209 protein-coding genes, 2 tRNA genes and 1 riboswitch (2 of these 212 only partly in view) are annotated in these 229,927 nt (G+C 60.1%); of the genes, 118 read left to right on the top strand and 93 right to left on the bottom strand.

Annotation, left to right across the window (positions count from 1 at the left end; genetic code table 11):
• The 9 genes from NH234_RS07915 to NH234_RS07955 all read left to right on the top strand — a co-directional run.
• A protein-coding gene (locus tag NH234_RS07915) for a phage tail assembly protein (protein WP_367256233.1) crosses the window boundary here: on the top strand, nt 1-98 show its 3' end. The gene continues 217 nt to the left of window position 1, outside the view; the window shows 98 of its 315 coding nt (coding positions 218-315); its start codon lies off the left edge, out of view; the stop codon is at nt 96-98.
• Nucleotides 99-253: 155 nt separating this feature from the next.
• A complete protein-coding gene (locus tag NH234_RS07920) occupies nt 254-2,698 on the top strand; it encodes a phage tail tape measure protein (RefSeq protein WP_367256235.1) in 2,445 nt (814 codons plus the stop codon).
• 9 nt (nt 2,699-2,707) lie between these two features.
• Nucleotides 2,708-3,553: a phage tail protein gene (locus NH234_RS07925; RefSeq protein ID WP_367256236.1), complete on the top strand. Its 846-nt coding sequence runs from the start codon at nt 2,708-2,710 to the stop codon at nt 3,551-3,553.
• Nucleotides 3,528-3,734, top strand: coding sequence for a tail protein X (locus NH234_RS07930; RefSeq protein WP_139055585.1), 207 nt, complete (start codon nt 3,528-3,530; stop codon nt 3,732-3,734). Before NH234_RS07925 ends, NH234_RS07930 begins: the two co-directional genes overlap by 26 nt.
• A 90-nt stretch (nt 3,735-3,824) precedes the next feature.
• A complete protein-coding gene (locus NH234_RS07935; RefSeq protein WP_367256237.1) occupies nt 3,825-4,148 on the top strand; it encodes a hypothetical protein in 324 nt (107 codons plus the stop codon).
• A 59-nt stretch (nt 4,149-4,207) separates the two neighbouring features.
• On the top strand, nt 4,208-5,257 hold the full coding sequence (locus NH234_RS07940) for a phage late control D family protein (RefSeq protein WP_367256238.1): 1,050 nt from the start codon (nt 4,208-4,210) through the stop codon (nt 5,255-5,257).
• A 30-nt stretch (nt 5,258-5,287) separates the two neighbouring features.
• Nucleotides 5,288-5,851, top strand: coding sequence for a glycoside hydrolase family 19 protein (locus NH234_RS07945; protein ID WP_367256239.1), 564 nt, complete (start codon nt 5,288-5,290; stop codon nt 5,849-5,851).
• A complete protein-coding gene (locus tag NH234_RS07950) occupies nt 5,833-6,375 on the top strand; it encodes a lysis protein (RefSeq protein ID WP_367256240.1) in 543 nt (180 codons plus the stop codon). The genes NH234_RS07945 and NH234_RS07950 overlap by 19 nt, the downstream gene beginning before the upstream one ends.
• A gap of 150 nt (nt 6,376-6,525) precedes the next feature.
• Nucleotides 6,526-7,320 carry a DNA adenine methylase gene (locus NH234_RS07955; RefSeq protein ID WP_367256241.1) on the top strand — a complete coding sequence of 265 codons (795 nt, stop codon included), beginning with the start codon at nt 6,526-6,528 and terminating at the stop codon, nt 7,318-7,320.
• 304 nt (nt 7,321-7,624) lie between these two features.
• Here NH234_RS07955 and NH234_RS07960 read toward each other — a convergent pair whose 3' ends face one another.
• Complete coding sequence (locus NH234_RS07960) at nt 7,625-7,960, bottom strand: hypothetical protein (protein WP_367256242.1); 336 nt, start codon at nt 7,958-7,960, stop codon at nt 7,625-7,627.
• A gap of 439 nt (nt 7,961-8,399) precedes the next feature.
• Here NH234_RS07960 and NH234_RS07965 point away from each other — a divergent pair, with 439 nt between their 5' ends.
• Together NH234_RS07965 and umuC are read left to right on the top strand one after the other, a co-directional pair.
• Nucleotides 8,400-8,825, top strand: a complete 426-nt coding sequence (locus NH234_RS07965) for a LexA family protein (protein ID WP_367256243.1) — start codon at nt 8,400-8,402, stop codon at nt 8,823-8,825.
• Nucleotides 8,818-10,095, top strand: coding sequence for a translesion error-prone DNA polymerase V subunit UmuC (umuC, locus tag NH234_RS07970; RefSeq protein WP_367256244.1), 1,278 nt, complete (start codon nt 8,818-8,820; stop codon nt 10,093-10,095). Before NH234_RS07965 ends, umuC begins: the two co-directional genes overlap by 8 nt.
• 103 nt (nt 10,096-10,198) lie before the next feature.
• On the opposite strand, the gene NH234_RS07975 is transcribed toward umuC, so the two are convergent.
• The 12 genes from NH234_RS07975 to NH234_RS08030 form a co-directional block, all read right to left on the bottom strand.
• Nucleotides 10,199-10,272: transfer RNA gene (locus NH234_RS07975), tRNA-Gly, on the bottom strand.
• Between the two features lie 169 nt (nt 10,273-10,441).
• Nucleotides 10,442-11,329 (bottom strand): alpha/beta hydrolase, encoded by an 888-nt coding sequence (locus NH234_RS07980; RefSeq protein ID WP_085729982.1) that lies wholly within the window; start codon nt 11,327-11,329, stop codon nt 10,442-10,444.
• Between the two features lie 312 nt (nt 11,330-11,641).
• Nucleotides 11,642-12,334, bottom strand: coding sequence for a pseudouridine synthase (locus NH234_RS07985; protein WP_367256246.1), 693 nt, complete (start codon nt 12,332-12,334; stop codon nt 11,642-11,644).
• A 33-nt stretch (nt 12,335-12,367) separates the two neighbouring features.
• Nucleotides 12,368-12,586, bottom strand: a complete 219-nt coding sequence (locus NH234_RS07990) for a cysteine-rich CWC family protein (RefSeq protein ID WP_085729984.1) — start codon at nt 12,584-12,586, stop codon at nt 12,368-12,370.
• Between the two features lie 5 nt (nt 12,587-12,591).
• Entirely contained in the window at nt 12,592-14,079 is a 1,488-nt protein-coding gene (locus NH234_RS07995) for a sensor domain-containing diguanylate cyclase (protein WP_085729985.1), read from the bottom strand.
• A 157-nt stretch (nt 14,080-14,236) separates the two neighbouring features.
• Nucleotides 14,237-16,009 carry an allophanate hydrolase gene (atzF, locus tag NH234_RS08000; protein ID WP_367256248.1) on the bottom strand — a complete coding sequence of 591 codons (1,773 nt, stop codon included), beginning with the start codon at nt 16,007-16,009 and terminating at the stop codon, nt 14,237-14,239.
• A 25-nt stretch (nt 16,010-16,034) separates the two neighbouring features.
• Nucleotides 16,035-19,667, bottom strand: coding sequence for an urea carboxylase (uca, locus tag NH234_RS08005; protein ID WP_367256250.1), 3,633 nt, complete (start codon nt 19,665-19,667; stop codon nt 16,035-16,037).
• 175 nt (nt 19,668-19,842) lie between these two features.
• Nucleotides 19,843-20,484, bottom strand: a complete 642-nt coding sequence (locus tag NH234_RS08010) for an urea amidolyase associated protein UAAP2 (protein WP_085729988.1) — start codon at nt 20,482-20,484, stop codon at nt 19,843-19,845.
• Nucleotides 20,485-20,495: 11 nt separating this feature from the next.
• Nucleotides 20,496-21,221 (bottom strand): urea amidolyase associated protein UAAP1, encoded by a 726-nt coding sequence (locus tag NH234_RS08015; RefSeq protein ID WP_085700578.1) that lies wholly within the window; start codon nt 21,219-21,221, stop codon nt 20,496-20,498.
• Between the two features lie 12 nt (nt 21,222-21,233).
• Nucleotides 21,234-22,022 carry an ABC transporter ATP-binding protein gene (locus NH234_RS08020; RefSeq protein ID WP_085729989.1) on the bottom strand — a complete coding sequence of 263 codons (789 nt, stop codon included), beginning with the start codon at nt 22,020-22,022 and terminating at the stop codon, nt 21,234-21,236.
• A complete protein-coding gene (locus tag NH234_RS08025) occupies nt 22,019-22,834 on the bottom strand; it encodes an ABC transporter permease (RefSeq protein WP_085703829.1) in 816 nt (271 codons plus the stop codon). Before NH234_RS08025 ends, NH234_RS08020 begins: the two co-directional genes overlap by 4 nt.
• 18 nt (nt 22,835-22,852) lie before the next feature.
• Nucleotides 22,853-23,920, bottom strand: coding sequence for a putative urea ABC transporter substrate-binding protein (locus NH234_RS08030; RefSeq protein ID WP_085729991.1), 1,068 nt, complete (start codon nt 23,918-23,920; stop codon nt 22,853-22,855).
• A 63-nt stretch (nt 23,921-23,983) separates the two neighbouring features.
• A riboswitch (guanidine-I (ykkC/yxkD leader) is annotated at nt 23,984-24,084 on the bottom strand.
• A gap of 284 nt (nt 24,085-24,368) precedes the next feature.
• On the opposite strand from NH234_RS08030, the gene NH234_RS08035 reads away from it, so the two are divergent.
• Entirely contained in the window at nt 24,369-24,635 is a 267-nt protein-coding gene (locus NH234_RS08035) for a hypothetical protein (protein WP_085729992.1), read from the top strand.
• A 178-nt stretch (nt 24,636-24,813) separates the two neighbouring features.
• Complete coding sequence (locus NH234_RS08040) at nt 24,814-25,203, top strand: hypothetical protein (RefSeq protein ID WP_085729993.1); 390 nt, start codon at nt 24,814-24,816, stop codon at nt 25,201-25,203.
• A gap of 52 nt (nt 25,204-25,255) precedes the next feature.
• Here NH234_RS08040 and NH234_RS08045 read toward each other — a convergent pair whose 3' ends face one another.
• The gene (locus NH234_RS08045; RefSeq protein WP_085729994.1) at nt 25,256-26,368 is read right to left on the bottom strand and encodes an enoyl-CoA hydratase/isomerase family protein; all 1,113 of its coding nucleotides are present in this window, start codon (nt 26,366-26,368) and stop codon (nt 25,256-25,258) included.
• A gap of 132 nt (nt 26,369-26,500) precedes the next feature.
• Between NH234_RS08045 and ung the strand changes: the two genes are divergently transcribed.
• Nucleotides 26,501-27,196 carry a uracil-DNA glycosylase gene (gene ung / locus NH234_RS08050; protein WP_085710669.1) on the top strand — a complete coding sequence of 232 codons (696 nt, stop codon included), beginning with the start codon at nt 26,501-26,503 and terminating at the stop codon, nt 27,194-27,196.
• Nucleotides 27,197-27,199: 3 nt separating this feature from the next.
• On the opposite strand, the gene NH234_RS08055 is transcribed toward ung, so the two are convergent.
• From NH234_RS08055 to NH234_RS08075, 5 genes are read right to left on the bottom strand one after another with little or no spacing between them, the layout of a single operon-like run.
• Nucleotides 27,200-28,231 (bottom strand): AbrB family transcriptional regulator, encoded by a 1,032-nt coding sequence (locus tag NH234_RS08055; protein ID WP_085729995.1) that lies wholly within the window; start codon nt 28,229-28,231, stop codon nt 27,200-27,202.
• The gene (locus NH234_RS08060; RefSeq protein ID WP_085729996.1) at nt 28,224-29,738 is read right to left on the bottom strand and encodes a tripartite tricarboxylate transporter permease; all 1,515 of its coding nucleotides are present in this window, start codon (nt 29,736-29,738) and stop codon (nt 28,224-28,226) included. Before NH234_RS08060 ends, NH234_RS08055 begins: the two co-directional genes overlap by 8 nt.
• Before the next feature lies 1 nt (nt 29,739).
• Nucleotides 29,740-30,198: a tripartite tricarboxylate transporter TctB family protein gene (locus NH234_RS08065; RefSeq protein ID WP_085730118.1), complete on the bottom strand. Its 459-nt coding sequence runs from the start codon at nt 30,196-30,198 to the stop codon at nt 29,740-29,742.
• A 58-nt stretch (nt 30,199-30,256) separates the two neighbouring features.
• On the bottom strand, nt 30,257-31,234 hold the full coding sequence (locus NH234_RS08070; RefSeq protein ID WP_367256255.1) for a Bug family tripartite tricarboxylate transporter substrate binding protein: 978 nt from the start codon (nt 31,232-31,234) through the stop codon (nt 30,257-30,259).
• A 39-nt stretch (nt 31,235-31,273) separates the two neighbouring features.
• Nucleotides 31,274-32,566, bottom strand: coding sequence for an OprD family porin (locus tag NH234_RS08075; RefSeq protein WP_085729997.1), 1,293 nt, complete (start codon nt 32,564-32,566; stop codon nt 31,274-31,276).
• Between the two features lie 237 nt (nt 32,567-32,803).
• On the opposite strand from NH234_RS08075, the gene NH234_RS08080 reads away from it, so the two are divergent.
• Together NH234_RS08080 and NH234_RS08085 are read left to right on the top strand one after the other, a co-directional pair.
• Nucleotides 32,804-33,475: a response regulator gene (locus NH234_RS08080; protein WP_085729998.1), complete on the top strand. Its 672-nt coding sequence runs from the start codon at nt 32,804-32,806 to the stop codon at nt 33,473-33,475.
• Entirely contained in the window at nt 33,468-34,853 is a 1,386-nt protein-coding gene (locus tag NH234_RS08085) for a sensor histidine kinase (protein WP_085729999.1), read from the top strand. Before NH234_RS08080 ends, NH234_RS08085 begins: the two co-directional genes overlap by 8 nt.
• A gap of 2 nt (nt 34,854-34,855) precedes the next feature.
• Here NH234_RS08085 and NH234_RS08090 read toward each other — a convergent pair whose 3' ends face one another.
• Both NH234_RS08090 and NH234_RS08095 read right to left on the bottom strand, forming a co-directional pair.
• A complete protein-coding gene (locus NH234_RS08090) occupies nt 34,856-35,677 on the bottom strand; it encodes an HDOD domain-containing protein (RefSeq protein WP_085730000.1) in 822 nt (273 codons plus the stop codon).
• 35 nt (nt 35,678-35,712) lie between these two features.
• Complete coding sequence (locus NH234_RS08095) at nt 35,713-36,654, bottom strand: folate-binding protein YgfZ (RefSeq protein ID WP_367256258.1); 942 nt, start codon at nt 36,652-36,654, stop codon at nt 35,713-35,715.
• 149 nt (nt 36,655-36,803) lie between these two features.
• Here NH234_RS08095 and NH234_RS08100 point away from each other — a divergent pair, with 149 nt between their 5' ends.
• Both NH234_RS08100 and NH234_RS08105 read left to right on the top strand, forming a co-directional pair.
• Nucleotides 36,804-37,058, top strand: a complete 255-nt coding sequence (locus NH234_RS08100; protein WP_065257636.1) for a succinate dehydrogenase assembly factor 2 — start codon at nt 36,804-36,806, stop codon at nt 37,056-37,058.
• On the top strand, nt 37,042-37,494 hold the full coding sequence (locus NH234_RS08105) for a protein YgfX (protein ID WP_367256260.1): 453 nt from the start codon (nt 37,042-37,044) through the stop codon (nt 37,492-37,494). Before NH234_RS08100 ends, NH234_RS08105 begins: the two co-directional genes overlap by 17 nt.
• Here the strand turns inward: NH234_RS08105 and nadB are convergent.
• Nucleotides 37,463-39,079, bottom strand: a complete 1,617-nt coding sequence (nadB, locus tag NH234_RS08110; protein WP_085730003.1) for an L-aspartate oxidase — start codon at nt 39,077-39,079, stop codon at nt 37,463-37,465. The genes NH234_RS08105 and nadB overlap by 32 nt on opposite strands.
• 558 nt (nt 39,080-39,637) lie before the next feature.
• On the opposite strand from nadB, the gene rpoE reads away from it, so the two are divergent.
• The 4 genes from rpoE to NH234_RS08130 all read left to right on the top strand — a co-directional run bounded on the left by rpoE (nt 39,638) and on the right by NH234_RS08130 (nt 43,465).
• Nucleotides 39,638-40,219, top strand: coding sequence for an RNA polymerase sigma factor RpoE (rpoE, locus tag NH234_RS08115; protein WP_003172477.1), 582 nt, complete (start codon nt 39,638-39,640; stop codon nt 40,217-40,219).
• Nucleotides 40,220-40,250: 31 nt separating this feature from the next.
• Entirely contained in the window at nt 40,251-40,838 is a 588-nt protein-coding gene (locus NH234_RS08120) for an anti sigma-E factor RseA C-terminal domain-containing protein (protein WP_085730004.1), read from the top strand.
• An 8-nt stretch (nt 40,839-40,846) separates the two neighbouring features.
• Nucleotides 40,847-41,809 (top strand): MucB/RseB C-terminal domain-containing protein, encoded by a 963-nt coding sequence (locus NH234_RS08125; protein WP_085710237.1) that lies wholly within the window; start codon nt 40,847-40,849, stop codon nt 41,807-41,809.
• A 207-nt stretch (nt 41,810-42,016) separates the two neighbouring features.
• Entirely contained in the window at nt 42,017-43,465 is a 1,449-nt protein-coding gene (locus NH234_RS08130; protein WP_085730005.1) for a DegQ family serine endoprotease, read from the top strand.
• 77 nt (nt 43,466-43,542) lie between these two features.
• On the opposite strand, the gene NH234_RS08135 is transcribed toward NH234_RS08130, so the two are convergent.
• A complete protein-coding gene (locus tag NH234_RS08135) occupies nt 43,543-44,976 on the bottom strand; it encodes a M48 family metalloprotease (RefSeq protein WP_085730006.1) in 1,434 nt (477 codons plus the stop codon).
• Nucleotides 44,977-45,073: 97 nt separating this feature from the next.
• Between NH234_RS08135 and NH234_RS08140 the strand changes: the two genes are divergently transcribed.
• Nucleotides 45,074-45,313 carry a sulfurtransferase TusA family protein gene (locus NH234_RS08140; protein WP_007963279.1) on the top strand — a complete coding sequence of 80 codons (240 nt, stop codon included), beginning with the start codon at nt 45,074-45,076 and terminating at the stop codon, nt 45,311-45,313.
• Between the two features lie 32 nt (nt 45,314-45,345).
• Nucleotides 45,346-46,416, top strand: a complete 1,071-nt coding sequence (locus NH234_RS08145; RefSeq protein WP_085730007.1) for an AI-2E family transporter — start codon at nt 45,346-45,348, stop codon at nt 46,414-46,416.
• 34 nt (nt 46,417-46,450) lie between these two features.
• On the opposite strand, the gene NH234_RS08150 is transcribed toward NH234_RS08145, so the two are convergent.
• Both NH234_RS08150 and NH234_RS08155 read right to left on the bottom strand, forming a co-directional pair.
• Nucleotides 46,451-46,924 carry a peroxiredoxin gene (locus tag NH234_RS08150; RefSeq protein ID WP_085730008.1) on the bottom strand — a complete coding sequence of 158 codons (474 nt, stop codon included), beginning with the start codon at nt 46,922-46,924 and terminating at the stop codon, nt 46,451-46,453.
• A 10-nt stretch (nt 46,925-46,934) separates the two neighbouring features.
• Nucleotides 46,935-47,495, bottom strand: a complete 561-nt coding sequence (locus NH234_RS08155; protein WP_085710242.1) for a glycine cleavage system protein R — start codon at nt 47,493-47,495, stop codon at nt 46,935-46,937.
• A gap of 312 nt (nt 47,496-47,807) precedes the next feature.
• Between NH234_RS08155 and dapA the strand changes: the two genes are divergently transcribed.
• The 6 genes from dapA to NH234_RS08185 all read left to right on the top strand — a co-directional run bounded on the left by dapA (nt 47,808) and on the right by NH234_RS08185 (nt 52,341).
• Complete coding sequence (dapA, locus tag NH234_RS08160) at nt 47,808-48,686, top strand: 4-hydroxy-tetrahydrodipicolinate synthase (RefSeq protein WP_085710243.1); 879 nt, start codon at nt 47,808-47,810, stop codon at nt 48,684-48,686.
• A gap of 17 nt (nt 48,687-48,703) precedes the next feature.
• Complete coding sequence (gene bamC / locus NH234_RS08165) at nt 48,704-49,819, top strand: outer membrane protein assembly factor BamC (protein WP_085730009.1); 1,116 nt, start codon at nt 48,704-48,706, stop codon at nt 49,817-49,819.
• Nucleotides 49,820-49,823: 4 nt separating this feature from the next.
• The gene (locus NH234_RS08170) at nt 49,824-50,582 is read left to right on the top strand and encodes an MBL fold metallo-hydrolase (protein WP_085730010.1); all 759 of its coding nucleotides are present in this window, start codon (nt 49,824-49,826) and stop codon (nt 50,580-50,582) included.
• A gap of 28 nt (nt 50,583-50,610) precedes the next feature.
• Nucleotides 50,611-51,324 (top strand): phosphoribosylaminoimidazolesuccinocarboxamide synthase, encoded by a 714-nt coding sequence (gene purC / locus NH234_RS08175; RefSeq protein ID WP_085730011.1) that lies wholly within the window; start codon nt 50,611-50,613, stop codon nt 51,322-51,324.
• A gap of 83 nt (nt 51,325-51,407) precedes the next feature.
• Nucleotides 51,408-51,497, top strand: a tRNA-Ser gene (locus NH234_RS08180).
• A 559-nt stretch (nt 51,498-52,056) separates the two neighbouring features.
• Complete coding sequence (locus NH234_RS08185) at nt 52,057-52,341, top strand: hypothetical protein (protein ID WP_367256265.1); 285 nt, start codon at nt 52,057-52,059, stop codon at nt 52,339-52,341.
• Nucleotides 52,342-52,429: 88 nt separating this feature from the next.
• Here the strand turns inward: NH234_RS08185 and NH234_RS08190 are convergent, their stop codons facing one another.
• Nucleotides 52,430-52,723, bottom strand: a complete 294-nt coding sequence (locus NH234_RS08190; RefSeq protein WP_367256267.1) for a DUF3077 domain-containing protein — start codon at nt 52,721-52,723, stop codon at nt 52,430-52,432.
• Nucleotides 52,724-53,238: 515 nt separating this feature from the next.
• On the opposite strand from NH234_RS08190, the gene NH234_RS08195 reads away from it, so the two are divergent.
• The 3 genes from NH234_RS08195 (at nt 53,239) to ppk2 (ending at nt 54,749) form a co-directional block, all read left to right on the top strand.
• Complete coding sequence (locus NH234_RS08195; protein WP_367256268.1) at nt 53,239-53,493, top strand: type II toxin-antitoxin system HicA family toxin; 255 nt, start codon at nt 53,239-53,241, stop codon at nt 53,491-53,493.
• Entirely contained in the window at nt 53,490-53,822 is a 333-nt protein-coding gene (locus tag NH234_RS08200; RefSeq protein WP_323150934.1) for a type II toxin-antitoxin system HicB family antitoxin, read from the top strand. The genes NH234_RS08195 and NH234_RS08200 overlap by 4 nt, the downstream gene beginning before the upstream one ends.
• Nucleotides 53,823-53,924: 102 nt before the next feature.
• Nucleotides 53,925-54,749, top strand: a complete 825-nt coding sequence (ppk2, locus tag NH234_RS08205; RefSeq protein ID WP_085730014.1) for a polyphosphate kinase 2 — start codon at nt 53,925-53,927, stop codon at nt 54,747-54,749.
• Nucleotides 54,750-54,833: 84 nt separating this feature from the next.
• On the opposite strand, the gene NH234_RS08210 is transcribed toward ppk2, so the two are convergent.
• Nucleotides 54,834-55,025, bottom strand: coding sequence for a DUF1508 domain-containing protein (locus NH234_RS08210; RefSeq protein WP_085730015.1), 192 nt, complete (start codon nt 55,023-55,025; stop codon nt 54,834-54,836).
• Between the two features lie 240 nt (nt 55,026-55,265).
• Between NH234_RS08210 and NH234_RS08215 the strand changes: the two genes are divergently transcribed.
• From NH234_RS08215 to NH234_RS08225, 3 genes are all read left to right on the top strand, one after another.
• A complete protein-coding gene (locus tag NH234_RS08215) occupies nt 55,266-56,186 on the top strand; it encodes a LysR family transcriptional regulator (protein ID WP_085730016.1) in 921 nt (306 codons plus the stop codon).
• A gap of 63 nt (nt 56,187-56,249) precedes the next feature.
• On the top strand, nt 56,250-57,458 hold the full coding sequence (locus tag NH234_RS08220) for a low temperature requirement protein A (protein WP_367256270.1): 1,209 nt from the start codon (nt 56,250-56,252) through the stop codon (nt 57,456-57,458).
• Nucleotides 57,459-57,511: 53 nt separating this feature from the next.
• A complete protein-coding gene (locus NH234_RS08225; protein WP_282317737.1) occupies nt 57,512-57,877 on the top strand; it encodes a 5-carboxymethyl-2-hydroxymuconate Delta-isomerase in 366 nt (121 codons plus the stop codon).
• 3 nt (nt 57,878-57,880) lie between these two features.
• Here NH234_RS08225 and NH234_RS08230 read toward each other — a convergent pair whose 3' ends face one another.
• Nucleotides 57,881-58,816, bottom strand: coding sequence for a LysR family transcriptional regulator (locus NH234_RS08230; RefSeq protein ID WP_085730018.1), 936 nt, complete (start codon nt 58,814-58,816; stop codon nt 57,881-57,883).
• A gap of 213 nt (nt 58,817-59,029) precedes the next feature.
• Nucleotides 59,030-60,211 (bottom strand): cyanate transporter, encoded by a 1,182-nt coding sequence (locus tag NH234_RS08235; RefSeq protein ID WP_367256272.1) that lies wholly within the window; start codon nt 60,209-60,211, stop codon nt 59,030-59,032.
• Nucleotides 60,212-60,518: 307 nt separating this feature from the next.
• Between NH234_RS08235 and NH234_RS08240 the strand changes: the two genes are divergently transcribed.
• The 4 genes from NH234_RS08240 to NH234_RS08255 all read left to right on the top strand — a co-directional run bounded on the left by NH234_RS08240 (nt 60,519) and on the right by NH234_RS08255 (nt 64,756).
• A complete protein-coding gene (locus NH234_RS08240; protein WP_085730020.1) occupies nt 60,519-62,162 on the top strand; it encodes a phosphoethanolamine transferase in 1,644 nt (547 codons plus the stop codon).
• Nucleotides 62,163-62,293: 131 nt separating this feature from the next.
• The gene (gene rnd, locus NH234_RS08245; RefSeq protein WP_085730021.1) at nt 62,294-63,427 is read left to right on the top strand and encodes a ribonuclease D; all 1,134 of its coding nucleotides are present in this window, start codon (nt 62,294-62,296) and stop codon (nt 63,425-63,427) included.
• On the top strand, nt 63,424-63,717 hold the full coding sequence (locus tag NH234_RS08250) for a YcgL domain-containing protein (protein ID WP_085703814.1): 294 nt from the start codon (nt 63,424-63,426) through the stop codon (nt 63,715-63,717). The genes rnd and NH234_RS08250 overlap by 4 nt, the downstream gene beginning before the upstream one ends.
• A gap of 106 nt (nt 63,718-63,823) precedes the next feature.
• On the top strand, nt 63,824-64,756 hold the full coding sequence (locus NH234_RS08255) for a D-2-hydroxyacid dehydrogenase (protein WP_085710268.1): 933 nt from the start codon (nt 63,824-63,826) through the stop codon (nt 64,754-64,756).
• Between the two features lie 59 nt (nt 64,757-64,815).
• On the opposite strand, the gene NH234_RS08260 is transcribed toward NH234_RS08255, so the two are convergent.
• Nucleotides 64,816-65,409: a nitroreductase family protein gene (locus NH234_RS08260; RefSeq protein WP_007958056.1), complete on the bottom strand. Its 594-nt coding sequence runs from the start codon at nt 65,407-65,409 to the stop codon at nt 64,816-64,818.
• 282 nt (nt 65,410-65,691) lie between these two features.
• Here NH234_RS08260 and NH234_RS08265 point away from each other — a divergent pair, with 282 nt between their 5' ends.
• Together NH234_RS08265 and NH234_RS08270 are read left to right on the top strand one after the other, a co-directional pair.
• Nucleotides 65,692-66,141 (top strand): YcgN family cysteine cluster protein, encoded by a 450-nt coding sequence (locus NH234_RS08265; protein ID WP_003222605.1) that lies wholly within the window; start codon nt 65,692-65,694, stop codon nt 66,139-66,141.
• Nucleotides 66,142-66,169: 28 nt separating this feature from the next.
• Entirely contained in the window at nt 66,170-67,399 is a 1,230-nt protein-coding gene (locus NH234_RS08270; protein WP_367256273.1) for a hypothetical protein, read from the top strand.
• 3 nt (nt 67,400-67,402) lie between these two features.
• Here the strand turns inward: NH234_RS08270 and NH234_RS08275 are convergent, their stop codons facing one another.
• From NH234_RS08275 to NH234_RS08290, 4 genes are all read right to left on the bottom strand, one after another.
• Nucleotides 67,403-67,780, bottom strand: coding sequence for a DUF2892 domain-containing protein (locus NH234_RS08275; protein ID WP_085730024.1), 378 nt, complete (start codon nt 67,778-67,780; stop codon nt 67,403-67,405).
• 81 nt (nt 67,781-67,861) lie between these two features.
• Nucleotides 67,862-68,332, bottom strand: a complete 471-nt coding sequence (locus NH234_RS08280) for an RNA methyltransferase (RefSeq protein WP_007958066.1) — start codon at nt 68,330-68,332, stop codon at nt 67,862-67,864.
• Between the two features lie 140 nt (nt 68,333-68,472).
• The gene (locus NH234_RS08285) at nt 68,473-68,844 is read right to left on the bottom strand and encodes a YajD family HNH nuclease (protein WP_007944009.1); all 372 of its coding nucleotides are present in this window, start codon (nt 68,842-68,844) and stop codon (nt 68,473-68,475) included.
• 49 nt (nt 68,845-68,893) lie between these two features.
• On the bottom strand, nt 68,894-69,580 hold the full coding sequence (locus NH234_RS08290; RefSeq protein ID WP_367256275.1) for a hypothetical protein: 687 nt from the start codon (nt 69,578-69,580) through the stop codon (nt 68,894-68,896).
• Between the two features lie 79 nt (nt 69,581-69,659).
• Here NH234_RS08290 and NH234_RS08295 point away from each other — a divergent pair, with 79 nt between their 5' ends.
• A complete protein-coding gene (locus NH234_RS08295) occupies nt 69,660-69,944 on the top strand; it encodes a hypothetical protein (protein WP_085730027.1) in 285 nt (94 codons plus the stop codon).
• Here the strand turns inward: NH234_RS08295 and NH234_RS08300 are convergent.
• Together NH234_RS08300 and NH234_RS08305 are read right to left on the bottom strand one after the other, a co-directional pair.
• Nucleotides 69,941-70,414, bottom strand: coding sequence for a cyclic nucleotide-binding domain-containing protein (locus NH234_RS08300; protein WP_085710279.1), 474 nt, complete (start codon nt 70,412-70,414; stop codon nt 69,941-69,943). The genes NH234_RS08295 and NH234_RS08300 overlap by 4 nt on opposite strands.
• 111 nt (nt 70,415-70,525) lie before the next feature.
• The gene (locus NH234_RS08305) at nt 70,526-72,580 is read right to left on the bottom strand and encodes a S9 family peptidase (protein ID WP_367256276.1); all 2,055 of its coding nucleotides are present in this window, start codon (nt 72,578-72,580) and stop codon (nt 70,526-70,528) included.
• Nucleotides 72,581-72,679: 99 nt separating this feature from the next.
• Here NH234_RS08305 and NH234_RS08310 point away from each other — a divergent pair, with 99 nt between their 5' ends.
• From NH234_RS08310 to NH234_RS08320, 3 genes are read left to right on the top strand one after another with little or no spacing between them, the layout of a single operon-like run.
• Nucleotides 72,680-73,180 (top strand): MFS transporter, encoded by a 501-nt coding sequence (locus NH234_RS08310; protein ID WP_085730029.1) that lies wholly within the window; start codon nt 72,680-72,682, stop codon nt 73,178-73,180.
• Between the two features lie 16 nt (nt 73,181-73,196).
• Nucleotides 73,197-73,973 carry a class II glutamine amidotransferase gene (locus NH234_RS08315; protein WP_003222625.1) on the top strand — a complete coding sequence of 259 codons (777 nt, stop codon included), beginning with the start codon at nt 73,197-73,199 and terminating at the stop codon, nt 73,971-73,973.
• A gap of 14 nt (nt 73,974-73,987) precedes the next feature.
• Nucleotides 73,988-74,530: a DUF2937 family protein gene (locus NH234_RS08320; RefSeq protein WP_085710286.1), complete on the top strand. Its 543-nt coding sequence runs from the start codon at nt 73,988-73,990 to the stop codon at nt 74,528-74,530.
• A 34-nt stretch (nt 74,531-74,564) separates the two neighbouring features.
• Here the strand turns inward: NH234_RS08320 and NH234_RS08325 are convergent, their stop codons facing one another.
• Complete coding sequence (locus tag NH234_RS08325; RefSeq protein ID WP_192553062.1) at nt 74,565-75,476, bottom strand: LysR family transcriptional regulator; 912 nt, start codon at nt 75,474-75,476, stop codon at nt 74,565-74,567.
• 146 nt (nt 75,477-75,622) lie between these two features.
• Between NH234_RS08325 and NH234_RS08330 the strand changes: the two genes are divergently transcribed.
• From NH234_RS08330 to NH234_RS08345, 4 genes are all read left to right on the top strand, one after another.
• Nucleotides 75,623-76,909, top strand: coding sequence for an MFS transporter (locus NH234_RS08330; RefSeq protein ID WP_085730031.1), 1,287 nt, complete (start codon nt 75,623-75,625; stop codon nt 76,907-76,909).
• 61 nt (nt 76,910-76,970) lie between these two features.
• Nucleotides 76,971-77,723, top strand: a complete 753-nt coding sequence (locus tag NH234_RS08335; RefSeq protein ID WP_096819376.1) for a 5-oxoprolinase subunit PxpA — start codon at nt 76,971-76,973, stop codon at nt 77,721-77,723.
• Nucleotides 77,720-78,424 (top strand): 5-oxoprolinase subunit PxpB, encoded by a 705-nt coding sequence (gene pxpB / locus NH234_RS08340; RefSeq protein WP_367256278.1) that lies wholly within the window; start codon nt 77,720-77,722, stop codon nt 78,422-78,424. Before NH234_RS08335 ends, pxpB begins: the two co-directional genes overlap by 4 nt.
• The gene (locus NH234_RS08345; protein ID WP_085730034.1) at nt 78,421-79,335 is read left to right on the top strand and encodes a biotin-dependent carboxyltransferase family protein; all 915 of its coding nucleotides are present in this window, start codon (nt 78,421-78,423) and stop codon (nt 79,333-79,335) included. The genes pxpB and NH234_RS08345 overlap by 4 nt, the downstream gene beginning before the upstream one ends.
• 36 nt (nt 79,336-79,371) lie before the next feature.
• Here NH234_RS08345 and NH234_RS08350 read toward each other — a convergent pair whose 3' ends face one another.
• Both NH234_RS08350 and NH234_RS08355 read right to left on the bottom strand, forming a co-directional pair.
• Nucleotides 79,372-80,550, bottom strand: coding sequence for a VWA domain-containing protein (locus NH234_RS08350; RefSeq protein ID WP_007956512.1), 1,179 nt, complete (start codon nt 80,548-80,550; stop codon nt 79,372-79,374).
• Nucleotides 80,551-80,562: 12 nt separating this feature from the next.
• Complete coding sequence (locus tag NH234_RS08355) at nt 80,563-81,408, bottom strand: MoxR family ATPase (protein WP_007911294.1); 846 nt, start codon at nt 81,406-81,408, stop codon at nt 80,563-80,565.
• Nucleotides 81,409-81,644: 236 nt separating this feature from the next.
• Here NH234_RS08355 and NH234_RS08360 point away from each other — a divergent pair, with 236 nt between their 5' ends.
• Nucleotides 81,645-81,839: a DUF4160 domain-containing protein gene (locus NH234_RS08360; protein ID WP_256575913.1), complete on the top strand. Its 195-nt coding sequence runs from the start codon at nt 81,645-81,647 to the stop codon at nt 81,837-81,839.
• A complete protein-coding gene (locus NH234_RS08365) occupies nt 81,827-82,327 on the top strand; it encodes a helix-turn-helix domain-containing protein (protein ID WP_085730035.1) in 501 nt (166 codons plus the stop codon). Before NH234_RS08360 ends, NH234_RS08365 begins: the two co-directional genes overlap by 13 nt.
• Here NH234_RS08365 and NH234_RS08370 read toward each other — a convergent pair.
• Nucleotides 82,324-83,400, bottom strand: a complete 1,077-nt coding sequence (locus NH234_RS08370; RefSeq protein WP_367256279.1) for a DUF748 domain-containing protein — start codon at nt 83,398-83,400, stop codon at nt 82,324-82,326. The genes NH234_RS08365 and NH234_RS08370 overlap by 4 nt on opposite strands.
• Nucleotides 83,401-83,528: 128 nt before the next feature.
• Here NH234_RS08370 and cysK point away from each other — a divergent pair, with 128 nt between their 5' ends.
• The 3 genes from cysK to NH234_RS08385 all read left to right on the top strand — a co-directional run bounded on the left by cysK (nt 83,529) and on the right by NH234_RS08385 (nt 87,143).
• The gene (gene cysK, locus NH234_RS08375) at nt 83,529-84,503 is read left to right on the top strand and encodes a cysteine synthase A (protein ID WP_085730037.1); all 975 of its coding nucleotides are present in this window, start codon (nt 83,529-83,531) and stop codon (nt 84,501-84,503) included.
• A gap of 187 nt (nt 84,504-84,690) precedes the next feature.
• The gene (locus tag NH234_RS08380) at nt 84,691-85,629 is read left to right on the top strand and encodes an aspartyl/asparaginyl beta-hydroxylase domain-containing protein (protein ID WP_085730038.1); all 939 of its coding nucleotides are present in this window, start codon (nt 84,691-84,693) and stop codon (nt 85,627-85,629) included.
• A gap of 650 nt (nt 85,630-86,279) precedes the next feature.
• Complete coding sequence (locus NH234_RS08385) at nt 86,280-87,143, top strand: DMT family transporter (protein WP_085730039.1); 864 nt, start codon at nt 86,280-86,282, stop codon at nt 87,141-87,143.
• Between the two features lie 57 nt (nt 87,144-87,200).
• Here the strand turns inward: NH234_RS08385 and NH234_RS08390 are convergent, their stop codons facing one another.
• Together NH234_RS08390 and NH234_RS08395 are read right to left on the bottom strand one after the other, a co-directional pair.
• A complete protein-coding gene (locus tag NH234_RS08390) occupies nt 87,201-88,109 on the bottom strand; it encodes a DMT family transporter (RefSeq protein WP_085730040.1) in 909 nt (302 codons plus the stop codon).
• Between the two features lie 84 nt (nt 88,110-88,193).
• The gene (locus NH234_RS08395; RefSeq protein WP_085730041.1) at nt 88,194-89,819 is read right to left on the bottom strand and encodes a methyl-accepting chemotaxis protein; all 1,626 of its coding nucleotides are present in this window, start codon (nt 89,817-89,819) and stop codon (nt 88,194-88,196) included.
• Nucleotides 89,820-90,235: 416 nt separating this feature from the next.
• Here NH234_RS08395 and aceK point away from each other — a divergent pair, with 416 nt between their 5' ends.
• The 5 genes from aceK to NH234_RS08420 all read left to right on the top strand — a co-directional run bounded on the left by aceK (nt 90,236) and on the right by NH234_RS08420 (nt 98,317).
• Complete coding sequence (aceK, locus tag NH234_RS08400; protein WP_085730042.1) at nt 90,236-91,957, top strand: bifunctional isocitrate dehydrogenase kinase/phosphatase; 1,722 nt, start codon at nt 90,236-90,238, stop codon at nt 91,955-91,957.
• A 123-nt stretch (nt 91,958-92,080) separates the two neighbouring features.
• Nucleotides 92,081-95,992, top strand: coding sequence for an ATP-dependent RNA helicase HrpA (gene hrpA / locus NH234_RS08405; RefSeq protein ID WP_367256281.1), 3,912 nt, complete (start codon nt 92,081-92,083; stop codon nt 95,990-95,992).
• A gap of 212 nt (nt 95,993-96,204) precedes the next feature.
• A complete protein-coding gene (locus NH234_RS08410) occupies nt 96,205-97,326 on the top strand; it encodes a beta-ketoacyl-ACP synthase III (protein WP_085730044.1) in 1,122 nt (373 codons plus the stop codon).
• 149 nt (nt 97,327-97,475) lie between these two features.
• The gene (locus NH234_RS08415) at nt 97,476-98,087 is read left to right on the top strand and encodes a sigma-70 family RNA polymerase sigma factor (RefSeq protein ID WP_085730045.1); all 612 of its coding nucleotides are present in this window, start codon (nt 97,476-97,478) and stop codon (nt 98,085-98,087) included.
• Nucleotides 98,081-98,317: an anti-sigma factor gene (locus NH234_RS08420; RefSeq protein ID WP_085730046.1), complete on the top strand. Its 237-nt coding sequence runs from the start codon at nt 98,081-98,083 to the stop codon at nt 98,315-98,317. Before NH234_RS08415 ends, NH234_RS08420 begins: the two co-directional genes overlap by 7 nt.
• A 135-nt stretch (nt 98,318-98,452) precedes the next feature.
• On the opposite strand, the gene NH234_RS08425 is transcribed toward NH234_RS08420, so the two are convergent.
• Nucleotides 98,453-99,784 carry a putative porin gene (locus NH234_RS08425; protein WP_085730047.1) on the bottom strand — a complete coding sequence of 444 codons (1,332 nt, stop codon included), beginning with the start codon at nt 99,782-99,784 and terminating at the stop codon, nt 98,453-98,455.
• A gap of 280 nt (nt 99,785-100,064) precedes the next feature.
• On the opposite strand from NH234_RS08425, the gene NH234_RS08430 reads away from it, so the two are divergent.
• Nucleotides 100,065-101,189, top strand: a complete 1,125-nt coding sequence (locus NH234_RS08430) for a GNAT family N-acetyltransferase (protein WP_367256283.1) — start codon at nt 100,065-100,067, stop codon at nt 101,187-101,189.
• 16 nt (nt 101,190-101,205) lie between these two features.
• On the opposite strand, the gene aqpZ is transcribed toward NH234_RS08430, so the two are convergent.
• The 5 genes from aqpZ to NH234_RS08455 all read right to left on the bottom strand — a co-directional run bounded on the left by aqpZ (nt 101,206) and on the right by NH234_RS08455 (nt 106,316).
• Nucleotides 101,206-101,901 carry an aquaporin Z gene (gene aqpZ / locus NH234_RS08435; protein ID WP_085730049.1) on the bottom strand — a complete coding sequence of 232 codons (696 nt, stop codon included), beginning with the start codon at nt 101,899-101,901 and terminating at the stop codon, nt 101,206-101,208.
• 185 nt (nt 101,902-102,086) lie between these two features.
• Nucleotides 102,087-103,919 carry an ABC transporter ATP-binding protein gene (locus tag NH234_RS08440; protein ID WP_367256285.1) on the bottom strand — a complete coding sequence of 611 codons (1,833 nt, stop codon included), beginning with the start codon at nt 103,917-103,919 and terminating at the stop codon, nt 102,087-102,089.
• An 88-nt stretch (nt 103,920-104,007) separates the two neighbouring features.
• Nucleotides 104,008-104,571, bottom strand: a complete 564-nt coding sequence (locus tag NH234_RS08445; RefSeq protein WP_367256286.1) for a peptidylprolyl isomerase — start codon at nt 104,569-104,571, stop codon at nt 104,008-104,010.
• 3 nt (nt 104,572-104,574) lie between these two features.
• Entirely contained in the window at nt 104,575-105,378 is an 804-nt protein-coding gene (locus NH234_RS08450) for an alpha/beta fold hydrolase (protein WP_367256287.1), read from the bottom strand.
• Nucleotides 105,379-105,392: 14 nt separating this feature from the next.
• Nucleotides 105,393-106,316 carry a LysR family transcriptional regulator gene (locus tag NH234_RS08455; protein ID WP_065258273.1) on the bottom strand — a complete coding sequence of 308 codons (924 nt, stop codon included), beginning with the start codon at nt 106,314-106,316 and terminating at the stop codon, nt 105,393-105,395.
• A 49-nt stretch (nt 106,317-106,365) separates the two neighbouring features.
• Between NH234_RS08455 and NH234_RS08460 the strand changes: the two genes are divergently transcribed.
• From NH234_RS08460 to NH234_RS08470, 3 genes are all read left to right on the top strand, one after another.
• The gene (locus NH234_RS08460) at nt 106,366-106,680 is read left to right on the top strand and encodes a 3-phosphoglycerate kinase (protein WP_085710332.1); all 315 of its coding nucleotides are present in this window, start codon (nt 106,366-106,368) and stop codon (nt 106,678-106,680) included.
• A 165-nt stretch (nt 106,681-106,845) separates the two neighbouring features.
• Nucleotides 106,846-107,445 (top strand): FMN-dependent NADH-azoreductase, encoded by a 600-nt coding sequence (locus NH234_RS08465; protein WP_085730052.1) that lies wholly within the window; start codon nt 106,846-106,848, stop codon nt 107,443-107,445.
• A gap of 212 nt (nt 107,446-107,657) precedes the next feature.
• Nucleotides 107,658-108,539, top strand: coding sequence for a carboxylate/amino acid/amine transporter (locus NH234_RS08470; RefSeq protein WP_367256289.1), 882 nt, complete (start codon nt 107,658-107,660; stop codon nt 108,537-108,539).
• Here the strand turns inward: NH234_RS08470 and NH234_RS08475 are convergent.
• Complete coding sequence (locus NH234_RS08475; RefSeq protein WP_085605645.1) at nt 108,484-109,389, bottom strand: LysR family transcriptional regulator; 906 nt, start codon at nt 109,387-109,389, stop codon at nt 108,484-108,486. The two genes, NH234_RS08470 and NH234_RS08475, sit on opposite strands and share 56 nt — an antisense overlap.
• 170 nt (nt 109,390-109,559) lie before the next feature.
• Here NH234_RS08475 and NH234_RS08480 point away from each other — a divergent pair, with 170 nt between their 5' ends.
• Complete coding sequence (locus NH234_RS08480) at nt 109,560-110,201, top strand: hydrolase (protein ID WP_367256291.1); 642 nt, start codon at nt 109,560-109,562, stop codon at nt 110,199-110,201.
• Nucleotides 110,202-110,265: 64 nt separating this feature from the next.
• On the opposite strand, the gene NH234_RS08485 is transcribed toward NH234_RS08480, so the two are convergent.
• Nucleotides 110,266-111,564 (bottom strand): mechanosensitive ion channel family protein, encoded by a 1,299-nt coding sequence (locus NH234_RS08485; RefSeq protein WP_367256293.1) that lies wholly within the window; start codon nt 111,562-111,564, stop codon nt 110,266-110,268.
• 191 nt (nt 111,565-111,755) lie between these two features.
• Here NH234_RS08485 and NH234_RS08490 point away from each other — a divergent pair, with 191 nt between their 5' ends.
• On the top strand, nt 111,756-113,096 hold the full coding sequence (locus NH234_RS08490; RefSeq protein ID WP_085710336.1) for a DEAD/DEAH box helicase: 1,341 nt from the start codon (nt 111,756-111,758) through the stop codon (nt 113,094-113,096).
• Between the two features lie 62 nt (nt 113,097-113,158).
• On the opposite strand, the gene NH234_RS08495 is transcribed toward NH234_RS08490, so the two are convergent.
• The 4 genes from NH234_RS08495 to NH234_RS08510 all read right to left on the bottom strand — a co-directional run bounded on the left by NH234_RS08495 (nt 113,159) and on the right by NH234_RS08510 (nt 115,667).
• The gene (locus NH234_RS08495; RefSeq protein ID WP_085730086.1) at nt 113,159-113,758 is read right to left on the bottom strand and encodes a hypothetical protein; all 600 of its coding nucleotides are present in this window, start codon (nt 113,756-113,758) and stop codon (nt 113,159-113,161) included.
• A gap of 12 nt (nt 113,759-113,770) precedes the next feature.
• Nucleotides 113,771-114,355, bottom strand: coding sequence for a papain-like cysteine protease family protein (locus NH234_RS08500; RefSeq protein ID WP_367256295.1), 585 nt, complete (start codon nt 114,353-114,355; stop codon nt 113,771-113,773).
• A 220-nt stretch (nt 114,356-114,575) separates the two neighbouring features.
• Entirely contained in the window at nt 114,576-114,851 is a 276-nt protein-coding gene (locus NH234_RS08505) for a hypothetical protein (protein WP_085730088.1), read from the bottom strand.
• Nucleotides 114,852-114,932: 81 nt separating this feature from the next.
• The gene (locus tag NH234_RS08510) at nt 114,933-115,667 is read right to left on the bottom strand and encodes a DUF899 domain-containing protein (RefSeq protein WP_367256296.1); all 735 of its coding nucleotides are present in this window, start codon (nt 115,665-115,667) and stop codon (nt 114,933-114,935) included.
• Nucleotides 115,668-115,843: 176 nt separating this feature from the next.
• Here NH234_RS08510 and NH234_RS08515 point away from each other — a divergent pair, with 176 nt between their 5' ends.
• On the top strand, nt 115,844-116,236 hold the full coding sequence (locus tag NH234_RS08515) for a transcriptional regulator (protein ID WP_367256297.1): 393 nt from the start codon (nt 115,844-115,846) through the stop codon (nt 116,234-116,236).
• 58 nt (nt 116,237-116,294) lie between these two features.
• On the opposite strand, the gene NH234_RS08520 is transcribed toward NH234_RS08515, so the two are convergent.
• From NH234_RS08520 to NH234_RS08530, 3 genes are all read right to left on the bottom strand, one after another.
• Nucleotides 116,295-117,164 carry a DUF6279 family lipoprotein gene (locus NH234_RS08520; protein ID WP_085730091.1) on the bottom strand — a complete coding sequence of 290 codons (870 nt, stop codon included), beginning with the start codon at nt 117,162-117,164 and terminating at the stop codon, nt 116,295-116,297.
• A 71-nt stretch (nt 117,165-117,235) separates the two neighbouring features.
• Entirely contained in the window at nt 117,236-117,952 is a 717-nt protein-coding gene (locus tag NH234_RS08525) for a TorF family putative porin (RefSeq protein ID WP_367256298.1), read from the bottom strand.
• 216 nt (nt 117,953-118,168) lie between these two features.
• On the bottom strand, nt 118,169-118,357 hold the full coding sequence (locus NH234_RS08530) for a hypothetical protein (protein WP_016985943.1): 189 nt from the start codon (nt 118,355-118,357) through the stop codon (nt 118,169-118,171).
• A 350-nt stretch (nt 118,358-118,707) separates the two neighbouring features.
• On the opposite strand from NH234_RS08530, the gene NH234_RS08535 reads away from it, so the two are divergent.
• From NH234_RS08535 to NH234_RS08545, 3 genes are all read left to right on the top strand, one after another.
• Nucleotides 118,708-119,544, top strand: a complete 837-nt coding sequence (locus NH234_RS08535) for a S1-like domain-containing RNA-binding protein (protein WP_085710349.1) — start codon at nt 118,708-118,710, stop codon at nt 119,542-119,544.
• A 45-nt stretch (nt 119,545-119,589) separates the two neighbouring features.
• Nucleotides 119,590-120,000, top strand: a complete 411-nt coding sequence (locus tag NH234_RS08540; RefSeq protein ID WP_085730093.1) for a DUF2177 family protein — start codon at nt 119,590-119,592, stop codon at nt 119,998-120,000.
• A gap of 152 nt (nt 120,001-120,152) precedes the next feature.
• Entirely contained in the window at nt 120,153-121,085 is a 933-nt protein-coding gene (locus NH234_RS08545; protein WP_367256300.1) for a DMT family transporter, read from the top strand.
• On the opposite strand, the gene NH234_RS08550 is transcribed toward NH234_RS08545, so the two are convergent.
• Nucleotides 121,030-122,211, bottom strand: a complete 1,182-nt coding sequence (locus tag NH234_RS08550) for an MFS transporter (RefSeq protein ID WP_367256301.1) — start codon at nt 122,209-122,211, stop codon at nt 121,030-121,032. The two genes, NH234_RS08545 and NH234_RS08550, sit on opposite strands and share 56 nt — an antisense overlap.
• Before the next feature lie 104 nt (nt 122,212-122,315).
• On the opposite strand from NH234_RS08550, the gene NH234_RS08555 reads away from it, so the two are divergent.
• Nucleotides 122,316-123,209, top strand: a complete 894-nt coding sequence (locus NH234_RS08555; protein WP_085730096.1) for a LysR family transcriptional regulator — start codon at nt 122,316-122,318, stop codon at nt 123,207-123,209.
• Nucleotides 123,210-123,351: 142 nt separating this feature from the next.
• Nucleotides 123,352-123,480: a PA1414 family protein gene (locus tag NH234_RS08560; protein WP_007914492.1), complete on the top strand. Its 129-nt coding sequence runs from the start codon at nt 123,352-123,354 to the stop codon at nt 123,478-123,480.
• A 106-nt stretch (nt 123,481-123,586) separates the two neighbouring features.
• On the opposite strand, the gene NH234_RS08565 is transcribed toward NH234_RS08560, so the two are convergent.
• From NH234_RS08565 to speB, 6 genes are all read right to left on the bottom strand, one after another.
• Nucleotides 123,587-123,835, bottom strand: coding sequence for a phosphopantetheine-containing protein (locus NH234_RS08565; protein WP_085730097.1), 249 nt, complete (start codon nt 123,833-123,835; stop codon nt 123,587-123,589).
• 43 nt (nt 123,836-123,878) lie between these two features.
• On the bottom strand, nt 123,879-124,604 hold the full coding sequence (locus NH234_RS08570; protein ID WP_085730098.1) for an MBL fold metallo-hydrolase: 726 nt from the start codon (nt 124,602-124,604) through the stop codon (nt 123,879-123,881).
• A gap of 82 nt (nt 124,605-124,686) precedes the next feature.
• Complete coding sequence (locus tag NH234_RS08575) at nt 124,687-126,066, bottom strand: sodium:solute symporter (RefSeq protein ID WP_367256302.1); 1,380 nt, start codon at nt 126,064-126,066, stop codon at nt 124,687-124,689.
• A 79-nt stretch (nt 126,067-126,145) separates the two neighbouring features.
• Complete coding sequence (locus NH234_RS08580; RefSeq protein WP_085730100.1) at nt 126,146-127,657, bottom strand: cytosine permease; 1,512 nt, start codon at nt 127,655-127,657, stop codon at nt 126,146-126,148.
• Nucleotides 127,658-127,713: 56 nt separating this feature from the next.
• Nucleotides 127,714-128,136, bottom strand: a complete 423-nt coding sequence (locus NH234_RS08585) for a nuclear transport factor 2 family protein (protein WP_367256303.1) — start codon at nt 128,134-128,136, stop codon at nt 127,714-127,716.
• Nucleotides 128,137-128,146: 10 nt separating this feature from the next.
• Complete coding sequence (gene speB / locus NH234_RS08590) at nt 128,147-129,097, bottom strand: agmatinase (protein WP_007956591.1); 951 nt, start codon at nt 129,095-129,097, stop codon at nt 128,147-128,149.
• 205 nt (nt 129,098-129,302) lie between these two features.
• Here speB and NH234_RS08595 point away from each other — a divergent pair, with 205 nt between their 5' ends.
• Complete coding sequence (locus NH234_RS08595) at nt 129,303-130,196, top strand: LysR family transcriptional regulator (RefSeq protein WP_007956593.1); 894 nt, start codon at nt 129,303-129,305, stop codon at nt 130,194-130,196.
• Between the two features lie 4 nt (nt 130,197-130,200).
• Nucleotides 130,201-130,797: a tRNA-uridine aminocarboxypropyltransferase gene (locus tag NH234_RS08600; protein ID WP_367256304.1), complete on the top strand. Its 597-nt coding sequence runs from the start codon at nt 130,201-130,203 to the stop codon at nt 130,795-130,797.
• Nucleotides 130,798-130,838: 41 nt separating this feature from the next.
• Here the strand turns inward: NH234_RS08600 and NH234_RS08605 are convergent, their stop codons facing one another.
• From NH234_RS08605 to NH234_RS08615, 3 genes are read right to left on the bottom strand one after another with little or no spacing between them, the layout of a single operon-like run.
• A complete protein-coding gene (locus tag NH234_RS08605; protein ID WP_367256305.1) occupies nt 130,839-132,200 on the bottom strand; it encodes an HlyD family type I secretion periplasmic adaptor subunit in 1,362 nt (453 codons plus the stop codon).
• Between the two features lie 9 nt (nt 132,201-132,209).
• Nucleotides 132,210-134,369: a type I secretion system permease/ATPase gene (locus tag NH234_RS08610; RefSeq protein WP_367256306.1), complete on the bottom strand. Its 2,160-nt coding sequence runs from the start codon at nt 134,367-134,369 to the stop codon at nt 132,210-132,212.
• A 30-nt stretch (nt 134,370-134,399) separates the two neighbouring features.
• Nucleotides 134,400-135,758 (bottom strand): TolC family outer membrane protein, encoded by a 1,359-nt coding sequence (locus tag NH234_RS08615; protein WP_085730105.1) that lies wholly within the window; start codon nt 135,756-135,758, stop codon nt 134,400-134,402.
• 533 nt (nt 135,759-136,291) lie between these two features.
• On the opposite strand from NH234_RS08615, the gene NH234_RS08620 reads away from it, so the two are divergent.
• Nucleotides 136,292-144,202 carry a retention module-containing protein gene (locus NH234_RS08620; protein ID WP_367256307.1) on the top strand — a complete coding sequence of 2,637 codons (7,911 nt, stop codon included), beginning with the start codon at nt 136,292-136,294 and terminating at the stop codon, nt 144,200-144,202.
• A 181-nt stretch (nt 144,203-144,383) separates the two neighbouring features.
• Here the strand turns inward: NH234_RS08620 and NH234_RS08625 are convergent, their stop codons facing one another.
• From NH234_RS08625 to NH234_RS08635, 3 genes are all read right to left on the bottom strand, one after another.
• On the bottom strand, nt 144,384-144,755 hold the full coding sequence (locus tag NH234_RS08625; RefSeq protein ID WP_367256308.1) for a hypothetical protein: 372 nt from the start codon (nt 144,753-144,755) through the stop codon (nt 144,384-144,386).
• Nucleotides 144,756-145,288: 533 nt separating this feature from the next.
• Nucleotides 145,289-149,359 carry a hypothetical protein gene (locus NH234_RS08630; protein ID WP_367256309.1) on the bottom strand — a complete coding sequence of 1,357 codons (4,071 nt, stop codon included), beginning with the start codon at nt 149,357-149,359 and terminating at the stop codon, nt 145,289-145,291.
• 173 nt (nt 149,360-149,532) lie between these two features.
• A complete protein-coding gene (locus NH234_RS08635; protein ID WP_256576062.1) occupies nt 149,533-149,802 on the bottom strand; it encodes a DUF6124 family protein in 270 nt (89 codons plus the stop codon).
• A gap of 150 nt (nt 149,803-149,952) precedes the next feature.
• Here NH234_RS08635 and NH234_RS08640 point away from each other — a divergent pair, with 150 nt between their 5' ends.
• From NH234_RS08640 to NH234_RS08650, 3 genes are all read left to right on the top strand, one after another.
• Nucleotides 149,953-151,881 (top strand): hypothetical protein, encoded by a 1,929-nt coding sequence (locus NH234_RS08640; RefSeq protein ID WP_367256310.1) that lies wholly within the window; start codon nt 149,953-149,955, stop codon nt 151,879-151,881.
• Between the two features lie 168 nt (nt 151,882-152,049).
• The gene (locus NH234_RS08645) at nt 152,050-153,978 is read left to right on the top strand and encodes a hypothetical protein (RefSeq protein WP_367256311.1); all 1,929 of its coding nucleotides are present in this window, start codon (nt 152,050-152,052) and stop codon (nt 153,976-153,978) included.
• A gap of 271 nt (nt 153,979-154,249) precedes the next feature.
• The gene (locus NH234_RS08650; protein WP_367256312.1) at nt 154,250-156,448 is read left to right on the top strand and encodes an autotransporter outer membrane beta-barrel domain-containing protein; all 2,199 of its coding nucleotides are present in this window, start codon (nt 154,250-154,252) and stop codon (nt 156,446-156,448) included.
• Nucleotides 156,449-156,516: 68 nt separating this feature from the next.
• Here NH234_RS08650 and NH234_RS08655 read toward each other — a convergent pair whose 3' ends face one another.
• The 3 genes from NH234_RS08655 to NH234_RS08665 all read right to left on the bottom strand — a co-directional run bounded on the left by NH234_RS08655 (nt 156,517) and on the right by NH234_RS08665 (nt 161,871).
• On the bottom strand, nt 156,517-160,749 hold the full coding sequence (locus NH234_RS08655) for an Ig-like domain-containing protein (RefSeq protein ID WP_367256313.1): 4,233 nt from the start codon (nt 160,747-160,749) through the stop codon (nt 156,517-156,519).
• Between the two features lie 128 nt (nt 160,750-160,877).
• Nucleotides 160,878-161,273 carry a YbaN family protein gene (locus NH234_RS08660; protein ID WP_085710384.1) on the bottom strand — a complete coding sequence of 132 codons (396 nt, stop codon included), beginning with the start codon at nt 161,271-161,273 and terminating at the stop codon, nt 160,878-160,880.
• Between the two features lie 10 nt (nt 161,274-161,283).
• Nucleotides 161,284-161,871: a YecA family protein gene (locus NH234_RS08665; protein ID WP_007958400.1), complete on the bottom strand. Its 588-nt coding sequence runs from the start codon at nt 161,869-161,871 to the stop codon at nt 161,284-161,286.
• Nucleotides 161,872-162,148: 277 nt separating this feature from the next.
• On the opposite strand from NH234_RS08665, the gene recQ reads away from it, so the two are divergent.
• From recQ to NH234_RS08680, 3 genes are all read left to right on the top strand, one after another.
• Nucleotides 162,149-164,278, top strand: coding sequence for a DNA helicase RecQ (gene recQ, locus NH234_RS08670; RefSeq protein ID WP_007958398.1), 2,130 nt, complete (start codon nt 162,149-162,151; stop codon nt 164,276-164,278).
• Nucleotides 164,279-164,412: 134 nt separating this feature from the next.
• On the top strand, nt 164,413-164,847 hold the full coding sequence (locus tag NH234_RS08675; protein ID WP_065260957.1) for a MarR family transcriptional regulator: 435 nt from the start codon (nt 164,413-164,415) through the stop codon (nt 164,845-164,847).
• A 127-nt stretch (nt 164,848-164,974) separates the two neighbouring features.
• Nucleotides 164,975-166,777: a FimV/HubP family polar landmark protein gene (locus tag NH234_RS08680; RefSeq protein ID WP_085733805.1), complete on the top strand. Its 1,803-nt coding sequence runs from the start codon at nt 164,975-164,977 to the stop codon at nt 166,775-166,777.
• 6 nt (nt 166,778-166,783) lie between these two features.
• Here the strand turns inward: NH234_RS08680 and NH234_RS08685 are convergent, their stop codons facing one another.
• Nucleotides 166,784-168,973, bottom strand: a complete 2,190-nt coding sequence (locus tag NH234_RS08685) for a patatin-like phospholipase family protein (RefSeq protein ID WP_367256315.1) — start codon at nt 168,971-168,973, stop codon at nt 166,784-166,786.
• Nucleotides 168,974-169,044: 71 nt separating this feature from the next.
• Here NH234_RS08685 and NH234_RS08690 point away from each other — a divergent pair, with 71 nt between their 5' ends.
• On the top strand, nt 169,045-169,332 hold the full coding sequence (locus NH234_RS08690) for a SelT/SelW/SelH family protein (protein WP_085733803.1): 288 nt from the start codon (nt 169,045-169,047) through the stop codon (nt 169,330-169,332).
• Here the strand turns inward: NH234_RS08690 and NH234_RS08695 are convergent.
• Both NH234_RS08695 and NH234_RS08700 read right to left on the bottom strand, forming a co-directional pair.
• Nucleotides 169,326-170,219: a DMT family transporter gene (locus NH234_RS08695; RefSeq protein ID WP_085733802.1), complete on the bottom strand. Its 894-nt coding sequence runs from the start codon at nt 170,217-170,219 to the stop codon at nt 169,326-169,328. The genes NH234_RS08690 and NH234_RS08695 overlap by 7 nt on opposite strands.
• Before the next feature lie 72 nt (nt 170,220-170,291).
• Nucleotides 170,292-171,056 carry an AraC family transcriptional regulator gene (locus tag NH234_RS08700; protein WP_085733801.1) on the bottom strand — a complete coding sequence of 255 codons (765 nt, stop codon included), beginning with the start codon at nt 171,054-171,056 and terminating at the stop codon, nt 170,292-170,294.
• Between the two features lie 132 nt (nt 171,057-171,188).
• Between NH234_RS08700 and NH234_RS08705 the strand changes: the two genes are divergently transcribed.
• The gene (locus NH234_RS08705; RefSeq protein ID WP_367256316.1) at nt 171,189-172,004 is read left to right on the top strand and encodes a UDP-2,3-diacylglucosamine diphosphatase; all 816 of its coding nucleotides are present in this window, start codon (nt 171,189-171,191) and stop codon (nt 172,002-172,004) included.
• Between the two features lie 117 nt (nt 172,005-172,121).
• On the opposite strand, the gene NH234_RS08710 is transcribed toward NH234_RS08705, so the two are convergent.
• Nucleotides 172,122-172,712 carry an HD domain-containing protein gene (locus NH234_RS08710; RefSeq protein WP_367256317.1) on the bottom strand — a complete coding sequence of 197 codons (591 nt, stop codon included), beginning with the start codon at nt 172,710-172,712 and terminating at the stop codon, nt 172,122-172,124.
• Nucleotides 172,713-172,736: 24 nt separating this feature from the next.
• Complete coding sequence (locus NH234_RS08715) at nt 172,737-173,048, bottom strand: Mpo1-like protein (RefSeq protein ID WP_367256318.1); 312 nt, start codon at nt 173,046-173,048, stop codon at nt 172,737-172,739.
• A gap of 168 nt (nt 173,049-173,216) precedes the next feature.
• On the opposite strand from NH234_RS08715, the gene NH234_RS08720 reads away from it, so the two are divergent.
• Nucleotides 173,217-174,278 carry an AraC family transcriptional regulator gene (locus NH234_RS08720; protein ID WP_218189730.1) on the top strand — a complete coding sequence of 354 codons (1,062 nt, stop codon included), beginning with the start codon at nt 173,217-173,219 and terminating at the stop codon, nt 174,276-174,278.
• Here the strand turns inward: NH234_RS08720 and NH234_RS08725 are convergent.
• The gene (locus tag NH234_RS08725) at nt 174,235-175,689 is read right to left on the bottom strand and encodes a TrkH family potassium uptake protein (RefSeq protein ID WP_085733797.1); all 1,455 of its coding nucleotides are present in this window, start codon (nt 175,687-175,689) and stop codon (nt 174,235-174,237) included. The genes NH234_RS08720 and NH234_RS08725 overlap by 44 nt on opposite strands.
• 121 nt (nt 175,690-175,810) lie before the next feature.
• Between NH234_RS08725 and NH234_RS08730 the strand changes: the two genes are divergently transcribed.
• Complete coding sequence (locus NH234_RS08730; protein WP_085733796.1) at nt 175,811-176,377, top strand: nitroreductase family protein; 567 nt, start codon at nt 175,811-175,813, stop codon at nt 176,375-176,377.
• Between the two features lie 14 nt (nt 176,378-176,391).
• Here NH234_RS08730 and NH234_RS08735 read toward each other — a convergent pair whose 3' ends face one another.
• The 6 genes from NH234_RS08735 to NH234_RS08760 all read right to left on the bottom strand — a co-directional run bounded on the left by NH234_RS08735 (nt 176,392) and on the right by NH234_RS08760 (nt 180,493).
• A complete protein-coding gene (locus NH234_RS08735) occupies nt 176,392-177,732 on the bottom strand; it encodes a HAMP domain-containing sensor histidine kinase (protein ID WP_085733795.1) in 1,341 nt (446 codons plus the stop codon).
• A 67-nt stretch (nt 177,733-177,799) separates the two neighbouring features.
• Nucleotides 177,800-178,249: a Spy/CpxP family protein refolding chaperone gene (locus NH234_RS08740; RefSeq protein ID WP_085733794.1), complete on the bottom strand. Its 450-nt coding sequence runs from the start codon at nt 178,247-178,249 to the stop codon at nt 177,800-177,802.
• 141 nt (nt 178,250-178,390) lie between these two features.
• Nucleotides 178,391-179,068, bottom strand: coding sequence for a response regulator transcription factor (locus NH234_RS08745; protein ID WP_085710405.1), 678 nt, complete (start codon nt 179,066-179,068; stop codon nt 178,391-178,393).
• Nucleotides 179,069-179,075: 7 nt separating this feature from the next.
• Nucleotides 179,076-179,486, bottom strand: a complete 411-nt coding sequence (locus NH234_RS08750) for a translation initiation factor 2 (protein WP_085733793.1) — start codon at nt 179,484-179,486, stop codon at nt 179,076-179,078.
• 109 nt (nt 179,487-179,595) lie between these two features.
• On the bottom strand, nt 179,596-179,895 hold the full coding sequence (locus NH234_RS08755) for a YciI family protein (RefSeq protein ID WP_085733792.1): 300 nt from the start codon (nt 179,893-179,895) through the stop codon (nt 179,596-179,598).
• A gap of 1 nt (nt 179,896) precedes the next feature.
• Nucleotides 179,897-180,493 carry a septation protein A gene (locus tag NH234_RS08760; RefSeq protein ID WP_085710410.1) on the bottom strand — a complete coding sequence of 199 codons (597 nt, stop codon included), beginning with the start codon at nt 180,491-180,493 and terminating at the stop codon, nt 179,897-179,899.
• Nucleotides 180,494-180,580: 87 nt separating this feature from the next.
• On the opposite strand from NH234_RS08760, the gene NH234_RS08765 reads away from it, so the two are divergent.
• The 7 genes from NH234_RS08765 (at nt 180,581) to NH234_RS08795 (ending at nt 187,769) form a co-directional block, all read left to right on the top strand.
• Entirely contained in the window at nt 180,581-181,444 is an 864-nt protein-coding gene (locus NH234_RS08765; protein ID WP_367256319.1) for a PHP domain-containing protein, read from the top strand.
• A gap of 13 nt (nt 181,445-181,457) precedes the next feature.
• Nucleotides 181,458-182,087, top strand: a complete 630-nt coding sequence (locus NH234_RS08770; RefSeq protein WP_139831754.1) for an L-threonylcarbamoyladenylate synthase — start codon at nt 181,458-181,460, stop codon at nt 182,085-182,087.
• 60 nt (nt 182,088-182,147) lie between these two features.
• Nucleotides 182,148-182,906, top strand: a complete 759-nt coding sequence (locus NH234_RS08775; RefSeq protein WP_170929667.1) for a ScpA family protein — start codon at nt 182,148-182,150, stop codon at nt 182,904-182,906.
• Nucleotides 182,907-182,917: 11 nt separating this feature from the next.
• Nucleotides 182,918-183,943 carry an SMC-Scp complex subunit ScpB gene (gene scpB, locus NH234_RS08780; RefSeq protein WP_367256320.1) on the top strand — a complete coding sequence of 342 codons (1,026 nt, stop codon included), beginning with the start codon at nt 182,918-182,920 and terminating at the stop codon, nt 183,941-183,943.
• Nucleotides 183,944-183,945: 2 nt separating this feature from the next.
• Nucleotides 183,946-184,137: a DUF1289 domain-containing protein gene (locus tag NH234_RS08785; protein WP_085733788.1), complete on the top strand. Its 192-nt coding sequence runs from the start codon at nt 183,946-183,948 to the stop codon at nt 184,135-184,137.
• A gap of 155 nt (nt 184,138-184,292) precedes the next feature.
• Nucleotides 184,293-185,504 (top strand): 23S rRNA pseudouridine(2605) synthase RluB, encoded by a 1,212-nt coding sequence (gene rluB, locus NH234_RS08790; RefSeq protein ID WP_367256321.1) that lies wholly within the window; start codon nt 184,293-184,295, stop codon nt 185,502-185,504.
• 846 nt (nt 185,505-186,350) lie between these two features.
• Entirely contained in the window at nt 186,351-187,769 is a 1,419-nt protein-coding gene (locus tag NH234_RS08795) for an amino acid permease (protein WP_085733786.1), read from the top strand.
• Nucleotides 187,770-187,863: 94 nt separating this feature from the next.
• Here the strand turns inward: NH234_RS08795 and glyA are convergent, their stop codons facing one another.
• Nucleotides 187,864-189,213 carry a serine hydroxymethyltransferase gene (glyA, locus tag NH234_RS08800; RefSeq protein ID WP_367256322.1) on the bottom strand — a complete coding sequence of 450 codons (1,350 nt, stop codon included), beginning with the start codon at nt 189,211-189,213 and terminating at the stop codon, nt 187,864-187,866.
• A gap of 552 nt (nt 189,214-189,765) precedes the next feature.
• On the opposite strand from glyA, the gene NH234_RS08805 reads away from it, so the two are divergent.
• Together NH234_RS08805 and NH234_RS08810 are read left to right on the top strand one after the other, a co-directional pair.
• Entirely contained in the window at nt 189,766-190,365 is a 600-nt protein-coding gene (locus tag NH234_RS08805) for a helix-turn-helix transcriptional regulator (protein ID WP_367257139.1), read from the top strand.
• Nucleotides 190,355-191,233 carry a queuosine precursor transporter gene (locus tag NH234_RS08810; protein ID WP_367256323.1) on the top strand — a complete coding sequence of 293 codons (879 nt, stop codon included), beginning with the start codon at nt 190,355-190,357 and terminating at the stop codon, nt 191,231-191,233. The genes NH234_RS08805 and NH234_RS08810 overlap by 11 nt, the downstream gene beginning before the upstream one ends.
• A gap of 73 nt (nt 191,234-191,306) precedes the next feature.
• On the opposite strand, the gene queC is transcribed toward NH234_RS08810, so the two are convergent.
• Nucleotides 191,307-192,005 (bottom strand): 7-cyano-7-deazaguanine synthase QueC, encoded by a 699-nt coding sequence (gene queC / locus NH234_RS08815; RefSeq protein WP_085733782.1) that lies wholly within the window; start codon nt 192,003-192,005, stop codon nt 191,307-191,309.
• 271 nt (nt 192,006-192,276) lie between these two features.
• Between queC and arfB the strand changes: the two genes are divergently transcribed.
• Complete coding sequence (gene arfB, locus NH234_RS08820; RefSeq protein WP_085733781.1) at nt 192,277-192,690, top strand: alternative ribosome rescue aminoacyl-tRNA hydrolase ArfB; 414 nt, start codon at nt 192,277-192,279, stop codon at nt 192,688-192,690.
• Here the strand turns inward: arfB and NH234_RS08825 are convergent.
• The 6 genes from NH234_RS08825 to phhA all read right to left on the bottom strand — a co-directional run bounded on the left by NH234_RS08825 (nt 192,687) and on the right by phhA (nt 197,056).
• On the bottom strand, nt 192,687-193,874 hold the full coding sequence (locus NH234_RS08825; protein WP_367257141.1) for an MFS transporter: 1,188 nt from the start codon (nt 193,872-193,874) through the stop codon (nt 192,687-192,689). The two genes, arfB and NH234_RS08825, sit on opposite strands and share 4 nt — an antisense overlap.
• Before the next feature lie 95 nt (nt 193,875-193,969).
• Nucleotides 193,970-194,152 (bottom strand): hypothetical protein, encoded by a 183-nt coding sequence (locus NH234_RS08830; RefSeq protein WP_085699525.1) that lies wholly within the window; start codon nt 194,150-194,152, stop codon nt 193,970-193,972.
• Nucleotides 194,153-194,226: 74 nt separating this feature from the next.
• Nucleotides 194,227-194,358: a hypothetical protein gene (locus tag NH234_RS08835; RefSeq protein ID WP_256574703.1), complete on the bottom strand. Its 132-nt coding sequence runs from the start codon at nt 194,356-194,358 to the stop codon at nt 194,227-194,229.
• 201 nt (nt 194,359-194,559) lie between these two features.
• The gene (locus tag NH234_RS08840; protein WP_367256324.1) at nt 194,560-195,753 is read right to left on the bottom strand and encodes an amino acid aminotransferase; all 1,194 of its coding nucleotides are present in this window, start codon (nt 195,751-195,753) and stop codon (nt 194,560-194,562) included.
• Nucleotides 195,753-196,109, bottom strand: coding sequence for a 4a-hydroxytetrahydrobiopterin dehydratase (locus NH234_RS08845; RefSeq protein WP_003222798.1), 357 nt, complete (start codon nt 196,107-196,109; stop codon nt 195,753-195,755). Before NH234_RS08845 ends, NH234_RS08840 begins: the two co-directional genes overlap by 1 nt.
• Before the next feature lie 110 nt (nt 196,110-196,219).
• A complete protein-coding gene (phhA, locus tag NH234_RS08850; RefSeq protein WP_225739972.1) occupies nt 196,220-197,056 on the bottom strand; it encodes a phenylalanine 4-monooxygenase in 837 nt (278 codons plus the stop codon).
• Nucleotides 197,057-197,279: 223 nt separating this feature from the next.
• Between phhA and NH234_RS08855 the strand changes: the two genes are divergently transcribed.
• From NH234_RS08855 to pseF, 23 genes are all read left to right on the top strand, one after another.
• Nucleotides 197,280-198,839, top strand: a complete 1,560-nt coding sequence (locus tag NH234_RS08855; protein ID WP_085733778.1) for a sigma-54-dependent transcriptional regulator — start codon at nt 197,280-197,282, stop codon at nt 198,837-198,839.
• 235 nt (nt 198,840-199,074) lie between these two features.
• Nucleotides 199,075-199,815 carry a flagellar basal body rod protein FlgF gene (locus NH234_RS08860; RefSeq protein ID WP_085710427.1) on the top strand — a complete coding sequence of 247 codons (741 nt, stop codon included), beginning with the start codon at nt 199,075-199,077 and terminating at the stop codon, nt 199,813-199,815.
• Between the two features lie 45 nt (nt 199,816-199,860).
• On the top strand, nt 199,861-200,646 hold the full coding sequence (gene flgG, locus NH234_RS08865; RefSeq protein ID WP_007958342.1) for a flagellar basal-body rod protein FlgG: 786 nt from the start codon (nt 199,861-199,863) through the stop codon (nt 200,644-200,646).
• 53 nt (nt 200,647-200,699) lie between these two features.
• Nucleotides 200,700-201,395: a flagellar basal body L-ring protein FlgH gene (gene flgH / locus NH234_RS08870; RefSeq protein ID WP_007965503.1), complete on the top strand. Its 696-nt coding sequence runs from the start codon at nt 200,700-200,702 to the stop codon at nt 201,393-201,395.
• Nucleotides 201,396-201,422: 27 nt separating this feature from the next.
• Nucleotides 201,423-202,511, top strand: a complete 1,089-nt coding sequence (locus tag NH234_RS08875) for a flagellar basal body P-ring protein FlgI (RefSeq protein WP_080593281.1) — start codon at nt 201,423-201,425, stop codon at nt 202,509-202,511.
• 11 nt (nt 202,512-202,522) lie between these two features.
• The gene (flgJ, locus tag NH234_RS08880; protein WP_085733776.1) at nt 202,523-203,815 is read left to right on the top strand and encodes a flagellar assembly peptidoglycan hydrolase FlgJ; all 1,293 of its coding nucleotides are present in this window, start codon (nt 202,523-202,525) and stop codon (nt 203,813-203,815) included.
• 21 nt (nt 203,816-203,836) lie between these two features.
• Nucleotides 203,837-205,882: a flagellar hook-associated protein FlgK gene (gene flgK, locus NH234_RS08885; protein WP_085733775.1), complete on the top strand. Its 2,046-nt coding sequence runs from the start codon at nt 203,837-203,839 to the stop codon at nt 205,880-205,882.
• A 13-nt stretch (nt 205,883-205,895) separates the two neighbouring features.
• Entirely contained in the window at nt 205,896-207,467 is a 1,572-nt protein-coding gene (locus NH234_RS08890) for a flagellar hook-associated protein 3 (protein WP_085733774.1), read from the top strand.
• 117 nt (nt 207,468-207,584) lie between these two features.
• Complete coding sequence (locus NH234_RS08895; RefSeq protein WP_085733773.1) at nt 207,585-211,181, top strand: glycosyltransferase; 3,597 nt, start codon at nt 207,585-207,587, stop codon at nt 211,179-211,181.
• Nucleotides 211,182-211,409: 228 nt separating this feature from the next.
• Nucleotides 211,410-215,063, top strand: a complete 3,654-nt coding sequence (locus tag NH234_RS08900; RefSeq protein WP_367256325.1) for a beta strand repeat-containing protein — start codon at nt 211,410-211,412, stop codon at nt 215,061-215,063.
• 220 nt (nt 215,064-215,283) lie between these two features.
• Complete coding sequence (locus NH234_RS08905; RefSeq protein ID WP_367256326.1) at nt 215,284-217,692, top strand: calcium-binding protein; 2,409 nt, start codon at nt 215,284-215,286, stop codon at nt 217,690-217,692.
• Between the two features lie 253 nt (nt 217,693-217,945).
• A complete protein-coding gene (gene rfbF, locus NH234_RS08910; protein WP_085733770.1) occupies nt 217,946-218,719 on the top strand; it encodes a glucose-1-phosphate cytidylyltransferase in 774 nt (257 codons plus the stop codon).
• Nucleotides 218,701-219,783, top strand: coding sequence for a CDP-glucose 4,6-dehydratase (rfbG, locus tag NH234_RS08915; protein ID WP_085710435.1), 1,083 nt, complete (start codon nt 218,701-218,703; stop codon nt 219,781-219,783). The genes rfbF and rfbG overlap by 19 nt, the downstream gene beginning before the upstream one ends.
• On the top strand, nt 219,780-220,340 hold the full coding sequence (gene rfbC / locus NH234_RS08920) for a dTDP-4-dehydrorhamnose 3,5-epimerase (protein WP_085710436.1): 561 nt from the start codon (nt 219,780-219,782) through the stop codon (nt 220,338-220,340). The genes rfbG and rfbC overlap by 4 nt, the downstream gene beginning before the upstream one ends.
• On the top strand, nt 220,337-221,563 hold the full coding sequence (locus NH234_RS08925) for a class I SAM-dependent methyltransferase (RefSeq protein WP_085733768.1): 1,227 nt from the start codon (nt 220,337-220,339) through the stop codon (nt 221,561-221,563). The genes rfbC and NH234_RS08925 overlap by 4 nt, the downstream gene beginning before the upstream one ends.
• Entirely contained in the window at nt 221,560-222,681 is a 1,122-nt protein-coding gene (locus NH234_RS08930; protein ID WP_085733767.1) for a DegT/DnrJ/EryC1/StrS aminotransferase family protein, read from the top strand. Before NH234_RS08925 ends, NH234_RS08930 begins: the two co-directional genes overlap by 4 nt.
• Nucleotides 222,678-223,343: an acetyltransferase gene (locus tag NH234_RS08935; protein ID WP_085733766.1), complete on the top strand. Its 666-nt coding sequence runs from the start codon at nt 222,678-222,680 to the stop codon at nt 223,341-223,343. The genes NH234_RS08930 and NH234_RS08935 overlap by 4 nt, the downstream gene beginning before the upstream one ends.
• A gap of 30 nt (nt 223,344-223,373) precedes the next feature.
• Nucleotides 223,374-224,102: a cephalosporin hydroxylase family protein gene (locus NH234_RS08940; protein WP_367256327.1), complete on the top strand. Its 729-nt coding sequence runs from the start codon at nt 223,374-223,376 to the stop codon at nt 224,100-224,102.
• 49 nt (nt 224,103-224,151) lie between these two features.
• Nucleotides 224,152-227,076, top strand: coding sequence for a TIGR00180 family glycosyltransferase (locus NH234_RS08945; RefSeq protein WP_367256328.1), 2,925 nt, complete (start codon nt 224,152-224,154; stop codon nt 227,074-227,076).
• A 25-nt stretch (nt 227,077-227,101) separates the two neighbouring features.
• The gene (gene pseB, locus NH234_RS08950) at nt 227,102-228,103 is read left to right on the top strand and encodes a UDP-N-acetylglucosamine 4,6-dehydratase (inverting) (RefSeq protein ID WP_367256329.1); all 1,002 of its coding nucleotides are present in this window, start codon (nt 227,102-227,104) and stop codon (nt 228,101-228,103) included.
• Entirely contained in the window at nt 228,100-229,257 is a 1,158-nt protein-coding gene (gene pseC / locus NH234_RS08955; protein WP_367256330.1) for a UDP-4-amino-4,6-dideoxy-N-acetyl-beta-L-altrosamine transaminase, read from the top strand. Before pseB ends, pseC begins: the two co-directional genes overlap by 4 nt.
• Nucleotides 229,258-229,288: 31 nt before the next feature.
• Entirely contained in the window at nt 229,289-229,909 is a 621-nt protein-coding gene (locus NH234_RS08960) for a pseudaminic acid biosynthesis-associated methylase (protein WP_367256331.1), read from the top strand.
• A protein-coding gene (pseF, locus tag NH234_RS08965; protein WP_367256332.1) for a pseudaminic acid cytidylyltransferase crosses the window boundary here: on the top strand, nt 229,906-229,927 show its 5' portion. Its footprint extends 674 nt past the window's final position; 22 of the gene's 696 nt are visible here — the first part of the coding sequence; its start codon is at nt 229,906-229,908; its stop codon lies beyond the right edge, outside the window. Before NH234_RS08960 ends, pseF begins: the two co-directional genes overlap by 4 nt.

A 229,927-nucleotide genomic window follows, 5' to 3' on the forward strand; every position in this document is an offset into this window, starting at 1 on the left:
CGCTGACCCAGACCCCCGAGGCGGATCTGGTAGCGCTCAAAGTGGTTGATTACATGCGCCTGCAGGCCGGCTATTTTCGTCTGGTCACGGACGACTAAGTGCGACGGTTCTACGTTGAAGATCCTGGCCAAACGCATGGCCAAGGAAACCGGGTTCTCGGCTGCCGAGATCGTGGCTATGCCCTTCAACGAACTGGTGTGGTGGCTCTCCGATTGAGCCACCACTCAACCCTTCCGACGCATAAGGCACGTACATGGCGAAGAACCTCGCGCTCGGCTTTGTCATTGGCGGCGCCGTTGATCCGACGGTAGGCAAAGCGTTCAAGGACGTCGAAAGCAAGATCAAACATCTGGATTCGGTAGGCAGCAAGGCCCGAGTCCTGCAGAACACCATCGGCGACACCATGCGTCTGCGCGATGAGTGGCGCAAGGCCCACATGACTGGTGCCGCCGGTGCGGACAAGCTGCTGAGCAAATACGAAAAGAACCTCGAACTGCTCAAGAAGCAGGGCGTCGAGGTCGGTCGACTGAGCAGGGCTTACGCCACGATGGGACGCGTCGCTGCCGGTGCCGAACTCAAGGCACTCGGACATCGGCAGATCGAGGAGGGCCGGTCGGGTCTGAAAAGTACCCTCGGTCAGGCGGGTGCACTGACTGCGGCAGCGGCTATCCCGACCAAGGTCAGTGCCGACTACGGCGCGATCATTCGCGACATCGCGATTAAGGCCAACATTGCCAACTCGCCGGAAGAGGCGCAGCTATCCAGAACCGTGATCGACACCTCACGCGATACCGGTATGGCCCGCAATCAGGTGGCTGAAGTGATCAACGCCCTGGTCGGCGCCGGCATGGAGCTGGACAAGGCTCTGGCCTATGCACCGACGGCGGCCAAATTTGCCGTGGGGCAGGGATCGGATGGCAGCGAAACGGCCAAGATGATCAACGCCCTGGGGCAGAACGCCAGGATCACTGACCCCAAGGTCATGCAGCAGGCATTGGAGGCCATCGCCTATCAGGGCCAGGCGGGCAGCTTTGAGGCCGTCGACATGGCCAAGTGGTTTCCTGAACTGCTGGCCGGAATGGGCAAGCTCGGTATCACCGGCATGGACTCCGTGACGCAACTGGGTGCCATGCTGCAGGTGCAGATGAAGACGGCCGGTGGCTCGGACGAAGCGGCCAACAACCTGAAAAACTGGATGGAGAAGATCGGCTCCGGTGAGACGGTCAAGGCCTACGAGAAGGCGGGTATCGACTACAAAAAGTCGCTGCAGACCGGCCTGCAAAACGGCAAGTCCACATTGGAATCCAGCTTTGCCTTGGCCCAAAAATACATCGAGGCGACCGATCCGAAACGGGCTGCCGAAATGGCCAAGGCCACGGCTGCGATCAGTAAAGAGGCCGATCCCGAGAAAGCCAAGGCCATGTTGAAGTCGCTGGAGGAGGCCTTGCGTACCGGTGACCTGTTCGCCGACATGCAGGTCAAGGCTGCTTTGACCGCGTACATGCAGAACAAGGATCTGTATGAACAACTGAAAAAGGATTCGGCCAACGCCACCGGGATTCTCGACAAGAACCTCGCCGAACGCCGGCAAACCTCGGCGCAGAAATGGGCGGAAATGGCCCAGGCCATGGACGATGCCATGCGCAGTATCGGCGATGCGATCCGACCTGTAACGGACGGCGTGGCCGATGGCATCAACAACGTCAGCCGCAAGCTCTCGGGTTTTGCCGATGAGTTTCCACGGGTCACGCTGGGCATTGGTACGGCCGTGGCTGGGCTGGTTGCGCTGAAGGGCGCCGTCAGCGCATTCAAGGTTGGCAAGGGCCTGATGAACCTAGGGCGCGGCACGCTGATGGGTAACCCGAATATCCCGCAGAAGGTGATCGTCACCAACCTACCGGGCTCGGGTGGCGGGCTGGATGCCGGCGACCTCGGTGGCGGCGAAGGCAAGAAGGGCAAAGGCGGTAAGGGCGGTGGCAACAGAGGCGGTGGACGTGGTGGCAAGATCGTTGGTGGCATGAAAGGTCCAGCATTTCTGGCGGTGGTCGATGCTGGCTTCAAGGCCTACGACACCTACGAGAATGCCGAGACTCAGGATGAAAAAGCCGAAGGATACGGGCAAGCTGCCGGCGGATTAGCCGGCACCTTGGCCGGTGCTGCTGCCGGCGCCGCCATCGGTTCGGCGGTGCCGATCATTGGCAACATTGTCGGCGGCCTGATCGGCGGTTACCTCGGTTATATGGGCGGCGATGCGGCGGGCGGGTTTCTGGGCAAGAAAATGTTCGGTACCGATGAGTCGCTGAAGCGGGTGCCGGACGCCGGGCCGCTGATGATGGCCAACGCCGGACAAAACCTGCCGCCGGTGATGGGTGACATCGCTCGGTCATTTGCCCCTAAGCCGGCCACTGGTCCATTGGCACCTGCAGCAATGGGCGATGTAGCCCGGTCACTTGCTGTGCCTACCGGCGCACCGGCTCCTCCGGCATTGCTGGCCGCACCGGTATCTGCCGCCAAAAGCGAATCACCCAAGTTCGAGCAGCGGGTCGAGATCTCGGCGCCGCTGCACATCACCGTGCAAGGCGACGCCAAGGATCCAGCTCAGATGGCGCGGGAGCTGCAGCCCTTCATCGCACAGCAGATGCAGCAGGCCACCCAGCAACTGCAGAACCGCAAACTCTACGACGAGCCGCATGTGTAAGGAGGGCTCATGGCCTACATGGAACAACTGCAGTCAGGGCTCAAGCAACTGGCTGCGGCGGGGGAGACCGGACGGCGCAGCCTGGACGGCATGATGGGGCCGGTCAACGGCGCGATCAGCGAGATCAGCGGCGCGGCCTCGGAGCTTGAGGGGCTTCCGATTGTCGGTCCGGCGGTGGGTGAAAAGCTGCAACGCGTGATGCGCGGGGTCAATGCTGCCCAGTCCAAGGTGGGGCAGGTGGTGGCCACCTACAACAAAGCCACCCGCGCCATGTCGCAGATTGACGAGCGCATGGGCCAGTTGAAGGAACAGACCGCCCGGGCATCCACCGCGATCAACAAAATCGCCGGCAAGGTCAGTCCGTCGCTGGGAAACATACTGCCGACCGGTGCATTGGCTGGCGACGCAACGCCGGTTCCGGAGGCGGTGAAACCATTTCCACACCTGCTGATCGTGCAACCGCAGGATCCCAAGGCGGTGCCCTATTATTTCAACCTGGATACCGCCGCCTTCGACGAACTGCGGCGCTCCACGGAGTACCGCTGGGCATCACAGGAGCGCCTCACCCGCCGGCCAGCACAGCAGGCGGTGGGGATCGGTGAGGAAAAGATCACCCTCAAGGGTGCGATTTTTCCGGGCTTCAAGGGCGGCATCAAGCAACTGGACACCCTGCGCAGCCTCGGCGCCCAGCTCCAGCCACTGACACTGACCACCGGCTATGGCGACGTACTGGGCACCTGGTGCCTGAAGAACGTCGAAGAAGAACAGAGCGCGCTGCTGCAGGGCGGCATCCCGCGCAAGCAGGCGTTCACCTTGGAGTTTTTACGTTATGGCGATGACCTGCAGAACGTCTGACGGGGATCTGCTCGATACCCTTTGCTATCACGCGTACGGACATCTCAGCGGCACCGTTGAGGCTGTGCTGGATGCCAATCAGGGCTTGGCCGATGAGCCGCAACCGTACCGTGCCGGCATCGTGATTGAGCTGCCGGATCTACCGGCGCCCGACGACAGTGAGGTGATGCTGTGGGGTTGAGTGCAATGTCGAGCTCGATTCAGCAGGGTTTGCCCCGCCCGTCGGGCGCCGATAAGCTTGTCATTTTTGCGAATGACAAAGGCACTCCTCATGGAAAGATCGACAGAGTTAAGGAAAGTAAAACGCAGTATTTGGGGAGAGCTCAACTACAGGCTGAACTGGATCATCTTCGGCACCATCGGTGCAATCCTCCTAGCCTTTATTCCTGTACTCGGATGGCTCCTCGCTATTGGGGTGATGGGAGCAGTGCTATTCAAAACCTTCGGTTTTCGAGAAACCCAGCTCGTCGGCAGCTGCCCAGCATGCACCAAATCGCTACCGGTTGATCCGAAGAACGACGTATTTGCCTGTCCCGTCTGCAGCAGCGTTATTGCTGTGGGAGAGGACAGCCTGACCATCGTCAAGATCGACTGACCATTAGAAAAGTGAAACCACTGAGCCCGCCTTGTGCGGGCTTTTTTATGGACGGAACAATGACTCCAATCTTTCGCGTCGTGGCTGACGGCGCCGACATCACCCAGCGGATCAACGACCGGCTGCTGCAGCTCAAAACCACCGACAAGCCGGGCATGGAGTCAGATGAGTTCGAGCTGCGCATTGATGACCGCGACAGTGCAGTGGTGCTGCCCTCGCGTGGAGCCAACATCGAGATCTACCTGGGTTACGCGGAAACCAGACTGACCCGTATCGGCCGTTACGTGGTTGATGAGATCGAGCTGTCCGGCCCACCTGACACGTTGGTGATCACCGGCAAGGCCAGCGACATGCGTGGCAGTGGCAAGACCACCCGCAGCGGCAGCTGGGAAAACGTACCGTTGTCACGGATCGTGGCCGACGTCGCCGCCCGCAACGGATGGCAGGCGGTCTGTCCGGTGCAGACCAAGGTGCCACGTGCCGACCAGCTCAACGAGTCTGACTTCAACTTCATCACGCGCCTGGCCAAGCAGCACGACTGCACCGCCAAGGTGGCCGACGGCAATCTGCTGGTGATGCCGCGTCAGGGCGGGGAGAGCGCAACCGGTAAGGCGCTGGGCACGGTGATGATTCAGCGTCGAGATGTCAGCCGCTTCCAATTCAGACTCGGTGACCGCAACACCCACAAGGCCGTGTCGACCAAGCACCAGGACAAGAAGACCGGCAAGCTCGCCGTCGTCACCCTCGACAACGACGAATCGCCGGACGGCCTGCCGCCGGTACACACTGACCGTCATATCTACCCGAACAAATCCGCCGCTGAAGCGGCAGCCCAGGCCCGCCTAACGGCATTCAACCGCTCCACGGCCGGCGTCCGGCTGGAAATGCCGGGGCGTACCGACCTTTTTGCCGAACGATCGATTAACGCCCAAGGCTTCAAGGTGGGCCTTGATGGCGAGTACCTGGTCGACTCTGTGGAGCAGGTATTCACCCAAAGCGGCTGGAGCACAACCGTCGAGTGCAACGGCGGCAAGAAGGGCAAGGCGAAAGCCAAAGGTAAGAAGAAAAAAACGGCGAAGGATCTGAAGGTCGTTCAGATCAAACAGTAGCGTCGCATTTCCACATCCCAGGAGAAATCCATGTCACTGACAGAACAGCAACTGCAACGCATCATGCCCAACGCCCGCCGCCAAGCGGGCGTTTTTGTTTCCGCCCTCAATGTGGCAATGGATCACCGACAGATCAACACGCCCAAGCGTCAGGCCGCGTTTATCGCCCAGGTCGGGCATGAGTCGGGACAGCTCAACTACGTACGTGAGTTGGGCGGCGATCAGTACCTGAGCAAGTACGACACCGGCACCTTAGCCGTGCGGTTGGGCAACACGCCCGAGGCCGACGGTGATGGCCAGCGCTACCGTGGTCGCGGGCTGATCCAGGTCACCGGCCACAACAACTACCTGCGGTGCAGCTTGGCACTGTTCGGCGACGAGCGTTTGTTGCGCACGCCGGAGCTGCTTGAGCTGCCGCAGTGGGCCGCCGAGTCGGCCGCGTGGTTCTGGTGGGTTCGCGGGCTGAATGCCTTGGCGGATCAGGGCGAGTTCGAGGAAATCACCCGCAAGATCAACGGCGGCCTGAACGGTCTGCAGGATCGCCTGCAGTTGTGGGAGCGGGCGAGGGCGGTGCTATGCGCATCAGCGAACTGATCCCGACGCCGTATCGGCTGTTTGGCAACGCGGCGCTGCTGGCCACTCTTGTCGGCGGATCTGCTGCCATAGCCTGGCAAGTGCAGGATTGGCGTTACGGCAAACAATTCGCCGAACAGGCCCGCCTCCACACTGAAGCCCTCAATCAACTGGCTCTGGCCTCGGCCGCGCAGCAACGTGCCGAACAAGATAAACGCCTCGCGCTCGAGCAGCGCCTGGCATCCAGTGAACAAACCCATTACCGAGCCTTGAGTGATGCCCAACGTGATCAAGGTCGCCTGCGCGACCGCCTTGCCACTGCTGATCTGCGCCTGTCAGTCCTACTCGACGCCACCACCGGCGCCGGCAACGGATCGGTGTCAGCCACCACCGCCACCGGCGGTGTGGTTCATGGCCCCACAAGAGCCGAACTTGACCCAGCGCATGCTCAACGAATTATCGGCGTCACCGATGACGGCGACCGGGGGCTGATTGCCCTCGCGGCCTGTCAGGCATACGCCAAAGAAGTCTCAACGCCGAAGTGAAAAAGAGCGGCTGGCCCGGATGCGTCAACATCCGGGCCAGCCGCCGTCCCTGCAGATAGTCCCTGCAAGTCCAGCCAAGGCTCTCGCTCCGTGCACAAAGCGCGGCGAGCCTAGCACCTGTTTATCTATACAGTAAAGGTCTTGCTTTTTATGTCTACACCCATCATCCCTTGGATGGGCGGCAAACGCCGCCTGGCCGACCGTCTCCTTCCGCTTTTTCCGCCACACGAATGCTACGTCGAAGTCTTTGCCGGCGGTGCCGCGCTCTACTTCATGAAGCCCCAACCATCGCCGGTCGAAGTCCTCAACGACATCAACGGCGATCTGGTCACGCTTTACCGTGTCGTGCAGAACCACCTCGAAGAATTCGTGCGCCAGTTCAAATGGGCACTCAGCTCGCGGCAAGTGTTCGAATGGCAGAAAATGACCCGCCCCGAAACCCTCACCGACATCCAGCGCGCCGCCCGATTTTTCTACCTGCAGCACCATGCCTTCGCCGGTAAGGTCTCCGGTCAGACGTTCGGCACAGCGACCACTGCACCGGCCATCAACCTATTGCGCATCGAGGAAAACCTCTCGGCCGCGTGGCAGCGCCTGTCCGGCACCTACGTCGAAAATCTTCCCTGGCTCGAATGCGCGGAACGCTACGACCGTGCCCACACCTTCCACTACATGGATCCGCCTTACTGGCAGACCGCCGGGTATGGCGTGGACTTTCCGTTCGAGAATTACGAGCGGATGGCCGACTTCATGCGCCGCTGCAAAGGCAAGGTGATGGTCAGCATCAACGATCATCCCGACATCCGCCGCGTGTTCGAGGGTTTCTACTTCGAGACCTTGGATATTCGCTACACCACTACCAATCAACGGCAAGGGAAGGCCGATGTTAGTGGCGAGCTGGTGATCATGAACTGGGAGCCTGCCGTATTCGGTGGGCTTTTCTGAACGCGGATTTCGATGAAACCCATGCATCAGCTAGTCGTGGCGGTCGTTAGCTTTTTGTTACGAGTATTCATTGGGACTGGGGTGAACCACAAAAAGTGGTGAACACCTGGAAAAGCCTCCATCGAAACGAAAAGACCCCGCAATGCGGGGTCCAAAATTCGTTACGGCGAAAATTATGCCGCTTGCTTGGCGCCTACGTGGGATGCCAATGCTTTTTCGGTAGCGTCCAGCTTACCCTCGATCGAGTCAAGAATAGCGGCAGCGCGCTTGGCCAGCGCAGCAAATTCGAAATCGCTTAGCTTTTTCACAGGAATGACCTCATATCTAGTTGTTTAACAAAGCTGTCGAGTGCTTCGGAATCGTCATTGTCGATTGCCTTAGCAATACCTTCCATGCATCCCACGTACTCCTGAGCTTTTTGCGCAGTGTGGGCATCATCAATCTGGTTGGCGAGTAGATCAATGATCGAGCACACCTCCCTAAACTGTGCCGCAATTTCCGCGTATGTTGGGTTTTCAAGCTTCAACACGCTGATCGAGTAATTCTTTGCTTGGTGTAAAACCCGATTCGCGGCGTGCAGTAGAGCGTTGTAAAGGAGTTCAACGGTCTGCTGCTTGCTTCTTAGCTCTTCCTGAACCATCCCCGAAACCCGACATTTTGCTAAAGGTCGCGGGATTCTATAGCTATTGGCGAGACTGTCAACGGCTTCATTCAGTCTCGAACCAAATATGGGCTACGTTTTTCATCTCGTCAATAAATGATATTTATCCCCTCGTTTCGTTATCTCAATGTGTCTAAATCACTACGTTATGGTTAACGGCGTGAGCTCAGACTTCTTTAGCGGCCCTACTCGCGTAGGCATTTCTGCCCAAGAAACGTTCTATTAATCTTTGTGCCGTTCGTCGAAAAATCAAGCCATGCAAACGAATGCTCGAGATTTTCAATCTTCACGGGCGCTGTTTCGGTAGCGCCCAGCTACTGCCATAGCTGGGCCGTTCGTCAGGCGCATCGAATAAAAATTGACTGTAGCCGTCTCTCTAAATTAACTGTACGTCCATACAGTATATTTGTCGAGTGTCATGAGCTATCAAATAATTGGGCGTGTCACGGAGGCTGGGGTGAGGCTGCCTTATTGCCTATTCAAAGTCCCTGCAGGATTCCCTTCTCCTGCTGCGGATCACATCGAAGCGCAGATCTCCTTGGATGAGGTGTTGAACATTCGAGCGCCCCATGTCTATTTGGTGTCGCTCACTGGTGAAAGCATGCAGGGCGCCGGGATCTATGAGGGAGACTTGGCCATTGTTGATCGATCAATCGAGCCAACCCACGGCCACATTGTCATTGCTCTGCTGAACAATGAGCCCATCTGCAAGCGCCTGTGCCTTCGTGGCAGGGAAGTCATCCTGATGTCAGAAAACCCCAAGTATCCGCCGCGATACGTCCTTGAAGGTGACGAGTTGGCGATCTGGGGTGTGATCACCAGCAGCGTGCGCAGCCATGTCTAAACCGCTGCCGGTATTCGGCCTGATCGATTGCAACAGCTTCTACGCCAGCTGTGAGCGCGTGTTCCGACCAGACCTGGCCAGGGTGCCCATCGTGGTGCTGTCGAACAATGACGGTTGCGTCATCGCCCGCAGCTACGACGCCAAGCCCTACGTGAAAATGGGCGAGCCGTACTTCCAGATCAAACAAAAGCTCAAGCAGCACGGCATCGTCCCGTTCTCCTCGAACTACGCGCTTTACGGCGACATGAGCGAGCGTGTCATGACCTTGATCGAGTCAATGGTGCCGGCCGTCGAGGTTTACAGCATCGACGAAGCTTTCGTCGACCTCACTGGCATTAACGACGTCGACGGCCTCGGCCGCAAGATCCGTAGCCAGGTGCTGCGCTGCACGGGCATCCCGGTCGGCGTCGGCATCGCGCACACCAAGACCCTGGCCAAGCTGGCCAACCACACCGCTAAACGCCTGCAGGCGCAAACCGGTGGCGTCGTGAACATCTGCGACCCGATCAAGCGCGACTGGGTGCTACGCAACACCGACGTGGCCGAGGTCTGGGGAGTGGGGCGACGCATGAAGCTGCACCTGGATGGTATGGGCATCAAGACTGCGATGGACCTGGCCAAGGCAGACGCCTGGACGCTACGAAAAAACTTCAGTGTGGTGATTGAGAAGACTGCCCGTGAGTTGGCTGGCACTGCATGCCTTGAGTTGGACGAGCCGGATCCCCCCAAGCAGGAGATCTGCTGCAGCCGCATGTTCGGCAAGCGCCTTACGGAGTTGGCACCGATCAAGGAGGCCGTCGCTACTTACGTGATGCGCGCCTCGGAAAAACTGCGCGCTCAGAACTCGCTGTGTAAGAAGATCCGCGTCAGCATTCGCACCGGCATGTTTAATCCGGACGAGGCCAAGTACGCAAACGGCGTCCTGATCGAACTGCCTTATCCTACCGATGATGTGCGCCTGCTGACCAACGCCGCCGTCAACGCTGTTGAGCGCGTATTCCGGCCGGGATTCAAATACAGCAAGGCAGAGGTGATGCTCGTCAATCTTTGCCAGCCTGGTCAATTCACCGAGGATCTATTTGCCACCACGCAATCGGCCGAGGCGACGAACCTGATGACGGTGCTGGATAAGATCAACGAGAGGTGGGGCAGGGGAACACTGCGGTCTGCGGGTGTGCCGATCAATCCCGATTGGGCAATGCGGCGCGAGATGATGAGTCAGAGCTACACGACAAAGCTTGATCAGTTGTGGAGGGTCGCTTGCAGGTAGCGGAGGTGGCAGGTTCTGTTCGTTACCGGACACTAAAAACCGGAAACAGACACCTTAACGGACACCTTGGAGTAGCGGGGTAGGCTGTAGGCCTTGAAAATAGTGGAGCGGGTGAAGGGAATCGAACCCTCGTTATCAGCTTGGGAAGCTGGAGTAATGCCATTATACGACACCCGCTCAGAGCGGCTGACTTTGTACCAGACTCGGCCACGGATTTGAAGTTTTCTTTGTGTGTGGCGAGCGGAAAAGCCTGAATCAGAGCCGGATCGGTCAATCGCGGGCAAGCGCTGCGGGCTGGAGGACGGCTTTATCTCAGTCCCGCAGGCTTGCTCGCGACGACACTGTTTCAAACGGCCAATGCATGGTGATCCTGAGTAAACGGGTGACGCGTTCGGCTGATAGGCTGCTGTGCAGGTTTCAGGAAGCCGAGCAGCGCGTTCTGGCTGTCCCGGCAAGCGGACTTGTGTTCCATGTCGAGGAAGTGTCCGGTGGCCTGCAGGGTGGTAAAGGTGCTCTGTGCGACATGGCTGCCGAACAGGCGCGCATCTTCGGCGGCGGTGTATTCGTCCCATTCGCCATTCATGAACAGCACCGGCACGTTGATCTTTTTCGCCGCGTTCAGATAGCACTGGCGATCACTGTTCAGCACGTTGCTGATGTGAAAGTGCATTTGTCCGTATTCGTGCTCGGCCAGGCTGCTGACGTGGCGATAGTTGAAGCGCTTGAACAGCGACGGCAGGTGCTTGCCGATGGTGTTGTTGACCAGATGGCCGACCCGGTCGCCGTCGCGTTGGCCGAGGCATTCGACGCCGCGTTCCAGGTAATCAAGCATGTGCGCGTTGATCACCGGGGAGAACGAGCTGATCACGGCTTTTTCGATTCGCCGAGGCTGATGGGCGAGGGCGACCATGGTCGCGGCGCCACCCCAGGAGAACGACAAAACGTGTTCAGCGGCGAAGTGATCGATCAGCTCCAGCAGGATCAGACCTTCGACTTCTTTCGTCAGATGTTTCTCGTGGCGATTGTGGATTTTCGACCTGCCCGCGTAGGGCTGGTCGTAGCAAACCACGTTGAATTGAGGGTGCAGATTTTTCACGGTCTGTGCAAACGACGCAGTCGTGGCCATCGAGCCGTTGACCAGAATAATGGTCTTTTCCGCGGCGTCTGCGCGATAGAACTCCGTGTAAACCCGATACTGACCCTGTATATCCAGCACAGCGATTTCTGGCCTCATGTCATAAGACTCCTGGCAAGCGGGTATGCGCGCAAATAGAGATTGCACGAGCTTTGTGACAGGTAGGCATACGCCTGGAATTTTGGAGCCCATGTCGATCCGGAACGGCAGGTCGACGGGTATTGTTATTGGCGGGCAATCTGCCGGCTGAGGCGGAGCCTTGAAGGCTCTCTACCGACAAAAAGTTTCTTAGAAGTTATGTGTGACTCATCGGTCACAATTTGGCCGACGTCCTGATTCAAGCAGGGGGATCCGGATCGCGCAAGTGCCGTTGGTAAATTGTTCGACAACTTCTGCTGAGCGGTCGGCGGCTTAGAACAAATGGATCTCTTCGGTGCGCAGGGCGCGGTATTCGCCCGGTTTTAGCGCGTTATCCAGGTTCAGCAGGCCCATGGATTCGCGGTGCAGGCGCAGCACTTTGTTGTTGAAGTGGCCGAACATGCGCTTCACCTGATGGTAGCGACCCTCGACGATGCTCAACCGCGCTGTTCGCGGGCCGAGCACTTCCAGCTTCGCCGGTTGGGTGGTCAGGTCTTCGAAGGCGAAATAGATCCCCTCGGTGAACTTGATCGCATATTCCGGGCCGATCTCCTGCTCGGTCTCGACGTAATAGACCTTCGGCAGCTTGGTCTGCGGTTGGGTGAGGCGCCGCGACCAGGTGCCATCGTTGGTGATCAGCATCAGCCCGGTGGTGTTGAAGTCCAGACGCCCGGCGATGTGCAGGTCGTCCTTGTCCGGCTCGTGGATCAGGTCGAGCACGGTCGGGTGCTCGGGATCGCGGGTGGCGCTGACGCAGCCCTGCGGTTTGTGCAGCATGAAATAGCGTGCCGGTTTGCCGCTTTGCAGTACTTCGTCGTCGACTTCGACACGGCTGAATTCCAGGACTTCGCTATGGGGATCGCTGACGACTTTTCCGTCAATGCGCACGCGCTTTTCCACCAGCAACAGGCGAACCTGTTTGCGGTTGTAGCAGGGCAGGTTACTGAGGAAACGGTCGACACGCATGATCAGGAATCGGCAGGCAGCGGGGGGCGCATCTTACGGGATCGACGGCTTGGCCGCTTGCAGTTGCGCCTCGACCTGGGCGCAACGCGGGCACAGACAGGACTTGTCGCGCAGTTCCGGCGGCAGGGCTTCGAGCACTGCCGGGTCAATGGAGACGCCGTAGCACCAGCAGGCGCGGTCGGCGGTGCGCGGGTCGGCCAGGGTGCAGTCGTTGCGGGCGCCGCAGGCCGGGCAGAGGTCAGGTTTGTTCATGGGCTTCAGGCATAGGTCGAGTGAGGCATTTCCACGCAGGTGCGATTGCGGCCAGTCTGTTTGGCCCGATACATCGCATGATCGGCCCGGGACAGCAGGCTGTGCAAGGTGTCATCCCGTTGCAGGGTGGTGGCGCCGATGCTGACCGTCAGATTCAGCGTGTGACCGTTGTAGGCATATTCATGCTGTTCGACGTGCTGGCGGATCTTCTCGGCAATCTTCTGACCGGTCTCGCCGTCGGTGTCCTTCAGCAGAACGATGAATTCCTCACCGCCCCAACGGCAGACGATGTCGGAATGGCGCAGGCAGCTTTGCAGGTCCCGGGCAAAGCCGATCAAAACCTGATCGCCGGCCATGTGTCCGTAGGTGTCGTTCAACTCCTTGAAATGGTCCAGATCCAGAAGCAACGCTGTCAGTGGTTTTGGCTCGCGGTGGGCTTCCTGCAGGGCTTGCGCGGCGAGCAGATCGAAGCCGCGGCGGTTGGGCAGTTCGGTGAGGCTATCGAGGGTGGCCTGGGCGTGGATCTTGTCCTGGTAGCGTTTGATCAAGCGGTTCACCAGCCACAGCACGATCAACGTCACCAGCAGGCAGATCAGCAGATTGATGTACAGCGACTGGCGGATTTCGCTCAGCGCGCCGTCTTCACGTTTGTCGACGAACAGGTACCAGTTCAACTCGGGAATGAACCGCACGTTGAGGAAATGTCCCTGGCCGTGGGCTGAATATTCGTAGCTGCCGCTGTGGGGTTTGGGCAACTGGCTGACCAGGCTTTTCATGCTGTCGAGATCGTTGAGGCTTTTCCCGACCCGCGCACCTTCCGGGCCGCCCTCGGCACCGGTCAAGACCAGTCGGCCGAAGGTGTCGACGAAGTAAACGCTGCGTTGATAGCGCTGCTGGTACTTGTCGATCAGCTTGATCACCGCATCCACCGTCAGCCCTACGCCGGCGGCGCCGATGAAGCGATCGTTGTAGTCGTAGACCTTGTAGTTGATGAAGAAGGTCATGTTGTCTTTGTTGGCCAGGTCCGGGTCGACGTTGATCTCGTACGGATCCTTCATGTCGCGCACGCGGAAGTACCAGGTGTCGCGCGGCTCGTCGATTTTCACCTGCTTGAGCACGCCCTTGGCGTGGTAGTAGGTGTGGGTGCTGTTGGAGACGAAGAACGCGGTGTAGGCGCCGTAGTGGGTCATGACCTCGTCGAGGTAACGGGTCATCTGGTCGCTGTCTTTTTCGCCGTTCACCACCCAGTCGCGCATGAAGGTGTCGCGGGACATCATCGAGGAAATCAGGATCGGTCTGACGAGGTCTTTCTGGATTTCCGAGTACACCGTGTCGGAGGTCAGCGGCAGTTCGGTGTTGACGATGTTGTCGCGGATCGAGGCCCGCGAGGCGTAGTAGCTGAGCAGCGAGGTGGCGAGGAAGCCTGCGCCGAGGAGGGCGACCAGAGTCAATACCAGCGAACGTTGGGAGTAAAACGCAGATCTGAGCGGCATTGGCAGTTCCGTCGACGGTGGCCCGATGGCAGCATTCTAGTGAGATGGCCGGGAAAAAACTGCGGGATTTGTGCCTGAAATGACGGGTAATCAGACGCCGCGCTTTCTCACCGACCCTCTCCAGCAGAGAGGGTCGGCGATTTGCAGGGTTTTCGGGTCAGTTGCGGCTGGCCAGGTAGGCGCGCCAGCCGCCCAGATGGCTGATGTCGATCGCACCTTCCAGGCCGTAGGGTTCACAGATGAATCCGTTTTCCCATCGGCCATCCGCCAGTTGCACCTTGCCCAGCCCGAGCGGCGCCGGAATGCCGGTCAGGAACGAACCAAGCTCGCCGCTCGGCAACTCCCAGACTTCCACCTCGATTGCCACGCCGCCTTCCGTCACGCGCAACATGCCCGGACGCAGAGGTTGACCACCGGCCAGCGCGTAGAGCTTGTAGTCCTTCGAGCTGCAGGTGGCTTCGATCAGGCGTGCGCCGCGTTGCTGCAGCTGCCAGTTCAGGGCCAGTCCATCGAGGTGTGCACCGCAGACCACCAGCCGCGCCCGGTCGTTGCGCGCCGGACTCGTCGGTGTCGGCAGCGAGGGATTTTGTTGGCGCTGCAAGGCGTCCGCCAGGCCCAGCAGATACTGGTCGGTGAACGCTCGGCTAAACAGCGTCACGCCCCACGGCAAACCGTTGCCCATGAGCGCACTGGGCACGGCGACGGCCGCGTAATCCAGCAGGTTCATGAAATTGGTGTAGTAACCCAGTTCGGCGTTGCGCAGCACCGGCTCGGCGTCCAGTTCGGCCAAGGTCACTGGTCGGCCGATGGTCGGCGTGAGCACGCAGTCGAGTCCGTCGAGGGCCTGATCGCAAACGGCTTTGAGCGCTTGCAGTCGATATTGTGCACGGAACGCTTGCACGCCCGTCACCGAGGGCGCTTTGGCCAGCACCGCGCGGATCACCGGCAGCACCGTTTCGGGACGCTGTTCCATCAATTCGCCGGCGACGCTGTAACGCTCGGCGACCCATGGCCCTTCGTACAGCAACCGCGCGGCCTCGAGGAACGGCGACAGATCCAGTTCGACCGCTTCGCCGCCCAGAGCCTTCAGACGGTCGATGGCATCGCCGAACAGCAGCGGCCCTTCGGGGCAACCGAAAAACTCAAGATCCTGCGCCCGCGGTACGCCAAACCGGAAGGGTTTGGGAGCACCGAATGCCGAGCCGTCATTCCACGCCGGATTGCGGCGGCTGTATTCATCCCGTAGGTCGAAGCGGGCGGTCAGTGCCAGCAACTGGCTGGCCTCGCGTGCGGTTGCGGTGAAGGTCGTGACGCAGTCCAGCGTGCGGCAGGCCGGTACGACCCCGGCGGTGGAGATCAGCCCTTTGCTGGCCTTCAGACCCACCAGATTGTTCAACGCCGCCGGCACCCGACCGGAGCCCGCGGTGTCGGTGCCCAACGCAAAACTGGCGACGCCGAGCGCCACCGCCAGCGACGAGCCGGCGCTGGAACCACCGGAGGGATATTCCGGCAGCACGCTGTTCGGGCAAGCGCCGTACGGTGATCGGCTGCCATTGAGGCCGGTGGCGAACTGGTCGAGGTTGGTCTTGCCGAGCGGAATTGCGCCCAGCGCCAGCAACTGTTCGACGATGGTGGCCGAACGTTCGGGAACGTAGGCGAATGCCGGGCACGCGGCCGTGGTCGGGACACCGGCCAGGTCAATGTTGTCCTTGATCGCGAACGGCACGCCATACAGCGGCAAGCTCTCTGGATCGCGGCCGTCGAGGCTGGCGAGGTACGGCTCCAGTTCCTCGACGCTGAGCAGATGAATAAACAAGTGATAGTCGGGATTGAGCGCAGCGGCTTTTTCCCGCAGGGCCAACAGCAATTTGCGGGGTGTGGTCTGGCCGTCGCGGTAGGCCTGGCGCAGGGCATCGAGTTGCAGATTCATGGGGTCATCCTTTGCAAAAATGGGTTCAGTCGAGTTCCAGCACCACCACCCGTTGACCGGCGCGTACCGCCGAACCGGGTTGCACGCGAATCTCCCGGACCACGCCGGGCAGCGGTGCGAGCACGGGGATTTCCATCTTCATCGACTCCAGGATCACCAGCGCATCGCCGGCCGCGACGCGACTCCCGACCTCGACCTGGACCTGCCACAGGTTGCCGGCGATATGGCTGTCGACACTCTGCTGACCGCAGGCCAGTGGCATTTCTTCGCAGCTTTGCGACACGGCCTCTTCGCTGTCGAAATGCGCCTGGCCGCTGGCGATCCAGCGATCGCGCTCGGCGTTGAACGCGGCTTGTTGCTGAAGGCGAAAGGCGTGGATGCTCTCGGCCTCGCGGTTGAGAAACGCTTGATATTCGCCGAGATTGAGCTGGCTTTGTTCAATGTTCAGGTCGAAACGTCCGAGGGGAAAATCCCGGCGGATGCGCAGCAGTTCGTCAGCGCTGACCGGGTAGAAGCGAATCTGGTCAAAGAAACGCAGCAGCCACGGTTTGCCTTCAAACGCGGCGACTTCGCGATAGCGGTTCCACATCTGCAAGGTACGCCCGACGAACTGATATCCGCCCGGACCTTCCATGCCGTAGACGCACAGGTAGGCGCCGCCGATGCCCACCGAGTTCTCGGCGGTCCAGGTGCGCGCCGGGTTGTACTTGGTAGTCACCAGCCGATGGCGCGGGTCGAGCGGTGTGGCGACCGGCGCACCGAGGTAGACGTCACCGAGGCCCATTACCAGATAGCTCGCATCGAACACTGTGCGTTGCACCTCGTCGAGGTTAGGCAGGTCATTGATGCGGCGGATGAACTCCAGATTGCTTGGGCACCACGGCGCGTCCTTGCGCACGGTGGTCATGTATTTCTCGATCGCCAACTGGCAGGCCGGATCGTCCCACGACAGCGGCAGGTGGACGATGCGCGACGGTACTTGCAGATCCCCGGCAGCGCACACGGCATCCCACTCGCCCGCGACGATCCCGAGCAGATCAACCAGCGGCAGTTGCTCGGGCTGATAGTGGATCTGCAGTGAACGAATGCCGGGTGTCAGGTCGATCACGCCGTGCAGGTTTTTGCTTTCCAGCGCCTGCATCAGTGCGTGGGCCCGGAAGCGCAGGACCAGATCCAGCTCCGGGGCGCCGATTTCCAGCAGCAGATGGGTATCGCCGGACAGTCGGGCGACCAGTCGCGTGTCCCCCTGACCCAAATCCAGCACCACAGGCGAAACCAACTCCTGTGGGAGCTGGCTTGCCGGCGATGAGGTGGGTGCGGTGTCTGGTCGGGTCCCATCGCTGGCAAGACAGCTCGCACAGGTATCCCAATTCAGGGTGAGATCGCGTGCGGTCTTGAGGTCGACGGGCACGAACTGCACTTTGTCCCCGGCCTTGAGCTGACCCAGTTGCCAGAGATCCGCCTCGATCACCGTCACCGGGCACACGAAACCGCCTAGGCTCGGGCCGTCCGGGCCGAGGATCACCGGCATGTCGCCGGTGAAGTCCACCGCACCGATGGCGTAGGGGTTGTCGTGAATGTTCGACGGATGCAGACCGGCCTCGCCGCCGTCGGCGCGCACCCACTCCGGTTTCGGCCCGATCAGGCGCACGCCGGTGCGGCTGGAGTTGAAATGCACTTCCCATTGCGTGGCGAAAAAGGTGTCGATGTAGTTTTCAGTGAAATATTCAGGCGCGCCATGGGGGCCGTAGATGACGCGGATCCGGCGCACGGCAGGTAATTCGCTGACGTGATGGGGGGCCAATGTCTGCCCGGCGCTGCGCTCACTCAGGGCAGCCAGATGCAGCACGTCACCGGCGCGCAAGGCACGTCCGCCATGGCCACCGAACTGGCCGAGGGTGAAGGTGCTTTTGCTGCCCAGATAATCCGGCACTTGCACGCCGCCGCGCAGGCACAGGTAGCTGCGGGCCCCGGCGCCCGACAGATTGCCCAGATGCAGCTGGCTGCCCGCGGGGATCAGCTGGGCGGTATTCATCGCCTGCGGCTGGCCATCGAGTGTCAGGGCAATCGGTGCGCCGGTTACGGCCACCACCGCATCGCAATTGAAGCGCAGCAACGGCCCGCTCATGGTGATTTCCAGCGCCGCCAGGCCTTCATCGTTGCCCAGTAAACGATTGCCCAGACGCAACGCGCGGCTGTCCATCGGCCCCGAGGGTGGCACGCCGACCGCCCAGTAGCCGAGGCGACCGGGGTAGTCCTGGACGCTGGTCTGGGTGCCGGCGTTCAGCACTTCAAACGTGTTGGCCCGGTACACCAGGCCTTCCAGGCAACGGGTCCAGGGCTGGCCGCTGGCGAATGGCGTATCGAGCAGAATCTGCCGCAGGTAGTCGCGGTTGGTTTCCACGCCGTACAGCTGGCTGTCGCCGAGGGCCTGATGCAGATCGGTGCGGGCCTGTTCGCGGGTCGGCGCCCAGCTGATGACTTTGGCGATCATCGGATCGAAGTAGGGCGGGATCTCACAACCGGCCTCGACCCAGGTGTCGATGCGCAGGTGCCGGCCATCGGCGACCGGGAAATCGACCGCCGTCAGCAAGCCGGGGCTGGGCTGGAAATCGCGGCCCGGATCCTCGGCATACAGCCGCGCCTGAATCGCATGCCCCTGCGGTTGCAGGCCTGCGAACAACTCGGCCAGCGGCGGCAAGTCACCGGCCGCCAACTCGATCATCCAGCGCACCAGATCGACGCCCCACACCTGTTCCGTAACACCGTGTTCGACCTGTAATCGGGTGTTCACTTCCAGAAAATAGAAGCGCTGCGCATCGCTGTCGAAGACGAATTCGACGGTGCCGGCGCTGCGGTAATTCACTGCTTTGGCCAGTTTGATCGCCGCTGCGCACAGCTCATCCGCCATGCCTTCGGGCAGGTTCGGTGCCGGGGTTTCTTCAAGGACTTTCTGATTGCGCCGCTGCACCGAGCAGTCGCGCACGCCGAGAGCGATCACCGCGCCGTGGCCGTCGCCGAACACCTGCACTTCCAGATGCCGCGCACGCTGGATGTACTTCTCGATGAACACGCCAGCGTCGCTGAAGTTGTTCTGCCCGAGGCGCTTCACCGCGTCGAACGACTCGCTCAGTTCGCTGGCGTTGCGGCACACGCGCATGCCGATGCCACCGCCACCTGCAGTACTTTTGAGCATCACCGGATAACCGACCTGCTCGCCGGCAATCAGCGCGGCGTCGAGGCTGTCGAGCAGTTCGGTGCCTTCGAGCATCGGCACGCCGTGCTGTTTGGCCAGGGCGCGTGCGGTGTGCTTGAGGCCGAACACCCGCAGTTGCTCCGGTGTCGGGCCGATGAAGGCGATGCCATGGTTTGCGCAGGCTTCGGCGAACGCGGCGTTTTCCGAGAGGAAGCCGTAACCGGGGTGGATCGCAGTGGCGCCACTGGCTTTGGCGATGGCGAGAATCTTGTCCACGGCCAGATAGGTGCCGGCCGCTGCGCCATCGCCGAGGCTGTGGGCTTGCTCGGCTTGCAGGATGTGCAGGCTGGCGGCATCGGCTTCGGAATACACCGCGACGCCTTCGACGTGCAGTTCACGCAAGGTGCGCAGAATGCGGCAGGCAATCGCGCCACGGTTGGCAATCAGGACTTTTTCGAACATGGAAAATCCCCCGGAGCCCGCGCAGGTGGCGGGCTCGACTGGGAGGCGGGCCGTCCCGCCGTTTTTGTTCAGGCGCCAGGGTCGTCCCCGACGGCGAAATCACTTCACTTTTTCAGGCACTGGCTCGAGCGCGCCTGGCACAGGGCAAACAACCAGCGGCGCAGACGGACGAACTTCAGTTCCATACCAGTAGCTCCGCAGGTGTCGGGTTGTAGGCGTTGCACGGGTTGTTCAGTTGCGGGCAGTTGGAAATCAGCACGATCACGTCCATTTCCGCGCGCAGGTCGACGTATTTGCCAGGGGCGGAAATACCGTCTTCGAAGGTCAGGCCGCCCTCGGCAGTCACCGGCACGTTCATGAAGAAATTGATGTTCGGCCCGATGTCACCTTTGCCCAGGCGCCCGTCGTGAGCGCAGGCGCGCAGGTAGTTGTCGCGGCAGCTGTGCATGTAGCGTTTTTCCAGGGCGTAGCGCACGGTGTTGCTCTCTTGCGCGCAGGCGCCGCCGAGGGTGTCGTGGCGGCCGCAGGTGTCGGCGATGATGGTCAGCATCGGTTTGCCGAGGTTGGAATACAAAACGCTGCCGGTGCTCAGGTAGACGTTGTTTTGTCGACGCAATGTGCGCTGCACGTCGTAGCGCTCACGGGGATTGGCGGCGCTGTAAAACAAGGTGTCGACCGCCTGATTGCCTTCCAGATCGAGGATGCGCAGGGTCTGGCCGGCCTTGACTTCCATCAGCCAGGGTTCGCCGGCGGGAATGGTGGCGCGGTATACCGCCGCGTCCGGTTGTTTTTGCGAAGTGGCGATAGCAACTGACATGGCGACGATCCTCAGGCGAACAAACGGTCGGTGTTGATAAAGCCGCGCTCGTTCTCCGGGCGCGAGGTACGGCAGTGCTCGGCGACGCTCGGGTCGGCGTTCATCCAGCTCAGCTTCAGCGGTTTGGGCGCGTATTGCGGCGACGGATCCAGCGGATGTTGCAGGGCTGTGAGCACAACCAGGGTGTCCATCGGTGCATAGAGTTCGATGTAGTCACCGGCCTGCGAATGGCCTTCGACAAAGTGCAAACGCCCGCTGTCGTCGACGTTGACCCGGCTGAACAGGTTGAGGGTCATCAGCAGGTCGGACAGGCCCAGCCCCCACTTGCCGAGCTCCACCAGCAGGTTGTCGGTGCCATTGCGAAAGAAGCCGTTGCGCAGTTCCTGATAGCGACCCTGGCCGTATTTCTCCGCGACTTCCTCGGCGCACAGCACACCGCCGAGACTGTCACTCCAACCGCAGGTATCCGCCGTGATCGCCGCCAGCACGCGACCCATGTCCGAGTAGAGGCAATGGCCCGCGGTCAGCTTGGCGGTGTGTTGACATTTGAGGCTGTCGGGCAGGTTCAGGCGCTCGGTTTTTTCGTTGGCGTTGAGTAAGGTCAGGCTGACGTTGGCACCACCGCGCAGATCCGTCAGGCGCAGCAGCTGCCCGCGTTTCAAGACGAAGGAGCGATGGCCGCCGCCGGGCAGGGTTTCTTCGGCGAAGGGTGGGAAAATTCGGGTTGAATCAGTCATGGAAGGTTCCTCTCAAGCGGTTCGAAGGGCGCTTGCCAGTTGCACCGGCAGGGCGTCGACGGCGGCGCGTTGGGCACGGCGGTCGCTGTTCAAAGGGATGTCGTAAGTGATCCGGGCGCCATAGGCACCGGGGGCGTGCGGGTCGAGGCGGACCTTGTCGAACACCAGCAGACGGGTGCCGAGGCTGAAACCTTCGGACAGGTCGTGGGTGACCATGAACACGGTCAGTTGCGTCTCGCGCCACAGCTCCAGCAGCAGCGCGTGCATGTCCTTGCGAATGCCCGGATCGAGCGCGCCGAACGGTTCGTCGAGCAGCAACACGCGCGGCCTCATGATCAACGCTTGGGCGATCGCCAGCCGCTGTTGCATGCCGCCGGACAGTTGCGCCGGGTACTTGTCCAGCGCATGGCCGAGGCCGACTTTTTGCAGCAGCGCCGTGGCCTGTTCGCGGGCGTCGCGTTTGGCGCGGCCGAACAGACGCCCGAGCAGTGGCGCCCGGGGCAGTTCGAGGCCGAGGGCGACGTTGTCCAGCACGCTCAAGTGCGGGAACACCGAGTAGCGCTGGAAAACCACGCCACGGCTGGCATCCGGTTCGCGGGCCAGTGGCTGGCCGTCGAGCAGAATCTCGCCGCGACTGGCGGTTTCCTGACCGAGCAGCAGGCGCAGGAAGGTCGATTTACCGCAGCCCGAAGCTCCGACCAGCGTGCAGAACTCACCCTCATTGACGTTGAGGTTCAGCCCTTCAAGCACCACTTGGTCGGCGTATTGCTGCCAGACGTTTTTCACTGTGATGAAGCTCATTTGGCTGCCCCCTCATACCAGGGGAATGCACGCCGGGTCAGGCACTTGAGGCCCCAGTCCATCAGCCAGGCGAGCAGGGTGATCCACACCACGTACGGCAGAATCACATCCATCGCCAGGTAACGACGCACGAGGAAAATCCGGTAGCCCAGACCGTCGGTGGAGGCGATGGCTTCGGCGGCGATCAGGAACAGCCACGCCGAACCGAGCATCAGCCGCAATGAAATCAGCAGGCGCGGCAACAGCTGCGGCAGAACCACGCGCAGCATCAGGGTCCAGGTCGAGGCGCCGAGGGTCTGCGCCTTGATCAGCAGTTCGACCGGAATGTCCCGCGCGCGCTGTTCCAGATCACGGGCGAGAGCCGGGGTGATACCAATCACGATCAGCATCACCTTCGACAGCTCGCCGAGGCCGAAGACGATGAACAGAATCGGCAGGATCGCCAGGGGTGGCACCATCGATAACACCGTCAGCATCGGCGACAACGGTGCGCCGAACAGCGGCAGGGTTCCAGCCGCGATGCCCAGACACAGCCCGGCCAGCGCGGCGATACCGAGGCCGATGGCCAGGCGTTGCAGGCTCGCGGCGGTGTCCTGCCAGAGCAGATATTCACCGGTGCGGCTGTCGGCATTGAATGCCAGGCGCTTCACCGCATCGGTCATCTGCACGGCACTGGGCAGCAGTTTGTCGTTGGGGTTCTCCGCCAGACGCTCGGCCGAGCCCATGAAATAGGCGAACAGCACCAGGGCGAACGGCAGGATCACCAGCAGCAGGCGACTCGGGCGATCCGGGTGGCGATTGATCAGGCGCATGGCCAAATCCTCCGTGGCTTACAGCTTGGCGTCGGCGGCCATCTGCACGTAGGTCGGATCGAAGCGCAGCTTGAGATTGCCGGTGTCGCCGCTGGTCACGCCGTTGGCGAAGGTCATGCCGACGGCACTGGTGTCCCTGGCGCCTTCGCCGAGCAAACCGTGCTGGAACGAGAACTCGGCGACCCTGCGCATGGTTTCCGGCAGTTGCTTGCTGGTCGCGAACGCCAAGGCTTCTTTGGGTGTGGCGAACAGTCTGGTGGTGTCCAGTTGCGCCTGGAATCCGGCCAGATCAGTGCCCGACGCTTTGGCCATATGTTCCAGCGCCGCTTTACTCGCAGCGTTTTTCGCGTTCATCAGCTCGACCACTTCGAACCACGCGCCGGTCAGCGCCTTGCCCAGCGCCGGGTTGTCTTTGAGGGTGGCGCTGTTGACCACCATCATGTCCATGATTTCGCCGGGGATCTGGCTGGAATTGAAGACTTCGGTCACGCCGGGTTTGGCCTTGATGTCCGAGAGCATCGGGTTCCAGGTGGTGACGGCGTTGACCTGCTCGGTGTTGAAGGCGGCGGAAATGTCGGCGTCGGAGGTGTTGACCACTTTCAAGTCTTTCTCGGTCAGGTCGACCGAGTCCAGCGCGCGGGCCAGCAGGTAATGCGAGACCGACAGTTCGACCAGGTTGACGTCCATACCCTTGAGGTCGGCAACTTTCTTGCCCTCGCCTTTGAGAACGATGCCGTCGTTGCCGTTGGAGAAATCGCTGACGATCAGCGCGGTGCTGTCGACGCCGCCGGCGGCCGGGATGGTCAGCGCGTCCATGTTGGTCATGGTGCAGCCGTCGAACTGACCGGCGGTGTACTGATTTATCGATTCGACATAGTCGTTGAGCTGGACCACATCGATTTTGATCCCGTATTTCTTCGCCCATTTATCGACGATCCCTTGGCTGCCGACATATTCCCATGGCATCCAGCCGGCGTAGATCGTCCAGCAGACACTGAAGTGGTCTTTCTGCGCGGCGGGGGATTGGGTGCTGACGAGCGCGGCGAACGCGGCGGCGAGCAGGGCGGGCAAACGTAGTCGGGACATGGTGGCTTCTCCAGTTGATCGAGGGCGGACAGGAAGGCAACGCGGCACCGCGAACGGTGGCTTGTCTCCCGGGCTTTTGTCCCGCCGTGTAACCTCAACTGGAGGTCGCCAACTCTCGGACCAGCCACTCGCAGATGCGAGCCGGAACCCTAGTCAGCCATTGCAAATTGTGGTGCCGCGAACCTGTGATGACTCCTGCACGGGCTTGCTGAAGCGAGAGGCGTGCCAAGTCGCGGCGAGCCTTCTGCTACGCGGCTTGCGGGTGGAGGGATTCGGTTGGCAGGTGGCGGCGACGCTTTGTGTTGGTGCGCGCCTGCACCGTGATGCAGCGTAATGGCCGCTGATCCGATGCTCGGTGGGGCATGGGCACTCGGTAGCGGTTAGCCAGTCAAAACTGATGTCAGCCGGTCTGTGCCGACTGCTGTCACAGGTCTTCCAGGAGGCCGTCATGAGTACTGCAAAATTGCTGCGTCGGGCGCTGCTGGGAGCAGTGCTCGGTCTGGGGCTGTCCGGCTGTTATTACTACGGTGGCGGCTACGATGCCTACCCCGCAACCTATTACTATCCCGGCTATTACTCTCCCTATTACTACGGTGGCTATTACGGCCCGCGCTACTACGGTGGCGGTCGCTATTACTACTACGGTGGCCATGGTTATCGCGGAGGGTACGGGCGGGGTTATCACGGCGGTGGATACCATGGAGGCCACCACTAATCAGCGGCTGAATGGCGGCGTTTGCGGATGAACAAGATTTCATGAATCACTTGTATCAAGTTGTTACTGAAACGCACCAGATTCCGAAAACGCTGTCAGATATTTCGTCAGTCGCCGAATGAAAGACTGACGCCTGCCAGCGTCGCTGGTGTGGCTACCCGCGGTCCAGGAGGCCGCCATGTATCGCCGAATTCTTCTGCTTGCCGTGATGCTTTTTTCGATTGGCGGTTGCGTCCCTTACTCCTACGGAGATGGCTACTACACCTCAGAGGTCTACACCTCCCAATCTCCTTCGTACTACAACAGCGGTGGCACTTATTACAGCGGCGGCAGCACCTATTATTCGGCCCCGCGCTACTACCAGCCAGCGCCACGTTATTACCAACCGGCGCCACGTTATTACTCGGCGCCCCGGTACTACCAACCGGCCCCGCGCTACTACGAGAGCCGCCGCTGGCATGGCGATGATCGTGGACGCTGGGATGGCCACCGTCGTGGTGGCTGGGACGATCACCGCGGTCGTGGTAACTATGACCGCGGTGATCACTGGCGCGGTAACCGCTGGTAACCAACCGCAAAAAAAGCGGCGCATTGAGCGCCGCTTTTTTTATGCCCGGATTTCAGTAACTGGACAGATCCGCCAACGGATGCCTTCCCTCCCACACCTTGTGAAAGTGCGCCTCGACCACCGCTTCCGGCACCCGGGCGATGTCCGGCCAGTGCCAGTGCGGTTTGTGGTCCTTGTCGATCAGTCGTGCCCGGACCCCTTCGCTGAACTCCGGATGTCGGCAGCAATTGAGGCTCAGGGTGTATTCCATCTGAAAGACTTCGGCCAGCGACAAGTGGCGGGCGCGAACGATCTGTTCCCAGACCAGATGCGCGGTCAGTGGCGAGCCTTCGCTCATGGTTTTCGCGGCACGGGCAATCAACAGGTCGCTGCTGTCGCGATGCAGGCTGAGGGCTTTCCAGGCGCAGGTCACGTCGCTGACATCCAGCCATTCATCGATCTGCTGCCGCCGCGGCAGCCATTGCGCCTCAGGCATTTGCGCCACGGCTTCCTGCTGCAGCGCCTTGAGCAGGCTGTTGAGCTGCATGGCGGTCTGTTCCTGCCAGTTCAACTGCAACAAACCGTCGATCAGTTCCTGTTGCTGTTCGTCGAGCAGGAAGCGATCGGCCAGATCCAGATCAATCGCATCGCGACCGTTCAAGTGTGCGCCGGTCAAACCCAGGAACAAACCGAGCTTGCCCGGCAGGCGCGACAGGAACCAACTGGCACCGACATCCGGGTACAGGCCGATACTGATTTCCGGCATCGCCAGACGACTGCTCGGCGTGACGATCCGGATGCTCGCGCCTTGCAAGAGACCCATGCCGCCGCCCAGCACATAACCGTGGCCCCAACAGATCAACGGCTTCGGGTAGGTGTGGAGGCTGTAGTCCAGCCGATATTCAGCATTGAAAAACTGTGCGGCCAGCGGCGGCACTTCGCCGGGATGGGCGCGACAGGCTTCCACCAGACTGCGCACTTCGCCGCCGGCACAGAAGGCCTTGGCGCCATTGCCGCGCAGCAGCACGCAGACGATTTGCGGATCCTTGGCCCAGGTGTTCAGTTTGTCGCTCAGGGCGTGGATCATCGGCAGGGACAGCGCGTTGAGCGTCTTTTCGGCATCCAGCGTGGCCACGCCGATGCGCGCGCCGTCGGTGCCGGTGAGTTCTTCGAAGTGCAGATTCATCGTGACCTCGATCGGGAATTTGAACGATCAGTATGATCGCTGTGTGGGAAAGTGCCGGATCTGCGTCAGATCAATTGACAAGCGTGGTCGGCTTTCCTAGGGTTCGCCCCATTGTTTTTGCCGGGTATGACCATGACTGCTGACGACCGTATCAAACTCGAACCGAGCTGGAAGGAGGCACTGCGTGCCGAATTCGACCAGCCCTACATGGCAGAGTTGCGCAATTTTCTGCAGCAGGAGCGGGCGGCCGGCAAGGAAATCTATCCGCCGGGACCGCTGATTTTCAATGCGTTGAATTCCACCCCGCTGGACAAGGTGAAAGTGGTCATCCTCGGCCAGGACCCGTACCACGGCCCGGGCCAGGCCCACGGCTTGTGCTTCTCGGTGCAGCCGGGGGTACCGGCGCCGCCTTCGCTGGTCAACATCTATAAAGAGTTGAAGCGCGACCTCAACATCGACATCCCCAACCATGGCTATCTGCAGAGCTGGGCCGATCAGGGCGTGTTGATGCTCAACACCACCATGACCGTCGAGCGCGCTAACGCCAATGCGCACAAGGACAAGGGCTGGCAGTTTTTCACCGACCGGATCATCGAAGTGGTCAGCCAGCGGCAACCGCATCTGGTGTTCATGCTCTGGGGCTCCCATGCCCAGAGCAAACAGAAGCTGATCGACGCCACCAAGCATCTGGTACTGACTTCGGTGCACCCGTCGCCGCTGTCGGCCTATCGCGGCTTCCTCGGCTGTGGGCATTTCAGCCGCACCAACAAGTTCCTGGAGCAGAACGGCGAAGCGCCGATCGAGTGGCGTCTGCCGTCAGTGGTCTGATTCTCAAGGATGGCGGTTCCAGTATTTGAACAACGGTTCCGCCAGAAACAACACGAACAACAGCCGCATCACCTGCATCGCCGTTACCAGCGGTACCGACAGTTGCAAGGTTTCCGCCGTCAGGCTCATCTCCGCAATGCCGCCGGGCATCATGCCAAGGGTCAGTGATCGCAGATCCAGATGCGTCATTGCACTCAGTCCCAACGCCGCCAGTGTCGCTATCAACATGGTCAGCGCCGTACCGATCAACGTGCGCCCCATGAACGACGGCGCTCGGCGGAAGAACTGCCGGTTGAAGTGACAGCCCAATCCGCTGCCGATCAGCCACTGACCAATCTGACTGCCACCATTGGGCAGGCCGATGTGCAGATCCCAGCCGATGCTCACCGCCGCGCTGACCAGCAACGGCCCGAACAGCCACGGATTGGGCTGGCGCAGACGTTGCCAGAGCCACGCGAGCAAACCGCCCGCCGGAAAAAGAATCGCCAGCCAGCGCCAATCGACGCTGCCGGCGTGAGAAATCGGGGCACCATCGCCCAGCAAATATTTGAAGGCCGCCGGCACACACAGCACCACCACCAGCACCCGCAGACTTTGCCCGGCCGCGACATGGCTGAGCATCGCGCCGTTGCGTGCGCCGAGGTTGACCATCTCGCCGGAGCCACCGGGCATGCTGGAGAAGAATGCCGTGGCGCGATCCTCACCGGTGCGGCGCATCAGCCACACGCCGACCACCGCTGACAGGCTGGTGACCAGCGCGCCGAAGAAGATCAGGCCGAAGTGGCTCAGTACCTGCTCCATCACCAGCGGGGTGAAGTGCAGGCCGATGCCGATCCCGACGATCCACTGGCCGCACTTGCGGCCGCCAGGGATTTCGGTGAGTTGCCACGGAGTCAGGCAGCGCACCAGGATGATCGCCAGTAACGAGCCGACCATCCACGGCAGCGGCCAGCCGATCTGGCTGGCGATGAAACCGCCAAGCAGACCGACCAGCGGGGTTCCCCACCACGCTTTAAGGGAGAGCCGATCAGACATCGGCGATAGCGCGTTGCGCGGCCGAGCGTTTGCGCCAGATGCGCAGCAGTGGCATCAGCAACATGATCGCGGTCAGCACCCAGACGCCGAAGGTGATCGGGCTCGACCAGAGAATCTCCAGCGCACCGTTGGAGATCGACAGCGCCCGGCGCAGGTTCTGCTCCATCAGACCACCGAGGATGAACCCCAGCAGGACCGGCGACAGCGGGAAGTCCAGTTTGCGCAGGATGTAGCCGAAGATGCCGATGCCGACCATCAGGAACAGGTCGAACGTGGTTGCATGCACGGCGTACACACCGATCCCGGTAATGATCGCGATCACCGGCACCAGCGCCCAGTTCGGCACGGCGAGGATGCGGGTGAAGATGCGGATCATCGGGATGTTCAGGATCACCAGCATGATGTTGGCGATGAACAGCGAGGCGATCAGGCCCCAGACGATGTCCGGTTGTTGCTGGAACAGCAGTGGGCCCGGGGTGATGTTGTACAGCGACAGCGCGCCGATCATTACCGCCGTGGTACCCGAACCCGGAACACCGAGGGTCAGCATCGGCACCAGCGCGCCGCAGGCGGAGGCACCGATAGCCGTTTCTGGCGCAGCGAGGCCGCGCGCGTCGCCCTGACCGAACTTGCCGCTGGCTCCGGCGATGCGTTTCTCGGTCATGTAGGCCACGGCACTGGCCAGGGTCGCGCCGGCGCCAGGCAATACGCCCATGATGAAACCGAGCAGGCCGCAACGGATGTTCACCACGAACACCGACGCCGCTTCCTTGAAGTTGAACATCATCCGCCCGGTGGCTTTCACCGCTTCCTGGCCGCGATGGGTTTTCTCCAGCAGCAGAAGGATTTCGCTGATCGAGAACAGGCCCAGCACCAGCACCACGAACTGAATGCCGTCGGTCAGGTGAATGTTGTCGCCGGTAAAACGGTACACGCCGCTGTTGGCGTCGATGCCGACACTGGACAGGAACAGACCGATCAACGCCGCAATGAACGTCTTCAGCGGTCGGTCACCGGCCATGCCGCCGAGGCAGACAATCGCGAACACCATCAGTACGAAATATTCCGCCGGCCCGAAGGCAATCGCCCATTTCGCCAGCAGCGGCGCGAACAACACCATGCCGCAGGTGGCGATGAACGCACCGATGAACGAGCTCCACGCCGACAGCGACAGCGCGACCCCGGCCAGACCCTGGCGGGCCATAGGGTAGCCGTCGAGGGTGGTCATCACGGTGGAGGCTTCGCCGGGAATGTTCAGCAGGATCGAGCTGATCCGGCCGCCGTATTCGCAACCCAGGTACACCGCTGCCAGCAGGATCAGCGCCGACTCCGGCGGCAAGCCGAGGGCGAAGGCGATGGGAATCAGCAACGCCACACCATTGATCGGGCCCAGGCCCGGCAACAGGCCGACCACGGTGCCGATCAGCGTACCGGTCAGCGCCGTGACCAGGTTGTAAGGGCTCAGCGCGACGCCGAAGCCCTGTCCCAAATATCCGAGCGTATCCATATCAGTTCTCCAGAACGTCGAGCAGGCCGAGGGGCAGCGGTACGTCCATCAGACGGTCGAACAGCAGGTACAGACCGATGGCCATCAGCGTGGTCACCACGATGCTGGGCAACCAGCGGCCGCCGTACAGGCGCGCCATCGGGATGCCGATCAGGCAACTGCTGAGGATGAAGCCCAGCGGTTCGAACAGACCGGCGAACACCAGCAGCAACAGCACGCAGATGCCGATCTTGGTCAGGGTTTCGCGGTCCAGCGGCGGCTCGTCTTCACTGTGTTTTATCGGTGCCGGGCGAAACACCATGTACAGCAGCGCCAGGCTCATCAGGCCAAGCATCAGCAGGGGAAACGCCCGCGGGCCGACCGGCTCGTAGGAAAACGCAGCCTGATAAGGCCACGCCATCAGTGCCAGGCCGGCACAGGCCAGCAGCAACACCGAGGCAAAAATGCGTTGAATCAGCATGAGGAACTCCTGGGCCATGACCTCGATGCGCGAGGCCATGGCCGCTAGACAGAGACGATCACTGGATCAGGCCGAACTCTTTGGCCAGCACTTTGTAATCCGCGACTTGCTTCTTCACGTAGGTGTCCAGCTCCGGGCCGGTCATGGCGAACGGGAACAGTTCACGCTGATCACGCAGCTTGGCGAACTCTTCGGAAGCCAGCAGTTTGTCGAAGGCACCTTTCCACCAGGCGTAGTCTTCATCGCTGACTTTCGGCCCGAGGTAGAAGCCGCGAACCACCGGCCAGACAATGTCGTAGCCTTGCTCGCGAGCGGTCGGGATGCCTTTCATTTCCGGCTCGTCGAGGCGGTTTTCAGCGAACACGGCCAGCAGGCGCATGTCGCCGCTCTGGATGTGCGGCATGGAGTCGGAGATGTCGGTGCTGCCGACCTGGATGTGGCCGCCGAGCAGGGCGGTGGCGATCTCGCCGCCACCTTCGAGGGCGACGTAACGCAGGTCGCGCGGGTTGATCCCGGCGGCTTTGGCGATCAGTGCGGTCTGCATCCAGTCCTGGCTGCCGACGGTGCCGCCGGAACCGATGACCACGGCACTCGGATCTTTCTTCAGTGCCTGAACGAGATCATCAAGGGTTTTGTAGGGCGAGTCGCTTTTCACTGCGATGGCACCGTAGCTGGTGCCGACCGCCGCCAGCCAGCGCACGTTGGTTTCATCGAAACGACCGAACTTGCCTTGCGCCAGGTTCAGCAGCGAACCGCTGGACCAGGCCACCAGCGTACCGGCGTCCGCCGGGCGCTGCGCCACGACGGCGTTGTACGCCACCGCGCCGACGCCGCCGGGCATGTAGGTCACGCGCATCGGTTTGGTCAGCAGCTTTTCGTTGACCAGCGCGCTTTGCGCCAGTTTGCACGTCAGGTCGAAACCGCCGCCGGGGGAGGCCGGGGCGATGCATTCCGGGCGTTTCGGTTCAGCCATCAGTTGACTGGCGAACAGCATGACGCCAGCGGCCAGAGCGACTTTACGCAGTGATAAGTTCATTTATGTCTCCTTGGGAGTTGTTGTTATGGACGTACTGAATTACCAAAGGGCAACGCTGTAGCTCACCAGCAGACGCACTTCATCGGCATCGCGAGCGGAGTAGTTGGAACGGTAAGTGGCATTACGCAAACGCACGGCAACGTCCTTCAGGGCGCCGCTTTGTACTACATATTTGATCTCGGTGTTGCGCTCCCACTCTTTGCCTTCGTCACCGTTCTTGAGCTTGATGTTGTCACCGCTCAAGTAGCGACTCATGAAGCTCAGACCGGGGATGCCGAGTCTGGCGAAGTCGAAGTCGTAACGGGCCTGCCACGAGCGTTCTTCTGCGCCGGCGAAGTCGTTGATCTGCACGAAGTTGACCAGGAACGGGTCGCTGCCATCGACATACGGGAACGCGCTGTCGCCGGACATGTGCTGATAACCGGCGGTGAACTTGTGGCCGCTCAGGGCATAACTGACCAGACCGTTGAGCGAGCGGTTGTCGATCTTGCCGCCACGGGCTGCACCTTGATCGTCACTGACGGCGAAACGCAGGTCGGTGGCGAAGGTGCCCGGACCCATCGGCCGCGAGGCGACCAGTCCGAAGAAGTGCTGGTTGTAGACGTCGTCGAGTTGGGCGAAGTGGTAACTGCCGGTGATCTTGTCGGTGAACTTGTAGTCCACGCCTGCAAAATCGAAGTGCTTGCCGGCGACGGTGCCGGCGAAACGGCCGTTCTTGTTGTTGAGGGCAATGTCCTCGAAATCGGTGCTGTCGCGGTCCTTGGCTTTTTCCAGGCGCCCGCCGGTGAAGGTCAGGTTCTTGATCTCTTTGGAGGTCAGCAAACCACCTTCGAACGTCTGCGGCAGGATGCGCCCGTCGTTCGGCTTGAGGATCGGCAGTTCCGGAATCAGGCTGCCGATTTTCAGTTCGGTGGCGGAAATCTTCATTTTGCCGGTCAGGCCGACCTTGGAATATTCGTCCGCTGCGCGCCCGTCATCATGGGTCGGCAGCAGGCCGGTGCCGGTACGGTCCGGGCTCGAATCGAGCTTGACCCCCAGCATGCCCAACGCGTCGACACCAAACCCCACGGTGCCGTCGGTATAACCCGATTGCAGATTGAGCATGAACCCCTGGGCCCACTCGTCGCGCTTGGACTGTTGGGCACTGGTGCCGTCGCGGAAGTCGCGGTTGAAATACATGTTGCGGGTTTCGAAGGTGGCAGAACTGTCTTCGATGAAATCGGCGTAGCTCATCGGTGCGAAACCGGCGAGGGCGGCGGCACTGGCAAGGGCGGTGTGGCTGAAACGGGAAGGACGAACAGGCGTATGAGCCTTGGTCTGCAAGGACGGCATGCGGGGTGTACTCCGTTTATTGTTCTTATTGGTCGAAAACGCTTCGAGGCGTTTTTCTTATCGCTGTGTGGCATCAGCGACGGCAGTCGGAACTGTCCGTGGGCCGACTCTAACGGCCCAACCTTTCGCTAACCTTTCAGCGGACTTTCCCGGATTTCGGGCTTCACAGCGGCGGTTGCGGCTGTAAACTCCGCGGCAAAGAGTGGCGTCGGCCATCCCTGAATGAGGTAGAGATCCATGCGTGTTCTGCTCGTCGAAGACCATTTGCCACTGGCCGAAAGTGTCGCCCAGGCGCTTAAGAGCACCGGTCTGACCGTGGACGTGTTGCACGACGGCGTGGCCGCTGACCTGGCCTTGGGCAGCGAGGAGTACGCGATGGCGATTCTCGATGTCGGCCTGCCGCGCATGGACGGATTTGAAGTGCTGGCACGCCTGCGGGCCCGGGGCAAGAACCTGCCGGTGTTGATGCTGACAGCTCGCAGCGACGTCAGGGATCGAGTTCATGGGCTCAATCTCGGGGCCGACGATTATCTGGCCAAACCGTTCGAACTGACCGAGCTTGAGGCTCGGGTCAAAGCCCTGTTACGTCGCAGTGTACTCGGCGGCGAACGTCAGCAGCGTTGTGGTGTACTGGCCTACGATCTGGATACTCGACGCTTCACCCTCGGCGAAGAACTGCTGACGTTGACGTCCCGCGAGCAAGCGGTGCTTGAGGCTTTGATTGCGCGTCCGGGCCGGGTGATGAGCAAGGAGCAACTGGCGTCGCAAGTGTTCGGCCTCGACGAGGAGGCCAGTCCCGACGCCATCGAAATTTACGTGCATCGTCTGCGCAAGAAGCTCGACGGCCAACCGGTGGCCATTGTGACCTTCCGTGGCCTTGGCTACCTGCTGGAAAGCCGTGATGCATAAGCCCAGCAGCCTGCGCTGGCGGTTACTGTGGAACCTCGCGCTGTTGCTGGTGGTGTTGATGCTGGCCAGCGGCCTGAGCGCTTACTGGAACGGTCGCGAAGCTGCCGACACCGCTTATGACCGCACCTTGCTGGCGTCGGCGAGGACCATCGCCGCCGGCCTTTCGCAACGAGATGGCAGTCTCAGTGCCGACGTGCCTTATGTGGCCCTCGACACCTTCGCCTATGACAGCGCAGGGCGCATCTATTATCAGGTCAACGACATCCATCAGAAGCTGATTTCCGGCTATGAAAACCTGCCGGGCCCACCGCCTGGGACACCAAGAACCGACAGCTACCCGGCGCTCGCGCGTTTCTATAACGCCACGTATCAGGGCCAGAACGTGCGCGTCGTCAGTCTGTTGAAAGCCGTGACCGAACCGAACATGAACGGCATGGCGGAAATTCGCGTTGCCGAGACTGACGAGGCGCGCGTCAGCATGGCCCGCAGTCTGGCGGCCGACACTTTGTTGCGACTGGGCATGCTGGCAATCGGCGCATTGCTGCTGGTGTGGTTTGCCGTCAGCGCGGCGCTGCGCCCGATCGAGCGTTTGCGCACGGCAGTGGAGGAGCGTCAGCCCGACGATCTGCGGCCCTTGCCGCTGGTGGAAGTGCAGCACGAATTGTGGCCGCTGGTGCGGGCGCTCAATCACTTCACCGAGCGCCTGCGCGGGCAGTTCGAGCGGCAGGCGCAATTCATCGCCGATGCGGCCCACGAACTGCGCACACCGCTGGCGGCGCTCAAGGCGCGACTTGAGTTAGGGCTGCGCTCAAGCGAGCCGCAGACCTGGCGCGACACATTGGAATCATCGGCCCAAAGCACGGATCGGCTGACCCATCTGGCCAACCAGTTGCTGTCGCTGGCCCGGGTGGAAAACGGCGCCCGGGCGATTGCCGAGGGCGGCGCGCAGTTGCTTGATCTGAGCCAATTGGCCCGTGAGCTGGGCATGGCCATGGCGCCGCTGGCTCATGCGCGCGGCGTGGCGTTGGCACTGGAAGCGGACGAACCGGTCTGGCTGCGCGGCGAGCCGACATTGCTCAACGAACTGCTGAGCAATCTGGTGGACAACGCGCTGGCGCACACGCCGTCGGGGGGCAACGTGATATTGCGAGTGAAGTCGCCGGCGGTGCTGGAGGTTGAAGACGACGGCCCGGGCATTCCGCAGGATGAGCGTGACCGGGTGTTCGAGCGTTTCTACCGGCGCAATCAGCAAGTCGCCGGTTCCGGGCTGGGGCTGGCGATTGTCGGGGAAATCTGTCGCGCGCATCTGGCGCAGATCACGCTGCATGATGGCGAGCAGGCGGGGTTGAAGGTGCGGGTCAGCTTTATTGCCGGCTGAGATCAGTAAAACATCGACCGCGACTCTTCCAGGTCGGCACACAGCACTTTGTTGTCCGGATCGATCCCCAGTTTGCGGAAGGCTGGCACGCTGAAAGGGTCGATGCGGGCTAGGGGATGGTCGGTGTCCTTATGGCAATACAGGCTGGCCACTTGTACCAGATCCACGTAATCGATCTGCAACGAATCGCGCTTCAAGTCCTCATACAGCCCCGGCAACTCCACCAGCCGCTCGGGGAACTCCCAGACCCGCAGCAACTTGTCGCCCAGCAGCGGATGAATGTGGTCGATCACGTGGTTGAGGCTGACCGGGTCGGACAGCAATTCGTAGTGGTCTTCGGCGTAGGTCAGGATCGGCAGCACACCGATCTGGTGCACCAACCCGCCCAGCGCGGCCTGGTCGGGCTTGAGCTGGGTATAACGGCGGCACAGTGCGTAGCTGACACCGGCGATTTCCAGGCTCTTGCGCCAGACTTCGCGCATTTTCTGTTCGACCACTTCAGAGCGGGCGTGGAAGATTTGCTCCATTACCAGACCGATCGCCAGGTTGCTGCTGTAGTTGACGCCCAGACGGGTGATCGCCGTGTGCAGGTCGGTGACTTCCTGGGTCGCACGCAGCAGCGGGCTGTTGACCACTTTGATCAGGCGCGCCGAGAGCGCCGTGTCGCGGCCGATCACTTTGCTCAGGTCGCTGACGCTTATGTCCGGGTCTTCGGCGGCCTTGCGAATCTGCAGGGCCACTTCCGGTAACGTTGGCAGAACCAGGTCATCGTTATCGATGGCCTCAACCAAATCCTGTTGGACCTTATCCGCCAGATCACTCATGTCATTTCTCTAGGGTGTTGCAACAAATGCTGCGATCAACGCTGGATTTCGCGGTCGCGATCCAGTTCGTAAGGCAGGTCGAGCAAGTGCAGCGCCGGGCCTTCGGTCGTGCCCAGATGCAAATCGCCTGCCTCGGCAGCTTCGGCCTGCAACACCGCCAGCAGTTCAATATTTTTCTCGGCGCGGGCGGCCAGCACCACTTCGCCGATGGAGCTGCCGTGGCTCGGGGCGAACAGCGGGGTGCCCGGCTCCGGCAGTTCGCTTGCGTCCAGTTGTACGCGGTACAGGCGACGTTTGAGTTTGCCCAGGTACTGCATGCGCGCGACGATTTCCTGGCCGGTGTAGCAGCCTTTCTTGAAACTAACGCCGCCGACGGCTTGCAGATTGAGCATCTGCGGAATGAACAGTTCGCGGGTGCTCGGCATGACCTGGCCGATACCGGCACGGATCTGGCCCAGCAGCCATTGATTGAGTTTGGCTTCGGTCAATTGCGCAGACAGCTTGCCTTTGATGGCATCGGCTTGATCGGCTGGCGCCCAGAGTTCGGCGCGGTCGGGGGAGACGCGAATCGCGATCAGCCCTTCGTGGCGAACCACGCTGTCAGTGTCCGCCGGCAGTTCCAGACCCAGGCTACTCAGGGCTGCATCCCCATGCTCCAGACCGAAACGCACCCATGAGGCACTTTCGTCGGTCAGTTTCGATTTGGAAAACACCGCGTACTTTTTCAGATCCGCCAGTTGCGGCTCCAGCAACTCGCCGGCCATCGCCAGCAGCACGCCGTCGCCCTCGAGCACAATGCGGAAACTCGACTGCATGCGGCCCTTCTGCGTGCAGCGGGCGCCGAGGCTGGCCCGGTCGTCACTCAGGTAATTGATATTGCAGGTCAACTGGCCTTGCAGGAATTTGCCGGCATCCGCGCCGCGAACCGCGAGAACGCCTTCATGAGTCAGGGTGCAGAAAAAAGCAGAATCGGCCATGGGTCATCGCAGGGTAAATAGACTGGGGCACATCATAAGGGGGTGGTGTTGAAATGGGTAGTTGATAAAGGATCGGTGGTGCCCGACCAAAGCCGACTGTTCCGCCCGTCTCGGGCCTGTATACTTGCGGCCTATTTGAGGAGCGCTCCATGGTCGAACAAGTTGAACTGAATCGCCTCTTTTGGCACAGCCGCCGCGGCATGCTCGAGCTTGACGTGTTGCTGGTGCCGTTCGTGAAAGAGGTCTACTCGAATCTGAACGAGGTGGACCGCGCGCTGTATGTCCGCCTGCTGGAATGCGAGGATCAGGACATGTTCGGCTGGTTCATGGAACGCAGCGAGTCCGAAGATCCGGAGCTGCAACGCATGGTTCGCATGATTCTGGATCGTGTCCAGCCCAAGTAACACGTTCGAATGCCGCTGGCAGGCCTCACGGCAATTGCTGGCGGCGTATCTCCTGGCCCAGGCGCTCGCCCTGTGCGCTTTGTTTCTGTTTGTCATCCCTTTCTGGGTCAGCCTGCTCGGTGGCGTTGCCTGCCTGATCCATGCGGCGTGGGTGTTGCCCCGCGAGATTCTGCTGAGTCATCCCAAGGCATTCTGCGGATTGCGCCGCGACGGCGATGGCTGGCAATTGTGGAATCAGTCCGATGGCTGGCAGCCGGTGCAGTTGCGCCCGGACAGTCTGGCGCTGCCAGTGATTGTGGTTTTGCGCTTTCGATTGCGTGGGGAGTGGCGGGTCAGGTCGATCTGCGTGCCCCGGGATGCGCAGGCGGCGGATCTGCACCGACGCCTGCGGGTACGCCTCAAGTTCAGCCGGCGTAGGTGGGCGGCACCAAAATAGTGTCGAGCGCCTCGGGCAGCAGGTCCGGGTAATCGAGGGTGTAATGCAGGCCTCGGCTCTCCTTGCGCTCCATGGCTGAGCGGATCATCAGTTCCGCTACTTGTGCCAGGTTGCGCAACTCGATCAGATCGCGGCTGACTTTATAGTTGCTGTAGAACTCGTCGATTTCGTCCAACAACAGACGCACGCGGTGTTGTGCGCGTTGCAGGCGTTTGTTGGTGCGCACGATGCCGACGTAGTCCCACATGAAACGCCGCAGCTCATCCCAGTTGTGCGCGATGATCACGTCTTCGTCGGAGTCGGTCACCTGGCTCGCATCCCAGGCGGGCAGGGCGCGGGGAATGGCAATGTCGGACAGTTGTTCGAGAATATCCGCGGCTGCCGAACGGGCATAAACGAAGCACTCCAGCAGCGAGTTGCTGGCCATGCGGTTGGCGCCGTGCAGGCCGGTGAAGCTGGTTTCACCGATGGCGTACAGTCCGGGCACGTCGGTGCGGCCCTGTTGGTCAACCATGACGCCGCCGCAGGTGTAGTGCGCCGCCGGTACGACCGGAATCGGCTGTTTAGTGATGTCGATGCCGAATCCGAGGCAGCGCTCGTAAACCGTCGGGAAGTGCGTCTTGATGAACGCTTCGGGTTTGTGGCTGATGTCGAGATAGACGCAATCGACACCCAGACGCTTCATCTCATGGTCGATGGCCCGGGCGACGATGTCCCGGGGCGCCAGTTCGGCGCGCGGGTCGAAACGCTGCATGAAACGCTCGCCGTTCGGCAGCTTCAAATGCGCGCCTTCGCCGCGCAGGGCTTCGGTGATCAGGAAACTCTTGGCCTGCGGGTGATAGAGGCAGGTGGGATGAAATTGATTGAATTCCAGGTTCGCCACCCGGCAGCCCGAACGCCAGGCCATGGCGATGCCATCACCACAGGCGCCGTCGGGGTTGCTGGTATAGAGGTAGACCTTGGCGGCGCCGCCGGAAGCCAAGATCACAAAGCGTGCGCCGTAGGTGTCGACTTCGCCGGTCTTGCGGTTGAGCACGTAGGCGCCGAGGCAACGGTCGCCGTTCAGTCCCAGGCGTCGTTCGGTGATCAGATCGACCGCTACGCGCTGTTCCAGCAGTTCAATGTTCGGGCGCTGTTTTGCCTGGGCCAGCAAGGTTGTGAAGATGGCCGCGCCGGTGGCATCGGCGGCGTGGATGATGCGGCGGTGGCTGTGGCCGCCTTCGCGGGTGAGATGGAACTCGAATCCGCCGTCTTCAGTCCCGGACTGTTCATCACGGGTGAACGGTACGCCCTGGTCAATCAGCCACTGGATCGCCTCTTTGCTGTGCTCGACAGTGAAACGTACCGCATCTTCATGGCACAAACCGCCACCGGCATTGAGTGTGTCATCGACGTGGGATTCGACAGTGTCGGTGTCGTCCAGCACGGCCGCGACGCCACCCTGGGCCCAATAGGTCGAACCGTTGGCGAGATCGCCCTTGCTCAATACGGCGATGCGCAAGTGACCGGGCAGGGTCAGCGCGAGACTCAAACCGGCAGCGCCGCTGCCAATCACCAAAACATCGTGTTGAAACTGTTGGCTCATTTCAGGATTCCGCTCAAAGCGACCCGGGTCGGGGTTGGCGCAAGACAGGCGGATGGGCGAGTCGAGACAGCCACACAGCCCACTAGTATATAGAGGGGTGGGGCGGCACAATAGCCGAGCCGATATGGCATTGTGAAACTACCGTGACGGAAAAATCCGGACGTTTTGTCGGATGTTTTTTTCACAGGTTTTGGGAAAAAGCGACTGTATCGCAGATGAAACACGCTTTTTCCACTCACGGTTGCCCAATGTCGGCATGGCCGGTCTATAAATATTTGGAACTTTTGCCAGAGGCCCAAGATCAATAGACGGTTGCCCGAAACAAGGGACAGTGTCGGCTTCAATGCGGAACCTGCGGTTGGGTTCTAGCCGGCGAGCCGATTAAAAGATTATTCGCGCAGCCGGTTTATCCCGCGCTGCGTTTTTCGTGCGTGCCAAATCAGAGCCCGCAGGAAACTTGCTTGGAGGGGGAGAACTTTTGCGAAAAGCCCGAGTCTATGTTTGCAAGTCCGGTCGTTTAGTCATGCAAGCTTCCTCCGAGTTTATCGAGGAGTGTTCATGCTAACCCAGGAAGAGGATCAGCAGCTGGTCGAGCGCGTTCAGCGCGGTGACAAGCGAGCTTTCGATCTGCTCGTGTTGAAGTATCAACACAAAATTCTCGGGTTGATCGTGCGTTTCGTGCACGACACCCATGAAGCCCAGGATGTTGCTCAAGAAGCCTTTATCAAGGCTTACCGGGCACTAGGAAATTTCCGCGGAGACAGTGCGTTTTATACGTGGCTTTACCGCATCGCCATCAACACGGCGAAAAACTATCTGGTTTCACGCGGCCGCCGGCCGCCGGATAGCGATGTCAGTTCCGAGGATGCAGAGTTCTATGACGGCGATCACGGCCTGAAGGACCTCGAATCTCCTGAACGTGCATTGCTGCGGGATGAGATCGAAGGCACCGTCCATCGAACCATTCAGCAACTGCCAGAGGATTTGCGCACGGCTTTAACTTTGCGCGAATTCGATGGTCTGAGTTACGAGGACATCGCGAGTGTCATGCAATGTCCGGTTGGTACCGTGCGCTCCCGGATTTTCCGCGCCCGGGAGGCCATCGATAAAGCCCTGCAGCCATTGTTGCAGGAAAACTAAAGACAGCGGCGACAGCCAAGAGAGGAACGCCATGAGTCGGGAAGCCCTGCAGGAATCGCTGTCCGCAGTGATGGATAACGAAGCGGACGAACTGGAATTGCGTCGAGTGCTCAACGCACTGGATGATGTTGAAACTCGCGAAACCTGGGCTCGTTACCAGATCGCTCGGGCAGCCATGCACAAGGATCTACTGCTCCCGCGCCTGGATCTCGCTGCGGCAGTCTCTGCTGCGCTGGAAGATGAAGCCACTCCAGCCAAAGTGTCCCGCGGTCCATGGCGCAGCCTGGGTCGTCTGGCTGTTGCAGCCTCGGTGACCGTTGCTGTTCTGGCAGGCGTTCGTCTGTATAACCATGACGAAATTGCCGGTGTCGAACTGGCGCAGCAGTCCAATCAGCCAGCGCTGGCGACTCCTCAGGTCAAGGGGCCTGCGGTGCTGGCAGGCTACAATGAGAGTTCTGAAGCCACTGGTCCTATGGTCAATGGTGTGCTGCAAGGCCAGCCAGGCTGGCACGATCAGCGTTTGCCGGGTTATCTGCGTCAACATGCTCAGCAAGCTGCGCTGAAAGGTACTGAAAGCGCACTGCCTTATGCACGAGCAGCCAGTCTGGAAAACCGTTAAGGAGGATCATGCGCGCCATACCTCTACTTTCGCTTCTGCTCAGTGGCTGGTTCATCGTTCCAGCCCACGCCGATGAGGCCCAGGATTGGCTGACCCGCCTGGGCCAGGCCGAGCAGCAGCAAAGCTTTCACGGCACATTCGTTTACGAGCGTAACGGTAGTTTTTCTACCCACAGCATCTGGCATCGCGTCCAGAACGGGCAGGTTCGCGAGCGTTTGCTCCAGCTCGACGGTTCGGCACAGGAAGTCGTACGCATTGATGGGCATACTCAATGCGTCAGCGGCACCCTGATTGCGGGGCTGGGAGATTCACCAAACTCTGCCGCTCGTCCTCTCGATCCACAGAAGCTGAAGAATTGGTATGAGCTTGCCGTGATCGGTAAGTCGCGCGTGGCCGGGCGTGACGCGGTAATTGTATCGCTGACGCCACGGGATCAGTATCGCTACGGATTTGAATTGCATCTGGACAAGGAAACGGGCTTGCCACTCAAGTCGTTGCTGCTCAACGACAAGGGCCAGTTGCTTGAGCGGTTCCAGTTCACTCGACTGGATACTGCCGAGGTTCCATCCGACAAGGATCTCCAGGCAGCCTCCGACTGCAAGCCTGTCAACCTCGACAGTGACAAGGCTTCAGCCGTCAAGACCGCGCAGGTCTGGCGATCCGACTGGCTGCCGCCGGGTTTTGAACTCACCAGCAGTTCCTCGCACAAGGACCCTGACACCAAGACCCAGGTCAACAGTCTGCTGTATGACGATGGTCTGGCGCGTTTCTCGGTGTTCCTGGAACCACTGAACGGGGCCGTCGTCACGGATACCCGGACTCAGCTGGGGCCAACGGTTGCCGTATCCCGCCGTTTGACTACGCCTCAGGGCGAAATGATGGTGACGGTGGTCGGCGAAATTCCAATCGGTACTGCCGAACGGATTGCCTTGTCGATACGCAACGATGGCGCTGCAACCAGCAAGCAGTGAGCTGATTTCAGCAGTTTTCACTTCGTGTTCGAGACATGAAATGTTTGCTGAGTATTTTCATTTGCAAATAATCCGAAAATTTTTTATAGGTCAGATCCTCACGGCTCTGGCCTTGTTTTGTTGTTCCCGGAACAAAAATGCCGGCCTGTAGTTTCCGGTGTTCCTTGCTCCATATCGCTTAACCCTGCTCGTCGTAACGGGAGCTGTATGTCGATACCAAGCTTGAAGTCTTATCTCTCCATTGTCGCCACCGTGCTTGTGCTCGGTCAGGCTGTTCCTGCAGTCCAGGCGGCTGATGCGGCCAGTCCGGTCAACCTGCCGGATTTCACCCAGCTGGTCGAACAGGCCTCGCCTGCGGTGGTGAACATCAGTACCACGCAAAAGCTGCCGGATCGCAAAGTGAACCAGCAGATGCCGGACCTGGAAGGCTTGCCGCCGATGCTGCGTGAGTTTTTCGAACGAGGCATGCCGCCGCAACAGCGTTCTCCGCGTGGTGATCGCCAGCGTGAAGCGCAATCGTTGGGTTCGGGCTTCATCATTTCTCCGGACGGCTACATCCTGACCAACAACCACGTGATCGCCGATGCCGACGAAATTCTCGTTCGCCTGGCAGATCGCAGTGAAATGAAAGCCAAGCTGATCGGCACCGACCCGCGCTCCGACGTGGCCCTGCTGAAAATCGAAGGCAAGGATCTGCCAGTACTCAAACTCGGCAAATCCCAGGACCTGAAGGCAGGGCAGTGGGTGGTCGCGATCGGTTCGCCGTTCGGCTTCGATCACACGGTGACCCAAGGCATCGTCAGCGCCGTTGGCCGCAGCCTTCCAAACGAAAACTACGTGCCGTTCATTCAGACCGACGTGCCGATCAATCCGGGGAACTCCGGTGGTCCGCTGTTCAACCTGAACGGTGAAGTGGTGGGGATCAACTCGCAGATCTACACCCGTTCCGGTGGTTTCATGGGTGTTTCGTTCGCTATTCCGATCGACGTTGCCATGGACGTATCCAACCAGCTGAAAAGCGGTGGCAAGGTCAGCCGTGGCTGGTTGGGCGTGGTCATTCAGGAAGTGAACAAGGATCTGGCCGAATCGTTCGGTCTGGAAAAACCGGCCGGTGCGCTGGTGGCGCAGATCCAGGATGACGGTCCGGCTGCCAAGGGTGGCCTGCAAGTGGGCGACGTGATCCTGAGCATGAATGGTCAGCCGATCGTCATGTCCGCAGACCTTCCTCATCTGGTCGGTGCACTGAAGGCTGGCGCAAAGGCCAATCTGGAGGTGATTCGTGAGGGCAAGCGCAAGAATATCGAGCTGACAGTCGGCGCGATTCCTGATGAAGACAAGGAACTGGATGCCCTGCCGAAATCCGGTGTCGAGACCAACAGCAATCGCCTCGGTGTTTCGGTCGCTGAGCTGTCTGCAGAACAGAAAAAAACCTACGACCTGAAAGGTGGTGTGGTCATCAAGGAGGTGCAGGACGGTCCAGCCGCCCTGATCGGCCTGCAGCCAGGCGACATCATCACTCACCTGAACAATCAGGCCATTGGTTCGGCCAAGGAGTTCGGGGAGATCGCCAAGGCACTGCCGAAGAATCGCTCGGTATCGATGCGGGTTCTGCGTCAGGGTCGCGCCAGCTTCATCACGTTCAAGCTGGCTGAATGATCCAGTAGCGGTTGAGTAAAAAAAACCGCCTCGAAAGAGGCGGTTTTTTTGTGTCCGGAGTTTTTCCTGGAGCGGGCTTATCCCATCATGTCCTTGATCATGCGTTCCTGCTCCATCAGTTCGCGCTGACGCGCATCGATACGCGACGACAGCGGGAAGTTGCTGCCGGCCTTGCGTTTGGCGAAGTCCAGTTGCTGGATGGCCTGGCGATAATCGCCAACCAGCGCGAAGTACTCGGCGCGAGCTTGATGCAGGCCGATGATATTGCCCGACAGGCCGCGGGTCTCAGCCACCTGATACCAGACATCCGGATCGTTCGGACGTGATTTCAACAAGCCTTCCAGGGCTTTCTCCGCATCGGCGGTGCGATTCTGTTTTAGTAACAGATCGACTCGCACCTGATTCAGCGGATAGTTGCCCGGATACTGAGTCAGCATGCGGTCGACCCGAGACTGCGCCTCCGCAAGACGATTGTTGGTGATATCCAGATCGACCTGGGCGAGGTTGTAGATGAGCTCGTTCGGCGATTTTTCCAACAGTTGCTTAAGATTCTCCCGCGCTTCATTCAACTGGCCACCCTTGATCTGGGCGATCGCCAGACCATAACGGGCCACGTCGTTTTTCGGGTTCTCATCCAGCTGTGCGCGGAAACGCTTCGCGCCAAGGCCCGGGGTTTCCTCGTAGATCAGTTGCACCCGCGCGCGGATCAGTTGATAGCGCATGCTGTCCTCGATACCACCGGGCTTGGCCTGTTCCGCACGGTTGCGGGTGTCGGCGATACGCGATTCGGTTACCGGGTGAGTCAGCAGGAATTCGGGAGGCTTGGCGTCGTAGCGGTACTGGCGCATCAGGCGTTCGAACATGGTCGGCATGGCGCGCGGGTCGTAACCGGCCTTCTCCAGGTTGAGAATGCCGATGCGGTCGGCTTCCTGTTCGTTCTGGCGCGAGAAGGTTCTTTGCGATTGGATCGCCGCTGCCTGAGTACCTGCAATGGTCGCGATTCCGGCCTCACCGCCACCCGCGGCCGCAATGACGATCCCGGCCAGCAACGCGGCCATCATTGGCACCTGCATCCGCTGCGACGCCTCGACGCCACGAGCGAAGTGGCGTTGGGACAAGTGAGCCAGTTCGTGAGCCAGTACCGAGGCATATTCGCCCTCGGTCTGGGCATTGAGGAACAGGCCGCCATTGACCCCGACAATCCCGCCCGGTGCCGCGAAGGCGTTGAGCTGCGGGCTGTTGATCAGGATGAATTCCAGGCGTCGGTCGTTGACCTGGCTGGTTTCCACCAGTTTATAGACGCTGGACTCGACGTAGTCCTTGAGCTGTGGATCGTTGAGCTGTGAAACCTGGCTGCGCAGCAGCGCCAACCACGCGCGGCCCAGTTGGTATTCCTGTTGTGGCGAGACAATGGCAGAGCTGGCGTCACCGAGTGATGGCAGGTCGTCGGCGAAGCCCGGTGAGGCGAGCAGGCAAGCGAGCGTCAGCAGGGTAGGGCGCAGAAATGTCATGCACAAAGCCTTAGTCGACAAAGACCTTACTGTAGCCGGACACCGGGCTTGCGACCAGATATTCTAGGCAGCCTGACCCTCTGAACCGGAGTAACGCATGACCGATGCTGTAGCCCATGACTGTGAACTGGACGCCAGCGGCCTGAATTGCCCGTTGCCGTTGCTCAAGGCCAAGATGGAACTGAACAAGCTTCCCAGCGGTGCGGTACTCAAGGTGATTGCCACTGACGCCGGCTCGCAACGCGACTTTCGCACCTTTGCCCGGTTGGCCGGTCATACGCTGCTGCGTGAAGAAGACGAGGCGGGCGTCTACCGTTACTGGTTGAAAAAAGCCTGAAACCGACAGCGTAAAAGACCTAAGGATTATTGATGTTCAAAGTGTTACGCGACTGGATTCAGCGCTACTTTTCCGATGAGGAAGCCGTGGTGCTGGCGGTGTTGTTGTTTCTCGCCTTCACCGCCGTGCTTACCCTCGGCGGAATGCTCGCGCCCGTGCTCGCGGGGATGGTGCTGGCGTATCTGATGCAGGGGCTGGTGGTCACCCTGGAGCGTCTGCGAATGCCCGGTGGTGCAGCGGTGGGTCTGGTGTTTGCGCTGTTCATGGGCGTGCTGTTGTTGTTCATCGTCGTGGTACTGCCGTTGCTCTGGCATCAATTGATCACGCTGTTCAACGAGTTGCCGGGCATGCTCGCCAAGTGGCAATCGCTGCTGTTGCTGCTGCCGGAGCGCTATCCGCATCTGGTGTCCGACGAGCAGGTGCTGCAAGCCATTGAAGCGGCGCGCGGCGAGATCGGTAAATTCGGTCAGTGGGCACTGACATTCTCGTTATCGAGCCTGCCGTTGTTGGTGAACATCATGATCTACCTGGTCCTTGTGCCGATTCTGGTGTTCTTCTTCCTCAAGGATCGGATGATGATCGGCGAGTGGGTGCGCGGCTATTTGCCACGTGAACGGGCACTGATCACCCGGGTTGCCGAGGAAATGAACCGGCAGATCGCCAACTACATTCGTGGCAAAGTCATCGAAATCGTGATCTGTGGCGGGGTGACCTATATCGCCTTCGTCGCCCTCGGGCTGAACTACGCGGCGCTGCTGGCGTTGTTGGTGGGCGTGTCGGTGGTGGTGCCGTATGTCGGGGCGGTGGTGGTGACGGTGCCGGTGATGTTGATTGCACTGTTCCAGTGGGGCTGGAGCGATCAGTTCATCTATCTGATGGCGGTCTACGGAATCATTCAGACCCTGGACGGCAACGTGCTGGTGCCGTTGCTGTTTTCCGAAGCGGTCAACCTGCACCCGGTGGCAATCATCTGCGCGGTGCTGTTGTTCGGCGGGTTGTGGGGCTTCTGGGGTGTGTTCTTCGCGATTCCGCTGGCGACGCTGTTCAAGGCTGTGCTTGATGCGTGGCCGCGCAAGGAACCGGTGGTGGCGCCATTACTCTGAAAGCGATTCGGCGCCCGCAAGGGCGCCGAAAGGATCAGGCCTTGTTCAGCGCCTGAGCAGCGGCCAGCACTGCATCCACGTGACCCGGTACTTTCACGCCGCGCCATTCCTGACGCAGAACGCCATTCCTGTCGATCAGGAACGTGCTGCGATCCACGCCCATGTATTCCTTGCCGTAAAGTTTTTTCAGCTTGATCACGTCGAACAGCTGGCAGACGGCTTCGTCCTTGTCGCTGATCAGTTCGAACGGAAACTCCTGCTTGCACTTGAAGTTCTCGTGGGACTTCAGGCTGTCGCGGGAGATACCGAAGATTTCCGTGTTGGCAGCCTTGAACGCTGCGTATTGATCGCGAAAGCCCTGACCTTCGGTGGTACAGCCCGGGGTGCTGTCCTTCGGATAGAAGTAGATCACCACTTGCTTGCCCTTGAGGGCCGAGAGGCTGACGGTCTGCCCGCTGGTGGCGGGGGCTTCGAAGTCGGCAACCGGTTGATCGATAGCTACGGCCATGAAAGCTTCCTTACATTGGGTTCTGTGGGCGCCACGGTTCGATCAGTGCGTCGAGGTTCATGGCATCGGCGAAGTCCAGGAACTGGTCGCGCAGCCAGCTGATCTGGGTGCCGGCCGGCAGGGTCACGGTGAACGTGGCGTTGAGCATGGTGCCGCCGGTCTGCGGTGCCTGATAGGTATCGCAAGTCAGGTTTTCCAGCTCGACGTTGTGATCCATGAAGAACTGGCACAGCTCGTTGATGATGTCCGGGCGATAGGCCGAGGACACATAAGCCACGTACGGCAGGGCTTGTGGACGGTTTTCCAGGGCGGCGCTGCGCACCACGTTAACCGTGAACGAATGACGTTTGGCCAGGGTTGGCAGGCTGCCTTCCAGGCGGGCCAGGGCGTCCCAGCTGCCGGAGACTTCGAGCACCAGTGCGCTGCACTCGCCGTGACGAGTCAGACGGGAGGTGACGACCGCGCAGCGGTTTTCATGGCTGGCGCGGCACAGGACGTTGGTCAGCTCCATGGGATTGGCGCCGAGGGCACTGATGACAAGGAATTGTTCGCGAACTGTGGGGGTGGACATGCAGCATTCCTAAAGCGATGAGCGGTCGGTAGGGTGAGGGCGTTGAGTGCCGGGACATACCTGTCCGGAAGACCCGATTCGCCCGTCGCTACGGCTCCAATAATAAGGAAGCCTAAGGCGGCGACGCTGGAACGGGGCCTGGGAGGCCGAAACGGGGGGCTGGAACCCGGCGTACAAGCTGATCAGTACCGATCAAAGTCTGAAGGGTAGCGAAAAGCGGCGCCAAGGGGAATGGCGGCGCTGTACTTCGCTTGTGCAAGCATCTTGGCGCCAGTACCATTACCGCTCTCTTTTTCCGGCAGGAGCGGTTTCATGATTGCGGGCAGTATGGTGGCACTGGTCACACCCATGGATGCACAAGGGCGTCTTGACTGGGACAGCCTCAGCAAACTCGTGGACTTCCATCTCAAGAACGGCACCCATGCCATTGTCGCGGTCGGTACTACCGGCGAGTCGGCAACCCTTGATGTAGAAGAACACATTGCCGTCATCAAAGCCGTGGTCAAACAGGTGGCAGGCCGCATTCCGGTCATCGCCGGTACCGGCGCCAACTCGACCCGCGAAGCCGTCGAGCTGACCCGCAACGCCAAGGAAGCCGGCGCCGATGCCTGCCTGCTGGTCGTCCCGTACTACAACAAGCCGACCCAGGAAGGCCTGTATCAGCACTTCAAGCATATCGCCGAAGCGGTCGATATCCCGCAGATCCTCTACAACGTTCCCGGCCGCACCTCCTGCGACATGCAGGCCGAGACCGTGATCCGTCTGTCCACCGTGCCGAACATCATCGGTATCAAGGAAGCCACTGGCGACCTGAAACGCGCCAAGGCGATCCTCGACGGCGTGAGCAAGGATTTCATCGTGCTGTCCGGCGATGATCCGACCGCAGTCGAGCTGATCCTGCTGGGTGGCAAAGGCAACATTTCCGTCACTGCCAACGTCGCCCCGCGCGAAATGGCCGACCTGTGCGAGGCCGCGCTCAAGGGCGACGCCGAGACCGCACGGGCCATCAACGAAAAACTGATGCCGCTGCACAAGGACCTGTTCATCGAAGCCAACCCGATTCCGGTGAAGTGGGCTTTGGTCGAAATGGGCCTGATGCACGAAGGCATTCGCCTGCCGCTGACCTGGCTGAGCGCTCCTTGTCATGAAACGTTGCGCTCGGCCCTGCGCCAGTGCAGCGTCCTGGTTTAATTGAGGAAGTACAACGCATGAAGCGAATGGCCGGACTTTCCGCACTTGCCTTGATTATCTCCAGCACCAGTGGCTGCGGATGGATCTGGGGCCCGGAAGGTTATTTCCGTGACCGTGGTAGCGACTACCTGGAAGCGAAACAGACTGCACCGATGCAACTGCCAGAAGGTGTCAGCACCTCCAAGCGTCTGGATCCACTGCTGCCGATCCCGCGCAACGTCGCCGACGATACCGCTACCGGCGAATACGTGGTTCCGCGTCCTCAACCACTGTCGGCGATCGCTGACGCCAGCGACTACTCGCTGCAGAAGAGCGGTGATTCGCGATGGGTCATGGGTCAGCATCCACCGGCCGAAGTCTGGCCAGTGGCTGTGCAGTTCTTCCAGGACAACGGTTTCCGTCTGGATGAACAGCGTCCGCAAACCGGTGAATTCACTACCACCTGGCAACATTCCGACGAGCTGTCCGCCGCCATGGCCAAGCGCCTGAGTGCTGCCGGCGTCGCCGCCGACAGCGAAACCCGCGTACGGGTTCGCATCGAGCCTGGCGTACAGCGCAATACCAGTGAAATCTACGTAGTCAGCGCCGAGCGTCCTGCCGGCAGCACCGCCAACGTCGACTTCACCAATCGTTCGGTCAATACCGGTCTGGACGCTGCACTGGTCGACGACATGCTCGCGAGCATGAGCCGTACCTCCGAGAAGGGTGGTTCGGTGTCGATGCTGGCATCGCGTGATTTCGATACCCCGAGCCGCGTCAGCCTCAGCGAGGACGGCAGCGGCAACCCGGTATTGAACGTCGGTTCCGACCTGGACCGTGCCTGGTCGAGCGTCGGTCGTGCGCTGGAGCAAGGTCAATGGCGCGTTGAAGACATCAACCGCAGCCTGGGCTTGTACTACATCAACCTGGCCGAAAAAGCCGAGAAGAAAGACGAGAAGCCTGGTTTCTTCAGCAGCCTGTTCGGCAGTGCGCCGACCAAGGAAGAAGTTGAAGCCCGTGCCGAGCGTTATCAGGTTCGCCTGAGCAAGGTTGGCGATAACGTTCAGGTCACCGTCGAGAAAAACATCAACACCGTTGCGCCGGCTGATGTGGCTCGCAAAGTGTTGAGCGTGATTCAGGACAATCTGGGCTGATCCAATGCGTTTTGCCGTTCTCGGCAGCGGTAGCCAAGGGAACGGCACGCTGATCGCCAGTGCTGATACGTATGTGCTGGTGGATTGTGGTTTTTCCCTGCGAGAAACCGAAAAACGTCTGTTGCGCCTGGGTGTGAGCCCGGCGCAACTGAGCGCGATACTCGTGACCCACGAACATGCCGACCACGTGCATGGCGTGGGTTTGCTGTCTCGGCGCTACAATCTGCCGGTCTACCTCAGTCGCGGCACACTGCGCGGGATGCGCAAACCGATTGAACCCGCAGGCTTCGTGGCCGGCGGCGAGCAACTGCAGATCGGAGCTCTGGACATCCGGGTTATTGCCGTGGCCCACGATGCACAGGAACCGACCCAATATGTATTCAGCGATGGTGAGCGGCGTTTCGGCCTGCTGACCGATCTGGGTTCATACTGTGAGCGGGTGCTGGATGGCTATCGGGACCTCGATGCGTTGATGATCGAGTCCAATCATTGCCGAGACATGCTGGCCCGTGGTCATTACCCGTACTTTCTCAAGCAGCGGGTGGGCGGCGAGCTGGGACATTTGAACAACCATCAGGCGGCATTCCTGGTGGCCGAGTTGGGCTGGCAAGGCCTGCAACACCTGGTCCTGGCCCATCTGAGCAGCAAGAACAACCTGCCGCAGCTGGCCCGGCAATGTTTTGTCGACACCCTCGGGTGCGACCCGGACTGGCTGCAACTGGCCGATCAAGATTCAGGGCTCGACTGGCGTCACATCGCCTAGCCCATCTACTTAGCAAGCGGAGCCCATCATGGAAAAACGTGAAGAACTCTACCGCGGCAAAGCCAAATCGGTTTACAAGACCGACGACGCTGACCGCTTGATCCTGCTGTTTCGCAACGACACTTCGGCGTTCGACGGCAAGCGCATCGAGCAGCTCGACCGCAAAGGCATGGTGAACAACAAGTTCAACGCCTTCATCATGCAGAAACTCGAAGCGGCCGGCATTCCGACCCAATTCGACAGACTGCTGGCTGACAACGAAGTCCTGGTGAAAAAACTCGACATGATTCCGGTCGAGTGCGTCGTGCGTAACTACGCCGCCGGCAGCCTGGTCAAGCGTCTGGGCGTCGAGGAGGGCATGAAGCTCAACCCTTACACCTTCGAACTGTTCCTGAAGGACGACGCCAAGGGCGACCCGTTCATCAACGAATCCCACGTCGTGGCGTTCGGCTGGGGCACCGCCGAGCAACTGGCGCGCATGAAAGAACTGTCGCTCAAGGTCAACGAAGTCCTGAGCAAACTGTTCGACGACGCAGGCCTGCTGCTGGTGGACTTCAAGCTTGAATTCGGCGTGTTCAGCGATGGCTCCATCGTCCTGGGCGACGAGTTCAGCCCGGACGGCTGCCGTCTGTGGGACAAGGACACCAAGAAGAAGATGGACAAGGACCGCTTCCGTCAGGGCCTCGGTGACGTCATCGAAGCCTATGAAGAAGTTGCCCACCGTCTGGGCGTACCGCTTTAATCGACGCAAGCATCTGATAGCACGGAGAAAATTTCGAAAGAGGGTTTGCTTTCGATAAAAGTGTTGTTATGATGCGCGCCGTTGGAGAGATGCCAGAGTGGCCGAATGGGACGGATTCGAAATCCGTTGTACCTTCACCGGTACCTAGGGTTCGAATCCCTATCTCTCCGCCATACACAGAAAAAGCCCCGCAGATGAAAATCTACGGGGCTTTTTCGTTTCTGAGAGTTTTTACTCGGATCGTTTATTGACGCATTAGAGTTGGATCTCTAGATCAATACAGACGAGCAACATTCATCGCTTTTCCTGGAAAGCCAACTCTGCCTGCGTGGGATCCTTTCCAACAGGTTTGCGTTAACGCCGTTACTCCCATGACCCTTTATCGCCTGAGCTTTCCAAGTGATTCCATTGAGCTACCATCGTTGGAAAAATGGAGGTTTGTATGAAAAAGGTTTTTTCTGTAGCCGTTATAGCAATCTCGGTAGCGCTTTCAGCGAGCGTTTACGCACGTGGAAGCAGCTTCGGTAGTCATTCCTCGTTCAAGTCCGGCTACTCCAGCGGAAGTCGTTCTGACCATTCGGTTAGTGGGTATACGCGAAGCAATGGAACGTATGTTCGCCCCTCTCATGCTACAAACCCAGACTCCACCAGGAACAATAACTACAGCACCAAGGGCAATGTGAATCCGTACACAGGAAAACCCGGCACTAAACCGCGTGATGGCTTGTAGTTATGAATCTGCCAGAGAAGGCACTTTATTCAATTGTGCTGCTTGTCTTGAGTCTGGGGAGCACGACAATTTTCGCAGATACGTTTGATGGCTACGAATGCACGGATGATTGCTCAGGACATCAGGCTGGGTATGACTGGGCCGAGCAAAAAGGAATTGACGATGAAAATTCCTGTAGCACCCCATCAGAGTCCTTTAACGAAGGTTGTCAGTCGTTTGTCGAAGGAGGCGCCGGCGTTATTTCAACGGACGATGATGGCGATGAAGAAAACGATGATGACGAATGAACGCTCGTGAGAGAGGCCCCGTAGATGCAGGATTACGGGGCTTCCTTATTGCAGAGAAGAGCCAGCTAGTTTCCGGGTGAGGTAACCGTCATTTCGCAGTTTTCGGCGACATCTTCATGGCCTTCGACGAAACCGCCTTCACCACATCATCAACAACCGCCTTACCCATCTCCGTCAAAAAATGTGCAGCCCAGGCATATCGGTCCGTTTCTCTAATGAATGCCGCATCTTCCGCAAGTGCCTTGGCGAGAGCCAGTAGGTCGGAAGCTTGAGCCAGCGCCTGGCTGACAGGCACTCCGGCGCAGACATGAAATAGCGGATTGTCAGAACAATAGAGAAAGGGAGTGGTTCCGGCGGTTTTTTCTTCAGGTGCATCATGCATGTGTAACTCCTTGACTGTGAGGAGCTGCCACTTTCGTTTCCAAGCGAATGGGTGGCAGCTGTACGCAGGTTGGAAACCGGGAGTCAAGGAGACCGGCACGCCCGAGGGCGTCCCACGCACAGCCGCCATAAAGCAAATATACGGGCGTAAGAAAACGCCAGCATTTGTAGGGGCGCTGTTGCGTGACTCGTCGGGTTTCCAAGCCCGGCCGCTGATATGCAGCGACGTCTTGAGAGTATCCCGACGAAATGAGGCCGAACAAGGCGGCAATCAGCCACTTTGCACAGCAATCGTCTGTTCGCACGCAACTCGCAGATTTTGCCTACAACCTCGTTGAGAGTCATCCGATTATTCTGGTGACCGTGCCAAACAGACTCTGAATAACTGCTATAGAAACGCCGCTTTCCTGACTCTGGACAAGCGGCGTTTGCGCACGTTTTTGAGAGTTTTACTTCACGCATCAGCGGTGTGAATCAGAGTCGCTGTGCCCTTGCGCGGTATCATGATGTAATACTATGAATAATAAACAGCTGAGCACCCTCAAAGCCGTATTTTCAAGACCCACTCCAGCTACGTTGGAGTGGGCCCGCATCGAATCTCTGTTCGGAGGGGTGGGCGCGAGAACGATCGAGGGCAATGGATCTCGTGTACGTTTTGAATTGAATGGTGTGGTCGCCACTTTTCACCGACCCCATCCAGATAAAGAAGCAAAGCCCTATCAGGTTCGTGATGCCCGGGCTTTCCTCGAACAAGCAGGAGTCACACCATGAACGTGATGAACTACAACGGCTATGCCGCCCGTATTGAGTACAGTGACGAGGACGGTCTGTTTGTTGGCCACATCGCGGGAATCAAGGATGTTGTGGGTTTTCATGGCGAGTCGGTCAAAGAGCTCCGACAGGCATTTGAAGAGGCAGTCACCGACTATCTGGAAACCTGCGCCAAGCTCGGAAGAGCGCCACAGAAACCTTATTCGGGCAACCTCAGTCTGCGTCTGGCGCCCGCGCTTCACGCGACTGTTGCCGTGAAGGCCCAGCTGGCTCGAAAGAGTATCAATCAGTGGGTCGCTGAAGTGCTTGATCGAGAAGCACACGCCTGAGCCGCGGCTCGTATTCCCAATTAACTGACTAAACTCCTGCATTCCAGCTCATGGGCCGCCATAACTCCGGCGGTCAGCCCCTTCAATGCATGAGGTTCGGTCATGGCAAAGGGAAAGAAGAAAGACTCGCCCAAAGACACCCCCGCAGATCGCCCGAAACTGTCGAGCAAAGACTATCTGGCGGAGTTGCGTCGACTGCACGTTGAGCTCGTCAAACTGCAGGAATGGGTGAGGGCTGAGGGCATCAAGGTCTGTGTAATTTTCGAAGGGCGTGATGGTGCGGGTAAAGGCGGGACGATCAAGGCGCTTACTGATCGGGTCAGCCCGCGGGTTTTCCGGGTGGTAGCGTTGCCGGCCCCGAGCGAGCGTGAGAAGAGCCAGATGTATCTGCAGCGCTACCTGCCTTATCTGCCGGCGGCCGGTGAGGTGGTGATCTTCGATCGCAGTTGGTACAACCGCGCCGGTGTCGAGCGGGTGATGGGGTTCTGTACCGAGAATCAGGCTGAAAAATTTCTCAAGACGGTGCCCCTGGTGGAGCGTGCCATCGTCGATTCCGGGGTGATTCTGCTCAAGTACTGGTTGAACGTCAGTCAGGAAGAGCAGACCCGTCGGCTGGAAGAGCGTATCAAGGACGGTCGAAAGATCTGGAAACTGTCTCCCATGGATCTCAAGTCGTACAGCCGCTGGTATGACTACTCGCGGGCGCGTGACGACATGATCAAGGCAACCGATACCGAATATGCACCCTGGCTGGTGGCCGACTCGAATGACAAGCGGCGAGCGCGTCTGAATATCATCTCCGATCTTCTCAGCCGCATTCCGTACAAGAGTGTTTCGCGCGAGAAGGTTGAGCTACCCAAGCGGCAGAAGCCTGGGGGCTACAAGGAGTCGGATTATCCCTTCCGGCACATCCCCGAGAAGTTCTGAAGACAGGGGGGCGTCAGTCTCGGAAAGTCCCGCAGATGAAAATCCGCGGGGCTTTTTCGCTTCTGCAGGGTTATCAGCCGGCGGTCAAATCTCCTTGACCGGCGTATCCCCCTGCACACCCTTGATCAACTCGATCACATGCAGACAATCCGCCTTGTTCACATACGACTCCCCACTGGCAACCGTCTCATGGTTCCCCGCCCGTAGCCGCCAGCGCCATTGGCCCTTACCGGTGCTCGGGGTGCCCCTGGATTGCCTGTAAATCTCGAAATACATTCAGTTCGCTCCATGCGATGGGATATTGCGACAACCTGTTTGGCGCATCGTCGCAAGCCTAGCGGAGCCCTGTTATTTGGCTATCGGGGATTTGTTTCCAATCGTTGGATCATGTTTCTGCGAAGCGCAGTGCAGGGCCTCAGGATTGGCCTTCTGAGGATCAACTGGACCATTCGCGCATAGACGATAACGACAGGGCTTTCTACACTGCCCGCAATCCGGGGACTGGGGGGGCAATGGATGAACCGCAATGAACTTCGCAAGGCCGACATCAACCTGATGGTGGTGTTCGAGACCTTGATGCTCGAACGCAATGTGACCCGGGCCGCCGAGAAACTGTTTCTCGGCCAGCCGACCATCAGCTCGGCGCTCAATCGCTTGCGCACGATGCTCAACGATCCGCTGTTCATCCGCGTCGGCCACCGCATGGAGCCGACGGCCCGCGCCGAAGATATCTATCGCCATTTGAAACCCGCGCTGGACTCGTTGTCAGTGGCGCTGAGCCTGACCCGTGATTTCGATCCCGCCGTCAGCACCATGACGTTTCGCATCGGCCTGTCGGATGACGTCGAATTCGGTCTGTTGCCACCGCTGTTGCGTGCCTTGCGCCAGGAAGCACCGAACGTGGCGTTCGTGGTGCAGCATGTCGATTACTGGCGGATTCCCGATCTGCTGGCCGCTGGCGACATCACCGTCGGCATCAGCCAGACCCGTGGCCTGCCGGCCAATGCCAAACGCAAGCTGCTGCGACATATTCAGCCGAGCATCCTGCGCGCCGACAAGTCCGCCACACCGCTGACCCTCGATGAATATTGCGCCCGCCCGCATGTGCTGGTTTCTCACACCGCCAACGTCAGTGGCTACGCCGATGAGTGGCTGGCGGATATAGGTCGCACCCGTCAGGTGGTGTTGTCGGTGCCGCAGTACAGTTCGTTGCCGGCGCTGCTGGCCGGCACCGATCTGATCGCCAGCCTGCCGGACTACACCGCCGAAGCCATGGCCGCCTCGGGCCTGCTGTTCAAGGAGCCGTTCCCGTTCAAGACTCCGACGCTCGACCTGTCGATGGTCTGGCTCAGCCATGTCGACAGCGACCCGGCCGAGCGCTGGCTGCGTTCGCGGCTGGAGCAGTTCATGAGTGAGCGGCCTCACTCTCCGCTCTGACTTGCCGAGCCGTGGTCCGGCTGCTTTGCTGAGTACACCTGAACTCGGTGGAGCCTCGATCCCATGAGCATTTCCCGTGGTTTGCTGCGTGGGCGCGGCGGTCTCGATAGCGGCAAGGTCGGCATGGTCGAGCTGTTTTTCGATCTGGTGTTCGTGTTCGCCGTGACTCAGCTGTCCCACACCTTGCTCGCGCACTTGTCGGTGCTCGGTGCGGTGCAGGTGACCCTGATAATGGTCGCGGTGTGGTGGGTGTGGATCTTCACGTCCTGGATCACCAACTGGCTCGATCCGGAAAAACTGCCGGTGCGCCTCGGGCTGTTCGGTCTGATGATCGCCGGTTTGCTGCTTTCGTCTTCGATTCCCAAGGCATTCACCGAGCGCGGTCTGATGTTCGCGGCGGCGTTCGTGTTCATGCAGGTCGGGCGCACGCTGTTCGCAATCTGGGCGGTACGCGGCGAGTCGCTGAACATGACGCGCAACTTCCAGCGCATCCTCGCGTGGCTGGTGTTGTCCGGGGTGTTCTGGATCGGCGGGGCGTTAGTCGAAGGCGAGCAGCGGCTACTTTGCTGGGCGCTGGCGCTGCTGATCGAACTGATTTCGCCGTCGCTGTATTTCTGGGTGCCGGGGCTGGGACGCTCGTCATTGAGCGACTGGAATGTCGAAGGCAATCACATGGCCGAGCGTTGCGCGCTGTTCGTGATCATCGCTCTGGGTGAGTCGTTGCTGGTGACCGGTGCGACCTTTGCCGAACTGGTTCCGGGCCGCGATGGACTGCTGGCGTTTCTGGTGGCGGTGCTGGGCAGCATCGCCATGTGGTGGGTGTACTTTGACAGCGGTGCGGAGCGCGCGCACCACCGTATCGCTCATTCCGCCGACCCCGGGCGCCAGGCGCGAATCGCCTACACCTACCTGCATGTGCTGATTGTCGCCGGGGTCATTGTCAGCGCGGTGGCCGACGAACTGGTGCTGGTGCACCCGGATCATGCCAGCGATGCCGGCATCTTCGTGATCGTTGCCGGGCCGTGGTTGTTCCTGCTCGGCAATGCACTGTTCAAGTGGGTCATGGCTGACCGACCGTTTCCACCGTTATCCCATGTATTCGGATTGGTAGTGCTCGTGCTGCTGTTGCCGCTGGCACTGAATCACTGGTTTTCAGCCTTGGCGCTGGGCGCGTTGACCACGGCAGTCGTGGTGCTGGTAGCGATCTGGGAAACCCTGGCACTGCGTCGGGGACTTCCCGTCCCAGTGTCGGAAAAAGCCGCAGGAGAGTAGGGTGCAGCTGTGTTATATGTACGGCCTTTCTGCCGACTGACTGGAGTCTCCCGATGCCACACCTGCACATGGAATACACCGCCAACCTGCCGCAACTGAACGCCGATGTGGCGTTGATCCGGCTCAACAACACCCTGGTGGGTTCCGGTCAGTTCGCGGCGGAGTTCGATATCAAGAGTCGTGCGCTCAAGGTGGAGACCTTCAAGGTCGGCACCTCCATGAGCGAGCGGGCCTTTGTGGCGGTGAGGCTGGCGCTGCTCAGCGGTCGTTCCCCGGAGATCAAGAAGCAACTCTCGCAAAACCTGTTGGCGGTGCTGCAGGACCTTTGCGAATGGCCGGCCGGTGTCGAGGTGCAGTTGAGCGTGGAACTGCTCGATATCGACCGCGAGTCCTACAGCAAAGTCGCCATCGGCGTGTAAGACTCAGGCCGCCTCCAGCTCCGCGCAGGTCTTGATGACCTGCTCGCGCAGCCAGAGGTTGGCGCTGTCCTGATCGACGTTGTGGCTCCACTGCATGTCGAGGGTGAAACCTGGCAGGCCGTTGGGGGCCTCGCAGTGATTGAACACCGCGTCGTTGGTCAGCAAACGCTGGATACGCCGGGGCAGGGTGAGGATGAAATCGGTGCCGGTGATCATCTTCAACGCTGCGCTGTAGCTGTTGGAACGGGCGACGATCTGACGCTTCTGTGCCTGCCGTGCCAGCCAGCCATCGACCATATTGGTGGTGGACGTCCAAGGCGTGGGGAACACATGCCGGCGTTCGGTGAAGGCTTGCAGGCTCAGGCGCGGCTCCAGCGGCGTTGCGCGTTTATCGAAGACGCAGACCAGGTCATCTTCCAGCAGCATCTGCGATTTCAGGTCGGTATGGCTGCGGTGGAAGTGCGGACCGAAACAGATCACCAGATCGAGGCTGCCATCGCGCAGTTCCTGCGCTGGCACGTCGGTTTCGAACTTGTGCATGTTGACCATCACCGGAAGGTCGTCGAAGTCGAAACGCTTGAGCATGCGCGGCAGGATCAGTTGCTCGAAATATTCCGGGGCGCAGATGTTGAAGGTCACCGGTTGCGCCATCGGGTCGAAGGTCGGGGCGCCGGCGTGGCACAGGTTGATGCTTTCGAGGATTTTCTGCACATGGCCATACATGCTGCTGGCCTTGTAGGTCGGGCGCATGCCCGTGCGGGTGTTGACGAACAATTCGTCTTCAAAACTGGTACGCAGTTTCTTCAGGCAGTAACTGACGGTGGACTGACTGACAAACAGCGCCTCCGACACATCGGTGACGCTGCTTTGCTCATACACGGCGACAAACACCATGAGATCCTGCATGTCGAGCTTTCTAAGCAAGTTACTGTTCAGCATCCGTTCTGTCTCGCTGTGCTCCTTGCGCCGAATCCGCGCAAACGTGTGCGCATGATCGTAACGGAACGATGGTGCCAGGAGAAAGCCCTGTAGGATTTTTCACGGACAGTTGTGGGACAGAAAGTTTTAGTAATACGACGTGTCAAAACGATCCTGTAAAAGATGGCCAGAAGCCTTTAGCCAGAGGGGTGAAGCACCGTGCACAACGCCCGATCAGCGAAAGTGCCGGGCGTAACGCCGAGGGTCGAAGTGCCCCACGATCAACAGCATGAGCGCCATGACAGCTGTCAGCGACCACCAGGCCCATTCGAAGCTGCCCAGTTGATCGCGGATCATCCCGGCCAGCAGGGGTGAAAGGCCCGCAATCAGATAACCGATCCCTTGCACAAAAGCGGTCAGAGCGCCGGCGCGCTGCGGATTGTCGAGGTGATCGAGGGAGACGATCAGGCTCATCGGGAACAGCCCGCCAATTCCCAGGCCCAGCAGGCACGGCCACAACAGGCTCAGAAGTTGTGGGCTGAGGATCAAGCCGCAGAACCCGGCGATGATCAGCGCCAGCAGGGCGCCCAGTACCCAACGTCGGTCACGGCTGCGGTTGGCGATAGCGGGAACCACCAGACCGGAAATCACCTCCATGGCCGTCAGAAAACCCAACAGCAGACCGGCGTTCTGTTCGCTCCAGCCGTTTTCCACGTAGTACGGAGCCAGCCACGCGAGTACGCAGGTGTAGGACGCTGTCCCCAGACCGAAGAAGATGGCGAGCAGCCAGGCGCGGGAATGGGTGAAGAAGGCCTCCTTCTTCACGGCGGTGGTGATGGAGGGTACGTCATCGCGTTGTGCCAGCCAGAAAAACAAGGCGAGCAACGCCAGTGCCGCCCAGATCGCCAGCCCCGCCCGCCAGCTGCCGGTACCAAGCATCACCTGAGGCGCGAACGAAGCGGCCAGCGCGGCACCGCCCATGATCGATGTGACATACAGCCCCATGCACAACGCCACGTTGTCGGGAAATCTCGACTTGATCAGGGCCGGCATTAACGCTTGAATCAGCGCGATGCCGATCCCGGCAAGGACGGCGCTGACGATCAGCTGCGCCGCCGAGTCGAGAAACAGCCGCGACAGCGTTGCCAGTCCGATGATCAGCAACGACAGCACCACCGTGCGCCGTTCCCCCAGACGCTGGCTGATGCCGATCCCGAAAAACATCGCCAGCCCCATGGCCATCACCGGCAGCATGGTCAGCAGCGAGGCGAGGCTGAAGCTCAACGGTATGTCGCCGCGAATCGCCGACAGCAAAGGCCCGACGGCGGCCATCGACGGGCGCAGGTTAAGAGCGACAAGGACGATGCCAAGCATCAGCCAGACGGCGGGGCGGGCAGTGGCGCGAACGTTTTCCATCTTCAGACCTTTGAATCAGAGGCTGTCGATTAGGCGGGCGCGCTAGTGGCGCCGGCAAATCAGAAAATCCCGAGGAGTATTTAAAAAGTCGATACGCCTCCCGTGCGCTCTGCCGGAGCGAGCTGTATTTTTTCTGAATCACACCTGACGAATGTTCAGAATTCATGGTTATTTCATGAGCCAACTAATCGTTGGCTTCTTTTTCACAAAAAATTGATGGGGGCCTGCGTAGAGTTTTCATCGCCCGGGTCAATGAAGTTTTCACAATTGGCCACGGCGCTTCTTTTCAGGAAATAGCCCCCCGCCTATGTTGAAGTTAAAAGCCGTGCGCCCGGAATGGGTGACGTTGTTTGCCAGCGCCTTTCTTTTGATCGGATTCAATTTCGTACTTTGGCAACATCTCCTCGAGATTACCGGTGCCGGCGGCATCACCATGGGCATTGCGTTCGGGGTGATGATCTTCGCGGCATACAACATCGTGCTGACCCTTCTGGCGTTTCGCCCGGTATTGAAACCGGTGTTGGCGGCGCTGTTTCTGATCAGTGCCGGTGTGGCTTATTTCATGAGTCAGTATGGCGTGATGATTGACGCCGGCATGTTTCGCAACTTCGCTGAAACCAATGCCACCGAAGTTCGTGATCTGCTGTCATTGAAGTTGTTCGCCTATATGTTGTTTTTGGGCGTATTGCCGTCGTGGTTGTTGTGGAAGTTGCCCGTTGAATATCGTCGCTGGCACCGAGAGTTATTAAGCAAAGTTGTGGTGTGTGCAGCATCGGTCGCCGTGATTGGCGGCGTGGCGCTGGTCAACTATCAGGGCTTGTCTTCGCTGTTTCGCAACCACCACGAATTGCGCCTGATGTTGGTGCCGAGCAATTACATCGGCGCGTCGGCCGGCTATCTGCGGGAACAGGTGGTTTCCGCCCGGCAACCGTTCATCAAGATCGGTGAAGACGCCCAGCGTAACCCCGCACTGCAAAACCGTCCGCGCAAGTCGCTGACCGTGCTGGTGGTGGGCGAAAGTGCCCGGGCGGAGAACTTCGGCATCCTCGGTTACGGCCGTGATACGACGCCGAAACTGGACAAGGAAGCAGGTTTGATCGCCTTCACTGACGTGCATTCCTGCGGCACGGAAACGGCCGTGTCGGTGCCGTGCATGTTCTCCAACATGGGCCGCAAGGATTACGACGCCAGCAAGGCGAAGAATGAAGAAGGGCTGCTGGACGTGCTCAAACGCGCCGGCATCGATGTGATCTGGCGCGACAACCAGTCGGGTTGCAAAGGCACCTGCGATCGCGTCACCCTGCAGGATGTGAGTAATCTGAAAGACCCGGCACTTTGCGCCAACAGCGAATGCCGTGACGAAATCCTCCTGCAAGGCCTGCAGAGTTTCATTGATCACCTGGACAAGGACACCGTGCTGGTGCTGCACCAGATGGGCAGCCACGGCCCGGAATACTTCAAGCGTTATCCCAAGGAATACGAGCACTTCACGCCAGTGTGTGAAAGCAACGCGCTGAACAATTGCAGCCGCGAGAGCATCGTCAACGGTTACGACAATACGCTGGTGTACACCGACCATGTGCTGTCGAGCCTGATCGATGTGTTGCGCAGCAATCAGGAGAAAGTCGATACCGCCATGCTGTACCTCTCCGATCACGGCGAGTCCCTGGGCGAGTACAACCTGTTCCTGCACGGCACGCCATACATGCTGGCGCCGGAACAACAGAAACATGTGGCGATGCTGGCGTGGTTCTCTGACAGCTATCAGAAGTCCTATTCGGTCGACACCCATTGCCTGCAATTGAGCCGCGACAAACCGTTGAGCCAGGACAACCTGTTCCATTCGATGCTCGGTCTGCTGGAAGTGCAGAGCAAGGTCTATCAGCACGATCTGGATCTGTTTGCCGGTTGCCGTGGTGCGGTCATCGACGGCGTATTGGCCAAGGACTGATCCGTCGGAATTGTTCTGTAAGACTATTCTTGCTGGCAGGCAGGAGATTTCATCAACGCTCTTGCCCTGCAGAGGCGCGGAAAGCGCCGGTGGCGATATATACTGCGCGCCATTCTTGAAGGGAGAGCCGTGTGGCCATCGATATTCACTGGATTCGCGACAACGATAGCCTCGCGCAGTTTTGCGCCGAGTGGCAGCAGCTGCCTTTCGTTGCCCTCGACACCGAATTCATGCGGGTCGACACCTTCTACCCGATTGCCGGTCTGTTGCAGGTCGGCGACGGCAAACGCGCCTATCTGATCGACCCGCTGACCATTGACGCCTGGCAACCGCTGGCGGCGTTGCTGGAAAACCCGGCGGTGCTCAAAGTTCTGCACGCCTGCAGCGAAGACCTCGAAGTCCTGCTGCGCCTGACCGGCAGCCTGCCGGCGCCGCTGTTCGACACGCAACTGGCTGCGGCCTACCTGAACCTCGGGTTCTCGATGGGCTATTCGCGTCTGGTGCAGGAAGTGCTTGGCATCGAACTGCCGAAGGGCGAAACCCGTTCCGACTGGTTGCAGCGTCCGTTGTCCGACACGCAAATCAGCTATGCCGCCGAAGACGCCGTGCATCTTGCGGAAGTTTTCGTACAACTGCGTCCGAAACTGTCTGACGACAAATTTTCCTGGGTGCTGGAGGACGGCGCCGAACTGGTCGCCAACCTGCGTCGCGAGACCGATCCGTACGAGGTGTATCGCGAGGCGAAACTGGCGTGGAAACTGTCCCGCGCACAACTCGCTGTTCTGCGCGAACTGTGCGCCTGGCGTGAGCGCGAGGCCCGTGCCCGCGACCTGCCGCGCAACCGTATCGTCCGTGAGCATTCGTTGTGGCCGCTGGCCCGCACGCAACCGGACAACCTCAGCGCGCTGGGCAAGATCGAAGACATGCACCCGCGTACCGTGCGTCAGGACGGCGAGTTTCTGCTTGATCTGATCAAGCGCTCTGGCAGTGTGGGGCCTGATCAGTGGCCGCCAGCCGTGCCGGAGCCGCTGCCGATCGAAGCTGCCGCGCTGATCAAGCAACTGCGCGCCTTGGGCCAGGCCGAGGCCGAACGCCTGGGCATCGCACCGGAACTGATGCTGCGCAAGAAAACCCTCGAAGCGCTGGTCAAAAGCGGCTTCCCCGAGGGCCCTTACCAATTGCCTGATTCGCTGCGTGGCTGGCGCCGCGAATTGATGGGCCAGAAGCTGCTCGACAGCCTGGCCACTGCCGGAGAACAGCCATGAAACGTATTTGCTCCATTTACCAAAGTTCGAAGAAAAGCGGCATGTACCTTTACGTGCTCAAAAGCGATGCCCTGGAGCGTGTGCCGGAAGGCCTGATGGCGGCGTTCGGCAAGGCGAAGCATTCCTTCGATCTGGTGCTGACCCCCGAGCGCAAGCTGGCCAGCGAAGACATCGCCGTCGTCCTGGAGAACCTCGACAAGCAGGGCTATCACCTGCAGATGCCGCCGGCCGAGGAAGAGTACATCGAGCACTTGCCGGAAGAGTTGCTGCGACGCAACGACCCGGTCTGACCTGCGAGGCCCGGTCCCGGGCCTCTTGTAATCCCTGGAACTGTTTTTACGGCGACGACTGCCACGAAGTGGGCGGCCGTCTGCACGGTTTGCGAAAGGTTTGAAGATGCGCGTTCTGATTGCTGAACACGACCACGCGATATACGCCCGACTGCTGCGTCAGGCGGCCCCGGAGCTTGAAGTGCTGACCAGCGGTGACTCCGCCGAACTGGCTCGCCAGGCCGTCGATTGCCCGGTGTGGCTGGGGCAGCCGGATCTGCTGGCGACCCTGCTGCGTCAAGGCCACCAGCCACAATGGCTGCAATCGACCTGGGCCGGCATCACGCCGCTGCTGGCCGACGGCCTGCGCCGGGATTACCGCCTGACCCGGGCGGTCGGCATTTTCGGGCAGGTGATGGCCGAGTACGTGCTGACCTACATGCTCGGTCACGAGCGCGAAGTGCTGGCCCGGCTGGTGAGCCAGGTCGAGCGCAAGTGGGACAATCGCACCGGTCAGAGCCTGGTCGGGCGCAAGGTGCTGATCGTCGGCACCGGTGACATTGGCCAGAGCGTCGCGCAGTTTCTGCGGCCATTCGGCGTTGAGTTGTACGGCATCGCCAGCAGCGCCCGGGAGCAGGCGCCGTTTGTCGAAGTCGGTTCGATGGCGGACCTGCCACGGCTGGTGGGCGAAGTGGATTACGTGGTCAATCTGCTGCCCAACACCGAGCACACCCACGACATCTACGACGCGGCGCTGTTCAAGCAATTCAAGCCGACCGGATTGTTCATCAACGCCGGGCGCGGTGTGGCGGTAGTCGATGCGGATCTGGTGGAAGCGCTGAAGGAAGGCCATCTGGCCGGCGCGGTGATCGACGTCTGCCGCCAGGAACCACTGCCGCAACGTCATCCGTTCTGGACCGCCTGGGGTTTGCTGTTGACCGGGCACAGCTCGGCACCGACGTCGCCGCCGATGATGGTGCAGTTGTTTCTGGATAATTTGCGGGCGTATCAGGCGGGCGAAGCGTTGCGTGGGGAAGTGGATTTCGCGCGCGGTTACTGAGTTCTGAGAGATCGTTCCCACGTCGAACCGTCTGCGTGGGAACGATCAAACGATGTAGCTTAGAGGGTGAAATCGCCTTCAGCCGCCAGCTCGCTCAACGGACGACGCGGGCTCGGCGTTTCCCGCGCTTGCAGGTAATCCGCCAGGGTTGCCTTGTCACCCAGCTTGCCCACCGCGACGGCGGCGTGCAGCGCATAACCTTGCGGAATGTTCAGCTCTTTACGGGTCAGCTCCTGATCGAAGCCGGCCATGCCGTGGGTGTGCCAGCCGCTGAGGCTCGCTTGCAGCGCCAGATGACCCCACGCGGAACCGGTGTCAAAGGTGTGCCACAGCGCTGGCGTTTCTTCGGTCGCGCCCGGTGCGGTGAAGGTAGTTTTCGAAATCACGATCACCAGCGCCGACGCGTGCTGTGCCCAGCTGCGGTTGAATTCGTTGAGCAGGCCCAGATAACGCTCCCAGTTCGGCGTGTCGCGACGGGCGTAGAGAAAACGCCACGGCTGCGAGTTGTACGCCGACGGCGCCCAGCGCGCGGCTTCGAAAAAGCTCAGCAGGGTTTCCTCGGAAATCGCTTCGCCGGTAAAGGCGCGGGGCGACCAGCGATCGGTGAACTGCGGGTGAATGGCGTATTCGGCAACGCGAGGGTTGGCACTCATCGAGAGATTCCTTGCTACGTTTGAGGATAGGTTTGAAGCAAAACCCGGCGGGATCAGTTGGGCTGAACGATGGGGGCTGTATCTGAAGCCGTGCAGTTCACCGGAATGCAACGCGGTCGAGCGTTAATGGCACCCGGCCAGGGCTTCTTGAGAACGGCAAAGCTACTTGGCCGCGCAAAAACTGACAAGCCCTGCACAACCGGCAGTCGCCAGCGCTTGGCCCTCGGGGCCCTGGGCACTAGACTGGCGGCCTTTTCACCACCTGATGTTGATGCTTGAGCCATGGCCGCCAAAGTCGAACCGTTCTGGAAACGCAAAACCCTCGATCAACTGGATCATGAGGAATGGGAATCGCTGTGCGACGGATGTGGCCTGTGCTGCCTGCAGAAGCTCGAGGATGAAGAAGACAACAGCGTCTATTACACGCGTATCGCCTGCAAACTGCTGGATCTGAAAACCTGTCAGTGCAGCGATTACCCGAACCGCATCAAGTTTGTCCCGGACTGCATCCAGCTCACCCCGGGCCAGGCCGAAGAATTCAAATGGCTGCCGCCGACCTGCGGTTATCGACTGGTCAGCGAGGGCAAGGACCTGCCGTTGTGGCATCACCTGGTCTGCGGTGATCGCGACGCCGTGCACCACGAGCGGATTTCCCAGTCCGGGCGCATGCTCGCCGAAGGCAGCGTGCCGGAAGACGATTGGGAAGATCACCTGATTTTCCGGGCCGGATAAACCTTCACCGATTCACAAAGGAGTGTGCATGGCTTCGGGATTGCGTCAGGCACTGCTCACAGGATTGCTGGTATTGAGCGCGCCGGTGTGGGCTGCGAAAAAAGTCGATCTGGATTACCACGTGCGTCTGTTGCCGCAAAGCGATCAGGCGGAAGTGCGTCTGACCCTGGCCAAGGGCGAGGTCGTGCGCAGTCTGGACTTCGATCTCGGCGACGGCAGCCATTACAGCGACTTCAAGGCCGACGGCCAGTGGCAACTGACGACGGGCAAACCGGCGCGCGGGGTCTGGCACCCGACGGCGGACAAGGCCAGCCTGACCTACCGCGTGCGCATCAGCCACGGCCGCAAGAGCGGCAGCTTCGACACGCGCATGACCCCGACCTGGGCGTTGATGCGCGGCGATGAACTGGTACCCCCTGCGAAGCTTGATCAACAGGACGGCATCGAACTGGTCTCACGCCTGCAATTCGAACTGCCCGACGGCTGGAAAAGCGTCGAAACCGCCTGGCCGCGCATCGGCAAGAACAAATTCCGCATCGACAATCCGTCACGCCTGTTCGACCGACCCACGGGCTGGATGCTCGCCGGTCATCTCGGCAGCCGCCGCACACGATTGGGTGAAACCGAAGTGACGGTGGCCTCGCCCCAAGGCCAGGGCATGCGCCGGATGGACGTGCTGACTCTGCTGACATTCGTCTGGCCGCAGGTGCAAGCGGTGTATCCGCGCCATCCCGGCAAACTGCTGATTGTCGGTGCCAACGACCCGATGTGGCGCGGCAGCCTGGCGGCACGGGAGTCGATCTATCTCAACACGCGGTTGCCACTGGTCAGCGAGAGCGGCAGCAGCTCATTGGTCCGCGAGTTGGCGCAAGTGTTCGGGCTGATCAACGATGAGCAGCGCAGTGACTGGATCAAGGAAGGTTTCGCCGAGTATTACGCCGTCGAGCTGGTTCGCCGTGCTGGCGGTATGAGCGATGAGCGTTATCAGGCTTATCAGGTGAAACTGGCGAAAGACAGCCAGAAGGTGACGACGTTGCGCGGCGAGCAGATCAGCCCGGCGCAGGTCTCCAAAGCGGTTCAGCTGTTACAGGAACTGGATCGCGAGATCCGTCTGAAGACCCGCAACAAACGGTCGCTGGATGATGTGCTGCGCGGAGCGATGCATCTGGGGACGGTGGATACCAAGGCGTTTGTACAACTCGCCGAAAGTGTCATCGGCGAGTCGTCCAAGGTGCTTGATACCGGATTGATTCAGTAGCGATCAGACCCCGGCTTTGGGCGACTTCACCGAATCATTGCCGGTCACGGTGGCGGTTTTGGTCGCCGCTTCGGCATTGGCTTTGAGCTTGTTCAGCTCTTCACCGGCGCGCTCGATCTTCGTGCGCACGTTGTTCATGTCCTGACGGCTTTTCTCCAGCAGGCTTTTCACCGAACTGTGCCCGGTGATGCCACGGGCCATGGCCACGCCGCCAATCGCCACCTGAATCAGACCGAACACGCCGCCACGGCGCAGGCCCTTGCCGACCATGATCACGCCGCCGGCCAGCGAGCCGATGCGCTCCCAGCCTTCAACGTTCTGTTCGGAACGGGTCTGGAACGGGGTGGATTCGATACGCTCGACGCGTTTGAGCTCGGTCATGATCTTTCTCCAGGCAATGAGTAGTCGATAAACAAGCTGACTGCCGGGGCGGTCAGCTTGTTCCATCGGATGTGCGGCGGTTCAGCGAAATTTCGGCCCGGAGCGAGTGTTCAGCCCTTTGGCCATGCGGTCGTAAAGCACGACGTTGACCGTGGCGGCGAGGTTCATGCAACCGGTGGTCGGGATGTACACGACGTCTTCGCACCAATCGCGGATCTCTTGATCCAGCGAGCCGTCTTCGGGGCCGAAGATGTACAGAGCGCGATCAGGGTGGGTGTATTCCGGCAACGGGCGGGCGCCGTCGACCAGTTCCACGGCAACGGGGACGCAATTGAGCGGCAGGATCTTTTTCAGGTCGTCGATGCCGATCAGCGGAATGTCGTAGTGCACGCGCTTGGTGTCGGTGACGAAATCGGCGGCGCGCTCATAGCGCTTGCCGGTGTAGAACACGGTCGACACGCCGTAGCAGCCTGCGGCGCGCATCACCGAACCGACGTTTTCCGGTGATTTGGGGTTATACAAACCAATGCAGCTGTACCGTTTGTCTGCCACGAGCGGGGTGCCTTCGGGAAAAAGAGGGCGATTATACGGGGATTGGGGGAGGGCGGGCAGATTCAGGATCTGCGGTGACTTATGTGCTCGTTCCCACGCGGGCAGTTCGACGCCTCGACGTGGGAACGATCATGGCTGGCTCAGTCTTCTTTTTTCATGAGGCCGGCCAGTGCCGCAAACGGGTTATGCGTGGCCTTGGCGATTTTCGGCGTGCTCAGGGAGCCTTCGCCAAAATACTGCTGGTCGGTGTAGCGCGAGTGTTCGTTGTCGTGGCAGTACAGGCACAGCAGTTCCCAGTTGGAACCGTCCTGCGGGTTGTTGTCGTGGTTGTGGTCGCGGTGATGTACGGTCAGCTCGCTCAGGCGTTTGCCGGAAAACTCACGGGCGCAGCGGCCACACACGTGCGGGTACATCTTCAGGGCCTTGTCGCGGTAGCCCATTTCCTTGTCGCGCTGGTTATCGGCAAGGATGCGATCCAGCTTCGAAGTGTTGGTCGGGGTGGACGAACTCATGGGTTCACCTTTGTAGAAAGACTAATGACGGTTATGACGCAAGTTTAGCTCAGCCCTTGAGCTTCTCGGCAATCCAGATCGTGTGGCGGGTGCCCTTGTTGCCGTGGGCGAAAACCTGCACTTCCTCGGCCTTGAAACCGGCCTTCTTCAAATTGTCGGAAAACTGCCGGTCAGCGCTGGCGGACCATACCGCCAGCACGCCTTTGGGCCGCATCGCCCTGGCGCAAGCAGCGAGGCCGGCGGCGGAATACAGCCAGCTGTTGGCACGTTGGGTCAGGCCTTCGGGGCCGTTGTCGACGTCGAGCATGATCGCGTCGAAGCCGTTCGGCTCGCTTTGCAGCACCTTGGCCACGTCTTCCTGGCGGATCACCGTGCGTGAGTCGAGCAGCGGGCGTCCGGACTTTTCACCGAGCGGGCCACGGTTCCATTCAACGACGCCGGGCACCAGTTCGGCGACCACCACTTCGGCGCTCTTGCCCAGATGCTTGAGCGCGGAGGCGAGGGTGAAGCCCATGCCCAGACCGCCGATCAGCACGCGCGAGCCCGGTCGGCCGGCGACCCTGCGGCACGGAATCTCGGCCAGTGCATCTTCAGAACCGTGCATGCGGGTGTTCATCAATTGCCCGCCGTCGCCGCCCTGGATCTTGATGACAAAGTCCTCGCCATACTCGAACAGGCACAGGGCGCCGCCGTTGTCAGGGATCGGCGTGGTGTCGAGCAGAACGAAACGTTTCATGGAAATCTCTACAGGGGGGAAGGCAAGCAGGCGCGTTGGGAGTAGCCTGAACACAGACTTCAGGCCAACGGAGCCCTTGATGAAGCGCACCATTCTAACGGTCATTACCCTGGCCGCGCTCTCGATTACTGCAGTGCAGGCCCAACAGACGATTCCCGTCAGCCCGACGCCGCAACCGGGTTCGCCCGGCACTGCGACGCCAACCCCGTATCCGCAAATCAGTCCGGTACCGATTCCCAAGACAGGTTCCGGCAGTGGCGGGCCACCGCTGGTGCCGATCGAGATGCCCAGCCCGCCGTCCAAGGATCAGCCGGTGCCGGGTCTCGAACCCAGCGACGGCAAAGCCAAATCCCCCGGCGGCTAGATCTGCTGCGCCGCCAGTTGGCCGTCGGCCATACGCAGGCGTTTGGACAGGGAGACGGCGAGGGCGCGGATGATCTTGGCGGCGATCTTCGGCGCGTCGTTGAGCATTTTTTCCAGTGAATCCTTGCCCAGGTTGAGCAACTGACAGTTGCTCGCCGCCACGCAAGTCGCCGAGCGGCGTTCGCCATCGAGCACGGCCATTTCACCGAAGGCCCGGCCGCTGCGCAGGGTGGCCATGGTGATGACCTGGCCGTCAGCCCCGGTCTTCTGCACGGCCACCTGGCCGGTGTGGATGATGCACATGAAGCTGCCGGCATCGCCTTCGCGGAAGATCGCTTCGCCTTCAGCTACGGTGCTGATGCTGAAGTAGCCCGAAGCGGCGGCGAAATCCGCCAGTTGCAATTGATCGAACAGGCCGCAGTCCATCAGCCAGTCGCGGATTTCGTTGTTCAGTAGAGTTGGTTCTGACATGTCGTGCGGTCTTTTTTGTTTTGTGTCGGGTGGCAGGCTCGCCACCGGGGGCCGATCTGCTTATCGGCTCCCGGTGCCCGGAATTAAGACCTGACTGACCGGCGGAGTTCCTCAGGCAATGCCCAGAACCTTGAAAACAAATGCGTATTCGAGGGCTACGTCACGTAATCCCTGATAACGCCCGCTCATCCCGCCATGGCCGGCGCCCAGTTCGGTCTTGAGCAGCAGCGGGTTGTTGTCGGTCTTGGTTGCGCGCAGTTTCGCCACCCACTTGGCCGCTTCCCAGTACTGCACCCGGCTGTCGTTGTAGCCGGCGATCACCAGCGTCGCGGGATACGCCTGCGCAGTAACGTTTTCGTACGGCGCGTAGGTCTTGATTCGCTCGTAAACGTCCGGCTCTTCGGGGTTACCCCACTCGTCGTACTCTGTGACGGTCAGCGGCAGATCCGGATCGAGCATGGTGTTGAGCACATCGACGAACGGCACTTCGGCAATCGCCACACCGAACAGCTCCGGGCGCTGGTTGAGCACTGCACCGATCAGTAAACCGCCGGCGCTGCCGCCGCTGATCGCCAGTTGCGGCGCGGTCGTGATGCCGTTGAGGATCAAGAACTCGGCGCAGGCAATGAAGTCGCTGAAGGTGTTTTGCTTTTGCTCCTGCTTGCCAGCGCGGTACCAGGCTTCGCCCAGCTCACCGCCGCCGCGCACGTGGGCGATGGCGAACGCCATGCCGCGATCCAGCAGGCTCAGGCGAGCATGGGAGAACCACGGATCGAGGCTCGAACCATAGGCGCCGTAACCGTAGAGGTACAGCGGCACCGGTTTGCCGAGCATTTCGCGTTTCATCACCAGACTGATCGGCACCAGCGTGCCGTCCGGAGCCGTGGCCCACAGGCGCTGGCTGACGTAGGCGTCGGCGTCGAACGGGCCGAGCACCGGGGTTTCCTTGAGAACTTCCTGTTCGCCGGTGGCGAGGATCAGTTGCCGAACCTGGGCCGGGCGATTCAGCGCTTCATAGCGCAGGCGAATGCGGTCGCTTTCGAATTCCAGGCTGTTTTGCACATAGAGGCTGTAGGCCGCGTCCGGCAATTGCACGCGATAAGGCGCCAGACCATGTGGGCGCACTTCGATGATCGGCAGTCCACCTTCGCGCAGGCTCAGGGTCAGGGCTTCGGCGTTGAGGGTCACGCCATCGAGCATCACCGAATCACTGTGGGGAATCAGGTTCTGCCAGTCGGCTTCGCTCGGCGCGATGCCGGTGTCCGGCGCCTGATACAGCGCGAAGTTGATGCCGTCGCGGTTGGTGCGGATGAACCAGGTCCATTCGCCGTCGAGTTTGCCGTGGTCGACATCGTATTCGTGATCCTCGACCCGTGGCGCCAGGCAGGTGAACGGCTGGTGCGGCTGATTGGCGTCCAGCGCCCAGACTTCGCTGGTGGTCTTGCTGCCCAGGGACAGCAGCAATTGCTGTTCGGAACTGGCGCGATAGCAATGCAGGAAGAAACGACCGTCCGGCTCGTGGAACACCTCTTCGGCGGCGGTGCCGTCGAGGCGGTAGCGGAACAGTTTATGCGGGCGATGGGTGTCGTCGAGCACGCCGAAGAACAGTGTCAGGCTGTCGTTGGCCCAGGTCATGCTGCCGTCGCAGTCCTGGAATTCCAGTTCGCTGACACGTTCGCTGGATAATTCCTTCACGAACAGCGTGTAAATCTCGTCGCCCGAGGCATCGACGCTGTAGGCCAGGCGCTGGTGATCCGGGCTGATGCTGAATGCGCCGAGGGAGAAAAAGCCGCCATTGGCCAGAGCGTTCGGGTCGAGCAGCAGCTGTTCGCGGCTTTCGTCAAGGGTCAGGCTGTCGTCGGCCGGACGCGGGCAGCGGTAGTGGCGGGGGTATTCGTCACCTGCGGTGGTGCGGGTGTAATACAGATACGGGCCCCACGGCGACGGCAGGGACAGATCGGTTTCGAGGATCCGGCCCTTGATCTCTTCGAACAGGGTTTCACGCAGCTCTGCCTGATCGGCGGTCTGCGCCTGCTGATAGTCGTTTTCGGCCTTGAGGTAGTCGAGCACCGCGTCGGTGTCGCGTTCCTGCAGCCAGGCATACGGGTCGTGACCGGCATCCTTGCGGGCAATCGGGGCGCTGGTGACGTTGGCGGATACGGGCATGGAGGGCTCTCGAACATTACAAATGAGGACCGCACGGACGGCGGGGAAGCCTGATGTGCGAAAAGTCGTTACTATAAGCGCCTCTTTGCCTGCCTTGCCATGGACACCATGACCGAGAACGACTATCTGATCGCCTGGGGCCTTTACGCCTTTGCCGCCGTGGGCTGCCTGCTGGTGTGGATGCGCCTGACCCGCTGGATGTGGCGCTGGTTGCGCGAGCCGCTGCGTGTATTGATGGCGGTGTTGCTGTTCAGCCCGACCATCATTGACCCGGTGAAGGAAAAATTCGCCCCGGCCATCGCCATCACTGTGCTGGATCTGGCGTTCAAGGTCGGCAACAACGCCTGGCGCGCGATTTCCGAACTGCTCATGTACGCCATGATCGCGTTCGGCCTGTACCTGATTTTCGTGCTGATCCGCTTTCCGATCGAGCGCGCTTCGAACGCTCGCAAGGAGCAGGCCGAAGTCGCTCGCGCAGCCGCCCGTGCCGAAGACGAGCGTGACGGCGATCAACCGTTCGGCGGCGCCGGCGACGATCGTTACGGCCGCCCACCGCTGCCGAGCAATCCGCAGCGCGGGCGCGTCGAGCCGCGTCTGTAATCACGAGAGCCCGCACATGTGTGAACTATTGGGCATGAGCGCCAACGTGCCGACCGATATCGTGTTCAGCTTCACCGGGCTGATGCAGCGCGGCGGTCGCACCGGTCCGCACCGCGATGGCTGGGGTATCGCCTTCTATGAAGGTCGCGGGTTGCGGCTGTTTCAGGACCCGGCGGCCAGCTGCGAGTCGGAAGTCGCCAATCTGGTGCAGCGTTATCCGATCAAGAGCGAAGTGGTCATCGGCCATATCCGTCAGGCCAACGTCGGCAAGGTCTGCCTGTCCAACACCCACCCGTTCGTCCGCGAACTGTGGGGACGCAACTGGTGCTTCGCGCACAACGGCCAGCTCGCCGATTTCACCCCGATCAAGAGTTTCTACCGCCCGGTCGGCGATACCGACAGCGAGGCGGCGTTCTGCGATTTGCTCAACCGCGTACGTGCAGCGTTTCCGGAACCGGTCGATATAGAAGTGCTGCTGCCGGATCTGGTCGCGGCCTGCGCCGAGTACCGCAGCAAAGGCGTGTTCAATTGCCTGCTCAGCGACGGCGACTGGCTCTTCTGCTATTGCTCGACCAAACTGGCACAGATCACCCGTCGCGCACCGTTCGGCCCGGCGCGGCTCAAGGATGTCGATGTGATCGTCGATTTCCAGGCCGAAACCACGCCAAACGACGTGGTCACGGTGATTGCCACCGAACCCTTGACCGAAAACGAAACCTGGACCCGCTACGAACCGGGCCAATGGAGCCTGTGGCGACGCGGCGAATGCGTCAGCCAGGGCACGACCGAATAAAGGATCTATCCTCGATGTTGCTCAGTTATCTACGGCTGGTGTTGTTTGCGGCGGGCCTGTTGATCGGTGTCCAGGTGCCGGGGTTCATCAACGATTACGCCAAGCGGGTCGAAGCGCATCTGATCGAAGCACAGACCGGTCTGCGCGGCTTCCAGGGCACAGCCGAGCAATTCTTCAAGGGTGATCTGCAGGCACTGGTCGCTCACTATCGTGCCAGCGAGGACCCGGTGTTTCGCAGCGATGCGGACAGCCTGAGCACCTTGCTCAACCGTCAACTGGCGCTGGACAAGCAATTCCAGGCGATGCAGGGCCCGTGGTACATCCGCTTCCTGCAAGTGGTGCTGGCCGCCGATCCGGATATCCGCAAGGAAACCTGGAACGGCTACAGCTACCAGATTCTGCTGACACCGGAAGCAATGATCTGGGGCATGAGCGGTGCGCTGCTGCTATCGTTCGGCCTCGAATGCCTGTTCCGTCTGATTGACTGGGTGGTGCTGGGTGGCAAGCGCCTGCGCCAGAGCCGGCCGATCGAAGACCGGGATGTGCGCGGGCTGTAAACCTCGATGCATCGTTCCCACGCCGTGGGAACGATCAGCTCAGAACGATGTAATCCGTGCCCACCTTGCGCGCGTACCCCTCCAGCACCTGCTGACACAGCGTCACAATCTCTTCGACCCATTCCACACCCACCCGCCACGACACCACTACTTGTAGGGCGGGTGGCCGTTGGTCGATGTCGAGCAGGGTCAGTTCGCCCCGCGCCAGTTCCTCGGCCACCAACACTGGCGGCAGTGCGCCAATGCCGAATCCGTCGCGCAGCAGCCGGGTGATCGCCGACACCGAGTTCACACAGTTCAAGCGTGGCGCCAGCACGCCCTGGGCCTGCATCAGCGCCAGAATGTCCTGATGCGGCCGGGAGTTTTTCGAGTAGGTGATGATCCGTTCCTGCGCCAGGTCGGCGAGGCTTTGGTAGTCGCGGTTGTAGATCGAATTGCTGGCGACGATCCAGCCGATAGGGTGGCTGGCCAGTTCCAGACTGCGCACGCTTTCATGGCGCACCAGATCGGTTTGCAGGATCAGGTCGAGAAACCCTTTTTGCAGCTGATCGCAGAGGTTCAGCGAGGTATCCGCCACCAGCTCGATTTCCACCCGGGGATACAGATCGGTCATCTGCGCCACCAACGGGCTGAGCCAGGTGTGAATCACCGTGTCCATTACCCCGATGCGAACCCGGCCGACCTTGCTCGATCGGGTCTCGATCGACTGCTTCAGCGCCTGCATCGTATCGAGCATCTGCTCGGCATAGTCCAGCACTTTCAGGCCTTCCGGCGTCAGGCTCACACCGCGTGAATCGCGCACAAACAGCTTTACTCCAAGCTCGCCTTCGAGCACCGCGATCCGGCTGGAGATCGAAGCCTGAGTGGTGAACAGCTTGTCGGCGGTCAGGCGAAAACTCTTCAGCCGGGCGACCCAGACAAAGGTCTCGAGAAACTTCAGGTTCATGGCAACAAATTTTTCTTATGTCTTGGGCGGGTTTTTATTCGTTGGACGCGACCGGGTGACGCACCCAAGAATCGACGCATCCGGTTCCCACGATAGGCGTCGTCGGAGCTTCGAACAAGACCAATAAAAGCCTGCGGAGACATGCCATGAGTGCGCCCGACACCCTCGACCTCCCCAAGACCACGGCCCGTCCCGGCCCGTTCGACTGGTATCGCAACATCAATCAGCAGGAGCGCCGGACGTTCTGGAGCTGCAAGATCGGCTACGGTCTGGACGGCATGGACACCCAGATGCTCAGCTTCGTGGTGCCGACCCTGATCGCGATGTGGGGCATCACCACCGGAGAAGCCGGGCTGATTCACACCAGCACGCTGATCGCTTCGGCCATCGGTGGTTGGGTGGCGGGTATTCTCTCCGACCGCATCGGCCGCGTACGCACCCTGCAACTGACGGTGCTGTGGTTCGCCTTCTTCACTTTCCTCTGCGGTTTCGCCCAGAACTACGAACAACTGCTGATCGCCCGCACCCTGATGGGCTTCGGTTTCGGCGGCGAATGGACCGCCGGCGCGGTGCTGATCGGTGAAGTGATCCGCGCCAAGGATCGCGGCAAAGCGGTGGGCATGGTGCAATCCGGCTGGGCACTCGGTTGGGGGCTGACGGCAATTCTCTATGCGCTGCTGTTCTCGGTGCTGCCACCGGAAGATGCCTGGCGCGCACTGTTCATCCTCGGCATCGTGCCGGCGGTGTTCGTGATTTTCGTCCGCCGTCTGGTGAAAGATCCCGAGATCTACCGCGAAGCCAAGGCCAAGCAAACTCCGGAAAGCCCGTCGAAGTTCTACGAGATCTTCGCCCCCGGCATGCTCTTCACCACGTTCCGCGCTTCCTTGCTGACCACGGGTGCCCTCGGCGGCTACTACGCAATCACCTCCTGGCTGCCGACCTTTCTGAAAAACGAACGCGGCTTGAGCGTACTCGGCACCGGCGGTTATCTGGCGATGGTGATCATCGGTTCCTACGCCGGTTATGTGATCAGTGCCTATTTGACCGACCTGCTGGGGCGCAAGAAGAACTTCATCCTGTTCGCAGTCGGCTCGTTCACCATCGTTCTGCTCTACACCCAGTTGCCGGTCAGCAATGGCGTGATGTTGTGGCTGGGTTTCCCGCTGGGATTCTTCGCTTCGGGGATTTTCAGCGGCATGGGTGCGTTTCTGACAGAGCTGTTCCCGACACGGATTCGCGGCTCGGGGCAGGGCTTTTGCTACAACATCGGCCGGGCGCTGGCGGCATTGTTCCCGCTGCTGATCGGGTTGCTCAGCCAGAAAGTACCGCTGAGTGTAGGCATTGGTGCCTTCGCAGCAGTGTCCTACGGCGTGGTGATCCTGGCGGCGCTGAGCTTGCCGGAAACCCGTGGCAAGCAACTGGACGCGCAGTAACTGATAACCTGCGACAACTGTCCTACAGCACAAAAAGATAACAGCTACAGGAGTGTTCACCGTGAGCCGCCTGCTATTGAACTGCGACATCGGCGAGAGCTTCGGCAACTGGACCATGGGTCTGGACGCGGAAGTCATGCCCTTCATCGATTGCGCCAACATTGCCTGCGGTTTCCACGCCGGCGACCCGAGCATCATGCGCAAGACCGTCAGCCTGGCGCTGAGCCACGGCGTGCAGATCGGCGCGCATCCGGCCTATCAGGATCTGGTGGGGTTCGGCCGACGTTCCATGGCTTACACCGCCCAGGAACTGCAAGACATCCTGCATTACCAGATCGGCGCCCTCGACGGTATTTGCCGTGCCCAGGGTGGCAAAGTCAGCTACGTCAAACCCCACGGCGCGATGTACAACGACATGATGGCCAACCCGGCGCAGTTGCGGGCGGTGATTCAGGCTGTCGCGGCTTACGACCGCAGTTTGCCGCTGATGCTGATGGCCACCCGCGACAACACGGCCGCGCAACAACTCGGCGACGAATATGGCGTGACCTTGTGGTTCGAAGCCTTCGCCGACCGCGCCTACGACAGCGCCGGCCGACTGGTGTCGCGACAACTGCCGGGCGCGGTGCATCACGACGCCGAAACCATCATCGGGCAAGCACTGACCATCGCCCGTGGCGACAACCTCACCGCCAGCGACGGCAGCGCGCTGCACCTGCAAGCCAACACTTTGTGTGTACACGGCGACAACGCCAGCTCAGTGGCAGCCGTGCAACGCATTCGTCAGGCGCTGAACGAGCAGAGCGCGCCATGAATCCGCGGGTGGAAGTGGTGGCACTGGATTGCCTGATGCTGCGCCTGTTCGATGAAATCGCGGAAGCCAACATGCCGTGGATGCTCGCCGCCAGCGAGCGGTTGCGCACGGTGTTTGGCGCGCAGTTGATCGATCTGGTGCCGTCGTACACCACATTGATGGTGCATTACGATCTGACCGAATTGAATCCGAGTCAGGCCCGGGAGCTGATTGCCGAAGCACTGATCGACCTGTCGCCGAATGCACGAACCGGTGGCCAGTGCCATGTGCTGCCGGTGTGGTACGACCTGAGTGTCGGTCCGGAACTGAGCCTGCTGTCACAGCGCAGCGGCTTGTCTGTAGAAGAAGTGATCCGCCTTCACAGTGCTCGCGAATATCAAGTGTTCGCGCTTGGTTTCGCGCCGGGGTTCGCTTTCATGGGACTGGTGGAAGAAGTGCTGGCAGCTCCGCGCCTGAATACCCCACGCAAGAAAGTCGCCGCCGGCAGCGTCGGTATCGCCGAGCGGCAGACCGCAGCGTATCCGGTGGCCTCTCCGGGTGGCTGGAACCTGATCGGTCGCACGCCGGCAAAACTGTTCGACCGTGAACGCGATGGCTACAGCCTCATGCAGCCCGGCGATACCGTGCGTTTCGAAGCGGTAAGCCATGCAGAATTCATCAACCTCGGCGGTGATGACACACCTTTGGAGGCGTTGTCATGAGCCGACTGACGATTGAAGCAAGTACGCCGCTGTGCCTGTTGCAGGACGCCGGGCGGTTTGGCGTGCGCCATCTGGGCGTGACCCAGGGCGGCGCGGCGGACTGGCGGTCGATGGCCTGGGCCAACTGGCTGCTGGGCAATGGCCTGGATCTGCCGGTGATCGAAATCACCCTCGGCGGGTTTGCGGTAGTGGCGCAAGAGGATTGTCTGCTGGCGCTGGCCGGTGCCGATCTGGGCGCGCAGATTGACGGTGAGGCGCTGGCGCCGTGGCGCAGTTTCAAGCTGCATAAAGGGCAGACCTTGAAGCTCACCCAGCCGTTGCTGGGGGCTCGGGTCTATCTGGCGGCTCCCGGCGGTTTCAGCGCGCCGAAAGTGCTGGGCAGCAGTGCCACGGTGGTGCGCGAGGAACTCGGTGGTCTCGATGGTTTTGGTTTGCCATTGGCCAAGGGCGCATGCCTGAGTTATCAGGGCGAAACCCTGTTGGTGCGTGAGGTCCCGGCACAACATCGGCCAGACCTGCGGCTAGACGCGCCGCTCGATCTGGTGCTCGGCGCGCAGATCGGTCAGTTCAGCGGGCAGAGCCTGTTCGATGCGTTCAACAGTCATTGGACGCTGGACAGTCGTGCCGACCGCATGGGCATTCGTCTGTTGGGGACGGCGTTGCAGTATCAGGGCCAGCCGATGATTTCCGAAGGCATCCCGTTGGGCGCGGTGCAGGTGCCGCCGGACGGGCAGCCGATCGTGTTGCTCAATGATCGGCAGACCATTGGCGGGTATCCGCGATTGGGAGCGTTGACGCCGTTGGCGCTGGCCCGCCTGGCGCAGTATCTGCCGGGGGCGAAGGTCAGATTGCGCCCGGTGGTGCAGGACGTCGCGCACCGGGAGCATGTCGAGTATCTGAAGCGCTTTTGATCGTTCCCCCGCCGTTGGCGGGGGAACCATTGCGGATTACTTGGACAGAAACCGCATCCCTTCTTCGAGCCCGCGCAACGTCAGCGGATACATCTGATCCTCGATCAAATCCCGCACGATATTGGTCGACGAGGTGTAGCCCCAGGTGTCTTTCGGATACGGGTTGATCCAGATGAGCTTCTTGTACTTCTCCATGAAGCGCTGCATCCACACGTAACCTGGCTCTTCGTTCCAGTGCTCGACGCTGCCGCCGGCCTGGGTAATTTCATAAGGCGCCATGGCCGCGTCGCCAATGAAGATCACTTTGTAGTCGGCGCCGTACTTGTGCAGCAGGTCCTGGGTCGACGTGCGCTCGGAGGTGCGGCGCATGTTGTTCTTCCACACCGATTCATAAATGAAGTTGTGAAAGTAGAAGTACTCCAGATGCTTGAACTCGGTCTTGCAGGCCGAGAACAGTTCCTCGCAGATCTTCACGTGGGCGTCCATCGAACCGCCGATGTCGAACAGCAGCAACAGCTTCACCGTGTTGCGCCGTTCCGGGCGCATCTGGATGTTCAGCAGGCCGGCGTCCTTGGCGGTGTGGTCGATGGTGCCGTCGATGTCCAGTTCTTCCGCTGCGCCCTGGCGCGCGAATTTACGCAGGCGGCGCAGGGCGACCTTGATGTTGCGGGTGCCCAGTTCCACGGAGTCGTCGAGGTTCTTGTACTCGCGCTGATCCCAGACTTTCACCGCTTTGCCCTGGCGCTTGCCGGCGTCGCCGACCCGGATGCCTTCCGGGTTGAAACCGCCGGAGCCGAACGGGCTGGTGCCGCCGGTGCCGATCCATTTGTTGCCGCCGGCGTGACGTTCCTTCTGTTCTTCCAGGCGTTTCTTGAACTCCTCGATCAGCTTGTCCAGGCCGCCGAGGGACTGGATCTGCGCACGTTCTTCGTCGGTCAGCGAACGCTCGAATTCCTTGCGCAGCCAATCTTCGGGGATCAGCGCCTGCAAGTGATCGTCGAGTTTTTCCAGGCCGTTGAAGTAGGCGCCGAACGCACGGTCGAACTTGTCGAAATGCCGTTCGTCCTTCACCAGAATCGCCCGGGACAGGTAGTAAAACTCGTCCATGTCGGCGAAGGTCACACGCTGTTTCAACGCGTTGATCAGGTCGAGCAGCTCGCGCACCGACACCGGCACCTTGGCTGCGCGCATTTCATTGAACAGGTTGAGCAACATGGCGTCAGCCTCTTAGCGGGTGCCGCGACGGCTCATGAACGCCAGGCGCTCAAGCAGTTGCACGTCCTGTTCGTTCTTCACCAGCGCACCGGCCAGCGGCGGGATGGCTTTGGTCGGATCGCGCTCGCGCAGTACGGCTTCGCCGATGTTGTCGGCCATCAGCAATTTTAGCCAGTCGACAAGTTCTGAGGTCGATGGCTTCTTCTTCAGGCCAGGTACCTTGCGCACGTCGAAGAACACGTCCAGCGCTTCGCTGACCAGATCCTTCTTTATGTCCGGGTAGTGAACATCGACGATTTTCTGCAGGGTGGTGCGGTCGGGGAAAGCGATGTAGTGGAAGAAGCAGCGGCGCAGGAAGGCGTCCGGCAGCTCTTTCTCGTTGTTGGAGGTAATGATGATGATCGGACGCTTCTTGGCCTTGATGGTCTCGTCGATCTCGTAAACGTAGAACTCCATCTTGTCGAGTTCTTGCAGCAGGTCGTTGGGGAACTCGATGTCGGCCTTGTCGATTTCGTCGATCAGCAGGATGACGCGTTCTTCGGACTCGAACGCTTCCCAGAGCTTGCCTTTCTTCAGGTAGTTGCGCACATCGTGGACTTTTTCATTGCCCAGTTGCGAATCGCGCAGGCGGCTGACCGCATCGTACTCGTACAGGCCCTGATGGGCCTTGGTGGTGGACTTGATGTGCCAGGTGATCAGCTTGGCGCCGAACGATTCGGCCAATTGCTCGGCGAGCATGGTCTTGCCGGTGCCCGGTTCGCCCTTGACCAGCAGCGGCCGCTCCAGGGTGATGGCGGCGTTGACCGCCAGCTTCAGGTCATCGGTGGCGACGTAGGCCTGGGTGCCTTCGAACTTCATCTGCTAATCCTCGAACGGTAACGCCGACCTGAACGGGCAGGGCGGGGGCGAAATAATCGGATGCCCGACTATAACGCGCGGCCCGGTCGACTGTGAACGCAGACGGCTTATTCAGTCTCTGAATGGGGCGTCACATGTTGACTCGGTTTCGGCACGGGGCCAGCATTCAGGTATCGCCGATTTGGCGATAGTCTTCGGGCATGACTACCAAACACCGATTTCGCTAAAAATACCGCATTCAGTTGCGCGAGAAGGATCACCCGCCACCCCATGTTCACCTGACCGGTGGTGGAGTGGATGTGATGCTGAGCCTGGAAACCGTCGAGGTCATGATGGGCAAGGCACCGCCGCTGATCGTCAAGGAGGCGTTGGCGTGGGTATCGGCTCATCAGACGCAATTGCTGGAGGACTGGAAACGATGTTACCCATGAGGCGGCCACGGTTGGCGGCTGTGCAGGCACTGGCTGATGCTCGCCTGTCACTGACCTTTATTGACGACCAGCAACTAACACTCGATTTGAGCCGCGACCTCCAAACCTATCCGGGGCTCGCACCGTTACTGGATGCCGCCGTATTCGCAACAGCCGATCTGGGTGACGACGGCTGGAGCGTGGAATGGCTGCAGCCGGATATCCAGATTGGTGCCGATACCTTGTACCGGGACGCGCTCGCGCAAAATGCGCCCGACGAAAACACACGGATCTTCATGGATTGGCGCGCTCGCACCGGTTTACCACTGAATGAGGCAGCCGAAGCGTTGGGTGTCAGTGCCCGTAGCATCAGTCGCTACAGTAATGGCCGGGAAATCGTGCCGCGGTCGTTGGCCCTGGCCTGTCTGGGTTGGGATTCGTTGCAGGAGAAACCTGCACTGATCGCAGCAGAGGACACTGGGCGCTACATCGTCAACCGTAAAACTTAACCCGCATCCGGCTTCGGCCGTTCATACCGCGCATTGAACGCCTGGATGAATCCATTGCGCAAAATCTGCAAAAACGCTTCGAATGCGCTGATATCTTGCTGATGGACGCTGCCACTGAGTTCGACCTTGGTGGCGAACTGGTTTTTGGCCTGGTTCTTCAGCACGGTTTCAGTGCCGCCCACCAGTGCCTCCCAGACTGAGCGGAAGATGCTTTTGTTCTTGTTTTCCACGTCCTGCTGCCAGTTGAACACTTCAACGTCGCGCAGCAACGGCTTGATGTAGCCGGTGAGCTGGGCCTTTTTGGCCTGGGCTTCGATGACCACGTCGCCGTGGCCGGCGTTGAAGTCGAATTTGCCGTAGGCCGAGGCGAAGTCGTTCATGCGCTTGAGTTCGAGGTCGCGGGCCCGCAGGCGGAACTCGAAGTCTTCGAAGTTGCTTAGCGGGTCGAATGTGGCGGAGGTTTCCAGCGGTGCCTGGCCCAGCAGCAGGGCTTTGCCTTCAAAGCGAGCGTCACGTTTGCCTTCCTTGTCGACCACGTTGGTCAGGTTGTAAATGCTGGCGTCGACGTTGGTTGCATTCATGTTTACCGGTGGTTTGGAGTTGAAGTTGCGAAAGCTGATACGGCCATCGTTGATCTGCACCTCGTCGAGGGTGATCGGCAGCAATTTGCCCAACTGCTCGCGCCAGTCAGTGCCTTGACCGGTCTGGGAGTTCTGCTTGTTGGCCCCGCCATCAACGAAGTTCACCTGAGGTTTAAAGAATTTCACCTGCGCCACGACAGCATGGTCATACCAAAGCGAGTGCCAACTGACAGACAGGTCGATAACCGGCGCATCGACGAATGGCACCGGTACCTTGCCGTCGACCTTGACGATCTTCAGGCCGTTGATCTTGTACGCGCCACGCCACAGAGCCAGATCGACATCGGTGATCTGACCACGGTAGTCGCCCATGTTGGCCAGTTTTTCATTCAGATAGTCGCGCACGAGGTAGGGCAGGGCGATGTGCAAGGCAATCAACAGCACAACGAAAGTGGCGAGGATCCACAACGGCCAGCGGTAGCGACGCTTCATGGTGGCAATTCCCGAACGATGTAAAGCGATTGACTGTCGGCCGTTGCAGACGTTCGACCCGACTGGACTGGCAAGAGCAACAGGCTTACCTTGGAGAGCTGAATTCAACGCTGCACAAGGACCCAGCCATGAGCCGTATTTTTGCTGACAACGCCCATTCCATCGGCAATACGCCGCTGGTACAGATCAATCGCATTGCGCCCCGTGGCGTGACCATTCTGGCCAAGATCGAAGGTCGTAATCCGGGTTACTCGGTGAAGTGTCGGATCGGCGCGAACATGATCTGGGACGCCGAAAGCAGCGGCAAACTCAAGCCGGGCATGACCATTGTCGAGCCGACTTCGGGCAATACCGGCATCGGCCTGGCCTTCGTGGCGGCCGCTCGCGGTTACAAACTGATGCTGACCATGCCGGCCTCGATGAGTATCGAGCGTCGTAAAGTACTGAAGGCGCTGGGTGCCGAACTGGTGCTGACCGAGCCTGCCAAAGGCATGAAAGGCGCAATCGAAAAGGCCAACGAGATCGTCGCCGGCGACCCGGGCAAATATTTCATGCCGGCCCAGTTCGACAACCCGGCGAATCCGGCCATTCACGAAAAGACCACCGGCCCGGAAATCTGGAACGACACCGATGGTGCCATCGATGTGCTGGTGGCAGGCGTCGGCACGGGCGGAACCATCACCGGTGTGTCGCGGTATATCAAGAATACGGCGGGCAAACCGATTATCTCGGTGGCGGTGGAACCAGTGTCTTCTCCCGTGATCACCCAGGCGTTGGCCGGCGAAGAGATCAAGCCGAGCCCGCACAAGATTCAGGGCATTGGCGCCGGTTTCGTGCCGAAAAACCTTGATCTGTCGATGGTCGACCGGGTCGAGCGCGTGACTGATGAAGAGTCCAAGGCAATGGCCCTGCGCCTGATGCAGGAGGAAGGGATCTTGTGTGGCATTTCCTGCGGTGCGGCGATGGCCGTGGCGGTCCGCCTGGCGGAAACCCCGGAAATGCAGGGCAAGACCATCGTGGTGGTACTGCCGGACTCCGGTGAGCGTTATCTGTCGAGCATGTTGTTCAGCGATCTGTTCACCGATCAGGAGAACCAGCAGTAAGCGTCCCGTTGATTCAGATCAGCCAGGGTTCAGGCTCGTTATGTTAATTAGTGCTTTGTTGCGCAATTCTTAACACTGAATCTTGGGTCGGGCGGGTTTTTCCCGGAGCCGGTAGTGTTTATCATGGCCGGCCGCCATGTCGGGTAAATGACATGGCGTGGCGTTGTCTTTTTTCAAGGAGTCGTTGATGACCTTTTCGTTGGCCGCCAAGGTGTTGGTGTTGCTGCTGTTTGTGGGCAGCATCCTCTACGTGCATTTGCGCGGCAAGGCACGTTTGCCGGTGCTGCGTCAGTTCGTCAACCATTCGGCGCTGTTCGCTCCATACAACGCGTTGATGTACCTGTTCTCCGGCGTGCCGTCCAAACCCTATCTGGATCGCAGCAAGTTTCCGGAACTTGACGTGCTGCGCGATAACTGGGAAACCATTCGCGACGAGGCCATGCACCTGTTCGACGAAGGCTATATTCGCGCCGCCGAGAAGAACAACGACGCCGGTTTCGGTTCGTTCTTCAAAAAAGGCTGGAAGCGTTTCTACCTCAAGTGGTACGACAAACCGCTGCCATCGGCCGAAACCCTGTGCCCGAAAACCGTGGCGCTGGTCAGTGCCATCCCTAACGTCAAGGGCGCGATGTTCGCGCTGTTGCCGGGTGGCAGCCATTTGAACCCGCACCGCGATCCGTTCGCCGGTTCCCTGCGTTATCACCTCGGTCTGTCGACGCCGAACTCCGACGATTGCCGGATCTTCGTCGATGGCCAGGTCTACGCCTGGCGTGACGGTGAAGACGTGATGTTCGACGAGACTTACGTGCACTGGGTCAAGAACGAAACCGAACAGACCCGCGTCATCCTGTTCTGCGACGTCGAGCGTCCGCTGAGTAATCGCCTCATGACCCGCATCAACCGTTCCATCAGCGCCTGGCTGGGCCGCGCCACCGCACCGCAGAACCTCGACGACGAACGCGTCGGCGGGATCAACCAGGCTTACGCGTGGAGCAAGAACTTCAGCGACAAATTCAGCGGTAAGGTCAAACAGTGGAAACGCCGAAATCCAAAGGCCTATCGCGTGATGCGGCCGGTGCTGGCGGTGGTGGTGTTGACGCTGCTGGGGTATTGGCTGTTTGGTTGAGGCTGGATTCAGGCAATAAAAAACCGCTCACAAGGAGCGGTTTTTTATTGCCTGCGAGTCAGCGCCGTCCAGCGAGAACGTCGGGTTCGCCCTCGATACCTGTAGTCAGTAGCTGAAGAAAGCGCTGCTGATTGGTTGATAGCTCGGAGGAAGCAAGCCTTTCATCCGTTTTGATTGATCTTCTTGGTAGGGTTTTTTTCACGGATTTGCGCATGAGCCCGCCCTCGTAGTGGATGTAGCCGTTGCTCAACAGCCTATTCAGCTCTCGTTCATCCGTCGCTAGCGGCCCTTTGCCCAACTCATTGCAATCCATGTCGCAGGCTGGTTATAGTCGGCGCTCGTGAGTCTCACGATTTACCTTTCAACCCCTCAAAAAAAGATCAGCCCAGATGCCTGCATCCCTCATCAACGCGGTAGTCGATTCAGCGGTCAACGCTGGCGTCGTGCCGTGCGGGAATCAGCAGCCTGTGCAGATCAGTCATTACCCCCCACCTGTCAGTAGCACGCCGGTGTGCGCAGTCGTATCACCGCCGGGCGTTGGCGTTTCGGGCTGATCAGCGCTTTCTGCTGACCCCTGTGCCCGCCTGAAAAAACCTACTGAATTTCAGCTTCGGCTGAGTTGGCTATTTGCCTGACTACAGGTGGTATTCATGTTTGTCTTTTCGAAAAAGTCCGCGCTCGCGGCGGCGTCCACGAGTCTGTTCGTTCTGCTGTGGAGCAGCGGGGCGATCTTCTCCAAGTGGGGGCTGGCCCACGCTTCGCCCTTTGCCTTTCTGCTGATCCGTTTTGTGATTGCCCTGTGCGGGCTGGTGCTGCTGGTGCCTTTGCTCAAGCTGAAACTGCCCAGGGGCGGCCGGCCGATGCTGTATGCGATGACTACCGGGGTGGTGCTGTTGGGCGCTTACCAGATCTTTTATCTGCTGGCGCTTGATCTGAAGGTCACCCCCGGCGTGATGGCGACCATCATGGGCGTGCAACCTATCCTCACGGTGGTGATCATGGAGCGACAGCGCTCGGCGAGCCGGATGTTTGGTCTGGCGCTGGGATTGGCCGGTCTGATCATGGTCGTCTATCAAGGCATCGGCCTGGCCGGCATGTCGCTGGCGGGGATGCTGTTCGGTCTGCTCGCGCTGGCAAGCATGACCTTCGGCTCGATCATGCAGAAACGCATCACCGACAATCCCCTCGGGACGCTACCGGTGCAGTATCTGGCCGGTCTGCTGCTGTGCGGGATTTTCGTGCCGTTCCAGCCGTTTCACTTCGAGCACAGCGCCGGTTTCATCGTGCCGGTGTTGTGGATGGGACTGGTGGTGTCCGTGCTGGCGACGTTGCTGCTGTACCGGCTGATCGCCCGGGGCAATCTGGTGAATGTCACCAGTCTGTTTTATCTGGTGCCGGCCGTGACGGCGGTGATGGATTACCTGATTTTCGGTAATCGCCTGGCCGCGTTAAGCGTACTGGGGATGCTGTTGATCATCGTCGGTCTGGTGTTCGTGTTCCGTAAATCGGCGTAAGGAACGCGTATAAAAAAGGCCCGGGAGGAAACTCCCGGGCCTTTTTGCATCTGTCGATCAGCGAGTCGCGACTTCTACCGGTTTCACCGCCGCCGGCTTCAATACCAGCCACAACGCAATCGCGATCAACACCCCGCCATACACGTGGGCCATCGACAGCGGTTCATCGAGAAACAGCGCCCCCCACAACACGCCGAACGGCGGAATCATGAAGGTCACGGTCATCGACTTCACCGGCCCGATGGAACTCAGCAGGCGGAAGTAAATGATGTAGGCAAACGCCGTGCAGCCCAGACCCAGGCCCAGCAGCGACAGCCAGACATTCCAGCCACCCCAGCTCACCGGCGGCTGGGTGATGACGCTGTAACCGAACAGCGGCAACAGAAACAGGGTCGCACCGAGCATGCTGCCCAGCGCCGACAGACGACTGTCGAGCCCGCCGGCCTGATCCAGCCAGCGTCGGGCAAGGAACCCGGCGAAGCCATAGCAGGTGGTTGCGAGCAGGCAGGCCACCGCGCCCATCAGCAGGTGCAGATCGAACGCGACCGGGCCGGCGCGGGTCAGCACGCCCACCCCGAGCAGGCCGAGGAACACGCCGGCGAGTTTGGCCAGCGTGAGTTTTTCACTGAAGAACAATCCGCCGATCAACACCCCCATTAATGGCGTGGTGGCGTTGAAGATCGCCGAATACCCGGCGGGCAGAACCTGAGCGGCGACGGAGTACATGGTTGCCGGGAGGCCCGAGTTGATAACACCCAGCAGCATCACGGTCTTGAGTTTGCCTTTGAAATCCCAGCTGACACGCATCAGGCCGAGGATCACCAGCAAACCGACCGCCGCGATCGAGACCCGGAAAAATCCGGTCGGAACGGTGCCGATCGCGGGGGCGATGATGCGCATGAACAGGAAGCTCGCACCCCAGATCGCAGCCAGCGACAACATGCGGAAAATATCGACAGGGCTCACAGGTAACTCCTTCCTTGATCGGGACGAGAGTGTTGCCGAGCGCCCTGACGATGGCAACCGCTAATCGGGCATTTAATTTCCCCGTCAGAGCACGAAGCGCGTCACCAGGCCGTTGAGGTCGACGGCCAGACGCGACAGTTCCTGACTGGCGGCAGAGGTCTGGGTGGCGCCAGCGGCGGTCTGGGTCGACAGATCGCGGATGGTCACCAGATTTTCATCGACTTCCCGGGCCACCAGTGCCTGTTGCTCGGCAGCGCTGGCGATCACCAGATTGCGCTGGTTGATCTGCGAGATCGACGCGGTGATTTTCTCCAGTGCATGGCCGGCACTGTTGGCCCGGCGCAGGGTTTGGCTGGCTTGCTCGGCGCTGTTTTGCAACGCGCCGACGGTGGCGCCGGTGCCTTGCTGGATGCTGCTGATCATCAGCTCGATTTCTTCGGTGGAGTTCTGCGTGCGCTGGGCCAGCGAGCGAACCTCGTCGGCGACCACCGCAAACCCACGTCCGGCCTCACCGGCCCGCGCCGCTTCAATGGCGGCGTTCAGGGCCAGCAGGTTGGTCTGCCCGGCGATGCCGCGAATCACTTCCAGCACTTTGCTGATGTCCTGAGCCTGGGTCGCAAGGCCCTCGGCCTGTTCGGAGGCGCCGAGCACCGCGCTGACCAGTTCCTGAATCGAGCTTATCGTCTCGCTGACCTGCACATGCCCGTGCTTGCTATCCTCGTTCGAGGCTTCGGACGCCTCGGCGCTGGACACCGCATTGGCGGCGACTTCATCGACCGCCGTGCTCATTTCGGTGACCGCCGTGGCGGCCTGCTCGATCTGGTCGTTCTGCTGTTGCAGGCCGCGGGTGCTCTGTTCCATCACTGAACTCATTTCCTCGGCGGCAGAGGCCAGTTGTTGGGCCGACTCGCTGATGCCGCGAATGGTCGAGCGCAGATTGCCCTGCATCTCGGTCAGCGCCGTGAGCAACTGCGCCGCTTCGTCCCGGCCTTCGCTGTCGATGCGACCGCTGAGGTCTCCCGAAGCAATTCGCCGTGCCACGTTCAGCGCCTGATTGATCGGCGCGGTGATGCTGCGTGTCAGCAGCCAGGCCAGCAGTAACGTGGCAATCAGGGCGATGACGATGATCGTGGCGACGATCCACAGCGCCTGCTGGTACATCGCCGCCGCGGACTTGGCTGCGGCATCCGCGCCTTGCTGATTGAGGCTGATCATCTGCTCCAGGGTCTTGTCGAGCACCGTGCCCTGCGGCGCCAGTTCATTGTTCAGGCGCGCGTAGGCCTGATCGTTCTGCCCGGCGTCGATCTGTTTGATGATCTGGTCGAGGATGCTCAGGTACTTGGCCGTATCGGCGCTCAGACCTTCCAGCATCGCCTGTTCCTGATCGCTGGCGATCAGGGCTTTGTGGTCGTCGAGGCGCTTGAGCAGTTCCTGGCGTTGCGCGGTGAGAAGACCCTTGCTGCGTTCGCGAACGGCCGCCTGGGTGCTGGTGATCAGGCGCAGGGATTCGAGACGGATGCTGGCGATGTTAGCCGCTGTGTCATGGATGCTTTCGATGCTGGGCATCCACGACTCCTCGATCACCGCCGCGCTCTCGCGCAGGGTTTTCATCTGGCCCAGGCCGAACAGGCCGACCACCACCAGCAGACTGGCCAGAACGGCAAAACACAAACTGGCGCGCAAACCGATGCGCAGATTCCGGATAGACATCAATGTGCTCCTTAGGATGAGAGAGAGGATGTCCTCGTGAACCGAGGATCTTGTTGTGAGGCGGGTAATGGCGGGGTGTATATCAAAGTGCCATCATCTTGGTAAGGCCGGATTAATGTTCGAGGCCGCACGAAGTAGGCAGGCGTGGTCAATCAGGGAAAAGCCGCGGGCTAGAGATGTCGCTTGACAATTGAACCCCAAGCCCAACGAAACCGTGGGCTGGCGCCGGCACGGTCGGAGAACGGAGCGAGACGTTAATTGACCGAACGGTCGATTAAAAAAACTTTGATAAAAACTGTGTCGCTGTACAACCCGGTCGAGGATTTGGCAGAAATTGCACTTCTCCTGTGCCCGGTTCCGTGGCTAAGCTCAGGCCTTCGAGCGCAGATTCTTCAATTCCCGCAGAGGTCTCATCTATGCCGCAGCAATGGCCAGCCACCGACATCGCCCGCATGATCCTCGATGGCTTTGACGATTACCGCGAGCATTTCCGGCGGATCACCGACGGCGCCCGGGAGCGTTTCGAGCAGGCCCGCTGGCAGGACACGCAAACGGCGTCGGCCGCGCGGATCAACCTCTACGAAGAAAAGGTCGGTGAAACCGTCGCCCGCCTGCGCGAATATTTCGAGCCGGACACCTTGATGGACGTCACCTGCTGGCCGCTGGTGAAAAGCGCCTACATCAGCATCATCGACCTGCGTTTCGACGATGAGCTGTCCGAAACCTGGTACAACTCGATTTTCTGCGGCCTGTTCAGCCACGACCTGATCAGCGACGGCTGCATGTTCATCCACACGACGCGCCCGAGCCTGCGCCGGGCTCGGGCCGCGCAAACCCGCACCTATAAACCCCAAGGGCAGATATCGGGCATGCTTGCGAGCATCTTTGCCGATTACCGCTTCAGCGAGGCTTACGCCGATTTGCCCGGTGACTTGCAGCGTCTGGAGGCGCAACTGCGCGAGAACCTGCCGGACTGGGTGTGCAAGGATCCGGAGCTGAGCGTCGAGCTGTTTTCCTCGGTGCTGTACCGCAACAAGGGCGCGTACCTGGTCGGGCGCATCTACACCAACGACGATCAATGGCCGCTGGTGATTCCGCTGTTGCACCGCGAGGGGAGGGGGATTCAGATCGACGCGCTGATCACCGACGAAGCCGAAGTGTCGATCATCTTCTCGTTCACCCGCTCGTATTTCATGGTGGATGTGCCGGTGCCGGCGGAATTCATCGGATTCCTCAAGCGCATCCTGCCGGGCAAGCACATTGCCGAGCTGTACACCTCGATCGGCTTCTACAAGCACGGCAAGTCCGAGTTCTACCGTGCCCTGATCAATCACCTGGCCAACACCGACGACCAGTTCATCATGGCGCCTGGCGTGCGCGGCATGGTCATGAGCGTGTTCACGCTGCCGGGCTTCAACACCGTGTTCAAGATCATCAAGGACCGCTTCTCGCCGTCGAAAAACGTCGACCGCGCCACGGTGATCGAGAAATACCGGCTGGTGAAAAGCGTCGACCGCGTCGGGCGCATGGCCGATACCCAGGAATTCGCCGACTTTCGTTTTCCGCTGAGCAAATTCGATCCGGCCTGCCTGGCGGAACTGCTGGAAGTCGCGCCATCCACGGTGTCGCTCGAAGGCGAAACAGTGCTGATTCGCCACTGCTGGACCGAACGCCGGATGACCCCGCTGAACCTCTATCTGGACAACGCCAACGAAGCCCAGGTACGCGAAGCGCTGGAAGATTACGGCTTGGCGATCAAGCAATTGGCGGCGGCCAACATCTTCCCCGGCGACATGCTGCTGAAAAACTTTGGCGTCACCCGCCATGGCCGGGTGGTGTTCTACGACTACGACGAGATCTGCTTCCTCACCGAAGCCAACTTCCGCCACATCCCGCCACCGCGCACGCCGGAGGACGAAATGGCCTCCGAACCGTGGTATTCGATCGGTCCGCTGGACGTGTTCCCCGAGGAATTTCCGCCGTTTCTGTTCGCCGATGCCAGGCAGCGAAAACTGTTCGATCAGTTGCATGGCGAGCTGTACAACGCCGATTACTGGAAGGGCTTGCAGGAGGCGATCCGGGCAGGGAAAGTCATCGATGTCTTCCCGTATCGGCGCAAGGGGCTGGATAACGAATAAAGTCGCCGCCAGCAGCAAACGACAGGCCCCGCTTTCAACTTGCGGTTTGTAGCTTGCCGCTTGTAGCTGCTTTTCTGCGACAATCGCGTCCTTGCGCCACTAGACGACCGAATTGCGTACCCGATGACCGACGAATCGCCCTCCATCGACAAACTGCTGAAAAACCTCGATCACGCCATGCTCGCCGACCGCCACCGGCTGCGGCGGCAGTTGCTTGAGCTGCGCAAGAAACCCGACGAGGCCAAGCTGGCCCAGTGGGTGGCGCGCATGCAGGCGTCCTGCGATCAGGTGCTGGCGCGCAAGGCCAGCCTGCCGGTGATCCGTTACGACGACAGCCTGCCGATCGCGGCCAAGCGTGACGAAATCAAGAAGGCCCTGGAAAAGCACCAGGTGCTGATCATCGCCGGCGAAACCGGCTCGGGCAAAACCACGCAGTTGCCGAAAATCTGTCTGGAGATCGGTCGCGGCCAGTATGGCTTGATCGGCCACACCCAGCCGCGCCGAATCGCGGCGCGCAGTGTGGCCAGCCGAGTCGCCGAAGAACTCGGCACACCGCTGGGCGCGCTGGTCGGCTATCAGGTACGGTTCGAGGATCAGAGCGATGCCAACACCCTGATCAAACTGATGACCGACGGCATCCTGCTGGCGGAAACCCAGAACGATCGCTACCTCGAACGCTACGACACGATCATCGTCGACGAAGCGCACGAACGCAGTCTCAACATCGACTTCCTGCTGGGTTACCTGAAAACCCTGCTGCCGCGTCGTCCGGACCTGAAAGTCATCATCACCTCGGCGACCATCGATCTGGAGCGTTTCTCCAAACATTTCGATGACGCGCCGATCGTAGAAGTGTCCGGCCGCACCTTCCCGGTGGAAACCTGGTATCGCCCGCTGACCCTGGAGCAGGACGAAGAGGGCAACCGCGTCGAGGACGACCTGACCGTGGATCAGGCGATCCTCGCTACCCTTGATGAAATTGCCGCTTACGAGCGCAGCGAGCGTCGCAGCCCTGGCGACGTGCTGGTGTTCCTGCCGGGCGAGCGCGAGATTCGCGACGCCGCCGACATGCTGCGTAAAGCCCAGCTCAAACACACCGAAATCCTGCCGTTGTACGCGCGCCTGTCGCCGGCCGAGCAGCAGCGGATTTTCCAGTCCCACCCGGGCCGTCGAGTGGTGCTGGCGACCAACGTCGCCGAAACCTCGCTGACCGTGCCGGGCATCCGTTACGTGATCGACAGCGGTACCGCGCGGATCAGTCGCTACAGCTACCGCGCCAAGGTCCAGCGTCTGCCGATCGAAGCGATTTCCCAGGCCAGCGCCAACCAGCGTAAAGGTCGTTGCGGCCGGGTCGAGCCGGGCATTTGCGTGCGTTTGTACAGCGAAGAGGATTTCCTCGGTCGCCCGGAATTTACCGATCCGGAAATCCTGCGTACCAACCTTGCCGCCGTGATCCTGCAGATGCTGCATCTGCGCCTCGGCGAGATCACCGCGTTCCCGTTCATCGAGCCGCCGGACGGCAAGGCGATCAGCGACGGTTTCAACCTGCTGCAAGAACTCTCGGCGGTAGATCGCAACAGTCAGTTGACCCCGCTTGGCCGCCAGTTGGCGCGCCTGCCGGTGGACCCGCGCATGGGCCGCATGCTGCTCGAAGCCGCCAAGCTCGGCAGCTTGCAGGAAGTGCTGATCGTCGCCAGTGCCATGTCGATTCAGGATCCGCGCGAGCGTCCGCCGGAGCGCCAGCAAGCCGCCGATCAGGCCCACGCGCAGTGGAAGGATGCCGATTCGGACTTCGCTGCGCTGGTCAATCTGTGGCGTGGCTTCGAAGAACAGCGCCAGGCGCTGACCGCCAATCCGCTGCGCAACTGGTGCCGCAAGAATTTCCTCAACTACCTGCGCTTGCGTGAGTGGCGTGATTCCCATCGCCAGTTGAGCCTGATCTGCCGCGACCTGCAGTTGAGCCTCAATAAAGAGCCGGCGGATTATCCGAAGCTGCACAAGGCTGTGCTGGTCGGCCTGCTCAGCCAGATCGGCCAGAAAACCGAGGACGGCGACTACCTTGGCGCCCGTCAGCGGCGGTTCTGGATTCACCCGTCGTCGGGCATCGGCAAGAAGCGCCCGCAGTGGGTGATGACCGCCGAACTGGTGGAAACCACCAAGCTCTACGCGCGGATGGTGGCGAAGATCGACGCCGACTGGATCGAGCCGCTGGCCGGGCATCTGATCAAGAAGAATCACTTCGAACCGCACTGGGAGAAGAAGCGCGGCCAGGTCGTCGCGTTCGAACAGATCACGCTGTTCGGCCTGATCGTGGTCGGGCGTCGACCGGTGCATTACGGCCCGGTCGATCCGGTGGTCTCGCGCGAGCTGTTCATCCGTGAAGGCCTGGTGCGCGGCGAGATTCAGTCCCGGGCCAAATGCCTGACCGCCAACAAGCAATTGCTGGAACAGCTCGACGAACTGGAAGCCAAGGCCCGTCGCCGGGACATTCTGGCCGACGAGGAAACCCTCTACGCTTTCTACGATGCGCGACTGCCGGCGGAGATCCACCAGACCGCGACGTTCGACAGCTGGTATCGGGTCAACAGCCAGAAAAATCCGCAACTGCTGATCATGCGCGAGGAAGACGTGCTGGCTCGCGAAGCCAGCGAAGTCACCGCCCAGCATTACCCGGACACGCTGCACATCGGCGATCTGGAACTGGCGCTGAGTTACCACTTCGAACCGAATCATCCGCGCGACGGCGTGACCCTGCGTGTGCCGGCACCGTTGTTGCCGATGCTGCCACCGGAACGTCTGGAATGGCTGGTGCCGGGGCTGATCGAGGCGAAGTGCATTGCGCTGGTGCGCAACCTGCCCAAGGCCTTGCGCAAGAACTTTGTGCCGGTGCCGGACTTTATCAAGGCTGCGCTGCAACGCATGACGTTTGCCGAAGGTTCGTTGCCGCAGGCGCTGGGCCGTGAGCTGCTGCGCATGACCGGTGCGCGGGTCAGTGATGAGGCCTGGGCGGAAGCTGAGCAACAGGTCGAAAGCCATCTGCGGATGAACCTGGAAATCGTTGACGGTCAGGGCAAGTTCCTTGGCGAAGGACGGGATCTGGCGGAGCTGACCGCACGTTTCGCCGAAGCCAGCCAAGCTGCATTGGCCGTGCCGCAGAGTGCGAAAAGCCAGCAACCGGTGGAGGCCAAAGTCTTCGCGCCGGTGGCGGAAAAGACTCAGCAGAAGATCGCCGGGCTGTCGATGACGGTGTATCCGGCGCTGGTGGAAGAGGGCGGCACGGTCAAGGAAGGGCGCTTCTCGACACCTGCCGAAGCCGAGTTCCAGCATCGCCGCGCCTTGCAGCGACTGTTGATGCAGCAACTGGCCGAACCGGCGAAGTTCCTGCGCGGCAAGTTGCCGGGCCTGACCGAACTGGGCCTGCTGTACCGCGAACTGGGCCGGGTCGACGCGCTGGTGGAAGACATTCTGCTGGCCAGCCTCGACAGCTGCATTCTCGACGGCGAAGACCCATTGCCTCGTGATGGCGCAGGACTGGCAGCACTGGCCGAGCGCAAGCGCGGCAGTTGGACCGAGCACGCCGAGCGGGTGGCGCGTCTGACCCTGGAAATTCTCAAGCTCTGGCACGGTCTGCAAAAACGCTTCAAGGGCAAGATCGATCTGGCTCAGGCGGTAGCGCTTAACGACATCAAACTGCAGCTCAGCCATCTGGTGTATCCGGGCTTCGTCCGCGAAACGCCGATGCAGTGGCTCAAGGAGTTGCCGCGTTACCTGAAAGCCGTCGAGCAACGTTTCGAGAAACTGGGCGCGCAGGTGCAGAAGGACCGGGTCTGGAGCGGCGAACTCGCCGGCCTCTGGACGCAATACCAGACTCGCGCGGCCAAACACGCACAGGAAGGCAAACGCGATCCCCAGCTCGAGCTGTACCGCTGGTGGCTGGAAGAGTATCGGGTTTCGCTGTTCGCCCAGCAGTTGGGGACGAAAGTGCCGATCTCCGACAAGCGCCTGAACAAACAGTGGACGCAGGTCGAGGCCTGACCTCCGATCCTGCAAAAGGCGCCAAATGCCAAGGTTTATGGCAAACTTCGCGCCTATAAACGCCGGCCCCGCGGTTTTGAGCCTTGTCAGCCGCGGGCGAGGTCGGAATAAAGCGATGCAAGGTTTTTGCGTCCCCTCTATGGGAATAGACCCTTTGCGTGTTGGCACGTCGGTGCCAGCACTTTCTGCCTGAACAGATTAGAGAAACGACCATGCATAACGTCGTCATCAGCGGCACCGGCCTGTACACCCCGGCCAACAGCATCTCCAACGAAGAGCTGGTGCAGTCTTTCAATACCTACGTCGCGCAGTTCAACGCCGACAACGCTGACGCCATCGCCAGCGGTGAAGTCCAGGCCCTGACCGAATCCAGCGCCGCGTTTATCGAAAAAGCCTCGGGCATCAAGAGCCGTTTTGTCATGGACAAGGACGGCATTCTCGACCCAGCGCGCATGGCGCCACGCCTGCCTGAGCGCTCCAACGACGAATGGTCGGTGCTCTGCCAGATGGCCATCGGTGCCGCCGAACAAGCCTTGCAGCGTGCCGGCAAAACGGCTGCCGACATCGACGGTGTAATCGTTGCCTGCTCCAACCTGCAACGCGCCTACCCGGCCATCGCCATCGAAGTCCAGGAAGCGCTGGGTATCCAGGGGTTCGGTTTCGACATGAACGTTGCCTGTTCGTCGGCCACCTTCGGTATCCAGCAAGCCGCCAATACGGTGCAACTGGGCCAGGCCCGGGCGATCCTGATGGTCAACCCGGAAGTCTGCACCGGTCACCTGAACTTCCGCGACCGCGACAGCCACTTCATTTTCGGCGACGCCGCTACTGCCGTCGTCATCGAGCGTGCCGATACGGCGACGTCGAAGCACCAGTTCGACGTGGTCAGCACCAAACTGCTGACCAAGTTCTCCAACAACATCCGTAACAACTTCGGCTTCCTCAACCGCGCGGCGGAAGAGGGCATCGGTGCCCGCGACAAACTGTTCGTGCAGGAAGGCCGCAAGGTGTTCAAGGATGTCTGCCCGATGGTGGCCGAGCTGATCGGCGAGCATCTGGAAGAGAACAAGCTCAACGTCGGTGACGTGAAGCGCTTCTGGCTGCACCAGGCCAACCTGAGCATGAACCACCTGATCGTGCGCAAGCTGCTGGGCCGCGAAGCGACTGAAGAAGAAGCCCCGGTGATTCTCGACACCTACGCCAATACCAGCTCCGCCGGTTCCGTGATCGCGTTCCACAAGTATCAGGATGATCTGGCGGCCGGTTCGCTGGCGGTGCTGAGTTCGTTCGGTGCCGGTTATTCGATTGGTAGCGTGATTCTGCGCAAGCGTTGAGATTAAGGTTAATTTCCTCTTAATCGCGTTGATCTTTCCTACAGCCGGATCAGCTGCAACGCTGTAATTTTCGAAAATGACGGCAGGATGGTGCGTTGAGCGCCATCCTGCCGTTATCATTTTCGAAGTCAGGACAAGGGGATTGAGGGATGGCGGCTGACGACACTCAACTGCTGACACGTTTGTTGGCCGGTGAGCAAAAGGCTTTCAAGGAACTGGTCACGACTTACCAGAGCGCCATGCGCGCGGTGGCTTATGCGATTGTCGGCCAGCGCCACGTCGAAGAAGTGGTGCAGGACGCCTGGCTGTCGGTGGTGCGTCATATCGGCAGCTTCGAGGGCCGCTCCAGTCTCAAGACCTGGCTGCTGACCATCACCGCCAACTCGGCCAAGGGCCGTTACAAACAAAACCGTCGCGAAGTGCTGATGGATGATCTGCCGTCGCCCCACGGCACCATCGACGACGACCGATTTTCCCCCGGCGACGGCCACTGGCTGATCGCACCGTTCGCCTGGCATCAGGACACGCCCGAAGCGCTGCTGACCGAAAATGAACTGCGCGAATGCCTGGAACACACGCTGCTCAGCCTGTCAGAACTGCAGAGCAGTGTGCTGTTGCTGCGCGAGCGTCAAGGCCTGGAGCTGGAAGAGATCTGTAATCTTCTGGAGATATCGCTCTCCAATGTCCGTGTGCTGCTGCACCGGGCACGTTTGAAGGTCTTCGCGACCGTGGAACATTTTGAGGAGACAGGTGAATGTTGACCTGCAAGGAGCAAGTGGCACGATCCAGCGATTATCTCGATGGCCAGTTGAGCTTTCGCGAGAAACTGATGGTGCGTCATCACCTGATGTTCTGCCCCAATTGTCGGCGATTCATTCGCCAGATGCGTTTGATGCAGGCGACATTGCGGGTGATGCCGGAGAAACCGGATGAGGGTGTGGACGCGTTGGCCGAGCATCTGGCGGCGCAGCGGCGAAAAGACAGTCCCTGAGGCAAAAAACAACCCGGCGTAACAGCAGCGAACGGATGATGGGGATCGCTGCTGCGGCGCCGGGCTGTCGGAGAAAATCGGCTTCAAGCGAGAAGTGAGGCATTCACTGGTTGCTTGAAGCTTTTTACTGCGGTTTTAGAACTTGGCTTCGGCATCCAGTTGCAGGGTGTTGATGTCGGAGTCGGTTTTCTTGAGGCTGGCGTTGGTGTAGTCCGAGTTAGCCATGAAATACGTGGCGCCCAAGGTGAAGTTCTTGTCCAGCTCGTAGCTCACTTTCAACTTGCTGCCGCGGGAACCGGTGTAACCGTTGGCGAAGTCGGAGTCGGTGAAGGCACCCACCACCGCGTTACGCTGTACGTCGCGGTAGTTGTAATCGATGCCGAAGCCGTAAACCTTGGTCTTCACACCGGCCAGCCAGCCAGTGTCCTGATCGTTGCTGGCGTCGTTGTTGTTCACGTATTGACCGTAGATCGACAGCGGAACCGGGAGGTTGGCGATGTCCAGCTGACCGAAGCCTTCATACAGTTTGAAGGTTTCGTTCGGACTGTTGCCGTTGACGGCCAGGGCGCATGGCGCGGTAACGGTGCCGGTGGTCGGGCAGGCGCTGTCCTTGTCGTTGTCGTAGGAGTAGATACTGCCGCCCAGGGTCAGTTTCAGGCTGTCGGTCAGTGCAAAACGACCGCCCAGCTGGCCAGCGTACAGACGCAGGTCGTGCTTGAACTGCACGCCTTCGCCGTCGACGTTGTCCTTGAGGGTGTAGTGACCGGCGCTACCGAACAGTTCGGCGCTGCCGTTCAGCGGGTACTTGTAAGTGACGGCCAGACCTTCCGGGTTGATGTCGCTGTCCCAGATGATGTCGCCCATGCTCACCCAGGGCTGGTTCATCTTGCCGGCGATCAGGTGCAGGTTCTTGACCGCGTCAGGGTGGTAGTCGACGTAACCCTGGTCGAGCCAGATCTGCTTCTTGTCGAAGTAGTTGTTCAGGTCCTGGTTGGTGGAGCGGGCGTCGTCGCTGCTGCCGGTGGCGATACGGATACCGGTATCAACCTGCGGGTTGATTTCGGTGTAGGCACCCAGACGGGCACGAATGCGCTGACGGTCCTGGTCCTTGGCGTTCGGCACGCCATCGTTCTTCACGGTTTCCTGACGGAAACGTACATCACCCTTGAACTGGGTCTTGGCAGCCCAGGCCAGCTTCTGGTCGAAGCTGCTCAGCTCATTGGTTTTCTTCGCGGTTGCCGCGATTTGCTCGTTGGTCTCTTGCTGCGCCTGCTGCGCGATTTGCCGGGCCTTCTGATCCTGGGCCAGTTCGGTTTGCAGTTCTACGTACTGCGCCTGGGTGATGGAACCGTTAGCCTTGAGCATGTCGAGCAGTTTGGCGTCGACTGCGGCACTGGCCGGAACACTCATGGCCAGCAACAGGCCACCGCACAGGGCCGCCGCAGTTTTCGTGGAAGCAAGACGCATAGCAATCTCCGAAGATGAGAGGGATGGCTGAACCATCCCGGGCACAACCGACGATTTGAACGTCGGAAAACTGTGTCCGGGTAGAACCCGGCGCTCTAAAAACAGGCGCCAGTATCGCGATGGTTTATGACAGAGCAGTGGCACGGTGATGGCAGGTTGATGACGATACAAAACTTGCGTGAACTATTGATCTAGAGCGCTGTCGCGCAATCGGACGTGGGCAAGACAGGGCCGATCAGCGATACTCGCGAGGCTTTCAGGGCCAAAAGTGGAGAGGAAAATGCCGTTGCAGCGCCTGCAAAAACTGTCGGAAATCGAACCGGCGCTCTGGGATGCACTGGTGCCGGACAACCAGCCGTTTCTGCGTCATGCCTTCCTCGGCGCGCTGGAAGACAGCGGCAGTGTCGGCCCGCACACCGGCTGGCAACCGGAGCATTTGCTGCACGTTGAAGACGGCCGTGTGGTCGCGGCGCTGCCGGGTTATCGCAAGTGGCATTCCTACGGCGAATACGTGTTCGATCACGGCTGGGCCGATGCCTGCGCCCGCGCCGGCATTGATTACTATCCCAAGTTCCTGAGCGCGGTGCCGTTTAGTCCGGTCAGTGGTCCGCGGTTGCTGGCGGCGAATGTCGAGGACGGATTCGAACTGCTCAAGAGCCTGCCGGGCTATCTGGAAATCGAAGAACTCTCCAGCGCCCACATCAACTTCACCGACACGTTCACCGACGCTGCCATGGCCGAACAACCGGGCTGGCTGCAACGCATCGGCTGTCAGTACCACTGGCAGAATCGCGGTTATCGCGATTTCCAGGACTTTCTCGACGTGCTCAGCTCACGCAAGCGCAAGCAGATGCGCAAGGAACGCGAGCAAGTGGCGGGGCAGGGCTTCGAATTCGAATGGCTGGAAGGACGAGAGCTGGATGAGGTGCAGTGGGATTTTGTCTACGCCTGCTACGCCAACACTTATGCAGTGCGCCGTCAGGCGCCGTATCTGACGCGGGAGTTCTTCAGTCTATTGGCCGAGCGCATGCCGGAATCGATTCGTGTCGTGTTGGCCAAACAGGGCTCAAGACCTGTGGCGATGGCGTTCAGTCTGGTGGGGGGCGACAGTTTTTACGGGCGTTACTGGGGCTGCCTGGCCGAGTACGACCGACTGCATTTCGAAACCTGTTTCTATCAGGGCATGGACTACGCGATTGCCCGGGGTTACCAGCGTTTCGACGCTGGCGCCCAGGGCGAACACAAGTTGATTCGCGGTTTCGAACCGGTGATCACCCATTCCTGGCATTACCTGCGCCATCCCGGCCTGAAAGCCGCCGTGAAGGATTTCCTCCAGCAGGAGCGCGCCGGTGTGCTGGCTTACGCAGAAGAAGCGAGGAGCGCCTTGCCATATCGGCAAGCCTGATCCTCGCCCACTCTCCTCAGGTGTCTTCCTTGCCCAGCCAGCGATAGACCACACCGCCCACCACCGCGCCCAACAGTGGCGCAACCCAGAACATCCACAACTGCGCGATGGCCCAGCCGCCGACCATCAGCGCCGGGCCCGTACTGCGGGCCGGGTTGACCGAGGTGTTGGTCACCGGAATCGAGATCAGGTGGATCAGCGTCAGGGCCAGGCCGATGGCGATCGGTGCCAGCCCCGCAGGGGCGCGTTTGTCGGTGGCGCCGAGGATGATCACCACGAACATCGCGGTCATCACCAGTTCTGTGATGAAGCCTGCGGCCATCGAGTATTTGCCCGGCGAGTGCTCACCATAACCGTTTGAAGCAAGACCGGCGGCGATGTCGAAACCCTCCTTGCCGCTGGCGATGTGATACAGCAGCGCCGCTGCCAGGATCCCGCCGATCACCTGGGCGATGATGTAGGCGGGGAGTTCTTTGGCCGGGAACCGACCACCGACGACCAGACCGACCGACACGGCCGGGTTGAGGTGACACCCGCTGATGTGGCCGATGGCAAACGCCATGGTCAGCACCGTCAGGCCAAACGCCAGGGCCACCCCCAGCACGCCGATACCCACTGGTGAGGACGCGGCGATCACCGCACTGCCGCAACCACCCAGCACCAACCAGAACGTACCCAACAACTCCGTGGCTGAACGTTTTAACAGAGACATGAGAGTGTCCTTGATAGACGCGCTATCGAGACTGTATCGAATTGTGCTTCCTTGCAATTACGACAGGTTCATCTCCAGAGCCTTCGCTGAGTACAGCAGGATTTGTGGGGATTTCCAGCAGGCGATAAAAAACCGCCAGAGCCCATGGAACAAGGGCTCTGGCGGTTTCTGTGTTTCGCGAAAGGTCAGTCGATGCCGACAAACCCTCCGGTCTGGTGTGCCCACAACCGCGCATACAACCCGCCATGGGCCAGCAGTTCGGCATGGTTGCCGCTTTCGGCGATTTTGCCGTTCTCCAGCACCACCAGCCGATCCATACGGGCAATGGTCGAGAGGCGGTGGGCAATGGCGATCACGGTCTTGCCCTGCATCAGGGTTTCCAGGCTTTCCTGGATCGCCGCTTCGACTTCCGAGTCCAGCGCCGAGGTCGCTTCGTCCATGATCAGGATCGGCGCGTCCTTGAGCAGCACCCGGGCAATCGCGATCCGCTGGCGCTGGCCGCCGGACAGTTTCACTCCGCGCTCACCAACATGCGCGTCGAAACCGGTGCGACCTTCGGCATCCGACAGCAGCGGGATGAACTCGTCGGCGCGGGCCTTGCGCACCGCTTCCCAGAGTTCGGCATCGGTGGCGTCAGGTTTGCCGTACAGCAAATTGTCGCGGATCGAGCGGTGCAGCAGCGAGGTGTCCTGGGTGATCATGCCGATTCGTGAGCGCAGGCTTTCCTGGCCGACTTCGGCGATGTTCTGGCCATCGATCAGGATCCGCCCGCCCTCGACGTCGTACAGGCGCAGCAGCAGGTTGACCAGGGTCGATTTGCCGGCGCCGGACGGGCCGATCAGGCCGATTTTCTCGCCGGGTTTGATGGTCAGGTTGAGGTCGCCGATGATGCCTTTCTTCTTGCCGTAGTGAAAATCCACGTGCTCGAAACGCACTTCGCCGCGGGCCACGGCCAGCGGTTTGGCCTGTTCCTGGTCGGTGACGCTGACCGGTTGCGAGATGGTCTGCAGGCCGTCCTGGACCATGCCGATGTTCTCGAAGATGCCGGTCACCACCCACATGATCCAGCCGGACATGTTGACGATGCGGATCACCAGGCCGGTCGCCAGGGCGATGGCGCCGACGCTGATCAGCGATTGCGTCCACAGCCACAGGGCCAGGCCCGTAGTGCCGACGATCAGCAGACCGTTCATGGTGGTGATGGCCACGTCCATGCTGGTGACCACGCGGCCGGCCAGCTGGGCTTTTTCGGTCTGCTCCTGAATCGCCTCGCGGGCGTAGTGCTGTTCGAAGTTGGTGTGGGCGAACAACTTCAGGGTGGCGATGTTGGTGTAGCCGTCAACGATGCGCCCCATCAGTTTCGAGCGCGCGTCGGAAGCGGCGACGGAGCGGTCCTTGACCCGTGGCACGAAGTAATAGAGTGCGCCGATATAGGCGGCAATCCACGTCAGCAGCGGGATCATCAGGCGCCAGTCGGCTTCGGCGAACAGCACCAGCGAGCTGATCGCATAGATCAGCACATGCCACAACGCATCCACTGCCTGCACCGCGGAATCACGCAGCGAGTTGCCGGTCTGCATGATGCGCTGGGCGATGCGCCCGGCGAAGTCGTTCTGGAAGAAATTCAGGCTCTGCTTGAGCACGTAACTGTGGTTCTGCCAGCGGATGAGGCTGGTCATGCTCGGGCTCAGGGTCTGGTGCACCAGCATGTCGTGCAGGGCCAGGAACAGCGGTCGCAGGAGCAGGGCCACCACGGCCATCCACGCCAGTTCGGTACCATGCACTTTGAAAAAGTCGACGTTCGGTGTGCCTTGGGCAAGGTCGATGATGCGGCTGAGGTAGCTGAAGAGCGCCACTTCGATCAGGGCACCGAACAGACCGACGATCAGCAGGGCGGCGAAACTCGGCCAGACCTGCTTCAGGTAATAGGTATAGAAGGGCAGAACACGATCCGGCGGGGATGCCGTAGGAGCATCACGGAATATGTCGATCAGTTGTTCGAAACGGCGATAGAGCATCAGATAACCGCCCGGAGTACGGGCTCTCCTTTTATCAGTGTGAGCGGCGCGGGGTTAAGCCGCGGCCGCTCGATACGCCCTGTAAAGCTTAGTCGATGCGCTTGGCCGACTTGATGATCACAGGGTCGACAGGCACGTTTTGCATGCCCTGTTTGGTGGTGGTCTGGGAGTTGACGATGATGTCGACCACGTCCATGCCCTTGACCACTTTGGCGAACACCGCGTAACCGGCGTCGCGGCCCGAATCGAGGAACGCGTTGTCGGCGACGTTGATGAAGAACTGGCTGGTGGCCGAGTTCGGATCGGAAGTGCGGGCCATCGACAGGGTGCCGCGAACGTTGTGCAGACCGTTGCTGGCTTCGTTCTTGATCGGTGCCTTGGTTTCTTTCTGTTGCATCTGCTGGGTGAAGCCGCCGCCCTGGGCCATGAAGCCCGGGATCACACGGTGGAAAATGGTGTTGGTGTAGAAACCGCTGTCGACGTAATCGAGGAAGTTCTTGGTACTGATCGGCGCCTTGACCGGGTCCAGCTCGATTTCGATGGTGCCGTTGGTGGTCACCAGTTCGACGTGAGGCGCCTTGGCCGGCGTGGCAGCCATCAGGTTGGCGGCGAACAGCACGGTGCCGGCGGCGAGGGCGAGTTTTTTCAGCATGGTTCAGTGATCCTGAGGGTGATTATCGGCTGTGGCAAGAAACGCCAGCAGCGTTTGATTGAAGCGTTCGGGCTGATCGAGCGGGGTGGCGTGGCGCGAATCGAAGATCACCACCAGCCGCGCATCGGGCAGCAGTCTGACATAGGTTTCTTTCAGCGAAACGGGGGTGTAGTCCCGGTCGGCGCTGACGACGAGCGTTGGACAGGAGATCCTCGAAAGTCGTTCCTGGACCCCCCAGCCAACAATCGCATCGAAGCTGGCGAGATAAGCACGTTTGTCGTTTTTTGCCCAGCGCTCGGCCATTTTCTGTCGCAAATCGGCCTGCTCCGGTTTGGGGAACAGTTTGGCGCCCAGGGCCTTGCCAATGGTGGCCAGGCTCAGCAGGCGCATCAGGCTCCAGCGCTTGAACCACTGCCAATAGTCGTCGCGGCTGCGCACTTTGACCTCGGGTGCGCTGTTGACGATGGTCAGGCTCTTGAGCATCTGCGGCTGATCGACGGCGAACTGGAAGCCGATCATGCCGCCCATTGACAGGCCGGCGTAGTGCACCGGACCAAGCTTCAGGTGCTCGATCAGCGCGACGATGTCAGCGCTGAAGCCAGCGATGCTGTAATGCTCGCGGGGCTTGTCTGAGCGGCCGTGGCCGCGCACATCCGGGACGATTACCCGATAGTGCGCGGCCAGTGCCGGAATCTGCATTTCCCAGTCCAGCGTGCTGGAGCCGAGCCCATGAACCAGCAGCAACGGATCACCGTGGCCATATTCCTCGTAGTGCAGGTTGCAACCTTCATGCTCGAAATACGCCATCGGTGAACTCCGTGTCAGGCTTGTTCGGGGGCGGCGAACGGCGCGTCCAGCGGCAAGGTGTCGAAGGTGCGCAACAGTTCGACGAGGATCTGCGAGGCCGGGCCCAGCGGTTTGTCCTTATTCGAATACAGATAGAAACTCGGATTGCGGCTGCCGCCCTGATCCAACGGTAGCAGCTTGAGCAGGCCTTCCTTCAATTCCCGTTCGATCATGTGCCGTGGCAGCCAGGCAAAACCCAGGCCGCTGGAAACGAAATTGGCGGCGGTGGCAAGGCTACCGACGGTCCAGCGCTGTTCGGCGCCGAGCCAGCCGACGTCCCGCGGCTGCTGGCGACCGGAGTCGCGGATGACCACTTGCATCTGGGTTTCCAGGTCCTGGAAATTCAGTTCGCGGTTCAGTCGATGCAGGGCGTGTTCGGGGTGGGCGACGGCAACGAATTCCACGTCGCTCAACTCCGCGCCCAGGTAGCCGGGAATGCTCAGGCCGGTGATGGCCAGGTCGGCCACGCCTTCGAGCAAGACCTCTTCGACACCCGACAGCACTTCTTCGCGCAGGCGCACGCGACAGCCGCGGCTCTGCGGCATGAAGGCCGTCAGGGCGCGAACGAGGCGGGCAGTGGGGTACGCGGCGTCCACCACCAGCCGCACTTCGGCTTCCCAGCCCTGTTCCATATGATGGGCCAGGTCTTCCAGTTGGCTGGCCTGTTTCACCAGTTGTCGAGAGCGACGTAACAATACGCCGCCGGCTTCGGTGAGCACGGCTTTTCGGCCGTCGATACGCAACAACGGCACGCCGAGCTGATCCTGCATGCGGGCGACGGTGTAACTCACCGACGATTGCGAGCGGTGCAAGGCCTCGGCAGCCTGGGCGAATCCGCCGTGGTCGACCACCGCCTGCAACGTTCGCCATTGATCAAGGGTCACGCGGGGCGCTTTCATCGATAGCTCCTCTTGTCCTAAGCTGGCTGTCCCTCATGGAGACTGCCGAATGAAAAAATTCTGTTGTGTGGTGCTGGCGTTGCTACCGCTGACCGCGTTTGCGTATCCGATCGATGTGCAGAAGAATCTCAATGGCTTGAAGATCGACTACGAGTCCTTCGATACCGATAAAGACATCGGCTCCATCCGGGTCGCCAACTACGGCGAGGTCGACGCGGTCTGCAAAGTCGTGTTCAGCAATGGCCCGGAGGCGCCGCGCACCCGCAATATCGAAGTGCCGGCCGGCAAACATACAAACGCCACCGCCAAGTTCTCCCGCGAGATCATCAAGCTGCGCGTCGAACTGAGCTGCAACCCGAAATAACACCCGCCTCTTTGTGGGAGCCAGTGTGCTCCCACAAGGTGTGCGTCAGCTTATAAACGAATTTATCGATGCTTTATAGCAGTTATTTGCGCTTTTTCATCGATACGACTCTGTTTAACCTTCATTCCATCGACTTACAACATTCTCGGATGGAGGCTACACAACATGTCCCGCGTTCTGATCATCGAAAGCAGCGCCCGCCAGCAAGACTCGGTATCCCGTCAACTGACCCAGACCTTCATCAGTCAGTGGAAAGCTGCACACCCGGCCGATCAGATCACCGTACGTGACCTCGCCGTGAACCCGGTGCCTCACCTGGACAGCAACCTGCTGGGCGGCTGGATGAAATCCGCCGAGCAGCGCAATGCCAACGAACAATCCTCGCTGGATCGCTCCAACGAGCTGACCGATGAATTGCTGGCCGCCGACGTGCTGGTGATGGCCGCGCCGATGTACAACTTCGCGATTCCAAGCACCCTGAAAGCCTGGCTTGACCACGTGCTGCGTGCCGGCGTGACGTTCAAGTACACCGAAACCGGCCCGCAAGGCCTGCTCAGCGGCAAGCGTGCCTATGTGTTGACCGCTCGTGGTGGCATCTACGCCGGCGGCCCGGCGGATCACCAGGAACCGTACCTGCGTCAGGTGATGGGTTTCATCGGTATCCACGACGTGACCTTCATCCACGCCGAAGGCATGAATCTGGGCGGCGACTTCCAGGAGAAAGGCCTCAACCAGGCCAACGCCAAACTGTCCCAGGTCGCTTGATATGTTAATCGCCAGATAATCGCCGATTGTTCTAGTGACCTGGCGCAACCCCTTCAAGGCTCTACGCGCATCGAACCTCCCTTTGCACTTGTTGCTCCTGAGTGCTGTAGCCCGATTGAACGCTTTAGCGAGATCGGGCTTTTTTTTGCCCGGGATTTAGCGATGGCCGGCAAAAACCGCTATCGTCGCCGCCATTCGAAATCGAGGCGACCATGGGCTATCTACTTATTGTCACGCTGATCCAGGCGTTTTCCTTCAGTCTGATCGGCGAATACCTGGCCGGGCATGTCGACAGTTACTTCGCGGTGCTGGTGCGCGTGGTGCTGGCCGGGCTGGTATTCATCCCGCTGACGCGCTGGCGTTCGGTGGAACCGGCGTTCATGCGCGGCATGCTGCTGATCGGTGCATTGCAGTTCGGCGTGACCTACGTCTGCCTGTATTTGAGCTTCCGCGTGCTGACGGTGCCGGAAGTGCTGCTGTTCACCATCCTCACGCCGCTGCATGTGACCCTGATCGAAGATGCGCTCAACCGCCGCTTCAACCCGTGGGCACTGATTGCGGCGCTGGTGGCTGTGGCGGGCGCGGCGGTGATCCGCTACGACCGGATCAACCCGGACTTCTTCATGGGTTTCCTGTTGCTGCAACTGGCCAACTTCACCTACGCCGCCGGGCAGGTGCTGTACAAGCATCTGGTGACGAAGCACCCGAGCGATCTGCCGCACTACCGGCGCTTCGGTTTTTTCTACCTCGGCGCACTCGCGGTGGCGTTGCCGGCGTTCCTGCTGTTCGGCAAATCCAACTTCCTGCCCGAAGCGCCGCTGCAATGGGGTGTGCTGGTGTTCCTGGGGCTGGTCTCGACCGCACTCGGTCTGTACTGGTGGAACAAGGGCGCGTGCCTGGTCAACGGCGGCACCCTGGCGGTGATGAACAACCTGCACGTGCCAGTGGGCTTGCTGCTGAACCTGCTGATCTGGAATCAGCATGAAGAGCTGGGGCGGTTGTTCCTCGGTGGCAGCGTGATTCTGGCGGCGGTGTGGATCAGCCGGTTGGGGATTCGCAAGCCGGCGCCAGTTGTCCCACCAGAAACTCGATAAACGCGCGCGTCTTCTGCGGCACCCGCCGCGCTGACGAATACACGGCGTTGATGGTGATCGCCGGTGCCTGCCATTCGCACAGCACCGGTACCAGTCGCCCGGCCGCCAGCGCTTCTTCGACGATGAAGTCCGGCAGCAGCGCGATGCCCATGCCGGCCTCGGCCGCTTGCGCCAGCAAGTCGCCATTGTTGGCGTGCAACGGGCCAGTGACGTTGACTCGTTGCGTCTCCTTGCCGTTGCACAGTTGCAGGCTGACGCCGCTTTGCAGATAGCCGTAGTTCAAACACTGATGTGAGCGCAGATCCTGTGGGGTCTGCGGCGTGCCCGCACGTTCGAGATAAGCGGGGGAGGCGACCATGATTCGCGGCGCGGGCGCCAGTTGCCGGGCGATCATGGTCGAGTCCGGCAGGCTGGCGATACGGATGGTCACGTCGAACCCGCCGCGCACCGGATCGACCTGCTGGTCGCTGAGCACCAGTTGCAGCTCGATGTTCGGATGCTGTTCGTGGAACAGCGGAATCAGCTTGCCCAGTCGCCGCAGGCCGAACGACATCGGTGCGTTCACCCGCAACACCCCGCGCAATTCGCCAACCCCGTCCCGGGCTCGCTGTTCGGCCTCGTCCAGTGCCGCAATCACTTCCCGCGCTGCTTCGAAATATTCGGCACCGGCCTCGGTCAGGTGCAGGCTGCGGGTGGTGCGTTGCAGCAATTGCACGCCGATGGCTTCTTCCAGCGCCTGAATCTGTTTGCTGACTTTCGAGCGGGGCACGTCCATGGCCCGGGCGGCGGCCGCGAAGCCGTTCTCGCCGACTGTTACCACGAAGGCGCGCATGCATTCGATGCGATCCATGATTGTCCCTTTTTTAGAATCAATGATTCTCGATTTTAGGGAATTGTCCCTTTATCGGCTAGCCCCTAAAGTGACATCCAAGCCGAGACAACAACGCCGAAGACGGCAAAACGCCTCGACTCACCCAATACCCAATCGAAACTTTGAATCGACATCAAAAGGAACGCGCCATGTCTATCCGTGAACTGCTGAACCCGACCAACTCCGCCCTGATCCTGATCGACCACCAGCCGCAAATGGCTTTCGGCGTACAGTCGATCGACCGTCAAACCCTGAAGAACAACGCCGTCGGCCTGGCCAAGGCAGCGAAGATCTTCAACGTGCCGACCATCTACACCTCGGTCGAAACCGAAAGCTTCAGCGGCTACATCTGGCCGGAACTGCTGGCGGTGCACCCGGAGCAGAAACCGATCGAGCGCACCTCGATGAACTCCTGGGAAGACAAGGCGCTGGTTGACGCGGTGAAGGCCACCGGCCGCAAGAAACTGATCATCGCCGCGCTGTGGACCGAAGTCTGCCTGACCTTCCCGGCCCTGGAAGCCCTGGCCGAAGGCTACGAGGTGTACATCGTCACCGACGCGTCTGGCGGCACCACCAAAGAAGCTCACGACATGTCGGTACAGCGGATGATTCAGGCAGGCGCTGTACCAGTTACCTGGCAGCAAGTGCTGCTCGAGTACCAGCGTGACTGGGCGCACAAAGACACTTATCAGGCGGTGATGGACCTGGTGCTGGAACACAGCGGCGCGTACGGCATGGGCGTCGACTACGCCTACACCATGGTGCACAAGGCACCGCAGCGTCAGGCCTGACAAGTCGGCCGGACAAAAAAAGACGCAACCTGGGTTGCGTCTTTTTTTTGCGCTGAAGAAAGCGCTACATCAGATGTTTTTCGGCTTCCGGAATGTGGCTCGCGCCAAGGACTGCCGGCAATATCCCGGAGCGCAAATCCCCACCACTCGGCTGTTGATACAGGCTCAACCCGAACTCCGGCAGCACCGCCAGCAGGTAATCGAAAATATCCCCCTGGATCCGCTCGTAATCGGCCCACACCGTGGTAGTGGTAAAGCAGTAGATTTCCAGCGGAATGCCCTGGGCCGTGGTCTGCATCTGGCGGACCATGCAGGTCATGTTCGGCTGGATCTCCGGGTGGCTCTTCAGATAGGCCAGCGCGTAGGCGCGGAAGGTACCGATATTGGTCATGCGCCGGCGGTTGGCCGACATCGCCGCGACGTTGCCCTGCGCTTCGTTCCAGGCCTTGAGCTCGGCTTTCTTGCGGCCCATGTACGCGGTCAGCAGGTGCACCTGGGACAGTTTTTCTTCTTCATCGTCGCGGATGAAACGCACGCCGCTGGCGTCGATGAACAGGCTGCGTTTGATCCGCCGCCCGCCGGACTGCTGCATGCCGCGCCAGTTTCTGAACGACTCGGACATCAGGCGCCAGGTCGGGATCGAGACGATGGTCTTGTCGAAGTTCTGCACCTTGACCGTGTGCAGGGTGATGTCGACCACGTCGCCATCGGCACCGACTTGCGGCATTTCGATCCAGTCGCCGACCCGCAGCATGTCGTTGCTGGTCAGTTGCACGCTGGCGACGAACGACAGCAGGGTGTCCTTGTAGACCAACAGGATCACCGCCGACATCGCACCCAGACCGGACAGCAGCAACAGCGGCGAACGGTCGATCAGGGTGGCGACGATGATGATCGCGCCGAACACGTACAAAACCATTTTCGCCAGTTGCACGTAACCCTTGATCGAGCGGGTGCGGGCGTGTTCGGTGCGGGCGTAGATGTCCAGCAGGGCGTTGAGCAGGGCGCTGACCGACAGCAGCAGGAACAGAATGGTGAACGCCAGCGCGACGTTGCCGAGGAAAACCATGGCGGTCTTGCTCAGCTCCGGCACCAGGTGCAGGCCGAACTGGATCACCAGCGACGGCGTCATCTGTGCCAGACGCTGGAACACCTTGTTATGCCGAAAGTCGTTGAGCCAGTGCAGCGCGGGCTGGCGACCGAGGATGCGGCTGGCATGCAGGATCAGGTAGCGTGCCACTCGTCCGAGGATCAGTGCGATCACCAGAAGCAGGAGCAATGCCAGGCCGGCATGAAGGAGGGGGTGCTGATCGAGGGCACCCCAGAGGTCTTGGGTGTTGAGCCAGAGCTGTTTTAAATCCATGAGGACGACGATTCTTCTGTAGGACGCGACGGGCGATTAGAGCATTTAAGACGCTGTGTATTACCGTTGGAGACAAATCGAGCAACAAAAAAGCCACTGATTGCGGCTGATTTCATAAAGAAACTCGGCCTGAGCGCTCGAAACCGGTAACCTATGCAGCTGTTTTTCTGCATATCTTCGAGGTAGCACCCGTGTTTTCCCAATTCGCCCTGCACGAACGCCTGCTCAAAGCCGTGGCCGAGCTGAAATTTGTCGAGCCAACGCCTGTGCAAGCCGCGGCCATTCCGCTGGCGCTTCAGGGGCGTGACCTGCGGGTGACGGCGCAAACCGGTAGCGGCAAGACCGCCGCGTTTGTCCTGCCGATCCTCAACCGCCTGATCGGTCCGGCCAAGATCCGCGTCAGCATCAAGACCCTGATCCTGCTGCCGACCCGCGAGCTGGCCCAGCAGACCCTGAAGGAAGTCGAGCGCTTTTCGCAGTTCACTTTCATCAAGTCCGGCCTGATCACCGGCGGTGAAGACTTCAAGGTTCAGGCCGCCATGCTGCGCAAGGTGCCGGACATCCTGATCGGTACGCCGGGCCGGATGATCGAGCAACTGAACGCCGGCAACCTGGATCTGAAAGAAGTCGAAGTGCTGGTGCTCGACGAAGCCGACCGCATGCTCGACATGGGATTTGCCGAAGACGTGCAGCGTCTGGTCGACGAATGCCCGAACCGTCAGCAGACCATGCTGTTCTCCGCCACCACCGGCGGTTCCGGCCTGCGCGAGATGATCGCCAAGGTGCTGAACAACCCTGAGCACCTGCAGCTCAACGCGGTCAGCCAGCTGAACGACACCACCCGTCAGCAGATCATCACCGCCGACCACAACCAGCACAAAGAACAGATTGTCAACTGGCTGCTGGCCAACGAGACCTATCAGAAGGCTATCGTCTTCACCAACACCCGGGCCATGGCCGACCGCATCTACGGTCGTCTCGTCGCCCAGGAATACAAGGCGTTCGTGCTGCACGGCGAGAAAGACCAGAAGGATCGCAAACTGGCGATCGACCGTCTGAAGCAGGGCGGCGTGAAGATTCTGGTGGCCACCGACGTGGCGGCCCGTGGTCTGGACGTTGACGGCCTGGATCTGGTGATCAACTTCGACATGCCACGCAGCGGCGACGAATACGTACACCGCATCGGCCGTACCGGCCGCGCCGGCAACGACGGTCTGGCGATCTCGCTGATCTGCCACGGCGACTGGAACCTGATGTCGAGCATCGAGCGTTATCTGAAGCAAAGCTTCGAGCGCCGCACTATCAAGGAAGTCAAAGGCACCTACGGCGGACCGAAAAAGGTCAAGGCCTCGGGCAAGGCCGTTGGCGTGAAGAAGAAAAAGACCGACGCCAAGGGCGACAAGAAAAAAGCCGCCGCCAAGACCCCGACCAAGCGCAAGAGCGCCAACCGTCCGAAGCCTGATTCTCTGGTGAGCAGCGACGGCATGGCCCCGCTCAAGCGCCGCAAGCCGGCTGCACCTGCGGCCGAGTAAGGCGTTTCAGGCAGGCAATAAAAAACCCGGACACTGTCCGGGTTTTTTATTGCCTGCGTTTATCAGCTGCCCAGCTGTCCACGGGTGTCGGCGTCAAAGCGCTGCTTGGCCTGATCCGCCTTCGGTTTGAGCTGTGCGAGCAGGGCTGCCTCGCTGTACAACCCGGTCAGTGCCAGTTCCTTGGGGGTTGGCTCGATCGGGATCAGCACATCTTCACCTGCTGCGTGCAGCCAGATCGCTACGACATGCAGCGCCGAAACGAACAGCACTCGCAGCTCCACGGTTTTGCCCTGCAACTGTGGCGATTGCTCCGCCAGCTTCAGCGCATCGACCGTGGCGGTTGCCAGGTTGCCGTGGTTCAACGAGGCGAACTCGACGTGACCGCGGACTTCAGCCAATTGCGCATCGGCAATCGACACGCCGTCGGCAAACACCAGGTAATGCCAGTCGCCGAGCCGGGCGTCCCTCAGGCCTTTGCCCTGGCTCAGATCCTCCAGGCTCAGCGAGTAGCCGCGATAGGCCTCGCTCAGGCTGATTTTCGCCGGTGCAGCACTGGCGAACTGGCGATTGATGCCAAAACCCTGGGTTTGCAGCGCCGCTTGCAGCACCGGGCGCAAGGTCTGTACGCCGTTGGAAGGCGCCTTTGGATAAGTCAGTTGCATGATGTCGCCCTCCTAGTTTTTCGCCGTGAAGTAAGTGTGGGTCCAGTTGCCGCCACCGTTGTAGGAACCGGGGAACGAGCTCAGTGCGCGGGTCGAATAGCCATAGATCGAATCCGCGACCAGCACGTAGTTGCCGTTGGTGCCATAGATCGTCAGGAAGTGCGCACCGCCGCCATACCAGGCACAACGCAGACCGACAGGCCGGCCCATGTTGATCTGGTTCTGGATGGCCGACATCTGCAACGAACCCTGATTCATCCCGTTGTAGCTGCGGGTGGTTTGCAGGGCCGAATCCAGATAGCCGTAGACGTTGCACGGACCCGGCTGGCTGCAGCAGTTGCGGTTCAGTTGGGTGCTGGCAACACCGCACTGGGTCCAGGACCCGGTGCCGTAATAGTTGCCAACCGAAGCGGAAACCGCGGCCCAGCACCAGTTGGTCTGGGTCTGTTGCTGCATCGTGAAGTTCAGGCTTGAGGCCGCCAGGGCCTCGGCCTGTGGCGCGGCTTCGACCTCGACCAGTTGCGCGTCGAGCAGATGGCCGGTCAGGCACCCGGGCAGGGTGTTGCCGGTGAACTGCGTTGTTTCAGTGGTTAACATTTTTCAATCCTCCATGAATGAAAATAAATGTCCTGCGTAGATTTGTGAGCCGTCGGCGGTTAAGGGTTGCCACTTCTGCGGCGGGTTTCGAGCAGGCTCAAGGTAACCCTAGGTCTGAATATGCATTTATGCAAATAAATGAATGCATTAGTGCAATTTTGCGGGCGAAAGGACACTGCATGAGCATGTCCTTGGTGGTGGAAGCCGAAGCCTGAGGCCGTTACCCCTCGGTTTTATGCTCGGCCGAATCCAGCTCCTTCAAGCGCTGGTCGATCAACTGGCATTTGTCCGGTAGATCGGCAGAGGCGGTGCCCAGGTCCATTTTCTGCAACTCGGCGTTGATTTCCTTGGCCTTGGCCGGGTTTTGCTCGGTGAGTTTTGCCACTTCCTGGGCCAGTTGTTCGCGTTTGGCGGTGGCCTCTTCGGGCGTGCAGGCCCACACGGGCAGGGCGCAGGCGAGGATGGTGGCGAGTGTGAAGGTGAGCAGGGTTTTCATGATGGCAGGCCTCAGATCCGGTTAAGGCGGGTTAACCGGTTGAGGGCCGTGACCCGTGAAAAGTTCAGTGTCTTTGCCGGCTTAGTCGCCGTGGCAGCAACCGGATTTTTGCTCTCCGTCATACCGATCATGATGCCGCACCCACTCCATGATCTCGTCCTCGTTTCTGCCTTTGGGCGTGAGATCGAGAAAATTGTAGGCGCCGACGAGCATGTCCAGACCCCGGGCGTAGGTTGAGTAGGTGTGGAATATCTCGCCGTTATTGGCGCGATAGAACACGCTCAGCCCCGGCATTTCCTCTTCGCTACTGTCAGTCTTTTCATAGTTGTAGGTAGCCTTTCCGGCTTCGGCGTCTTCAGCACGGGCGCACACGCCGAAGTCGTAGTTGAAATCGGAACCGTCCGACGACACCCAGTCGAACTTCCAGCCCATCCGCCGCTTGAACGTCTGGAATTCGGCGAATGGCGCGTGGGATACCGCCACCAGCGCAATGTCGTGATGAGCCAGGTGCAGATTGGCGCCGTCGAAGTGGTCGCCGAGGAACGAGCAGCCCTGGCAGCCTTCTTCCCAGCCTTTGGCGAACATGAAGTGGTAAACGATGAGCTGGCTGTGATTGCCAAACAGATCGGCAAGTTTCAATTCGCCGTCCGGCCCCATGAAGCGATAGTCCTTGTCGACTTTCACCCACGGCAGAGCGCGGCGTTTGGCGCTGAGGCGGTCGCGCTCCCTGGTGAAGGCCTTTTCGTCGGCCAGATGCTGCTTGCGGGCGGCGAGCCATTCTTCGCGCGACACCACCGGATGATTCTCAATGTTCATGATGATTTCTCCTGCGGGGGTTGAAACCGTCTGTCTCAGACTAGTCGCTCAACGTCGTCGGAAATCGACAGACCGCCGGTCGGTCGGGGCGGTAAATGAAGCTGAACGGCTATTGCCCGCTCGGGTCACAACCTAAGACAGCGCCATAAATCACGCGCACCGGAGGTTGAATCAGGATGACGACTTATAACTGGGATTTGATTGAACGCCTGCTGCATGAAGTGCAGAACGGCGCAGGCCACAGCTTCGCACCGCGTTCCTATGCTGAAGACTATACGGCGGAGAAAGCGGCGGCAGGCGAGCCGATCGAGAATCTGGATCATCTGAAAACCATCGCCTGTGAATATGAGCAAAAGCTGTTGCTGCGCGGTTTTATCGAGCCACGGGGTGACGATGAGGGCAGCACCGGCAACAACTTCAGCCTGACCCCGCGCGGCTCTAGCCTGTTGAGTCTGATCGACAGCAGCATTCCCGGTAATGATCATCCGCGTCAGGTGCTGGATGAACAGGAAGATGCGCTGGATGAGGCGACTTTCGATCATGTGGCGTCAAAAGCGCAGATTGCCTGAACCCCTGCTGTGATCCCTTTTGGAGCCGGGTTTCCGGCTCCCGCAGGTTCAATAAACCTCAGCCTGCTTTAGCAGCTTTCAGACACTTCAAATCATTGAAGTCCTTGCGCACCCCTTCGATTTTCTTCAACAGGCGCTGGCGTTGTTGCGGTGTGCTTTCTGCCATCAGATCCACCGCCAGCGAGCGCGCCTGGGCTTCAGTGTCGGCGTAGGCCTTGCGGTAATCCGCTGTCCATAAACGCTCGCGATAGACCAGAAGGGTCTCGATCCGCTGTGGGAATTCCGGACTTTTGCGCTGGGCGACAGCGGCGCTGAACTGCTGTTGCCAGTGCGCACGGTTGGCGATCCATTGGGTGTTCTGGTCGCCGAGTGCGGTCGACCACGCCATCACCCGTTGCTCTTGCGTGACACTCAAAGGCCCGAGCCAGTCGTTGAGGCGTTTGTCCATCCTTGCGCCGCGTTCGGCGATCTGCTGGGCCAATGGTGGTTTCACATATTCCTGCTGACGTTTGCGCAGATCCTTGGCAAACGCATCGTTCATGTCGGCGACCTGTTTGTCGTCCAGCCCTTGCAGCAACTCGATGGCCGACGGGGTGATTTCCCGGGCGGTTTCGGCAATCGCCTGCTTGGCTTCCAGAGTGCGGGCCTGAAGTGCGGCGTCGGTGACCTGATTGGTTTCGACCATGGTCTGCAGGCGATCCAGCCAGTCCAGATAACCTGGCAATTGCGTAGTGCAGTGCCAGCTCAGGTGCTCCTTGAGGCGTTCGTTGAACCAGCCTTTCTGCTCGCCGGTCATGTCCAGGTAGTCGCTGAGCGTCCATGGAATGATCACGTCGAGATTGCGATAGGCCAGGCCGACGCGGCTGCACGCGCCGAGGGCGAGGATGAAGATCAACAGGGTGGCGCAGTGTTTGAACCAGCGAGACATGAGCGAGTCCTTGCGAAAGCCTGGCGTCTGATTCTTATGTGAACGCAGGATGCTCCCGGCAGTTCAGCCAATCAATAGAACGCGCGTTCGGCCTTGAGCGTGACCAGCCCGTCGCACTGGCTGTTGTGCCCGGAGTACGCCGAACAGTCGCTGCCGCTGAGGCTGGAGTTGCTGTAGATCAGGTCCAGGTCGATACCCATCACCGGCCGGGAAAATTTCACCGACCAGTCGGTAAAACTGCTGACATAACCACCGTCCACCGAGACCGGCGTATTGAGCTGATGGGTGGTGTATTTCATGCTGATCCCGATGCCGAACGGCTGGTTGCCGCGCAGATCGGCGAACAAGGTGTTGTTCTGTTTGTCCGGGTCGTTGCTCAGTGCGATGCCGAAACGGCTGCCGAGCAGGGTCAGGCCGCCGAACAGCTCTTGGCTGTCGAGGGTGTCGATCTTCGGATAGCTGTAATGGATCATCCCGACTTCGTAGCCGAGGGTTTGATCGAAAGGTTGTTTAAAGCCTACGTAGGAGTCGATCTCCAGATTCTTGCCTGGCGTCAGCCCCATGCTCGGCGCGTACTGGCCAATGTAGAGGCCTCTGTCGTGGGTCAGATCGAGGCCGCCGTGGAACGAGCCGGCTGCCGAGGGCTTGACCAGACCCTGGGCCATGCTGCGGCTCGGAGTGGTGCCGAGCTTTAGGTCGAAGTCGCCAAGTTCGCGCTGGAAAATCTGTGCGTGCGCCACCGGGCTCGCCAGTAGTCCTGCAAGAAATAAACAGAGGGGTTTGAGCATGCGTCACTCCTTGAACAGCGAGCGCAGGCCGACGTACCTGCTGAAACGCTTGATCCAGACGCGTGCAAGGATACCGGCGAATGATCGCCATCGAGGGCCGTTCGTCGATTTCTGTGGTTTTGTCGGGGTTGATTAAACGCGAGAGAGGTTCTGCGAGGGTTCCGGTCCAGACGCTTCGAAGCTCAAAGCGCCTTGGGACTGGGATGTTGCGGGGTGTTACTTCTTGCCCAGGCTGATCTGCTTGGACGGGCCGAACGTCTGGCCGCTGACGCCCTTGGCAATTTGCTGGATCTCGCCGCCGGACTTGAGGAACGCCGCGATCTGATCGTTGATCGATTCGCTGGTTTCAACGGCTGGAGCTGGCTTTGCTTTGCTGGTGGATGCTTTTACACGCATGGCGGCCATTAACCTGTAGAAAAGTAACTCGGCCAGGCATCGTACAGTAATAACTTGACAATTGCTTGGTAAATATCCCCCGGGATAACCCAGCGTACGGGTGGATTATTCTCGATTAATTATTAGAAATATCCCGCTAACCTGCTGTTTTAAATAAAAACGTTTATCGGGGACGGTGGCTTTTTCGCGGGGGTGACGCGCCGGGGAGTCGCCAAGGTGGTCTGACGAGTGGCACCTGCTCGGCGGCAAACCAAGGAAATTCAAGGCTTCGCGCAAATTTCAGTCGGCGGGAGGATCTGCCGGCCAACGAACCCGGCAAAACCGGGTAGAATGCCGCCCACGCAATGAGGGTATTGGAAATGGCTTTAGTCGGGCGCTACAACAGTTTGCAAGTGGTTAAACACACTAACTTCGGTTTATATCTGGACGGCGGTGCCGACGGCGAAATTCTTTTGCCCAACCGTTATATCCCCAAAGATATTCCCAGCGAAGATGAAGACTGGCTCAATGTTTTCATTTATCTGGACAGCGATGACAAACTAATTGCCACCACTGAAAAACCAAAAGTTCAGGTTGGTGAATTTGCCAGTTTGAAAGTTGTTGAAGTCAACAGCATCGGTGTGTTCCTCGATTGGGGCCTGCCCAAGGATCTGCTGCTGCCTTACTCCGAAGAAAAACGCCAGATGACCGCTGGCGAGTATTGCGTGGTGCACGTCTACCTCGACAAGCACACCCGCCGCATCACCGCCACCGCGCGCCTGGATCGTTATCTGGACAAGACCCCGGCCAACTACAGCGTGGGCCAGGAAGTTGATCTGCTGGTGGCCGAAGCCACCGACATGGGTTTCAAGGCAGTCATCAACAACAAGCATTGGGGTCTGATTCACAAGAACGAAATCTTCAAGTTCATGCGTTCCGGCATGCGCGAGAAAGGTTTCATCAAGGAAGTGCGTGCCGACGGCAAGATCAGCCTGAGCCTGCAACCGGTAGGACAGGAAGCGGCCAGCAGCCTGAGTTCGAAGATTCTCGCCAAGTTGCGTGAAAGCAACGGCACCCTGGCCGTCAGCGACAAGAGCGATCCGGCGCTGATCAGCAGTCTGTTCGGCGTCAGCAAGGGCAACTTCAAGAAGGCCATCGGTTCGTTGTACAAGGAAGGCAAGATCGTCATTCATGCCGATCGCATTGAACTAACCTGAGCCTGACGTGGCCCATGTTGCATGGGCTCAGTTGAGGTCGGGCAGATGAAAAAAGCACTGATTGCCTACGTCGCCACGCTGCTGACGTTTCTACTGCTCGACGGCCTCTGGCTCGGCGTGCTGATGGCGCCGACCTATCGCGAACTGCTCGGTTCGCTGATGCTCGAAAAACCGTTGCTGGTGCCAGCAGCGGTTTTTTATTGCCTGTACGTTTTCGGGTGTGTGGCGTTTGTGGTGTTGCCTTCGATGACCTGGCAGCGAGCCGCCCGCATGGGCGCGCTGCTCGGGCTGGTCGCTTATGGCACCTATGATCTGACCAACTGGGCGACGCTTCGCGGCTGGTCGGTGCAGGTGACATTGCTGGATTGGGCATGGGGGACGTTTGCCACAGCGCTGGCCTGTACGGTCGGATTTGCCGTGGTCAGCGGGTTTGGCAGATCAGCCCGTCACCGCTGACGCTTCAGGAGAATGTAGTGTCTCTTCCAGACGGCTTTTTCTGGCCAACTGGTTAATAATCCCCGAGACTATTTTTCGCCCCGGACGAAGAGCCGGGGCTTTGCTTTGACCATTGGAAAAACTGCCATGTTGTGTGTATTCGAGGTGCTGCGGTGAGTGTCAGTCGGCGCAGTGCCGACGGTTTTGCCCTGCAAGTGATGATCGGCCTGTGCCTGATCTGGGGCGTGCAGCAGGTGCTGATCAAGTGGGCGGCAAGCGATATCGCGCCGGTGATGCAGGCGGCGGGGCGGTCGGGGATTTCCGCGTTGTTGGTAGGACTGCTCATCTGCTGGAAGGGCGGCTGGGATCAGGTCGGCAATACCTGGCGTGGCGGCTTGCTGGCGGGTGCCTTGTTCGGTCTGGAGTTCCTGTTCATCTCCGAAGGCTTGCAATTGACCACGGCGGCGCACATGTCGGTGTTCCTCTATACAGCGCCGATCTTCACCGCACTCGGTGTGCATTTCCTGTTGCCCAGTGAGCGTCTGCGGCCGGTGCAATGGCTGGGGATTTTCATGGCGTTCGTCGGCATTGCCGTGGCGTTTGCCGGCGGGGTGTCGTGGGACAACCTCGATCACCGCATGTTGATGGGCGATGCCCTCGGCGTGCTGGCCGGGGCGAGTTGGGGCGCGACCACCGTGGTAGTGCGTGCTTCGCGCCTGTCGGAAGCGCCGGTGACGCTGACGCTTTTTTACCAGTTGATCGTCGGTTTCGTCGGCCTGCTGTTGATCGCACTGCTCAGCGGCCAGATCACCCACGCCAGCCTGACCGCCGTGGCGCTTGGCAGCGTGTTGTTCCAGGGCCTGGTGGTGTCGTTCTTCAGCTACCTGACCTGGTTCTGGCTGCTGCGCCGTTATCTGGCGGCCAATCTGGCGGTGTTTTCCTTCATGACGCCGTTGTTCGGCGTCACGTTCGGCGTGGTGCTGCTGGGCGAAGAACTGAGCCTGAATTTCGTCATCGGTGCCGTGCTGGTGTTGCTCGGCATCACCTTTGTCAGCGCGGAACAGTGGGTGCGTCGGCGCTTGCGCAAAGCGCTCGGCCAGTCGTAAGCGGTTTCCACGCCAGACCGCCGGCGATCAGCAAGCCGCTGCCGGCAATCACCAGCGCCGGTTGCAGGCCACCGCTGAAGTGGCTGCTGACCGCTGCCAGCAACGGTCCGCTGAGCTGGCCGACGGCGAAGCACGCGGTGAGCAGGCCGGCGTTGCGCTGGGTGGCGTGGGGCGCCAGTTCTCGGGAGCGTTGCATCACCAGTTGCATGCAGGACAGGAACGGCGTGCCGCACAGGATCACGCCCAGCGCCAGGCCGAGGCCGCTGCCCAGCAGGCAGGCAAACACTCCGGCGGCCTGCAGCCACAACGTCGCCATCAACCAGTGACGGGTGGTTTCCGGATCGTGCCGACGCAAACTCACCAGTAACACGCCAATCGCGGCGGCGAGGCCGAAGCATGGCCAGAACAGATCCGCCTGCCATTGCCCGTGAAACTGTGCATTGGCCATCTGCGACAGAAACGTGGCCGGGATGATGTAGCCCACGCCGTACAAGGCATACACCACCGCCAAGCGCGCAATGCCACGATTCGACGGAGCGTCGGCAACAGGCGCGAGCGGCGCACCTGCTCCCGGTTGCGGCAGAATTCGCACGATCCCCAGCAACATGACCAGTGCCACAGCGGCGTAGATCAGCCACAACGTTGCGGAAGTCTGCTGCGCCAGATGTGAGAACAGCGCCAGCAACCCCGTCAGAAAAATCCCCAGCCCCGGCCCGGCAAAGACCAGCGCTCCCAGCCGTGGACGACCCGCGGCCGCAGCCAGCGGCTGGCTCAGCGCGGTAATCATCACCAGCACCCAGGCACTGGCCACGCCGGTGCCGAAGCGCAACAGCAAATGCGACCAGAAACCGTTGGCCCAGAACGATGCCAGTGTCAGCAGCACACACAACCACAAGCCGCCATGCAGACGCCGCTGCACTTGATCGGGGCGGCGAGAAAACATCGCGTCCACGGCGCCGAGCAGATAACCGAGGTAGTTGGCGGCTGCAACCAGACCGGCGGCAGTCAGGTCGATCTGGCCTTCGCTGATCAGGTGGGGAAGTTGCGGTGTGAGGGCGAAACGCCCGATGCCCATGGCCATCATCAGGGCAATGAAACTGGCGGATAAGCGAATCAGCGGCGACATGGTCTGGATTCCGTTAGAGGTTCAATGACCGTCAGGCTAGGACTGATTGACTTTCTTTAAAATTGAATAATAGTGAGTAACTTGTTCTTTTCAGGAGAATGGTTGTGGAGTTCAGCCAATTGCGGATCTTCCAGGCCGTGGCGGAGGAGGGCTCGATCACTCGCGCCGCTGACCGTTTGCATCGCGTGCCGTCGAACCTGTCGACCCGGCTCAAACAGCTCGAAGAGCAATTGGGCGTCGAACTGTTCGTCCGCGAACGTCAGCGTTTGCAGTTGTCGCCTGCGGGAAAAGTCCTGCTGGACTACACCGGCAAACTGTTCGCCCTGCGTGATCAGGCCAGTGCGGCGGTGATGGGCGGGCAACCGGCAGGGGATTTCGTGCTCGGCACTCTGTACAGCACCGCCGCGATTCATCTGCCGGCGTTGCTGGCGCGCTATCACAAACAGTATCCGGCGGTGAATCTTCAGGTGCAGTCCGGGCCCAGTGGTGAATTGCTCGAAGGCCTGCTCACCGGACGCCTCGACGCGGCGCTGGTGGACGGCCCCCCACAACTGGCCGGGATCGACGGGGTGCCGTTGTGCAACGAGCGGCTGGTGCTGATCAGCGAGGCCGATCACCCGCCGGTGCGCAGTGCCAAGGATGTCGAGGGGCGGGCGGTGTTCACCTTTCGTCATGGCTGCGCCTATCGCGCGCGGCTGGAGTCGTGGTTTGCCCACTATCACGCGGCAATGGGCCGGGCGATGGAGATCGAGTCCTATCAAGGCATGCTGGCCTGCGTGATTGCCGGCAGCGGCGTGGCGCTGATGTCGGAATCGATGCTCGCCAGCCTGCCGGGCCGCGAAAGTGTCGCGGTGCACCCGCTGGCCGAACCCTTTGCCAGTGCGACAACATGGCTCATGTGGCGCCGGGGTATGGTGGGGGCCAACCTCAATGCGTGGATTGAGCAGCAGCAGGCGCTCTATCCCGTGGCTGGCGAAGATGCCCGGGAAACGGCTTGAACGAACGGTCAGGGATTCTGATCCATTCAGTAACAGATCATTGCGGATTTCGCCGAGCATTGCGTAGGACTTCGGACTATTATCAGTGCGAAGCGGCTACAGAATTCCGGCCGCTCAGCACCACCCTGAAGGGGGCATGACGATGAAAGAGAAAATTCAGAACTGGCTGCACGATTTGGGTGTTGCCCTCGGCTTGATCGAACCGCCTCTGCAACCGGTCCCGATTCGCACTGATGACGAACAGCGTCGGCGTCAGCAGCGTCGGCGCTAATGCCCCGATCTGAATAACAAGGATTTGAAGATAGAGAGATCGCAGTCTTCGTCAGCGCCTGCATGAAACCGTGCAGGCGCTGACGAAGACTGCGATCTTTTGCTTTTCAGTGTCGCCCGATCTCGATCAGAAACCGGCTCAAGTCGTTCGCGGTTTTCGCGGTCTTGAGCATGTGATCTTCTTCGGCGGTGAATGCCGTCAGTCCGAATTCATCTTCCAGATGGAAGATGAGATCTTCTATATCCGCCTTCTCCAGACCCAACTCAGCCAGGCTGGTGCGGTCATTGAAGTCGCGGTTTTCCAGCAGACGCTTGATGAAACTGTGCACGGCGGCACGCACGGCAGCTCTTCTCATGGCAGATCTTATATTGGTGGGTCTGACTGGAGTACAGCAGGCCTCAGGCGTGCCGGCGCAACCATTCGTCAATCATAGAGCGTAAATGCGTTCCGGAGAAACTGCCGAAATGCCCGCCATGCACCGTGCGGATCGGCAGCGCCTGCAAGCGTCGCAGGCTGGCGGCGTAATCCTCAAGATTGGAGTGGTAGGCGTCTTCGATCAATGGCCCGTCGTAGATGATGTCGCCGCTGAACAGGGTTTCGGTGGCGGCTTCATAGAGGCTGATCCCACCCGGCGAATGCCCCGGCGTGTGCAGCACCTGCAACGTGCGATTGCCCAGGTCCAGCACATCGCCGTCCTCGACAAATCCGGTGGCCGGCGCAGCCTTGACCCGGTACTCGGCGTAGCACAACGGGCAATCCGGGTGCGCTTCGAACATGTCGTCGCCGACGAAGGCCCGGCTCAAGTCATTCTCGCCATCCGGCGCCGCCAGAATGTCCGCCTCGGCGGGGTGTACCAGCCGTTCGGCAAATTCGTGATGCCCGGCGATATGGTCGAAATGGCAATGACTGGCCACTGCCACCAGCGGTCGCTCGGTGAGCCAAGGCAGTTGCTCGCGCAGGCTGACGAGTCCGGAGCCGCTGTCGAGCAGCAGATCCTTGTCACGGCCCTGAATGTGCCACAGGTTACAGCGATAGAAGGGGCGGATGAACGGTTCGTGGATCAAGCGGACGCCGTCATTCAGCGTTTTCACCTCGAACCATTGGTCTCGGCTGACAATCTTCATGATCACTTTCCTTGAGACGAAAAAAACGGGTGTGGCAACCGACGCCACACCCGCCGAAGAAAGTTGTTGCTAACGCTTCAGCTTAGATCGCACTGGCCACCGGGGCAGGGCGACGCGACATCAGGCTGACCACGACGAAACTCACCAGACCCACGGCCAGGCTGTAATAGATTGGAGTGTTGGCGTCCAGACCGTCCTTGACCATGAACAGCAGGGCCGTGGCGAAGCCCATACCCATGCTGGCGATGGCGCCGGCGGTGGTGGCGCGTTTCCAGAAAATCGCACCGATCAGCGGGATCAGCATGCCGCCCACCAACAGGTTGTAGGCCAAAGTCAGTGCACTGATCACGTCATTGACCACCAGTGCAATACCCAGCACCACGACACCGGTCAACAGGGTGAACAGGCGGTTCACGCCCAGGCTCGACTGTTTGCCGCCACGCAGTTTCGGCAGCAGGTCTTCGGTCAGGGTGGTGGCGGCGGCGAGCAGGCCGGCGCTGGCGGTGGACATCATCGCGGCCAGGGCGGCGGCGATCACCAGACCACGGATGCCGTCCGGCAGCGACAGTTTGACGATGGCGGCGAAGGCGTTGTTGACGTTGTCCAGATCCGGGATCAGTACGTGCGCCGCCATGCCGATCAGGGCGCAGGCCAGACCGTAGAGGATGCAGTAGATGCCCGCGAAGCTGCCGGCGTACTGAGCTACTTTTTCATTCTTGACGGTGAACACCCGTTGCCAGATGTCCTGACCGATCAGGATGCCGAAGAAGTAGATCATGAAGTAGGTGATGATCGTGTCCCAGCCGATGGTGGTGAAGTTGAACGCCGCCGCCGGCAGCTTCAGCGCCAGTTCGTCCCAGCCACCGACTTTGTACAGGCAGATTGGCAACAGGATGAACATCAGGCCCACGGTCTTGATGATGAACTGGACGATGTCGGTCAGGGTCAGTGACCACATACCGCCGATGGCCGAGTACACCACCACGACGCCACCGCCGAGCAGCACCGAGACCCAGAACGGCAGGCCGAACAGTACTTGCAGCACGGTGCCGATGGCGAGGATCGAGGTCACGCCGATCATCAGTGCGTAGGCCAGCATGATCGCCGCGCTCGCCGAGCGGGCCATCGGGTTGTAGCGTTTTTCCAAGACCTGGGTAACGGTGTAGATCTTCAGTTTCAGCAGCGGCTTGGCCAGGAACAGGTTCAGCGCGACGATGCCGCAACCCAGTGCCGCGCACAGCCAGAAACCGGAGATGCCGTGCACGTAGCCCAGACGCACGGTGCCGACGGTGGACGCACCACCCAGGACGGTCGCGGCCATGGTGCCCATGTACAGGCTCGGGCCGAGGTTACGCCCGGCGACGAGGAAGTCCTCGTTGGTCTTGGCTTTGCGCATGCCGAAATAGCCGAGCAACAGCATGCCGGCCGCGTAGATGAGGACGACGAATAAATCCAAAGCCATGATGGCGTGTCTCCGATTGTCTTTTTTATGGGGTGGAACACTGTGGGAGAAGGCTGACCCCCACAGGCGATTCGTTTCTTCAGGCGGCCTGACGCAGCGCCGCTTCAGCCGGCGCATGCGCGCCTTTGCTCCGTGGATCTTTCGGCCCGTAGACCAGCGCCGGTTCCGGGAACAGGCTCAGCAACATCAGGTACATCACCGAGGCCAGGCCCAGGGTCACCAGCAGGCTGATGTCGATGCCGCCGGCCAGTTCACCCAGCGGGCCGACGAACTGCCCCGGCAGGTTGACGAAGCACAGGCCGACCGCCGCGCTCGGGATCCATGCACCCAGGCCGCGCCAGTTCCAGCCGTGGCTGAACCAGTAGCGTCCGCCTTGCTCGCCGCGCGTGAACACTTGCAGGTCGTCCGGGCAGTAGAAGCCGCGACGCACCACCAGGCCGATGATCATGATCACCATCCATGGCGTGGTGCAGGTGATGATCAGCACGGCGAAGGTCGACACGCTCTGCACCAGGTTTGCCGCAAAGCGCCCGATGAAGATGAAGGCAATCGACAGCACGCCGATCAACAGCGTTGCCTTGACCCGCGACAGCAGGCGAGGGAACACGCTGGACATGTCCAGCCCGGTGCCATACAGCGACGTGGTGCCGGTGGACATGCCGCCGATCACCGCAATCAGGCACACCGGCAGGAAGAACCAGCTCGGCGACACTGCCAGCAGACCGCCGACGTAGTTGTTGGCCGCGATGTAGTCCGGTGCCTGGATCGCTACGATGGTCGCAGTGGTCAGGCCGAACAGGAACGGGATGAACGTAGCGATTTGCGAGAAAATCACCGCTGCCATGATCCGCTTGCGCGAAGTTTCACGCGGGATGTAGCGGGCCCAGTCGCCGAGGAACGCGCCGAAGGAAATCGGGTTGCTCATGGCCACCAGCGCGGCGCCGATGAACGCGGCCCAGAAGCCCGGCTGGCCGAGGCTGACAGTGCCGGCGTAGTGCGAATCGAAAGGACCGGCGAAGGCAAAGATGCCCAGCAGGAACAGCAGACTCGCGCTCCACACCGCGACCTTGTTCACCCACAGCAGGAAGCGGAAACCGTAAATGCACACGGTCAGCACCAGCACCGCAAACAGACCGTAGGCCAGACCCAGGGTCAGGTCGGTTTCCGGCAGGCCGATCAGGCGTTTCGCACCACCGATCAGCGCATCCCCCGAACTCCACACCGAGAGCGAGAAGAAGGCGATGGCGGTCAACAGCGACAGGAACGAACCGACGATCCGCCCGTGCACGCCGAAGTGCGCACCCGACGACACGGCATTGTTGGTGCCGTTGAGCGGGCCGAACAGGCCCATCGGTGCGAGGATCAGCGAGCCGAGCAGCACGCCCGACACAATCGCCCAGACCCCGGCCTGAAAAGACAGGCCGAACAGCACCGGGAAACTGCCGAGCACGGCGGTGGCAAAGGTATTCGCGCCGCCAAAGATCATGCGGAACAAATCCACGGGACCGGCGGTGCGTTCGTTGTCCGGGATCTGTTCGACCCCGTGGGTTTCAATCTGCGTAAGGCTTTGGTCGTTGTTGTTGTTATTCATGATCTGCTCCGATCACAAAGGCGCGCCGCATCGTGTGTGAGGCGTCACCTGTTTGGCTAAGGGGGTGGCAGCCCTTCCGGCATTGCGGACAAATGTTCGTGGCAGGCCAGCCAATGGCCTTGTTGTTCTAGGCTCGACGCTTGTTTCCTGAAAACAATCGTCTCGCGCTCCTGGCTGAAGTGTTGCTCCCCTTGCATGCGCAGCTCGGTGGCCACGTCATGGATAAACACCGCCACGTCACCTTGCAGGCTGACGAAGGCGTTGCTCGAAGTGCACGACAGCACTTCGAAGCCATCCTCGGCGCACCAGCTATCCCACAACGCCTGATAGGCATCGCGCGACAGCAGGGGCTGTTCGAGGGTGTAGAACACGAAGCTCGCATCGGCGCTGAACGCGCCGAAGTAGGCTTCGCGATCGTTGCGGGCGAAGGCGGACACCAGATCGGCGGCCGCTTTCAAAACCTGATCACGTTCGTTCATGATCCGACCCTCAGCGATGGACCACGCCAGGCAGTACGCAGAGCATTTCGTACAGCAGGTTGGCGGCCAGCAGCGAGGTGTTGCCGGTGGTGTCATAAGCGGGCGAGACTTCTACCAGATCGCAGCCGATCAGGTCGAGGCCCTGGCAGCCGCGAACGATTTCAATCGCCTGAATGGTCGTCAGACCACCGATTTCCGGGGTACCGGTGCCAGGCGCCCAAGCCGGGTCGATGCCGTCGATGTCGAAGCTCAGGTACACCGGGCCGCCACCGACTTTCTCGCGCACTTCGGCCATCAGCGGTTCCAGCGACTTGTGCCAGCACTCTTCGGCTTGAACAACGCGGAAGCCCTGATCGCGGCTCCAGTTGAAGTCGTCAGCGGTGTAACCCTGCGCCCGCAGACCAATCTGCACCACGCGGTCGCAGTCCAGAAGGCCTTCTTCGACGGCGCGACGGAAGGTCGTGCCGTGGGCGATCTTCTCGCCGAACATGTGATCGTTGACGTCAGCGTGAGCATCGATGTGCACCAGTCCGACCTTGCCGTGCTTTTTGTGGATGGCACGCAGGATCGGCAGGGTGATGGTGTGGTCGCCACCCAGGGTCATCGGGATCACGTTGTGCTCGAGGATGTTGTCGTAGGCTTCTTCGATGATGCGCACGGCGTCGAGCAGGTTGAAGGTGTTGATCGCCACGTCACCGATGTCGGCAACCGACAGCGAGTCGAACGGCGCGGCGCCGGTGGCCATGTTGTACGGGCGGATCATCACCGATTCAGTGCGGATGTCGCGCGGCCCGAAGCGGGTGCCGGGGCGCAGCGAGGTACCGATGTCCAGGGGCACGCCAACGAAGGCTGCGTCCAGACCGGCAGCGGTCGGTACGTGGGGGAGTCGGAGCATGGTGGCGATGCCGCCGAAGCGCGGCATTTCGTTGCCGCCCAGTGGTTGGTGAAGAATCTTGTCCACGGGTAGGGCCTCATCGTCTTTGTTTTATTTATGTCGGCGCGCCGCATTCGCAAGGTCACGGGCACCGCTGTGGGCCGATTCTGCGAAATGTAGTGAGGCGAAAGAATCGCTACGGGCAAATACTTAGTTCAGAATTTTCTAAACTAATGGAATGGCTGGAGATAGACTTCTCGCCCATGCTCGTTGCCCGATCAGTGGAGTCCCCATGGCCAACGCTTTACCCGACCTGAAACTTTTGCGCATCTTCGTCAGCGTCGTGCGCCATCAGGGCTTTGCCAACGCGCAGCAGGAACTCAACCTGTCGACCTCGGCGATCAGCACCTACATGAGCCAGCTCGAAGCCGCGCTCGGTCTGGTGCTGTGCCATCGTGGTCGCGGCGGTTTCAGCCTGACCAGCAAGGGCGAGCTGTTCCATCAGGAAACCCTGCGCCTGCTCGCCGAACTCGAAGGTTTCGAGCAATACGCCGCCGCACTCAAGGGCGAACTGCGCGGCACGCTCAACCTCGGGGTGATCGACTCCACGGTCAGCGACAAGGCTCTGCCGTTCGCCGAAGCCATTGGCGCCTACAGTCAGGAACATCCTGCGGTGCATTTGCATCTGTCGGTGATGAGCCCTTACGAACTGCAACTCGGCGTGCAGGACAACCGCCTCGATCTGGCCATTGGCGCATTCTCCACGCGCATGAGCGGTCTGGTGTACATGCCGCTGTACCGCGAACAGCACTGGCTGTATTGCAGCAGCCGTCATCCGTTGTTCAACGAGCGGCGGATTCCCGAGCAGGTCATCACCCAGCAACGTATGGTCGGGCGGGGCTACTGGAGTCAGGCAGAACTGGCACGCCACGGTTTCAAACACAGCGCCGCCACCGTGGAAAGTATGGAGGCACAGCTGATTCTGGTGCTGTCCGGCGCCTACATCGGTTACCTGCCAGAGCACTACGCCCAGGCCTGGGCCGACAAGGGTGATTTGCGGGTGCTGCTGCCGGCGACCTTCGGTTATCAGGCGCCGTTTTCCATGATCATGCGCCGTGGCCGCAGCCGCGAGCCGCTGATCCAGACTTTCCGTGATCTGCTCAAAGCGCAGCTCAATCAGGCCTGAGAACATGTCCAGACCCCAATGCCCGCGCTGCCTGCGCCCTCAAACCCACTGCCTGTGTCTGCTGATTCCCAGCCTCGACAGCCGCACCCGCGTGTTGCTGTTGCAGCACCCGAGCGAGGTCAATCACGCGCTCAACACCGCACGGCTGGCGGCGCTCGGTTTGAACAATGCAGAACTGATCGTCGGCGAGGTGTTCGAGGATTTGCCTGCGCTGCTGAACCGGCCGGGGTATCGGGCGCGGTTGTTGTTCCCGGCGGATGATGCACAACCGATGCAGGCTTACGCGGCTTCCGATGAGCCGTTGTTGCTGGTGGTGCCGGACGGCACGTGGCGCAAGGCGCGCAAGATGTTGCATCTGAATCCGCTGCTGGCGGCGTTGCCGCGGGTGACGCTGGCGCAGGGCGGGGTTTCGCGGTATCGGCTGCGCAAGGCACCGGGGCCGGGAGCGTTGTCGACCATCGAGGCGATCGTTCAAGCGTTGCAGACACTGGAAGCGCCGGCCTCTTTCGATCCGTTGCTCAAGCCGTTCGAGGCGTTGATCGAGGGGCAGATCGCGGCGATGGGGGAGGAGACTTTCCTGCGCAATCATGCTGACAAATAGTGGCAGATCGTTCCCACGCAGAGCGTGGGAACGATCAATCATCAGCGTTCGCGCATCGCTTCGGTCCGTGCCTTCAACACCGGTTTGAGCAGGTAATCCAGCACACTTTTCTCCCCGGTAATGATGTCCACCGTGGCAACCATGCCCGGGATGATCAGCAACGGTTTCACATCCCCGCCCAAATGGTTTTTGTCGGTACGCACCTGGATCAGGTAGAAGCTGTTGCCCTTGTCGTCGGTGATGGTGTCGGCACCAATCAGCTCAAGCTTGGCACTGAGCCCGCCGTAGATCGTGTAGTCGTAGGCGCTGAACTTGACCATCGCCTTCTGACCCGGATGCAGGAACGCCACGTCCTGCGGACGGACCTTGGCTTCGATCAGCAGGTTGTCTTCCAGCGGCACGATTTCCACCATGTCACTGCCCGGCTGAACCACGCCGCCGATGGTGTTGACCTTCAATTGCTTGATCACCCCGTGCACCGGCGAAGTCACGGTGGTGCGGCTGACGCGGTCGTCGATGGCGATACTTGACGCGGTGATTTTCGACAGGTCGGTGCGTTTCTGGTTGAGGTCCTTTGCCGCGTCGGAGCGGAAGGTCTGCTCCGACTCGTCGATCTTGCTCTTGATCTCGTTGATCGCCGATTCGGCCCGGGGAATGGCCAGCGTCGTGGCGTTCAGCGACCCACGAATTTCCACCGCACTGCGTTTGAGCCGCAGGATTTCCACCGGCGACACCGCCCCGGTGCCCACCAGCGGCGACGACATATTCATCTCTTGCTGGAGCAACGCCAGGCTGGAACTGTACTGACCCTGCTTGGAGCGAAACTCCGCCAGTTCCTGAGTCTTCTGCCGCAGCTGTTCGGTGAGCGTGCGTTGCTCACTGGCCAGGCGCCGCTGGCGCTGGTCGTACAGCGCGCGTTCGTCTTCGGCCACTTGCGGCGCTTTGCTGATGATCTCGTCGGAGAGCTTCATCGGCCGGCCTTCGGACTCTGCCGACAATCGCTCGACCTGCGCCATCAACGCATAGCGATCGGCCTCGCTTTCACCCTTGTTCGACAGAAACCGCGTGTCATCCAGACGCAGCAGGGTGTCGCCCTTGTTCACCATTTGTCCTTCACGCACGAAGATCTCGGTGACAATCCCGCCTTCGAGGTTCTGGATCACCTGGACCTTGCTCGACGGAATCGCCTTGCCTTCGCCCATGGTCACTTCTTCGAGCACCGCGAATTTGGCCCAGACCAGCGCGCAGATCAGCAGCGCCGCCGCCAGCCACACGGTGATCCGCGACCAGCGCGGCGAGTCCTGCAAAGAAGCGCCGGCGGTTTCCGGCATGAATTCGGCTTCGGCGCTTTTGCCGAAACTGTCGAAGTAGCCGCGCTGTTTTGAAGAGGAGGAAGCAGACATGGGCAACTCCTAGACCGCCGCCGAGCCGACCCGGCCCTTGCGCAGTGCATCGATGACCGCTTCTTTCGGACCGTCGGCGACGATCCGGCCCTTGTCCAGCACCAGCAACCGGTCCACCAGGCTCAGCATCGAGGTGCGGTGGGTGACCAGCAGCAGCGTCTTGCCCTGCACCCAGCCGTGGAGCTTCTGGCGCAGGACGTCTTCGCTGCTGTTGTCCATGGCGCTGGTAGGTTCGTCGAGCAGCATGATCGGCGGGTCGAGCAGCAGTGCTCGGGCCAGCAGCACAGCCTGACGTTGCCCGCCGGAGAGCAATTGCCCGCGTTCGCCCACCGGCCGGTCGAAGCCTTGCGGATGCTGGCGTGCCAGCTCGGTGACACCGGTCAGTTCGGCGACTTCGAGCATTCGCGAGTCGCTGACGTAGCGGGCGCCGAGCGTGAGGTTGTCGCGCAGGCTGCCGGCCAGCAGCGGCAGGTCATGGGCGACGTAACCGATCTGCTGGCGCAGGTCGGCGACATCCAGTTGCCGCAAGTCGAGGCCGTCGAGCAGCAACTGGCCTTCTTCCGGTTCGTAGAAACCCATCACCAGCCGCGCCAGGGTGCTTTTGCCGGAACCGCTGCGGCCGATGATGCCGATCCGCTCGCCGGGTTTGAGGCTGAAACTGACGTTACTCAGGGCCGGTGCATTCTGGCCGTTGTAATGAAAGGTCACACCGCTGATGTCCAGTGCGCCTTGCAGTTGCGTGCGCTCCAGCGGCCGCTGTTTGCCGTCGCGCTCCTGAGGCAGGGCCATCAGCGCGTCGGTGCTTTTCATGGTCAGTTGCGCTTGCTGGTAGCGGGTGATCAGCCCGGCGATCTGGCCCAGTGGTGCAAGCACGCGACTGCCGAGCATGTAGCTGGCCACCAGCGCGCCGACGCTGAGGTTGCCGGCGATGATGCTGTAGACCCCGGCGACGATGGTCGCCATCCCCGAGAATTGCTGGATGAACAGCGTGCCGTTGGTGGCCAGTGCCGAGAGGTTGCGCGCATGGCTGTCGAGGCGGGTGAGGGCGCCGTGGGTGCTTTCCCATTTGTGCTGGCGCTCGCTTTCGGCGCTACAGGCCTTGAGGGTTTCCAGACCGCCGAGGGTTTCGATCAGCAGCGCCTGACGCTCGGCACCGAGGCTCAGGCTTTTTTGCACGGTGTCACGCAGGCGCACCTGAATGATCATCGCGAACACGATCGTGATCGGAAACGCCAGCAACGGAATCACCACCAGCCAGCCACCGAGCAGGCCGATCACCACCAGCATCAGCACCACGAAGGGCAGGTCGATCAGGCTGGTCAGAGTCACTGCGGTGAGAAATTCCCGCAGCCCCTGAAAGTCGTGAATGCTCTGGGCGAAACCGCCGATGGTCGCCGGCCGGGCCTTCATCGCCATGCCGGTGATGCGCTCGAACAACGTCGCGGAAAGGATCACGTCGGTCTTCTTGCCGGCGGTGTCCAGCAGGTGCGCGCGCACCACCCGCAACACCAGTTCGAAACCGGTGCCGATCAGCAACCCGATGGCCAGCACCCACAGGGTCGACGTGGCCTGATTCGGCACCACGCGGTCGTAGGTCTGCATGACGAACAGCGGCACCATCAGGCCCAACAGGTTGATCAGAAAACTGGCGAGGATCGCGTCGCTGTAGAGCCATTTCGACAGCTTCAGGGTGTCGCGAAACCACGCCTGAACCCTCGGCACAAGCGGTGAGCGCAGGTCTTCCAGTTCATGCCGGGGCCGGGCGAACAAGGCCTGGCCGGTGTAGTGTTCGGTGAGTTCTTCGCGGCTGACCCACTGTTCGCCGCCATCGGCTTCACTGGGCAGAATCAGGGCCTTGCCGTCATCGGCAAAACGCCGCAATACGGCGGTGCGGCCATTGCTCAACAGCAACAGCACCGGCAGGTTGAGCGAGGAGATGTCCTTTAGGTCGCGGCGCAGCAGCCGCGCCTGCAAACCGGCCCGGGCTGCGGCGCGGGGCAGCAGCTCAAGGCTCAGGCGTTGCTTGTCCAGGGGCAGGCCGGCACTCAGGCTGGCGCGACTGACCGTCGCGCCATGGAGTTTGCAGAGGATCAACAGACCGTCGAGTAACGGATCATCGAAGCTCAGCCGCGGATCGACCCCGGAAACACCGGGTTCCATGCTGGTCATATTGATCGCTCCCTGGCTACATCATCGGGACTACTTCAGTTCGGGCAAGCGTGCCTCGTTCTTCACCTCGGCAGCGGCAATCGCGTCGGCCGGCAGCACGACACGTTGCTTGCTCAGCAACTGACCCATGTTCGCCAGCACGCGGTACATCGAAAATTCCTCGGTGTAGCGGATTTCGGTGTAGCGGCGATTGGCGTTGTACAGCTCGTTTTCACTGTCGAGCAGGTCGAGCAGGGTCCGTTGGCCGAGGCCGAACTGATCCTGATACGCGGCGCGCACACGCTTGGTGGTCTCGGCGTATTCGCGGGCAGTCGGGGTCTGTTTCTTGGCGTTGACCATGGCGTTCCACGCCAGGTGAATGTTCTCGTTGAGCTGGCGCAGGGCGTTGTTGCGGATGTCCATGGCCTGGTTGATCTGGTGCGCATCGGAGGCCAGTCGTGCCTTGTCGCTGCCGCCGCGGAACAGGTTGTAGTTCATCACCACGCCAACGCGCCATTCGTTGTCATGGCCTTCATCGCCCTGCACATTGTTGTTGGCGCCGACTGCCGCTTCCGCATCGAAGCGTGGGTAGAACGGCGACTTGGCGACTTCGTACTGGCTCTCGGCCGATTGCACGTCGGCCTGGGCGGATTTCAGATACGGGTTGTTCTCGACCATGCTTTGCTGGGCTTCGGGCAGGGTGGCGGGCAATTCACCACGGGTCGAGGCCGGTGCTTCCAGCTCATCGGGCATGCGCCCGACCACGGCGTAGAAGTTCGATTCGGCATCCGCCAGATCGACTTCGGCAGTATCGAGGTTGTTCTGCGCCAGCGCCTTACGGGCGACCGACTGATCGGAGTCGGCGGTGCTGCCGATGCCGCGCTGGGTGCGCAGGCCGATCTGGTCATTGACGCGCAAATGCGCCTGCAGGTTGTTCTTGGCCAGCGTCACCAGTTCACGACGCTTGAGCACTTCGAGGTAGACCTCGATGGTGCGCAGGGCCAGGTCCTGCGCGGTGCCTTGCGCGTAATACGCGCGCGAATTGGACACACCCTTGGTGCGCTCGACTTCGTTGGCGGTGTTGAAACCGTCGAACAGCATCTGCCGCAGACGCAGCTCGGACTGGGTGTAGTTGAGGATTTCGGTGTGGTGGTTACCGAGGGCCCGAGTGTTGGTGTTGTCGCTGTAGCCCCGACCGTAAGCGGCGTTCAGATCCACCGACGGATAGAAGCCACCCTTGGCAACTTTTACCTGTTCATCGGCCGACAGCTTGGCGTCCACCCGCGACGCCAGTTCCGGGTGGGTTGCAATGGTGCTTTGAATGGCTTCGGTAAGGTTCATGGCTTGAGCTTGGGATGTGCAAGCCATGGCCAGCAAAACCGCACTGCAGAGGGGGGTTAGAACGCGCATGGGTGCATCTCCCTGAGTCCTGATGGTATTCCGCTGTCGCCAATTTATTGACGATATTTTTGGTGTTTAGCGTCTCATCGCTGATACAACAGAGCTAAGAACATCCTGAAGCGTAGCTAAGAAAAATTTTTCATATGGCTTATGCCAAAAAAAACTTATGCGCTTCGTCGAATCCAGCACATTGTTCCATTCGAAAGCCTTTGTTTTATGCGCTTTAGGGAGTGCATGAAGGCTTGAGGAAAGTTCCACTCACTTTGCGACATACGGGCGAAGTACTGCTAAAGGGGAGGGACGCGTAGCGGCGAATGGGTGACAGTTTTTTGTCACTCTGGTGATTCACCACCGTTACGTAGCGCTAGTGGGCGTGCTGCATCGATCAGGGATTCCAAGTGCCTGAGGGCGCTGGAGTATCTGAATGTGCACACCCTGCGAAACGAACTGTCGAGGTGCGAGCGTCGCCCCGACAACCCGCTTGAGCCATGGGCTGCTTCGTGAACCAGTGCCGACGGTGGTCGGCAGCGGAGGAAATGCACATGGCAACGCTCATCGGGATCGTCACTAAAGTCATCGGTCAGGTTTTCGCTCAATCGGCTGACGGAGGTCGGCGCGCATTGGTTGAGGGCGATCGACTGTTTGCCGGGGATCAATTGATCACGGGCGCGGAGGGGGCGGTCGCCGTCCATCTGCAAAACGGCCAGGAGCTGACCCTGGGCCGGGACAGCAGCCTGACCATGACCGGACAATTGCTGGCCAACCACGCGCCCCATGTGGATGCGCCGGAAGTGCTGACCCCGAGCGATGCTCAACTCACCGATGTCGCACAGATCCAGAAAGCCATTGCCGCCGGTGACGACCCGACCAAATCCGCTGAAGCCACTGCTGCAGGCCCCGATGCCCCCGGCGACACCAACGGCGGCAAGGGCGGCGGTCACAGTTTCGTGCTGTTGACCGAAGTGGGTGGCCGGGTCGATCCGGTCATCGGTTTCCCAACGGCCGGTTTCGGTGGCATTCCCGAGTTTCCGCAAGAGCGCCACAATGCAGTCATCGACAACGGCGACAACACGCCAGCGCCGGTCATTCCGCCACCGGTCAATAACCTTGTGGCCCTCACTGGCCTGGATGTGCCCGGGGGCGAACTGACGCTCAACGAAGCCAATCTGCCGGACGGTTCCGCCGCCAATCCCGGGGCGCTGACCCAGGCCGGCAGCTTCAGCATCTCGGCGCCCGATGGTCTGACAAGCCTGAGCATCGGCGGCATCAACGTGATCGTCGGCGGCGTGCCGGTCGGTTTCCCGCAATCGATCACCACACAACTGGGCAACACCCTGACCATCACCGGTTACAACCCGGCGAACGGTACGGTCAGCTACAGCTACACCCTCAACGGCAATGACGCCCATCCTGCGGGTGACGGTGCCAACAGCCTCAGCGAACATTTCACGGTGATTGCCGGTGACAGCAATGGCGACACGGCGACCGGCTCGCTGGATGTGAACATCACCGATGATGTGCCCAAAGCGGTGGATGACAGCAACGCCGGAACGGCTTCTGAAACCAACCTGAGCCTGACCGGCAACGTCCTGACCAATGACGTCCAGGGCGCCGACCGGATTCCCGTCGGCCCCAACAGCGGCCCTGTGGTCGCCGGTACATTTACCGGGACTTACGGCACGCTGGTACTGAACGCCAACGGCACTTACACCTACACGCTCAATACCAGCGACGCGGATTTCAAGGCGTTGCATGGCGGCGGCAATGGCACAGAGACCTTCACCTACACCCTGCGCGATTCCGATGGTGACACCAGTACTGCAAACCTCGTTCTGCAGATCCACAACAACGACGATCCGGTGCTGATCAACGGGTTGAACGTCGAGGGTGGCGAACTGACGGTTTTCGAGAAAAACCTTGGTACCGGCAGTGCGCCGGATGCTACGGCTTTGACTCAGAGCGGCACTTTCACGATCACTGCCTTGGACGGTGTGACCACGCTGACTGTCGGCGGCATTGCCGTTGTCACCAACGGTGTAGCCGCAGGCTTCCCGCAATCGGTGACCACGCCATTGGGCAGCACACTGACCATCACCGGGTTCAACGCCACAACCGGCGTCGTCAGCTACAGCTACACCCTCGACCACAACGACGCCCACCCAACCGCCAACGGCGCCAACACGCTGAGCGAGCAGTTCGCCGTCACCGTGGTGGATGACAACGGCACCACCGCCAATGCTTCGCTGGATGTGAACATCGTCGACGACCTGCCCAAAGCCGTGGACGACAGCAACACCGGCACGGCTTCGGAAACCAATCTCACGCTGACCGGCAACGTCCTGACCAATGACGTGCAAGGCGCCGACCGCGTCCCGACCGGACCCAATGCTGGGCCGATCACTGCCGGCACTTTTACCGGGACTTACGGCACCTTGGTGTTGAATGCCAACGGCACTTACACCTACACCGTCAACCCTAACGACGCCGACTTCAAAGCCCTGCACGGCGGTGGCAACGGCACCGAAACCTTTACCTACACGATCACTGATTCCGACGGCGACACCAGCACCGCGAATCTGGTGCTGCAGATCCACAACAACGACGATCCGGTGGTTATCAGCGGCCTCGATGTGAACGGCGGTGAACTGACTGTTTTCGAGAAAAACCTCAGCACCGGCAGTGCACCGGATGCTACGGCTTTGACTCAGAGCGGCACTTTCACGATCACTGCCTTGGACGGTGTGACCACGCTGACCGTGGGGGGAATCGCGGTCGTAACCAATGGTGTAGCCGCCGGTTTCCCGCAATCGGTCACTACGCCGCTGGGCAGTACGCTGACCATCACCGGTTTCAACGCCACGACCGGTGTGGTGAGTTACAGCTACACCCTCGACCACAACGATGCGCACCCGACTGCCAACGGCGCGAACACTTTAAGTGAGCAGTTCGCGGTCACCGTAGTGGATGACAACGGCACCACCGCTAACGCTTCTCTGGACGTGAACATCGTTGATGACGAGCCAAAAGCCGTGGACGACAGCAATGCCGGCACGGCTTCGGAAACCAATCTCACGCTGACCGGCAACGTGCTGACTAACGACGTGCAAGGCGCCGACCGTGTGCCGACTGGTCCGGTCACCGCCGGAACCTTCACCGGGACTTACGGCACTCTGGTGCTGAATGCTGATGGTTCCTACACCTACACCGTCAACCCTAATGACGCCGACTTCAAGAACCTGCATGGCGGTGGCAACGGCACTGAAACTTTCACCTACACCATCACCGATTCGGACGGCGATACCAGCACCGCGAATCTGGTTCTGCAGATTCACAACAACGACGATCCGGTGATCATCAATGGCCTCGACGTGAATGGCGGCGAGCTGACGGTCTTCGAGAAAAACCTCAGCACCGGCAGTGCGCCGGATTCGGCGGCGTTGACTCAGAGCGGTACTTTCACCATCACTGCGCTGGACGGCGTCACCACGCTGACCATTGGCGGCATAGCCGTGGTCACCAATGGCGTGGCGGCAGGCTTTCCGCAATCGGTCACCACACCATTGGGCAGCACGCTGACCATCACCGGGTTCAATGCCACGACCGGTGTCGTCAGCTACAGCTACACCCTGGATCACAACGACACGCATCCGACTGCCAGCGGCGCCAATACCCTGAGCGAGCAATTCGCCGTCACCGTCGTCGATGACAACGGCACCACGGCGAATGCCAACCTGGATGTAAACATCGTCGACGATCTGCCAAAAGGCGTGGATGACAGCAATACCGGTACTGCCTCGGAGACCAATCTGACGCTGACTGGGAACGTGCTGACCAACGATGTGCAAGGTGCTGACCGTGTACCAACTGGTCCCAATGCCGGCCCGATCACTGCCGGCACCTTCACCGGCACTTACGGCATCTTGGTGCTCAACGCCAACGGTACTTACACCTACACGCTGAACACCAACGATGCCGACTTCAAGAATCTGCATGGCGGCGGAAACGGCACTGAAACCTTCACCTACACCATCACCGATTCGGACGGCGATACCAGCACCGCGAATCTGGTTTTGCAAATCCACAACAACGACGATCCGGTGGTTATCAGCGGCCTCGACGTGAACGGCGGCGAACTTACCGTCTTCGAGAAAAACCTCAGCACCGGTAGCGCACCGGATGCCACTGCACTGACCCAAAGCGGCACGTTCACCATCACAGCGTTGGATGGTGTAACGACGCTGACAGTAGGCGGTATTGCCGTCGTCACCAACGGCGTGGCGGCAGGCTTTCCGCAATCGGTCACGACTCCGTTGGGCAGCACGCTGACCATTACCGGATTCAATGCCACGACCGGCGTCGTCAGCTACAGCTACACCCTGGATCACAACGATGCGCACCCGACCGCCAACGGCGCGAACACGTTGAGTGAGCAATTTGCTGTGACGGTGGTAGATGACAATGGCACCACCGCGAATGCGTCGCTGGACGTCAACATCGTCGACGACCTGCCAAAAGGCGTAAATGACAGCAACGCCGGCACCGCCTCGGAAACCAACCTGACGCTGACCGGCAACGTCCTGACCAACGATGTGCAAGGCGCTGACCGTGTACCGACTGGCCCGAGTGCCGGGCCGATAACCGCCGGCACTTTCACCGGGACTTACGGCACCTTGGTGCTCAACGCCAATGGCACTTACACCTACACGCTGAACACCAACGATACGGACTTCAAAAACCTGCACGGTGGCGGAAACGGCACGGAAACTTTCACCTACACCATCACCGATTCGGACGGCGATACCAGCACTGCGAACCTCGTGCTGCAGATCCACAACAACGACGATCCGGTGATTCTCAACGGCCTCGATGTCAACGGCGGCGAGCTCACTGTCTACGAGAAAAACCTCAGCAACGGCACTGCGCCGGACGCTACGGCGTCGACCCAAAGCGGCACCTTCACCGTCACTGCCCTCGACGGTCTGCAAACCCTCACCGTCGGTGGCATCGCCGTGGTCACCAATGGCGTGGCCGCAGGCTTCCCGCAATCGGTCGTCACGCCGCTGGGCAGCACGCTGACCATTACCGGTTACAACCCGGCTACGGGCGTGGTGAGTTACAGCTACACCCTTGTGGATCACGAAACCCACCCGACCGGCAATGGTGCCAACAGCATCACCGAAAACTTCAACGTGGTGGCCACCGATGGGGATGGCAGCACCGCGTCCGGGCAGATCAACGTCAACATCATCGACGACCTGCCGACCGCCAAGGCCGACACCGGCTCGGTGGCGGAGGGCGGCACGGTCAACATCAGCGTGCTGGGCAATGACATCAGCGGTGCGGATGGCGCGGCCATCGTGGTCGGCGTGCGCGCCGGCGGCAATACCGCGACCTCGGCCATCGGCGGCCTCAACAGCAACATCAATGGCAACTACGGTTACCTGACCCTCGATGCGGCCGGCAACGCGGTCTATCACAGCAACCCGAACTCGGTGAGCCCGCCGGGCGCCACCGATACCTTCACCTACACCATCCGCGACAGTGACGGCGACGAAAGCACCACCACCATCACTGTCAACGTCGCCGACAGCAAACTCGTGGCCTCGACCGATCAGGACGTGACCGTCTACGAGAAAGCCCTCGACCTGACCAAGGACGGGCAAGACCTGGCCCCCGGCACGGTCACCGGCAGCGATCCGACCAACACCGGCGAAACCGCGAGCGGCACGCTGGTCGGTTCGGTCAGCGGCGGCAGCGGAGCGATCACCTACACCCTGGTCGGCAGCGCCACCGGTACTTACGGGCAGATCCAGCTCAACGCCGACGGCACGTACACCTACACCCTGACCTCGGCACCGAAAACCACGCCGAACGCCAACGACGGGCCGAACACCCTGAGCGAAAGCTTCACCTACAAGGCCACCGATGCGCTGGGCAACAGCACCACCAGCACCATCGTGGTCAACATCGTCGATGACGTGCCAAAAGCCGTGGCGTCGGACCGGTCGGTAGCAGCGGTGGAGATCGATTCCAACGTGCTGATCGTGCTCGACATCTCCGGCAGTATGGCCGACGCCTCTGGCGTGCCGGGCCTGTCGCGGCTGGACCTGGCCAAGCAGGCGATCAGCGCCTTACTCGACAAGTACGACGATCTGGGTGATGTGAAAGTGCAACTCGTCACCTTCAGCAGCAGCGCCACCGACCGCACGTCAGTGTGGGTCGATGTGGCCACGGCCAAGACCCTTCTGGCCGGCCTCAGCGCGGGCGGCGGCACCAACTACGATGCGGCCGTGGCGACCATGCAGACTGCGTTCAACACCTCGGGCAAACTCACCGGGGCGCAGAACGTCGGCTACTTCTTCTCCGACGGCAAACCCACCACCGGCCAGGAAATCGGCACCGCCGACGAAACCGCGCTCAAAGCCTTCCTTGATGCCAACAACATCAAGAACTACGCCATCGGTCTCGGCAGTGGTGTGAGCAACGCCAACCTTGATCCGATCGCCTACGACGGCATCAGCCACACCAACACCAACGCGGTGGTGGTCACCGACCTCAATCAACTGAACTCGGTGCTGTCCGGCACCGTGGAAGGCGCACCGGTCACCGGTTCGTTGCTGGGCGATGGCGGTTCATTCGGCGCCGATGGCGGTTTCATCAAATCCATCGTGGTCGACGGCACCACCTACACCTACGACCCGAAAGCCAACAGCGGCCAGGGTTCGCTCACTGCCAGCGGCGGTACCAATCACGGCACCTTCAACACGGTGAACAACACCCTGAGCATCGCCACCAACAATAGCGGCACGCTGGTGGTGAATCTGGACACCGGCGACTACAGCTACACCTCGCAGAAAACCACCACGACGGTGATCACCGAGAACATCGGCTTCACCCTCAGCGACAACGACGGCGACCTCGCCAGCTCCACGCTGACGGTGAAAGTGATCCCGAATTCGCCACCCGTGGCAGTGGACGACCACATCATCACCAACGTGCTGTCGAGCAATGTCGTGGTGCCGGGCGAGTTGCTGCTGGCCAACGACACCGATCCGGACGGCGATACGCTCAACGCCTCGCCAACCACCTTCAACACTGGTTGGGTCGCCAAGGGCGCGGACTTCACCGGCAGCGGTGCGATCAGTTTCACCGGCACCAGCAACACCGCCGCCAACCAGAACCTGGCCGATGTACGCAACTCCTTCGCGGCGAACACGGCGGCCATGACAGCGGTGCTGGTGGTCAGTGGCTATCTCGGTGCGGTGACCAACGCCAATGCCAACGATGAAGACCTGATCACCGTCAAACTGAAACAGGGCGAGACCCTCAACCTCGACCACAACCTGGCGACCGGCCACATCACCATGGAGTATTCGGTGAACGGCGGGGCGTTCGTCAGCATCGCCGATGGCGGCACCATCACCGCCAGCGCCGATGGCACGTACCAGATCCATGTGACCAACATCACCAATACCAGCGGCAGCAACACCAATGCCGCGGAAAACTACCAACTGACCATGACGGTCAACTACGCCGGGGCCCACGACGTCACCCCGGACTTCCACGGCACCTACACCGCCAACGACAACCACGGTGGCAGCGACACCGCCAACGTGACCATCAGCTATCAGGACGGCCACACCCTCACCGGGACTTCCGGCGATGACGTGCTGGTGGCGGGCAACGGCGACAACATCCTCAACGGTGGCGACGGTAACGACGTGCTGACCGCAGGCTCCGGCAACAACGAACTGCACGGCGGCGCCGGCAACGACTTGCTCTACAGCGGCCCGGGCAACGACATCCTCGATGGTGGCGCCGGTATCGACACGGTCAGCTATGCCCACGCGACGGCCGGTGTGACAGTCAACCTGAGCCTGCTCGGTGCGCAGAACACTGTCGGTGCGGGCATCGACACCATCAGCAACGTCGAAAACCTCGTCGGCTCGAACTTCAACGACACCCTCACCGGCGACAACAATAACAACGTCATCAATGGCGGCCTGGGCAACGACATCCTCAACGGCGGCGGCGGTGACGACCTGCTGATCGGAGGCATGGGCAACAACACCCTGACCGGCGGGCCGGGCGCCGACACCTTCCAGTGGCTCAAAGGCAACAGCGGCCACGACACCGTCACCGACTTTACCCCCGGCACCGACAAGCTCGACCTGTCGCAACTGCTGCAAGGTGAAAACGGCACGGCGGCTTCACTGGATGACTACCTGCACTTCACCGTCACCGGCAGCGGCGCCTCGGTGGTCACCAGCATCGACGTCAGCGCCATGGCCGGCGCCACGCCGAACCAGACCATCGACCTGGCCGGCTTCAACCTCGCAAGTCACTACGGGGTAACGCCGGGGGCAGGTGGGTTGATCGCCAGCGGGCATGACACGGCGACGATCATCAACGGCATGCTCAATGATCATTCGTTGAAGGTGGATACGGTGTGAACCGGGGCTGAAACGACAAAACCCGCCGTCCCGGTTATACGGGACGGCGGGTTTTTTATGCCTGGCGAAATCTGTGGCGAGGGAGCTTGCTCCCGCTGGGTTGCGAATCAGCCCCCAAAAGCATTGCGAGCGCTTCGGACTCGAGCGGGAGCAAGCTCCCTCGCCACAATCGCTCACTTGCCTACAGGTTTGCCTCAGCCTTCAGTTCCAGATTATCCAGCACCCGATTCACCGCCAGTTCCGCCAGCATTATCAGTTGCCCGATGCCCAACAGCACATGCCGCTGCGGCGTATCGATCATCCCGGCGAAATCGCTGGCCATGGTTTTGGCCGAGGTCAGGGTTTCGCACGCATCGGCCAGCAGTTCTTCGCTGTCGATGCCGGGGGCGATGAGGTAGCGGGTGTTGGGTTTGAGCAGCGGTTTTCGGGGGAGGAGGGGGTTGAGGTAGTGATCGAGCGCGCGCTCGGCGGCTTCGTGGAATTTCTTGGAATTGAGGGTTTCGTAAGGGGAAGTTGAATCGACTTCCGGCGGGTTTGGCGTGGGTTTGATCATGGCGAATCTCCGTGATTGGATTTAGCCGCCACGACTCATCGCTAAACAAGTAAAGGTGGCGGCTGTACGCAGGTTAGCGATCCGGGTCACAGAAACCCCGGGTAGACCAGAAGGTCTCCCACGCACAGCCACCATGACGCCAAGTGCAGAGAAGAGACTGCAATCGGGATTGGGCGTTGTTGCGTCTGTTGGGAGCCGGATCGCTAAACCCGATCGCTGTTTTTCAGCGACCGCCAAACAATAGAACCCGCCCCCAAGGCGCACAAGCCGGCGGATTCTGGCGGATGCGTAGGCAAAGGCGCAAGGTTGCGTGGCTTTGCGGACATAAGCTTCAACACTATTCAACGAGGCCTTCCAAAGGCGCGGAAACGACAAAAGCCGCTCTCCCGATTGGACGGGAGGGCGGGCTTTCGTAGTTGGGACTGGTAAATAAATACGTCCCCTTTCCTCTGAAGGAAGGAGGGATTTTATGGTTCGGACTGGCAAAAAATGCGCAACTTTCATCACTTAATCGCTCATCCCCTTTATCCGTCTTAATGGACGATTGGGTACGTATTAGAGTCTAAATTCACCCAGATATCTTGAATGAAGTAGTTGATTGTTCCTTTATACGTATGCGTTGTCGTACCCTCCCAGGTTGTTTTTCCAGCATCGATAGGGACAGCTCTATGGCCGCCGTGCTGGCTACGAAGGCCAATGTTCCGAGCAATTGGATAGGCGTAACAGGTTCCAGTGAATTTGACTTGACCATATAGAGCAGTACCACCCGGTGGAAGGTAACTATTACCATTGTAGGGATCATAGGCCGCTGTAATCACTGGAGGGGTGTAAGGAGGGAGTACCGTTATTGAGAACGACGGAGAGACTGGTTGGCTTCCATAAAGTCCCTTGGCTGTGAAGGTGTGTTTGGTTCGTGCTAAAGCGTTGATCGTAAACGTCCATCTACCAGTTGTATCGATAGGCGCTGTACCTAGAGGTGTTTGGCCGTCAAATAGCTCTACTTGCATCGCATTCGCAGCGGTGCCGGACAACCGTACACTTGTTGCATCAGTGTAGCCATCGTTGCCAATTGGGCTTCCGCTTGGCAAGACATAAACCGAAACGATATTCGGTGGAGTGGCGGCAGTCACGGTGAAGGTCCGCGCAGCCGACACCGCGCCCGGCGCATACAACGCCTTGGCGGTGAAGCTGTGGAGCACGGCAGTCAGGCCAGTCACCACCAGCGTCCAGATGCCGGTCACCGGATCGGCTGTTGGCTGCCCTTTGGACACGATGCCCAGTAGCACATCAACTTTCTGGCCCTTGGCGGCGGTGCCGGTCAGGGTGACGCTGGTTTCGACGGTGCTGCCACCGTTGGGGATTTCCACATTGCTCGGCGAGCCCTTGACCGAGGTGATGGTCGGCGCGGTGGCGGCGGTTACGGTCAGCGTGCGCACGTTTGAATACGTCGGAACCTGGTGATAGAGCGATTGGGCATACAAGCGATGCGACTCTTCCGCGACGGGGACCGAGAGTTCCCAATCACCGCTCGCATTGGCGGTCGCCTTGCCCTTGGATACTGCACTTGCGCCAGTACCGTCGAATACCTCGACCTGCTGGCCAAGACTCGCCTTGCCTTTGAGTTTCACGGTGGTGCTGGTTGTCCAGGTGCCTTCCAGCACCTCCGCGTTATTGGCGCCCAGTACGTTGGTGATCGTAGGCACGATCAAGGCCACTACGGTGAAAGTGAGCGGGGCTGATGTCTGCCCTGACGCGTACAGCGCCTTTGCAGTGAATGTGTGCAGCGTGAGTGTCCGGCCGCTAAGTGTGTGTTTCCAGATGCCAGTGACGGGATCGGCTGTTGGCTGGCCATCGGGTGTGGGGCCATCGAATATCTGGACTTTCTGACCTGGGGCTGACGTGCCGATCAGTGTTACGGCGGGGTCGACGGTAAAACCACCAGGCAGGATTTCGACGCCTTTGGAGTCTTCTGCTCGGGTGATCACCGGTTTTACATCCGCGATAGCCTTGATCGTGTAGGTTCGCAGCGGAAAGGACACTGCTTCGACTTCAATCTGACTTCCCCCCAACGCGGCTTTGAATTCGATGGAAAACGATGAGCCATCCTTCAGATTTTTTAATTCGTTCAAAATCGTAGCAGAGACGCCAGAGTCGTAATAATCATTAGTTATCCAACCGCTATTGGTTACGGGCCCCGGTTGGGCCCAGAAAGCTTTGTCATAGGGGGTGTTGTCGTTGAGTGTCCCCTTGAATCGCAGCCATACCCATTGTTTCAGGGCAATCAACGGCCAGCCAAGGGCGCGTAATGTTGCTGACGACTTGATCGCTTCCAGATCCAGTTCCAGCCCATCACCGTTATTGGCCGCCTGAAGAATCTTTGGCACGTTGGAAAGATCCAGCACCAGCGACTGTACCGCCAGGGAACGAATATCCGAAGGCAATGGTGGCGCATTCCCGCGTTCGACCGTGTAGCTGACCGTCACCGCTTTGTTCAGGTTGAAAGCCACCACGCTATTGGTCAGTGCAATTTCCTGCGGCCCGAGCACGGTGACGGTTTTTTCCGGCGCCGTGTGTGAGCCCCCAGCCGGCGTACCCGACGCACCGGTGAATCTGGCACTGATTTTGTCGCCGAGCACCATGCCGACGTAATCCACGATAGCGGTCAGGGTATCTTTCGCAGCATTGGGCACCAGACTGGTGTCGTTCGGCGCTTCCTTGATTTTCGGGGCTTTCAGCTCCAGCGCCACCCCCACACTGAACGCCTTCACATCGGAATAACTCGTAGGCCGCCCATCCGCCCATTTGATTGAATAGGACGCCTCGACCGTTCCGCCTTCATTACCCTTGATCAGCTCAGCCTTGATGGTGAACGGTATCGGTTGGCCGGCGGTAAACGAGGACAGCTTGACCGAGTCGCTGTCCGGCCCGGTTTTCGAGCCATTCCAGAAGTAGGTCACCTCGTCATCCTTGACCGTGTTCAGGTATTCCACAGTCAGCGTGGTGCCGGCCGTATCCGCCGGCAGTACGCCGTCCACCACGCCGTCCACTTTCGGCTCTGGCAGCTCTTGCCTCGGTTCGCCGACGTTCAGGCTCTCGGCGTGGATCGACTCGCGGATGGCGTGGGTGGCGTTGACGCGGTTCATCGTCCCCAGCACCGCATCCTCGATCAGTAACTGGTAATACGGCTCCAGTTTGCCACCTTCGATCTGTTTGAGATGAAGGCCTGGGACGTTGATCAGCAAGGGCGCACCGGCCGTGATATCGCCTTGGGTAATCGGGCGTAGCGGCAGGTCGGGCAAATAGGTGCTCAGGTCAGGCCGGGTGCCGAGCCAGAACAGCTTGATCGCCTGGCCGGCAGCAAAGGACTTGTCAAATGGAATCTGGATGCGGGCCTGTGCCAGTTCCGGATCAAGGGCGCCCTGTGCCGCGTCGAGGGCGACCGGGGCCAGTAATCGTTTAACCTCGCCAATGACATTGATGAACTGGGTCTTCGACAACAGATCGGCGGAACCATCGGCTTTTTTCAGGCGAAAGGACAAGGCGATCTGGGTCTTGGCCAGTTGCCGCAGCGCGGTATTGGGAATTTTGATTTCGGGGATGCTCGGCACACTGGCCAGCGGCTCACCGGTGATTTCGATGTTGATCGGTGCCCCTTCATCCGGTGTGCCCCTGAGTCGGACGATGGGGATGTCACCGACCTTGAACTTGTTGCTGTCCATGGCAATGATCTGCGCCGTGCCATCGGTATCCCCCAGTTTGTCGGCGTCCAGCACATTGTTCAGCGCTTCCTTGCAGATTGGTGCGTTTAATCTGTCGGCGTCGACCGCGACCACCACACGCTGCTCATGACTCCAGTCTTCGGAGCGGTTGTCGACCATGTCGTAGAGCTCAAAGGCCACGGCGAGACCGGAATCTCCGGAGTCACCCGCCTCGCGAATGGTTGCCTCGGTAATGTGCACGACAAGCGGCACTGTGCCGTCGGCCTCAGCCTGAGTCAGCGGTCCGTAGAGCACGAAAACCCCGCCCCAGCTCACCTGGACCCAGTCACCGACCGCTGCGTCGGGATAGGGTTTTGGCCCGTCGTCGGAGGGGCCGATCGTGATCGGCACGCCAGCGGCGATGTTGTCCTTGTCGATGCCGCCCTCGAGAATCTCCTTGGGGACGGTCATTTTCAGTTTCGAGTGGCCCGGGCCTTCGTCGCTGTCATGGCCGCCGGGGCGGGTGAGTTTGACCCGCACCTGCATCACCTCGGAAGGCTCGGCCGTTCCGCCCTGTCGGGTGACGGCGTAGGACAGGGTGGACGAGCCATCACTGAAGCGCGCGGCGGGCACAAACATCGCCAGCGTGGTGTCGACTTCGTGTGCGTCAACGGTTTTGTTAAGTACTGCCTGACCACCCAATGAAATCACCAACTTGTCGCCCCGGCTCATGACCCCCCACGCCCCGGCGCGACACAGCAAACCCTGTTTGGGGAAGTTGTCCTGCACGGCCGCCTTATTGAGCCCCCAGACATTCGGCGCTTGCGACACGGGACCGGTGCGACCGGGAACGTCGAGCTCCTTGAGTACCAGCGGTGAGGAACCAGCGGGATTGTTGACAGTCATCGCGCGAACTCCGATCGAATGGCGGGGCGATGGAGGCATTGAACGGCGCTGTAGCGGGGTTGACTACTGTCAGAAATTACAGGTGCGTGTGGGTTTAAGACAAACGGTGACCTGTAGACCCAAACAACAAAACCCGCCGTCCCGAGTGATCGGGGCGGCGGGTTTTTCTTTGCTCAGGTTACAGCGGACGCCTCAGACTTCAGCTCCAGATTATCCAGCACCCGATTCACCGCCAGCTCCCCCAGCATGATCAACTGCGCAATCCCCAACAACACATGCCGCTGCGAGCCATCCACCAACCCGGCGAAGTCATTAGCCATGGTCTTGGCCGAAGTCAGGGTTTCGCAGGCGTCGGCCAGCAGTTCTTCGCTGTCGATGCCGGGGGCGATGAGGTAGCGGGTGTAGGATTTGAGCAGCGGTTTTCTGAAGATGAGGGGTTGCATCTCCGACGAACGGTCGCAAAACCTGTAATTTCTGACAGTAGCCAGCGAATATGCAACGTCGTTAAATCACGTCAGAGCAACGATTTCTGAACCTGCAGATAACGTGCAGTTGTTCAGGGCGCGTAGCCATTTCGTGAGAGGGCGTCTGTCATGCCGATGACTCGAAACCAGATCGACTCTGTAGCTCCAGATCTGAAAAAACCCAGGGTTCCGATCATTCTCAAGGATGAGAACGGCGATGAAAGCCCCGATGGGCTGCTGCCGCGCAGCGCCTTGAGCGATGATCTGCAGGTGATTGTCCCTGACTGGATACCGCCCCCCGTCGCTGATCCCATCCCCTACATCATTTCCGTCAGTTGGGTGCTGGAGGGCGGCCCGTTCACTACGGTGTGCAGAGAGACATTCGATACGCCGGGGGAGAAGGTCTTGATAGTCCCTCGGGACAAGCTGGCGCATGGCATTTACGCCTTGTCCTACGAAGTGAATTATGGCGGGAACAAACAGTACTCCTTTGATACTCGAGTGACGGTCGATCGGCTGCCTCCGGATGATGGGCAAAGCCCCAGAGCCCTGATACTGCTGGACGTTCCCGGTGACGTCATTACCGACGACTACCTCACCCGTTTTGGCGAGGTCAGGTTTCAAGTCCAGTTCTATGTGGATGCCAAGGCCCGGGACCGTGCGATTTATTACTTGACCGACAACGACAATCCGCCGGACTCCGAGCAGGAAATTCGTGAGCAAGCATTCAGCCAGCAGGACATCGATCAGAGGCAACTGATCATCACGATTTATGAAGCGGACATTCGGGTCAAGGGGCACGGCCAACGTTACTTTTATTACAAGTTGCGGGACTGGTCCGGCAACACCGGACCGCGCTCCACTCTATTGCCGGTGTTTGTCGATCTGAAACCCGGACCCGGTAATCTCAAGCCGCCTCGTGTGCCCTTGTCGGCCCGGGGATTGATCGACCGCGAGCATGCCCGCGAAGGGGCTACGAACCAGAAGGCTGTTACGGTTGAAATCGACCCTTATGACAATCCGGATGCTTCCGACAAACTTCTGATCCAGTTGAACGGTCATGATCTTGCACCCCTCGATGTCGATCCTTCGAAGCCGGTACAGACCGCGACCGTGCCTTGGGCAACATTGACGGCCGACGGGCTCGGTCCCATGGACGTACGTGTCGACTACCGCGTCAGTCGGGGCGGGACGCCGACGCCGCCGTCACCCGAAACACGCGTGCCCTGCAACTTTAAAGTCGCAGGTCAAGACCACCCCGATGCGCCCGCACTGTTGAACACCAGACTGGCGAAAATCGAGATTTACGGCGCCGTTTCAAAACAGCTGAACAAGCTGCTTCCCGATGACTACGAATTACCCGCCGAAGGGCAACTGGCACTTCATGACAATCCCGTACCTGGGGAAAAAGTTTTTCTGTATTGGGGAATCATCAGCACACCTGTTGCGGATTATGAAGTTCAACCCGGTGACACGACCGGGAAAATAATTCCCTTCAGTATCCCCTGGGAGTTTATCGGCCAGGACAAGGAAAATCCGGCGCTGCCTGTGCGGTACTTCACCGATAACGGTGTGAACCAGCAATTGGCCCCGACAACCCTGGTGAACGTGGCAATCATCATCATCAGGAATCTGCCCGAGCCGACCTTCCCCGATGGCGGGCGGGAAGGGGTACTCAATTGCTGCGCTAACCCACGGTTGTGGGTGCATGTGAAAGTCCATGTCAAAGGGAATGCCGCGTTCGACGAGGACGATACTGTCGAGCTGCGTTGGCAAGGGTGTCTGGGCCCTAATGGAACTTCCCCTATTCCGGGCGTCGTGGACTCTTTTGAAACGACGCTGAGTCTTGATCAGGCACGCAATGGTTTTGACGTACTGGTGACTGACTATGAAAAGTTGATTGCGCCCATGGTCAATTATGGATCGGCGCTTTGTCGTTACTTTTTGAGAAAGAGTAATGGCGGGCGAGGAGAGTCCAGGCCGGATTTCGTGGTTGTCAATAGAACCATGCCCAGTACGGAAGTGTGTGGGCCGGATAATGACCTTTGTGATCAGTGATCTCGCCGAAGTGGCAGGTGTTTAAGGAAGTAGGGGCGGGTAATAACTGCTGATGCGCAAAGTCGTGCCGATGCAGTGTTTTTTTGATTTGCGGTTGGTTTCAGGTGTTCTGACACGGGGTTGCAATACCCTTTGTCATTTAATCAAGTCACTGAAAGGATGATCAAGATGAACAGTGTCATTAAGTTGACCCCGGTACAAAGTCGTGAGCGTTATTTGAATATTCTCCGAAATGCACCTAAAGCGGACTTTGAGCCGCCTGTGCTGGATGATGACAATCCGCTGCTGCCTGATGAAAGTGACGATGATCCGAATCAATTGCACAAACAGTATCAAGGATTTTCATTGAAAGTGAATGTCCTCAGGTTCGACGGGGCTGACGATAATCCTCCTGTTGACGGGTTTATAAATCTGGCTTGGGATGGCACTCAGCGAGGCACCCGGCATAGATACACAACCCCTATTGATTCTGGAGTTATTGTAATCCCCATGGAGTTGCCAGAAGGTTTTACGAATGTTTCCGGGCCTCACACGTTGAGCTATGTGCTCAATCATGGAGGGAACACGAAAACTATTCCGGATCTGATCATCAATATCGACACTACGCCACCTGATGTCAGCGGTCTTGTTACTCTTCCTCCCGAGGTGGAGACCAACGGGATTACCAAGCCTTATCTGGATGCCCACGGTTTTGTCCTGATTACCATGCCAACCGTCGCCGACATCAAAAAAGGGGACGAGTATGAATGTTATTTTGGCTCGACATTTCCGACACCGGTACACGTAGGAGATTTTCCTGTTGTCGATCCTCTTGTTCCCGTTACCTTTAGACTGACGACCGCAATGGTCGGAACTGAAGAGGGTGAGAAAGCGATTTTTTACTATCGTAAGGATCGGAAAGGTAACCGAAGTCTAAATTCGCCTTTCAAACGAGTGAACGTAACATTGACGGATCCTCCAGCGAATTTGGAGGATCCAAGTATTCCGCTGTTTGATAACGACACGGCACCGAAGAAGATTGACCTCGCCGACGCTCGGATGCGCCCAGGGGTTGGGATCATCGATCAGTATGACAATTTTGTGGATGGTGATGAACTTGAGGTCACCGTCGATGGCGTTGTAATGTCAGCACAAAAAATCGCTGGCTTCCCTACTTATGTAGAGATTCCTTATTCGTACTGGCATAACGGTGATCTCGGAGAAAAAACCATTGAGGTCAGCTATAAAATAAAACGTGGAACGATTCGGCATCCTGCCAGTAATCCCCCCAAAAACGACGCTGTACTAGTCGATCTGCGTCGGCCAGGGGGCGGCGAAGGTCCAGATGATCCAAATCCCGATTTTCTTCCGGTAGATGTTCAAGGTGCGGGCGGTAATCCGGTTAACGTATTGACGGTGCTGGACAAGGATCAAGATGTTGAAGTAACAGTGGCCGCGTTCCCAGGTATCAAGGATAAAGATATTGCCACGCTGATCTGGAACGGGGTTGAAGTTACAGACGCTGAGGGCGGCGTTCTTACGTTGGATGGTACGGAGACAGATCTGGATTGGACGATCGATTGGTCTGTTGTGGACGCCGGTGGGAACGGTACGGATGTTCAAGTTACTTATAAAGTCACCAACCCTGATGTGAATGATAACGAAGAACGCTCACTTCCACAGGATGTTGATGTATTTATCAGGCCGGGTAGTGTGCCTCAGGCAAAGTTCCAGCATCTCGATCCGGATTTTGAATATTTGAACTGCCCTTCGTTGCGAAGCCATCCGGTACTTGTAAAATGTATCGAGGTTTTCGTTCCGGCCGGTGAGCCACAATTGGAAGGCCAGACGTTGACCTTCACTTATCAGGGGTACAGTGACTCGGCTGGCAGTACAGTGATACCGAATAACAAAGAGGAAGTAACGTACAAGCCAGACTCATCGGATGTGCAGAATGGCTTTACCATCAGTTTTCCGTATCAAAAATTTCTTGATACAGGAAATGCATGGGGGGCTGTGAGTTATAGCGCTGTGATTGATGGGCGGCCTACACCCTCGGAGCGTCACTTGGTCAGGGTGCTCATGAGGAATGGTGATACGACACCTTGCACGATTTGACAGGAAATTTCGGGAGGCCATTGCCTCCCGTTTTTTTGTTCAGAGAGGTTTCAGGGTTTTTCCTTATTCGTTATCGGACTTGTCCTACATTTTTCCGAGAGAAATCCGATTATCTTCCGCGCTCACTTTTTCAAGTAGATGCTTTTCGCATTTTTAATGATCTGGAGGTGGATAAATGAAAGTATTTGGCGGAAGGCTTGTCAGTCCTGCTTTAAAAAGCGCGTTTGGTGTATTGGTTGTCATACCCGCCTTTTCCTTGTCTGGCACTGGTGTGCAGGCCGCGACTATCGTCGACAACACTTCACTGAATATCGATTCAACGACAACGCCGATTGATTACCTGGTGCGCAACAACGGGGTGTTGAACGTCAACGGCGCAACCACCCAGTCGATCACCATTCAATCCGGCTCGACGCTGAACATCAATGGCGCCACGGTCGAAAGCAATCCCGGCGTCGAAGGCATATTGGTCACCAGCAGCCGGGGCACCATCAACCAGGCCAGCGTGACCAGCGACGACATAGGTCTGGCCGTCAACCGCTCTTCGATTGTCGCCGGCGGCTCCACTGTGGATGTTTCCCACAGTCAAATTCGCGGTGACGTCTTTGGTGCGCAAGTCACGGGGCTGAGTACCTTGTCGCTGGTCAATACACAGGTGACTGGCACGGGTGCGAACGGCATCGGCGTGAACATTCTGGGTGGGCAGGTGAATGCCTCCGTCGGGACGCAAATCACCGGTCAGACCACAGGCGTGCGCATGGTCAACGATACGGCCAATGTCGGCGCTCGTACGCTCTCGCTGGATAACGCCACCGTACAAGGCGTTAACGGCTCTGCGATTCTGGTGACGAGCGGTACGAATGCCACCGTCAATCTGTCGAATGGCGCCAACCTGCTGGCCGGCAACAACAACTTGCTCGACGTCCAGGGCGCTTCCACCGCCGCCATGTCCGTCAACAACAGCAGCCTGCAAGGCAACATCAACATCGCCGGCAACAGCACCGGCAACCTCACCTTCGATCAGGGCCGAATGACCGGCGACGTATTGGTCGAAAACGGCTCGACCGCCAACGTCACTCTGCAAAACAGTTCGCAGTTCACCGGCCGTCTCGACAAGGTCAACGGTGTGACGGTCAACAGCAATTCGATCTGGACCCTGACCGGCAATGACACTATCGGAACACTCGCCATGAACGGTGGGACGGTTCGCTTTGGTGCGCAGGATGTGCCGAATACCTTCTACCAGTTGAACGTCGGTACGCTCGCCGGCTCGCCGGATGGTTCCAGTACTTTTGCCATGAAGGGCAACTTCGCCACGGGGCAGCATGACTTCCTCAATGTCACCGGTGTGGCGACCGGGCAGTTCGGTTTGTTGGTGGCGGCGTCCGGCCTGGATGCGGTGAATCCACAGCAACTGACCCTGGTGCACACGGCCGCGGGCGATGCGCAATTTGCTTTGACGGGCGGGCGAGTGGATCTCGGTACCTGGTCCTATGATCTGGCCCAGCGACCGGGAGGAACGGGCGGCACCGAGTGGTTCCTCGATCCGACCACCCAGGTGATCAGTCCCGGCGCCAGTGCGGTGCTGGCCCTGTTCAACTCTCCGATCACCCTGTTGTACGGCGAAGCCAGTTCATTGCGCAGCCGAATGGGTGAATTGCGTTTCAACGGTGGGCAGTCGGGAGCCTGGGCACGCACTTATGGTAATCAGTACAACGTTTCCAAAAGTTCCGGTGTGGCGTACAAGCAGAACCAGCAAGGACTTTCCCTTGGAGCCGATGCCCGGGTGAATGACAGCGATGTGCTGGTGGGTGTGATGGGTGGCTACAGTCAATCCGATCTGAATCTTGATCACGGCACCTCGGGCACAGTCAAGAGTTACTACTTCGGGCCCTACGTGACGTGGATGGACCGCGACACCGGTTACTACGTTGACGGTGTGCTGAAATTCAACCGGTTCCAGAACGAGGCCAAGGTCAGTCTGAGTGACGGCACGCGTGCCAAGGGTGATTACGATAACTGGGGTGTCAATGCATCGGTAGAAGCCGGTCGTCACATCAAGTTAAGCAACGATTATTTCATCGAGCCGTTTGCCCAGTTTTCGGCAGCGCAGATCCAGGGCAAACGCTTCAGCCTGGACAACGACATGCAGGCTGATGGCGATCGCACCCGTTCATTGCTGGGCAAGGCGGGCGCCACGTTCGGGCGCAACTTCGACATTGGCAACGGTGCTGTGGCGCAACCTTATGTGCGCGCGGCCATTGCCCATGAGTTTGCGAACAACAACGAAGTGAAGGTCAACAACAACGTGTTCAACAACGACCTGTCGGGCTCGCGGGCGGAGTTTGGCACGGGTGTGGCGGTGGCGTTGTCGGACAAATGGCAGGTACATGTCGATCTGGATTACGCCAATGGCAAGCATATCGAGCAGCCTTGGGGGGGGAATGTGGGGTTGCGGTATAGCTGGTAAGTCACAGTCCCTGACTATAAGAAAGCCGCTACTCCCTCGCAGAGTAGCGGCTTTTTTGTGCCTGGCTTTTATGCGCGTCGAACGCCGAAGCCATCAGCTGTGCCGCCTCCGATCCCGATATCGAGTCGGGTATCAGCCTGGCCTGTGGCCGGGAAGATCACCATCCGTTTGCCGATGCCGCCCGAGTCGGACGCCCAGCACCAGCGCTCAATGGTGCGTCGACCGCTGTAGTTACTGATAACGGCTCGCCATTCGGCCAGAGAAGGAATTCTTCCTCCCATATTGGCCGCCGTGTTTGCACATACGGTGTAGGTATTGAAGTGGCCTGTGCCAAACAGACGGTCCACGTTTGAAGTGGTGACGGTGTAACTCGCGGTTTGATTCGCATTGTCCGTAACGGTAATGGTTGCTGAACCGTTGCCCTTTGAAATGACGCGGCCGTTGGTGGCGTTGACTTCTGCGACGTTGGGGTTACTGGAGGCATATCTGTAGGGAAGCACGCCTCCACTGGCCGATCGGTCACCAAAGGCGCCGGCAGGAGGGTTGGTAGGGGTGTCGTTATCCCTAAAGTGCCAGGCATTCAGACTCATAGTGGCTGGGTTGATGGTCAGTGGCGGAATCGGAGAGTTGACGGTGAAGCTTCGTGGGTTTGACGTTTGTCCGGTCGTTAAAGCCCGTGTGGTGATGGTATGTCCGCCCAGTCCTACTGCCAGCGTAGTGGTCCATATGCCGGTGTTAAGAGCAGTCGCAATGTGTTTTGGCGTGTTTCCATCGTAGATCTGGACATCATGCAGAGGCGTTACCCGGCCTTGCAACGAGACTGAAGTGTCTGTGGTCGCTCCATTGTTCGGCAGTTCCCCTCGGGAGTCTCTTACTGAATCGAGCGACGGAGCGGTGTGAACTGCGACGGTGAAAATACGAACCGCCGACTCCGGTTGTGCCCCATAAAGTGCCTTGGCCTTGATGTTGTGCGGCGCGACGCTGAGGCCGGTGAAGGTCTTGCTCCAGTCGCCATTGGCATCGACATTGGTGACGGGCGCGACGGGGGTGGTGCCGTCGTAGAGCTGCACGGTCTGGCCGGGGCTGGCCTTGCCGGTGACAGTGACGCTGGTGTCGAAGGTGGTGCCGTTGTGCGGAACGCTGCCCTTGGAGTCGGTGACATTGGTGATGGACGGAGCTGAGGCGACCGCGACGGTAAGGCTGCGAACCGCCGACTCCGGTTGTGCCCCATACAGTGCCTGGGCTTTGATGTTGTGCGGCGCGACGCTGAGGCCGGTGAAGGTTTTGCTCCAGTCGCCGTTGGCATCGACATTGGTGACGGGCGCGACGGCGATGGCGCCGTCATAGAGCTGCACAGTCTGGCCGGGGCTGGCCTTGCCGGTGATGGTGACGCTGGTGTCGAAGGTGGTGCCGTTGTGCGGCACGCTGCCCTTGGAGTCGGTGATGTCGGTGATAGTCGGTGGAACAGCTGCCATCACCGTAAAGGCACGGATCAGGCTGGAAACCGGGTCCGCTGGATATAGAGCGTGAGCTGTAATGTGATAATCCTTGATCTGGAGGTTGAGCAGGGTCTTGCGCCAGACGCCATCGGCACCAACATCAGCATTGCCGTGCGAGGTCGAGCCATCGAAAATCTCGACTGTCTCATCTCGGGTCGCAGAGCCTTCGACAGTTACCTGCTCAAAGAAAGTCTCGCCACCTTCTGTAACCTCCCCATTGGCGTCAGTCACATGGGTGATCTTTGGCGTCAGCCAGTCGTATAGGGTTCTGATCGTAAGCGGCAATCCCGGGAACTCAATTGCATCGACTTCTTCAGCGCTGCCATCAAACGAGACTTTGCAAATCACGTTCGCCGGTGTGGAATGTCCCAGTTTCATTAACTCGCTTCGAAGCAGCACTTCATTCAGCCCGCTGCTGAATTGCGCGGGAGTGATTTCCACGCCATCGAGCATCCGGATGATGTGGTCGCTGCCCACCGCTGTCTTGCCTTCCAGCCTCAGCCAGAGACGTTGCTTGAGCGCAATGTAATGCCACTTGGCAACGAGTATTGTGGCGTTCCCGTTGAACGTCCTCAGATCCAGGACCCGGTTATCGTCTGACTCAGGTACTTGAGGGCGAGGCAGATCGTTCTCGGGGTCGTCGAATCCCGTTACTCTCAGGCCCAACGACTCTGATTCTGTCTCGTGGCCATAGCGGCGCACGAAGTACTTCACGTCCACTGTTTTGTTGATGTTGGGGCCAATGACCGTTGGGGGAAGATGAAAGCCCACGCTGCCACTGCTGTGCCCGGGTAGCTCAAGATCATTCGATGTGCCGGCGCCTGGAGTTCCGATCCAATGCAGGGGAATGATATCGAGGGCCGGATTCATACTGCCGTAGCTGACGTTGACGTCCACACCGTTCAATCCATCCATTGCTTTGAGTACGGCGTTCGGTGCCTGTTTGACTTGTGGCGCTGGCAATTCACCTACCAGCGACCCGATCAGCAGATTGAGTGCGGCGGAGTGACTGTATAAACCTGTGGACGCGTGCTTGAGCGAGTAACGCACTCTGACGTACTGCCCGATACTGATCGTGACGAAGTTCGCGGGCACTCGAAAACGCAGCGGTTTACCGGCGCTCGGCGAGGTGATGGGCACCCAGTCGCTGATGCTGCCCAGCGGATGGGTCGCCTGCCAGTACCAGGTCAATATGTCGTGTTTTTTCGTCGGCGGATTTTCAATGCTTATGTGGACGACATCGAAGACTTTGGAAGGATCGAGCACATCCTTGTCTTTGTCGGCTTCCTCCACCTCGGGTCTTGGCAATGTCGCTGTGACGGCTTGCACCTTGACCAACAGATGCTCCGACTCTCTGACACCGTAGAGTTCCGTTTCGTCATAGGACACGGTGTACCAAAGATCGAGTTTGCCCTTGTCGAGCACGATGATGTGCTCTTTGTCGACGTAAGCAGTGAAAAAGCCTTCTTTCGCCTCGTTGTCAGTGACGGTGTGAGTGAATTCATGGACATAGGGCTGGCCGTTGGACTTTTCACCTATCCAGTGACCGGCGACCAGGTCGCCCTTGGCAATGGTCAGGTACGTGATCCGTACCGTGGCATAGGGCCTGTCCGACTCGAGTATGTCACCCAGCAACTCGACAATCGTCGGTGCGTCCGGCATCGATACGTCACCCACCACGTCGGCGAACTCACGTTTGGAGGATAACGGCAGACTTCCGTCTGCCTTCGTCAGCACGTAGGAGGCATCCGCCCGGCCCATGGCGATGGCGCGGACTTGTGCGTAAGGCACTGCGAAATCCATGACACTCGGGATGTTCGCCACCGTTCTGGATTCGGTGTGAATCAAAGGCTTGCTACTGAAGGGAGTGCCGACCCAGGTCATTTTTACCGAGTCGTTCAGCGCGAAGTCCGAGCCCTGGATATGAACCTGGACCGTGACGTCCTTCTGGTTCAAGTTGATGATCGTTATGATCCCATTGACCGATTCCTTGATAATCGGGGCTGGCAGACGCCAAGCGCCGGCGTCGACGGCGATCCGCGTGCGTTTGGAGTGCCGGGAAGACCAGTTCCATACATCATCGTGAGGGTCGTACTTGATTTCCAGTGCCGCGCTGTCGCCACCGGCCAGAATGTCTTCCTGTTTTGCGACGATCACGATGGGGTCCTTGCCCTCCGCCTGAGCTTGTGTGACGAGGTGCGGCGCCAGGGTATGGCTGCCCCACCGCATCAGAATCGTGTCTCTCAGTGTGATTTCCGGGTAGGCACGGACAGTCAGCGGAACGCCTTTTTTCGCCCAGTCGGCGTCGATCACTCCCTGATCGATGATGTCCTGCGGCAATTGTGCGATGTGCAGTTCTGAGTGCCCGTCAGGTAGATGAGGTTCCTTGTCGCGGCCACCGGGGCTGGTGAGTTTGACCCGAAACAGTGACAACACAGAGGGATCGTCCGGCGCAGTTGCACCGAACCGGGTCAACTCATAAAAGCATTCATGCAGACCGGGAGTGAACAGCTCTTTGGGCAGGTAAAAAAACAGATGCCTGTCCTTTTCCCCCGGTTCAACCGTTCGGGTGAATACCGCAACGTCGTCCCAATAAACAACATTTTTATCCCCTTCCAGCATGTCGAGGTACGCCACAATTACGCACAACACGCCGCTGTCACTTTCCGAAACCACCACAATATTGATCCCGCCATCGGCGTCCTCGATTGGCGTGACTGCACCGCTGATCTGCATGGGCCGAAGCGCCAGCGTGCCGGGCTGGTGGAGATCGGGAAACAGAAGCGGACTGTGGGTGAGCATGACGAAACTCCTTAAAGAGCACGCAATGGGATCGCAGACAGTTTTTTATTGAACCTGAGGAGAGGAGGAGGGGCTACTGTCAGATCTGACAGGTGAACAGGGTTTTTCGACGAGCGGTTGCCGAGCTCTCAGCGTTTGTGCAGGGTTTTCTGTCGCAGAATGTAGACCGTCACCAGCACTGCACTGGTCAACATGAACCCGCGCGCCCACGGCAGCGGCACCAGGTAGCACGAGAACAGAATGCTCGCCCACATCAGCCCGATCGCGTAGACCTTGCCCTTGAGCGGTATGCCGTTGCCGTCGAGGTAGTCGCGGATCCATGGCCCGAGTCGGGGATGCTCGACCAGCCATTGATAGAAACGCGGGGAGCTGCGGGCGAAGCAGGCGGCTGCCAGCAGAAGGAAGGGAGTCGTGGGGAGAACAGGCAGGAAAATCCCGATCACCCCCAATGCCACGCTGAGCCAGCCGATGGCCAGCAGGATGTAGCGCAACATCAGGGGGCGGTTGCCTATGGGGTTGTCCATAGGCCGGATCTTAGTGGTGACGTGGCTTTAGGATCGCCGGTTTTTCGTCGGGTGCCTGGCACAACAGGTACAGCGCGGTCAGGGCTTCCGGGATCTGCACTATCATGTCGTCCATCAGGTTTGCATCCTTGGCGATGTCTTCGAACTCAGGCTGTTCGTCGAACAGGCCCGAACCGACCATGATCGGCAGGAGCATTTCGCTGACTTCTTCTTCGGCGGTTTCGAACCAGGCCGCTTCGCGCAGGAACACGCCTTCCATGAAGCCGATGCACCAGCCGCGCAGTTCGGAATCGTCCGGGTCGTCGCCCAGGTCCAGTTCGCATGGCAGCTCGAACTCTTCATCGGAGGCCAGTTGGCGGGCGATGTGGGCCTTGAGGCCGATCAGCGTGGCTTCGATCTCTTCGCGCTGGGCTTCGCTGCTGTAATGCGGCTCTTCGGCGAACAGGGCGTCGATCCACTCACGATCCGGCACCACGTCGGCGCAGATCGACAGCGCGGTCAGGTAACCGTGAGCGGCCACGTAGTCCAGCGCCTCTTCATGCAGCTCGTCGGCGTCGAGGAAGACTTGCAGGCGGGTTAGTTGCTCGGCGAAGGACATTAAAGGGCTACCTTGGGGGAATAAACAATGCGGGAATTCTAGGCCTTCTTGAGCCCTCAAGCCAGCCGCACGGCAGATTTGCCCGCACAAGCTTCTTATCGGCGGTGCCCTTTGCCGGGGAGGGCTCGGGTATACTGCCGCGCTTTGCGATCCCTGCCGGTGTCGCGGCTGATTTTGTAGAGCGCGATGCAATGCGCCCTTACGTTTTGTTTAAAGCAGCTTCGGCTGTCTTGAATCAGCCTGTGCAGGGATGTTTCGGTGGATTTTTGGAGTTTTTATGCTCGAACAGGCTCAACGCGTCCTCAAGGACATCTTCGGCTACGACAGTTTCCGTGGCCGTCAGGGTGCAATCATTGAGCGCGTGGCCAGTGGCGGTGATGCCCTTGTCCTGATGCCGACCGGCGGCGGCAAGTCCCTGTGCTTCCAGGTACCGGCGCTGCTGCGGGACGGCCTGGCGGTGGTGGTTTCGCCGCTGATCGCGTTGATGGACGATCAGGTCGCCACCCTCGAAGAGCTGGGCGTGGCGGCTGCCGCGTTGAATTCCACGTTGAGCGCCGAACAGCAGCGCGATCTCGCCAACCGGATCAAGCGTGGCGAAGTGAAGATGCTCTATCTGGCGCCGGAGCGTCTGGTGCAGCCGCGCATGTTGTCGTTCCTGCAAGGTTTGAACATCGCGCTGTTCGCCATCGACGAAGCGCACTGCGTATCGCAATGGGGCCATGACTTCCGTCCGGAATATCTGCAACTGGGGCAGTTGGCGGAAATGTTTCCCGATGTACCGCGCATCGCCCTGACCGCCACCGCCGACAAGCGCACCCGGGAAGAAATCGTCACCCGCCTGCATTTGCAGAACGCCGAGCGTTTCCTGTCGAGCTTCGACCGGCCGAACATCTTCTACCGCATCGTGCCCAAGGAGCAGCCGCGCAAGCAGTTGCTGGCGTTTCTTGCCGAGCGACGCAGCGACGCTGGCATCGTTTACTGCCTGTCGCGCAAGAAGGTGGAGGAGGTGGCCGCGTTTCTCACCGAACAGGGCTTCCCGGCGCTGCCGTATCACGCCGGCCTGCCCAACGATCTGCGCGCCTATCACCAGAAACGCTTCCTCAACGAGGAAGGCCTGATCATGGTCGCCACCGTGGCCTTCGGCATGGGCATCGACAAACCCAACGTGCGTTTCGTCGCTCACCTCGACCTGCCGAAATCCCTGGAAGCCTATTACCAGGAAACTGGACGTGGCGGCCGTGACGGCCTCCCGGCGGACGCGTGGATGGCCTATGGTCTGCAAGACGTGGTGATGCTCAAGCAGATGCTGCAGAACTCCGAAGGCGACGAGCGCCATAAGCGTCTGGAGCAGCACAAGCTCGACGCGATGCTCTCGCTCTGCGAAGAAACACGCTGCCGCCGTCAGGCGTTGCTGGCGTACTTCGACGAAGACATGCCCGAGCCCTGCGGGCATTGCGATAACTGCACCGACGGCGTGCAGACCTGGGACGCCACCGAGCCTGCGCGTCAGGCGCTGTCGGCGATCTATCGCACCGGCCAGCGTTACGGCGTCGGCCATCTGGTGGACGTATTGCTGGGCAAGGACAACGAAAAGGTCCGCAGCTTCGGCCATCAACACTTGTCGGTGTACGGCGTCGGCAAGGCGTTGAGCGAGAGCGAATGGCGCTCGCTGTTTCGCCAGTTGGTTGCTCGCGGTCTGGCCGATGTCGATCACGAAGGCTACGGCGGGCTGCGCCTGAGCGATACCTGCCGGCCGCTGCTCAAGGGCGAAGTGAGCCTGGAGTTGCGCCGCGACCTCAAGCCGCAAGTCAGCGCCAAGAGCGGCAGCAAGAGCCCGGCCAGCCAACTGGTGCGGGGTGAAGAGCGCGAACAGTGGGAAGCGTTGCGTGCCCTGCGGCGCAAACTGGCGGAAGAACACGGCGTGCCGCCTTATGTCATTTTCCCCGACTCGACCCTGCTGGAAATGCTCCGCAGCCAGCCGACCTCGCTGGCGGACATGGCCCGGGTCAGCGGCGTCGGCGCGCGCAAGCTGGAGCGTTACGGCGAGGCCTTCCTCGAAGTACTCGGCGGCGAAGCCGAGGCGCCGAAAGTGGTGGCCGACGTACGTCACGAGCTGATCACCCTGGCCCGTGCCGGCATGACACCGCTGCAGATTTCCGGTCAGTTGCAGTGCTCGGAAAAGAACGTTTACACCATGCTCGCCGAAGCCATCGGCAAGCAGCAATTGTCGCTGGAACAGGCGCTTGATTTGCCAGAGGACCTGATGGGCGAAGTCCAGGACGCGTTCCTCGACGGCGAGGGCGAGTTGCCGTCGGTCGCCGAAGTGGCGGAGCTGTTTGCCGGTCGCGTACCGGAAGGTGTGCTGTATTGCGTAAGGGCTGCGCTGCAATCGGAATTCGAGATGTGAGCATTTGCTTACACAAACCGTTATACGGATGTAACGATTCAGTACAGGGCAGCTCTTGCCTATAGCCAAATGTCATGCTTAGCTGACTAATAATTAGTTTTTCTCTATTTCTTCAGTCTAACCATGAGTGTTTTATGCCGTTAACCGATCAACACCGCTTTGGCATGCAACTGGCCCAGATGTCCCGTGGCTGGCGTGCCGAACTGGATCGCCGGCTGGCCGGTCTGGGTTTGTCCCAGGCGCGCTGGCTGGTGCTGCTGCATCTGGCTCGCTTCGAAGAGGCGCCGACCCAAAGGGAGCTGGCGCAAAGCGTCGGCGTCGAAGGGCCGACCCTCGCACGATTGCTCGACAGCCTGGAAAGCCAGGGCCTGGTGCAACGCCAGTCCGTGATGGAAGACCGCCGGGCGAAAAAGATCGTGCTGTGCGCCCCGGCCCGCCCGCTGATCGAACAGATCGAAACCATCGCCACGCAACTGCGCAAGGAGCTGTTCGAGGGCATCGATGAGGCTGACATGAAGGTGTGCATGCGGGTTCACGGCCACATTCTGGCCAACCTGGAAAAATCTTGAGGCACACCGACGTGCCGTTTTTTTGAGGGATCGCGCTGAGCAGACTATAAGAACTACTGGGCAATATCGTGTTCGTACCGGATGTGCGAACCCAGAGAAGTCGGTTTTGCTTATTTAAGGGATGCTCATGCTCGACAGTCGGCACGTAGTACTGCGTTGCGCCAATTCGCTGCTGGTGGCCGGTATGCTCACCTGGTCCACGGCCTCACTGGCGCTGGGTCTCGGTGACATCACCGTGCATTCAGCGCTCAATCAGCCGCTCAAGGCCGACATCGCCCTGGTGGACGCCGCGGGGCTCAGTGCCGGCGAGCTTTCGGCCAGCCTGGCCTCGGCGGACGAATTCGGCCGCGCCGGGGTCGAACGTGTGTTCTTTCTCAACGACCTCAAGTTCACCCCGATCCTGCATGGCAATCGCAACCTGATCCGGGTGACATCGAGCAAACCGGTCAACGAACCTTTCCTGAATTTCCTGGTGCAGCTCAATCAGCCCAACGGCCACGTGCTGCGCGAATACACGGTGCTGATCGATCCGCCGGGTTCGCCGGGCATTGTGCCGGCCACCGATGAACCTGATGTCCATGCGCAGTCTTCGGAGTTTCCAACTCCGGAGGCGCCTGCTGCCACCCTTCAGAACAAGCCTGCTGCAGCGGCCGTGCCGACGCCTCAAACGGCCACGACCAACAACGCGCAAGCGGAACAGTTGGCCGCCAGTGTGCTGCAGAACCAGCAACTGCAGAAAACCATCGATGAGCTGAACCTGAAGCTCCAGGCGCAGGACGTGCAGATCGCCGACGGCAAGAAACAGCTGGCCGATCTGCAGGCGCATCTCGCACAGGTTCAACAGGCGCCTCCGGCACCCGCAGCGCCGGCGGCGCCTGCCTCGATCCCGGCGCCGGTCATTGCGCCGGCGGAGAATCAAGACGACTCCGTCAGTTGGCCATTGCTCGGTGGCTTGCTGGTGTTACTGGGAGGGCTGGTGGCCGGGCTGATCGTGCGCCGCCGACGTCAGCAGGCAGTGATCCCGGACGTGCCGGCACGCGTGCTGCCGCAGCGAAGCGAATCAGAGCTCAATGACAGCGAACAGGTTCGTCCGAATGCTGGCCATGGCGCCGTCGAGCATCGAGACGAACAGACAAACGGCGATGTGCTGGAAGCCGTGGGTATTTATCTGGCCTATGGACGACTGGGTGAAGCGCTCGGGTTGCTGCGCGACGCCTTGCAAAAAGAACCGGAGCGCATCGATCTCGGCATGCAGTTGCTCGAGGTGCTGGGGCGCCAGGGCGATCAGGCGGCGTATGACGAACAGGAAAAACAATTGCGCCAGCTCGGTATCGAGGAGCAGCGGTTGCACGAGATTCGCGCCCGATATCCGAAACTGGCCAGGACTGAACCGTTGGTTGCGGCGGCTCCGGTCATTGCCGCGTTACCCGTTGAGCAAGCTGCACCCACAACGACGTTGGCCGAGGATGACTTTGAGCTGAATCTGGAGCAACTGTCGATGGATTCCAGCTGGGATCTGGAAGACAGCCGCCCGGCAACGGACCCACTGTCCTCTCCGCCATCGACACTTGGCTCTAGCCTGCAAGTCTTGCCGCAGGATTTCGAATTGCCGCCAACCGCCAGCGATGACGTTGAAACCACAGAGCTGGAGTGGATCGCCGAACCGGAAGTTCAGGCTATCGACGAAGACTTTCTCAACGAGTTTGGCGATCCCGGTCAGTCACTGGCCCTGGAGCCGCTGGACCTGCAGGCGCCGGAGCCCGAGCCGGATCCGACAGAAGCCGCCAACGCCGGCAAGCTCGAACAGGCCCAGACCTGCATCGACGACGGCGACCTCGACAGTGCGATCGCCTTGCTCAATGAGCTGCTGAAGGAGGGGGACGAACCCCTCAGGCAAACCGCTCGGACATTGTTGGCGGGGATTCGCTGACCCGGGTCAGAAGGTCTGCCCCAGATTCAGATAAACCGCCTGTTCATTGGCATCGTTCAGGCCATAGCTGAAATTCAGCGGCCCCAGCGGTGTGTCGAAACCGATGAACACGCTGGCCGCATTGATGTAGCCGCTGTCGAACTCGTTGTCGTTGTTCCAGGCCCGGCCACGCTCCAGCGAGCCGCCGGCATACAACGGGAAGTCCAGCGGCAGGTAGGCGCGTGGCGTCAGACGGCGGTAGTACACGGCCCGCATCAGGCTGACGTTCTGCCCGGAGATGGCATCTTCGCGGAAGCCAGACAGCTGCCGGGCGCCACCGAGCAGGAAGCTCGACGTCACCACATTGGCATCGTCCAGCGTGCGCCCGTAACGCCCTCCCAGAATCAGCGTGTTCGGGCCGCTGCTCATGGCCTTGTCCAATTTGAACTCCCATTGCCGGTAGCGTGTGTCGGAGCCCAGGCTCGGTTCGAATTGCATCAGGGTCAGGCTGACGTCCTTGCCGTCGTGGGGGAAGTACACGTTATCCAGTGAGTCAAACGAGTACTTCAACGCATAGAAACCTTCGTTGAAGTGTTCGCTCGGCAGGTTCTGATCGCCGATCCGCACATCCGCCTTGCCCCAGGCCTCGCCGACACCGAAGCGGAGTTCGCCGTTATTGCCGATCTGGCGGCCGACATTGAGGCCGAAGCCGTAGCGTTCGACGCGATACTGGGCGATCGGATCATTGTCGAGCACCGAGTCGACGTTCTGGGCTTCGAACGCCGCATACGGTGCGACGAAGTAGCGCGAACCGACGTCCAGTGGCTGATAGAACTCGGTATAGAGTTCCTGCTTTTCGCCGATCTGCGCCCGGGTCAGCCATTCGGCGCCGAGGCGGTTGATGCCGTTCATTCGGTAGCTGGCGCCGAGATTGAAGGCGCTGTCACCGCGCATGTCGTCCGACAGGTTCAAGCCGACCCGCAAGTAGTCGGTGCCGCTGCGCTTGCCTCGGGCGCTGATCACCAGCGTGTGTTCCTGGCCCTTGTGCACTACTCGGTATTGCACCTGTTCGAAGTAATCCAGGCCGTACAGGGTGCCCATGTCCGAGTGCAGGCGTCCGAGGTCCAACGGCTCGCCGAGGGGTTGACGGATGTAGTAGCGGATCACGTCGTCGCCGACTTTCGAGTCGTTTTCGACCCTGATCGCAGTGATAATCGGCGTGCGCTGGCCCGGTGCGCGGGCGGCGTTGAGTTCGGCGTCCTGAGACACGGCGGGCTTCAATCGGGCGAGGCGGGCGTCGAGGGCCTTGGCTGCACGATAGCCGGCATCGATCATTTCCTCGGCGCGACCGAAATCGGTGGCGCCGAAACTGGCCAGCGGCGGCTGGATCAGCACGTCGTTCGGGTGCAGCGCCGCCAGTTGTTCTTCAGAGTTGCGCCGGGTCATCAGGGTGATCGACTGGTTCAGCACATCGACCACGGTGGTCAGTTGCTTGCGGTTGCGCAGCGGCGTTCCGATGTCGACCACGATGGCCACATCGACACCCATTTCCCGGGCCACATCGAGGGGAATGTTGTCGGTCATGCCACCGTCCACCAGCAGCCGGCCATCGAGTTCGACCGGTGCGAACACGGCCGGGATCGACATGCTGGCGCGAATCACCTGGGGCAGGTGGCCTTTGCGAAACACCACTTTTTCGCCATTGGCGATGTCGGTAGCCACGGCGCGGAACGGGATCGGCAGCTTGTCGAAATCACGGGTGTCGCTGGTGTGGGCCAACAGGCTTTCCAGCAGTAGCGCGAGGTTCTGGCCCTGAATCACACCCAATGGCAAACCGAGACTGCCGTCGTCGCGAAAGCTCAGTTTCTGCTTCACCAGAAAGTCGCGGTCATCCTGTTTGCGCCGAAACGGTACGTCTTCCCGGGGAGGGGCGTCGGACAATGCCTGCTGCCAGTCGATGGTCAGGGCGAGTTTTTCCAGCTCGTCGATCTTGTAACCCGAGGCGTAGAGGCCTCCGACCACTGCGCCCATGCTGGTGCCGGCAATCGCATCGATCTTGATGCCTTGCTCTTCCAGCGCCTTAAGCACGCCGATGTGTGCCAGCCCACGGGCCGCGCCGCCGGACAGCACCAGGCCGACTTTCGGTCGCGGCGCTTCACTGGCATGAACGAATAGCGGAAGGAAACCAAGCAAAAGGCAGATCAGCAGACGACGCATTGTGAGTCTCGGGGCGAGCGTTAAAGCCGGCTATTATAGCGGCGCCCTCTGGCTCAGGAGTTTCAACGATCATGACTGCCACAAAACCGGAAATCGTCATCACCTATTGCACGCAATGCCAGTGGCTGCTGCGCGCCGCTTGGCTGGCGCAGGAGCTGCTCAGTACCTTCGGCGATGACCTTGGCAAAGTGTCACTGGTGCCGGGTACCGGCGGGATCTTTCACATCAGTTGCGACGGCGTGCAGATCTGGGAGCGCAAGACCGACGGTGGCTTCCCTGAGGCCAAGGTGCTCAAGCAACGGGTGCGCGATCAGATCGACCCTGACCGCGACCTCGGCCACAACGATCGAACTCAATGAGACGCGGCCTCGGCCTCCACCTTTTTTTTGCTGGCGCTGCCTGACATCTGGCTCGACACAACGATGGCGACGATGATCAGCGCGCCGCCGAGCAGCATCCGCAAGGTCGGGTTTTCATCGAACAGCAGCCACGCGACGGTAATGCCGTACACCGGCTCCATGGCGAACACCACAGCAGCGGTGCGCGCCTTGATCACCGCAAGGCTGGCAACGAACAGGCTGTGGGCGACGCCGGTGCAGAACACCCCGAGCAAACCGATCCACAGCCAGTCAATGGCGCGCACGTCGCTCAACTGTGGCGCCGCCACCGGCAGCAGACACAACGCCACCACCACGTTCTGACACAGTGCTGCCTGCACCGCCGGAATACGCCCGGAACTTGCACGGTTGGTCAGCGACAGCAGGGAAAACAGCAGGCCTGAGAGGATCGCCCAGAGCAACCCGGTGGTCGCACCGCTGGCCAGGTCGAACGCCGGGGTCACCAGCACCAGACCGACACTGACCAGCGCCACCAGAATGATTTCGTTGGCACGGATGCGTTCGCGGAAAATCAGTCCTTCGAGAATCACCGTGAAGGCCGGGAAACTGGCGAAACCCAAGGTGGCCACCGCGACACCGGCCACCTTCACCGCAATGAAGAAACTCACCCAGTGGCCGGTCAGCAGAACACCGCTCAGGGCCAGGCGTCGCCAGTCCACGGCTTGCAGCTTTTGCCAGCCGTGCTGACTGGCGAAACGGGCGAAAAACGCCAGCGCAAGAACGGCAAACGCGGCCCGTCCAAAGACGATGACCGCCGGCGTTGCGGCGGCGAGTTTGCCGAAGACGCCGGTCAGGCCGAACATCAATGCGCCAATATGCAGGGCGCCGAGGGCGGTACGGGGAGTCATGTCGATCCTTTTTCCAAACACAATTTCATAGGCTCATTGAAGCCGGAAACGACCCATAAGTCTGTCGGCAGACTATCGACTTTTGTCGTCAGCCTCGCGTCGCAATTGTGTGGGAGAGGTCCCGAACTCGCGCAGGACGGCGGCCGAAAACGCACTTTGCGATCCATAACCGACACGGCTGGCGACTTCACCGATGGGCAGCGTGGATTCCCGCAACAGCTTGACGGCCTTGTGCAGGCGTCGACTGCGTATGTAGTCCATGGGTGTCTGACCGCATTCGGCGACGAACCGCGCATGCAATCGGGCGCTGGATAGTCCGGCGACACGCGCCAGATCCGCGACCTGCAGGGGGTAGGCCGCGTACTGCTCGATGTGCGCATCGAGGGCTGCGTAGGGCAGGCGACGTGCGCAAACCTCGGCAGGTTGCGCATGGTTCAGGCTCGCCAGCAACAGCACCGCGCCCTGTTGCGCAATCAGCGGATCGCTCACCGGACTGTTCGCCAGCCAGTTGACCAGTTGGCCTTGCCCGGCATCCAGCGACAGACGCGCGGCGTTATCCAGCAGACGGCGGCTGGCATCGGCATGATCGCCCAGCGAGCGCGTCAGCCATTGCTCGTCTGGCACGTCCAGCACCAGACAACGGCTGCCCTTGGGACTGCCGCACGCGTGATGCGCGCCGGAGGGAATCACCACGAAGCTCTGCTGCAAGACCTGACTGCCGTGCCCTTCGACCTCGAAATCCAGCGCGCCGGACAGGCCGAACACCAGTTGCGCGTGGTCGTGACTGTGAACGATCAGGTCGTGGGTGTAATGGCGCAGGGTCAGGATCGGTTGCATGGCGGTCTCCGGGCGAGCCGCCAGTCTACACCGGCGCGAGAGCGCCGCGTTTGTCACAGGACTGACGCACACCTGTCATGGTCGATTAACCGGGCTCGCGCACAGTGGCGAAAACATCGCAGAGGGTTGCCCATGACCAGCGCCGAGCTCGCCAGACCCAGCCGTAAACAAAGGGTTCGCACCTTGTGGATCTCCGACGTGCACTTGGGCACGCGGGATTGCCAGGCCGAGCATCTGTCGCAATTTCTCAAGGGCTATCACGCCGACAAGATCTATCTGGTTGGCGACATCATCGACGGCTGGAAACTGCGCGGCGGCATGTATTGGCCCCAGGCGCACACCAACGTGATCCGCCGCTTGCTGACCATGAGCAAGCGCGGCACCGAGGTAATCTACGTCACCGGCAACCATGACGAATTCCTGCGCCGCTATTCGAAGCTGATCCTGGGCAACATCCAGTTGGTCGACGAAGCCGTGCATGTCACCGCCGATGGCCGGCATCTGCTGGTGATCCACGGTGACCAGTTCGACGTGATCACCCGCTATCACCGCTGGCTGGCCTTTCTCGGCGACTCGGCCTACGAATTCACCCTGACCCTCAACCGCTGGCTCAATCACTGGCGGGCGAAATACGGTTATGGCTACTGGTCGCTGTCTGCCTATCTCAAGCACAAGGTGAAGACGGCGGTCAGCTTCATCAGCGACTTCGAAGAAGCCATCGCCCACGAATGCGTGAAGCGCGAGTTGCACGGCGTGGTCTGCGGGCACATTCACCACGCCGAGATCCGCAAGGTCGGCGAGGTGGATTACCTCAACTGTGGCGACTGGGTGGAGTCGTGCACGGCGCTGATCGAGCACGGGGACGGCACGATCGAGTTGTATCGCCTGGCCGATGCGCAGGCGCGGGAAGCAGAACTGAAAGCGGCGAAGGTTGCCGAGCTGGCCTGAGCGACGGCCCCTGTGGGAGCGAGCTTGCTCGCGAATGCAGTACATCAGACAAAGCAGTATTGACTGACACTCCGCATTCGCGAGCAAGCTCGCTCCCACAATGGATCGGGATTGTCTTTATGCGGGGGTGTGCTCTTCCATCGCCGCTTTGTAGATCGAGTTTTTAGGCTGGGCGAACAGCCTTTCCATCATCGGCTCGAAGAAGCTCAACGGCAGGGTGTCGTACTCGGGGTCGAACGCCGCCGCGTCGTATTTCGCGCAGAACTCCGCGGTCGCCAGAAACTGCGGGTGGTCGCTGAACTGCTCGCGCAGGTGCCGATCCATGCCCAGGTGATGGAAGAAGTAGTAGCCCTGGAAGATCCCGTGCTTCTCCACCATCCACAGGTTCTCGGCGCTGACGAACGGCTTGAGGATGGCGGCGGCGATGTCCGGGTGATTGTAGGAGCCGAGGGTGTCGCCGATGTCGTGGAGCAGGGCGCAGACCACGTATTCCTCGTCGCGCCCGTCGCGAAAGGCGCGAGTCGCGGTTTGCAGCGAGTGGGTCAGGCGATCCACCGGGAAACCGCCGAAATCGCCTTCGAGCAGTTTCAGGTGGGCCATGATTCGGCCCGGCAACTCGCGGGCGTAGGCGCTGAAATCCGCCGCGATGATCGCCCAGTCTTCCTGCGTGCCGTCCTTCATGTGGGTGAAACGGGCATTGGCATTCATCGGCAATCCTCTTGGTCGGAATTTCTAGAACGGCACGCGGCCCAGGATCATGTCGCGGTACATGACGAAGTCGCCGAGCAGGCTGTAGAGCGGGTGCTGAAAAGTGGCCGGGCGGTTTTTCTCGAAAAAGAAGTGGCCGACCCAGGCAAAGCTGTAGCCCGCCATTGGCAACGCAAGTAAAAGCAGCCAGGCGCCCTTGGCGATGGTCAGGGCGAGAATGAAGATCACCAGCGTCGTGCCGATGAAATGCAGACGACGGCAAGTGCTGTTGCTGTGCTCGCTGAGGTAATACGGATAGAACTCGGCGAAGCTGCTGAAATGCTTGATGGATTCCACGACCGCTATCTCTGTGATTGTTGTTCTGACGGCAAGTTGTTCGGCGGGTAGCTTATTTGAGTCTAGAGTGATCATTGGCGTCGGCCAGTGACAATCGGCGCCACTTTACTATCCTTGGGAAATTGGCCGTAGTATGTGGCTCACCATGTCATCCAAGAAAAAAGCGCCATGAGCGAACGAACGACATCTGCAAGCTGGGCAATGGGGATTGTCAAAGCACTGGAAATGGACGGCCTGGATTGCCGGGTTCTGTTCAAACAGCTGGGGCTCGACTACGCGGCGCTGGAGGATCCGGACGCACGCTTCCCGCAGGATTCCATGACCCGACTCTGGCAACGGGCGGTCGAGCTGTCCGGTAATCCCGCCATCGGTCTGAACATGGGCAAGGTGGTGCGACCTGCTTCGTTCCATGTCGCAGGCTACGCGCTGATGTCCAGCAACACCCTGGCCGAAGGCTTTCAGCGACTGGTGCGTTATCAGCGGATCATTGCCGAAAGTGCCGACTTGAGTTTTCGCCTGCTCGACGAAGGTTATGCGCTGATTCTGACGGTGCACGGCGATCATCTGCCGCCGACCCGTCAGAGTGCCGAAGCCTCGCTGGCTTGCGCGCTGGCGCTGTGCGGCTGGCTGACCGGGCGCACGCTGCACCCGCGCAAAGTGCTGGTGCAGGGCGATGAGCCCGATGATCTCGAACCCTATAAACAAGCCTTCCATGCACCGCTGGTGTTCAACGCGCCCTATGACGCGCTGATCTTCGAACGCGCCGACATGGAAGCACCGCTGCCCACCGCCAACGAGGCGATGGCGCTGCTGCACGACCGCTTTGCCGGAGAATATCTGGCGCGGTTTTCCGAAAGCCGCGTGACCCACAAGGCACGCCAGGTGTTGTGTCGTCTGTTGCCTCAGGGCGAACCCAAACGCGACACTGTGGCGCAGACCCTGCACCTGTCGCAGCGCACTCTGCAACGGCGTCTGCAGGAGGAGGGCACCAGTTTTCAGCAGTTGCTCGATGACACTCGCCGCGAACTCGCCGAGCAATACCTGGCACAGCCAAGCATGACCTTGCTGGAAATCGCCTATCTGCTGGGGTTTGCCGACCCGAGCAATTTCTTCCGTGCCTTCCGCCGCTGGTTCGACACCACGCCCGGCGATTACCGGGCGCGCTTGCTCGATGCACCGAACACGATCAGTGACGCCAGAACGCCGGAATACACAGCACAAACACCGTAATGATCTCCAGTCGGCCGAGCAGCATGCCGAACGACAGAATCCACTTGGCGGCGTCGGGCAGCGAGGAGAAGTTGCCCGCCGGCCCGATGGTTTCACCCAGCCCTGGGCCGACGCCGGAAACTGTGCTGGCGGCGCCGGTCAGCGCCGTCATCCAGTCTACGCCCAGCAACGACAGCAGCAGGGCGATCACGCAGATGGTGATGGCGAAGAAAAACGAAAAGGTCAGGATCGAACGGACGATTTCTTCGTCGAGGCGATGACCGTTGTACTTCTGCTTGATCACCGCGCGCGGGTGGATCAACTGATTGAGGTTGGCCTTGAGCAGAATGTAGGCGACCTGGAAACGGAAGATCTTGATCCCGCCCGCCGTCGAGCCGGAACAGCCGCCGACGAAACCCAGATAGAAGAACAGCATCAGCGAGAAATTGCCCCACAGGCTGTAATCCCCCAGTGCAAAACCGGTGGTGGTGACCACCGAGGTCACGTTCAGCGCCACATGGCGCAGCGCGTCCAGCCAGTGCAGGTCGGTGGTCCACCAGTACCAGGTGCCGAGCACCAGCCAGGTCACCAGCAACATGCCGAGCAAACCCTGCACCTGTTGATCCTTGATCAGTGCCCGGCGGTTGCCGCGCATGGTCGCGACATACAGGGTGAACGGCAGGCTGCCGAGGATCATGATCACCACCGCCACCCAGTGCACCGCCGGTTGCGTCCACTTGGCCAGGGACTGGTCGGAGGTGGAAAACCCACCGGTGGAAATCGCCGACATCGCGTGGTTGATCGCGTCGAACGGGCTCATCCCGGCCCACCAGAACGCCAGACTGCCGAGAATGGTGATACCCACATAGGCCGCCACGATCAGTCGCGCCACCATGTGCGAGCGGGGCATGACCTTTTCCGAGCGGTCTGAGGATTCGGTCTGGAACAGGCGCATCCCACCGATACGCAGTAGCGGCAGAATCGCCACCGCCATGCCGATGAAGCCGATGCCGCCGAGCCAGTGCAACAGCGAGCGCCACATCAGGATGCCGGGAGACATGGTGTCCAGGCCGCTGAGAACGGTCGAACCGGTAGCGGTGATGCCGGACATGCTTTCGAAGAACGAGTCGGTGTAGCTGATGTGCTGGGTCAGCAGAAACGGCAGCGCGGCGAAAATGCACACCACCAGCCAGCTGGTGACGGTCAGCAGGTACATGTCGCGGGGGCGCAGGTGAATGTGTTCCGGGCGTCCAGGGATCACCAGGGCCAGGCCGGCGACGAAGGTGATCATGCTCGCCCAGAGGAACGACGGCAGATCGCCGGTGCGCTCGAAAATCACCAGGGTGGCCATGGGCACAACCATGGCGATGGCCAGGGTGATCAGGAAGATGCCGATGATGAAACCAATGATCCGTAAGGTCGGCAACGCCATGAAGTCCGCTCGGGCTGATGTGGGAAGGGCGCCATTCTACCTGCGGGGCAAGGCATGTAAACCGACGCGGCTGGATCACTTGCAGCTAGAATAGCCGGACATTTTTTTCAGGAGGTGGCCGATGCAGGCTCTCGACGCTTTGCTCAACCGTGTTTCCGTTCCACGACTGATCGATCCGGCCCCCACCGCCGAACAGCGCGAAGTGCTGTTTGCCGCCGCGACCCGTGCACCGGATCACGGCCATTTGCAGCCGTATCGTTTCCTGACCGTCGAAGGCGCGGCGCGTGAGCAGATGGGCGAGTTGCTGGCCGAAGCGGCGCAGATGCAGGAAGGCGAAGTCACTGAAGCGATGATCGACAAGGCGCGCAACGGCCCGCTGCGGGCGCCGCTGGTGGTCGTGGTCATCGCCAGATTGCAGGATCACGTCAAATACCCGAAGGCCGAGCAGTTGCTGGCGGCGGGCTGTGCGGCCCACGGCATTCTGCTGGCGGCTTACGCGCAGGGGATTGGCGCGGTGTGGCGCACCGGTGATCTGGCTTATTCGAAACACGTCGCCAAGGGCCTGGGCCTGACGAACGATGAAGAGGTGATTGCGTTCCTTTACCTTGGCACGCCGCAGAAAGAACCGCGCGTGGCGGAGAAGGTTGATCTGGCCGAGTTTGTCAGTGCCTGGCCGGGTAAAGCCTGACACTGAAAACACCATCAGGGCTGGACAATCGCCCCCGGCTCCAGCGGCAACTCAAGACTGGCCACAAACCCGCCCTGCGGGTGATTGGCCAGTACCAGCGTTCCGCCATGGCGCTCCGCCGCCCGCCGGGCAATCGCCAGGCCCAGTCCATGGCCGGCAGAGGTCTGCCCCGGTGCCCGATAAAACGGTTCGCCCAACTGGCTCAAATGCTCGGCCTGCACCCCCGGGCCGTGGTCGCGCACGCTGACCACGATTCGCTCGCCCTGACGTGAAGCCTGCATTTCAATCGACTGCCCCACCGGATTGAAGCGCTGGGCGTTGCGCAGCAGGTTGTCCACGGCGCGTTCAATCATGGTCGGCCAGCCGGTCAGATTGAGCTGCGGCTCGGCCTCAAGGCGCACGGTCTGCTCCGGCGAGCCGAGTTGCGCGTCCTTTTGCAGGGTGCCCAGCAGGGCATTCAGATCAACGGCTTCGGCACTGGCATTGTCGGCATCGACCCGTGCCAGCACCAGGATTTCACTGATCAACGCTTCCAGCCGGTCGCACTCGCGGGTCAGGCGTGGCCAGAGTTTTTCACGTTCTTCCGGGCTTGCCCGTTCGGCCAGTGCCAGGGCGATACGCAGCCGCGCCAGCGGTGAGCGCAGCTCATGGGATACGTCGCGCAGCAACTGGCGCTGGCTGCCGATCAGGCTTTGCAGGCGTGCGCCCATGCGGTTGAAGTCGTTGGCGAGTACGCCGAACTCATCCCGGCGGTTGGCCAGTTTCGCCAGGCTGTTCTGCTGATAGGTGGTCTGTCCCAGGTCGTGCACCGCGCCGCGCAATCGGTTGAGTGGGCGAGTAATGGAGAGTGTCACCAAAAGGCTGAACAGGGTCAGCACCACCAGCGCGATCCCCAGCGCACTCAATGGCCAGAGCAGACTTTCGCGATGCCAGGCGTCGAGTTCCGGATGCGGGATGCGATAGATGAACAGGTAGGTGTCACCGGTCTTTTCGCTGGTGAACTCATCGGTCAGGCGCCGCCAGGGCAGGCGTCGGTCATCGTTGTTCTGCCGTGCCTCGAACGCCGCCGCGCGGCGGGGGAAGGTGCCGCGCACCACCGGGTCGCCGCTTTCGTTCAGCACCTGGACGTCGATGTGATACTGGCGTTTGCGCTGCTGGAGGATGTCCTGAGCGGCGTCCTCGCCCTGGGATTCGTAGGTCTGCGTCCAGTCGGCAGCCAGCGTATTGAGCCCCGGATGGCGGCTGAGGATCCATGCGTCCTGATTGAGCATGTGCCCCAGCAGGATGGAAAGCCCCGCAACCAGAGCGATGGCCAGCCAGAAGCTCGCGAGAATACGCCAGAACAATGAACGCACAGAAAATCCTCAAACAAAGAAAACCCAACGGCGGTGAGCCGTTGGGTCGGGGCGTGACGCTAGAGCATTATTGCGCCTTTTGCGGCTGTTGCGCTTTCCAGGCCTTGAACTCGGCCCATTCGGCGCGACGCTCGGCCTGTTTCTTCTGGATCTCGTCGAATTTCTTCTGTTGATCCGGTTTCAACACGGCGCGGACATCGGATTCGGCTTTCTTGTGGTTGGCCGCCATCTCGTCCTTCATGGCTTTCTGGTCGGCTGGCGAGAGTTTCTCCAGGTATTTCTCGACCGTCTGCTTACGTTCGTGCATCTGCTCGCCCATGATCTTGCGGATCTGCTCGCGCTGTTCACGGGAGAGGTCCAGCTGGCTGTACGGGCCTTTGCCGTGCATGCCGTGCATCTGACCGCCGTGGCGCCAGCCACCGTCCGGTCCGCCCATCGGGCCACCATCCTGCGGCACGGCCATGGCGACGGTTGGCAGAGCGGCAGCGAACATCAGAGCGATAAGAGTCTTGCGCATGGTGTATCTCCTTGTCTCGTTCCCGGTACGTTCCGGATGAGTACAGATTACGAAGATCAAGGTCAGCGGCGGTCAGCGCTGGGTAAAGCTTGGGTAAAGACGCTTTGTCATCGAACTGACAAAGCGTCCGCGTGCGGGGTTTCAGAGGCTGTAATAGTAGCCACGGCTGCGCAGGGCCACGATGCGCGGGCGGCCGTCGGCGTGGGGGCCGATCTTCTTGCGCAGGTTGCTGACGTGCATGTCCAGGCTGCGGTCGTACAGGGTCAGCTTGCGGCCGAGGGCGATCTGCGCCAGTTCCTGTTTATCCAGCGGCTCGCCCGGCTGCTTGAGCAGCGCTTCGAGCAGGCGGCTCTCGGAAACGGTGAGGGTGAATTCCTTTTCGTCGATGCTGACCACGCCACGCACCGGGCTGAAGCTCAGATCGCCCAGCTCGAGCTGAGTCGACACGGCGGCCGGATGACTGCGGCGCAGCACGGCACGCAGGCGGGCGGTAAGCTCTCGCGGATCGCAGGGTTTGGCCAGGTAATCGTCGGCACCCAGTTCCAGACCGAGGATCCGGTCCAGCGGTTCGCCACGGGCCGAAAGCATCACCACCGGCAGATCGGCGTGTTCACTGCGCAATTGCTTGAGCAGTTCCAGGCCGCTGCCATCGGGCAGCATCACGTCCAGCACCACCGCGGCGGGGGCGGATTCGGCCAAAGCCTTGCGGGCGCTCTGGCCATCGTGGCAGGCACGGACCTGAAAGCCTTCCTGGCTCAGCCAACTGCTCAGAAGCTCACACAGCTCCTGGTCATCATCAATCAGTAACAGCTCGCTCATGACTCACTCAATTTAGCCATTGTCGACGTTTTCGACTTGCACCACTGGCAAAGATACCGCAGAGCAGGGCCAATAGCGCTACCCCGGCGCCGGTGACGAACCATTGCTGCTGTTCGGTCAGCAGGCGCGGCAGCGGGCTGGCCTGGGCTTCCTTGAGTTGCAGCTTCAAGCGCTGGTTCTCCTGGCGCAACCGGGCAAGCTGGGCGCTTTCGCGGGTGTTGTCGGCATCCTGCAGTTGTTTGCTCAGTACTTCCCGCTGCTGCTCGCTGGCCTTCAGGCGCTGCTGCAACTCGGTGATCTGGCTGCCGGCGCTCAACGAAAGCGGCGTGGAATTGCCGCTTTCGGTGCTTTCTTCACCATGGGCGGGCGCCACGATCGACAACGTGACCAACATCAGACACAACGGACCCTTGCGCATCGCGACTCCTGTTACCAAATGGATATTGGGCAGGTTGTCGGCCGGCAAACGAGAATAATGAGCGATTGAGAACGCGATGAACCGACAAGGTTCATCGCGTGGGGAAGGATTACGGCAGGACTTGCTTGAACGGCTTCACGACAACGTTGGCGTAGACACCGGCGGCGATGTACGGATCGGCGTCGGCCCAGGCCTGTGCAGCGCTCAGGGATTCGAATTCGGCAACGATGAGGCTGCCGGTGAAACCCGCTGCGCCCGGATCATTGCTGTCGACCGCCGGGTGCGGGCCGGCCAGGACGATGCGGCCTTCGCCCTTGAGCACTTGCAGGCGTTCAAGGTGGGCCGGGCGGGCGGCGAGGCGCGCGTCCAGGGAGTTGGCGACGTCGGTGGCAATGATTGCGTAGAGCATGTCAGTCCTCGGTTTTTGGTGTTGTGGTATCGGCGTCGTGCAGGTGACGGGACAGGTAAATGCCCTGGGCGACCAGGAACAGTACGGTCAAGCCCAGGCTGCCGAACACCTTGAAGTCCACCCAGTAGTCCTGGAAGGTGAACGCGACGAACAGGTTGGCAGCGCCGCAGAACAGGAAGAAGCCGATCCAGGCAATGTTCAGTCGGGTCCAGACGGCGTCCGGCAGGGTCAGCGCGTGGCCCATGATGCGCTTGATCAGCAGGCGGTCACCGATGAAGTGGCTGCCGATGAAGGCCAGGGCGAACAGCCAGTTGACCACCGGGGCTTTCCACTTCAGGAAGGTTTCGCTGTGGAAGGCCAGGGTCAGGCTGCCGAACACAAGGCAGGCGATCAGGGTCAGCCACTGGCTCTTTTCCAGCTTGCGCTGCTTGATGAAGAGCGCGCCATAGACCACCAGGGAGCTGATGATCAGCACGGCGGTGGCGCTGTAAATGCCGCCTACGGTCAACTCATGGCCGGCAACGTCGACGGTGCGGGGATCGAGTTTGTAGACGATGAAGAACAGCAGAAGCGGGATGAAATCGATGAATTGTTTCACAGTGAGAGCCAGAAGCTGGATGTGGCGGCATAATAACAAACATATGGGCGCGCGATAGCGCCAGCTGATTTGAGGTTACACATCCCCGTGAATGTTGATTTGCACTGCCACAGCACGGCCTCCGATGGCGCCCTGGCGCCTGCGGCACTGGTTGCGCGTGCGTTCGAAAACGGCGTGCGAGTCCTGGCCCTGACCGATCACGATACCCTCGAAGGCCTCGCCGAGGCGCGCATTGCGGCCACGGAGCTGGGAATGCAACTGGTCAACGGCGTCGAGCTGTCCTGCACCTGGGGCGGTGCCACCATTCATGTGCTGGGCTATGGTTTCGACGTCAACGCCGCACCGTTGGTCGAGGCGATTGCGAAGCTGCACGATGGCCGCTGGCTACGGTCTGAAGAAATAAGCCGCAAGCTCGCCCTCAAGGGCATGCCGAATGCGCTCGACGGCGCGCGGCAGATCCAGCAGGAACTGGGCGACAGCGGCAACGCGCCGGCCCGTCCGCATTTCGCCGACTGGATGGTGCGTGAAGGTTTCGTCAAGGATCGCGCCGAAGCGTTCCGCAAATGGCTCGGCGCCGGCAAGCTGGGGGACGTCAAACAACACTGGCCGTCCCTCGAAGATACCGTCGGCACGCTGCGCGCCGCCGGGGCCTGGGTCAGCCTGGCGCATCCCTGGCACTACGATTTCACCCGCAGCAAGCGCCGAAAGCTTATTGCCGACTATATTCAAGCAGGCGGACAGGCGATCGAGGTGGTCAACGGCCATCAGCCTGCGGAACAGGTGGGCAGCCTGGCGATCCTTGCCCGTGAGTTCGGTCTGCTGGTCAGCGCCGGCAGTGATTTTCATGGCCCTGGAGGCTGGTCGGAGATCGGCCAGTACCGGCCACTCCCTGAGGACCTTCCACCCCTGTGGTGTCGGTTCAAACATGACACAGTTATTACCGCCGTCTGAACAGGTAGAGAATGTGAGTCAATTTTTCCAGATCCATCCGGAAAACCCGCAAGCGCGCCTGATCAAACAGGCGGTCGAGATCATCCGCAAGGGCGGGGTGGTGGTCTATCCAACGGACTCTTCCTACGCAATCGGTTGCCAGATCGGCGACAAGAACGCCATCGAGCGCGTTCGACGCCTGCGTCAGCTCGACGAAAAGCACAACTTCGCGCTGATCTGCAGCGACCTGTCGCAACTGGGCAATTACGCCAAGATCGACACCGGGACCTTTCGAATCCTGAAAGCCCACCTGCCGGGACCGTACACCTTCATTCTCAACGCCACTCGCGAAGTGCCGCGTCTGTTGCTGCATCCCAAGAAACGCACCATCGGTCTGCGGGTGCCGAGCCATCCCATCGCGTTGGCGCTGCTGGCCGAACTGGGCGAGCCGCTGATGAGCGTGACCCTGATCATGCCGGGCGAAGAAGACCCGCTGAGCGATCCGTACGAAATGCGCCAGTTGCTCGAGCATCAGGTGGACCTGATCATCGATGGCGGTTCCGGCGGCATCAAGGCCTCCACCGTGATCGACCTCACGGGCGATGATCCGGAAGTGATCCGCGTCGGTTGCGGCGATCCGGCTCCATTCATGGTCGAGGCCTGAATGTCCGCAGTGGAAACCGTTGATCCCCAGGCCGGTGCCCAGCAGGAACTGCCGTTTGCCATGGTCTATGGCCAGGCGGTCACGGAAATGCCGCTGGACCTGTACATCCCGCCGGACGCCCTTGAAGTCTTCCTCGAAGCCTTCGAAGGCCCGCTCGACCTGCTGCTGTACCTGATCCGCAAACAGAACATCAATATCCTCGACATCCCGGTGGCGGAAATCACCCGTCAGTACATGGGCTATGTCGAGCTGATGCAGTCGGTGCGCCTGGAGCTGGCCGCCGAATACCTGGTGATGGCGGCGATGCTGGCCGAGATCAAGTCGCGGATGCTGTTGCCCCGGGCCGAAACCGTCGAAGAGGAAGAGGAAGACCCGCGGGCCGAACTGATCCGCCGACTGCAGGAATACGAACGCTTCAAGGCCGCTGCCGAAGGCATCGACGGACTGAGCCGGGTCGGCCGCGACGTGATCGTGCCCAAGCTCGACGCCCCGGAAGCCCGGGCACGCAAACTGTTGCCGGACGTGGCGCTGGAAGAGATATTGATGTCCATGGCCGAAGTGCTGCGCCGTGGCGACATGTTTGAAAGCCATCAGGTCAGCCGCGAGGCACTGTCCACCCGAGAACGCATGAGCGATGTGCTGGAACGGCTCAAGGGCGCCGGGTTTGTGCCGTTCGTCGAGCTGTTCACTGCCGAGGAAGGCCGGCTCGGCGTGGTGGTGACCTTCATGGCGATCCTTGAACTGGTCAAGGAATCCCTGATCGAGCTGGTGCAGAATGAGCCGTTCGCCGCGATCCACGTGCGAGCCCGAGCCGAATAACGAGTCCCGATATGAACCTGAGTGAACCCCGCGAGCTGGCGCCCCTGCTTGAATCCTTTCTGTTGGCCTCGGGAAAGCCGCAGACCCTTGAACGCCTGTACGAGTTGTTCGAGGAAGGCGAACGGCCGGAACCGCCGGTCTTCAAGAAAGCCCTGACCCTGCTCGGCAAGTCCTGCGAGGGGCGAGCGTTTGAGCTCGTGGAGGTTGCCTCCGGCTATCGCCTGCAGATTCGCGAGAAGTTCGCGCCATGGGTCGGCCGACTGTGGGAAGAGCGCCCGCAGCGTTATTCCCGAGCCTTGCTGGAAACCATGGCGCTGATCGCCTATCGCCAGCCGATCACCCGAGGCGAGATCGAAGACGTGCGAGGCGTGGCGGTCAACACCAACATCGTCAAGACGCTGATGGAGCGCGAGTGGATCCGCGTCGTCGGTTATCGCGACGTGCCGGGCAAACCGGCGATGTTCGCGACCACCAAACTATTCCTCGATCATTTCAACCTCAAGAGCCTCGACGAATTGCCGCCGCTGGCGGAGTTGCGTGAGATCGAGCCGGATCCGGTGCTCGACTTCGACGACGCTCCCGTACCTGCAGGCTTGCAGGAGCAGGCCGATGCCAGCGCCGAGCCGGAAGAGCCGAAAGAGGAAACCAGTTTCCACAGCTTGCTGCTGGAACTGGACAGCATGGAGGAGGGGATCAAGACCGACTTCGACGACTTGCTGCGTGATGTCGCGGATGGCGAGCCGATGTCGTCGGGGTTTGAGTCCGATTCGCTCGAACCGTCGGTCGAGGCAGAGGCCGAAGCAGAGCCGGAGGTCGATTTTGAGCCTGAATCGGAATTTGAGCCTGAGTTTGAGCCCGAGCCTGAGCAGGAAGACGATGTGCTCGGCGTGGCTGAAGCCCGGGAAAAACTGCTGGCCGCTGTCGCCCGCCTCGAACGACCCGCACCAGAACCTGAGGAAGAACTGAGCGAAGAAGAAGCCGAAGCCCGCGCCCTGGCCGAAGCCATCGAAGCCGAACGCCGCGAGTTCGAAGATTGAGCATGAGCTCGACCAAAGACCCGTGCATCAGCCTATGCAAGTTCAGCGACGACGTCTGCCTTGGCTGCGGTCGCAGCAAGCGCGAGATCAGGGCCTGGAAGAAACTCGACAAGGACGACAAGCGCACGGTGCTCGCCGAAGCTTCGCTGCGCCTGATCAAGCTCGGCGCCACCGGTCGGCGGAAAAAGAAATAACCTGGCCTCGATCGACTAGTCTCTGATGCGCGAACGAACACATCCGCGTATGATTCGCGACCCTTCGGCGATCCCTTCGCCCGAAAACCCAGATTTCAATGCTTCGGCAGGCCCAATCCAGAGCCGCTGATCAGATCACACCGGGAGGTGCACAGATGAGTGACAACCAGAAAGACGACCAGGAAATCGGCCCAGCAGGCGAAAAACTGCAGAAAGTCCTCGCCCGTATCGGCGTCGGCTCGCGCCGTGACGTAGAAGCGTGGATCAGCCAGGGCCGGATCAAGGTCAACGGCACAGAGGCCACCCTCGGCCTGCGCGTCGACATGCACGACGCCATCACCATTGATGGCAAGGTCATCAAGCGCGAAGAGGCCGCCGAGTCGGTCCGCCGCGTGATCATGTACAACAAACCCGATGGCGAGATCTGCACCCGTGACGATCCGGAAGGCCGTCCGACCGTGTTCGACAAGCTGCCGCGTCCTAAAGAAGGGCGCTGGATCAACATCGGTCGTCTCGACATCAACACCACCGGTTTGCTGATGTTTACCACCGACGGTGAGCTGGCCAACCGTCTGATGCACCCGTCCTATGAAATGGACCGTGAGTACGCGGTACGTGTTCGCGGCGAAGTCGATGACGAGATGATCGAGCGCCTGAAGGCCGGCGTTGTGTTGGAAGACGGCCCTGCGCGTTTCACCGACATTCAACAGGCACCGGGCGGCGAAGGCTTCAACCACTGGTATCACTGCGTGGTGATGGAAGGTCGTAACCGTGAAGTGCGTCGTCTGTGGGAATCCCAGGGTCTGGTGGTCAGCCGCCTGAAGCGCGTGCGTTTCGGTCCGGTGTTCCTCAACTCCGACCTGCCGATGGGCCGCTGGCGCGAAATGAGCCAGTACGAAGTCGACGTGCTGAGCGCCGAAGTCGGTCTGACCCCGGTGGCCATGCCGCAATTGAACGCCAAGAGCAAAGACAAGCTCGACCGCATGCAGCGCAAGTCGTCGCGCCCGATGCCTCGCACCGAGCGCGTGCGTACCTTGCGTCCGGCCAATGGCGCACCGGCGGCTACCGGCCCGCGTACCGTGCGTGAGCCGCAGATCGAAGGCGAGCGTCCGGGTCGCAAGCCGGCAGCGCGTCCGGAGGGCGAGCGCGCTCCGCGTGGCCGTACCGAGCGCGGTGAGGGTCGTGCACCGACCGGTCGCGGTACGCCAGTGGCGGATCGTCCTGCCGAGACCAAGCGTCCGGCCAAACCGGCACCGAAGCGTCCAGGCATCAAACTGGCTGACGATGACAAGCCGTCGGGCAAGCGTCGTGGCGCTCCGACCGGTTCCGGCCAGCGTCCGGGTTTCGGTCGCAAGAAGCCGGAATAACGCAGATATAAGCTTCGAGCGGCACGCTTCAAGCTGAAAACAGAAACGCCAACCTCAAGGTTGGCGTTTTTTTTTGGATTTTTTATTTCTTTTTTTTGGGTGTTTTTTTCTTGTTTTAAAACAAAAAAATGACGCCTTTCAGATAGTTAGCCAGCTAACGTCAAGCATCGGTCCCGGCTTCGAATGGTCAGGAGTGGAAACTTTACGTTACGCGCTGTCAGCGAATATTTACGAAAAAGCCCATGAAGCCCCGTGGATCCTGTGCTTCTTCCTGGCTGTAAGGAAAATCTGCCGAAGCCCCGTCCGCCGGGCCTGGCGCAGCGCTCTGGCATGCTTGTTTCAGGTTCGTTTGAGAGGTGAGATGCGCCCCATGCCTGTCGTGCAGGTGCATAACAAGAAGGAGGCGCAATGAACGCCGATATCCATTTTCACTTCTCTACGTGGGACGGATTTTCCATCGTCCACGCCGATGGCCTGCAAAGGCCTGACTCAATTTTTGCAGCCGCCCGGGCCTCTCGGGGCGGACACACGCAATCCCGGCAACCGACACGCTGATCCAGCGGGGTCTGGCAGCAGGGGGTTAGCGGTGTACAATGCGCCGCGTTTTAACTGTGACCCTCTGCGTAATCGCGCATACCTCAAGACTATCCGTCTTGTTCACTCCGTCGCGTCACGAGCGTGTCGGGTTCGATTTCGTCACAGATAAAAACAAACAGGTGACGCATGACCGTTGTAATAAAGCTGAATTCCTGGTGCCTGCGCTGGGGTTTGATCAAGGTTGGTTGAAATCGCAACCTTGCAGCAACGTCTACTGAACATCATCAAACCTTGCGTGAGACCTTTTTCATGAGTGGACAAAACTCGCAATCAGGCGAGCTGAAACGCGGCCTGAAAAATCGCCATATTCAACTGATCGCCCTCGGTGGCGCGATTGGTACCGGATTGTTCCTCGGCTCGGCCGGGGTGCTGAAATCCGCCGGCCCGTCGATGATCCTCGGCTATGCCATCTGCGGCTTCATCGCTTTCATGATCATGCGCCAGCTCGGCGAGATGATCGTCGAGGAGCCGGTGGCCGGTTCCTTCAGCCACTTTGCGCACAAGTACTGGGGCGGCTTCGCCGGTTTCCTTTCGGGCTGGAACTGCTGGATCCTGTACATCCTGGTGGGCATGTCGGAGCTGACCGCGGTCGGCAAGTACATCCACTACTGGGCGCCGGACATTCCGAGCTGGGTCACCGCGGCGGCGTTCTTCCTGCTGATCAACGCGATCAACCTGGCCAACGTGAAAGTCTTCGGTGAGGCCGAGTTCTGGTTCGCGATCATCAAGGTCGTGGCGATTGTCGGCATGATTGCTCTGGGCAGCTATCTGCTGGTCAGCGGCCATGGCGGCCCGCAGGCGTCGGTCAGCAACCTGTGGTCCCACGGCGGCTTCTTCCCGAACGGCGTCAGCGGTCTGGTCATGGCCATGGCGATCATCATGTTCTCCTTCGGCGGTCTGGAAATGCTCGGTTTCACCGCTGCCGAAGCCGACAAGCCGAAAACCGTGATCCCGAAAGCGATCAACCAGGTGATCTACCGGATCCTGATTTTCTACATCGGTGCACTGGTGATCCTGCTGTCGCTGACCCCATGGGACAGCCTGCTGGAAACCCTCAACGCGTCGGGCGATTCCTACAGCGGCAGCCCGTTCGTGCAGGTGTTCTCGATGCTCGGCAGCAACACCGCCGCGCACATCCTCAACTTCGTGGTCCTGACGGCGGCACTGTCGGTGTACAACAGCGGCACCTACTGCAACAGCCGTATGTTGCTGGGCATGGCCGAGCAGGGCGATGCGCCGAAAGGTCTGGCGAAGATCGACAAACGCGGCGTGCCGGTGCGTTCGATTCTGGCTTCGGCAGCGGTAACGCTGGTGGCTGTGCTGCTCAACTACCTGATTCCGCAACACGCGCTGGAACTGCTGATGTCGCTGGTGGTTGCAACGCTGGTGATCAACTGGGCGATGATCAGCTTCTCGCACTTCAAGTTCCGTCAGCACATGAACAAAACTAACCAGAAGCCGCTGTTCAAGGCGCTGTGGTACCCGTACGGCAACTACATCTGCCTGGCGTTCGTCGCGTTCATTCTGGGTGTGATGTTGCTGATCCCGGGCATCCAGATCTCGGTGTATGCGATTCCGGTGTGGGTCGTGTTCATGTGGGTCTGCTACGTGATCAAGAACAAGCGTGGTGCGCAGCAAGCACTGTCTGCAGCAAGCGCTTCCAAATAAGCGACGCTGCAGAAACAACAAACCCGGCCAAGTGCCGGGTTTTTTGTGTTAGCAGATTCTGGAGGCTTCTCCGAGTTTCGAGCCACTCCAGCTGCTATGCGTAGTCAGTGATGGGATACAGCGCGCACAGCGCTTCGGTCTGTAGGCGGAATTGCTCCCTCAGTGTGGGGGCCAGCGTGTAATCCTGCTCGCCGAGCGGCGTCACATTGTCCAGGATCCGGCACATCAGATCGACAATCTGTCGACATCCCCGGGCGTCGATGTGGCGTTGCGCGATGGATCCGGTGCCGATGCGCAGCCCACTGGTCACGAGGGATGATCGGGTTTCGCCGGGGACGCGGTGTTTGTTCACGATGATCCCGCAGTGCTCCAGCGCCGCCTCTGCAATGGCGCCGGTGATGCCGTTGCGCAACTGAAGCAGAACCGCGTGGTTTTCACTGCGCCCGCCCACAACCTCGTAGTCATGGGCCTGAAACGCACTGGCGAACTCATCGGCCGTGCTCCGGATCCGCGCCATGTAGGCGTCGAACTCTGCCGACCTTGCATAGCCAAGTGCCGCCGCCTTTGCCGCGATCATGTTGACGGCCGGCGCGCCCTGCATTCCGGGAAACACGGCTTGATCAAGGGCACGACTGAAGGTCGTCCTCAGGCCGGGTACTTTGGTGTTCGCGTCCCGGCCGGAAAGGATCAGGCCGCCGCGGGGGCCCATGAGTTGCTTGTGTGTGCAGGTCGTGGTGACGTGTGCAACGTTGATCGGGCTCGGATGTCGCCCGGTGGCAACCAGTCCGGCGATGTGCGAAATATCAGCGAGCAGGATGGCCCCGGCTTCATCGGCAATCTCACGGAACCATTCGAAGTCCACTACCTGCGAATAGGCATTGGCACAGCACATGATGATGCGCGGGCGGTGGTCGAGGGCCAGTCGGCGTACCTGGTCGTAATCGATCAGACCTTCGGCGGTCGTGCCGTACTGGATCGCCTTGTAGTGGTCGCCCGAGAATGCGGCGGTGTTGCCGTGGGTGAGATGGCCTCCGTGTTCGACGGCCATTCCCAGCAGCGTATCTCCCGGCTCAAGCAGGCCGGTGAGCACCTGGTAGTTGGCGTTCGACGCCGAGTGTGATTGCACGTTGGCGTACTGGGCGTCGAACAGCTCCCGAGCTCTTCGGATGGCCAGCGACTCGACCCGGGTGACGTTCTCGCACCCGGCGTTATAGCGCCTGCCGGGCATGCCCTCGGCCGTCACATTGACCAGCGCCGACGCCGATGCCACCAACGTGCGAGGCTTGACTGCGCAAGAGGAGGAGACCAGCGAGAGCGTCCGGTGTTGACGCGTGACTTCAGCGTCGAGGATCTGTGCGAGTTCGGCGTCTTCCGCCCGGAGATCCGCCAGGCCACGTCGCAGTAAATCGGCCTGATTCGGAAGCTGTTCGGTATTGACTGGCATTGTCTGTATTCCTTCCCTGTTTGTTGCGCGCAACCAACAATCGCGCGCCTTCCCTGGTCTTGCGTGTGCTCACCTGCGTCCATGTTCTGCCAAACGCCATACAGGCCGATCCGTGTTCTGGCGGCGATGCGCGCAAAACTAAAGCCTGTATAAACAGCCGGTTTTCATGACCTCTGCTCGTAACCGTGAGGAGAGTATCGCCGGATGCATCATAGGTTTTTTGCTTGGGAATGCCACAAGATTAATCAGAAAAATGAACATTGTTCAAATAAAATGATTCTTTTTGTCCCCCGGAAGGGTGTAAAACTGCGGCTCGGCAGGCGTGGCTTTCCGGTGCTGTGCGTGATGACAAGGAGAACTAACAAGTCAGTACAGACTTTGCTGGCCTGGACTATTCGGTGTTCGTTTAGTCGCTCAAGGAGGGAGGATGCTATGATCGCGCGCGGCTTTGATACGGATGCAACTGTAATGACCCACTTGACTTGAGTGATCCAATAGCGAGCGCTCGGGGTGTGATGTCAATTACGGTTATAAATGGATGGTAAGCACTTCATGCACAGAAGAGAAAGATCGGAGAATCTGAAAAATAACATCAAGTACTTGATAAAAAGTCGTGGGGAGACGCAGCTGTCCTTGTGTAACTCCAGTGGCCTGACTCGAACGACCATTTACAATATTCTCGAAGGGAAGGTGGTCAACGTACAGCAGTCCACGGTTCGCAAGATTTCTGATTTTTTTGGTGTTTCTTATGAAGAAATAGAAACGATTGATTTTGAAGAGAAGGAGATCATAGAAAGCAGTATTTCTCCGCAAGGGAATATGAACCCGGCGGCAGTACCTATTATAAAAGAGAGCCTGGTTATCCAGAGTCTGGATAAGAGGATAGGCGAGTTGGCCACGATTTACCCATTGACTTATTATTTCGGCACTTCCTTCAACTTGATAGGTGTTCTGCTGGAGAACGAGATCAATGGTTTGCATGAGCCAGGCGATCTATTGATCGTGCAGAAAGGTTCGTCGACCGGCGACAGGGAAAAGCTGGTGTATGACAAAATCACAAACAGGCTGCTTATAACCCAAAAGTCCGACGTGGCTACGGATCGCATTTGTGTTGTAGGGGATATAATCGAGGAACGATTTAATGGGTTGTAGTGTTGAAATGGAAAACAGCAAGTACAAGCTATTGGGATTTGAAAATGGAAAAAGCCTGGCCGTCATCATGGTCATTGCGACCGGAAAGATTATTAAAATAAAACTGAGTGAAGTGTTGAATAGTGAGATTATGGATAATCTGAATAAAATAGAAGTCAAAAACCTGTACAAGAAATTTTATTCCCAGGGAGGGGCGCTCACCGCCTATGATCTTAATGATCGTCATGAGAGTTCCTGGATGATCTATATCATTCTGAACCTTATGTTGTTTACGCTGTACATCTTTACCAGTATCGCCGCGACCAAGCCGATCTATCTGGAATACTTTGATATTATCGTTACGCCGGGTACTTTTCTTTATCCGTTGACCTTTCTGATCGTCGACTTGTTGAATGAGACATTCGGTCTCAGGCTTGCGCGAAAAGCGATACTTTTCGCTTTTATCAGCAACGCGGCCATCATTATCTTGCTGGCCATCACGACTCATCTCCCCGGGCTGCCGGGCTGGAAGCTCGACGGGCCTTACAATGATGTCATCAGTCAGTTGTCTTCTGTCCTGGTGGCGTCTTCTGTTTCGTTTCTGGTTTCCGAGAATATTAACTCGTATTTGTTGTGCAAAATCAAAGAACTCACTAACTCCAGATTCCTGTTTTTGCGCGTGTTTTTAAGTACGTTGTTTGCGGTAATCATCGACAGCTTTCTTTTCTGCTTCATTGCGTTTTATGGCGCGATGGAAACCAGCGCGATACTGAACATGATCTATGTTCAGATTGCGATAAAGGTTGGTTTCGCTTTCTTCAATGTCTTGCCTGCCTACGGGGCAAGGGCATTGTTCAAGAAGTACTTGACCGGCAGTCAGGCGCAATAATGCAGGATGGCGCTCACCGGGTAGGTCGTTACCATAATTCCAGGTGAGCGCTTGTTGTTGTGCAGTTAAATACTCAGTTCAAATTCAGTTTTGCTTTCAGACTGAGCGTAACTTGATCTTTGTTGTTGAGGAACTCATTGAGGCCTTTGGCGCGAAGATTACAGGCATCGCAATTAGAGCAACCGTTACCTTTAATGCCGTTGTAGCAGGTCAGTGTCTGGTCGCGAATAAACTCCAGCCGGTTATGGTAATCGGCCAGGGCCCAGGTTTCCGCTTTGTTCAGCCACATCAGCGGAGTGTCCAGGGTCAATTTATAATCCATACCCAGTTCAAGGGCTTTGTTCAGTGCCTTGACAAAGTCATCTCGGCAATCCGGGTAGCCGGAGAAGTCTGTTTCACAAACACCGGTAATGACGGTCCTGGCCTGAACCTGGTACGCATATATGGAAGCCAGGGTCAAAAACAGAATGTTCCTGCCCGGCACAAATGTACTCGGCAGGCTTTCTCCTGAACTATTAATGGTCGGGACTGGAATGTTGTCGCGCGTCAGGCTGCTGATGGCCAGTTCATTAAGCAGCGACACGTCCATGGTCTTGTGTACGGTTACACCAAGTTCTTTTGCCAGTTGCTGTGCAACTTCAATTTCTGCACGATGGCGCTGGCCATAGTCAAACGTGATGCAGTGGATTTCATCGTAGTGGGTCAAGGCATGGATCAAACAGGTTGTTGAGTCCTGCCCGCCGCTAAATACGATGACTGCTTTATTGCTCATGGTTATGCTTCCTGCATTGAAAGGGTAAATGCAATATTCGAACAATAATCGAGGAGATTCTTGTCTCGGGTGTTCATTGCCGTGGCGATATTCTACGTAGTACGGCGCTCGTTGGCACTGATTAATGCCCCCATGTTGACGGGGCAGTTTTCCCGTTTCGCCAGATAGTCGCCGTGTATAGTGAAAAGACGCGACGCTGAAAGCACACTCAGGGTCATGCTGACCGTAGCTGCTACAGGTGCGGCGAAACAGGCTTTACGATGAGAATGCAATGCTGAAGATTTCCAATAACGTGCATCTGCCGGATGCCGAGATCGAACTGACTGCCATCCGCGCCCAAGGGGCTGGCGGGCAGAACGTCAACAAGGTCTCCAGCGCCGTGCACTTGCGCTTCGATATTCCTGCCTCGTCCTTGCCCGAGTTCTACAAGGAGCGGCTGCTGGCGCTTCGCGACACTCGCATCACCAGCGATGGCGTGCTGATCATCAAGGCTCAGCAATACCGCACGCAGGAACAGAATCGCGCCGATGCACTGGAGCGTCTGACCGAGTTGATCCTCAGCGCCACCAAGGTCGAGAAGAAACGCCGTCCAACCAAGCCGACGCTGGGGTCGAAGAAGCGTCGGCTGGAGTCGAAGACCAAGCGCGGCAGCATCAAGGCCGGGCGCGGCAAGGTGGATTTCTAGTCTTCGCGGTACTTCGACGTGTGGCGATACAGATAGACGCTCAACGCCAGGCCACTCAATGCGGCGATTGCGGCGAACAGGAAGATCGAGGCAAAACCGAAGCCCGCCGCAATCGCCCCGGCCAATGGCCCGGTGATCCCCAGCGACAGATCGATGAACAGCGAATAGGCGCCGACCGCCGCACCGCGACTGGAAGCCGGCACCAGGTTCACCGCTTCCACGCCCAGCGCCGGGAACACCAGCGAGAAGCCGAAACCGCTCAATGCCGCACCCGCCAGCGCCCAGTGCGCGTCCGGCGCCAGCCATAGCAACAGCAGGCCCAGTGTTTCCACCGACAGGCAGGCAATCGCCACGCGAAAGCCGCCGAGGCGGTTGATCAGGTTACCGAACAGCAGTCGCGCGCCGATGAAGCTTGCACCGAACAGACTCAGGCACAGCACCGCGTTTTCCCAATGCTGTGTGGCGTAATACAGAGTGATGAAGGTGGCGATTGTGCCGAAACCGATCGAGCCCAGCGCCAGTCCGCAGCCGTGGGGAAAGACGCGACCCAGCACATGCATGAACGGCAAACGCTCGCCAGCGACAATCGGCGCGGCGGTTTTCGGCCAGGCCAGCAGCAAGCCCAGCGATGCGAGCAACAGAATGCTCACGCCCATGCTCCACAGACCGAAATGGCTGACCAGCCACACACCCAACGGCGCCCCGATGGCCAGCGCACCATAACTGGCGATCCCGTTCCATGAGATGACTTTGGCCGTGTTGGCCGCGCCGACGCGGCCGATGCCCCAGCCGATCGATCCGGAGCCGACGAGACTTTCCGCACTGCCCAGTACCAGGCGGCCGATGAACAGGCTGATCAGACTGAGCATCGGCAGATTGGGCGTCCAGGCCGAAAACAGCATGAACACGCCACTCAGTCCACACCCGGCCAGACCAATCATCACCGCACGTTTGCTGCCCTGGTTGTCGATGATCTTGCCGGCATACGGACGACTGAGCAGGGTGGCGAGGTATTGCACGCTGATCACCAGACCGGCGATGACCGCGCCGAAGCCCAGGTCGCTATGTACGTAGCCGGGCAGCACCGCCAGCGGAATGCCGATATTCAGGTAGCCGATGAAGGTGAACAGGACGATGGAAACGACTTGCAGCGTGACCGCCAGGGGGCGCTGGGGTTCTGGCATAGAGGACGACATGGGTAACGATCCACGGGGAGAGCAGAATAGATAGGCTGCTCATGATACCGGCGTGGACGATTCTGCGGCGGGGAAAAGTAAAACTATTTGGCCGGGGCGACCAGTTGCGTGGTGACCAGTGCGGCGAGGGCGTTTTCTTCGCTGCCGAAACGGGCGAGCAGTGCGGCCTGTTTCTCGGGCGAGAGACGGCTCCAGATCTCGATCATCTTCTCGGTGGCGCCGATAAGGATTTCAGCCTGTTGTTCGTTAAAGGTTTCGTCGGTCATGGCAGGCTCAGGTTTCAGGCAGTGTGGAAAGCGCATGTTAGCGCTTTCCACACGGTCTGTACGGCGGGTGTTGCTTACTCTTCGCTGTCGGCCGGACGGCTTTCGGCGGCTTCTTTCGGCTCGGGCTGTTGGGCACCGGCTTGTTGCGTGGTCGTCTGCTCAGGTACGTGCAGGCTTGGGAAGGGGAGATTCGGAATCTCGTGCATGGTTGCGCTCCTCGCTAAGTCTGTTGATAGATCTGGTAGATCCGCGCTTTCAGAAAGCCTGCGAAGGATACAGCAGTAAAAATGACAAACAGATTTTTAATTCCGCTTGTTGCGACGGGCGGGATTGTCTAGACAAGTGCGACAGGGTGACGCAGGGCAAACGCGGGAGCGGCGGTGTGCCCGTCGCCCCCTGACATTGGTTTATTTGCAGACGTTGGCGATCGCCTCGGCCAGCAGGTCCAGACGCGTCGCATCGATCCCGGCGACGTTGGCCCGGCCCGAGCTGACCATGTATACGCTGTGATGTTCGCGCAGGTTTTTCACTTGTTCCGGCGACAGGCCGGTGTAGGAAAACATGCCGCGTTGCACGCCAATGTGCGCAAAACGCTCGCGCAGACCGTGCGGTTCCAGTGCTTCGACCAAACCGCTGCGCAACTGGGCGATACGCAGGCGCATGGCTTCCACTTCGTCGGCCCAGCGGCGTTTCAGCTCCGGGTCGGCGAGGATCGTGGCGACGACGGCTGCGCCGTGATCCGGTGGTGTCGACCACAGGTTGCGGGCGATGTGGGCCAGCTGGCTGCGGATGTCGATAAGCTTGTCGGCGGTTTTCGCGCAGACGATCAGAGCACCGGTGCGGTCGCGGTACAGGCCGAAGTTCTTCGAGCAGGAACTGGTGATCAGCAGCTCGGGCAACTCGGCAGCGAACAGCCGGGTTGACCATGCATCCTGCTCCAGACCGTCGCCGAAGCCCTGGTAGGCAAAGTCGATCAGCGGCAGCAGATTGCGGCTGCGCACCACGTCCAGCACCCGACGCCAGTCGTCGTGACTCAGGTCGAAACCGGTCGGGTTGTGGCAGCACGCATGCAGCAGCACCACATCGCCCTTCGGCACTTCATTGAGCACGGCGAGCATCGCATCGACGTCGAGGCGGTTGTCGCTGCCCACGTACGGGTAATGACTGATCTTGACCCCGGCGGCCGCGAAAATCGTTTCGTGGATCGGCCAGGTCGGGTTGCTCAACCAGACGCCCTTGCCCGGCAGGCATTGTGCGATGAAGTCCGCCGCCAGACGCAGGGCACCGGTGCCGCCCGGGGTCTGGGTGGCACCGGCACGTTGCTGGGCGATCAGTGCCGAATCGGCGCCGAGCACAAGCTCGTTGATGACCTTGCCGAACAGCGGATTGCCGTGGCCACCGATGTAGGTCTTGGTGTCCTGGCTCTCGACCAGACGCGCCTCGGCGATTTTCACCGCCTCGGGAATCGGCGTCAGGCCTTGGGCGTCCTTGTAGACGCCCACGCCAAGGTCGAACTTGCGCGGGTTGGAATCCTGCGCGTAGGCCTCCATCAGGCCGAGGATCGGGTCGCCGGGCACCCGGCCGATGGCGTCGAAGTGCATTACTTGCGTCCTTCTGCAGTCTTGGCCACTTCGTCAGTGCGCGCGGCCATGATGAAGTCGTTGCGGTGCAGGCCCTTGATCGAGTGGCTCCACCAGGTCACGGTGACTTTGCCCCACTCGGTCAGCAGGCCCGGGTGGTGACCTTCGGCCTCGGAGATCTCGCCGACGGCGTTGGTGAAGGCCAGGGCGTGCTTGAAATTCTTGAACAGGAAGACTTTTTCCAACTGCATGATGCTGTCACGCACTTCGATGTTCCAGTCAGGGATCTGCTTGATCAGGATCGGCAATTCTTCATCGCTGACCTGTGGAGCATCGGCACGGCACGCTTCGCAATGGGCTTGGTTCAAGGTGGACATGGTGTACTTCCTGAAATCTAGAGGTGTTTTTTTATATTGGCTGGCAATGTCGTCACGCTAAACCAAAGCCGCGACGACTGACAGACTCACTTGTAAGTAAAAGCCACGGTTCACGCAGCTTTTGGTTTCGGCGGAAATTTCGGTGCGTGCAGACCCAGCTGCATGCCTTGCTTGACCATGCCCATGATGTCTTCGTGGGCGAGGTCGAACAGGCGCTTGAGGTTCGGCAGGACAAAGTACAGCGGTTGCAGGATGTCGATGCGATACGGCGTGCGCATCGCTTCCAGCGGATCGAAGGCCTGATGCTCGGGCTCGTCCGACAGCGAGTAAACAGTTTCCTTCGGCGATGACAGGATGCCGCCACCGTAGATGCGTTTGCCCTGCGGGGTGTCGACCAGGCCGAATTCGATGGTCATCCAGTACAGGCGCGCCAGATACACGCGTTCTTCCTTGGTCGCTTGCAGGCCGAGCTTGCCGTAGGTGTGGGTGAATTCGGCGAACCAAGGGTTGGTCAGCAGCGGGCAGTGACCAAAGATCTCGTGGAAAATGTCCGGCTCTTGCAGGTAGTCCAGTTCTTCGCGGGTGCGAATGAAGGTGGCCACCGGAAACTGCTTGCTGGCGAGCAATTCGAAAAAGGTCTGGAAGGGAATCAGCGCCGGGACGCGGGCAACCTGCCAACCGGTGGTCTCGCCGAGCACCTTGTTGATCTCGCCCAGTTGCGGGATGCGGTCGTGGGGCAGGCCGAGTTTTTCGATACCGTCCAGGTATTCCTGGCACGCCCGACCCTCGATCACTTTCAACTGGCGGGTGATCAGCGTGTTCCACACCGCGTGTTCTTCGGCGGGGTAGTCGATAAAACCTTGCGCATCGGGCTCGCGGGCCACGTATTGCGTCTGCTTCATACTGCTCTCCTGCGAGGGAAATTCGTTCTTGTTATGTCCTGCTATGGACTGAGAAATACCCCAGAGCGTGCCGTGTTGCAGTAGGTTGAAGACCTGTCGAGTAGGAAAAATCTCTTTAAAACGTAAAATTATCGTTACGCTTTGTGCGATAAGTCGGGATTGCAGTGATTCGCGGGTTTGAAACGACCTGTGTCTGTCACATAATCTTGACGACTATCTTGCGGGCGGCAGAGAAAAATCCGCCCCTCTACCTGTTTCGGGCCTTTATATGCGTATCAAAGTCCACTGCCAGAACCGCATCGGCATCCTGCGCGACATTCTCAATCTGCTGGTGGAGTACGGGATCAACGTCGCCCGCGGCGAGGTCGGCGGTGAGCACGGCAACGCGATCTATCTGCATTGTCCGAACCTGATCAATCTGCAGTTCCAGGCGTTGCGGCCCAAATTCGAAGCCATCGCCGGGGTGTTCGGCGTCAAGCGAGTAGGGCTGATGCCCAGCGAGCGTCGGCACATGGAGCTGAATGCGTTGCTCGGTGCACTGGAGTTTCCGGTATTGTCGATCGATATGGGTGGCTCGATCGTTGCCGCCAACCGTGCTGCGGCGCAGTTGCTCGGGGTGCGGGTGGACGAGGTGCCGGGGATTCCGCTGTCGCGTTACGCCGAAGACTTCGACCTGCCGGAACTGGTGCGTGCCAACAAGTCGCGAATCAACGGCATGCGGGTCAAGGTCAAGGGCGATATCTTTCTGGCCGACATCGCCCCGCTGCAATCGGAGCACGACGACAGCGAGGCCATGGCCGGTGCGGTATTGACGCTGCACCGGGCGGACCGGGTTGGCGAGCGCATCTATAACGTGCGCAAGCAGGAGTTGCGTGGTTTCGACAGCATCTTCCAGAGCTCGAAAGTGATGGCGGCGGTGGTGCGCGAAGCCCGGCGCATGGCGCCGCTCGATGCGCCTCTTCTAATTGAAGGCGAAACCGGCACCGGTAAAGAGTTGCTGGCGCGGGCCTGTCACCTGGCGAGCCCGCGTGGCCAGTCGCCGTTGATGGCGCTCAACTGTGCGGGGCTGCCGGAGTCGATGGCCGAGACCGAACTGTTCGGCTACGGTCCCGGTGCCTTTGAAGGCGCGCGGGCGGAAGGCAAGCTCGGGCTGCTGGAGCTGACGGCGGGCGGGACGTTGTTCCTTGATGGTGTCGGCGAAATGAGCCCGCGCTTGCAGGTGAAATTGCTGCGCTTCCTGCAGGACGGATGTTTCCGTCGAGTGGGTAGTGATGAAGAGGTTTATCTGGATGTGCGGGTGATCTGCGCCACCCAGGTCGACCTGTCAGAGTTGTGTGCTCGCGGCGAGTTTCGCCAGGATTTGTACCACCGCCTCAACGTGCTCTCATTGCACATTCCGCCGCTGCGCGAATGTCTCGACGGTTTGACGCCGCTGGTGGAGCACTTCCTTGATCAGGCCAGTCGGCAGATCGGTTGTCCGTTGCCGAAACTGGCACCGGCGGCGATGGATCGGCTCAGTCATTACCATTGGCCGGGCAACGTGAGGCAACTGGAGAATGTGCTGTTCCAGGCGGTTTCGCTGTGTGATGGCGGGACGGTCAAAGCCGAACATATTCGTCTGCCAGACTATGGCGTGCGTCAGCCGCTTGGCGATTTCTCCCTCGAAGGCGGGCTGGACGAGATTGTCGGGCGCTTCGAGAAAGCAGTGCTGGAGCGTTTGTATTCCGAGCATCCTAGCAGTCGGCAACTGGGTAAGCGGCTAGGCGTCTCGCACACCACGATTGCCAACAAACTGCGTGAATATGAGGTAGGCAAGACCGATTCTTGATCCCTGCGCGATCGCTCCTGCGCAACGCACGGGGCGATCGCGCAGCACCATTGCCGCCAAGCGGCATGACACCGCCGGTTTTTCGTCTTCGATACATTTCCTTCTTTCCCGCAAAACCCCTCAAGTCCTTTGTTTATCGGGTCCTCGACCGCCAGAAAAAAGTTGGTCTGCAAATTGCTTGTGGCTCAGCAGTACAGCGGTGGGCGGCAAACGTCCGGCATGCAGAGGAAAGAGTGTGGACAAGTACCTTTATGTGGCAATGACCGGCGCCAGCCAGAACGCTCTGGCGCAAAAGGCTCATGCCAACAACCTGGCGAACATCTCCACCAATGGTTTTCAGCGCGACCTGGAGCAGGCGCGTTCGATGCCGGTGTTCGGTGACAGCTTTCCGGCGCGTGCGTTTGCCATGAGCGAACGGCCTGCCACCGATTTCACTCCGGGCTCCCTGGTGCAGACCGGGCGTGACCTCGACGTGGCCGTCAGCGGCAACGGCTTCATTGCCGTACAGAACCCCAATGGCGGCGAAAGCTACGTGCGCACCGGCAGCCTGAATATCGACGCCCTTGGCGTGTTGCGTGCCGGCAACGGCATGCCGGTCCTGGGCAATGGCGGCCCGATTGCCATTCCGCCGGAGCAGCAGGTGGAAGTCGGCGAAGACGGCACCATCAGTATCCGTGCGATGGGCGAGGGTCCGCGCGTAATGGCCGAAGTCGACCGGATCAAGTTGGTCAATCCTGACATCAAGAACATGAACAAGGGTCTGGACGGTTCGATCTACACCAAGGACGGCCAGCCTGCGCCGGCCGACGCCAACGTCAAACTGGTGTCGGGTTTCCTGGAGTCGAGCAACGTCAATGCCGTGGAAGAGATGACCTCGGTGCTGGCCCTGGCCAAGCAGTTCGAGTTGCACGTCAAGATGATGAATACCGCCAAAGACGACGACCAGGCCATGGCTCGGGTCTTGCAGATCAGCTAATTATCAGAACGTCGCGCCGTAAAACAGGCGCACGAGGAGAATCGAATGCTTCCGGCTCTATGGGTTGCCAAAACAGGTCTGTCCGCCCAGGACACCAACCTGACCACCATTTCCAACAACCTGGCCAACGTGTCGACCACGGGTTTCAAACGTGACCGCGCCGAGTTCCAGGACCTGCTGTATCAGATCAAGCGTCAGCCAGGCGCCCAGTCGACCCAGGACAGCGAACTGCCGTCGGGTCTGCAAGTGGGTACCGGTGTGCGCATCGTCGGCACCCAGAAAAACTTCACCGCCGGTAGCCTGCAAACCACCGAGCAGCCGCTGGACATGGCCATCGATGGCCGTGGTTTCTTCCAGATCCTGCAGCCGGATGGCACCACGTCCTACACCCGTGACGGTACTTTCCACCTCGACTCCAATGGCCAGATCGTCAACGCCAGCGGTTTCGCTCTGGAGCCGGCAATTGTCATCCCGAACAACGCTCAGACCTTTACCGTCGGCCGTGACGGCACCGTGTCGATCACCGTTGCCGGCAACGCTGCTTCTCAAGTGATCGGCAACCTGCAGACCGCTGACTTCATCAACCCGGCCGGTCTGCAAGCCGTGGGCAACAACCTGTTCCTGGAAACCGCCGCTTCCGGCGCGCCGCAAGTCGGTACTCCGGGCCTGAACGGTTTCGGCACCACCCTGCAGAACACCCTGGAAACCTCCAACGTCAGTACCGTGGAAGAGATGGTCAACATGATCACCACTCAGCGCGCTTACGAGATGAATTCCAAGGTGATCTCCACCGCCGACCAGATGCTCTCGTTCGTAACGCAGAATCTGTAATCAAGTCTATGAGGCGGCCATGAGGCCGCCTGCAACACCGTGAGGTAAGGGTCATGAAACGCTTCGTATCTGTTCTGGCATTGGGTGGGGTGGTCTCGCTCGCGGGCTGCGTCGCTCCGACGCCCAAGCCCAATGACCCTTACTACGCCCCGGTGTTGCCGCGTACGCCGTTGCCGGCGGCCGCCAACAACGGCTCGATCTATCAGGCCGGTTTCGAACAGAACCTGTACAGCGACCGCAAGGCGTTCCGGGTCGGTGACATCATCACCATCACCCTGAACGAGAAGACCCAGGCCAGTAAAAACGCCAACTCGCAAGTGGCCAAGAACAGTAAGACCGGCATCGGCCTGACTTCGCTGTTCGGCGGCAGCGGCACCACCAACAACCCGTTGGGTGGCAATGATCTGAGCCTCGACGTCGGCTACAGCGGCGACCGCGCGACCAAGGGTGACAGCAAGGCAGCTCAGGGCAACACCCTGACCGGTTCGATCACCGTGACCGTCGCTGACGTACTGCCCAACGGCATCATCGCCGTGCGCGGCGAGAAGTGGATGACCCTCAACACCGGCGACGAGCTGGTGCGAATCGCCGGCCTCGTACGTGCCGATGACATCGCCACCGACAACACCGTGTCGTCGACCCGGGTCGCCGATGCGCGCATCACCTACTCGGGCACCGGTTCGTTTGCCGATGCGAGTCAGCCAGGCTGGTTCGACCGTTTCTTCCTCAGCCCGCTGTTCCCTTTCTAGGTGGCTACGTTGAATTTCAAGAGCCTCATGCTCGCTGCGGCGTTGATGTCCGCAGCCTTTGGTGCCCACGCCGAGCGGCTGAAAGATATCGCCAGCATTTCCGGCGTGCGTTCCAACCAGTTGATCGGCTACGGCCTGGTGGTCGGGCTTAACGGCACCGGCGACCAGACGACGCAAACCCCGTTCACCCTGCAGACCTTCAACAACATGCTCTCGCAGTTCGGCATCAAGGTGCCGCCGGGATCGGGCAACGTGCAGTTGAAAAACGTCGCGGCGGTATCGGTCAGTGCCGATCTGCCGGCGTTCGCCAAGCCGGGTCAGCAGGTCGACATCACTGTTTCGTCCATCGGTAACTCCAAGAGCCTGCGCGGCGGCACCCTGTTGCTGACCCCGCTCAAGGGTATCGACGGCAATGTCTACGCCATTGCTCAGGGCAACCTGGTGGTGGGTGGTTTCGACGCTGAAGGTCGTGACGGTTCGAAGATCACCGTCAACGTTCCGTCGGCCGGTCGCATTCCGGGCGGTGCCTCGGTCGAGCGTTCGGTGCCGAGCGGTTTCAACCAGGGCAACAGCCTGACGCTGAACCTCAACCGTTCCGACTTCACCACCGCCAAGCGCATCGTCGACAAGATCAATGACATGCTCGGCCCGGGCGTTGCCCAGGCCATCGACGGCGGTTCGATCCGCGTCACCGCGCCGCTCGATCCGAGCCAGCGCGTCGACTATCTGTCGATCCTGGAAAACCTCGAAGTCGATCCGGGTCAGGCGGTGGCGAAAGTCATCATCAACTCCCGTACCGGCACCATCGTCATCGGCCAGAACGTGAAGGTGTCGCCGGCCGCCGTGACCCACGGCAGCCTGACCGTGACCATCACCGAAGACCCGATCGTCAGCCAGCCTGGCCCGCTGTCCAATGGTCAGACCGCTGTGGTCCCTCGCTCGCGCGTGAATGCTCAGCAGGAAGCCAAGCCGATGTTCAAGTTCGGCCCGGGCACGACCCTCGACGAAATCGTCCGTGCGGTGAACCAGGTCGGCGCGGCACCGGGTGACCTGATGGCCATTCTCGAAGCACTGAAGCAGGCCGGCGCGTTGCAAGCCGACCTGATCGTGATCTGAGGACGCCGCCCATGGATATGCGCAAAAGCGGTCTGGTCAGCAGCAGCGATTCGGGTTCCTACTCCGACCTCAATCGCCTGAACCAGCTCAAGGTCGGCGACAAGAACAGCGACGGCAACATGCGCAAGGTGGCGCAGGAATTCGAATCGCTGTTCCTCGGCGAGATGCTCAAGTCGATGCGCTCGGCCACTGAAGCGCTGGGCCAGGACAACCCGCTCAATACCCCGGCAGCCAAGCAGTATCAGGAAATGTACGACCAGCAACTGGCTGTTTCCCTGTCCCGCGAGGGTGGTGGTATCGGTCTGGCCGACGTGCTGATGAAGCAGATGTCGAAGAACAAACCGATGGCGCCGGGCGAGGCCGCCGCCGCGTCCGCTGCCAAGCAGCAGGAAGCGCTGGCCAAGGCCGCTGCGGTGGAAACGCCGATTGCCGCCGGCACCGTGGCCACCAACGGCCCGCTGTCGCGCCTCAATGGCGAGCGTCCGTTGTGGGCTTCGCGTTCGGTGCATGCGCCGAACACTCAGCTGGCCCATCGCAATGACATGGAAATGATCAACCAGCGTCGCCTGGCGCTGCCGCCGAAGCTGGCTGACCGCCTTCTGGCAGGTCTGGTGCCTTCGGCCACGAACACCGCAGCCACTCAATTGCCGCAGCGCGACACAATGGCTGCCGCCACCGGTTCCGGCCCGCTGTACAACGGCGACTGGCTGGCCCGCGCCGAGGCGGACAAGGCCTCCGGCGGGCAGATGCAGATTTACGGTCGGGCCATGGCGCAGATTCCGCTGGCACCGGCGAAGAAGGCGTTCAGCAACGCCGACGAATTCGTCAACACCATGCTGCCGATGGCCAAAGAGGCGGCGGCGCGCATTGGCGTCGATCCGCGTTATCTGGTGGCTCAGGCCGCACTGGAAACCGGTTATGGCAAATCGGTCATGCGCGCCCAGGACGGCACCAGCAGCCACAACCTGTTCGGCATCAAGGCCAGCAGCAACTGGAAGGGCGATTCGGCCCGGGCGATCACCAGCGAGTTCCGCAACGGGCAGATGGTCAAGGAGACGGCCGAGTTCCGTTCCTACGCCTCGTACAAGGACAGCTTCCACGATCTGGTGACTTTGCTGCAGAGCAATAATCGCTATCAAGATGTGCTGAAGTCGGCCGATAACCCAGAACAGTTTGTACGCGAATTGCAAAAGGCCGGTTATGCGACCGACCCGAACTACGCAAGCAAGATTTCGCAGATTGCCAGGCAGATGACGGTAAATCAGAACTACGCTGCGGCCGGCGTTTCAACAACGCCTTTATAAACACAAGGTAAGGTTTGAATCATGAGTTTGCTCAATATCGGGATGTCGGGGTTGGCCGCGAGTTCGTCCTCTCTGGCTGTGACAGGTAACAACATTGCCAACGTCGACACCGCCGGTTATTCACGCCAGCAAACCGTGCAGGGCACCAAGTCCTCGATCCAGACTGGCAACGTGTTCATCGGTACGGGCACGACCCTGGCCGACGTGCGCCGGGTGTACAACTCTTACCTGGAAACCCAGCTGCATACCGCCACGTCGCTCAACAGTGAAGCGGCTGCCTACGGTGGCCAGGCGACTGCCCTGGACAACTCGTTGTCCGATACCAACACAGGCCTGACCGGCGTACTGCAGAAGTTCTTCACCTCGATGCAGGGTGTGGCGACTTCGGCGACCGACGACACGTCCCGTCAGTCGGTACTGACCGGCTCGCAAGCGCTGACCAGCCGCTTCAACGCCCTGGCCAAACAGCTGAACGATCAGAACACCACGATCAATGGCAACCTCGGCGACATGGCCGCCCAGGTCAACAAGCTGGCCACCTCGATTGCCAATCTCAACCAGAAGATCGGCGAAGTTTCCACCAGCGGCGGCCAGCCGAACGATCTGCTCGACAGCCGTAACGAAGCGGTGCGCCAGCTCTCCGAACTGGTCGGCGCGCAAGTGGTCGAGCGCGGCACCAGCTTCGACGTTTACGTCGGCAGCGGTCAGCCGCTGGTCGTCGGCAACACCACCAACACCCTGAGCACCGTTCCGAGCAAGGACGACCCGTCGCGCATGGGCATCCAGATGGATCGTGGCTCAAGCACCATCGACATCACTTCGGTGATCAGCGGCGGTGAAATCGGCGGGCTGCTGACCTATCGCAATGAAGTGCTCAACCCGTCGCTCAACGAGCTGGGCCGTGTAGCACTGGTCATTGCCGACCAGATGAATCGCCAGCAAGCCCAGGGCATCGACAAGAACGGTGACTTCGGCGCGCCGATCTTCAACGACATCAACAGTGCCGCGCTGATCAGCCAGCGCAGCATTGCCTCGGCAGGCAACAGCGCAGGCTCCGGTAACCTGAACGTCACCATCAAGGACACCGGCAAGCTGACCACCAGCGATTACCAGGTCACCTTCACCAGCGCCACCAACTATTCGGTCAAGCGCTCCGACGGCACCGACATGGGTTCGTTCAGCACCACCACCACGCCACCGCCGGTGATCGACGGCTTTACCCTGGCCTTGAACGGTGGCGCGATGAGTGCCGGTGACTCCTTCAAGGTGACCCCGACTCGTGACGCGGCCACCAACATTCAGACCGTGCTCACCGATCCGAAGAAAATCGCGGCAGCAGCACCGTTGACCGGCGTGGCCAGTGCCAACAACTCCGGCACCTACACCCAGCCGACACTGGTCGATACCATCGACATCACCAACCCGGCCTCCCAGGCCGAGTTGCAGAACGCGCTCAAGTATTCGACGCCGGTCAAACTGGTCATGGGTGCGGTCACCAGCGGCAGCCAGTCGTACAACATGGTCGATGCCAAGGGCAACACCATCGGCACCGGCACCATCGTGCCGGGGCAGGCCAACACCCTGAACCTGAAGATCGGCATGGTCGACTCCACCGGTGCACCGGTGATGGATACCTCGGTCACGCCGAACGTGCAGAAAACCTTCACCGTGCAGACCACCGTGGGCGCGACGCCAAAGCCAGGCGAAACCTTCACGATCAACCTGACCGGCGCCGCCTCTTCGGACAACCGCAACGCGCAGGCGCTGGTCGGCCTGCAGACCAAGCAGACCGTGGACACCGGCACCGGCAGCAAGGGCATCAGCCTGACCGACGCGTACAACAAACTGGTGACCAACGTCGGTACCAAGGCGGCCCAGAGCAAGTCCGACAACGAAGCCACCTCGACGATCCTCGATCAGGCCAAGGGTGCGCGCGACTCGCTGTCCCAGGTCAACCTGGATGAAGAGACCGGCAACCTGGTCAAGTATCAGCAGTACTACACAGCGTCTTCGCAGATCATCAAGGCTGCGCAGGAAACTTTCGCCACGCTGATCAACAGTCTTTAAGGAGTCGTAATTCATGCGCATTTCCACCGCTCAGTATTACGCGACACAAGCTTCCCAATATCAGCGTAACTACAGCAAGACTGTTGCCACCGCGAACGAAGCGAGCAGCCTGCAGCGCATCAATACCGCCGCCGATGATCCGATCGGTGCCGGGCGCCTGCTCAAGCTGGGTCAGCAGGCCTCGATGCTCGAGCAATATCAGGGCAACATCGATACCACCAAGAGTGCACTGACCGTGCAGGAGTCCACGCTGAACTCCATCACCACGGCCTTGCAGCGCGCCAAGGAAATCGGCCTGGCGGCCAACAACGGTATTGCCACCGACGCAGACCGCAAGGCCTACGCATCCGAGCTGAGCCAGATCCAGCAACAAGTGCTGGGCCTGATGAACTCCAAGGACGCCAATGGCAATTACCTGTTTTCCGGCTCCAAGACCGATACCGCGCCGTACTCGCAGAATGCCGATGGCACCTACACCTACAATGGTGACCAGACCCAGATCAACCTGGGCATTGGCGACGGCCTCTCGGTAGCCACCAACACCACGGGTTGGGATGCATTCCAGCAGACCATCAACACCAGCCGCACCACGACCACCATGACCGCGCCTGCCGTCGATGATGGTCGTGTGGTGCTGACCAACGGTATCGTTGGCACTGCTGCGACGTACAACGCCAAGTTCGCGGCCGGCCAGCCCTACACCGTGGATTTCATCAGCAGCACGCAGTTGAAAATCACCGATGCCCTGGGCAACGACGTGACGAGCGAAGCCAGTCAGAGCGGTGCGATCACCAACAGCAACGGTGCCAACCAGACCGTCAGCTTCCGTGGTGTCGACCTGAAGTTGAACATCAACCTCAAGCCTGGCGACACCAACCCGGATGCGGTCATCGCCGGCCACAGCTTCCAGCTGGCGGCCACGCCTGACTCGTTCACCACCTCGCGCAGCGCGGGCAACCCGTCGACCGCGGTCATCACTGGCTCCGGTGTAACCAATCAGGCGGCCTACGACGCGGCATTCCCGTCCGGCGGCGGTGCGATCCTGAAGTTCACCAGCGCCACGGCTTTCGACCTGTACGCCGCGCCGGTCACCGCTGACAGCAAGCCGGTTTCGTCGGGCACGCTGGTCGGCAACAATGCTACCGCCGCCGGTGTGACGTTCACCCTCGGCGGTACGCCAGGTGCGGGCGATCAGTTCTCGATCCAGTCCAACAACCACCAGACCCAGAACGTGCTCGACACCCTGGGCCAGATGGTCACGGCGCTGAATGCGCCGATCGATGGTGATCCGGTGGCCAAGCAGAAATTCCAGGGTGCCATGGAGTCGGCGCTGGGCAACATCGACAGCGCGTCCAACCAGATCGGTTCGGCGGTGACTTCGATCGGTGCCCGCGGACAGTCGCTGGATGACCAGAACACCACCAACCAGAGCCTGACTCAGGCGAATACCACCACTCAGGGTTCGATCCGTGATTCGGATCCTGCCGAAGTGATGACCCGCCTGACCTTGCAGCAGACCATGTTGCAGGCCTCGCAACTGGCGTTCAGCAAAATCAGCCAGCTGGGCCTGTTCAACAAGATCTGATGCTGACCGGGCGCGCAAGCGCCCGGTTGCTCTGACCGTTCTGTATTTATTGTTCTTCTTTTGCGGTTTCAAAGGGCTCGCTGTTCCGGGCGGGTTCCCGCCGCTTGCGAGTCCGCCGTGAATTCACTTCCCCTTGTCAGCCTCGTCATTCCCGCCTTCAACCCGCGCTTTTTTGAAAAGGCCTTGAGCAGTGCCGTGAGCCAAAGCTATGGCAATCTCGAAATCATCGTCTGCGACGACAGTCGTGGCAGTGAGATCGAGGAAATTGTCGCTTCGGTCACCGAGAGCAGCGGGGTTACGGTTCGTTATGTGCGCAATCCCCGGACGCTCGGGCTGGTGGGTAACCTGCATGCGTGCCTGGAGCAGGCGACGGGTGAGTTCATCAAGTTTCTGTGTGATGACGATCAGTTGTTTTCCACCTGCGTCGAACGCCAGGCGCAGACACTGATCGACCAGCAGGACGTCAATCTGGTACTCGCCCAGCGCCTGTTCTGGGATGCTGGCGACCTGCCGTTGCCGTCGCGCCTGGAGAACACGCCGTTGTCTCCGGTGTGTGGATTGTTCAAGGGCGATGACCTGCTGGCGATTTTCGAGAATTTCCCGGTGAACATTCTCGGAGGCTTCAGCAATGCCCTGTTTCGTCGATCCGATGTACAGGAGCTGTTGCCGGCCCTGACTCAGTCCGGTCACTGTTTTGTCGCCACGCTCGATTTTGCTTTGTACGTCTGCCTGCTGCGACGCGGCAACGTGGTGATGTCGAACCATGTTCTGAGCATCGAGCGCCTGTACCCTGAGCGTTTGAGCAGCCAGCAAGCGATGCGCGATGCAGCCGAGGTCGAGCGGCAATGGCTGACGCAGATGCTCAAGGCGCGCAGCGGCGAATCCGCACCGGCGCCGGGCTGGGTCCGTTATGTGCCGATCACCAGGGCCCTGGAAACTCCGCGGGTCTGGGAAGAGTTGCCACTGAGCCGCACGCTGGGCACCAAGCAGACCACGCAGGATTGGCATGTCGGAATTGCCAGTGTCAGTTTCGCCGAGCTGTACGCCCAGTGGCTGGCCTGCCGCGCACTGACCGAAGGCCAGCGCGAACTGTTGCCGGACACGCTGGCCGCCTGGCCGCGCGTGCCGAAAATCGTTCCGGTGATCATCGACGAACAGGGCAGTCGCTCGGCGCTCGAACTCACCCTGCAATCGCTGGCAGCACAGGAATACCTGCCGGAGTTGACCATCGTGCTCTCCGCCTCCTGCACCGAGGCGCAGTTGCAGGAGCGCATCGTGCGCATGCCGCTGCAGGATGACTGGCAGCAACAGATCAACGAATTGTTGCCGCAGCTCGACGGTGCCGACTGGTTCTATCTGCTGCGCGCCGGTGATCGTCTGGTGGTGCCGGCGTTGCTGGTGATGGCCGAACGTATCGCGCTCTCGCGCACCGTTACCTGCCTCTACAGCGATGAAGGTGGTCTGAGCCAGGGTGAGTCGGCCGAGCCTGTGTTCAAACCGGACTTCAACCTGGACCTGATGCGCAGCTACCCGTATGTGGGCAGGGCGCTGGCCTTCGAGCGCGAGCGTTTCCTCGCTCTGGGCGGTTTCGATTCCGCATTCGGTGAGCTGGCGCCCCACGATGTGCTGTGGCGCATGGTCGAGCAGGACGGTACGCACGTCGTCGGTCATGTTTCCGAGGTGTTGCTGGAGTCGGCGTACGACCTCGCCAAGTGGCTGTCCGAACCGCAAATGGCGGACCGCAACTCACAGTTGATCTCGGCTCACCTGGCGCGTCTGGGCATCGCCCACGAGATTCGCGATGGCGCCTCGGCGCTGCTCAACCGGGTCGATTATCACCATGATCGTCAGCCTCTGGTGTCGATCGTCATTGTCAGCAAGGATCAGACGGCAGCCGTACAGCGTTGTGTCGAGAGCCTGCTGGAGAAAACCCTCTACGCCGAATATGAATTGCTGCTGGTCGACAACGGCAGCGAGAGCGCCGAAGCGCGGGCCTGGTTCGAGGGTATGGGGCAACTGGGCAGCGAGCGGATCCGCATTCTGGACTGCCCACAGCAAGACAACATGGCGGCAGTGCGCAATGCGGCGGTGAGTCAGGCGCGGGGCGAATACGTCCTGCTGCTCAATCCTTATGCCGTGATCACGCAGGGCGACTGGCTGGCGGAAATGCTCAATCACGCCCAGCGGCCGGAAGTCGGTGTGGTCGGCGCCAAGCTGTTCAATCCGGATGGCCGGATCCTCCACGCCGGCCTAATTCTCGGCCTGCAAGGTCCGGCCGGCGTACCGTTTTACGGAGAGACCCTGCAGGCGACGGGGTACATGTACCGGCTGCTCGTCGCTCATGACCTGAGCGCCGTTGGTGGCGATTGCCTGATGGTGCGCAAGGCCGTGTTCGAGGCGGTCGGCGGCCTCGATCAGCAAGACCTGGCACAGTCGCTCAATGAAGTGGATCTGTGCCTGCGGGTCGGTCGGGAAGGTTACCTGGTGGTGTGGACGCCTTACGCTCAGCTGGCGTTGGGCGCACAGCCGGCACAGGCGCCGAAGGACGGCGAAGAAGCACGGCTCGGCCAGGAACAGGAAACGTTCTACAAGCGCTGGTTACCGATCGTCGCGCGGGATCCGGCGTACAACGCCAACCTGGCGCTCAATGGTCTGGGCGGTTCGAGCTTCCGACTCGATCCGGGCCTGCGTACCGGCTGGAGTCCGTTTTCGCAACCGCAATTGCCGAAGATCCTGGCGCTGCCGGTCAATGCGTCGGCCATCGGTCACTACCGTGTGACCCAGCCACTGATCGAGCTGGAAGCGGCGGGCAGGGCGCTGGGGCGGATTCACTACAACCTGCCGACGATCATCGAAGTCGAGCGCCAATCCCCTGACGTGATCATTTTGCAGGGGCGCTATGCCGAAGCGCCAATCAACGAAATCCCGATCCTGCAGAAATACTCGAATGCCCGGCGGATCTATGAACTCGATGACTATGTGATCGACGTTCCCCATCGCAATGCCCACATCCGCAACATGCCGAACAAGGACGAGATGGAAAAACTGGTCCGGCGTGCCATCGGCATGTGTGACCGGGTCGTGGTGTCCACGGCGCCGCTGGGTAATGCACTGTCGAGCATGCACAGCGACATTCGGGTCGTCCCCAACATGCTGGCCAAACACCTGTGGAGCGATTTGCGCAGTCAGCGTCGCACCTCGAAAAAGCCTCGGGTCGGCTGGGGTGGTGGCACCAGTCACCATGGCGACCTCGCGGTCATCGCCGATGTGGTGCGCGAACTGGCCAACGAAGTCGACTGGGTGTTTTTCGGCATGTGCCCCGACGATCTGCGACCGTATATGCATGAGTTCCACGGCGTGATCGGACTGGACGTGTACCCGGCTAAGCTGGCCAGCCTCAACCTCGACCTGGCCCTGGCGCCGCTTGAGTTCCACATCTTCAACGACTGCAAGAGCAACCTGCGTCTGCTGGAATATGGCGCCTGCGGCTACCCGGTGATCTGCACCGACACCGAGGCCTATCGCGGTTATCTGCCGTGCACGCGGATCAAGACCAACACCACGGATGAGTGGCTGCAGGCGATCCGCATGCACCTGGCCGATCCGGACGCCAGCTACCGCATGGGCGACGAATTGCGCGAGGTCGTGCTGCGTGATTACGTCCTGCGTGGCGACAACCTGCGGTACTGGGAAAACGGCTGGCTGGCGGATTGACCGGTTCATTCGTTCTCCAGAAAAACAGGCGACTATTGCAGTCGCCTGTTTTTTTTTGCCTGCCTGTCCGTCTTTATTTCATTCTTGATACATTTCTTTGCAACGAGCTCAAGCGCAGGGTGCTTCCTGTCGATATCAACACATTGCAGTTCAAGAAAATGATGCCGCGGTGACGTGTGATCGCCACGCTGGCCTGTACCGGTTCACAAACAAGGCAAGGAAGATGTAATGGCAGTAATCAACGGGACAAACGGCGCGGATACGCTGAACGGTACGAGTGGGGATGACGAGATCAATGGCCTGGGTGGCAATGATGTGATTATCGGGAGTGCCGGGGCTGACAAAATTGACGGTGGCGCCGCTTTCGACACGGTCGATTACTCGGCTTCACCCGCCGGGGTCAATGTCGACATCCGTCCGGGCACCGGTTTGCCCGGCACCGGTGGTGATGCGCAAGGCGACACGCTGACCGGTATTGAAAAGGTCATCGGTTCGGCGTTCAACGATACCTTCACGACTGAGGCATCGTTGTATGCCACCTATGAAGGCGGCGCCGGAGATGACATCTATTACGTCAACGGCGGTGGTGTGACCATCATCGAACAGGCCGGTGGTGGCAATGATGAGGTGAGGGTCAGCTGGAAGGATCACACCCTGGCGGCCAATATCGAGCGCCTGACTTATGTCGGCACCGGTTCGTTCACCGGCGTAGGCAACGCCAGCGACAACATCATCACTGGCGGTGCAAATAACGACATCCTCAAGGGCGGCGGCGGTGCCGACCAGTTTTTCGGTGGCGCGGGGCGCGACACGGTGTCCTACGACGACAGCACCGTTGCAGTGAGCATCAACCTGAAAACCGGCGTCAACTCGGGCATTGCAGCGGGTGACACTTATAACAGTATCGAAGTGATCGCCGGGTCCAATTACAACGACACCTTCGTGGTCGATAGCCGGATCACTGCTATTGATGGCGGCGCCGGTTTCGATACGGTCGATTACTCGACATCGTCGGCGGCAGTCAATGTGGATATTCGTCCGGGCACTGGACTGGCAGGTGTTGGTGGCGATTCGCAAGGCGTGACCCTGACCGGTATCGAAAAGGTCATCGGTTCGGCGTTCAACGATACCTTCACGACTGAGGCATCGTTGTATGCCACGTATGAAGGCGGCGCCGGAGATGACACCTATTACGTCAATGGCGGTGGTGTGACCATCATCGAACAGGCCGGCGGTGGCAACGATGAGGTACGGGTCAGCTGGAAGGACCACACCCTGGCGGCCAATATCGAGCGTCTGACCTATGTCGGCACCGGCTCGTTTACCGGCGTGGGCAATGACAGCGACAACATCATCACTGGCGGTGCGGGCAACGATATCTTCAAGGGAGGTGGCGGCGCCGACCAGTTCATCGGTGGCGCAGGCATGGACACCGTGTCCTATGACGACAGTACCGTAGGTGTCACGCTCAATCTGAAGACCGGGGTCAACAGCGGAATCGCTGCGGGTGACGTCTATGACAGCATCGAAGCGATCAGTGGCTCCAAATACAACGACACATTCATTGCCGATGGTCGCGTGTTTGCGTTCAACGGTGGTCTCGGTGGCTTCGATACGGTCGATTACTCATCTTCGTCGGCGGCAGTCAACGTGGATATTCGCCCGGGCACTGGACTGGCAGGTGTTGGTGGTGATGCGCAGGGCGACACCCTGACGGAGATCGACAAGGTCATCGGTTCGTCCTTCAACGACACCTTCACGGCCGCTGCCATCAGCTTCGCGACTTTTGAAGGCGGCGCCGGAGATGACACCTATTACGTCAATGGCGGTGGTGTGACCATCATCGAACAGGCCGGCGGTGGCAACGATGAGGTACGGGTCAGCTGGAAGGACCACACCCTGGCGGCCAATATCGAGCGTCTGACCTATGTCGGCACCGGCTCGTTTACCGGCGTGGGCAATGACAGCGACAACATCATCACTGGCGGTGCGGGCAACGATATCTTCAAGGGAGGTGGCGGTGCCGACCAGTTCATCGGTGGCGCAGGCATGGACACCGTGTCCTATGACGACAGTACCGTAGGTGTCACGCTCAATCTGAAGACCGGGGTCAACAGCGGAATCGCTGCGGGTGACGTCTATGACAGCATCGAAGCGATCAGTGGCTCCAAATACAACGACACATTCATTGCCGATGGTCGCGTGTTTGCGTTCAACGGTGGTCTCGGTGGCTTCGATACGGTCGATTACTCATCTTCGTCGGCGGCAGTCAACGTGGATATTCGCCCGGGCACTGGACTGGCAGGTGTTGGTGGTGATGCGCAGGGCGACACCCTGACGGAGATCGACAAGGTCATCGGTTCGTCCTTCAACGACACCTTCACGGCCGCTGCCATCAGCTTCGCGACTTTTGAAGGCGGCGCCGGAGATGACATCTACTACGTCAATGGCGGTGGTGTGACCATCATCGAACAGGCCGGCGGTGGCAACGATGAGGTACGGGTCAGCTGGAAGGATCACACCCTGGCGGCCAATATCGAGCGCCTGACTTATGTCGGCACCGGTTCGTTTACCGGCGTGGGCAATGACAGCGACAACATCATCACTGGCGGTGCGGGCAACGATATCTTCAAGGGAGGTGGCGGTGCCGACCAGTTCATCGGTGGCGCAGGCATGGACACCGTGTCCTATGACGACAGCACAACGGGCGTCAGCATCAATCTGAAAACCGGTGTCAACTCGGGGATCGCAGCAGGCGACACCTACAACAGCATCGAGGCAATGACGGGCTCGAAGTACAACGATGTCTTCGTTGGCAACTCTGCGGCAATCGCAATCAACGGCGGCCTTGGCCTGGACATGGTCAGCTATGAGTCATCGGACAGCGCGGTCACCATCGACCTGAAAACCAACGCCAACGCCGGCGATGCCGCGGGCGATACCTTCACCGGGATCGAGATCTTCCAGGGCAGTCGTTTCGCTGACACGTTCCTGGGTTCCACCGCCAACGACAACTTCGTGGGTGGAGCCGGTGCCGACGTGTTCGACGGTCGTGAAGGCATTGACACGGTCTGGTACGCCAACAACGCCACCGCCGTGAATATCAACCTGCAGACCGGTGTCAGCCAGGGTGGTGATGCCGAGGGCGATGTCTTCATCAATATCGAGAGTCTGATCGGGACGAACTTCAATGACACGTTGATCGGCAATGCTGCCGCCAATGGTCTGGAGGGCGGTCTGGGTAACGACGTCATTTATGGCGGGGATGGCAACGATGTCATCTATGGCAGCCTGTACACCCCGCTCGGACCGTTCGCCGTGAATGTCGCAGCGGGTGGGCCGCAGGCTGACCTTCTGTATGGCGGCAATGGCGACGACGTCATCGTTGCCGCCACCGATGACCGAGGCACCCAGGCCTTTGGTGAAGCCGGCAATGACACCATTACCGTGGGGTATGGCGTGGCTGACGGTGGTGAGGGCAACGATCTGCTGACCGGGATTGGCGCCGGCTACTCGCTGTTCGGTGGAGCGGGTGCTGACAAACTGGTTCTGGTAGGTGGTCCGGGTTCGGCGTTCGGCGGCGAGGATAATGACACCTACATTGTCAATACCACGAAACTGGTCACCATTCAGGACACCGGCACCAGTTCCGGCGACACGTTGATCCTGACGAACATCAGTACTCAGCAACTGCTGCTTGACCGGGTCGGCAATGACCTGTTCCTGCATCAGTACAGCGTCTTCGAAGGCCAGACTCCGGAAGACGGCGTGCGACTGAAGGACTGGTTCGCCGGTTTCAACAATATTGAGTATATCCAGACCTCTGACGGCAAGTTCATCAACCTGCCAACCGGCAATGACGGGTTCGCCATGTTCGGTTGATAGCAGGACAGACGCCTCCATGATGGTTTGGTGGTGGCATCGATGATTGAAAACAGGCGATCCCGGATCGCCTGTTTTTTTATTTTTTTTCGAGTCGATTCCTTCCCTGCGAAGTCGTTTGAAATGACCGGAGTCATGGGTTCGGAGTTTATTTTCAGCAAGCTGACGCTCAGCGCTCTTTGACGGTATCCGGTTCAACAACAACGCAAGGAAGAAACAAATGTCAGTAGTGAATGGAACGAGTGACGTGGATTACCTGGTGGGCACCGATGGCAATGATGAACTCTATGGACTGGAGTCGGATGACCAACTGATTGGCAGTGCCGGATCGGACGTACTGGATGGTGGGGAGGGGTTTGATGCGGCGGACTATCGCGTGCTGTCTTCGGCCGTCAATGTCGAGATCGGCAATGACGCGTCGACTGTCACGGGCGCCGATGGCAAGCACGATACCTTGCTCAACGTCGAGAAAGTCATCGGTACGTCTTTCAACGACACCTTCACCGGCAACATTGCCGGTGTGACGCTGGACGGTAGCTGGGGTGACGATGTGTATATCGTCGGCAGCGAAGGCGTGACCATCATCGAAGAAAGCTACGGTGGTTACGACGAGCTGCGCACCAGTCTCAACACCATCAAGATGGATCCCTTCATCGAAAAACTGACCTTCACCGGGACAGGTGATTTCAAGGCCTGTGGCAGTGACACCGACAACGAGATCGTTGGCGGTGCCGGCAACGACTGGATGTGGGGCGGCGGCGGGGCGGATCACTTCGTGGGTGGCGAAGGTTTCGATACCGTCAGCTACAGCGACAGTCTCGAAGGGGTGAGAATCGCGGACTGGAGCAACTATGACGGGTTGACCATTGCCTACGGAGACACCTTCACCGGTATCGAAGCCATTGAAGGTTCGAAGTTCGACGATCTGATCTATCGCTCCGAAGGGTCGATGATCATTGACGGCTCCGATGGCTACGACACGGTGAGCTATAAATGGAACGCGGGGCCGGTCACCATCGAGATCGGCAGTGGTATCAATGCAGTGGGCGACACCTTTCGCAATGTCGAAAAGATCGTTGGCACCAACAATGCCGATCAGTTTACCGCCAACATCGGTGGTGTGACCCTGGCCGGTGGCGATTGGAATGATGTGTACATCATCAACAGCACTGGTGTGACCATCGAAGAAGTCGAGGGCTTCATGGGCGGCACCGATCAGGTGTACACCACGCTGTCCGAGATGCACCTGGATCCGTTCGTTGAAAACCTGACGTACACCGGGACCGGCGATTTTACCGGCTACGGCAACGACACCTGGAACACGATCGTCGGCGGCAGTGGCAACGACGTGCTGTTCGGCGGTGCCAAAGGCGACTCCTTCGACGGTGGCGACGGTATCGATGTGCTCAGCTACGGCGACAGCACGGTCGCCATGACGCTGAACTGGGCAACCCGGGAGTTTTCGGGGATCGCTGATGGCGATACGTTCCAGAACATCGAGATCATCCGTGGCAGTGACTTCAACGACACTTTTTACGCGACCGGCATGGCCTGGTATTTCGGCCTGGATGGCGGACAGGGGCAGGATCTGCTCAGTTTCAAATACGCCTTCATGCCGATGACGATCGACCTGAGCGGTGCAGTCTACAAGCCTTGGGATCCTATGCCTGAATACACCAGCATCGAGTTGATCGAAGGCAGTCAGTACGTTGATTTCTTCATCGGTTCGGCCGGCAACGAAACGTTCATCGGTGGTGGTGGCGGTGATACGGTCGATGGTCGCGACGGCATCGATAACGTCTGGTACCTCACCAGTGCCACGGCGGTAGAGATCAATCTGCAGACCGGTATCAACCTGGGTGGCGATGCACAGGGCGATACGCTGGTCAATGTCGAAGGCGTGATGGGCAGTCATTTCGACGACACCTTGACCGGCAACGAAGCGGACAACTACCTGGAAGGCGGGCGCGGCAGCGATCTGATCAATGGCGGTGACGGCAACGACGTCATCTACGGCGGCCTGGTATCCGACATCGGACCGTTCAGCCTCGAAGGTGTGGCTGATAATGCGCAGGCCGATCAGTTGTATGGCGGGGCGGGCGATGATGTGATCATCAGTGCCGAAAACGATCTGGGCACCAACGCATTCGGTGAAGACGGCAACGACACCGTGACGGTGGTCAACGGCAACGCCATCGGCGGTATCGGCAACGACGTATTGACCGGCAAGGGCAGCAGCTACTCGTTGTTCGGAGGTGAGGGTGACGACCGGTTGATTCTCAACCTTGCCGGCCAGCAAGTCTCCGGTGGTTTCGCCAATGGCGGTGAAGGTGATGACACTTACGTGGTGAACACCTCCGGTCTGGTGGTGATTCAGGACAGCGGCACCAGCCTGAACGACACCCTGATCCTGAACACCATTGCCAACGCCAGCCAGTTGAACGTGACCCGTATCGGCGACGACGCCTATTTGCACAGCGCCAATGACGGCAGTGTCGGTGCGCCGACCGGTGGCGTGAAACTGGCGGGCTGGTATGCGGGCTTCAACAACATCGAGCACATTCAGACCGCGGACGGCCAGGCCTTCACCCTGCCAGCCGCTACCGACGGGTTTGCCCTGTTCGGTTGATCCGATCGATTGATTGAGGCCGCTCGATGAAAGGGATGAGTCCGGCAACGACTCATCCCTTTTTTCATGCCCGTGTCCCCATCGACGCAGTGCCGGTGGAGCTGGCGCGTTTCCTGCAAGTCCCCCTCAAATCGCCATAAAACGAGCGCTCGCGGCCATTGCCCCGACGCCCGGACCGGCAGAAAGGTTTAGCCAGACGGCCGCAAAGCTTGGAAAGCCACGCGCAGCCCTGTGACGAACGAGAGGGGAGACCATGAAGGCAGTTATTTTGGCGGGTGGCCTGGGCACGCGCATCAGTGAAGAGTCGCACCTCAAGCCGAAACCGATGATCGAGATCGGTGGCAAGCCAATTCTCTGGCACATCATGAAACAGTATTCCGCCCACGGAATTCACGACTTCGTGATTTGCCTCGGCTACAAGGGCTACGCGATCAAAGACTTCTTCGCCAACTACTTCCTGCATACCTCCGACGTGACCTTCGACATGCGTGAAAACCGCATGGATGTTCACCAGAACTACAGTGAGCCATGGCGCGTGACGCTGGTGGACACGGGTGAGGAAACCATGACCGGTGGCCGTCTGCGCCGGGTGTCGCGCTATCTGGAAGACGAAAAAGCCTTCTGCTTCACCTACGGCGACGGCGTTTCGGATCTGAACATCAGCGCACTGGTCGACTTCCATCTGACCCACGGCAAACTGGCTACAGTGACTGCCGTGCAGCCACCGGGCCGCTATGGTGCTCTGGATCGCGACGGTGACCGGGTACTCGGGTTCACCGAAAAACCGCGGGGTGACGGTGGCTGGATCAACGGCGGTTTCTTCGTGCTGTCACCGAAAGTCCTGCCGCTGATCGAAGGTGATTCGACCTCGTGGGAATCCGGCCCGCTGGACGGTCTGGCCGAGCGCGGTGAACTGTTGGCCTACCAGCACGAAGGTTTCTGGCAGCCAATGGACACCCTGCGCGACAAGAACCATCTCGAAGCGCTGTGGCAGAGCGGGGAGGCCCCATGGAAGCAATGGGCCTGAGTCCTGAATTCTGGCGCGGCAAGCGGGTTCTGGTCACCGGGCACACCGGTTTCAAGGGCAGTTGGCTGACCCTGTGGCTGCAAAGCCTCGGCGCGCAAGTCAGCGGTTTCTCCCTCGACCCGTCGACCGAGCCGAGCCTGTTCGAACTGGCGCGGGTGCACGAAGGCATCGACGATCAGCGCGGTGATCTGCGTGACCTCGGCGCCTTGCTCGAGATCATCGCCGACACCGAGCCGGAGATCGTCCTGCACCTGGCGGCCCAGCCGCTGGTGCGCGAAGGTTATCGCGATCCGCTCGGCACCTACTCCAGCAACGTCATGGGCACCCTGAACCTGCTCGAAGCGATTCGTCAGGTCGGTTGCGTGCGGGCCTGTGTGCTGGTGACCACCGACAAGGTTTACGCCAACAAGGAATGGCTGTGGCCGTACCGCGAAGACGAAGCCCTCGGTGGACACGATCCTTATAGCAGCAGCAAGGCTTGCTGCGAATTGCTGGCGCAGTCTTACGCGGCGTCGTTTTTCCCGGCCGACAAGTACGCCGAACATGGTTTGGCGCTGGCCACCGCGCGTGCCGGCAACGTGCTGGGCGGCGGTGACTTCGCGCCTGAACGGCTGATTCCCGATGTACTGAAAGCCTGGTCGGCCGACGAGCCGGTGACCCTGCGTTACCCGCAAGCCGTGCGCCCATGGCAGCACGCGCTGGAGCCGCTGGCCGGCTACCTGCAACTGGCTGCCGGGCTCTACGAAGAAGGTCCGGAGTACGCCGGGGCGTGGAACTTCGGCCCGGGCGAAGCGGACATGTGCAGCGTCGGCGAAGTGGTCGAACTGCTCGCCAACCGCTGGCCTCAGGCTCGTGGTCTGCGCATCGAACCGAGCGAACTGCACGAAGCCGGCCTGCTGCGTCTGGACAGCAGTCGCGCCCGTCAGGTGCTCGGCTGGCAACCGCGCTGGTCGTTGCAACAATGCCTGACCCAGACCCTCGACTGGCACCTGGCGTGGCAGAACGGCGACGACATGCGCACTGTGACCCTCGGCCAACTGAACCTGTACCGGGGCGCGCTGTGAGCGAGTTTTCCTTGAAACAGTTACCGCTGGCCGGGCTGTTCAGCGTCCAGCACAAACGCTTCGAAGATCAGCGCGGACACTTCGCCCGGCTGTTCTGCGAGGGCAGCCTGAAAGCGTTCGGCAGCGAATTCCATATCCGCCAGATCAACCATTCCTGCACCCGTGAAAAGGGCAGCGTGCGCGGTCTGCATTACCAGAATGCCAATGCGCCGGAAGCCAAGCTGATCACCTGCCTGCGCGGTGAAGTGTGGGACGTGGCGGTGGACCTGCGCCCGGATTCGGAAACTTTCCTGCACTGGCACGCCGAGCACCTGAAGGCCGGCGACGGTCGCAGCCTGTTGATTCCCGCCGGTTTCGCCCACGGTTTCCAGACCCTTACCGACGATGCCGAGCTGCTTTACCTGCACAGCGCCGATTATGCGCCGGAGCACGAGGGCGGGCTGTCGGTGAATGATCCACGGCTGGCGATTGCCTGGCCGTTGCCTGTCAATAATTTGTCAGCGCGTGATTCCAGCCATCCCGCGCTCGATCAACACTTTGCTGGAGTGCGTCTATGAATTGCCGTGGGTGCGCCGCACCGCTGAGCCTGCCGCTGATCGACCTCGGCACCTCGCCACCGTCCAACGCCTACGTGCATGCCGATCGCCTGGAACAGGCCGAGCAATGGGTGCCGCTGAAGGTCGCCGTGTGCCAGCAATGCTGGCTGGTGCAGACCGAGGATTACACCAGCGCCGACAGCCTGTTCGACGCCGAGTACGCCTACTTCAGTTCGTTCTCCAGCACCTGGCTCGCCCACGCCGAGCGTTATGTGGCGGAGATGGTCGAGCGCTTCGGCCTGACCGCCGACAGCCGGGTGGTGGAAGTTGCCGCCAATGACGGCTACCTGCTGCAATACGTCGCCGGTCGCGGCATCCCGTGTCTGGGCGTCGAGCCGACCCGCAGCACCGCGCAGGCTGCCCGGGAAAAAGGCCTGGAGATTCGTGAACTGTTCTTCGGTCGCGACTCCGCCGCACAGCTGAAAAGCGAAGGCTGGGCCGCCGACCTGATGGCCGCCAACAACGTGCTCGCTCATGTGCCGGACATCAATGACTTCCTCGGCGGTTTCGCCGCGCTGCTCAAGCCGACCGGCGTCGCCACCTTCGAATTCCCGCAACTGCTGACGCTGATGGCGGGCGCACAGTTCGACACGCTGTACCACGAACACTATTCCTACCTGTCCCTGACCGCCGTGCAGACGTTGTGCGAGCGCAACGGCCTGGAAGTGTTCGACGTCAGCCAACTGAGCACCCACGGCGGATCGCTGCGGGTGTTCGTGCAGCGCAAGGACGGCGAACGCCGCGCCGTGCAGCCAGCGGTGCAACAGCAGTTGCAGGCCGAACTCGACGCAGGTGTGAAAACCACCGAGTACTACGCCACGCTGGCGCCGGCCGCCGAACGCATCAAGCATGACCTGCTGCGCTTCCTGTTGCAGGCCAAGGCCGATGGCAAGCGAGTGGTCGGCTACGGCGCCGCCGCCAAGGGCAACACGTTGCTCAACTACGCCGGGGTCAAACCGGATCTGTTGGCCTGGGTCGCCGACGCCAACCCGCACAAACAGGGCAAGTGCCTGCCGGGCAGCCGCATTCCGATCGTGGCGCCCGAGCGTATTGCGCAAGAGCGGCCTGACTACATCCTGGTTCTGCCGTGGAATCTGCTGAGCGAAGTGACGCAGCAGTTGTCGTCGGCCAAAGCATGGGGCGCACGCTTTGTCGTCGCCGTTCCGGAGTTGATCATTCAATGAGCAGAATTCACTACACCAAACCGAGTGTCGGCGAACTCGAAGCGCAATATGCCCTGGACGCCGTGCAGAACGGCTGGGGCGCGCGTTGCTACGAATACCTGACCCGTTTCGAGCACGGTTTCGCCGAGCATCTGGGGACGACCTACGCGATCGCTACTTCCAGTTGCACCGGAGCCCTGCACATGGGCATGGCGGCATTGGGCATCGGTGCCGGCGACGAAGTGATCCTGGCCAACACCAACTGGATTGCCTCGGCGGCACCGATCACCTACCTGGGTGCCACACCGGTGTTTGTCGATGTCCTGGCCGACAGCTGGTGCCTCGATCCGCAGCAGGTCCGCAACGCCATTTCTCCGCAAACCAAAGCCATTCTGGCGGTGCACCTGTACGGCAACCTGTGTGACATGGATGCCTTGCTGGCCATCGGCAAGGAGTTCGGCATTCCGGTGATCGAGGACGCCGCCGAAGCCATCGGTTCGCAGTGGCGTGGCAAGGCTGCTGGTTCGCTGGGGGCCTTCGGTGCGTTTTCGTTCCATGGCACCAAGACCATGACCACCGGCGAGGGCGGTATGTTCGTCACCTCGGACAAGGCCTTGTATGAGCGCGTGCTGACCCTGTCCAACCATGGCCGTGTAGCGGGTTGCACAAAGCAGTTCTGGCCGGAATTCGTCGGTTTCAAATACAAGATGAGCAACCTGCAGGCGGCGGTCGGCTGCGCGCAGGTCGAGCGCATCGAAGAGTTGATCGCGCGCAAACGGGCGATCTTTGCCAACTATGCGCAGGCGCTGGAAGGCGTGCCGGGCGTGTCGCTCAATCCCGAACCGGCTCACGGGCGCAACGGTTACTGGATGCCGACCGTGGTGTTCGATGCCGATACCGGTATCCATCGCGAGCAACTGATCGCGGCGTTCCAGGTCGCCGACATCGATGCCCGAGTATTTTTCTGGCCGCTGTCGACGCTGCCGATGTTCAGCGAGCACAACGTTGACACCCCGGTGTCCTTCGCCCTGCCGGAGCGCGCTTTCAATCTGCCGAGTTATCACGAAATGACTGACGCCGATCAGCAGCGCGTGGTGCAAGTGGTGCTCGACTTGCTGGCCAGCAGGAACGCACCGTGAAGATGTATCTGCTGGGCGCCGCCAACCCGGAAGCGGTGCGCATGCTGCAAGCCGTCAAGCGCAGCACGCCGAACATCGAGTTTGCGTTTCTCGACAACGATCCGCGCAAGCAAGGCACGCTGTTTTACGGCGTGCCGGTGGTCGGCGGTTCGGATCGGGTGGCCGAGCTAAATGGGCCGGATGTGCGCTTCGTCAATCTGATCACCGGCAGTACCCGTTTACGCTACGAAACCACCTGCCAGTTGGTAGAGGCCGGCGCGCAATTGGGTCAGTTCATTCATCCCGGTATCGACCTGAGCATGATTCGCATGGGGCAGGGCAGTTACCTGCAGGAAGGCGTGTTGATGCAGGCCGAAGTCGAACTCGGCGACAACACCAGCATCAGCGCCGGCAGTGTGGTGGGGCATGAAGGAAAGATCGGCCACTCGGTGTTCATGGCACCCGGCGTGTGTATCGCCGGCTGCGTGGAGATCGGTGACGGCACCTTTATCGGTACCAACGCCACGATTCTGCCGCGCCTGCGCATCGGTCGCTGGGTGACCATCGGCGCGGGCGCCGTGGTGACGAAAGATGTCCCGGATTTTTCGGTCGTGGTGGGTAATCCCGCCAGGATCATCAAGAACAACACGGTGCCTTACCCGGACGCCAAGGTGTTCAAGTAAGCCGTTTTCCCGAATTTTTGGAGAGTCGCAATGAATCCACATGAGCAGTTTCGCGAAGAAGTGAAGGCCAACATCGAAGGCCTGCAGAAAGACAAAGCATTGCAAACCGAGTCCCTGGACTGGGTCGGCACCACTGCCAAACACAAATACACCTACAACTTCAGCTGGATGGGCCGGCCGATCATCCAGTTCCCGCAGGACATGGTCGCCATGCAGGAAATCATCTGGAACCTGCGTCCGGACGTGATCGTTGAAACCGGTATCGCCCACGGCGGTTCGCTGGTGTTCTACGCCTCGATCCTGGAGCTGATCGGTCATGGTGAAGTGCTGGGTGTCGACATCGACATTCGTCAGCACAACCGTGAAGCCATCGAAGCGCATCCGATGTTCAAACGCATCAGCATGATCCAGGGTTCGAGTATCGATCAGGCCATCGTCGACCAGGTCCGCGAGCGCGTGCAGGGCAAGGAGGTGCTGGTGGTGCTGGACTCCAACCATACCCACGAGCACGTCCTCGAGGAACTGCGCCTCTATGCACCGCTGGTGTCGGTGGGCAGCTACTGCGTGGTCATGGACACCGTGGTCGAAGACATGCCGGAAGACGCCTTTCCGGATCGTCCATGGGGCAAGGGTGACAACCCGAAAACCGCCGTGTGGGCGTACCTGGAAGAGAACCGCGATTTCGAGATCGACCAGGCCATTCACAGCAAGTTGCTGATCACAGTCGCGCCGGATGGTTATCTGCGCCGCGTACGTTAATCGACAAACAACGCAGAGTTTTCGGCGACTCGCCGCTTGTGGGGAAAATATGCAAGGCAAGAACACTTCTGAACACGGTGTGGCACTCAACGACCAGTTGACCGTTGTGCTGATCTCTCACGAACGCCCGGCGTTTCTGCGCAGGGCCGTGCGTTTCTACAGCACACTGCCGTGCCGGATCCTGGTGCTCGACTCGTCCGCCGAGGCGCTGCCGGGCGTGGCCGGGCAATTCACCAACGTGGATTATCAGCACCTTCCGCAGTTCGGCTATTGGGGCATTCGTGCCAAGCTGGCCTACGGTGTTCAGCAGTTGCAGACGCCCTACATGGTGTTCGCCGCCGACGATGATTTCCTGGTCCACGATGCCTTGCATGAAGCTGTTGCCTTCATGCAGGCCAATCCCGACTACAGCCTTTGCCACGGCTACAGCATGATGTACCTGACGCTGGCCAACGGCGTCAGCTACTACCGGCGTGACAAGAAAGTCTGCGAAGACTACGCGTCCGATCGTGCCCAGGATCGTCTGCTGGATTACATGTCGCAGTACCTCCCGCCGTTTTATGCGGTGCAGCGCACGCAGGTGCTGCGCGACTGGTATGACGCGATGCCGGAAGACACGATCTTCCAGTGGCAGGAAGTCGGTCACACCTATTACATGCTGGCGAGGGGCAAGGCACGCATTTTGCCGATCCCTTATGTCGTTCGGGAAATCAACTACCAGCACTCCGATCACAACACCGAGATCTTCCACTCGCTGGCTTACACCGACGCCAGGTCGGTGTCCGAGCGCGAAGCCTTCGCCGCTTTCCTGGCCGGCCTGCCGACCCAGGTCGAGCATCAGGACCCGCAGCAGGGCAAACAGTTTGTCCTGGAGAGTTTCGAGGCCCTGGCCGACAGCCTGCGTACCGGTCGGGCATTGACCGCAGAGCTGATTATCGAGTCGGCCTGGACGGATATCGAAACCGGCCCGCAGCGCCGTTTCGGGCCGCGCCAGTACGTTGAAATGCCGTTCTACAATCAGGCGTTTTTCGATCAACTGACTCAGTTCGAGTTTCTGCTGCACGCCATGCCGGCCGGCCGCATTCAGTTGCAAGGGCTGGAAGGTATCTGGGCCCGCCAGGAAAACCTGATGCTGGCCCGCAACAACGACACCGCGGAAAGCGTGGTGGATCGTCTGTGGCAGGCTCACGACAGCAACGTTTTCAACCGCACCGTGATTAAACGCCTGATCGCTCAATTGCAGTTGCTGGGCGAGGATGAGGACGCCAAAAAACTGAGCGACTGGATCGTTCGACTCGAAGCGGTTTCCCTGGAAGGCAATCAGGCTGCATTCAGCAAGATGCGCACCGGGCGCTTGCTTAAATGGCTCGATGCACGTCAGCCCGACACCGAGCAGGCCGAAGCGATTGCCCGTCACCTGGCGGCGAATGGCGGCGGCCCTCAGTTCGGCATTTTCCTGCTCGATCTGGATAACGACATCGACAAGTTGCAGGTCACCCTGGACAGCTTGCTCGAAGGTCACGGCAAGGCGTTCAAAGTGGTGGTGTTCACCACCGGAGAGCCACCGGCGGCAACCACCGCGCAGAACACCCTGCACTTTGTACGGGTCACTCAGAGTAACTTCGTCGACAAGCTCAATCTGAGCGTGCGCCAATCGCCTTGCGACTGGTTGCTGCTGGCAGAAGCGGGCGACGAGTTCACGGCGGGCGGCCTGTTGCGCGCCGGCCTGGAACTGATGTCGGCCGGTGAATGCCGTGCCGTGGCCACTGACGAAATCCTGCGCACCGCCGAAGGCGCATTGATCGATGCCTTCCGTCCGGGCTTCAACCTTGACTTGCTGCAAAGCCTGCCGGCGCAGATGGCGCGGCACTGGCTGATCCGTCGTGACGTGTTGATCGAAGCCGGCGGCTATCAGGCTGATTTCAGCAAGGCGCTGGAGTTTGATCTGTTGCTGCGCATCATCGAGCAGGGTGGTCTCAATGGTCTGGCGCACCTCGATGAACCGTTGCTGATTTCCCGGGCAGCGGAACCGGAAGAAAACGCCGACGAGCGTCAGGCCCTGCTGCGGCATCTGGGCAATCGTGGCTACAAGGCCAAGATCACCTCGACGCAACCTGGCACCTATCAGGTCGACTACCGTCACACCGAGCAGCCGCTGGTATCGGTCATCCTGCCTGCCAGTGATGATCTGCCGGCACTGCAGCGTTGCCTGGAAGGTATTTTGCTCAGAACGCGCTACACCCGTTATGAAGTGTTGATCGCGGCCAATCCGAACCTCTCGGCTGACGTCAATGACTGGCTGGGAACCCTGCGCAACGCCAAGGTCCGCGTGCTGCGCGCCGAGCAGGTCCTGAACGACGTGGCTCTGTGCAATGCTGCCAGCCAGGAGGCACAGGGCGAGTTCCTGGTGCTGATGGCGGCCGATGGTGAAGTGGTCAACCCGAACTGGATCGAGCAGTTGCTCAATCATGCCCTGCGGCCGGAGGTCGGTATCGTCGGTGCGAAACTGGTCGACCGTGACGGCAAGATCTCCCAGGCGGGTCTGATTCTCGGCTTGAATGGCGGCGTAGGTTCTGCCTTTGTCGGCGAGAAACACGACGCCAACGGTTACATGCATCGCCTGGCGGTGGAGCAGAACTACTCGGCGGTATCGGGCGTCTGCCTGATGGTGCGCAAGGAACTGTTCGATGCGCTGGGTGGCCTGGATGAACAGGCATTCGCCGACGGTTACAGCGATGTCGATCTGTGCCTGAAGGCGGGCCAGGCCGGTTTCCTCACCGTCTGGACGCCGCTGGTCCAGGTGATTCATTCCGGTCATCAGGCGCAGACGCCGCAAGCACTACAGGCACTGCGTGAGAAATGGTCTGGCGCGTTTGCGGGCGATTCGGCGTACAACGCCAACCTGAGCCTGGTCGGCAAAGGGTTTGTCCTGGATGAAAGCGCTTCGCTGAACTGGGCACAGTTGATCGCCTAGGTCGACAGGGAACGGGACTCAAGACATGTTCAACGGTAAATCGATTTTCATCTCCGGTGGCACCGGCTCGTTCGGGCGCAAGTTCATTGCGCGCCTGCTCGAGCAATACCAGCCCAAGCGCGTGGTGGTGTTCTCCCGGGATGAACTCAAGCAATACGAAATGCAGCAGACGTTCAACGCGCCGTGCATGCGTTACTTCCTTGGGGATGTGCGCGACGCCGAGCGTCTGCGCCAGGCCATGCGCGGCATCGATTACGTGGTGCATGCCGCGGCGTTGAAGCAGGTGCCGGCGGCGGAATACAACCCGACCGAGTGCATCCGTACCAACGTCAATGGCGCGGAGAACATCATTGCCGCCGCCATCGACAACGGCGTGAAGAAAGTCGTCGCACTGTCCACCGACAAGGCGGCGAGCCCGATCAACCTGTACGGCGCCACCAAGTTGCTGTCGGACAAGTTGTTCGTCGCGGCCAACAACATTGCCGGTGAGCAACAGACGCGTTTTGCCGTGGTGCGCTACGGCAACGTGGCGGGTTCGCGCGGGTCCGTGGTGCCGTTCTTCAGCAAGCTGATTGCCGATGGCGCGACCGAACTGCCGATCACTGACGAGCGCATGACCCGTTTCTGGATCACCCTCGATCACGGCGTGCAATTCGTGCTCGACAGCTTTGTGCGGATGCACGGCGGTGAAGTCTTCGTGCCGAAGATCCCGTCGATCCGCATTGTCGATCTGGCGCGTGGCATGGCCGAGCACCTGCCGCACAAGAACGTCGGCATCCGTCCCGGCGAGAAGCTGCACGAACTGATGGTGCCGCTGGACGATGCGCGGATGACCCTGGAGTTCGAAGATCACTACACCATCCAGCCTTCGATCCGCTTCACCAGCGTCGATGTGGATTTCGCCGTCGATAAACTTGGCGAGCGCGGGCGGCCGGTGGGCGAGGACTTTGAGTACCGCTCTGACACCAATCCGCACTTCCTGTCGGTGGGGCAGATCGCCGACCTGCACGCGAAGCTGTCGGTATGATTCCCTACGGTCGGCAAAGCCTCGACCAGACGGACATCGACGCGGTGGTCGAGGTGTTGCAGTCCGACTGGCTCACTCAAGGCCCGACCATCGAGCGCTTCGAACAGGCGATGGCCGAGCGTTGCCAGGCGGATTTCGCGGTCGCGGTGTGCAACGCCACGGCGGCGCTGCACATTGCCTGTCTGGCGGCGGGGCTGGGAGCGGGCGACCGCTTGTGGACCACGCCGAACACCTTTCTCGCGTCGGCCAACTGCGGCCGATACTGCGGCGCCGACGTTGACTTCGTGGACATCGATCCGTTGACCTGGAACCTCGATACCGAGGTGCTGGCCAGCAAACTCAATGCCGCCGAGCGTGACGGCACCTTGCCCAAAGTGCTGGTGGCGGTGGCGTTTTCCGGGCAGAGCTGTGACATGCGGCGAATCGCCGAACTGGCCGAGCGCTACAACTTCACCGTGATCGAAGACGCCTCCCACGCCGTCGGCGCCAGCTATGCCGGGCGTCCGGTGGGTTGTGGTGAGTTTGCCGCGATGACGGTGTTCAGTTTCCACCCGGTAAAGATCATCACCAGCGGCGAAGGCGGCATGGTGCTGACTAATCGCCCGGAACTGGCCGAGCGTCTGCAACGCCTGCGCAGCCACGGCATGACCCGCGATCCGCAGCAGATGACCGAGCCCAGTCACGGCCCGTGGTATTACCAACAGGTCGAGCTGGGTTTCAATTATCGGATCACCGATCTGCAAGCGGCGCTGGGCCTGTCACAGCTGGGCAAACTGGACGACTTCATTGCCCGTCGCCGGGAGCTGGCAGCACGTTACGACCGTTTGCTGGCGTACTTGCCGGTCACCGTGCCGAGTGCTCAGCAGGACGCCGAATCAGCATGGCACTTGTATGTGGTGCGCTTGCAGACCGAGCGCATCAGCCTCAGCCATCGTCAGGTGTTCGAAGGCTTGCGCGCGGCCGGCATCGGCGTGAACCTGCACTACATTCCGGTGCATCTGCAGCCGTACTATCGTGAACTGGGTTTCGCCGAGGGAGATTTCCCCGAAGTCGAGCGTTATTACGCCGAAGCGATCAGCCTGCCGTTGTTTCCGTTGCTGAGCGATAAGCAGCAGGATTACGTGGTCGAGCAATTGCGTCGATTGACTGAATGAGTGCCGCTGCGGCGGTGGATGGAAAACGGCAATGCGTGATCTGAGCGAGCAGGAACAATTCTGGCAGGGCGAGTTCGGCAACCAGTACGTTGACCGCAACGTCGGCCAGCCACTTGTGGCGGCCAATCTGGCGTTGTTCGCCAAGGCGCTGACCCGGGCCGGGTGGATCGACAGCCTGCTGGAACTGGGCACCAATGCTGGCAACAACTTGCAGGCATTGCGTCAGTTGTTGCCGCGCTGCGAACTGTTCGGAGTCGAAATCAACGCCAGCGCCTGTGCCCAGGCCCGGGCGCTGGAGATTGCGAACATCTGGCACGGTTCGCTGTTCGACTTTCCCCGTGAGCGCCAATACGACCTGACCCTGAGCAAAGGCGTGTTGATCCATCTGGCGCCGGAGCTGTTGGCGACGGCCTATGCGCAACTGTATGAGTTGAGTTCGCGCTACATCCTGATCGCCGAGTACTACAATCCGTCGCCGGTGGAAGTGTCCTATCGCGGCAACAGCGGCAAGCTGTTCAAGCGTGATTTCGCCGGGGAAATGCTCGATCGCTATCCGGATCTGCAACTGCTGGATTACGGCTTTGGTTATCACCGTGATCCGCAATTCCCGCTGGATGACGTCACCTGGTTCCTGCTGGAAAAACGCCCTTGAGCAACGTCGCAATCATCC

Origin of the sequence: Pseudomonas sp. stari2 (assembly GCF_040760005.1) — a bacterium.
GTDB lineage: Bacteria > Pseudomonadota > Gammaproteobacteria > Pseudomonadales > Pseudomonadaceae > Aquipseudomonas.

Coding starts and splice junctions, on each gene's coding strand:
- NH234_RS08045 (WP_085729994.1), bottom strand. CDS start 26,368: ATGAATCTGCACTTCGAAGAACTCACCGGCACCGACGGCGCGCGCATC.
- NH234_RS08275 (WP_085730024.1), bottom strand. CDS start 67,780: ATGACCGAGCTCAAACGCGTCGAGCGTATCGAATCCACCCCGTTCCAG.
- NH234_RS08025 (WP_085703829.1), bottom strand. CDS start 22,834: ATGCGCCTGATCAATCGCCACCCGGATCGCCCGAGTCGCCTGCTGCTG.
- rpoE (WP_003172477.1), top strand. CDS start 39,638: ATGCTAACCCAGGAAGAGGATCAGCAGCTGGTCGAGCGCGTTCAGCGC.
- NH234_RS07960 (WP_367256242.1), bottom strand. CDS start 7,960: ATGGTTCAGGAAGAGCTAAGAAGCAAGCAGCAGACCGTTGAACTCCTT.
- NH234_RS08830 (WP_085699525.1), bottom strand. CDS start 194,152: ATGACCGACGAAACCTTTAACGAACAACAGGCTGAAATCCTTATCGGC.
- NH234_RS08120 (WP_085730004.1), top strand. CDS start 40,251: ATGAGTCGGGAAGCCCTGCAGGAATCGCTGTCCGCAGTGATGGATAAC.
- NH234_RS08595 (WP_007956593.1), top strand. CDS start 129,303: ATGGCCAACGCTTTACCCGACCTGAAACTTTTGCGCATCTTCGTCAGC.
- NH234_RS08100 (WP_065257636.1), top strand. CDS start 36,804: ATGGTCGAACAAGTTGAACTGAATCGCCTCTTTTGGCACAGCCGCCGC.
- NH234_RS08285 (WP_007944009.1), bottom strand. CDS start 68,844: ATGAGTTCGTCCACCCCGACCAACACTTCGAAGCTGGATCGCATCCTT.
- bamC (WP_085730009.1), top strand. CDS start 48,704: ATGAAGCGAATGGCCGGACTTTCCGCACTTGCCTTGATTATCTCCAGC.
- NH234_RS08655 (WP_367256313.1), bottom strand. CDS start 160,749: ATGCTCACCCACAGTCCGCTTCTGTTTCCCGATCTCCACCAGCCCGGC.
- NH234_RS08500 (WP_367256295.1), bottom strand. CDS start 114,355: ATGTTAACCACTGAAACAACGCAGTTCACCGGCAACACCCTGCCCGGG.
- NH234_RS08130 (WP_085730005.1), top strand. CDS start 42,017: ATGTCGATACCAAGCTTGAAGTCTTATCTCTCCATTGTCGCCACCGTG.
- queC (WP_085733782.1), bottom strand. CDS start 192,005: ATGAGCAATAAAGCAGTCATCGTATTTAGCGGCGGGCAGGACTCAACA.
- NH234_RS08125 (WP_085710237.1), top strand. CDS start 40,847: ATGCGCGCCATACCTCTACTTTCGCTTCTGCTCAGTGGCTGGTTCATC.
- pxpB (WP_367256278.1), top strand. CDS start 77,720: ATGAATCCGCGGGTGGAAGTGGTGGCACTGGATTGCCTGATGCTGCGC.
- NH234_RS08620 (WP_367256307.1), top strand. CDS start 136,292: ATGGCAACGCTCATCGGGATCGTCACTAAAGTCATCGGTCAGGTTTTC.
- atzF (WP_367256248.1), bottom strand. CDS start 16,009: ATGAATCTGCAACTCGATGCCCTGCGCCAGGCCTACCGCGACGGCCAG.
- flgH (WP_007965503.1), top strand. CDS start 200,700: ATGAAACGCTTCGTATCTGTTCTGGCATTGGGTGGGGTGGTCTCGCTC.
- NH234_RS08305 (WP_367256276.1), bottom strand. CDS start 72,580: ATGCCCGTATCCGCCAACGTCACCAGCGCCCCGATTGCCCGCAAGGAT.
- NH234_RS08380 (WP_085730038.1), top strand. CDS start 84,691: ATGACCTTTTCGTTGGCCGCCAAGGTGTTGGTGTTGCTGCTGTTTGTG.
- NH234_RS07990 (WP_085729984.1), bottom strand. CDS start 12,586: ATGAACAAACCTGACCTCTGCCCGGCCTGCGGCGCCCGCAACGACTGC.
- NH234_RS08565 (WP_085730097.1), bottom strand. CDS start 123,835: ATGAGAAGAGCTGCCGTGCGTGCCGCCGTGCACAGTTTCATCAAGCGT.
- NH234_RS08745 (WP_085710405.1), bottom strand. CDS start 179,068: ATGAGCGAGCTGTTACTGATTGATGATGACCAGGAGCTGTGTGAGCTT.
- NH234_RS08060 (WP_085729996.1), bottom strand. CDS start 29,738: ATGGATACGCTCGGATATTTGGGACAGGGCTTCGGCGTCGCGCTGAGC.
- NH234_RS07950 (WP_367256240.1), top strand. CDS start 5,833: ATGCGCATCAGCGAACTGATCCCGACGCCGTATCGGCTGTTTGGCAAC.
- NH234_RS08320 (WP_085710286.1), top strand. CDS start 73,988: ATGTTGCTCAGTTATCTACGGCTGGTGTTGTTTGCGGCGGGCCTGTTG.
- NH234_RS08940 (WP_367256327.1), top strand. CDS start 223,374: ATGAATCCACATGAGCAGTTTCGCGAAGAAGTGAAGGCCAACATCGAA.
- NH234_RS08795 (WP_085733786.1), top strand. CDS start 186,351: ATGAGTGGACAAAACTCGCAATCAGGCGAGCTGAAACGCGGCCTGAAA.
- NH234_RS08080 (WP_085729998.1), top strand. CDS start 32,804: ATGCGTGTTCTGCTCGTCGAAGACCATTTGCCACTGGCCGAAAGTGTC.
- nadB (WP_085730003.1), bottom strand. CDS start 39,079: ATGAGCCAACAGTTTCAACACGATGTTTTGGTGATTGGCAGCGGCGCT.
- NH234_RS08135 (WP_085730006.1), bottom strand. CDS start 44,976: ATGACATTTCTGCGCCCTACCCTGCTGACGCTCGCTTGCCTGCTCGCC.
- rfbF (WP_085733770.1), top strand. CDS start 217,946: ATGAAGGCAGTTATTTTGGCGGGTGGCCTGGGCACGCGCATCAGTGAA.
- NH234_RS08505 (WP_085730088.1), bottom strand. CDS start 114,851: ATGAAAACCCTGCTCACCTTCACACTCGCCACCATCCTCGCCTGCGCC.
- NH234_RS07930 (WP_139055585.1), top strand. CDS start 3,528: ATGGCGATGACCTGCAGAACGTCTGACGGGGATCTGCTCGATACCCTT.
- NH234_RS08385 (WP_085730039.1), top strand. CDS start 86,280: ATGTTTGTCTTTTCGAAAAAGTCCGCGCTCGCGGCGGCGTCCACGAGT.
- NH234_RS08530 (WP_016985943.1), bottom strand. CDS start 118,357: ATGGCCGCCATGCGTGTAAAAGCATCCACCAGCAAAGCAAAGCCAGCT.
- NH234_RS07940 (WP_367256238.1), top strand. CDS start 4,208: ATGACTCCAATCTTTCGCGTCGTGGCTGACGGCGCCGACATCACCCAG.
- NH234_RS08420 (WP_085730046.1), top strand. CDS start 98,081: ATGTTGACCTGCAAGGAGCAAGTGGCACGATCCAGCGATTATCTCGAT.
- NH234_RS07935 (WP_367256237.1), top strand. CDS start 3,825: ATGGAAAGATCGACAGAGTTAAGGAAAGTAAAACGCAGTATTTGGGGA.
- NH234_RS08945 (WP_367256328.1), top strand. CDS start 224,152: ATGCAAGGCAAGAACACTTCTGAACACGGTGTGGCACTCAACGACCAG.
- NH234_RS08085 (WP_085729999.1), top strand. CDS start 33,468: ATGCATAAGCCCAGCAGCCTGCGCTGGCGGTTACTGTGGAACCTCGCG.
- cysK (WP_085730037.1), top strand. CDS start 83,529: ATGAGCCGTATTTTTGCTGACAACGCCCATTCCATCGGCAATACGCCG.
- NH234_RS08235 (WP_367256272.1), bottom strand. CDS start 60,211: ATGGAAAACGTTCGCGCCACTGCCCGCCCCGCCGTCTGGCTGATGCTT.
- NH234_RS08660 (WP_085710384.1), bottom strand. CDS start 161,273: ATGGACAACCCCATAGGCAACCGCCCCCTGATGTTGCGCTACATCCTG.
- scpB (WP_367256320.1), top strand. CDS start 182,918: ATGAACCTGAGTGAACCCCGCGAGCTGGCGCCCCTGCTTGAATCCTTT.
- NH234_RS08515 (WP_367256297.1), top strand. CDS start 115,844: ATGACGACTTATAACTGGGATTTGATTGAACGCCTGCTGCATGAAGTG.
- NH234_RS08840 (WP_367256324.1), bottom strand. CDS start 195,753: ATGCACTTCGACGCCATCGGCCGGGTGCCCGGCGACCCGATCCTCGGC.
- NH234_RS08430 (WP_367256283.1), top strand. CDS start 100,065: ATGCCGTTGCAGCGCCTGCAAAAACTGTCGGAAATCGAACCGGCGCTC.
- NH234_RS08055 (WP_085729995.1), bottom strand. CDS start 28,231: ATGTCTGATCGGCTCTCCCTTAAAGCGTGGTGGGGAACCCCGCTGGTC.
- NH234_RS08640 (WP_367256310.1), top strand. CDS start 149,953: ATGCCGATGACTCGAAACCAGATCGACTCTGTAGCTCCAGATCTGAAA.
- NH234_RS08455 (WP_065258273.1), bottom strand. CDS start 106,316: ATGAAAGCGCCCCGCGTGACCCTTGATCAATGGCGAACGTTGCAGGCG.
- NH234_RS08445 (WP_367256286.1), bottom strand. CDS start 104,571: ATGCTGAAAAAACTCGCCCTCGCCGCCGGCACCGTGCTGTTCGCCGCC.
- NH234_RS08705 (WP_367256316.1), top strand. CDS start 171,189: ATGACCAGCGCCGAGCTCGCCAGACCCAGCCGTAAACAAAGGGTTCGC.
- NH234_RS08020 (WP_085729989.1), bottom strand. CDS start 22,022: ATGAGCTTCATCACAGTGAAAAACGTCTGGCAGCAATACGCCGACCAA.
- rfbG (WP_085710435.1), top strand. CDS start 218,701: ATGGAAGCAATGGGCCTGAGTCCTGAATTCTGGCGCGGCAAGCGGGTT.
- NH234_RS08560 (WP_007914492.1), top strand. CDS start 123,352: ATGAAAGAGAAAATTCAGAACTGGCTGCACGATTTGGGTGTTGCCCTC.
- NH234_RS08680 (WP_085733805.1), top strand. CDS start 164,975: ATGCTCGACAGTCGGCACGTAGTACTGCGTTGCGCCAATTCGCTGCTG.
- recQ (WP_007958398.1), top strand. CDS start 162,149: ATGCTCGAACAGGCTCAACGCGTCCTCAAGGACATCTTCGGCTACGAC.
- NH234_RS08030 (WP_085729991.1), bottom strand. CDS start 23,920: ATGTCCCGACTACGTTTGCCCGCCCTGCTCGCCGCCGCGTTCGCCGCG.
- pseB (WP_367256329.1), top strand. CDS start 227,102: ATGTTCAACGGTAAATCGATTTTCATCTCCGGTGGCACCGGCTCGTTC.
- NH234_RS08200 (WP_323150934.1), top strand. CDS start 53,490: ATGAACGTGATGAACTACAACGGCTATGCCGCCCGTATTGAGTACAGT.
- NH234_RS08855 (WP_085733778.1), top strand. CDS start 197,280: ATGCGTATCAAAGTCCACTGCCAGAACCGCATCGGCATCCTGCGCGAC.
- NH234_RS08310 (WP_085730029.1), top strand. CDS start 72,680: ATGGACACCATGACCGAGAACGACTATCTGATCGCCTGGGGCCTTTAC.
- NH234_RS08215 (WP_085730016.1), top strand. CDS start 55,266: ATGAACCGCAATGAACTTCGCAAGGCCGACATCAACCTGATGGTGGTG.
- NH234_RS08775 (WP_170929667.1), top strand. CDS start 182,148: ATGGTCTATGGCCAGGCGGTCACGGAAATGCCGCTGGACCTGTACATC.
- NH234_RS08550 (WP_367256301.1), bottom strand. CDS start 122,211: ATGTCGCCGCTGATTCGCTTATCCGCCAGTTTCATTGCCCTGATGATG.
- NH234_RS08700 (WP_085733801.1), bottom strand. CDS start 171,056: ATGCAACCGATCCTGACCCTGCGCCATTACACCCACGACCTGATCGTT.
- NH234_RS08710 (WP_367256317.1), bottom strand. CDS start 172,712: ATGAATGCCAATGCCCGTTTCACCCACATGAAGGACGGCACGCAGGAA.
- NH234_RS08230 (WP_085730018.1), bottom strand. CDS start 58,816: ATGCTGAACAGTAACTTGCTTAGAAAGCTCGACATGCAGGATCTCATG.
- NH234_RS08535 (WP_085710349.1), top strand. CDS start 118,708: ATGGCTTTAGTCGGGCGCTACAACAGTTTGCAAGTGGTTAAACACACT.
- NH234_RS08450 (WP_367256287.1), bottom strand. CDS start 105,378: ATGGCGTATTTCGAGCATGAAGGTTGCAACCTGCACTACGAGGAATAT.
- NH234_RS08740 (WP_085733794.1), bottom strand. CDS start 178,249: ATGCGCAAGACTCTTATCGCTCTGATGTTCGCTGCCGCTCTGCCAACC.
- NH234_RS08250 (WP_085703814.1), top strand. CDS start 63,424: ATGAAACGTATTTGCTCCATTTACCAAAGTTCGAAGAAAAGCGGCATG.
- NH234_RS08140 (WP_007963279.1), top strand. CDS start 45,074: ATGACCGATGCTGTAGCCCATGACTGTGAACTGGACGCCAGCGGCCTG.
- NH234_RS08365 (WP_085730035.1), top strand. CDS start 81,827: ATGTTACCCATGAGGCGGCCACGGTTGGCGGCTGTGCAGGCACTGGCT.
- NH234_RS08720 (WP_218189730.1), top strand. CDS start 173,217: ATGAGCGAACGAACGACATCTGCAAGCTGGGCAATGGGGATTGTCAAA.
- NH234_RS08685 (WP_367256315.1), bottom strand. CDS start 168,973: ATGCGTCGTCTGCTGATCTGCCTTTTGCTTGGTTTCCTTCCGCTATTC.
- NH234_RS08570 (WP_085730098.1), bottom strand. CDS start 124,604: ATGAAGATTGTCAGCCGAGACCAATGGTTCGAGGTGAAAACGCTGAAT.
- NH234_RS08525 (WP_367256298.1), bottom strand. CDS start 117,952: ATGCTCAAACCCCTCTGTTTATTTCTTGCAGGACTACTGGCGAGCCCG.
- NH234_RS08600 (WP_367256304.1), top strand. CDS start 130,201: ATGTCCAGACCCCAATGCCCGCGCTGCCTGCGCCCTCAAACCCACTGC.
- NH234_RS08585 (WP_367256303.1), bottom strand. CDS start 128,136: ATGAACGAACGTGATCAGGTTTTGAAAGCGGCCGCCGATCTGGTGTCC.
- NH234_RS08805 (WP_367257139.1), top strand. CDS start 189,766: ATGCACAGAAGAGAAAGATCGGAGAATCTGAAAAATAACATCAAGTAC.
- NH234_RS08355 (WP_007911294.1), bottom strand. CDS start 81,408: ATGAAGTTCGAAGGCACCCAGGCCTACGTCGCCACCGATGACCTGAAG.
- NH234_RS08290 (WP_367256275.1), bottom strand. CDS start 69,580: ATGAAACGTTTCGTTCTGCTCGACACCACGCCGATCCCTGACAACGGC.
- umuC (WP_367256244.1), top strand. CDS start 8,818: ATGTCTAAACCGCTGCCGGTATTCGGCCTGATCGATTGCAACAGCTTC.
- NH234_RS08755 (WP_085733792.1), bottom strand. CDS start 179,895: ATGCTCTACGCAATCATTGCCACCGACGTCGCCAACTCCCTGGACGCG.
- NH234_RS08350 (WP_007956512.1), bottom strand. CDS start 80,550: ATGTTGCTCAACCTGTTCAATGAAATGCGCGCAGCCAAGGTGCCGGTG.
- NH234_RS08875 (WP_080593281.1), top strand. CDS start 201,423: ATGCTCGCTGCGGCGTTGATGTCCGCAGCCTTTGGTGCCCACGCCGAG.
- ppk2 (WP_085730014.1), top strand. CDS start 53,925: ATGGCAAAGGGAAAGAAGAAAGACTCGCCCAAAGACACCCCCGCAGAT.
- NH234_RS08785 (WP_085733788.1), top strand. CDS start 183,946: ATGAGCTCGACCAAAGACCCGTGCATCAGCCTATGCAAGTTCAGCGAC.
- NH234_RS08520 (WP_085730091.1), bottom strand. CDS start 117,164: ATGTCTCGCTGGTTCAAACACTGCGCCACCCTGTTGATCTTCATCCTC.
- NH234_RS08810 (WP_367256323.1), top strand. CDS start 190,355: ATGGGTTGTAGTGTTGAAATGGAAAACAGCAAGTACAAGCTATTGGGA.
- NH234_RS08825 (WP_367257141.1), bottom strand. CDS start 193,874: ATGCCAGAACCCCAGCGCCCCCTGGCGGTCACGCTGCAAGTCGTTTCC.
- NH234_RS08690 (WP_085733803.1), top strand. CDS start 169,045: ATGACTGCCACAAAACCGGAAATCGTCATCACCTATTGCACGCAATGC.
- NH234_RS08900 (WP_367256325.1), top strand. CDS start 211,410: ATGGCAGTAATCAACGGGACAAACGGCGCGGATACGCTGAACGGTACG.
- NH234_RS08845 (WP_003222798.1), bottom strand. CDS start 196,109: ATGTCCACCTTGAACCAAGCCCATTGCGAAGCGTGCCGTGCCGATGCT.
- NH234_RS08465 (WP_085730052.1), top strand. CDS start 106,846: ATGTCCCGCGTTCTGATCATCGAAAGCAGCGCCCGCCAGCAAGACTCG.
- NH234_RS08615 (WP_085730105.1), bottom strand. CDS start 135,758: ATGCGCGTTCTAACCCCCCTCTGCAGTGCGGTTTTGCTGGCCATGGCT.
- NH234_RS07945 (WP_367256239.1), top strand. CDS start 5,288: ATGTCACTGACAGAACAGCAACTGCAACGCATCATGCCCAACGCCCGC.
- NH234_RS08315 (WP_003222625.1), top strand. CDS start 73,197: ATGTGTGAACTATTGGGCATGAGCGCCAACGTGCCGACCGATATCGTG.
- NH234_RS08605 (WP_367256305.1), bottom strand. CDS start 132,200: ATGTCTGCTTCCTCCTCTTCAAAACAGCGCGGCTACTTCGACAGTTTC.
- NH234_RS08035 (WP_085729992.1), top strand. CDS start 24,369: ATGAGTACTGCAAAATTGCTGCGTCGGGCGCTGCTGGGAGCAGTGCTC.
- NH234_RS08675 (WP_065260957.1), top strand. CDS start 164,413: ATGCCGTTAACCGATCAACACCGCTTTGGCATGCAACTGGCCCAGATG.
- NH234_RS08210 (WP_085730015.1), bottom strand. CDS start 55,025: ATGTATTTCGAGATTTACAGGCAATCCAGGGGCACCCCGAGCACCGGT.
- NH234_RS07995 (WP_085729985.1), bottom strand. CDS start 14,079: ATGCCGCTCAGATCTGCGTTTTACTCCCAACGTTCGCTGGTATTGACT.
- purC (WP_085730011.1), top strand. CDS start 50,611: ATGGAAAAACGTGAAGAACTCTACCGCGGCAAAGCCAAATCGGTTTAC.
- NH234_RS08065 (WP_085730118.1), bottom strand. CDS start 30,198: ATGCTGATTCAACGCATTTTTGCCTCGGTGTTGCTGCTGGCCTGTGCC.
- NH234_RS08190 (WP_367256267.1), bottom strand. CDS start 52,723: ATGCATGATGCACCTGAAGAAAAAACCGCCGGAACCACTCCCTTTCTC.
- NH234_RS08040 (WP_085729993.1), top strand. CDS start 24,814: ATGTATCGCCGAATTCTTCTGCTTGCCGTGATGCTTTTTTCGATTGGC.
- NH234_RS08925 (WP_085733768.1), top strand. CDS start 220,337: ATGAATTGCCGTGGGTGCGCCGCACCGCTGAGCCTGCCGCTGATCGAC.
- NH234_RS08495 (WP_085730086.1), bottom strand. CDS start 113,758: ATGCAACTGACTTATCCAAAGGCGCCTTCCAACGGCGTACAGACCTTG.
- NH234_RS08540 (WP_085730093.1), top strand. CDS start 119,590: ATGAAAAAAGCACTGATTGCCTACGTCGCCACGCTGCTGACGTTTCTA.
- flgG (WP_007958342.1), top strand. CDS start 199,861: ATGCTTCCGGCTCTATGGGTTGCCAAAACAGGTCTGTCCGCCCAGGAC.
- NH234_RS08195 (WP_367256268.1), top strand. CDS start 53,239: ATGAATAATAAACAGCTGAGCACCCTCAAAGCCGTATTTTCAAGACCC.
- NH234_RS08625 (WP_367256308.1), bottom strand. CDS start 144,755: ATGATCAAACCCACGCCAAACCCGCCGGAAGTCGATTCAACTTCCCCT.
- NH234_RS08695 (WP_085733802.1), bottom strand. CDS start 170,219: ATGACTCCCCGTACCGCCCTCGGCGCCCTGCATATTGGCGCATTGATG.
- aceK (WP_085730042.1), top strand. CDS start 90,236: ATGCCGCAGCAATGGCCAGCCACCGACATCGCCCGCATGATCCTCGAT.
- NH234_RS08960 (WP_367256331.1), top strand. CDS start 229,289: ATGCGTGATCTGAGCGAGCAGGAACAATTCTGGCAGGGCGAGTTCGGC.
- rluB (WP_367256321.1), top strand. CDS start 184,293: ATGAGTGACAACCAGAAAGACGACCAGGAAATCGGCCCAGCAGGCGAA.
- NH234_RS08270 (WP_367256273.1), top strand. CDS start 66,170: ATGGCTTCGGGATTGCGTCAGGCACTGCTCACAGGATTGCTGGTATTG.
- NH234_RS08905 (WP_367256326.1), top strand. CDS start 215,284: ATGTCAGTAGTGAATGGAACGAGTGACGTGGATTACCTGGTGGGCACC.
- NH234_RS08325 (WP_192553062.1), bottom strand. CDS start 75,476: ATGAACCTGAAGTTTCTCGAGACCTTTGTCTGGGTCGCCCGGCTGAAG.
- NH234_RS08225 (WP_282317737.1), top strand. CDS start 57,512: ATGCCACACCTGCACATGGAATACACCGCCAACCTGCCGCAACTGAAC.
- NH234_RS08610 (WP_367256306.1), bottom strand. CDS start 134,369: ATGACCAGCATGGAACCCGGTGTTTCCGGGGTCGATCCGCGGCTGAGC.
- NH234_RS07925 (WP_367256236.1), top strand. CDS start 2,708: ATGGCCTACATGGAACAACTGCAGTCAGGGCTCAAGCAACTGGCTGCG.
- NH234_RS08460 (WP_085710332.1), top strand. CDS start 106,366: ATGAAAAAATTCTGTTGTGTGGTGCTGGCGTTGCTACCGCTGACCGCG.
- hrpA (WP_367256281.1), top strand. CDS start 92,081: ATGACCGACGAATCGCCCTCCATCGACAAACTGCTGAAAAACCTCGAT.
- pseC (WP_367256330.1), top strand. CDS start 228,100: ATGATTCCCTACGGTCGGCAAAGCCTCGACCAGACGGACATCGACGCG.
- aqpZ (WP_085730049.1), bottom strand. CDS start 101,901: ATGTCTCTGTTAAAACGTTCAGCCACGGAGTTGTTGGGTACGTTCTGG.
- NH234_RS08345 (WP_085730034.1), top strand. CDS start 78,421: ATGAGCCGACTGACGATTGAAGCAAGTACGCCGCTGTGCCTGTTGCAG.
- NH234_RS08240 (WP_085730020.1), top strand. CDS start 60,519: ATGTTGAAGTTAAAAGCCGTGCGCCCGGAATGGGTGACGTTGTTTGCC.
- NH234_RS08185 (WP_367256265.1), top strand. CDS start 52,057: ATGAATCTGCCAGAGAAGGCACTTTATTCAATTGTGCTGCTTGTCTTG.
- NH234_RS08410 (WP_085730044.1), top strand. CDS start 96,205: ATGCATAACGTCGTCATCAGCGGCACCGGCCTGTACACCCCGGCCAAC.
- NH234_RS08470 (WP_367256289.1), top strand. CDS start 107,658: ATGGGCTATCTACTTATTGTCACGCTGATCCAGGCGTTTTCCTTCAGT.
- NH234_RS08260 (WP_007958056.1), bottom strand. CDS start 65,409: ATGAGTGCCAACCCTCGCGTTGCCGAATACGCCATTCACCCGCAGTTC.
- flgK (WP_085733775.1), top strand. CDS start 203,837: ATGAGTTTGCTCAATATCGGGATGTCGGGGTTGGCCGCGAGTTCGTCC.
- NH234_RS08890 (WP_085733774.1), top strand. CDS start 205,896: ATGCGCATTTCCACCGCTCAGTATTACGCGACACAAGCTTCCCAATAT.
- NH234_RS08580 (WP_085730100.1), bottom strand. CDS start 127,657: ATGAATAACAACAACAACGACCAAAGCCTTACGCAGATTGAAACCCAC.
- NH234_RS08010 (WP_085729988.1), bottom strand. CDS start 20,484: ATGTCAGTTGCTATCGCCACTTCGCAAAAACAACCGGACGCGGCGGTA.
- NH234_RS08145 (WP_085730007.1), top strand. CDS start 45,346: ATGTTCAAAGTGTTACGCGACTGGATTCAGCGCTACTTTTCCGATGAG.
- NH234_RS08730 (WP_085733796.1), top strand. CDS start 175,811: ATGCAGGCTCTCGACGCTTTGCTCAACCGTGTTTCCGTTCCACGACTG.
- NH234_RS08150 (WP_085730008.1), bottom strand. CDS start 46,924: ATGGCCGTAGCTATCGATCAACCGGTTGCCGACTTCGAAGCCCCCGCC.
- NH234_RS08475 (WP_085605645.1), bottom strand. CDS start 109,389: ATGGATCGCATCGAATGCATGCGCGCCTTCGTGGTAACAGTCGGCGAG.
- NH234_RS08095 (WP_367256258.1), bottom strand. CDS start 36,654: ATGGCCGATTCTGCTTTTTTCTGCACCCTGACTCATGAAGGCGTTCTC.
- NH234_RS08725 (WP_085733797.1), bottom strand. CDS start 175,689: ATGGCGTTGCCGACCTTACGGATCATTGGTTTCATCATCGGCATCTTC.
- NH234_RS08635 (WP_256576062.1), bottom strand. CDS start 149,802: ATGCAACCCCTCATCTTCAGAAAACCGCTGCTCAAATCCTACACCCGC.
- NH234_RS07985 (WP_367256246.1), bottom strand. CDS start 12,334: ATGCGTGTCGACCGTTTCCTCAGTAACCTGCCCTGCTACAACCGCAAA.
- NH234_RS08300 (WP_085710279.1), bottom strand. CDS start 70,414: ATGTCAGAACCAACTCTACTGAACAACGAAATCCGCGACTGGCTGATG.
- NH234_RS07955 (WP_367256241.1), top strand. CDS start 6,526: ATGTCTACACCCATCATCCCTTGGATGGGCGGCAAACGCCGCCTGGCC.
- NH234_RS08630 (WP_367256309.1), bottom strand. CDS start 149,359: ATGACTGTCAACAATCCCGCTGGTTCCTCACCGCTGGTACTCAAGGAG.
- NH234_RS08665 (WP_007958400.1), bottom strand. CDS start 161,871: ATGTCCTTCGCCGAGCAACTAACCCGCCTGCAAGTCTTCCTCGACGCC.
- NH234_RS08220 (WP_367256270.1), top strand. CDS start 56,250: ATGAGCATTTCCCGTGGTTTGCTGCGTGGGCGCGGCGGTCTCGATAGC.
- NH234_RS08480 (WP_367256291.1), top strand. CDS start 109,560: ATGTCTATCCGTGAACTGCTGAACCCGACCAACTCCGCCCTGATCCTG.
- NH234_RS08255 (WP_085710268.1), top strand. CDS start 63,824: ATGCGCGTTCTGATTGCTGAACACGACCACGCGATATACGCCCGACTG.
- glyA (WP_367256322.1), bottom strand. CDS start 189,213: ATGCCAGTCAATACCGAACAGCTTCCGAATCAGGCCGATTTACTGCGA.
- NH234_RS08425 (WP_085730047.1), bottom strand. CDS start 99,784: ATGCGTCTTGCTTCCACGAAAACTGCGGCGGCCCTGTGCGGTGGCCTG.
- NH234_RS08265 (WP_003222605.1), top strand. CDS start 65,692: ATGGCCGCCAAAGTCGAACCGTTCTGGAAACGCAAAACCCTCGATCAA.
- flgJ (WP_085733776.1), top strand. CDS start 202,523: ATGGATATGCGCAAAAGCGGTCTGGTCAGCAGCAGCGATTCGGGTTCC.
- NH234_RS07980 (WP_085729982.1), bottom strand. CDS start 11,329: ATGAGGCCAGAAATCGCTGTGCTGGATATACAGGGTCAGTATCGGGTT.
- NH234_RS08070 (WP_367256255.1), bottom strand. CDS start 31,234: ATGAACTTATCACTGCGTAAAGTCGCTCTGGCCGCTGGCGTCATGCTG.
- uca (WP_367256250.1), bottom strand. CDS start 19,667: ATGTTCGAAAAAGTCCTGATTGCCAACCGTGGCGCGATTGCCTGCCGC.
- NH234_RS07920 (WP_367256235.1), top strand. CDS start 254: ATGGCGAAGAACCTCGCGCTCGGCTTTGTCATTGGCGGCGCCGTTGAT.
- NH234_RS08170 (WP_085730010.1), top strand. CDS start 49,824: ATGCGTTTTGCCGTTCTCGGCAGCGGTAGCCAAGGGAACGGCACGCTG.
- NH234_RS08295 (WP_085730027.1), top strand. CDS start 69,660: ATGAAGCGCACCATTCTAACGGTCATTACCCTGGCCGCGCTCTCGATT.
- NH234_RS08090 (WP_085730000.1), bottom strand. CDS start 35,677: ATGAGTGATCTGGCGGATAAGGTCCAACAGGATTTGGTTGAGGCCATC.
- NH234_RS08370 (WP_367256279.1), bottom strand. CDS start 83,400: ATGAAGCGTCGCTACCGCTGGCCGTTGTGGATCCTCGCCACTTTCGTT.
- NH234_RS08075 (WP_085729997.1), bottom strand. CDS start 32,566: ATGCCGTCCTTGCAGACCAAGGCTCATACGCCTGTTCGTCCTTCCCGT.
- NH234_RS08750 (WP_085733793.1), bottom strand. CDS start 179,486: ATGCGCAAGGGTCCGTTGTGTCTGATGTTGGTCACGTTGTCGATCGTG.
- NH234_RS08835 (WP_256574703.1), bottom strand. CDS start 194,358: ATGCACGAGATTCCGAATCTCCCCTTCCCAAGCCTGCACGTACCTGAG.
- NH234_RS08510 (WP_367256296.1), bottom strand. CDS start 115,667: ATGAACATTGAGAATCATCCGGTGGTGTCGCGCGAAGAATGGCTCGCC.
- NH234_RS08440 (WP_367256285.1), bottom strand. CDS start 103,919: ATGCTCTATCGCCGTTTCGAACAACTGATCGACATATTCCGTGATGCT.
- NH234_RS08415 (WP_085730045.1), top strand. CDS start 97,476: ATGGCGGCTGACGACACTCAACTGCTGACACGTTTGTTGGCCGGTGAG.
- NH234_RS08930 (WP_085733767.1), top strand. CDS start 221,560: ATGAGCAGAATTCACTACACCAAACCGAGTGTCGGCGAACTCGAAGCG.
- NH234_RS08645 (WP_367256311.1), top strand. CDS start 152,050: ATGAACAGTGTCATTAAGTTGACCCCGGTACAAAGTCGTGAGCGTTAT.
- NH234_RS07965 (WP_367256243.1), top strand. CDS start 8,400: ATGAGCTATCAAATAATTGGGCGTGTCACGGAGGCTGGGGTGAGGCTG.
- NH234_RS08155 (WP_085710242.1), bottom strand. CDS start 47,495: ATGTCCACCCCCACAGTTCGCGAACAATTCCTTGTCATCAGTGCCCTC.
- NH234_RS08485 (WP_367256293.1), bottom strand. CDS start 111,564: ATGGATTTAAAACAGCTCTGGCTCAACACCCAAGACCTCTGGGGTGCC.
- ung (WP_085710669.1), top strand. CDS start 26,501: ATGACTGCTGACGACCGTATCAAACTCGAACCGAGCTGGAAGGAGGCA.
- NH234_RS08395 (WP_085730041.1), bottom strand. CDS start 89,819: ATGTCTATCCGGAATCTGCGCATCGGTTTGCGCGCCAGTTTGTGTTTT.
- NH234_RS08015 (WP_085700578.1), bottom strand. CDS start 21,221: ATGACTGATTCAACCCGAATTTTCCCACCCTTCGCCGAAGAAACCCTG.
- NH234_RS08330 (WP_085730031.1), top strand. CDS start 75,623: ATGAGTGCGCCCGACACCCTCGACCTCCCCAAGACCACGGCCCGTCCC.
- NH234_RS08575 (WP_367256302.1), bottom strand. CDS start 126,066: ATGGCTTTGGATTTATTCGTCGTCCTCATCTACGCGGCCGGCATGCTG.
- arfB (WP_085733781.1), top strand. CDS start 192,277: ATGCTGAAGATTTCCAATAACGTGCATCTGCCGGATGCCGAGATCGAA.
- dapA (WP_085710243.1), top strand. CDS start 47,808: ATGATTGCGGGCAGTATGGTGGCACTGGTCACACCCATGGATGCACAA.